Annotated in this window: 205 protein-coding genes, 4 tRNA genes, 3 rRNA genes, 2 pseudogenes and 1 riboswitch (1 of these 215 cut by a window edge); of the genes and pseudogenes, 100 read left to right on the forward strand and 114 right to left on the reverse strand. The window is 36.9% G+C overall.

Translation table 11 applies throughout. The features are described 5' to 3' along the window. The 4 genes from APB85_RS07050 to APB85_RS07065 form a co-directional block, all read left to right on the forward strand. Positions 1-72: the 3' portion of a PAS domain-containing sensor histidine kinase gene (locus APB85_RS07050; protein ID WP_057482625.1), read on the forward strand. It extends 1,161 nt beyond the left edge of the window; the window shows 72 of its 1,233 coding nt (coding positions 1,162-1,233); its start codon lies beyond the left edge, outside the window; its stop codon occupies positions 70-72. Positions 73-111: 39 nt separating this feature from the next. Then, positions 112-1,143 carry a response regulator gene (locus tag APB85_RS07055; protein WP_057482626.1) on the forward strand — a complete coding sequence of 344 codons (1,032 nt, stop codon included), beginning with the start codon at positions 112-114 and terminating at the stop codon, positions 1,141-1,143. Between the two features lie 85 nt (positions 1,144-1,228). Next, the gene (locus APB85_RS07060; protein ID WP_057482627.1) at positions 1,229-1,972 is read left to right on the forward strand and encodes a universal stress protein; all 744 of its coding nucleotides are present in this window, start codon (positions 1,229-1,231) and stop codon (positions 1,970-1,972) included. A gap of 169 nt (positions 1,973-2,141) precedes the next feature. Next, entirely contained in the window at positions 2,142-2,708 is a 567-nt protein-coding gene (locus APB85_RS07065; protein ID WP_057482628.1) for a carbonic anhydrase, read from the forward strand. Positions 2,709-2,883: 175 nt separating this feature from the next. On the opposite strand, the gene APB85_RS07070 is transcribed toward APB85_RS07065, so the two are convergent. From APB85_RS07070 to APB85_RS07100, 7 genes are all read right to left on the reverse strand, one after another. After that, positions 2,884-3,267 carry a group III truncated hemoglobin gene (locus APB85_RS07070; RefSeq protein WP_057482629.1) on the reverse strand — a complete coding sequence of 128 codons (384 nt, stop codon included), beginning with the start codon at positions 3,265-3,267 and terminating at the stop codon, positions 2,884-2,886. Positions 3,268-3,276: 9 nt separating this feature from the next. Next, the gene (locus APB85_RS07075) at positions 3,277-3,558 is read right to left on the reverse strand and encodes a hypothetical protein (RefSeq protein WP_057482630.1); all 282 of its coding nucleotides are present in this window, start codon (positions 3,556-3,558) and stop codon (positions 3,277-3,279) included. 134 nt (positions 3,559-3,692) lie between these two features. Then, a complete protein-coding gene (locus tag APB85_RS07080; protein ID WP_057482631.1) occupies positions 3,693-4,967 on the reverse strand; it encodes an acetyl-CoA hydrolase/transferase family protein in 1,275 nt (424 codons plus the stop codon). Between the two features lie 4 nt (positions 4,968-4,971). Then, complete coding sequence (locus APB85_RS07085) at positions 4,972-5,550, reverse strand: YceI family protein (protein ID WP_057482632.1); 579 nt, start codon at positions 5,548-5,550, stop codon at positions 4,972-4,974. Positions 5,551-5,675: 125 nt separating this feature from the next. Further along, a complete protein-coding gene (locus tag APB85_RS07090; RefSeq protein WP_057482633.1) occupies positions 5,676-6,938 on the reverse strand; it encodes a hypothetical protein in 1,263 nt (420 codons plus the stop codon). 24 nt (positions 6,939-6,962) lie between these two features. Beyond that, positions 6,963-7,550 carry a YceI family protein gene (locus APB85_RS07095; RefSeq protein ID WP_057482634.1) on the reverse strand — a complete coding sequence of 196 codons (588 nt, stop codon included), beginning with the start codon at positions 7,548-7,550 and terminating at the stop codon, positions 6,963-6,965. 268 nt (positions 7,551-7,818) lie between these two features. Then, positions 7,819-8,697, reverse strand: coding sequence for a cell division protein FtsX (locus tag APB85_RS07100; protein WP_057482635.1), 879 nt, complete (start codon positions 8,695-8,697; stop codon positions 7,819-7,821). Between the two features lie 372 nt (positions 8,698-9,069). Here APB85_RS07100 and APB85_RS07105 point away from each other — a divergent pair, with 372 nt between their 5' ends. Continuing rightward, positions 9,070-9,996, forward strand: coding sequence for a ketopantoate reductase family protein (locus APB85_RS07105; protein ID WP_057482636.1), 927 nt, complete (start codon positions 9,070-9,072; stop codon positions 9,994-9,996). On the opposite strand, the gene APB85_RS07110 is transcribed toward APB85_RS07105, so the two are convergent. The 4 genes from APB85_RS07110 to APB85_RS07125 all read right to left on the reverse strand — a co-directional run bounded on the left by APB85_RS07110 (position 9,997) and on the right by APB85_RS07125 (position 17,113). Continuing rightward, positions 9,997-12,408 (reverse strand): glycoside hydrolase family 31 protein, encoded by a 2,412-nt coding sequence (locus APB85_RS07110; RefSeq protein ID WP_057482637.1) that lies wholly within the window; start codon positions 12,406-12,408, stop codon positions 9,997-9,999. Between the two features lie 112 nt (positions 12,409-12,520). After that, positions 12,521-14,431, reverse strand: coding sequence for a 1,4-alpha-glucan branching protein GlgB (gene glgB / locus APB85_RS07115; RefSeq protein ID WP_057482638.1), 1,911 nt, complete (start codon positions 14,429-14,431; stop codon positions 12,521-12,523). Position 14,432: 1 nt separating this feature from the next. Beyond that, a complete protein-coding gene (locus tag APB85_RS07120; RefSeq protein WP_057482639.1) occupies positions 14,433-15,701 on the reverse strand; it encodes a glucose-1-phosphate adenylyltransferase in 1,269 nt (422 codons plus the stop codon). A gap of 2 nt (positions 15,702-15,703) precedes the next feature. Next, positions 15,704-17,113 (reverse strand): glycogen synthase, encoded by a 1,410-nt coding sequence (locus tag APB85_RS07125; RefSeq protein WP_057482640.1) that lies wholly within the window; start codon positions 17,111-17,113, stop codon positions 15,704-15,706. A 351-nt stretch (positions 17,114-17,464) separates the two neighbouring features. Here APB85_RS07125 and leuS point away from each other — a divergent pair, with 351 nt between their 5' ends. Beyond that, positions 17,465-20,281 carry a leucine--tRNA ligase gene (gene leuS / locus APB85_RS07130; protein WP_057482641.1) on the forward strand — a complete coding sequence of 939 codons (2,817 nt, stop codon included), beginning with the start codon at positions 17,465-17,467 and terminating at the stop codon, positions 20,279-20,281. A gap of 209 nt (positions 20,282-20,490) precedes the next feature. On the opposite strand, the gene rimM is transcribed toward leuS, so the two are convergent. Then, entirely contained in the window at positions 20,491-21,018 is a 528-nt protein-coding gene (rimM, locus tag APB85_RS07135) for a ribosome maturation factor RimM (RefSeq protein WP_057482642.1), read from the reverse strand. Positions 21,019-21,032: 14 nt separating this feature from the next. Continuing rightward, positions 21,033-21,611, reverse strand: coding sequence for a 30S ribosomal protein S16 (locus tag APB85_RS07140; protein ID WP_057482643.1), 579 nt, complete (start codon positions 21,609-21,611; stop codon positions 21,033-21,035). A gap of 262 nt (positions 21,612-21,873) precedes the next feature. Between APB85_RS07140 and APB85_RS07145 the strand changes: the two genes are divergently transcribed. The 6 genes from APB85_RS07145 to APB85_RS07170 all read left to right on the forward strand — a co-directional run bounded on the left by APB85_RS07145 (position 21,874) and on the right by APB85_RS07170 (position 29,259). Continuing rightward, a complete protein-coding gene (locus APB85_RS07145; RefSeq protein ID WP_057482644.1) occupies positions 21,874-22,314 on the forward strand; it encodes a ferritin-like domain-containing protein in 441 nt (146 codons plus the stop codon). Between the two features lie 30 nt (positions 22,315-22,344). Further along, the gene (locus tag APB85_RS07150; RefSeq protein WP_057482645.1) at positions 22,345-22,791 is read left to right on the forward strand and encodes a ferritin-like domain-containing protein; all 447 of its coding nucleotides are present in this window, start codon (positions 22,345-22,347) and stop codon (positions 22,789-22,791) included. A gap of 239 nt (positions 22,792-23,030) precedes the next feature. Further along, a complete protein-coding gene (gene dnaE, locus APB85_RS07155; protein ID WP_057482646.1) occupies positions 23,031-27,422 on the forward strand; it encodes a DNA polymerase III subunit alpha in 4,392 nt (1,463 codons plus the stop codon). A gap of 322 nt (positions 27,423-27,744) precedes the next feature. Continuing rightward, entirely contained in the window at positions 27,745-28,062 is a 318-nt protein-coding gene (trxA, locus tag APB85_RS07160; protein ID WP_057482647.1) for a thioredoxin, read from the forward strand. A gap of 103 nt (positions 28,063-28,165) precedes the next feature. Next, on the forward strand, positions 28,166-29,098 hold the full coding sequence (locus tag APB85_RS07165; protein WP_057482648.1) for a DUF58 domain-containing protein: 933 nt from the start codon (positions 28,166-28,168) through the stop codon (positions 29,096-29,098). Positions 29,099-29,185: 87 nt separating this feature from the next. Continuing rightward, a tRNA-Asp gene (locus tag APB85_RS07170) sits at positions 29,186-29,259 on the forward strand. A 296-nt stretch (positions 29,260-29,555) separates the two neighbouring features. On the opposite strand, the gene glk is transcribed toward APB85_RS07170, so the two are convergent. Both glk and APB85_RS07180 read right to left on the reverse strand, forming a co-directional pair. Further along, positions 29,556-30,578 carry a glucokinase gene (gene glk, locus APB85_RS07175; RefSeq protein WP_063870601.1) on the reverse strand — a complete coding sequence of 341 codons (1,023 nt, stop codon included), beginning with the start codon at positions 30,576-30,578 and terminating at the stop codon, positions 29,556-29,558. 120 nt (positions 30,579-30,698) lie between these two features. Then, positions 30,699-31,514, reverse strand: a complete 816-nt coding sequence (locus tag APB85_RS07180) for a universal stress protein (protein ID WP_057482650.1) — start codon at positions 31,512-31,514, stop codon at positions 30,699-30,701. A 346-nt stretch (positions 31,515-31,860) separates the two neighbouring features. On the opposite strand from APB85_RS07180, the gene APB85_RS07185 reads away from it, so the two are divergent. Then, a complete protein-coding gene (locus APB85_RS07185; protein WP_057482651.1) occupies positions 31,861-32,037 on the forward strand; it encodes a histone H1 in 177 nt (58 codons plus the stop codon). A 128-nt stretch (positions 32,038-32,165) separates the two neighbouring features. On the opposite strand, the gene APB85_RS07190 is transcribed toward APB85_RS07185, so the two are convergent. The 4 genes from APB85_RS07190 to APB85_RS07205 all read right to left on the reverse strand — a co-directional run bounded on the left by APB85_RS07190 (position 32,166) and on the right by APB85_RS07205 (position 35,965). After that, positions 32,166-32,840 (reverse strand): ABC transporter ATP-binding protein, encoded by a 675-nt coding sequence (locus APB85_RS07190; RefSeq protein WP_057482652.1) that lies wholly within the window; start codon positions 32,838-32,840, stop codon positions 32,166-32,168. Between the two features lie 7 nt (positions 32,841-32,847). Beyond that, entirely contained in the window at positions 32,848-34,110 is a 1,263-nt protein-coding gene (locus APB85_RS07195) for an ABC transporter permease (protein WP_057482653.1), read from the reverse strand. After that, positions 34,110-35,189 (reverse strand): efflux RND transporter periplasmic adaptor subunit, encoded by a 1,080-nt coding sequence (locus APB85_RS07200; RefSeq protein WP_057482654.1) that lies wholly within the window; start codon positions 35,187-35,189, stop codon positions 34,110-34,112. Before APB85_RS07200 ends, APB85_RS07195 begins: the two co-directional genes overlap by 1 nt. A gap of 263 nt (positions 35,190-35,452) precedes the next feature. Beyond that, positions 35,453-35,965 carry a lactoylglutathione lyase family protein gene (locus APB85_RS07205; protein WP_057482730.1) on the reverse strand — a complete coding sequence of 171 codons (513 nt, stop codon included), beginning with the start codon at positions 35,963-35,965 and terminating at the stop codon, positions 35,453-35,455. Between the two features lie 123 nt (positions 35,966-36,088). Here APB85_RS07205 and APB85_RS07210 point away from each other — a divergent pair. Then, a pseudogene (locus tag APB85_RS07210) lies at positions 36,089-36,400 on the forward strand (winged helix-turn-helix transcriptional regulator). A 59-nt stretch (positions 36,401-36,459) separates the two neighbouring features. Here the strand turns inward: APB85_RS07210 and APB85_RS07215 are convergent. Continuing rightward, positions 36,460-36,837 carry a PH domain-containing protein gene (locus APB85_RS07215; RefSeq protein WP_057482655.1) on the reverse strand — a complete coding sequence of 126 codons (378 nt, stop codon included), beginning with the start codon at positions 36,835-36,837 and terminating at the stop codon, positions 36,460-36,462. 170 nt (positions 36,838-37,007) lie between these two features. Between APB85_RS07215 and APB85_RS07220 the strand changes: the two genes are divergently transcribed. The 4 genes from APB85_RS07220 to APB85_RS07235 all read left to right on the forward strand — a co-directional run bounded on the left by APB85_RS07220 (position 37,008) and on the right by APB85_RS07235 (position 41,178). After that, on the forward strand, positions 37,008-37,586 hold the full coding sequence (locus tag APB85_RS07220) for a Crp/Fnr family transcriptional regulator (RefSeq protein WP_057482656.1): 579 nt from the start codon (positions 37,008-37,010) through the stop codon (positions 37,584-37,586). A gap of 76 nt (positions 37,587-37,662) precedes the next feature. Next, positions 37,663-39,033: a TolC family protein gene (locus APB85_RS07225; protein WP_057482657.1), complete on the forward strand. Its 1,371-nt coding sequence runs from the start codon at positions 37,663-37,665 to the stop codon at positions 39,031-39,033. Between the two features lie 17 nt (positions 39,034-39,050). Then, positions 39,051-40,013 (forward strand): HlyD family secretion protein, encoded by a 963-nt coding sequence (locus APB85_RS07230; protein ID WP_057482658.1) that lies wholly within the window; start codon positions 39,051-39,053, stop codon positions 40,011-40,013. A gap of 1 nt (position 40,014) precedes the next feature. Next, positions 40,015-41,178 carry an ABC transporter permease gene (locus APB85_RS07235; RefSeq protein ID WP_057482659.1) on the forward strand — a complete coding sequence of 388 codons (1,164 nt, stop codon included), beginning with the start codon at positions 40,015-40,017 and terminating at the stop codon, positions 41,176-41,178. Between the two features lie 591 nt (positions 41,179-41,769). On the opposite strand, the gene APB85_RS07240 is transcribed toward APB85_RS07235, so the two are convergent. The 3 genes from APB85_RS07240 to APB85_RS07250 form a co-directional block, all read right to left on the reverse strand. Further along, the gene (locus tag APB85_RS07240; RefSeq protein ID WP_057482661.1) at positions 41,770-42,051 is read right to left on the reverse strand and encodes a GIY-YIG nuclease family protein; all 282 of its coding nucleotides are present in this window, start codon (positions 42,049-42,051) and stop codon (positions 41,770-41,772) included. An 89-nt stretch (positions 42,052-42,140) separates the two neighbouring features. After that, entirely contained in the window at positions 42,141-42,422 is a 282-nt protein-coding gene (locus APB85_RS07245) for a GIY-YIG nuclease family protein (RefSeq protein WP_057482662.1), read from the reverse strand. A 51-nt stretch (positions 42,423-42,473) separates the two neighbouring features. Next, positions 42,474-42,546 (reverse strand) — tRNA-Phe (locus APB85_RS07250). A gap of 108 nt (positions 42,547-42,654) precedes the next feature. On the opposite strand from APB85_RS07250, the gene APB85_RS07255 reads away from it, so the two are divergent. The 6 genes from APB85_RS07255 (at position 42,655) to APB85_RS07285 (ending at position 50,300) form a co-directional block, all read left to right on the forward strand. Continuing rightward, positions 42,655-43,386 carry a type III pantothenate kinase gene (locus APB85_RS07255; RefSeq protein WP_057482663.1) on the forward strand — a complete coding sequence of 244 codons (732 nt, stop codon included), beginning with the start codon at positions 42,655-42,657 and terminating at the stop codon, positions 43,384-43,386. Then, positions 43,383-44,636: a porin family protein gene (locus APB85_RS07260; RefSeq protein WP_057482664.1), complete on the forward strand. Its 1,254-nt coding sequence runs from the start codon at positions 43,383-43,385 to the stop codon at positions 44,634-44,636. The genes APB85_RS07255 and APB85_RS07260 overlap by 4 nt, the downstream gene beginning before the upstream one ends. Before the next feature lie 21 nt (positions 44,637-44,657). Continuing rightward, complete coding sequence (locus tag APB85_RS07265) at positions 44,658-46,031, forward strand: hypothetical protein (RefSeq protein WP_057482665.1); 1,374 nt, start codon at positions 44,658-44,660, stop codon at positions 46,029-46,031. Between the two features lies 1 nt (position 46,032). After that, on the forward strand, positions 46,033-46,605 hold the full coding sequence (lptC, locus tag APB85_RS07270; RefSeq protein ID WP_057482666.1) for an LPS export ABC transporter periplasmic protein LptC: 573 nt from the start codon (positions 46,033-46,035) through the stop codon (positions 46,603-46,605). Between the two features lie 189 nt (positions 46,606-46,794). After that, positions 46,795-48,084, forward strand: coding sequence for a hemolysin family protein (locus APB85_RS07280; protein WP_057482668.1), 1,290 nt, complete (start codon positions 46,795-46,797; stop codon positions 48,082-48,084). A gap of 95 nt (positions 48,085-48,179) precedes the next feature. Then, positions 48,180-50,300 (forward strand): peptidylprolyl isomerase, encoded by a 2,121-nt coding sequence (locus APB85_RS07285; RefSeq protein ID WP_057482669.1) that lies wholly within the window; start codon positions 48,180-48,182, stop codon positions 50,298-50,300. A 124-nt stretch (positions 50,301-50,424) separates the two neighbouring features. On the opposite strand, the gene APB85_RS07290 is transcribed toward APB85_RS07285, so the two are convergent. Next, positions 50,425-51,345, reverse strand: a complete 921-nt coding sequence (locus APB85_RS07290; RefSeq protein ID WP_057482670.1) for a GYDIA family GHMP kinase — start codon at positions 51,343-51,345, stop codon at positions 50,425-50,427. Continuing rightward, entirely contained in the window at positions 51,342-52,685 is a 1,344-nt protein-coding gene (locus APB85_RS07295; RefSeq protein WP_262506269.1) for a hydroxymethylglutaryl-CoA reductase, degradative, read from the reverse strand. Before APB85_RS07295 ends, APB85_RS07290 begins: the two co-directional genes overlap by 4 nt. 156 nt (positions 52,686-52,841) lie before the next feature. Between APB85_RS07295 and APB85_RS07300 the strand changes: the two genes are divergently transcribed. Further along, positions 52,842-55,013, forward strand: a complete 2,172-nt coding sequence (locus tag APB85_RS07300; protein WP_057482731.1) for a S9 family peptidase — start codon at positions 52,842-52,844, stop codon at positions 55,011-55,013. Between the two features lie 15 nt (positions 55,014-55,028). Next, complete coding sequence (locus tag APB85_RS07305) at positions 55,029-56,642, forward strand: peptide MFS transporter (RefSeq protein ID WP_057482672.1); 1,614 nt, start codon at positions 55,029-55,031, stop codon at positions 56,640-56,642. A 133-nt stretch (positions 56,643-56,775) separates the two neighbouring features. Here APB85_RS07305 and APB85_RS07310 read toward each other — a convergent pair whose 3' ends face one another. Together APB85_RS07310 and APB85_RS17280 are read right to left on the reverse strand one after the other, a co-directional pair. Beyond that, positions 56,776-56,967, reverse strand: coding sequence for a hypothetical protein (locus APB85_RS07310; RefSeq protein ID WP_057482673.1), 192 nt, complete (start codon positions 56,965-56,967; stop codon positions 56,776-56,778). 27 nt (positions 56,968-56,994) lie between these two features. Then, positions 56,995-57,171: a hypothetical protein gene (locus APB85_RS17280; protein WP_160319258.1), complete on the reverse strand. Its 177-nt coding sequence runs from the start codon at positions 57,169-57,171 to the stop codon at positions 56,995-56,997. A 212-nt stretch (positions 57,172-57,383) separates the two neighbouring features. Between APB85_RS17280 and APB85_RS07315 the strand changes: the two genes are divergently transcribed. Continuing rightward, on the forward strand, positions 57,384-57,923 hold the full coding sequence (locus APB85_RS07315; RefSeq protein WP_057482674.1) for a thioredoxin family protein: 540 nt from the start codon (positions 57,384-57,386) through the stop codon (positions 57,921-57,923). Between the two features lie 47 nt (positions 57,924-57,970). Here the strand turns inward: APB85_RS07315 and APB85_RS07320 are convergent, their stop codons facing one another. The 5 genes from APB85_RS07320 to surE form a co-directional block, all read right to left on the reverse strand. Then, positions 57,971-60,016, reverse strand: a complete 2,046-nt coding sequence (locus APB85_RS07320) for a ComEC/Rec2 family competence protein (RefSeq protein WP_057482675.1) — start codon at positions 60,014-60,016, stop codon at positions 57,971-57,973. A 49-nt stretch (positions 60,017-60,065) separates the two neighbouring features. Further along, positions 60,066-60,605 (reverse strand): C40 family peptidase, encoded by a 540-nt coding sequence (locus APB85_RS07325; RefSeq protein WP_057482676.1) that lies wholly within the window; start codon positions 60,603-60,605, stop codon positions 60,066-60,068. A gap of 72 nt (positions 60,606-60,677) precedes the next feature. Next, positions 60,678-61,817 (reverse strand): lipid-A-disaccharide synthase, encoded by a 1,140-nt coding sequence (gene lpxB / locus APB85_RS07330; protein ID WP_057482677.1) that lies wholly within the window; start codon positions 61,815-61,817, stop codon positions 60,678-60,680. 99 nt (positions 61,818-61,916) lie between these two features. Beyond that, entirely contained in the window at positions 61,917-62,198 is a 282-nt protein-coding gene (locus APB85_RS07335; protein WP_057482678.1) for a hypothetical protein, read from the reverse strand. Further along, positions 62,191-62,973, reverse strand: a complete 783-nt coding sequence (gene surE, locus APB85_RS07340) for a 5'/3'-nucleotidase SurE (RefSeq protein WP_057482679.1) — start codon at positions 62,971-62,973, stop codon at positions 62,191-62,193. Before surE ends, APB85_RS07335 begins: the two co-directional genes overlap by 8 nt. Positions 62,974-63,117: 144 nt before the next feature. On the opposite strand from surE, the gene APB85_RS07345 reads away from it, so the two are divergent. Next, positions 63,118-65,253 carry a carboxy terminal-processing peptidase gene (locus tag APB85_RS07345; protein WP_057482732.1) on the forward strand — a complete coding sequence of 712 codons (2,136 nt, stop codon included), beginning with the start codon at positions 63,118-63,120 and terminating at the stop codon, positions 65,251-65,253. Between the two features lie 221 nt (positions 65,254-65,474). On the opposite strand, the gene rodA is transcribed toward APB85_RS07345, so the two are convergent. The 5 genes from rodA to purH all read right to left on the reverse strand — a co-directional run bounded on the left by rodA (position 65,475) and on the right by purH (position 72,526). Next, positions 65,475-66,722: a rod shape-determining protein RodA gene (gene rodA, locus APB85_RS07350; RefSeq protein WP_057482680.1), complete on the reverse strand. Its 1,248-nt coding sequence runs from the start codon at positions 66,720-66,722 to the stop codon at positions 65,475-65,477. Next, positions 66,723-68,591 (reverse strand): penicillin-binding protein 2, encoded by a 1,869-nt coding sequence (gene mrdA, locus APB85_RS07355; RefSeq protein WP_057482681.1) that lies wholly within the window; start codon positions 68,589-68,591, stop codon positions 66,723-66,725. A gap of 492 nt (positions 68,592-69,083) precedes the next feature. Further along, positions 69,084-69,911, reverse strand: coding sequence for a rod shape-determining protein MreC (gene mreC / locus APB85_RS07365; protein ID WP_057482683.1), 828 nt, complete (start codon positions 69,909-69,911; stop codon positions 69,084-69,086). Between the two features lie 15 nt (positions 69,912-69,926). Then, positions 69,927-70,955 carry a rod shape-determining protein gene (locus APB85_RS07370; protein WP_057482684.1) on the reverse strand — a complete coding sequence of 343 codons (1,029 nt, stop codon included), beginning with the start codon at positions 70,953-70,955 and terminating at the stop codon, positions 69,927-69,929. A 38-nt stretch (positions 70,956-70,993) separates the two neighbouring features. Continuing rightward, on the reverse strand, positions 70,994-72,526 hold the full coding sequence (gene purH / locus APB85_RS07375; RefSeq protein WP_057482685.1) for a bifunctional phosphoribosylaminoimidazolecarboxamide formyltransferase/IMP cyclohydrolase: 1,533 nt from the start codon (positions 72,524-72,526) through the stop codon (positions 70,994-70,996). A 336-nt stretch (positions 72,527-72,862) separates the two neighbouring features. On the opposite strand from purH, the gene APB85_RS07380 reads away from it, so the two are divergent. Together APB85_RS07380 and APB85_RS07385 are read left to right on the forward strand one after the other, a co-directional pair. Further along, a complete protein-coding gene (locus tag APB85_RS07380) occupies positions 72,863-74,116 on the forward strand; it encodes an ABC transporter permease (protein ID WP_057482686.1) in 1,254 nt (417 codons plus the stop codon). A gap of 11 nt (positions 74,117-74,127) precedes the next feature. Continuing rightward, a complete protein-coding gene (locus APB85_RS07385; protein WP_057482687.1) occupies positions 74,128-74,661 on the forward strand; it encodes a hypothetical protein in 534 nt (177 codons plus the stop codon). Between the two features lie 4 nt (positions 74,662-74,665). Here the strand turns inward: APB85_RS07385 and APB85_RS07390 are convergent, their stop codons facing one another. Further along, positions 74,666-75,124, reverse strand: a complete 459-nt coding sequence (locus APB85_RS07390) for a GAF domain-containing protein (RefSeq protein WP_057482688.1) — start codon at positions 75,122-75,124, stop codon at positions 74,666-74,668. Between the two features lie 87 nt (positions 75,125-75,211). Here APB85_RS07390 and xrtF point away from each other — a divergent pair, with 87 nt between their 5' ends. The 18 genes from xrtF (at position 75,212) to APB85_RS07480 (ending at position 95,369) form a co-directional block, all read left to right on the forward strand. Then, complete coding sequence (gene xrtF, locus APB85_RS07395; protein WP_057482689.1) at positions 75,212-75,757, forward strand: exosortase family protein XrtF; 546 nt, start codon at positions 75,212-75,214, stop codon at positions 75,755-75,757. After that, a complete protein-coding gene (locus tag APB85_RS07400; protein WP_057482690.1) occupies positions 75,754-76,197 on the forward strand; it encodes an exosortase F system-associated membrane protein in 444 nt (147 codons plus the stop codon). The genes xrtF and APB85_RS07400 overlap by 4 nt, the downstream gene beginning before the upstream one ends. Before the next feature lie 66 nt (positions 76,198-76,263). After that, positions 76,264-76,656, forward strand: coding sequence for an HYC_CC_PP family protein (locus APB85_RS07405; protein WP_057482691.1), 393 nt, complete (start codon positions 76,264-76,266; stop codon positions 76,654-76,656). A 104-nt stretch (positions 76,657-76,760) separates the two neighbouring features. Further along, the gene (locus APB85_RS07410; protein WP_057482692.1) at positions 76,761-80,534 is read left to right on the forward strand and encodes an efflux RND transporter permease subunit; all 3,774 of its coding nucleotides are present in this window, start codon (positions 76,761-76,763) and stop codon (positions 80,532-80,534) included. Between the two features lie 12 nt (positions 80,535-80,546). Next, positions 80,547-80,900, forward strand: a complete 354-nt coding sequence (locus APB85_RS07415) for a four helix bundle protein (RefSeq protein ID WP_057482693.1) — start codon at positions 80,547-80,549, stop codon at positions 80,898-80,900. A 37-nt stretch (positions 80,901-80,937) separates the two neighbouring features. Then, positions 80,938-82,182: a TolC family protein gene (locus tag APB85_RS07420; protein ID WP_057482733.1), complete on the forward strand. Its 1,245-nt coding sequence runs from the start codon at positions 80,938-80,940 to the stop codon at positions 82,180-82,182. Between the two features lie 85 nt (positions 82,183-82,267). Next, positions 82,268-83,983: an efflux RND transporter periplasmic adaptor subunit gene (locus APB85_RS07425; protein ID WP_057482694.1), complete on the forward strand. Its 1,716-nt coding sequence runs from the start codon at positions 82,268-82,270 to the stop codon at positions 83,981-83,983. Positions 83,984-84,021: 38 nt separating this feature from the next. After that, positions 84,022-84,591, forward strand: coding sequence for a helix-turn-helix domain-containing protein (locus APB85_RS07430; protein WP_057482695.1), 570 nt, complete (start codon positions 84,022-84,024; stop codon positions 84,589-84,591). A gap of 74 nt (positions 84,592-84,665) precedes the next feature. After that, on the forward strand, positions 84,666-85,214 hold the full coding sequence (locus APB85_RS07435) for a DUF3347 domain-containing protein (protein ID WP_057482696.1): 549 nt from the start codon (positions 84,666-84,668) through the stop codon (positions 85,212-85,214). A 30-nt stretch (positions 85,215-85,244) separates the two neighbouring features. Next, a complete protein-coding gene (locus APB85_RS07440; RefSeq protein ID WP_057482697.1) occupies positions 85,245-85,739 on the forward strand; it encodes a DUF305 domain-containing protein in 495 nt (164 codons plus the stop codon). 75 nt (positions 85,740-85,814) lie between these two features. Further along, positions 85,815-88,163: a multicopper oxidase domain-containing protein gene (locus APB85_RS07445; RefSeq protein WP_057482698.1), complete on the forward strand. Its 2,349-nt coding sequence runs from the start codon at positions 85,815-85,817 to the stop codon at positions 88,161-88,163. A 33-nt stretch (positions 88,164-88,196) separates the two neighbouring features. After that, positions 88,197-88,742 (forward strand): hypothetical protein, encoded by a 546-nt coding sequence (locus APB85_RS07450; RefSeq protein ID WP_057482699.1) that lies wholly within the window; start codon positions 88,197-88,199, stop codon positions 88,740-88,742. 104 nt (positions 88,743-88,846) lie between these two features. Next, positions 88,847-89,392, forward strand: coding sequence for an ion channel (locus APB85_RS07455; RefSeq protein ID WP_057482700.1), 546 nt, complete (start codon positions 88,847-88,849; stop codon positions 89,390-89,392). Positions 89,393-89,435: 43 nt separating this feature from the next. Further along, entirely contained in the window at positions 89,436-90,002 is a 567-nt protein-coding gene (locus APB85_RS07460; protein WP_057482701.1) for a DUF3347 domain-containing protein, read from the forward strand. Positions 90,003-90,062: 60 nt separating this feature from the next. Next, positions 90,063-90,629: a helix-turn-helix transcriptional regulator gene (locus APB85_RS07465; protein ID WP_229792200.1), complete on the forward strand. Its 567-nt coding sequence runs from the start codon at positions 90,063-90,065 to the stop codon at positions 90,627-90,629. A gap of 304 nt (positions 90,630-90,933) precedes the next feature. Further along, the gene (locus tag APB85_RS07470) at positions 90,934-91,254 is read left to right on the forward strand and encodes a four-helix bundle copper-binding protein (RefSeq protein WP_037316809.1); all 321 of its coding nucleotides are present in this window, start codon (positions 90,934-90,936) and stop codon (positions 91,252-91,254) included. 167 nt (positions 91,255-91,421) lie between these two features. Then, positions 91,422-94,121 (forward strand): heavy metal translocating P-type ATPase, encoded by a 2,700-nt coding sequence (locus APB85_RS07475; RefSeq protein WP_057482703.1) that lies wholly within the window; start codon positions 91,422-91,424, stop codon positions 94,119-94,121. A gap of 27 nt (positions 94,122-94,148) precedes the next feature. Then, positions 94,149-95,369, forward strand: a complete 1,221-nt coding sequence (locus APB85_RS07480) for a permease (protein ID WP_057482704.1) — start codon at positions 94,149-94,151, stop codon at positions 95,367-95,369. Positions 95,370-95,666: 297 nt separating this feature from the next. Here APB85_RS07480 and APB85_RS07485 read toward each other — a convergent pair whose 3' ends face one another. Together APB85_RS07485 and lysS are read right to left on the reverse strand one after the other, a co-directional pair. Continuing rightward, complete coding sequence (locus APB85_RS07485) at positions 95,667-98,156, reverse strand: zinc-dependent metalloprotease (protein ID WP_057482705.1); 2,490 nt, start codon at positions 98,154-98,156, stop codon at positions 95,667-95,669. 189 nt (positions 98,157-98,345) lie between these two features. After that, positions 98,346-100,037: a lysine--tRNA ligase gene (gene lysS / locus APB85_RS07490; protein ID WP_057482706.1), complete on the reverse strand. Its 1,692-nt coding sequence runs from the start codon at positions 100,035-100,037 to the stop codon at positions 98,346-98,348. A gap of 193 nt (positions 100,038-100,230) precedes the next feature. Between lysS and APB85_RS07495 the strand changes: the two genes are divergently transcribed. Next, on the forward strand, positions 100,231-100,395 hold the full coding sequence (locus tag APB85_RS07495; RefSeq protein ID WP_083482221.1) for a YqaE/Pmp3 family membrane protein: 165 nt from the start codon (positions 100,231-100,233) through the stop codon (positions 100,393-100,395). Beyond that, positions 100,392-101,090: a lipoyl(octanoyl) transferase LipB gene (gene lipB / locus APB85_RS07500; protein ID WP_057482707.1), complete on the forward strand. Its 699-nt coding sequence runs from the start codon at positions 100,392-100,394 to the stop codon at positions 101,088-101,090. The genes APB85_RS07495 and lipB overlap by 4 nt, the downstream gene beginning before the upstream one ends. Here lipB and APB85_RS07505 read toward each other — a convergent pair. Together APB85_RS07505 and APB85_RS07510 are read right to left on the reverse strand one after the other, a co-directional pair. Continuing rightward, entirely contained in the window at positions 101,087-103,540 is a 2,454-nt protein-coding gene (locus APB85_RS07505; RefSeq protein WP_057482708.1) for a hypothetical protein, read from the reverse strand. The two genes, lipB and APB85_RS07505, sit on opposite strands and share 4 nt — an antisense overlap. 31 nt (positions 103,541-103,571) lie before the next feature. Beyond that, positions 103,572-104,168 (reverse strand): ribonuclease HII, encoded by a 597-nt coding sequence (locus tag APB85_RS07510; protein ID WP_057482709.1) that lies wholly within the window; start codon positions 104,166-104,168, stop codon positions 103,572-103,574. A 341-nt stretch (positions 104,169-104,509) separates the two neighbouring features. Here APB85_RS07510 and APB85_RS07515 point away from each other — a divergent pair, with 341 nt between their 5' ends. The 12 genes from APB85_RS07515 to APB85_RS07575 all read left to right on the forward strand — a co-directional run bounded on the left by APB85_RS07515 (position 104,510) and on the right by APB85_RS07575 (position 123,361). Continuing rightward, the gene (locus APB85_RS07515; protein WP_057482710.1) at positions 104,510-107,743 is read left to right on the forward strand and encodes a SusC/RagA family TonB-linked outer membrane protein; all 3,234 of its coding nucleotides are present in this window, start codon (positions 104,510-104,512) and stop codon (positions 107,741-107,743) included. Between the two features lie 19 nt (positions 107,744-107,762). Then, a complete protein-coding gene (locus APB85_RS07520) occupies positions 107,763-109,286 on the forward strand; it encodes a RagB/SusD family nutrient uptake outer membrane protein (protein WP_057482711.1) in 1,524 nt (507 codons plus the stop codon). A 28-nt stretch (positions 109,287-109,314) separates the two neighbouring features. Beyond that, positions 109,315-110,037 carry a hypothetical protein gene (locus APB85_RS07525; RefSeq protein ID WP_057482712.1) on the forward strand — a complete coding sequence of 241 codons (723 nt, stop codon included), beginning with the start codon at positions 109,315-109,317 and terminating at the stop codon, positions 110,035-110,037. A gap of 68 nt (positions 110,038-110,105) precedes the next feature. Then, on the forward strand, positions 110,106-111,488 hold the full coding sequence (locus APB85_RS07530) for an aryl-sulfate sulfotransferase (RefSeq protein ID WP_083482224.1): 1,383 nt from the start codon (positions 110,106-110,108) through the stop codon (positions 111,486-111,488). 108 nt (positions 111,489-111,596) lie between these two features. Further along, positions 111,597-113,516, forward strand: a complete 1,920-nt coding sequence (locus APB85_RS07535) for a putative porin (RefSeq protein WP_057482713.1) — start codon at positions 111,597-111,599, stop codon at positions 113,514-113,516. A gap of 728 nt (positions 113,517-114,244) precedes the next feature. Further along, positions 114,245-115,774 (forward strand): 16S ribosomal RNA (locus APB85_RS07545). Between the two features lie 111 nt (positions 115,775-115,885). Continuing rightward, positions 115,886-115,959 (forward strand) — tRNA-Ile (locus tag APB85_RS07550). Positions 115,960-116,118: 159 nt separating this feature from the next. Continuing rightward, positions 116,119-116,192 (forward strand) — tRNA-Ala (locus tag APB85_RS07555). A 359-nt stretch (positions 116,193-116,551) separates the two neighbouring features. Then, positions 116,552-119,384 (forward strand): 23S ribosomal RNA (locus APB85_RS07560). A gap of 138 nt (positions 119,385-119,522) precedes the next feature. Next, positions 119,523-119,631, forward strand: a 5S ribosomal RNA gene (rrf, locus tag APB85_RS07565). The 16S, 23S and 5S rRNA genes sit together here with 2 tRNA genes alongside, the layout of an rRNA operon. A gap of 427 nt (positions 119,632-120,058) precedes the next feature. After that, the gene (gene pta / locus APB85_RS07570; protein ID WP_057481360.1) at positions 120,059-122,152 is read left to right on the forward strand and encodes a phosphate acetyltransferase; all 2,094 of its coding nucleotides are present in this window, start codon (positions 120,059-120,061) and stop codon (positions 122,150-122,152) included. A 6-nt stretch (positions 122,153-122,158) separates the two neighbouring features. Beyond that, on the forward strand, positions 122,159-123,361 hold the full coding sequence (locus APB85_RS07575) for an acetate/propionate family kinase (RefSeq protein ID WP_057481359.1): 1,203 nt from the start codon (positions 122,159-122,161) through the stop codon (positions 123,359-123,361). Positions 123,362-123,364: 3 nt separating this feature from the next. Here APB85_RS07575 and APB85_RS07580 read toward each other — a convergent pair whose 3' ends face one another. The 10 genes and pseudogenes from APB85_RS07580 to APB85_RS07630 all read right to left on the reverse strand — a co-directional run bounded on the left by APB85_RS07580 (position 123,365) and on the right by APB85_RS07630 (position 132,019). Further along, positions 123,365-123,808, reverse strand: a complete 444-nt coding sequence (locus APB85_RS07580; protein WP_057481358.1) for a hypothetical protein — start codon at positions 123,806-123,808, stop codon at positions 123,365-123,367. Between the two features lie 293 nt (positions 123,809-124,101). After that, positions 124,102-124,804, reverse strand: a pseudogene (locus tag APB85_RS07585) (type 1 glutamine amidotransferase domain-containing protein). A gap of 18 nt (positions 124,805-124,822) precedes the next feature. Further along, the gene (locus tag APB85_RS07590; protein WP_057481357.1) at positions 124,823-125,452 is read right to left on the reverse strand and encodes an SDR family oxidoreductase; all 630 of its coding nucleotides are present in this window, start codon (positions 125,450-125,452) and stop codon (positions 124,823-124,825) included. Positions 125,453-125,507: 55 nt separating this feature from the next. Further along, a complete protein-coding gene (locus tag APB85_RS07595; RefSeq protein ID WP_057481356.1) occupies positions 125,508-126,491 on the reverse strand; it encodes an NADP-dependent oxidoreductase in 984 nt (327 codons plus the stop codon). Positions 126,492-126,541: 50 nt separating this feature from the next. After that, positions 126,542-126,997, reverse strand: coding sequence for a MarR family winged helix-turn-helix transcriptional regulator (locus APB85_RS07600; protein ID WP_057481355.1), 456 nt, complete (start codon positions 126,995-126,997; stop codon positions 126,542-126,544). 1 nt (position 126,998) lies between these two features. Beyond that, positions 126,999-127,427 (reverse strand): DoxX family protein, encoded by a 429-nt coding sequence (locus tag APB85_RS07605; RefSeq protein WP_057481354.1) that lies wholly within the window; start codon positions 127,425-127,427, stop codon positions 126,999-127,001. A 261-nt stretch (positions 127,428-127,688) separates the two neighbouring features. Next, the gene (locus APB85_RS07610; RefSeq protein ID WP_057481353.1) at positions 127,689-128,678 is read right to left on the reverse strand and encodes a 2-hydroxyacid dehydrogenase; all 990 of its coding nucleotides are present in this window, start codon (positions 128,676-128,678) and stop codon (positions 127,689-127,691) included. Next, positions 128,675-128,887, reverse strand: a complete 213-nt coding sequence (locus APB85_RS07615; protein ID WP_057481352.1) for a YgaP family membrane protein — start codon at positions 128,885-128,887, stop codon at positions 128,675-128,677. Before APB85_RS07615 ends, APB85_RS07610 begins: the two co-directional genes overlap by 4 nt. Before the next feature lie 220 nt (positions 128,888-129,107). Next, positions 129,108-130,952 carry a PLP-dependent aminotransferase family protein gene (locus tag APB85_RS07620; protein WP_057481351.1) on the reverse strand — a complete coding sequence of 615 codons (1,845 nt, stop codon included), beginning with the start codon at positions 130,950-130,952 and terminating at the stop codon, positions 129,108-129,110. Positions 130,953-131,464: 512 nt separating this feature from the next. Then, positions 131,465-132,019: a TlpA family protein disulfide reductase gene (locus tag APB85_RS07630; RefSeq protein ID WP_169929150.1), complete on the reverse strand. Its 555-nt coding sequence runs from the start codon at positions 132,017-132,019 to the stop codon at positions 131,465-131,467. A 112-nt stretch (positions 132,020-132,131) separates the two neighbouring features. Between APB85_RS07630 and APB85_RS07635 the strand changes: the two genes are divergently transcribed. Next, positions 132,132-133,264 (forward strand): IS3 family transposase gene (locus tag APB85_RS07635; protein ID WP_103294421.1). Its coding sequence is split into 2 segments (ribosomal slippage): positions 132,132-132,393 and positions 132,393-133,264, totalling 1,134 coding nucleotides; the frame shifts between segments, so codons are not numbered across the junction. Here APB85_RS07635 and APB85_RS07640 read toward each other — a convergent pair. The 8 genes from APB85_RS07640 to APB85_RS07675 form a co-directional block, all read right to left on the reverse strand. Further along, complete coding sequence (locus tag APB85_RS07640; protein WP_103294430.1) at positions 133,247-134,011, reverse strand: hypothetical protein; 765 nt, start codon at positions 134,009-134,011, stop codon at positions 133,247-133,249. The genes APB85_RS07635 and APB85_RS07640 overlap by 18 nt on opposite strands. 147 nt (positions 134,012-134,158) lie before the next feature. After that, entirely contained in the window at positions 134,159-134,785 is a 627-nt protein-coding gene (locus APB85_RS07645; RefSeq protein WP_057481870.1) for a hypothetical protein, read from the reverse strand. 254 nt (positions 134,786-135,039) lie between these two features. Further along, positions 135,040-135,957 carry an AraC family transcriptional regulator gene (locus APB85_RS07650; RefSeq protein WP_057481871.1) on the reverse strand — a complete coding sequence of 306 codons (918 nt, stop codon included), beginning with the start codon at positions 135,955-135,957 and terminating at the stop codon, positions 135,040-135,042. Positions 135,958-136,401: 444 nt separating this feature from the next. Continuing rightward, on the reverse strand, positions 136,402-136,974 hold the full coding sequence (locus APB85_RS07655; RefSeq protein WP_057481872.1) for a hypothetical protein: 573 nt from the start codon (positions 136,972-136,974) through the stop codon (positions 136,402-136,404). A 144-nt stretch (positions 136,975-137,118) separates the two neighbouring features. Continuing rightward, positions 137,119-138,138, reverse strand: a complete 1,020-nt coding sequence (locus tag APB85_RS07660; protein ID WP_057481873.1) for a hypothetical protein — start codon at positions 138,136-138,138, stop codon at positions 137,119-137,121. A 251-nt stretch (positions 138,139-138,389) separates the two neighbouring features. Beyond that, positions 138,390-138,686 carry a BAR domain-containing protein gene (locus tag APB85_RS07665; protein ID WP_057481874.1) on the reverse strand — a complete coding sequence of 99 codons (297 nt, stop codon included), beginning with the start codon at positions 138,684-138,686 and terminating at the stop codon, positions 138,390-138,392. Between the two features lie 327 nt (positions 138,687-139,013). Then, a complete protein-coding gene (locus tag APB85_RS07670) occupies positions 139,014-139,337 on the reverse strand; it encodes a type II toxin-antitoxin system PemK/MazF family toxin (RefSeq protein WP_057481875.1) in 324 nt (107 codons plus the stop codon). Beyond that, positions 139,328-139,573 (reverse strand): AbrB/MazE/SpoVT family DNA-binding domain-containing protein, encoded by a 246-nt coding sequence (locus APB85_RS07675; protein WP_057481876.1) that lies wholly within the window; start codon positions 139,571-139,573, stop codon positions 139,328-139,330. The genes APB85_RS07670 and APB85_RS07675 overlap by 10 nt, the downstream gene beginning before the upstream one ends. A gap of 323 nt (positions 139,574-139,896) precedes the next feature. Here APB85_RS07675 and APB85_RS07680 point away from each other — a divergent pair, with 323 nt between their 5' ends. Together APB85_RS07680 and APB85_RS07685 are read left to right on the forward strand one after the other, a co-directional pair. Beyond that, on the forward strand, positions 139,897-140,973 hold the full coding sequence (locus APB85_RS07680) for an IS110 family RNA-guided transposase (protein WP_057482356.1): 1,077 nt from the start codon (positions 139,897-139,899) through the stop codon (positions 140,971-140,973). A gap of 199 nt (positions 140,974-141,172) precedes the next feature. Beyond that, entirely contained in the window at positions 141,173-142,228 is a 1,056-nt protein-coding gene (locus APB85_RS07685; RefSeq protein ID WP_057482355.1) for an IS110 family RNA-guided transposase, read from the forward strand. A 341-nt stretch (positions 142,229-142,569) separates the two neighbouring features. Here the strand turns inward: APB85_RS07685 and APB85_RS07690 are convergent, their stop codons facing one another. The 5 genes from APB85_RS07690 to APB85_RS07710 form a co-directional block, all read right to left on the reverse strand. Further along, on the reverse strand, positions 142,570-143,232 hold the full coding sequence (locus APB85_RS07690; RefSeq protein ID WP_057481889.1) for a hypothetical protein: 663 nt from the start codon (positions 143,230-143,232) through the stop codon (positions 142,570-142,572). 129 nt (positions 143,233-143,361) lie between these two features. Next, complete coding sequence (locus APB85_RS07695) at positions 143,362-143,730, reverse strand: helix-turn-helix domain-containing protein (RefSeq protein ID WP_057481890.1); 369 nt, start codon at positions 143,728-143,730, stop codon at positions 143,362-143,364. A gap of 9 nt (positions 143,731-143,739) precedes the next feature. Then, positions 143,740-144,036 carry a type II toxin-antitoxin system HigB family toxin gene (locus APB85_RS07700; RefSeq protein WP_057481891.1) on the reverse strand — a complete coding sequence of 99 codons (297 nt, stop codon included), beginning with the start codon at positions 144,034-144,036 and terminating at the stop codon, positions 143,740-143,742. A 699-nt stretch (positions 144,037-144,735) separates the two neighbouring features. Then, a complete protein-coding gene (locus APB85_RS07705) occupies positions 144,736-144,927 on the reverse strand; it encodes a hypothetical protein (protein WP_103294431.1) in 192 nt (63 codons plus the stop codon). A gap of 277 nt (positions 144,928-145,204) precedes the next feature. Next, on the reverse strand, positions 145,205-145,699 hold the full coding sequence (locus APB85_RS07710) for a hypothetical protein (RefSeq protein ID WP_103294432.1): 495 nt from the start codon (positions 145,697-145,699) through the stop codon (positions 145,205-145,207). Between the two features lie 217 nt (positions 145,700-145,916). Here APB85_RS07710 and APB85_RS07715 point away from each other — a divergent pair, with 217 nt between their 5' ends. Continuing rightward, complete coding sequence (locus APB85_RS07715; protein WP_057482355.1) at positions 145,917-146,972, forward strand: IS110 family RNA-guided transposase; 1,056 nt, start codon at positions 145,917-145,919, stop codon at positions 146,970-146,972. 336 nt (positions 146,973-147,308) lie between these two features. Here APB85_RS07715 and APB85_RS07720 read toward each other — a convergent pair whose 3' ends face one another. From APB85_RS07720 to APB85_RS07740, 5 genes are all read right to left on the reverse strand, one after another. After that, positions 147,309-147,671 (reverse strand): hypothetical protein, encoded by a 363-nt coding sequence (locus APB85_RS07720; RefSeq protein ID WP_057481885.1) that lies wholly within the window; start codon positions 147,669-147,671, stop codon positions 147,309-147,311. Positions 147,672-148,329: 658 nt separating this feature from the next. Continuing rightward, a complete protein-coding gene (locus tag APB85_RS07725; RefSeq protein WP_057481884.1) occupies positions 148,330-148,671 on the reverse strand; it encodes a HepT-like ribonuclease domain-containing protein in 342 nt (113 codons plus the stop codon). Continuing rightward, positions 148,661-148,963 (reverse strand): nucleotidyltransferase domain-containing protein, encoded by a 303-nt coding sequence (locus tag APB85_RS07730; protein ID WP_057481883.1) that lies wholly within the window; start codon positions 148,961-148,963, stop codon positions 148,661-148,663. The genes APB85_RS07725 and APB85_RS07730 overlap by 11 nt, the downstream gene beginning before the upstream one ends. Positions 148,964-149,150: 187 nt before the next feature. Next, entirely contained in the window at positions 149,151-149,423 is a 273-nt protein-coding gene (locus tag APB85_RS07735; RefSeq protein WP_057481882.1) for a hypothetical protein, read from the reverse strand. Position 149,424: 1 nt separating this feature from the next. After that, a complete protein-coding gene (locus APB85_RS07740) occupies positions 149,425-149,742 on the reverse strand; it encodes a hypothetical protein (protein ID WP_057481881.1) in 318 nt (105 codons plus the stop codon). Between the two features lie 542 nt (positions 149,743-150,284). Between APB85_RS07740 and APB85_RS07745 the strand changes: the two genes are divergently transcribed. The 3 genes from APB85_RS07745 to APB85_RS17580 are packed head-to-tail and all read left to right on the forward strand — an operon-like array spanning position 150,285 to position 152,121. Next, positions 150,285-150,875: a tyrosine-type recombinase/integrase gene (locus APB85_RS07745; protein ID WP_317042967.1), complete on the forward strand. Its 591-nt coding sequence runs from the start codon at positions 150,285-150,287 to the stop codon at positions 150,873-150,875. Further along, entirely contained in the window at positions 150,872-151,996 is a 1,125-nt protein-coding gene (locus APB85_RS07750; RefSeq protein ID WP_103294434.1) for an IS91 family transposase, read from the forward strand. Before APB85_RS07745 ends, APB85_RS07750 begins: the two co-directional genes overlap by 4 nt. Before the next feature lie 2 nt (positions 151,997-151,998). Then, entirely contained in the window at positions 151,999-152,121 is a 123-nt protein-coding gene (locus APB85_RS17580) for a hypothetical protein (protein ID WP_255351501.1), read from the forward strand. Positions 152,122-152,289: 168 nt separating this feature from the next. Here the strand turns inward: APB85_RS17580 and APB85_RS07755 are convergent, their stop codons facing one another. After that, positions 152,290-152,796, reverse strand: coding sequence for a hypothetical protein (locus tag APB85_RS07755; protein WP_057482354.1), 507 nt, complete (start codon positions 152,794-152,796; stop codon positions 152,290-152,292). A gap of 262 nt (positions 152,797-153,058) precedes the next feature. Here APB85_RS07755 and APB85_RS07760 point away from each other — a divergent pair, with 262 nt between their 5' ends. The 4 genes from APB85_RS07760 (at position 153,059) to APB85_RS17585 (ending at position 156,523) form a co-directional block, all read left to right on the forward strand. Further along, a complete protein-coding gene (locus tag APB85_RS07760; RefSeq protein ID WP_057482356.1) occupies positions 153,059-154,135 on the forward strand; it encodes an IS110 family RNA-guided transposase in 1,077 nt (358 codons plus the stop codon). 551 nt (positions 154,136-154,686) lie between these two features. Beyond that, complete coding sequence (locus APB85_RS07765) at positions 154,687-155,277, forward strand: tyrosine-type recombinase/integrase (protein WP_317042967.1); 591 nt, start codon at positions 154,687-154,689, stop codon at positions 155,275-155,277. Continuing rightward, a complete protein-coding gene (locus APB85_RS07770; protein WP_103294434.1) occupies positions 155,274-156,398 on the forward strand; it encodes an IS91 family transposase in 1,125 nt (374 codons plus the stop codon). The genes APB85_RS07765 and APB85_RS07770 overlap by 4 nt, the downstream gene beginning before the upstream one ends. Positions 156,399-156,400: 2 nt before the next feature. After that, the gene (locus tag APB85_RS17585) at positions 156,401-156,523 is read left to right on the forward strand and encodes a hypothetical protein (RefSeq protein ID WP_255351501.1); all 123 of its coding nucleotides are present in this window, start codon (positions 156,401-156,403) and stop codon (positions 156,521-156,523) included. A gap of 171 nt (positions 156,524-156,694) precedes the next feature. Here APB85_RS17585 and APB85_RS07775 read toward each other — a convergent pair whose 3' ends face one another. Then, positions 156,695-158,335, reverse strand: a complete 1,641-nt coding sequence (locus tag APB85_RS07775) for an RNA-directed DNA polymerase (protein WP_057481888.1) — start codon at positions 158,333-158,335, stop codon at positions 156,695-156,697. 669 nt (positions 158,336-159,004) lie between these two features. Between APB85_RS07775 and APB85_RS07780 the strand changes: the two genes are divergently transcribed. After that, positions 159,005-160,060, forward strand: coding sequence for an IS110 family RNA-guided transposase (locus APB85_RS07780; RefSeq protein ID WP_057482355.1), 1,056 nt, complete (start codon positions 159,005-159,007; stop codon positions 160,058-160,060). Between the two features lie 348 nt (positions 160,061-160,408). Here APB85_RS07780 and APB85_RS07785 read toward each other — a convergent pair whose 3' ends face one another. From APB85_RS07785 to tnpA, 4 genes are all read right to left on the reverse strand, one after another. Then, a complete protein-coding gene (locus APB85_RS07785) occupies positions 160,409-160,876 on the reverse strand; it encodes a DUF1905 domain-containing protein (protein ID WP_103294435.1) in 468 nt (155 codons plus the stop codon). Between the two features lie 125 nt (positions 160,877-161,001). Further along, a complete protein-coding gene (tnpC, locus tag APB85_RS07790) occupies positions 161,002-162,552 on the reverse strand; it encodes an IS66 family transposase (RefSeq protein WP_057481887.1) in 1,551 nt (516 codons plus the stop codon). Positions 162,553-162,627: 75 nt separating this feature from the next. Beyond that, positions 162,628-162,969 (reverse strand): IS66 family insertion sequence element accessory protein TnpB, encoded by a 342-nt coding sequence (tnpB, locus tag APB85_RS07795; protein ID WP_083482204.1) that lies wholly within the window; start codon positions 162,967-162,969, stop codon positions 162,628-162,630. Further along, a complete protein-coding gene (gene tnpA / locus APB85_RS07800; RefSeq protein ID WP_057481886.1) occupies positions 162,962-163,246 on the reverse strand; it encodes an IS66 family insertion sequence element accessory protein TnpA in 285 nt (94 codons plus the stop codon). Before tnpA ends, tnpB begins: the two co-directional genes overlap by 8 nt. A gap of 302 nt (positions 163,247-163,548) precedes the next feature. Between tnpA and APB85_RS07805 the strand changes: the two genes are divergently transcribed. Beyond that, entirely contained in the window at positions 163,549-164,625 is a 1,077-nt protein-coding gene (locus tag APB85_RS07805) for an IS110 family RNA-guided transposase (protein WP_057482356.1), read from the forward strand. Between the two features lie 168 nt (positions 164,626-164,793). On the opposite strand, the gene APB85_RS07810 is transcribed toward APB85_RS07805, so the two are convergent. From APB85_RS07810 to APB85_RS07885, 16 genes are all read right to left on the reverse strand, one after another. Continuing rightward, positions 164,794-165,660 (reverse strand): hypothetical protein, encoded by an 867-nt coding sequence (locus APB85_RS07810; RefSeq protein ID WP_103294436.1) that lies wholly within the window; start codon positions 165,658-165,660, stop codon positions 164,794-164,796. A gap of 146 nt (positions 165,661-165,806) precedes the next feature. Next, the gene (locus APB85_RS07815; RefSeq protein ID WP_057481076.1) at positions 165,807-166,487 is read right to left on the reverse strand and encodes a 2'-5' RNA ligase family protein; all 681 of its coding nucleotides are present in this window, start codon (positions 166,485-166,487) and stop codon (positions 165,807-165,809) included. 185 nt (positions 166,488-166,672) lie between these two features. After that, the gene (locus tag APB85_RS07820; RefSeq protein ID WP_057481077.1) at positions 166,673-167,848 is read right to left on the reverse strand and encodes a HEPN domain-containing protein; all 1,176 of its coding nucleotides are present in this window, start codon (positions 167,846-167,848) and stop codon (positions 166,673-166,675) included. A 162-nt stretch (positions 167,849-168,010) separates the two neighbouring features. Continuing rightward, positions 168,011-168,661, reverse strand: a complete 651-nt coding sequence (locus APB85_RS07825; protein ID WP_057481078.1) for an AbiU2 domain-containing protein — start codon at positions 168,659-168,661, stop codon at positions 168,011-168,013. A gap of 159 nt (positions 168,662-168,820) precedes the next feature. After that, entirely contained in the window at positions 168,821-169,273 is a 453-nt protein-coding gene (locus APB85_RS07830) for a hypothetical protein (protein WP_057481079.1), read from the reverse strand. A 210-nt stretch (positions 169,274-169,483) separates the two neighbouring features. Continuing rightward, the gene (locus APB85_RS07835) at positions 169,484-170,191 is read right to left on the reverse strand and encodes a hypothetical protein (protein ID WP_057481080.1); all 708 of its coding nucleotides are present in this window, start codon (positions 170,189-170,191) and stop codon (positions 169,484-169,486) included. Positions 170,192-170,351: 160 nt separating this feature from the next. Next, the gene (locus APB85_RS07840; RefSeq protein WP_057481081.1) at positions 170,352-171,257 is read right to left on the reverse strand and encodes an abortive infection family protein; all 906 of its coding nucleotides are present in this window, start codon (positions 171,255-171,257) and stop codon (positions 170,352-170,354) included. Positions 171,258-171,259: 2 nt separating this feature from the next. Then, entirely contained in the window at positions 171,260-171,640 is a 381-nt protein-coding gene (locus APB85_RS07845; RefSeq protein ID WP_057481082.1) for a hypothetical protein, read from the reverse strand. Between the two features lie 172 nt (positions 171,641-171,812). Next, positions 171,813-172,598 (reverse strand): hypothetical protein, encoded by a 786-nt coding sequence (locus APB85_RS07850; RefSeq protein WP_057481083.1) that lies wholly within the window; start codon positions 172,596-172,598, stop codon positions 171,813-171,815. A 165-nt stretch (positions 172,599-172,763) separates the two neighbouring features. After that, positions 172,764-173,060, reverse strand: a complete 297-nt coding sequence (locus APB85_RS07855; RefSeq protein ID WP_057481084.1) for a hypothetical protein — start codon at positions 173,058-173,060, stop codon at positions 172,764-172,766. Then, the gene (locus APB85_RS07860) at positions 173,041-175,053 is read right to left on the reverse strand and encodes a histidinol-phosphatase (protein ID WP_057481085.1); all 2,013 of its coding nucleotides are present in this window, start codon (positions 175,051-175,053) and stop codon (positions 173,041-173,043) included. Before APB85_RS07860 ends, APB85_RS07855 begins: the two co-directional genes overlap by 20 nt. A gap of 160 nt (positions 175,054-175,213) precedes the next feature. Beyond that, the gene (locus APB85_RS07865; RefSeq protein WP_057481161.1) at positions 175,214-175,765 is read right to left on the reverse strand and encodes a hypothetical protein; all 552 of its coding nucleotides are present in this window, start codon (positions 175,763-175,765) and stop codon (positions 175,214-175,216) included. A 40-nt stretch (positions 175,766-175,805) separates the two neighbouring features. Continuing rightward, a complete protein-coding gene (gene xerA / locus APB85_RS07870) occupies positions 175,806-176,984 on the reverse strand; it encodes a site-specific tyrosine recombinase/integron integrase (protein ID WP_057481086.1) in 1,179 nt (392 codons plus the stop codon). A gap of 191 nt (positions 176,985-177,175) precedes the next feature. Then, positions 177,176-177,691 (reverse strand): hypothetical protein, encoded by a 516-nt coding sequence (locus tag APB85_RS07875; protein WP_057481087.1) that lies wholly within the window; start codon positions 177,689-177,691, stop codon positions 177,176-177,178. A gap of 67 nt (positions 177,692-177,758) precedes the next feature. Then, positions 177,759-178,187 (reverse strand): DUF4268 domain-containing protein, encoded by a 429-nt coding sequence (locus APB85_RS07880; RefSeq protein ID WP_057481088.1) that lies wholly within the window; start codon positions 178,185-178,187, stop codon positions 177,759-177,761. A 1-nt stretch (position 178,188) separates the two neighbouring features. Further along, complete coding sequence (locus APB85_RS07885; RefSeq protein WP_057481089.1) at positions 178,189-178,857, reverse strand: ZIP family metal transporter; 669 nt, start codon at positions 178,855-178,857, stop codon at positions 178,189-178,191. A 126-nt stretch (positions 178,858-178,983) separates the two neighbouring features. Between APB85_RS07885 and APB85_RS07890 the strand changes: the two genes are divergently transcribed. Beyond that, a complete protein-coding gene (locus APB85_RS07890) occupies positions 178,984-180,141 on the forward strand; it encodes a THUMP domain-containing class I SAM-dependent RNA methyltransferase (RefSeq protein WP_057481090.1) in 1,158 nt (385 codons plus the stop codon). 65 nt (positions 180,142-180,206) lie between these two features. Here the strand turns inward: APB85_RS07890 and APB85_RS07895 are convergent, their stop codons facing one another. The 3 genes from APB85_RS07895 to rlmD are packed head-to-tail and all read right to left on the reverse strand — an operon-like array spanning position 180,207 to position 182,823. Next, positions 180,207-180,911 (reverse strand): DUF6048 family protein, encoded by a 705-nt coding sequence (locus APB85_RS07895; protein ID WP_057481091.1) that lies wholly within the window; start codon positions 180,909-180,911, stop codon positions 180,207-180,209. Continuing rightward, positions 180,877-181,413 (reverse strand): DUF6452 family protein, encoded by a 537-nt coding sequence (locus APB85_RS07900; protein ID WP_057481092.1) that lies wholly within the window; start codon positions 181,411-181,413, stop codon positions 180,877-180,879. Before APB85_RS07900 ends, APB85_RS07895 begins: the two co-directional genes overlap by 35 nt. Beyond that, positions 181,414-182,823, reverse strand: coding sequence for a 23S rRNA (uracil(1939)-C(5))-methyltransferase RlmD (rlmD, locus tag APB85_RS07905; protein WP_057481162.1), 1,410 nt, complete (start codon positions 182,821-182,823; stop codon positions 181,414-181,416). 183 nt (positions 182,824-183,006) lie between these two features. Between rlmD and rocD the strand changes: the two genes are divergently transcribed. Further along, a complete protein-coding gene (gene rocD / locus APB85_RS07910; RefSeq protein ID WP_057481093.1) occupies positions 183,007-184,287 on the forward strand; it encodes an ornithine--oxo-acid transaminase in 1,281 nt (426 codons plus the stop codon). A gap of 73 nt (positions 184,288-184,360) precedes the next feature. Here rocD and APB85_RS07915 read toward each other — a convergent pair whose 3' ends face one another. From APB85_RS07915 to APB85_RS07925, 3 genes are read right to left on the reverse strand one after another with little or no spacing between them, the layout of a single operon-like run. Then, positions 184,361-184,693 (reverse strand): CCC motif membrane protein, encoded by a 333-nt coding sequence (locus tag APB85_RS07915; RefSeq protein WP_057481094.1) that lies wholly within the window; start codon positions 184,691-184,693, stop codon positions 184,361-184,363. Between the two features lie 11 nt (positions 184,694-184,704). Next, a complete protein-coding gene (locus APB85_RS07920) occupies positions 184,705-184,998 on the reverse strand; it encodes a DUF2752 domain-containing protein (protein WP_057481095.1) in 294 nt (97 codons plus the stop codon). A gap of 2 nt (positions 184,999-185,000) precedes the next feature. Then, complete coding sequence (locus APB85_RS07925; protein WP_146035375.1) at positions 185,001-186,746, reverse strand: T9SS type A sorting domain-containing protein; 1,746 nt, start codon at positions 186,744-186,746, stop codon at positions 185,001-185,003. A 76-nt stretch (positions 186,747-186,822) separates the two neighbouring features. Here APB85_RS07925 and APB85_RS07930 point away from each other — a divergent pair, with 76 nt between their 5' ends. Both APB85_RS07930 and APB85_RS07935 read left to right on the forward strand, forming a co-directional pair. Next, the gene (locus APB85_RS07930; protein WP_057481097.1) at positions 186,823-187,020 is read left to right on the forward strand and encodes a hypothetical protein; all 198 of its coding nucleotides are present in this window, start codon (positions 186,823-186,825) and stop codon (positions 187,018-187,020) included. Continuing rightward, positions 187,020-187,565 (forward strand): Smr/MutS family protein, encoded by a 546-nt coding sequence (locus APB85_RS07935; RefSeq protein ID WP_057481098.1) that lies wholly within the window; start codon positions 187,020-187,022, stop codon positions 187,563-187,565. The genes APB85_RS07930 and APB85_RS07935 overlap by 1 nt, the downstream gene beginning before the upstream one ends. On the opposite strand, the gene APB85_RS07940 is transcribed toward APB85_RS07935, so the two are convergent. Then, a complete protein-coding gene (locus APB85_RS07940; RefSeq protein ID WP_057481099.1) occupies positions 187,562-188,611 on the reverse strand; it encodes a hypothetical protein in 1,050 nt (349 codons plus the stop codon). The two genes, APB85_RS07935 and APB85_RS07940, sit on opposite strands and share 4 nt — an antisense overlap. A 97-nt stretch (positions 188,612-188,708) precedes the next feature. Between APB85_RS07940 and APB85_RS07945 the strand changes: the two genes are divergently transcribed. From APB85_RS07945 to mtaB, 3 genes are all read left to right on the forward strand, one after another. Then, the gene (locus tag APB85_RS07945) at positions 188,709-189,857 is read left to right on the forward strand and encodes a cysteine desulfurase family protein (RefSeq protein ID WP_057481100.1); all 1,149 of its coding nucleotides are present in this window, start codon (positions 188,709-188,711) and stop codon (positions 189,855-189,857) included. A gap of 99 nt (positions 189,858-189,956) precedes the next feature. Then, on the forward strand, positions 189,957-190,406 hold the full coding sequence (locus APB85_RS07950; protein WP_057481101.1) for an OsmC family protein: 450 nt from the start codon (positions 189,957-189,959) through the stop codon (positions 190,404-190,406). Positions 190,407-190,757: 351 nt separating this feature from the next. Continuing rightward, a complete protein-coding gene (gene mtaB / locus APB85_RS07955) occupies positions 190,758-192,089 on the forward strand; it encodes a tRNA (N(6)-L-threonylcarbamoyladenosine(37)-C(2))-methylthiotransferase MtaB (protein ID WP_057481102.1) in 1,332 nt (443 codons plus the stop codon). On the opposite strand, the gene APB85_RS07960 is transcribed toward mtaB, so the two are convergent. Beyond that, positions 192,086-192,388 (reverse strand): GNAT family N-acetyltransferase, encoded by a 303-nt coding sequence (locus APB85_RS07960; RefSeq protein ID WP_057481103.1) that lies wholly within the window; start codon positions 192,386-192,388, stop codon positions 192,086-192,088. The genes mtaB and APB85_RS07960 overlap by 4 nt on opposite strands. 278 nt (positions 192,389-192,666) lie before the next feature. On the opposite strand from APB85_RS07960, the gene APB85_RS07965 reads away from it, so the two are divergent. From APB85_RS07965 to cls, 3 genes are read left to right on the forward strand one after another with little or no spacing between them, the layout of a single operon-like run. Continuing rightward, positions 192,667-193,362, forward strand: a complete 696-nt coding sequence (locus tag APB85_RS07965) for an alpha/beta fold hydrolase (protein ID WP_057481104.1) — start codon at positions 192,667-192,669, stop codon at positions 193,360-193,362. A gap of 10 nt (positions 193,363-193,372) precedes the next feature. Further along, positions 193,373-194,332 (forward strand): lytic transglycosylase domain-containing protein, encoded by a 960-nt coding sequence (locus APB85_RS07970; protein WP_057481105.1) that lies wholly within the window; start codon positions 193,373-193,375, stop codon positions 194,330-194,332. Continuing rightward, positions 194,333-195,796, forward strand: a complete 1,464-nt coding sequence (cls, locus tag APB85_RS07975) for a cardiolipin synthase (protein WP_057481106.1) — start codon at positions 194,333-194,335, stop codon at positions 195,794-195,796. Between the two features lie 65 nt (positions 195,797-195,861). On the opposite strand, the gene APB85_RS07980 is transcribed toward cls, so the two are convergent. Continuing rightward, entirely contained in the window at positions 195,862-196,575 is a 714-nt protein-coding gene (locus APB85_RS07980; protein ID WP_057481107.1) for a TlpA family protein disulfide reductase, read from the reverse strand. Between the two features lie 139 nt (positions 196,576-196,714). Next, positions 196,715-197,230, reverse strand: a complete 516-nt coding sequence (locus tag APB85_RS07985) for a hypothetical protein (RefSeq protein WP_057481108.1) — start codon at positions 197,228-197,230, stop codon at positions 196,715-196,717. Positions 197,231-197,384: 154 nt separating this feature from the next. Here APB85_RS07985 and rpmH point away from each other — a divergent pair, with 154 nt between their 5' ends. The 3 genes from rpmH to APB85_RS08000 all read left to right on the forward strand — a co-directional run bounded on the left by rpmH (position 197,385) and on the right by APB85_RS08000 (position 201,104). After that, a complete protein-coding gene (rpmH, locus tag APB85_RS07990) occupies positions 197,385-197,543 on the forward strand; it encodes a 50S ribosomal protein L34 (RefSeq protein WP_075327124.1) in 159 nt (52 codons plus the stop codon). Positions 197,544-197,652: 109 nt separating this feature from the next. Beyond that, positions 197,653-200,505 carry a carbamoyl-phosphate synthase large subunit gene (gene carB / locus APB85_RS07995; protein ID WP_057481109.1) on the forward strand — a complete coding sequence of 951 codons (2,853 nt, stop codon included), beginning with the start codon at positions 197,653-197,655 and terminating at the stop codon, positions 200,503-200,505. A gap of 206 nt (positions 200,506-200,711) precedes the next feature. Then, positions 200,712-201,104: a DUF423 domain-containing protein gene (locus APB85_RS08000; protein WP_057481110.1), complete on the forward strand. Its 393-nt coding sequence runs from the start codon at positions 200,712-200,714 to the stop codon at positions 201,102-201,104. Positions 201,105-201,257: 153 nt separating this feature from the next. On the opposite strand, the gene APB85_RS08005 is transcribed toward APB85_RS08000, so the two are convergent. The 6 genes from APB85_RS08005 to APB85_RS08030 form a co-directional block, all read right to left on the reverse strand. After that, on the reverse strand, positions 201,258-202,232 hold the full coding sequence (locus APB85_RS08005) for a bile acid:sodium symporter family protein (protein ID WP_057481111.1): 975 nt from the start codon (positions 202,230-202,232) through the stop codon (positions 201,258-201,260). 8 nt (positions 202,233-202,240) lie between these two features. Next, a complete protein-coding gene (locus APB85_RS08010) occupies positions 202,241-202,783 on the reverse strand; it encodes an acyl-CoA thioesterase (protein WP_057481112.1) in 543 nt (180 codons plus the stop codon). 3 nt (positions 202,784-202,786) lie between these two features. Continuing rightward, positions 202,787-203,155 (reverse strand): hypothetical protein, encoded by a 369-nt coding sequence (locus APB85_RS08015; protein ID WP_057481113.1) that lies wholly within the window; start codon positions 203,153-203,155, stop codon positions 202,787-202,789. 6 nt (positions 203,156-203,161) lie between these two features. Further along, positions 203,162-204,304: a serine hydrolase domain-containing protein gene (locus APB85_RS08020; protein ID WP_057481114.1), complete on the reverse strand. Its 1,143-nt coding sequence runs from the start codon at positions 204,302-204,304 to the stop codon at positions 203,162-203,164. A 1-nt stretch (position 204,305) separates the two neighbouring features. After that, complete coding sequence (locus tag APB85_RS08025; RefSeq protein WP_057481115.1) at positions 204,306-205,715, reverse strand: DNA recombination protein RmuC; 1,410 nt, start codon at positions 205,713-205,715, stop codon at positions 204,306-204,308. Positions 205,716-205,808: 93 nt separating this feature from the next. Next, a complete protein-coding gene (locus APB85_RS08030; RefSeq protein WP_063870573.1) occupies positions 205,809-206,780 on the reverse strand; it encodes an endo alpha-1,4 polygalactosaminidase in 972 nt (323 codons plus the stop codon). A 211-nt stretch (positions 206,781-206,991) separates the two neighbouring features. On the opposite strand from APB85_RS08030, the gene pelF reads away from it, so the two are divergent. The 5 genes from pelF to APB85_RS08055 are packed head-to-tail and all read left to right on the forward strand — an operon-like array spanning position 206,992 to position 216,919. After that, positions 206,992-208,515: a GT4 family glycosyltransferase PelF gene (gene pelF / locus APB85_RS08035; protein WP_057481116.1), complete on the forward strand. Its 1,524-nt coding sequence runs from the start codon at positions 206,992-206,994 to the stop codon at positions 208,513-208,515. Between the two features lie 2 nt (positions 208,516-208,517). Then, positions 208,518-210,131 (forward strand): exopolysaccharide Pel transporter PelG, encoded by a 1,614-nt coding sequence (pelG, locus tag APB85_RS08040; protein ID WP_057481117.1) that lies wholly within the window; start codon positions 208,518-208,520, stop codon positions 210,129-210,131. 7 nt (positions 210,132-210,138) lie between these two features. Further along, the gene (locus tag APB85_RS08045) at positions 210,139-210,930 is read left to right on the forward strand and encodes an endo alpha-1,4 polygalactosaminidase (RefSeq protein WP_160319234.1); all 792 of its coding nucleotides are present in this window, start codon (positions 210,139-210,141) and stop codon (positions 210,928-210,930) included. An 8-nt stretch (positions 210,931-210,938) separates the two neighbouring features. Next, the gene (locus APB85_RS08050) at positions 210,939-212,930 is read left to right on the forward strand and encodes a hypothetical protein (RefSeq protein ID WP_057481119.1); all 1,992 of its coding nucleotides are present in this window, start codon (positions 210,939-210,941) and stop codon (positions 212,928-212,930) included. Continuing rightward, a complete protein-coding gene (locus APB85_RS08055; RefSeq protein ID WP_057481120.1) occupies positions 212,930-216,919 on the forward strand; it encodes a DUF2194 domain-containing protein in 3,990 nt (1,329 codons plus the stop codon). The genes APB85_RS08050 and APB85_RS08055 overlap by 1 nt, the downstream gene beginning before the upstream one ends. On the opposite strand, the gene APB85_RS08060 is transcribed toward APB85_RS08055, so the two are convergent. The 3 genes from APB85_RS08060 to APB85_RS08070 form a co-directional block, all read right to left on the reverse strand. Next, entirely contained in the window at positions 216,916-217,710 is a 795-nt protein-coding gene (locus APB85_RS08060; protein WP_057481121.1) for an ABC transporter ATP-binding protein, read from the reverse strand. The two genes, APB85_RS08055 and APB85_RS08060, sit on opposite strands and share 4 nt — an antisense overlap. A 2-nt stretch (positions 217,711-217,712) precedes the next feature. Further along, positions 217,713-218,744 (reverse strand): iron ABC transporter permease, encoded by a 1,032-nt coding sequence (locus APB85_RS08065; RefSeq protein ID WP_057481122.1) that lies wholly within the window; start codon positions 218,742-218,744, stop codon positions 217,713-217,715. Positions 218,745-218,936: 192 nt separating this feature from the next. Further along, positions 218,937-220,091 (reverse strand): ABC transporter substrate-binding protein, encoded by a 1,155-nt coding sequence (locus APB85_RS08070; protein ID WP_057481123.1) that lies wholly within the window; start codon positions 220,089-220,091, stop codon positions 218,937-218,939. A gap of 163 nt (positions 220,092-220,254) precedes the next feature. Then, positions 220,255-220,527, forward strand: a riboswitch (cobalamin riboswitch). 33 nt (positions 220,528-220,560) lie between these two features. Here APB85_RS08070 and APB85_RS08075 point away from each other — a divergent pair. Beyond that, positions 220,561-222,402: a TonB-dependent receptor plug domain-containing protein gene (locus tag APB85_RS08075; protein WP_057481164.1), complete on the forward strand. Its 1,842-nt coding sequence runs from the start codon at positions 220,561-220,563 to the stop codon at positions 222,400-222,402. Between the two features lie 72 nt (positions 222,403-222,474). Then, entirely contained in the window at positions 222,475-223,539 is a 1,065-nt protein-coding gene (locus APB85_RS08080) for a YncE family protein (protein ID WP_057481124.1), read from the forward strand. An 88-nt stretch (positions 223,540-223,627) separates the two neighbouring features. Here APB85_RS08080 and APB85_RS08085 read toward each other — a convergent pair whose 3' ends face one another. Continuing rightward, positions 223,628-225,112 carry a S41 family peptidase gene (locus APB85_RS08085; protein ID WP_057481125.1) on the reverse strand — a complete coding sequence of 495 codons (1,485 nt, stop codon included), beginning with the start codon at positions 225,110-225,112 and terminating at the stop codon, positions 223,628-223,630. A gap of 121 nt (positions 225,113-225,233) precedes the next feature. On the opposite strand from APB85_RS08085, the gene APB85_RS08090 reads away from it, so the two are divergent. The 4 genes from APB85_RS08090 to APB85_RS08105 are packed head-to-tail and all read left to right on the forward strand — an operon-like array spanning position 225,234 to position 227,280. After that, positions 225,234-225,749, forward strand: coding sequence for an RNA polymerase sigma factor (locus APB85_RS08090; RefSeq protein WP_057481126.1), 516 nt, complete (start codon positions 225,234-225,236; stop codon positions 225,747-225,749). Further along, the gene (locus tag APB85_RS08095; protein WP_057481127.1) at positions 225,730-226,182 is read left to right on the forward strand and encodes a hypothetical protein; all 453 of its coding nucleotides are present in this window, start codon (positions 225,730-225,732) and stop codon (positions 226,180-226,182) included. Before APB85_RS08090 ends, APB85_RS08095 begins: the two co-directional genes overlap by 20 nt. Before the next feature lie 3 nt (positions 226,183-226,185). After that, complete coding sequence (locus tag APB85_RS08100) at positions 226,186-226,713, forward strand: DUF4252 domain-containing protein (RefSeq protein WP_057481128.1); 528 nt, start codon at positions 226,186-226,188, stop codon at positions 226,711-226,713. A 21-nt stretch (positions 226,714-226,734) separates the two neighbouring features. After that, positions 226,735-227,280 carry a DUF4252 domain-containing protein gene (locus tag APB85_RS08105; protein WP_057481129.1) on the forward strand — a complete coding sequence of 182 codons (546 nt, stop codon included), beginning with the start codon at positions 226,735-226,737 and terminating at the stop codon, positions 227,278-227,280. Positions 227,281-227,340: 60 nt separating this feature from the next. Here the strand turns inward: APB85_RS08105 and purB are convergent, their stop codons facing one another. Together purB and APB85_RS08115 are read right to left on the reverse strand one after the other, a co-directional pair. After that, positions 227,341-228,678, reverse strand: coding sequence for an adenylosuccinate lyase (purB, locus tag APB85_RS08110; RefSeq protein ID WP_057481130.1), 1,338 nt, complete (start codon positions 228,676-228,678; stop codon positions 227,341-227,343). Between the two features lie 98 nt (positions 228,679-228,776). Beyond that, positions 228,777-229,463: an SIR2 family NAD-dependent protein deacylase gene (locus tag APB85_RS08115; protein ID WP_057481131.1), complete on the reverse strand. Its 687-nt coding sequence runs from the start codon at positions 229,461-229,463 to the stop codon at positions 228,777-228,779. Positions 229,464-229,670: 207 nt separating this feature from the next. Here APB85_RS08115 and APB85_RS08120 point away from each other — a divergent pair, with 207 nt between their 5' ends. Then, positions 229,671-230,522 (forward strand): CHRD domain-containing protein, encoded by an 852-nt coding sequence (locus APB85_RS08120; protein ID WP_057481132.1) that lies wholly within the window; start codon positions 229,671-229,673, stop codon positions 230,520-230,522. Positions 230,523-230,686 lie beyond the last annotated feature (164 nt).

The following is a 230,686-nucleotide window of genomic DNA, read 5'->3' on the forward strand; positions in this document are numbered from 1 at the left end:
ACCATATTTTTTGAAAGTGTAGAAAATAAAGGCACTAAATTTACCGTAACATTACCTAACCAAAATAGATAGTCACCAGTTTTTGTTGGTGAACATTGAAAATAGTTTGAAATGAAGAAAATACTTTTAATTGAAGACGATGTAACCGTTAGGGAGAATACAGCCGAATTGCTGGAACTCTCAAATTATGAAGTAGTAACCGCGCCCGATGGAAAAAAAGGCGTAGATAAAGCCAAAGAAGAAATTCCAGATATTATTGTGTGCGATATTATGATGCCAGAGCTAGATGGCTACGATGTGCTTAGTAGGTTATCTGAAGATCCTACCACAAAAGGAATTCCTTTTATTTTTCTTTCCGCAAAAACCGAGCATAAAGATGTAAGAAGAGGAATGGATCTTGGAGCAGACGACTATCTAACCAAACCTTTTGAAGAAGAAGATCTCTTAAGTGCAATTGAAAGTAGATTAGCGAAAGTAGAAATCTTACAATCTCAGAAAAATGAAGATGAGGGTGAATCTGTACAAAATTTATCTGCTTTTAGGGAAATGATGAGAAACCGGGAACAAATACAGTTTAAAGCCGGTGAGAGTATTTATGAAGAAGGAAAATCTTCGCTTCATTTTTATATGGTAGGCCGCGGCGTGGTAAAAGCTCATAAATTTGATAGCAGGGGGAAAGAGATGATCACTGAATTGTACAAAGAAGATGACTTTTTTGGAAACCTTAGCTTTAATAAAAATTCGGCTTATGGAGAGTACGCCACAGCTTTAGAAGACAGTTTGCTTTACGTGGTTTCCAAAGATAATTTGCGTGGTATTCTGAAGAATAACAGCAATATTAGCATGGAATTATTGCAGGAAATGGGCGATCATTTAATGGGTGTAAAAGAGCAATTAATGGAAATTGCCTATGCTTCGGTGAGAAGAAAAACTGCACGCACCATTTTGCTATTCGCTCATAAAATAAAGAAAAATCCTTTGCACAGCATTAGGATCTCCCGCGCCGACCTGGCGGGAGTTGCAGGTATAGCCTCAGAAACTTTAATAAGAACTCTTTCAGATTTTAAAAAAGAAGGACTAATAGAGATTGAAGGGCGAAATGTCAAGCTCTTAGACGCCGAAAAACTGGAGCGTATTAGTTAATTTTTCGAAGACCTGACGGGAATCATATTTGGGATTGATCTTTCAAACTATTTTTGGCCAAAATTAGCGCTGAAATTTCAAGCCCATGAATGTTTTAATACTTACAGACTTTTCTGCTCAGGCCTATAATGCTGCCAGGTATGCCCTAAACTCTACGCCTGGGCCATCTAATTTTTATGTGCTCCATGCTTCTAATGGGGAAGCTGCACAAATGGATGAGGCTCTTTCAGAATTGGTAGGTAAACTTAAGAAACAGCCTGCGGCGAAGCAGCATTGTTTTTCAGCTCTTCCTTTTTCCGATAATCTTATTAACGCAACTCGAAAAGCTGTTATAGAAAAACGAATTGATATAATAGTGATGGGAGCTTCAGGAAAAAATACTTCTAATTTTCAGGGGCTTGGAGGAAATACCTGTAACGTAGTAAAGAAAGTGAAATGCCCGGTGTTGGTGGTGCCAAACTGCGATTTTGAGCAATGGGAGCAATTATATCTTCCTTTAGATTTACGTTTTCCGGTAAATACCCAGGCGTTACAGTTATTGCAAAAGCTGCCGGTAACAGAAAATGTATCGCTAAATGTTTGGGAATTCGATCTAAATAATTCGGGAGCGAATATTGAGGATTTCAAGTCGGTTAATTACGAGCTTCATCGCCAAACCTTAAAAAAAGAATCAGATTTTCTGGATAAGTTCTGGCCAGAAGCGAATGCTAAGGCCAATCTAATCGTATTTTTTGCCCGTCAACTTCATATTACCGAAAAGCTTTTAAACAGGCTTTCTACTGTGGGAAAAAGAAAGCAAAATCTTCCTGTACTTATACTTCACGGGTAATCTTATAAGTTTTGGTTAAAGTTTGCTCTTAACCTATTAAAATCTAACCTTTAAGCGCTTGTGTTTTTGCTAAATATAGCAGAAAGCCCTATGTTTATGAATTAAGGATTAAAGCAATTTTGCGCTTTTAGTTCCGCAGGAAAAAATTAAAATTTTTAAAGAGGAAATTATGACTAAAGAGGAAGTATTAAATAGATTAAAAGAAGGTAATCAACGTTTTATTGAGGATAAAAAGGAGGGGAAATTACAGGATAAATCCCGAAGAGAAGAGTTAACCGGCGGGCAGTCACCTTACGCTATTGTTTTGAGCTGTGCCGATAGCCGTGTAGTGCCAGAACTTGCTTTTGACACAGGCCTTGGAGAATTGTTTACCGTGAGGGTAGCGGGAAATATTGCCAATAGCTCCTCTATTGCCAGTATGGAATATGCTGTAGCGATTTTGGGGACCGAAATTATTGTAGTAATGGGACATGAAAGCTGTGGTGCTGTTAATGCTGCTATGAGTGGAGGCGATAATGGCTATAATTTAAATCATCTTGTTTCCCATATTGCTCCTGCTATTGCAGCCTCTAAAAAAGATGCGACTGTAAATGAGGTAGTGAAGAAAAATGCACACTTAACTGCCGAAGAACTTACCAGACGTTCTACGATAATTAAAGACGCTGTAGATAGCGGAAAATTAAAAATTGTACCGGCTTATTATAATCTCGATTCCGGGAAAGTAGATTTTCTATAAATATATTTATTTCATAACAAAAGCCCTAAAAGTATCTGCTTTTAGGGCTTTTTTTGTTCAGTTTAAATGAAAAAAACGTCATCCTGAACCTGTTTCAGGATCTAAGTCGTTTGAATCGAAAGATATTAGAAGCTGAAACCAGTTCAGCTTGACGAAATTAACCTTTTTATATAATCTATTTTCTTGCCTGAAACATCTTTAAATATAAATGAGAAGACATTTTACGAGCGTTGTTTTTAGCCCGGTTGGCTAGTTCGCCCTCAAACAATTCGTCTATAGTTTCAAACCATAGGTTTAGCCATATTCCAAAATGATAGGAAGAAATTTCCTGGTGATTTTCCTGATCTACCTTAACATGAACTTTTTGCGGGTTCCCTGTATAAAGTGCTTTAAAAAAGAGGTTGCTTTCCCAGAAATCGGTTAACTTTTCGAGATGTGCATCCCAATCCTGTATAACCTCATTAAAAAAATGACCAATTTCAGGGTTTTGCCTTACTTTTTTATAGAACCCGGAAACAAGTAAAAAAACATCTTCCCGGGTTTTAATATCACCAGACATAAAAAGTATTTAAAAAATATTTATAAGAATAAAGGTAGTGGAAATAGCAAGGCTTAGTAACAGAGCATTAAAAACAACTTTAGATTTGAATTGCGCTAAAATTACCGTGTTAAAACCCATACAGGCTACCACAACAATAAATAGTTGAAACATATCTAAAAAGCTGTGTCCGTTCATTAAAATTAGCATAGCCGCTACAGATCCTAAACAACTGGAAGCTATAATTCCCATTGCTGAATATCCCAAGCTCATCTCTTCAAAATCGACTAGTAAATTCTTGTAAAGTTTCATGATTTTAATTTTTAATTCTGGCGTAAAATTAAAGGGACAACAGTAGTTTTTTTATGAGTAAAATCATAAGAACCGAAAAAAAGCCTGAAGAAAGTTGAGTTTCTTCAGGCTTTAAAATCATTAAAAATATTCTTTTATCTAAACTGGGTGTACGATTCTTTTTCCAGTTGTTCCCTATGATCTGGATGCGCTATAGAAATAAGTTCTTTGGCTCTTTGCCTAAGGTTTTTTCCGTAGAGATTTACCACGCCGTATTCTGTAGCTATATAATGCACGTGCGCCCTGGTAGTGGTTACACCTGCGCCTTCTTTGAGAAAAGGAACTATTTTTGAAACCCCGTTTTTGGTGATGGAAGGCATAGCGATAATAGGTTTGCCACCTTCAGAAAGAGCTGCGCCTCTTATAAAATCCATTTGCCCGCCAACTCCAGAGAATTGATATTTCCCAATGGTGTCGGCGCAAACCTGGCCGGTTAGATCTATTTCTATAGCCGAGTTTATTGCGGTCACCTTAGGGTTCCTCCGAATAATTGCGGTATCATTTGTATATGCAGCTTCTTTAAAATGGACTATTGGATTGTCATCTATAAAGTCATATAATTCAGGCGAACCTATAGCGAAACAAGTGACCAGTTTCCCGGTTTTTATCTCTTTGTTTTTCCCGGTTATTACTCCAGATTTAACAAGTGGTAAAATGCCATCAGAAAACATTTCGGTATGTATTCCCAGGTTTTTATGGTTTTTTAAATTGTTTAAAACCACGTTCGGGATTCCGCCAATGCCCATTTGCAAGGTGGCGCCGTCTTCAATTAAGCTGGCTACGTGTTTTCCAATTGCCTGTTCAATTTGTGTAGGAGTGGCTATTGAGGTAGCAAAAATAGGTTCATCTACTTCTATGGCTGCATCAATTTGGCTAATGTGAATGATTCCATCTCCGTGAGTTCTTGGAACTTTTGGGTTTATTTGGGCAATTACTTTTTTCGCCGTTTGAATAGCGGGTAAAGTTATATCTACCGATGTTCCAAGTGAGCAATAGCCGTGTTTATCTGGTGGTGACACCTGGATGAATGCAACATCTAATGGAAGAAGATTTCTTCGGAAAAGATTATGAATTTCACTTAAGAAAATTGGGATATAGGCTCCTTTATTAGAATTAACTGCGCTTCTTACATTGCCTGCAACAAAGCAAGAGTTTATGTTAAAAGCTTTCGAATAAGGTTCTTCCGTATATTTGGCGTTACCTTCAGTATGAATTTGAAGAATTTCTACATCTGATAACTCATTATATCGCTCACATAAGGCATCAATTAATTTAATTGGGGTCATTGCTGCACCCTGAATAAAAATACGATTACCGGAATTTACGCTAGCAACGGCTTGTTGTGCGGATAATATTTTTGGATTTTTCACAATGCTAAGTTTGAATATTCAGATTAAAATCGATCTCAATCTCTTCATCAATTACAATTAGGCCAAAAATTTTGGTAGGTGCTTGTAAATTAAAATCTTTGATGTTTAGATCTAATTTTCCTTTAAAACGAACCTGGTTCTCCCAGGTTATTTCAATTGGAAAACGGTAATCGTTTTCAATTCCCGCAATGGTAAAACTTAGCGTTACGGTGGCCTCTTCCTCTCGGTTTAGGTCTATTTTTTTTATTTTTAAAAAAATCTCCGGGTATTTTTCAGTTTTAAGAAGCTTATGAAAATCATTATTGATTTTTCTATGTCCGCAGTCAAAATTTTGATTTTCAAGGGTAAGAATACTGTTTTTAAATATGAGGCTACGTGCTTTATCAATATAATGAACCTTAAAGCTTTCGTTTTTGAAGTAGAGCGGATTAAAGTCACATTCAAAGTCATTGATATTGGTAGTCCCAGAAATACTAAGATTACTGTTGGGTAGAATTGTAATTTCCCTGGTTTCAAAATCAGTTTGGGCTATCCCTGGAATGGTAAAAAACAGCGTCAAGAATAATAGAAAGTAAGTTTTCATACTGATTGAATTAGGGTGTTATTATAATATACGCAATACAATTTTCACATAAAAATTACAGAAAATAGGAAATAAAAAGCCCCGGCGAATCTCTTAGAGATAACATCCGGGGCTCAACATTCAACTTAAAAACTAATCGCTGCTTCTAGCGTAATTCCGTTGAATTGTCCTCCATTGTATATGTCTCCTGTAGGATAGTCGTTGTATTCCTGGTTAACATATTCCAACTTAGCAAGGATGTTTTTAGTTAAGAACCAACCTGCACCTAATTGAAAGCGGTTTACACTAATATCAGTATTACTGTTCAGTTCCCCGTCTACTGTACTGTAACGACCTCCAAGGTAGAAATCTTCATCGGCACCAAATCTGTAGATAAGTTCACCAGCATAGTGGTTGTATGTTCTTGTATCTGTATCGTTTGCATCCTGCCCACTAATAGTTTCAATGATTCCGAAGAATTCAAGTCCACCATACTTAATGAATGGGTTGATCATTACAGATGTCATCTCATTTTTGAAAGATGGATTGATACGTCCAGCTCTAAAACCAGGTCCGTTTCCATCAACATCAGTCATTACGTTATAGTAACGAGTACCGGCACGGTCACCTGTGTAAAGGTAGTTACCACGTCCGTAGTTACGTCCACTGTAAAGAAGAGATCCAGTTAATCTAAATCTAAAGTCTTCATTAAATTGATTATCATATCCTAATTTAGCAAGGAAAGAAGGATCTGTCTCACCGTTACCGGCAGTAGACTGGTTTAGTTTACCGTTGGTGAATCCTACCATACCTAACCATGGGCCGTTGAACATATATACTTCAGCACCAACTTCGGTAGTAAAACTATCCATTAAATAGTTTCCTACAAATGGGTTGTGAAGTGAGTGAGCGTTATCGGTTCTTCTAAAGTGAGCATCACCATAGTTGTTTTCCATGTGCCCAATCTTAATTCTCATATGATCCATAAGACCTTCTGCAAATCCTTCATTTATGAAGTCTAATTTATCGATCTGTATATATCCACCTTTTACCCAGGCATCTTCGTGGTTTTGAGAAGAAAGATAAGTTCTCAAGTGCATTCTCACACCATCATAAAGTAATACATCAAGGTCTAGGTTAGCAGTAGCCAGGTTAAAGTTTCCTTCAAGATCTGGAAGAGTTCCTAAGGTGTTTTCGTGATCTAAAGACTGGAACTGGATGGTAGAAGCACCACCAACTCTAACGTGAACTCCATCGAAGCTTGTAATGGTGTCTTTAGGAGCTTCAAAAACGTTTATTCCCCGTTTATCTGGAGCCCTGTAGTTGTCAAGGTCCCTGTCTTGTGCCTGTGCTTGAAAGCCTGCGGCCATCATAAGGGCAATTCCGAAATATTTAATTGAATTTTTCATTGTAATGGTTTTTAAATTGAATAGTTATTTAGAAAATGTTGATTTGAATTTAATAGTTAGGTCTTCTCCTGTGGTAATTGTTCCAAACATAGCAGTAGGAGGGTCTACTTTGTAATGAGTCATATTGATTTTTTGTTCACCATTAATTTGTAATTTATTTCCACTAAGTTTTACTGTAAACGCTACCGGAACTTGTTTAGAAACCCCTGAAATTTTTAAAGTTGCAAGACCGTTCACTTTGTAGGAGTCGCTTCCCTGAGCTTCAATCTTTTTAACTTCGTCCAGTTTAAATTCTATATTTTTATATTCGCTGGTATTAAGCGCTTTATAGGCATTTTTGTCCATTCCGCCTTTTCCGCTATCTAAACTTTCAGCAGGAACGGTAACCTGTAGGCTGGAAATTCCTGTAAGCTTACCATCTTCGGTAGTGATTGTGGCGCCTCCTTTTTTAGAATTTGCCTTCATTTCCCAATCGTGGATATTAGAAGTTCCTTCAACAATAATTTCTGAGGAATTATCCATTCTAAAATTTTGGCCAACCATGCTTCCCGCGGTTAGCAACATAAAAAATACGCCTGTAAGTATTACTTGGTATGATTTTAAAACTTTCATGATATTAGGTTTTTAAGTTTGGTACAAAGTTGGGGTAGAAATGCAGCAGAATTTATGACGAGAGTCAGGTTTGAGAATATTTCTTACAAAGACTATTTTGGGCCATACTAAAAGGGATTATAGTATTTACAGGGGTTTGCAGCGGCTAAAACGTTTTCGCGATACCAAAATAAAAAAAATATTTCTGCTGAAAAAACAGCAAAATAGGCTAGAAATTATATCGAGATAATTCTATTTCTGAAGAAAAAGGGGGATAAAAACTCGCTTTTTAGTAATAAAGCTCGTCGGTTTTTAGGTTTAGAAATCTCGAAGTGGCGAAAAATGTACTTAACCAGGTAATGAATATGCCCAACAGAAAAATTCCTATAAAAAGGCCCGCAAGTAGTTTTACATCTGAAGTTAGGGCGAGCTGAGGAAAACTATTGTTAAGGTAATACAATGCACCGGCCATTCCAATAAGTGCTATTATGGCACCAATAATTCCCAGCTTTACACTTTGCCAGATAAATGGCCTGCGAATAAAACCTTTGGTGGCACCTACCATTTGCATGGTTTTTATAATAAATCGTTTAGAATAAACCGAAAGCCTAATAGAGCTGTTGATAAGCAATACCGCAATAAATGTGAAAACTCCACTGGCAATAAGTATCCAAAAACTAATTTTCTTTACGTTTTCATTTAAAAGGGCAATAAGTGGTTTATCGTAAACCACTTCATCTACAAAGTTTTTAGAAGTGAGATCGGCTGCAATTTCATCTACCTGCTCGCCAGAGACAAAATCGGCATTCATATAAACATCTATAGAGTTCTGTAAAGGATTATAACCCAAAAACTCCATAAAATCCTCGCCTATTTCCTTGCTATGCGCCTCGGCTGCTTCTTCTTTAGAAACATAGGTGGTAGATTTGGTATAATCTGCCATCGCCAGGCTTTTCTTGAGTTGTTCTATTTCAACTTCTTTGGCGTTATCTTTTAAATATACCGTAAGCGCAATTTGTTCTTTAAAGTGATCGGCTACTTTTTTGGTGTTTAGAACCAGCAATCCCAACATTCCCAATAAAAAAAGTACTAAAGCAATACTAATTACTACCGAAAAATAAGAAGATACCAGGCGGCGTTTCTGGTATTTTTCAAAGGATGTGCTCATAGGGCGATCTCAGATTTTTTGTAAAAATAAAAAAGATAAGCTTGCAATATCTTTAAAACGTCTAAAGTTTAAAAAAATTAGCGAAGTATTAAATTTTTTATTTCGGAATGAAAAACTACTATAAGATGTCTGCGAAAAATTATTCGTCAAGCTGTCCCGACGCTTCGGGATGTTTCAGCTTCTAATATGTTCATTAACTTAGAGGTTATGATAAGTTTAGAATCCTGGCTTATTGAAAGAGACCAAATTTTACATCCTGCAAGGTTTGTGCAACCTTGTAGGTTTGGGAACTTTTTCAAACCTACGAGGTGTAAAAAAACCTTGCAGGAAGATGGGTTGATTTTTATATAGCAACGAAAAAACACAAATAATATGAAAATACTAATCTTCGGAATTGGTGGCGTAGGCGGCTATTTTGGCGGAAAACTTGCCCAGACAGGTTCCAATGTAACAATGATTGCCCGCAGAAAACACCTGGAGGCGATCAACAAAAACGGACTTGAAGTTGAAAGCATCAATGGGAATTTTAAAGTGAAACCAAACCTTGTTACCGATGAATTAGCTAAAGTTCCTACTCCAGATTTGGTGATTTTAGGGGTGAAATCCTGGCAAATCCAGGAAGTAGCAAATAAATTGAAGCCAATAATTTCTACCGAAACAATGGTTTTGCCTCTACAAAACGGGGCCAATAACGTAGAAAAACTGCTGGAAATTCTGCCGAAGCAAAATGTTTTGGCCGGGCTTTGCCATATTGTAAGTTTTCTAGAAAAACCCGGGAAGATAAAACACGTTTCTTTTGAACCGAGAATCACTTTCGGCGAAATTGATAATTCTACTTCAGAAAGAATTGAGCGTTTAAAGACAGTTTTTGAAAAAGCCGGGATCACTAATTTTAATCCTGAAAATATTCAGCTGGAGATTTGGAAAAAGTTTCTGTTTATCGCCACTATCAGTGGCCTTGGCGGATTAACCAGGGTTTCTATAGATAAAATTAGGGAAAGCGAATATTTATATGATCTACTGCTAAAAACCGCTCAGGAAATTAAATTGGTAGCCAATGCTAAGGGAATTCCGCTAGCCGAGGGACATCTGGAAAAAGCCTTTGAAATTATTCAAAATCAACCGGCGGGAACTACGGCTTCTACACAAAGAGATATTATGGCGGGACGGCCTTCAGAATTAGAAAACTTCAACGGCTTTATCGTAAAAGAAGCCGAAAAATTAGGCATCGCAACACCCGTAAATAAAATGATCTACGAGTGTTTACTGCCTATGGAAAAGAAGGCGAGGAATTCTTAATTATTCCTCGTTTTCTCCATTTAAATCTAAAATTGAAAAGTTTTCATCTATCATTAGCGTAAGACATCCGTTACTATGCAGCTGTTCCAAAGATTTGGTTTCATTGTCCAATTGAATATTTTTCACTTCAAACGGCAATCCGTGTATCTGTAACTTGAATATCTTGCAATCAGATTCATAAGAACCTTCTTTATGCTGCTGAATAACCAGCTGATTTTTTCTTCCGGTAAGTTTAAAGCTTCTCAAGCAAAAACGCCCTTTGGTATAGTCGTAACCATCTTGCGCATCTTCGAAAAACTGGGAATCTTCTTTCCCTTTTTTGTAATAAATGTCTAAGGTGATCTCCTCTATTTTTCTTTCTCCCACGTATTGTTGAACGGGATATTTTGGGATAATAGCACCTTCTTTTATAAATACAGGCATACTGTCTATATCGGCATCTACCCAAGTTTCTTTTCCGCCTTTAACTACTTCGTCGGTCCAGTAATTATACCATTCACCTCTTGGAATATACATACGTCTACCTTTTGCATTAGGCTCTTGAACAGGGCAGGCGAGTATACTATCTCCAAAAATAAATTCGTCTATTCGGTAATGGGTGTTCACGTCTTCCTGGTCAAACATCACCAGAGATTTTATTAAAGGCACACCTCTTTCGGTGTAATCCCAGAAAGCAGTGTATAAATAAGGCAATAGCTGGTAGCGCAATTCAATAAATTTACGCACTATATCGGTGATATCTTCATCAAAAGTCCAGGGTTCCTGGTCACCGTGATCTCCCGAAGAGTGCACTCTAAAGAATGGGTGAAAAGTTGCTAGCTGAATCCATCTTGCGTAGAGTTCGCCGTGTGGTTGTTCAGCAAAGCCGCCTATGTCGCTTCCGGCAAAGGAAAAACCAGACATAGCGAGACGCTGTACCTGTACATTAGCGATCCACAAATGCTCCCAATTCGCAATGTTATCTCCAGTCCAGGTAGAGGTATAGCGTTGAGTTCCTGAATAAGCAGCCCTGGTAATTACAAACGGGCGTTTAGGATGCGAGAATTTTTTAACGCCGTGGTAAGTTGCACGAGCCATTTGCATCCCGTAGATATTATGAGCTTTTCTATGGCTGCAGGGATTGCCGTCGTAATCGTGTCTTACATCGTGTGGAAAGGTTTTATTTGGTACTTCCATCACTGCAGGCTCGTTCATATCGTTCCAGATACCCTTAACGCCAATCTCTTCAATTAATTCTTTGAATAATCCAGACCACCATTCTCTTACTTTAGGATTGGTGAAATCTGGGAAATAACATTCTCCCGGCCAAACTTTCCCTTTAATATAAGGGCCATCGGCACGCTTACAGAAATAATCGTTTTCCAGGCCTTCTTTGTATACCCAGTATTTTTTATCAATTTTAATCCCCGGATCTATGATCGCTACGGTTTTAAAACCATCTTCTTCAAGTTCTTTCACCATTCGTTTTGGATCTGGGAAATACTCTTTGTTCCAGGTAAAACAGCGAAAACCTTCCATATAATCAATATCCAAATAAATAGCATCACAAGGAATTTGTAATTCTCTGAATTTAGAAGTGATTGCCTTTACCTTACTTTCAGGATAGTAACTCCATTTACATTGGTGAAATCCTAAGGCCCAAAGTGGCGGTAAATCTGGTTTTCCGGTAAGATCGGTATAGTATTCTACTACATCGGTCATTTTAGGACCGTAGATAAAATAATAGTTCATCTCGCCACCCTGTGCCCAAAAGCTGGTTACAAATCTTCTTTCCTGGGCAAAATCAAAATATGATCTAAAGGTGTTATCAAAGAAAATTCCGTAGGCTTTTTTGTTGTGAAGCCCGGTGTAAAACGGAATAGTTTTATAAATAGGATCGGTATCTTTTCCGTAAGCATAAGAGTCGGTAACCCAGTTTTCGAAGCGTTTTCCTTTTAAATTTAAATGCCCCGGTTTATCACCAAGACCAAAATAGCTCTCTCCATCGTGCGAGACCTTGCTCATTTTTACGATATCGCCTCCAAATTCATAACTTTCTTCCCAATGAAACCCCAGTTCATCCTGGTTTATAAGGCTTCCATCTGCCTTATCATAGATCTTAATGAGTAAACCTTTCCTGGAAACCTCGCATATAATTTTCGAAGTGGTAATAGTATAACAATCTTCTTTTTCTTCAATATCTAGCTGGTTATAACCAATACTCGCATATTTGGTGATTGCATAAGAAAAGTCCTTAGCAAACATTCCGGTTGTAGAATACCTAAATCGAAGCAACCCATCTCTAAGAATTGTAATTTGCAAAGCCACATCGTTTTCTGTGGTAAAATAAAGCGTATCCACATCTTTGCGGAAAGAAATTACATTAGATGGAAATGCATTTCCTTTTTGTTCTAATTCGGTATTAGTGATCATATTTTATAATGGATTACTGTAGGGTAAAAAAACAGAATAGTTTGCAAATATAAGTTAGAATTATCAAAGTACTTATGAGTGTTTATTAACTATATCGTTGTTGTTCATTTAACTAAGTAGAATATTTAAAGGCTACCATCGCTAAAGGCGGAATATCTATTACTGCGGAATGGTTCCTGGAATGCCATTTATGCTCTGTAGTTTTTATGGATTTATTGATGTATTTGCCGGAACCATAAAATTTCTTTTTATCGCTATTAAAAACTTCTTTTAGCACGCCTTTTTTAGGTAAGCCTACCCGGTAATTTTCCCGCGGAATTGGGGTTAGATTACAAACAATAATCAAATTGTCTTTAGGTTCGTTTCCCTTCCTAATAAAGCTAATCACAGAATTTTCGGCATCATTGTAATCTATCCATTCAAAACCATCGGGTACAAATTGATTTTCATATAAAGCAGGCTCAGATCGATAGAATTCATTTAAAGCTTTAATTACCTCCTGAATTCCTTTATGTGGCGCATAATCCAGTAAATGCCAGTCTAAACTATTCTGGAAATTCCATTCTTCACTTTGCCCAAATTCACACCCCTGAAACAATAATTTAGTTCCCGGGTGGGTAAACATATATCCGTATAGCAGCCGTAGATTGGCAAAACGCTGCCATTCGTCTCCCGGCATTCTTCCTAAAATAGAATGCTTGCCGTAAACCACTTCATCGTGGGATAAAGGCAGCATAAAATTCTCGGTAAATGTATAAGTGAGGGAAAAAGTAATGTTATTTTGATGATGTTTGCGGTATATGGGTTCTTTAGAGAAATACTGAAGCGTATCGTGCATCCAGCCCATCATCCATTTCATCCCAAAACCAAGTCCGCCTAAAAACACGGGTTTTGAAACTCCGCTGTAAGCAGTAGATTCTTCGGCAATGGTTTGTACATCGGTAAAAGAAGCGTAAACTTCTTTGTTTAATTCTTCTAAAAACGAGATTGCTTCCAGGTTTTTATTTTCACCATACTCATTGGGGTCCCATTCGCCTTCATCCCGTGAATAATCCAGGTAAAGAATAGAAGCTACGGCATCTACCCGCAAGGCATCGATGTGAAATTGTTCTAACCAGTATAAAGCGTTGCTAATCAAGAAAGCTCTTACTTCGTTTCGGCTGTAATTGAAGATCAAACTTTTCCAATCGGGATGGTAACCTCTTCTCGGGTCGGGGTGTTCGTAAAGATGTGTTCCATCAAAGTAACCAAGGCCGTGGCTGTCTTCCGGAAAATGTGAAGGCACCCAATCTAAAATTACTCCAATATCATTTTCGTGAAGTTTATCTACTAAAAATTTAAATTCATCTGGATAGCCAAACCGTGAGGTTGGTGCAAAATAGCCGGTAATTTGATATCCCCAACTTGGATCGTAAGGATATTCCATAATAGGCATAAACTCTACATGAGTAAAGCCCATTTCTTTTACGTAGGAAACCAGATCGGTGGCAAGTTCCCAATAAGAAAGAGACCTGTTTTCTTCGGTTTTCTTCTTCCAGGAAGATAAATGCACTTCGTAAACCGAATAAGGGGCTTGTAAAGAATTATTCTTTTTGCGTTTTTGCAGCCAGGATTTATCTTTCCATTTATAATCATCTTCCCAAACCACCGAAGCTGTATTTGGCGGATGTTCGCAGCGCCTCGCATAAGGATCGGCTTTCTCGGTAATAATTTCGTTATGGTTGCTACGGATTTTATACTTGTATAAATTTCCTTTTTCAACATTAGGAATAAAACCTTCCCAAATTCCACTACCATCCCAACGCACATCAAGTAAATGTTCGCCCTCTTTCCAGAAATTAAAGTCTCCAATTACCGAAACCTGCTTCGCGCCCGGAGCCCAAACAGCGAAATATGTTCCCTTAACTTCATTTAAAGTAATTGGATGGGAGCCAAACTTCTCGTAAAGACGATAGTGTTTCCCCGCCTTAAATAAATTAATATCAAATTCTGAAAATAAACTGTGCGTTATAACTTCTGCCATATTATCCTATAGTTGTTCCGGGTGGGATTACCGCCTCTTTTTTTAGTACTACAATACCTTCTTTAATTACATAAGAATCAGTTTCGGTATCTTCTAAATGCGGACCGCCATTTATAGAAGTATTGTCACCAATTCTACAGTTTTTATCGATTATGGCATTATTTATCGTGCAATTTTCCCCTATTCCACAGAGTATTTCAATTTTATTCTTTTCAATTTCTTCTAAAGATTCATAGAAATCGGTTCCCATCATATAGCAATTTTTTATAACTGAACCTTTTCCAATCCTGGACCTCACACCAATTACCGAAGACTCAATTCTATCGGCGTGAATAATGCAACCTTCAGCAATAACCGCTTTTTTGAGTTTGGTATTGGTATATTTGGAAGTTGGCAGAATCCTGGCGTGTGTATACACCTGGTTTTCCATGTCATAAAGATTGAATTTTGGGATATTTTCGGTTAGACCAATATTTGCTTCAAAGAAAGATTCAATATTTCCAATATCTGTCCAATAACCTTCAAATTGATAACCACAAACTTTTTTATTTCCTATAGCCTGCGGAATGATCTCTTTACCAAAATCTACGGTGTTGGGATCGTCCATTAAATTTTCCAACAATTTTCGGTTAAACACATAAATCCCCATGGAACCCAGATAATTTCTACCTTCAGCTTCCATTTCTGGTCCTACAGGCGAAGTCCAATCCGGTAAAAGTTCGGCTTTCGGTTTTTCGATGAATGACGTGATATTATTGTCTTGATCGGTTTTCATAATCCCGAAACTCGGGGCGTCTTTCGCATTAACAGGAACGGTGCCAATGGTAATATCGGCCCCGGTATCTATATGCTGCTGCACCATTAAGTTATAATCCATATGGTACAATTGATCTCCTGAAAGAATAAGAAAATAATCGAATTTGTGTTTTTTAAAATGATGCATTCCCTGTCTAACAGCATCTGCAGTTCCCTGGTACCAGGTTTTGTTATTCGGGGTTTGCTCTGCCGCCAGAACATCTACAAAAGCCGAACTAAAAAAGCTAAAGTGAAAGGTATTTTTAATGTGCTTATTGAGGGAAGCCGAATTGAACTGCGTTAACACATACATTCTTTTCATTTTAGAATTAATACAGTTGGAAATCGGAATATCTACCAGCCTGTATTTTCCTGCAATAGGAACGGCAGGCTTAGACCTGCTTTCTGTTAACGGATGAAGCCTGGTGCCCTGACCGCCTCCTAGAATAACCGATAATACTTTGTCGTTTAGCATGATTAGTCGCTTTTTAGTGAGTTATACAAATCGATATATTTTTGCGCCGAAACATTCCACGAATGATCAATGCTCATAATATGTTTTCTGGTTTTTTTAAATTCAGGTTTATCATTGTAAAACGCAATAGCCCTGTTCAAAGTTTGAAGAATATTATCTCCTGAAGCATCCTGGTGTGAAAACCCAAAACCTCCATCTTCAACATCTATAACGGTATCTTTTAAACCACCAATACTTCGCACAACCGGGATGGTCCCGTACCTAAGGGAATATAATTGATTAAGGCCACAGGGTTCTACACGGGAAGGCATTAATAGGAAATCTGCACCGGCATAGATGAGGTGCGAAAGTTTTTCATCATAGCCAATAAAAGTATTATAAACGCCTTTATGTTTTTTCTTTAAAGCTTTTAAGCTGTCTTCTACTTCAGGATCTCCGGAACCTAAAACGAGGATGTTGCATTCTTTTTTTGAAAGAATTTCATCAAAAACTTCCGGGAGTAAATCGGCCCCTTTTTCAAGAACCAATCTTCCTATAAAAGCGAATAATGGTTTTGAAGCTGAAAAGCCAAATTCTTTACACAGCCTTTTTTTGTTGGCTGTTTTGCCGGTTTGAATATTTTTTGCTGAATAATTTTTAGTGATAAATTCATCGGTTTCGGGATTCCATACATCGGCGTCAATTCCGTTTAAAATTCCAACACATTTTTGATTTTCGTGGCTCAATAAACTTTCTAAACCATTCGCAGCTTGTTGTAATTCTTCCATATAACTTGGGGAAACCGTAGTTACCCGCCAGGCACATTTTATTCCCGCGGCCAATGGATTTATAACACCGTCCCAATCCAATAAACCTATATTAGAAATATCGAAAGCAGGAAGGTAATGTACTTTATCGTGCGCAAACCAACCCTGATACTGTGCATTGTGAATGGTAAGAATATTAGGGATTTTATTCAGCGATTCATATTTAAAGCATTCCTGCGCCATAAAAGGAATTAATCCTGTATGATGATCGTGGCAATGAATTATGGAAGGTTTGGTTTTTAGGGTCAACATCCAATCCATTACCGCAATTTGAAAAGCGGTAAAACGCGCCGTGTCATCTGCAGAATATACATAATCTTTAAAAAGAAGTTCAGGAATATCCACAAACAGGACGTCGATATCTAAAACCTCCTTTTTTAATTTTAATATGCGATACGAGAAATTGTTCTCGCCCAGAACTAATTCTGATTCGTAAACACTTTCAAATTTGTGTGCAGCGGTAAATTTATTATCATAAAACGGCATCACTACCCTGGCGCCAACTCCTGCCTGTTGCTGATATTTTGGTAAAGAACCAACCACATCTCCCAGGCCTCCAACTTTTGCAATAGGGTAACATTCAGCGCTTACGTGTATCACGTTCATATAGAAATTTTTCAAAAAAAATAGAGTTAGTCAGATTGTTGCGATTTTAATGGGCTAAATATTATAAAGCTTCTAAATTTATCCCTCTTTTATCGTCAATTCTCTATAAATTTAATGAAATAAAGGAATAGTCTACATTAATAAAGCCTTAAAATCCTTCGGTTTTATTATAAAAAGGAATTCAAAATTTTAAATGACAGGGATTTTAGAGTACAATAGGTTTTTATTGCGGTTTAAATTACATCTCAATCCATCCCATCTAAATTCCCATAAGTGGTTTAAAATTGTAAATTTGCAGGCATTAATATAAAGTCGCGTTGCGCGTAATCAGCAGGTAAGAAAAATAAAACAATGAGTTACAACTTTAACGAAATTGAAGCCAAATGGCAAAAATACTGGGCCGAAAATCAAACTTTTCGCGCCAGCAATTCATCAGATAAACCAAAGTATTACGTGCTGGATATGTTTCCATATCCTTCAGGTGCCGGGCTTCACGTTGGCCACCCACTTGGTTATATTGCCAGCGATATTTATGCACGCTACAAACGCCATACAGGACATAATGTATTGCACCCTCAAGGTTATGATAGTTTTGGGCTGCCGGCCGAGCAGTATGCGATTCAAACCGGGCAACATCCTGCGCTTACCACAGCTAAGAATATTAAAAGATATCGGGAGCAGCTCGATAAAATAGGCTTTTCCTTTGATTGGAGCAGGGAAGTGCGCACCAGCGATCCCGAATATTATAAATGGACGCAGTGGATCTTTATTCAGCTTTTTGAGAGTTGGTATGATATGGAAGCTGAAAAATCAAGAGATATTTCAGAGCTTGAAGAAATCTTTTCTGCGGAAGGGAATTCGCGCCTAAATGCCGCTTGTGACGATGAGGTTGAGGAATTCTCAGCTGATGCCTGGAATGCTTTTTCTTCGGAAGAAAAACAACAAATATTACTAAAATACCGACTTACCTATTTAGCTGAAACCGAAGTAAACTGGTGCCCGCAACTGGGAACCGTTTTAGCTAACGACGAGATTGTTAACGGCGTTTCAGAACGTGGTGGCTATCCTGTTGTGCGCAAAAAAATGACGCAATGGAGTATGCGAATTTCGGCATTCTCAGAACGTTTATTACAAGGTTTAGATCAACTGGACTGGACCGAGAGTTTAAAAGAAAGTCAGCGTAACTGGATCGGGAAATCGGTTGGGGCACACGTAGATTTCAATGTTCAGGATTCTGATGATAAAATTGGTGTTTTCACCACCAGGCCCGATACTATTTTCGGAGTGACTTTTATGACTTTGGCTCCGGAACACGAACTGGTTAAAAAGATAACCACGCCTCAACAAAAAGAAGAAATTGAAGCCTATGTTGCCGCCAGTGCAAAACGCAGCGAACGCGAACGTATGGCCGATGTGAAAAGTATTACCGGGGTGTTTACCGGCGCTTATGCCGAACATCCTTTTACCGGCGAGTCAATACCTATCTGGATTGGCGATTATGTGCTTGCAGGTTATGGAACCGGTGCCGTAATGGCTGTGCCTTGCGGAGACCAGCGGGACTATGATTTTGCCAGACATTTCGATATTCCGATTAAAAATATCTTTGAAAACGCTGATATTTCTGAAGCTGCTTTCTCCGGAAAAGAAGGAACGGTAATCGCAAATTCCGATTTCCTTAGCGGGCTAGAATATAAGGAAGCACTTCAAAAAGTGATTTTAGAATTGGAAAAAACCGGTCACGGTTATGGGAAAACCAATTATAGGTTGCGTGATGCGGTTTTTAGTCGCCAGCGTTATTGGGGTGAGCCATTCCCGGTGTATTACGTAAAGGGAATGCCGCAAATGATAGATGCGCAACATTTGCCCTTGCATCTTCCTGAAGTAGAAAAATACCTTCCTACTGAAAGCGGGGAACCACCATTAGGAAATGCTACCGATTGGGCCTGGGATACAAAATCTAACGAGGTAGTGAGTAATGAGAAAATTGACGATGAAACAATATTCCCGCTAGAGCTGAATACTATGCCCGGTTGGGCCGGAAGTAGCTGGTATCTTTTCCGTTATATGGACTCGGGGAATGATAAAGAATTTGTGTCTAAAGAAGCTCAAAACTACTGGGAAAACGTAGATCTATATATAGGCGGAAGCGAGCACGCCACCGGCCATTTATTATATTCCCGTTTCTGGACAAAATTTCTTCACGACCGTGGATATCTTTCGGTAGAAGAGCCTTTTAAAAAGCTGATCAACCAGGGAATGATTTTAGGTCAGAGTGCTTTTGTTTATAGATTGGAAGGAGAAAATGTTTTTGTCTCTAAAAATCTGATAGGCGAAAATAATGTTCAGCCAATTCACGCCGATGTTTCTTTAGTAAATCATTCAGATGAACTGGATATTGAAGGTTTTAAAAAATGGCGTCCTGAGTTTAAGGATGCGAAATTTTTAACCGAAAAAGAAGGAGCATACATAGTAGGACGCGAAGTCGAAAAAATGTCGAAATCTAAGTACAACGTGGTAAACCCCGATGATATTTGTGAAGATTACGGCGCTGATACCCTTAGAATGTACGAGATGTTCCTGGGGCCTTTGGAGCAGGCAAAACCCTGGAATACCGCAGGAATTACCGGCGTGCATAATTTTCTTAAAAAGCTTTGGAAATTGTATCACAACGGTGAGCAGTTTGAAGTTTCAGAAGAAAAAGCTTCAGCCGATTCTTTAAAAAGTCTGCATAAAACCATTAAAAAGGTTACTGAGGATATCGAGGAATTCAGTTTTAATACTTCGGTTTCTACTTTTATGATCTGTGTGAATGAACTTTCTGCACAAAAATGCAACAGCAGGGAAGTGTTGGAACCTCTCGTTATTTTGATAGCACCTTACGCGCCGCATATTGCTGAGGAACTATGGAGTAAATTAGGACATTCAGAGTCTGTGGTGACCGAAGAATACCCGGTTTTTGAAGAAAAATTCCTGGTAGAAAGCACTAAAAATTACCCGGTTTCTTTCAATGGTAAAATGCGTTTTACAATGGAGTTACCACTGGATATGCCAAAAGACGAAATTGAAAAAACCGTAATGGCAGATGAACGAACTCAAAAACAATTAGACGGTAGAACACCTAAGAAAGTAATTGTGGTACCCGGAAAGATTGTGAATATTGTAGGTTAAAAATTTGAGAATTATATAATTTGAAGAATCCGTTTCCTTCTTTAGGGAACGGATTTTTTTATTGGAACAATTTGTCACTTATCGTCACCCTGAATTTATTTCAGGGTCTAAGTTGTTAGATGCTGAAACAAGTTCAGCATGAAAAATTATTATTAATGATTACGGATGAGGGGAAAATAACATTACTGCAAACTGCCAATTAAAGACTGCTACCCAATATACAGCTCCACCAAACCTTCTGGAGTAGTTAGGTAGATGGTGTTATTTTCCTTATCTATTTTATCTATAAACTCATCGTTCATTGGGATAAGGATTTGCTTTTCGTCTTTCTGAATTTCAAAAAGAGCCTGTGCCGTACTGTCATTTATAGAAGTGATCTTGCCAATATTGCCATGAGTGGCATCTATAACGTCAAAACCTATAATTTCGTGAAAGTAGAATTGATCGTCTTCCAGTTCTGGAAGCATGGTAAGTGGAAGGTAAGTGAGAGCGCCTACAAGGTCTTCGGCGTCTTCTTCAGTCTCAATATCTTCAAATTTAACGCGTAGTAAAGTGCTTTTTTGCAGCGAACTGCGTTCAATAAAAAATGGAACCAGGTTCTCATTATATTCAATGAGCACTGATTCCATTTCTAAATACATTTCAGGAACGTCGGTGTCTAATTTAATAAGCACCTCGCCCTTAAAGCTAAATTTACCAACGATTTTACCTAAAAAGAAGCATTCGTCTTTAGTCATCGCCAGTTAAGGTTTTAGCCTTTTTTTTCTTCGGTTTTTGCTTCTTCGGCAGTCTCTTGATCAACTTCCTTTTCCACATTAGCCTCTGGTTCACCTTCTTCGGTTACTGCAGCACCTTCAGCTTCTGCAGCAGCTGCCGCTTCGGCTTCTTTTGCTTCAGCTTCACGCTTAGCGCTAACCTCTTTTTCAGCATCAAGAGCTTTCTTTCTTGCTTCTTGTTCTTCTTTAGTTAGGTTGTCTTTCTTAGCAGCGATCTTAGCTTCTTTTTCTTCCAACCAGGCTTCGAATTTTTTCTCAGCTTCTTCTTCAGTTAAAGCACCTTTTTTAACGCCACCGGCAAGGTGTTTTTTAAGTAAAACTCCCTTGTAAGAAAGAATAGCACGAGCAGTATCTGTAGGCTGCGCACCATTTTCTAACCATTTTACCGCTCCGTCTACATCTAATTCGATAGTAGCTGGGTTGGTGTTTGGATTGTAGATTCCTAATTTATCTAAGAATTTACCATCTCTTTTTGAGCGCGCATCTGCGGCTACGATCCAGAAAAAAGGTTTTCCTTTTTTACCGTGTCTTTGTAATCTTAATTTTACTGGCATAAAAATTAAATTGTGGGGTTCCCGACCCCGGTTATTAATAAGGCTGCAAAGATACTACATTTTTCTAATTCACAAGGAGTTGGCTGCAAATAAATTTAGCCTCTTAAAGAAGGCTAAAACAGTAAAAATTAGGAAGTTTTTATGTAAAAAAAGACTGCTGCTGTTAAAAGCAGTTAATTAGTGCTAAACCCTGTTAAACAGCTTGTTGCTGTGTTTCTTAGGTTATATCTTTAAACATCAAATTAAGTAAAAGTGAGATGCAATGAATTACTCTGAGAAGGTTTCTGGAAAACTAAATGCCTTATTAGAAAAGAATAATGATGCCGAAAAAGGTTATAAATATGCTGCTGAAAATGCTAAGGATCCGCAATTGAAAGCTTTTTTTTCTGAACGGGCTCAAGAACGATACGATTTTAGCCACGAGCTTGAAACTGAAATCCGCGATTTCGGGGAAAACCCCGAGAAAGGTTCCAGTTTGGCCGGAGACGCTCATCGTACCTGGATGAATCTTAAAAGCAGCCTTTCTTCAAATAAAGATGAAGCTGCAATGGAAGAAGCAGTAAGAGGGGAACAGGTGGCTGCAGATGAATATGAAGATGTATTAAAAGATCCTGATATTCCACCAACCACGGCAAATTTGTTGTTAAAACAGAAAAATGGAATTGTAGCTGCGCTTAATAAATTGAAATCCATGGAAATTTAAGTTTAGCTACAACCTAAAACCAATTTAAGTATGAGAACAAAAGAAGAAATGGGCGAAAAGCTCAATGAAATTCTGGAAAAGAGTTACGACGCTAAAGAAGGATTTCACGCTGCCTCAAAAAATGCCAAAAATAAAAAGTTACAGGAATACTTCAGGCAAAAAGCAGAAGAACGCGATATGTTTATCCAGGAATTGAAAGAAGAAATCAAAGGTTATGGACAGGAGCCAAAAGAAGATGGAAGTATAAAAGGTGATATGCATCGCACCTGGATGAATTTAAAATCTTCTGTAAGCGATAATGATGAAGCTATGCTGGAAGAAAGCCTTCGTGGAGAAAAAGCAGCGCTGGAAGATTACAAAGATATAACCAAAGAAAAAGATTTACCGCCCACACTTAGTTCTAAGCTTAACCGGCAGCAGCAAAATATTCAAAGCAGCATTAATAATGTAAAAGTGTACGAACAGATGTTTGATTGAAGTAGTAGTTTTTAGTGTTCGTATAGGCCTCACAGCTTACCGGAAACGGTGTTTGTGAGGCTTTTTTTATTTCTAAAGATAAAAAATGGCCTAAGTACAAGGAACACAAACCGTTAATAAATCCTCAAAAATTAACTTGAGGCTGCGCTAAATAATATGTAATTTTAGCCTCAGATTAGATGGTTTTTCTTATGAAATAACCGCCTGATATTCAGCTTAATTCCTAATTTTAGCCGCACATGTACCTTATTTTTGATACCGAAACTACCGGTCTTCCCAAACGTTGGGATGCTCCCTTAACCGATTCTGATAACTGGCCAAGATGTATACAAATTGCCTGGCAGTTACATGATGAAATGGGAAGGCTGGTAGAAAGTCAGGATTATCTGGTAAAGCCCGAAGGTTTTAATATTCCATACGATGCTGAAAAAGTACACGGAATTTCTACCGAGCTTGCTGCCGAAGAGGGGATTTCTTTAACTGAAATGTTAGAGAAATTTCAGGAAGCGCTGAATAAAACCAAATTTGTAGTAGGGCAAAATGTAGGTTTTGACCTGAATATTATGGGAGCCGAATTCCATAGGGAAGCGATGGAAAATAACCTGCAGGAGTTACCGGTTTTGGATACCTGTACCGAGGTTACTGCCCAAATGTGTAAAATTCCCGGTGGGCGTGGCGGTAAATTTAAATTACCTACACTAACCGAATTACACGAATTTTTATTTGATGAACCTTTTGGTGAAGCCCACAACGCTACTGCCGATGTGGAGGCGACTACCAGGTGTTTTTTAGAATTGGTGCGCCAAAGAGCCTTTACAAAGGAGCAGCTAGATGTGCCTGAGAATTATTTTGAGAATTTTTCAGAAGCAAATCCACAGCGAATAGAGCTTATTGGGTTAAAACATATTAATCTTAAAAAGGCTTCCGAAGAAATAAGAAAGAGACTTCAGAAGCAGCAACCTACCGAAGAAATTACCACAGAAGAGATCGAGGAAAACCTCGAAAAGCTTGATGAGGTTTTATTTTCACATTTACACAATCACTCACAATTTTCGATATTACAATCTACAATTAGCATTCAGGATCTGGTAAATGTTGCCGGGAAAGAAAATATGCCCGCAGTAGCATTAACCGATCACGGAAATATGATGGGAGCGTTTCACTTTGTGAAAGAAGTGGGCGCTTATAACAAATCGGTTAAAGAAAAAAATGAAGCTGCTCTTGCCAATAACGAACCGGCAGAGGCCAGGGAATTAAAAGCTATTGTAGGTTGTGAATTTTTTGTTTGTGAAAACCATGCCGATAAATCCCGGAAGGATAATGGCTACCAGGTGGTAATGTTGGCCAAGAATAAAAAAGGCTATCATAACCTGGCAAAAATGTCTTCAAAAGCCTATACCGATGGGTTTTATTATGTTCCGCGAATTGATAAAGAAATCGTAAAGCAGTATAAGGAAGATATTATTGTGCTTACCGGTAACCTTTATGGGGAAGTGCCGAGTAAGGTTTTAAATGTTGGGGAGCACCAGGCTGAAGAAGCTTTGCTTTGGTGGAAAGAAGAATTTGGCGACGATCTTTACATAGAGATTATGCGGCATGATCAGGAAGATGAAAATCGGGTAAATACGGTGTTGGTAGATTTTGCTAAAAAGCATAATGTAAAATTGGTAGCTACCAATAATACTTACTACTGCGCCAAAGAAGATGCTAATGCCCACGATATTTTATTGTGTATAAAAGACGGGGAAAAGCAGGCGACTCCAATAGGTCGCGGCCGTGGTTATCGGTACGGTTTACCTAACCAGGAATATTATTTTAAGAGTGGCGAAGAGATGAAAAATCTCTTTAAAGATCTACCCCAGGCAATTAGTAATGTGCAGGAGGTTGTAGATAAGATTGAGCCTTTTGAGCTGGCTCGAGATGTTTTATTACCTGCCTTTACCATTCCTGAAGAATTTTTAGTTGAAGAAGATAAAAACGATGGTGGTAAACGCGGGGAGAATGCTTACCTGAAACATATCACTTTTCTTGGTGCTAAAGAGCGCTACGAAGAAATTACACCAGATATTGAAGACCGACTTAATTTTGAGCTTTCGGTAATTGAAAATACCGGTTATCCCGGGTATTTCCTTATTGTAGAAGACTTTATTCGCGAAGCCCGAAATCTTGATGTTTCGGTTGGGCCCGGGCGTGGTTCAGCGGCGGGAAGTGCGGTGGCCTATTGTTTGGGAATTACCAATATAGATCCTATTAAGTACGATCTGCTTTTTGAGCGTTTCCTGAATCCCGATCGTGTGAGTATGCCCGATATTGATATTGACTTTGATGATGAAGGTCGAAGTCGGGTTATGGATTATGTAATTCAAAAATACGGTGCCAACCAGGTTGCGCAGATTATCACTTACGGTACTATGGCGGCAAAGTCCTCTATTAGGGATACGGCCAGGGTGCTGGATCTTCCGTTGGGCGATGCCGATAGAATTTCGAAATTGATTCCTACCATGTCAAAGCTCGGGAAGATCTTTGGAATGGATGAGAAAGAGCTCAAAAAGAAATTCAGGAGTGAAGATTTAGAAAAAGTAAACGAACTTTTAAATATTGCTGAAGGCGATGATCTGGAAGCGCAAACGGTAAACCAGGCGAGAATTCTTGAAGGTTCGGTTAGAAATACCGGGATTCACGCTTGTGGGGTAATTATTACACCGGGAGATATTACCAATTATGTACCGGTTTCGGTAGCAAAGGATTCCGATCTTTATGTAACCCAGTTTGATAACTCGGTTGTAGAAAGTGCCGGACTACTAAAAATGGACTTCCTGGGGTTAAAAACATTAACCCTTATTAAAGACACGGTTCAAATTGTAAAAGGCAGACATAATATAGATTTGGTGCCCGATGAATTTCCGCTAGATGATGAAGAAACCTACAAGCTCTTCCAACGTGGGGAAACGGTAGGGATTTTTCAATATGAATCACCCGGGATGCAGAAGCATATGAAGGATCTTAAGCCTACGGTTTTTGACGACCTTATTGCTATGAACGCCTTGTATCGTCCCGGACCAATGGAATATATTCCGAGTTTTATTGCCCGAAAGCACGGCGATGAGGAGATTGCTTACGATTTACCTGAAATGGAGGAATATCTCCAGGAAACCTACGGAATTACCGTTTACCAGGAGCAGGTGATGTTACTCTCGCAAAAGCTGGCCGGCTTTAGTAAAGGTGAAGCCGATGTTTTGCGTAAAGCGATGGGTAAAAAGATCTTCGCTTTACTGGAACAATTAAAACCAAAATTTTTAGATGGAGGAGAGGCAAAAGGCCATCCAAGAGATGTTTTAGAGAAGATTTGGAAAGACTGGGAGGCTTTTGCGGCTTATGCTTTTAACAAATCGCACTCTACCTGTTATGCCTGGATTGCTTACCAAACCGCCTATTTAAAAGCACATTATCCTGCGGAATATATGGCGGCGGTACTTTCTAATAATATGAACGATATTAAGCAGGTTACTTTCTTTATGGAAGAATGTAAGCGAATGAAGCTTGATGTACTGGGCCCTGATGTAAATGAATCTTTCTATAAGTTTTCGGTAAATAAAGATTATGCGGTTCGGTTTGGAATGGGCGCGATTAAAGGAGTAGGTTCGGGTGCAGTGGCTACTATTGTAGAGAACAGAAAAACAGAAGCAGGGCCGTATAAATCTATTTTTGATATGGCCAAACGTATCGATTTGCGTTCGGCTAATAAAAAGGCTTTTGAAAACCTGGCGCTCGCTGGAGGTTTTGATGGATTTGGCGATACCCACCGTGCGCAATATTTTCACGACGATGGCGACGGAATTACCTTTTTGGAAAAAGTAATCAAGTATGCGGCGAAATTTCAGGAAAATGAGAACTCTTCCCAGGTAAGTTTATTTGGGGAAGCCAGTGAAGTACAAATTCCGGAACCTGTTGTGCCTCCTTGTGAAGAGTGGGGAACGATGGAAAAACTGAGAAGGGAACGCGAAGTGGTAGGAATCTATATTTCAGGTCACCCGCTGGATGATTTTAGGTATGAGATGGATTATTTCTGTAACTCTAAGTTGGGAGAATTCAATGATCTGGAAAGATGCGTAAACCGTGACCTTACCTTTGGTGGGGTGATTAGCGATGTGCAGCACAGGGTCTCAAAAATGGGTAAAGGCTGGGCGATGTTTTCGGTGGAAGATTACACCGACACCTATGAGTTTAGAATGTTTGGCGAGGAATATTTAAAATTCAGACATTTCCTGGTGCCTAATTCGTTTGTGCATATCAAGATCTTTGTAAAAGAAGGCTGGACTAATAAAGAAACCGGTAAAAAGGGAGAACCAAGAATTCAGTTTAACAACATTTATTTGTTGCACGATGTGATGGATCAGTTTGCGAAAAAGCTTACGATTCAATTGGATATTGCTGATCTGCACGAGGAGAAAATCAACTGGTTTAAAGATGTTTTTAGAACCCACAGAGGTGACCATAAACTGAATTTTGTGGTTTATGAAATGAAAGAGCAGGTGAAATTACATATGCCGAGTAAGAAACAAAAAGTGAAAATTTCGCAAGAGCTTTTACATACTTTGGAAGATGAGCAGGTAATGTATAAGTTGAATTGATTTCAGTTGGCAGTTTCCAGTAGCAGCAAGCAGTAATAAATTTTTAAAGCCACGAATGCACGAATATTTTTATCAACTGAGAACTGAGAACTGAGAAACTGCTTACTGCCAACTTAACAACTGCTCACTAATTTTTCCGGTTAGGGATTGAAGCAAGCTACCGTGTAGCGCTGAAAGCCCGACCCCGCGCTACGAGCGCGGGGTAACCGCCAAATAAACGTGATGAATAAGCGTATAACCAAATACAATATCGCTTGTGTAAGGAAAGCAAAAATATTTGACTAATTTTACGAAATAAGTATAACAGAAAAAACAGACAATTATGGCTATTGAAATAACTGACGCGAATTTTGAAGAACAGGTGCTAAAAAGCGAAAAGCCTGTAATGGTAGATTTTTGGGCTGCATGGTGCGGACCTTGTAGAATGGTAGGACCAATTATTGACGAAATTAGTACTGAATATGACGGGAAAGCCGTGGTAGGAAAACTAGATGTTGATGCAAACCAGGAATTTGCTGCTAAGTATGGTGTAAGAAACATTCCAACTGTACTTATTTTTCAAAATGGAGAAGTAGTAGGCCGCCAGGTAGGCGTTGCGCCAAAAAATACTTACGCTGAAGCTTTAGACGAATTGCTATAAGTTTTAGCATTTATATAATTATTAAAACCCGGTCTTGTGCCGGGTTTTTTATTTGAAGGCTATTGGAGTGCGGTAATTCGCGCTTTTCTTATATTAGTGGAGTATGAATTTAAAAGATGAAATATATAGTTCGGCTGCGGGGTTTACACAGTTAGAACTCCTGGCGAGACAGGTTGTGGAAGGTTATATTTCGGGAATTCATAGGAGTCCGTTTCACGGGTTCTCTGCTGAATTTGCCGAACATAAGATTTACAATAATGGCGAAAGCACCAAACATATAGACTGGAAGCTTTTTGCTAAAACCGATAAGCTCTACACGAAACGCTACGAAGAGGAAACGAATTTACGTTGCCATTTTATTATGGATAATTCGGCTTCGATGCATTATCCCGAGGTGGATAAATTTTCGGTGAACTCTCTTAATAAGATTGGTTTTTCGGTATTATCCATAGCCAGTATAATGCAGATTTTAAAGCGCCAACGGGACGCGGTGGGTCTTAGCATATATAGCGATGAATTTGAGTTCTACGCGCCTGAAAAAGGCAGCGATCGGCATCAGCATATGTTACTGGACGCCCTAAATAAAAGCCTGGAGAAGAAAACCAATCATAAAGCAACTAAAACCTATACTTTTCTACATCAAATTGCCGAAAAGTTGAAAAGACGCTCCCTGGTGTTTTTGTTTACCGATATGTTCCAGGCCGATACCGAAGAAGCAGCACTTTTTGAAGCTTTGCGGCATTTAAAATATAACAGGCATGAAGTTGTTTTGTTTCACGTGATGGATAAAAAGCGAGAATTCGATTTTGACTTTGAAAATATTCCGAAGCGATTTACCGATGTGGAAACGGGAGCTGAAATAGATCTTTATTCTGAAAATATTCGAGAAAGTTACCAAAAGGCGGTACAGAAATATGTTGCTGACCTCAAAATGGAATGCGCTAAATACAAGATCAATTATGTAGAAGCGGATATTAATAAAAACTTCGATAAAATTTTGACGACCTATTTTGTTGAAAGACAAAAGTTTGCCTAAAGCAAAGAAAAAAAGCTGAAAAAAACTTTATAAAAAGGTTTGTGTAATTATAAAACAGGTGTATATTTGCACTCGCAATAACGCAACGGTCTGGTAGTTCAGTTGGTTAGAATACCTGCCTGTCACGCAGGGGGTCGCGAGTTCGAGTCTCGTCCAGACCGCATTCCGAAGCATCGGAAGTAAAAGCTCCTCAATCGAGGGGCTTTTTTTATGGAGTAAATTGAGTGGGTTTAATGTAAATTTTGGCTAATTTTTTGAGCTAAAGATTGCAGATAAGTAAGTCGAAAGGCTCTTTTTACTAATAATTAGTTCAATAGAAAATATTAAGAAATAGTTATTCTTTTTAATATTCAAAGGTTTACCATGTTAGTAAATGCTGTAAAGTTTGAAAGTAAATTCTACTAAAATCAATACAGGCTGGCTGGTTGGTGTTTTAAAGCAGAAAAAATGGAATTGGTTATCCTTTCAACTTAGACATGCTGAATAAAGCCGCACCAGTCAAAGCTGTTTTATCATTCAAAATCACTTTAACCGGAATTTGCTCAAGAAGCGGGTTCATTTTATTTGAATCAACAAAATTCTTTTTGAACAATTGGTTATCTAAAAGTTCAAGATTTTTAGGAAGAATACCACCTCCAATATAAATACCTTTTGTCGCTTTAAATTTTAAAGCCAGTTGTGCAGATTCTATTGCCAGGAATCTTATAAATAAATCGATAGTTTCTTTACAAACGGGATATTTAGAATCTTTGGCACATTTACTTATAACAAGAGTTGGGTCTGTGTTTTTAATTTCAGTTGAAAACCACTTTGGTTCTGCAATCTTTCTGTATTCAAGCAGGAATAAGTATAAATTATAAATCCCTGGGCCTGAAATGATTCTTTCCCAGCTTACGTGCCCAAATTTTTTATTTAAATAGTGCCACAAAGCCCGGTCTAACTCTGTTCTTGGACTAAAATCACAATGTCCTCCTTCTGAGGCAAAAGGAATAAAATGTGTATCTTCCCACAAAATTCCTGCTTCGCCCAGGCCTGTACCCGGAGAAATTAAGCCTGCATTTCCCCTTGAAGTTGTGCCCTTTTTGATTTCATAGTAATCGCTAGGCTTCAATTTTTTTAAAGCATAAGCATGGGCTTCCATATCGTTTAGTATCCATACCTGCTGGATGTTGGTTTCTTTAATAATTTCGGCTCTATCAATTAGCCAGGGAGAATTGGTTAATTGAGCTTTGCCCTTCGAAACCGGTCCTGCTACTCCAATACAGACACTTTCAATATTCTTTAAATCAGTTCCGCAAAAGTCTTTGAGCACTTTTAAAAAAGAATAATCTTCTTTTGTTTTGTAAGATTTTTCTTTAAAAAGTTTTAATTCTTCATTTACTAATTCAAATAAAGCAAAACGTGCATTAGTTCCACCAATATCAGCGGCTAGAATATAACCTGATAAAAATTCGGTTTTGGTATTTTTTCTATGATCCACAGGGCTAAAATTTTTTACTCGATAATCGAGATTAAATGCTCTATCCCGAAGCATCGGGATGTCTCGAAATCAAATTGTATTTTCTAATAATAATGCTTGGTGAGCTTGATTTGTTGTAGCTTACTTGAAAATTAATAGGGGTACTTTTACAGAAGAATATATTTGTTTTACCACGTCTTTGTGTAGCAAATTACTTTTCTGTTGGTTTTTTCTTTCAAGCATCGCCACAATATCTATATCTTCTTCTTTAATAAACTTAGATAAAGCGTCTACCACATTATTAGAATAAATAAGTTCGTATTCCAGTTTGGAAGAATCGAAATTAGCCGATTTTAACCATTTAAACTTTTCCTCTTGCTCTTTTATTTTTTCCGGTCTGTCGTCTTTCTTAATAATGTGAACCACGCTTATCTTTGAGCTATGCGTAGAGAAGGTTTCCACCAGTTTTTTTAAGTAAAAAACATCTTCTTCTTCAAAATCTGTGGTGTACAAAATCTTTTTTGGAGTTTTGACTTCATAAGCCTGTGGGATAGTAAGAATAGGAAATTCAGGATGGGTGATCATTTCCTTTGCCGTGCTTCCAAAAAGAAGTTCTCTAATAGGTCTTGCTCCACAAGCGCCTATAACCAGCATCTGTAAATTCATGTCTTTTACGAAATCCTGTATTCCTTTTATAGGAGATTCTCCGGTGACCACCGAGATAGTAAGATCAAGATTTTCTAAACTATCTCCTAATTGTGAACTACAAAAATCTGCCACTCGATGTTTTTCTTCAGTAAGCAGCTTTGCAGTTTCTTTTTTCGATAATTTCTGGGCGCTGGTCACTACGTGTAAAACAATTAAATCAGCATCAAAGATTTTCCTGTTAGCGTAGGTATATTTCAAAGCTGTACTGGAATTTTCCGTACAATTTGTAGCATAAACAATCTTCTTCATGATATTAAAATTTATACTTTAAAATAAGCGCTTATTCACACGAAAAAGAATGATTTTAATCAGCTATATGGAGATTGTTTGAGTTCTGTGCTATTTTATTCTTCGATCCGGGAATTTTTGTGTTTTTATTTCTGCTTAAGAAGGGTATTCGCCTTATCTATAGCTTTCTAGGCATACTAAAATCATTCAAAAAAATACCGCAATAAAATTACATTGGATTAAAATCAACGTAATGGAAGGTAATGTTTATCAAATCTGGCCTAAGAATTTTATAAGAAAAATTTGAAAATTTAGGGGACCGTACATTATTCTGCTATTTTAGCATTTCAAATTTAAAACTACCATAATGAAAGAACTAGTTGAAAACATTCAAACTACATTTGAAAATTTCCAAACTGAGGCTAACGCTCAATTAGAGACTGGCAATAAAAGCGCCGGGACCAGAGCAAGAAAATCTTCTTTAGAGTTGGAAAAACTTTTAAAAGAGTTTAGAAAAGTTTCAGTTGCTGAATCTAAGAAGTAAAGAATAAGGCTGTCTGAAGAGGCAGCCTTTTTTCTATACCTCCATCTAAAATTGAAAATTTAGTAGATTATTTTAGGCCCGATTCAGCTATTTTAGACCTCATCTAATTTGGTTATAAGGTTTACTGATTATTTGATTATTCGACCGTCTTCCAGGTAAATGGTTCGGTCTGTTCTTTTGGCAAGATCTTCGTCATGCGTTACCATAAGTAGGGAGAGTCCTTTTTCCTCTTTTAAGTTTTTTAAGAGTTGAAATAAATTCTCTGAATTAAAACTATCCAGGTTACCGGTAGGTTCATCTCCAATTAATAACATAGGTTCATTTATTAGTGCTCTGGCTACGGCAACTCTTTGCTTTTCTCCTCCTGATATTTTTGATGCTTTTTTAGAAACTAGATGACCAAGATGAAGTTTGGTAAGTAAATCTATGGCGTCTTCTTCAATTTGTTCGACCGATTTTATCGCTAACTTTTTTGCCGGAAGCATTACATTTTCCAACACACTAAATTCTGGAAGGAGATAGTGAAACTGAAATATAAAGCCTATTTTTTTGTTTCTGATATAGGATAATTCCTTCTGAGATTTCCCTGTTACTAATTCATTCTGAAGATAAAGTTCGCCGCTATAATCGGTATCCATGGTAGAAAGAATGTATAAAAGAGTAGATTTTCCTGAACCCGACTTGCCCATTATACTGGTGAATTCTTCTTTTTTAACGCCCATATAGATGTCCTTAAGAACATGAAAGGGTTTCTCTTTACCGAAGAGCTTGTTGATATTTTTTGTTTCCAGAATGTAGCTCATAGTTCTATTAGTTACCTCTTATTATTTGTACCGGATCTATAGCTCGAGCCTTTTTAGAAGGAAAATAGGCTGCAATAAAAGTGCATAGGAGCGCAAAAACTAATCCTATAAGATAATCAGTGGGATTATAAATTATAGGATATGTTGTGATGGTAGGTAAAGCTTCGGTTTCAAATGGAATAGTGTCAATAAGGCGCGATAAGCCCAAACCCAAAATAAGACCTAAAATTCCTCCTGCAACACCAATAAATGTTGCCTGACTTAAAAAAATCCATTGTACATCTGATCCGGAAAAACCAATAGCTTTAAGTATCGCTATATCATTCATCTTTTCATAAATAAGCATATTTTGGATATTATAAATGCCAAAACCCGCAACTATTAAGAGCGTTATAGAAACGGCATAGGTAATAAGGTTACGAATGTTAGAACCGGTTTCAAATTGGGCATTCATTTGGTTAATATCAATAGCAGATACATTGTATTTCTTTTCCAACACTCCGGCCAGGGCTGGAGCATCTGAAATATCAAATAGCTTTATATTAATATCGGTAATATAGTTTTCGGCCTCCCCTAAAATTCTTTGTACGGTTTTTAAGTTTGTATAACTCTGTATATTATCTATATCTGCTATTCCACTTTGGTAAATCCCAACCACCTTTAGGGGAAATTTATCACCTTTTGCGGTACTCACAATTACTTTTCTACCTCGAGAAATTGACATTTTTTCGGCTATTCCGGCGCCGAGTAAAATACCGTTTTCAGTATTTTTTAGATCCAGAATGCTACCCTCAATAATATAATCCTGAATATTGGAAAGTTTTGATTCTTTAATAATATCTACTCCCACTAAATTTCCTCCAAGTTCTATATTCCCGGATAGGTAGAAAATCTGGGTTTGAAGCTGTGGTGTAGCTCCCTGTACTTTTTTATTTTTCTCTAGATCGTTTAAAATTGGAAATGCATTATGGATCTTAATCTGATTTTGTTTGGGCTTTATAGAATGTATTATGGGAACAGCATCTTCAAAATCTTTGTATAGCGCAATTGCCTGCTTTTCGCTAGGTTTTATTTCGTTGAAGAGATGAATATGTGATACCTGGTTTAGTATAAGATCGTCAAGCATGGTGTTGAGACCGGTCATAAAACTTACCAAAGTTATATAGGCTGCAATCCCAAAGGTGACACCAATTGAAGCAGTGATCGTAGACTTCAGCTTAGAAAACAAGTGAGTTTTTGCTATTTCCAGTATAACTTTCCAGGATCTCATTATTCTGGTTTGTAAAGGGTTTCATTTTCATCAATTCCAGAAATAATCTCTACGTGCTCCAGGTCTTGCAACCCCGTTACGATTTCTACAGGACCATCCTCAGTGAGGACATTATTTTCATCTATAAGAAATTCCTTTGGAATAATTAGAGCATCCTGTTTTTCAGCAATTATAATATTTGCTTCCCCGCCCAGACCTGGAAATAGTTTAGGCGGATTCTTTATAAATACAGCTTCAATCTTAAAAGTTTGGCTTCCCTCATTTTTAGCCGGAAATATTTTTTTTACGGTAGCCTCAAAAACCTGGGAGCCATAAGCATCTAAAGTTAGCAGGGTTTTTTGCCCTATTTCCAGTTTAACGATGTCCATCTCATCTACCATTAACTCTATCACAAAATTATTGGTGCTTCCAATTAAGGCAAGTGGTTCTATGGTGTTTACGATTTCTCCCGGCTGTTTGTATAAAGCGTAGATAGTTCCGTTTATTTTGCTGTGTATGGTAAATTCTTCAGAAGAATAAGCCGACGATCTGTAATTATTCAATGCTTGAGTAACTTGAATGGAAAGCTCATTCCTGGTGCGCTCATATTCTTCTTTTAGTAGCTGAAGATTATTGCTGGATAGTTCGTAAGCTAGCTTTTGGTTTTCATAATTAAGCTTTGAACCAATATTTTGTTCCCACAATCTTTTTTGCCGCAAGAAATTAACCGAATCATTTCGCAACCTTAATTTCGCTGCTTTTATTTCTTTTTCTAATGATTTAAGTATAGCTGATGGGCCCGATAAATTATCCCTGGCTTTTTCTACATTCAGTTTTGCATTTTTTACGTTCAATTCAGGGGCGATATTTATTAATCTAATAATAGGTGTTCCAGCACCTACCTGGTCGTTTTCTTCTACAAGATTATTTTCCAGTATACCAATTACATTCGCATAAGCTTTATATAAACTATCGGGTTGGACAACCGCAGAAGAATAGACAGATTCTACAAGCTTAGCTCGCCTTGGGGTAATCTCTTCTACTGGCTCAGAGCACGAAATAAAAAATAAAATAATAAAAATCAGCGTGAAGATTTTCATGATATAGATAATTTTATTTTATCGAGCTACACCATTCATAATATGTTGACGATTTTTTCGAAATGCCCAATTCGCAATACATTCAAGGCAAAGATTGATTAGCTATATTAAAAGTACAGGTTGTGCTGTAGATTAAAAATGATTTCCATCAGCAAACCACCTCTGATAGAGAGAATTAAATTTAATAATACAGGGGGGAGGTTCCCTCTTTCCATTTTAGAAAAAAGAAGGAACCATAAGCTTTTGATGATAAATGAAGATGGTTATTTTGAATAAGCACCAGAGGAGTAGGTCAATTCGTAACTGTGAGTGTAAATTTCAAAAACAATCCCGAAAGGATCTTCAACATAACACATTTTATAAGGTTTCTCGTTGGGGTAATATTCCCTAATGGGCATTCGTTGTTTTCCGCCAAAGGAAACTATTTTATCGATTAGATTTTCTATGTCCGGGTCCTGGACGCAAAAATGAAAAAGTCCGGTATTAAAAGGGTTAAATTCAGGTGCCTTTTTTATTCCGTGTGGAAAAGAAAATAACTCAATTCCAATGCCGTCAGAGGTAGACAAATGAGCGATCTCAAATTCTTCCCAATCTTCACCAAAAACGTCTATGCACATTTGTCCAATTGCTGTATCTCTTTCCTTTTTTACAGTGGAAGGTTTCATAATAATATACCATCCCATAACCTCTGAGTAAAAACGAACAGCTTCTTTTATATTGGGGACGGTTATCCCAATATGGGAAAATGATTTTGGATAAGTTTCTTGTTTTTTCATCATTATTTAATTTTTACAGTGCAAATTAAGATTATATTTGTCTGTAAAACAATAAGTTACCTAAAAGTGATATAGGTGACTAAACGGGTTAAATGCTATTAACCAGATATTTATAATTTTAAAATGACTAAAATTTATTGCCCTCTTAACTACACTATGAACCTGATTGGCACAAAATGGAAGCCTTTAGTCTTGTTTCATCTTCTGGAAGGTCCAGTTCGCTCTGGAGTGTTGTAGAAGAAAATCCCAGAAATTTCCAATAAGATGTTTACCCAAACAGTTAGGGAATTAGAAAGGGATAAACTTATAAGCAGGCAGGTATTTCCGGTTGTTCCTCCAAAAGTAGAATATGAATTAACAGCAAAGGGTAAATCTCTGGAAGTTATATTAAAAGGTATGGATGCCTGGGGAAAAGAAATGTCTGCCCACAATTAAACACCATAAATCAAATTGTCTCATATTTCAGCGTAAAAATAAAATCCAGGAAATCTCATCTAAATCACCTTCTCTGCCAGATAGCGTTGTACAGCATAGATATCAATACTTTTGTTGAACTTTTTACTTACACTGGGTTCATTTTCACTGGAGATCCAGATCTTAAGTTCGGCATCAAGATCAAAAGTGCCGGCGGTTTCCAAAGAAAAACGTGAAATATGGCGGTAAGGCAGGGAAAGATATTCCTGTTTTTTTCCTGTTAAACCTTGAATATCTATTAGAATTAGGCGTTTATTGGTGAACATAAAGATATCGCGAAGTAGAGAAAATCCCAGTTCTATTTCTTCTGATTCGGTGAGTAAACGACCATATTTTTCATCTAATTGTTCTTTGGAAATACTCCCTGCATTTCCCATAATCTTATTAAATAAACTCATATTTAAAGTATTTGGTTTCTAAAGGTAACAGTATTTTACAATTATTTGCAGTCAGTTTTCGAGTGCTGTTTATGAAATAATTCCATGGGTAAAATCTTATTGCTTTGTTTTTCTAATAAAAGAAACACTCAATTGCTTATTTTTAAGCCCTGAAGTAGTAAAACCCGTCTATGAACCTCACTGATTTTCTAAAGAATATTGTTCCCTTTTCTCCTGAAGAATTAGCAGATATCACTGCCCATTTTGAGCGAGAGATAGTTTCGAAAAATCAAATCTTGGTAAAAGAACAACAGGTTTGTACTAAACTTTATTTCGTTGAAAAGGGTGTGGGAAGAAGTTATTATTTAAAAGAAGACGGGAAAGAAGTGACGCAATGGTTTTTTATGGAAGGCAAATTTATGTCTAGTATAGAAAGCTTCTTTCAGCAAAGTCCCAGCCTTTATTACCTGGAAATGCTTGAAGAGTCTGTTCTTTATAGCATATCAAGAGAAAATCTTGATCTGCTATTTGCGCGCTACCATAATATGGAAAAACTGGGTAGACTATTATCTACCGAAATGCTTACCCGGGTTGTGAATAAATTAAATGCCGTTCAATTCCAAACTGCCAGGGAACGCTATGATTATATGCTTACTGAATTTCCTTCTATTTCAAGCAGGGTTTCTCTTGGTTCAATTGCTTCTTACCTCGGCATGACGCAGGAAACGCTTAGCCGAATTCGGAGAGCTGACACTTCAAAAAAATCCTGAGCTGCACTATTTGACATAGGTCAAAGGATACCTCTCTTTTAGTAAGGAAATTTGCACTAATAAAAATATTGGTGTAATGAACATAAGCTCACTAAAAACAAAGTTACTTTACTTTTTGCTTGCAGGCCTTATTCCGGCTACTGCGCTTTCCCAGGAGATAGATCCTACTTTAGAAATTCTTATTCAAAAAGCTCTTGAAAAGAATCACGGTTTAAATGTTAATCAATTAGAAGGTGAACAGGCACGGGTAGATCAAAAACAAGCCAAGGCAGTATTTCTTCCCGAGATTACTTTAAACGGAAGTTATACCAGGCTCAATGATGATATTACTTTTGATGAGGACACTCAAAACCTATTGATGTCTACCCAGAAGTTACTTATTAAAGAAGCTGCAGGGCTTCCTTTTAATGCCGACTTCCCGGAGAATATTCCATTACAGCCCGCCAGTAATCTTCAGGATAAGAATTTTTTGAAATCTTCGGTAGATCTGGACTGGGTGCTCTTTAGTGGGTTTGAGGCCACAAATGCTCTTAAAGCCGCGAAACATAAAGAAGCATCTCTAAATTTTGTAGGTGAGGCTGAAAAAGACAAGATAGTCCTCAATCTTATGGAAACTTATGATAAACTGGCTTTGGTGAACGCCTCTCAAGAGGTACTGGCTGCTTCAGAAGATCATCTAAAAGATCAGGAGCGCTTTGTGAAGAAAGCAATAGAAAATGGTCTTGCCACTCCTATAAGTCGGAAAAAGATCGAATTAGCTCAGCAACAACTGGAGGCAAAGCAGCTTGAATTCAGGCAAAATAAACGTTTACTTATTGAGGTTCTACACCAGATCACCGGTGAAAACCGAGAGATTTTGCGTTCGCTTTCTCCTCAACTTAATGCTATTTCTTTCACCGGAAATTCGGCAGAAAAAAGAGCAGAAATACAGGCTCTTGAAGAGGCAGAAAAAGCCGCGACCTACAAATCTAAAATGGAAAAAAGCAACTTTATTCCGAAGCTGGCATTAAAGGGACATTACGAGTTTCTTGAAGATGATCTTTCGTTACTTGACCCGCAGTGGTATGTTGGGGTTGGAATTAAATGGAATGTTTTTGATGGCGGAAAAAGCAAATTAAAAAGCCGAAAATCTCAACTGGAGGCACAAAAATATCAGGAAAAAATTAAAGAAGCTGAAGAGATGATTTCTTTAAGCATTGTAAAAGCAGAAATGTCTTATGAAGCTGCTCTTCAAAATACAAGAATTGCACAAAAAGAAATAGAACTGGCAGAAGCCACTTTTGAAATGCTGAAAAAGCAGCATAGAAATGACCTGGCTTCTATAAGCGATGTGCTGGATGGTTTAAGAGACCTGGAAAGTGCAAACTTTAAACTCCAGGAGTCTTATTTCGATCAAAGCAAAGCTGCTGTTACGCTTATGCACGCAAAAGGAATACTTAATTACTAATTACATTATAAAAAGATATGAAGAACATTAAAATTGGTTTTATACTGCTTGGTTTGCTAAGCCTTGGATCTTGTAATAATCAGGAAGAAATTTCCCCGGTGAGAGGAAAAGTGAAATTTGAAACTATTTCAGTGAGCAGTAAGCTCGCTGGACGCGTTAATAAATTATTCGTAGCTGAAGGCGATGAGGTAAGCAAAGGAGATACCCTGGCATTTCTTGATATTCCGGAAATTAGCGCAAAGATGTTACAGGCAGAGGGTGCTTTAAAGGCTGCGAAAGGCCAACTCAATATGGCTAATGTAGGAGCAACAGAAGAGCAATTAATCCAGATTGAAGGAAAGTTGAATGCTGCAAAAGCAGAACAGGAGTTTGCAAGGGAATCTTATAAAAGACTCAATAATATGTATAAAGATTCATTGATAAGTCGCCAGCAACTAGATGAGGTAAAGATGAAGTTAGAGATGGCCAATGCCCAGGTAAGTGCTGTAGAGGCTAAACGCCAGGAGGCGGGGAATAGAGCCAGAACAGAACAAATAGATCAGGCACAGGGGCAATTGGATAGAGCCCGGGGAGCCAGGGAAGAAGTGCTAACCGCTTCAGATGAAAAGTACCTTATTTCTCCTACTAACATGAGTATTGAAACTATTAGCCTGGTAGAGGGAGAACTCTTAAGCCCAGGGTATACCTTGATTAATGGGTATAAGAAAAGCAGCCTTTACTTCAGGTTCACCATAAACGAATCCAGGATCTACGATTTTAAGAAAGGAGATGAACTAAGCCTGGTTAATCCTTATACCGAAGAGGAGTTTAAAGGAAAGATAGTAAGCATAAAACAGCTGCCTCAATATGCTGATATTACAAGTACTGCACCTTTGTATGATCTTTCAGAATCTGTTTATGAACTTAAGGTGATCCCAACTTCAGATATTTCTGGAAGTAACTTTTATACCAATGCTACTATTCTATTAAAAGACCAATAGTATGAAAGAATTTTTTGAACTTTTAAAAATAGAATTCAAACGAATTTTCTCCAACTCTGTACTATGCGCCATATTTTTTGGGGCGCCAGTGCTTTATGGGATCTTGTTTGGCTATGTATATCAGCAGGCAAAAGTGGTAGATTTACCCATTGTTATAGTAGATCAGGATAATAGCCCACTGTCCAATACCATTATTGATGCTTTTGAAGATAATGAAGCATTGCTGGTAAAAGACCGTAGGTATGCACCAGGGGACATCTTGGAAGAAATGCCGGTAGAGCAGTATGCGGCCGTCGTAACCCTGCCTTCAGGATTTGAGGGAGATATCCTTCAAAAGAGATATCCAGAGGTAAGAGTAGATCTCAATATGGCCAATATTCTTAATGCGAATACTGCCAGCAAGAATATTCAGCAGGTATTGATGACCCTTAATGCAGGGATTGAGATCGAAGGTCTTCAAAAACAGGGCTTATCTCCATCCCAGGCAAAAGTAAGCTATGAGAGTTTTAAGGTGAATTTCAATAAATTGTACAATTCTACAGGCAACTATTTGAGTTTTATGCTGCCGGGATTGTTGGGTGCTATTATGCAACAAGTAATTTTCCTGGCAATGGCTTTGGTGTTTTCGCGTGATTTTGAAGACGGATATTTTAAAAGCCTGGTAAAAAAGAATAAATCATCCTGGTATCTTATCGCTTTAAAAGTAACTCCTTTTTTGTTGTTTCTTCCGCTAATGTGGTTTATAGTAAGTAGGCTTTTTGTATTCTTTAATGTTGAAGCAGCTATTTTTAATATTCCTATGCTTGTGTTAGTGAGCTTATTGAGCCTGGCTTCAATGGGAATTGGAATGCTGTTTTCAATCGCAATTCCAAATCAATTAAAAGCTACCGAACTCTTAATGGTAATCTCAACCCCGGCCTTTGTTTTAAGCGGATTTACCTGGCCAAGTCTTGCCATACCGGGATTTATAAATGGTATTGCGCAATCTATTCCCGTAACCCAATTTTTGGCTGCTTTTAGGAAGGTGGCTTATTATGGAGGCGATATGGCCGATATACTTCCTGAAATTAAAATGTTGCTAATTATTATACTGGTAAGCTTTGTGGCTATGCTATTGCTGCTTCAGCTTAAGATTAATAAAAGCAAAAAGCGAATAGCTGGTTAAAAATAGGTTATAAGTATTATTAGTTAAAATGAAAACCCAGATTTTTATTTGTTTAATAGAAATAAGAAATTGTATATTTGCCAGCCCTCTTTTAGAATCACAGTTTCTAGAGCTAAAATTTAGAAATAGTATTTTGAAAGGGATTCCTTATTTAAAGATATAATTACAGGTTTTAGAAAACCTTTTCAATAAAAAATGGCGGTTTTTTTAAGCCGTGTGATAAAAATCACTTTGAGTTGATTTTTATCGTAAAATTAAGTTGTGTTGTTTGTCCCGAAATTATCGGGATGTGTAGTTAGCCAGTTATTGTCTTGTGTTGTGAAGATTTTGGCTAACCAATGAGAAGCTTTTTTCCGTGTATTCGGAAAGAGGCTTTTTTGTTTTAGGGACTTTTCTCAAAAGGGAACTCCAAAAATTTTCCAATTGCACTATCCACTTAGCAGTCTCACCAATATAAAATCTATCTAATTTTTTATTATAAAGAATATAGAGGTAGTGCATAGCATAGAATTAAAAAAGCCCGAAAACACAAAGTGTATCGGGCTTTTAAGGTGGTGCCTCCAGCCCCGACGCTTCGGGGGGAACCAGGGGCTATTTTTTCTCAAGAATATCTTCTAATATCCCGGGATTGTCGACTATTTTTCTAATGAATTTCTTGCTCTTCATTCGTTTGATGAATTTTTCCAGGAAAATTGCATCTTCTTTACTAAGATTTTCAACTTTTAGCACAAGTTCCCAGTCGTCTGCTTTTCCGGTGAATGCTTGCTTATAATGTTTAGAGTGATGCTTTTGTATTCTAGCTTTAATGTTAAATGTTTCACCAGTATAAAATCTATCTAATTTTTTACTATAAAGAATATAGAGGTAGTGCATAGTATAGAATTAAAAAAGCCCGAAAAAACAAAGTATATCGGGCTTTTAGGGTGGTGCCTCCAGCCCCGATGCTTCGGGGGAACCAGGGTCTATTTTTTCTCAAGAATATCTTTTAATATCCCGGGATTGTCGACTATTTTTCTAATGAATTTCTTGCTCTTCATTCGTTTAATAAATTTTTCCAGAAAAATTGCATCTTCTTTACTGAGAGTTTCAAATTTTAGTACTAGTTCCCAGTCGTCTGCTTTTCCGGTAAATGCTTGCTTGTAATGTTTAGAGTGATGCTTTTGTATTCTAGCTTTAATGTCAGATGTCTCACCAATATAAAATCTATCTAATTTTTTACTATAAAGAATATAGAGGTAGTGCATAGCATAAAATTAAAAAAGCCCGAAAACACAAAGTGTATCGGGCTTTTAAGGTGGTGCCTCCAGGAATCGAACCAGGGACACAAGGATTTTCAGTCCTTTGCTCTACCAACTGAGCTAAGGCACCAGTTGCTTATTGTTGTAAGCGGGTGCAAATATATATTCATTTTTATAATCTCACAAAGGAAATTTTAAAAAAATGCTTTTGTAATTTAGCCAACACAATCAAATTGCTATGAATTTAATCGTTGACGTAGGGAATTCTTCCGTAAAACTTGCTGTTTTTCAGGACTATAAACTTTTGGAATCTTACACATCTTCAATCGAAAAATTTTTTGAAAAATTTCAGGAAATAAAAAAAGATTATCCGCAAATCGCGTTTTCCATTCTTTCTTCAGTAATAAAAGATACTTCAGAGCTTGAAAAAATCCTGGAAAAAGAAGCTAAGCTCTATGTTTTAAACGAAAGCACTAAGCTTCCGTTCAAAAACAATTATGCTTCATCTCAAACTTTAGGAAAAGATCGATTGGCGTTAGTTGCAGCCGGTTCTTTAAAGTTTCAGGATGAAAATTTATTGATTATAGATGCTGGCACGTGTATAACTTTCGATTTTAAGAATAATGCGAATGAATATTTAGGGGGCGCTATTTCTCCCGGTTTGCAGATGAGGTTAAAAGCGCTTAATCATTTTACCGCTAAACTTCCGCTGGTTGATTTAGATGAAAATGTCCCGCTAATAGGCGATTCTACTCAAAATAGTATTTTATCTGGGGTGTTGAATGGGGTAAGTGCAGAGCTTGATGGAATTATTGATCGCTACAAGGCTGGTTATAAATATTTAACAGTTATTTTAACAGGAGGGGATACGCAAATTTTGTCAAAGCGGGTAAAAAATAGCATATTTGCCAACCCGAATTTTCTTTTAGAGGGTTTAAACTACATTTTAGAATTTAACAAGACTCAATGATTAAACGATTTATAGTAATCGTAGCTGTTTTTTTTACAGTGGTTGCTACAGCTCAGGAGAATGTATCATCGCCCTATTCTTATTACGGGATTGGACTTAACACTTTTAAAGGAACTGTAGAAAACAGGTCTATGGGTGGTTTAAGTATGTTTTCTGATAGTATTCACCTGAACCTTAGAAATCCTGCCGGTTACGGTAGGTTAAGAAGAACCACTTACGCTGTTGGGGGATCTCACGAGCGACTCAGTCTAAATTCAGATGCTGGAGAGGATAATGCAAAAGTTTCGTCTCTGGATTATTTGGCAATAGGAGTGCCTGTTGGAGGGAATCTTGGATTTGGTATTGGGGTTTTACCATATACTTCGGTGGGATATCAAATTTTAGACATTAGAGAATCTGTTGCCAGCAGGCTGGAAGGTCGTGGCGGAATGAATAAAGTATTTCTTTCGGCAGGTTATCAGGTGCTTCCATCCTTGAGTATTGGTGTAGATGCTAATTATAACTTCGGAAACCTTCAAAACCAAAGAACACTTATTCGTGAAGAAGTGCAATTGGGTTCTCGTGATGTAAGTAGAACAGATCTTTTGGGCTTTAGTTATAATTTTGGAGTTGATTTTCAGGAAAAACTAAAAAACGGACTTAACTTACACGCAGCAGCTACTTATTCACCAACTACAAATATAGATGCAGAGAATTCCAGGCAACTGGCAACAATAGCCTTTTCTGGTAGTGGAGGTGAAACAGTAGTTGAAGAGCATGATCTAAACGTTCCCGATTCTGAATTAACGCTTCCTGCAAAGTATACCATTGGTCTTGGATTAGGAAGATCTAATAAATGGTTTTTTGGTGGGGAATATGTAAGTACAGACGATAATTCATTTTTAAGTGTGAGTGGTGCAGGAGGAGGAAACGCGAATTTTGAAAATGCTGCACAATATAAATTTGGTGGGTATTTTATTCCACAATATAATTCTATTACAAATTACTTTAACCGCATTGTTTATAGGGCTGGATTTAGGTATGAGGAGACCGGTTTAAGTATCAATAGCCAGGACATTAATGAGTTTGGCATCACTTTTGGAGTTGGACTACCTGTAGGACCGGGATTTTCTAATATAAACCTTGGATTTGAGTATGGTCAGCGCGGTACAACAGATTCAAGTTTAATTCAGGAAGATTACTTTAGGTTTTCAGTAGGGCTTTCCCTAACCGAAGCCAGAAGATGGTTCGAAAGAAGAAAATTTAATTAACCACGATAATAAAACAAGAAAATGAAAGCGAGATTTATAGCATTAATTACAGGAGCCGTTCTAGGTTCAAGTGTTCTAAGCGCCCAGTCTAATGATTGTGCAACAATGGCTGCTTTGGCTTACGATGATGCCAAGGCTAAAAATTATGATGCAGCTTACGAGCCGTTGATGAAAGTTAGAGAGGAATGTCCAAAATATAGTTTGGCTACTTTCCAATATGGGGAGCGCGCTCTTGAATATAAAATTGAAAATACCGAAGGTGCAGAAAAAGAGCAGTATATAAAAGAGCTTATTGGTCTTTGGGAAGAGCGTTTGGAGTTATTTCCAGATAAAACTTCAAAAGGTAAAATTTATTCTGATATCGCTCAGTTAAAGTTTGATCATAAATTAGGTGATACAGAAGAATTATATAATGCTTTTGATAAAGCTTATACAGAAGATCGCGAAAACTTTACAAGTCCAAAAGGTCTTTATGCTTATTTCCAGTTAATGGTAGATATGCAGGATGCTGGCGATAGAGAGCTTCAGGATGTTTTTGATAATTACGATAAAGTAATGGCGAAAATTGAAGAAGAAGAAAACCAGGCAGCTGTAAAACTTGCACCGCTTATTGAAAAGCAAGAAGCTGGAGAGGAACTTACTTCTAAAGAGGAGAAGCAAATTAAATATGCTGAAATTAATTTGAATAATTATAACAGTGTAAAAAATGCTTTAAACGCTAAGCTTGGTGCCAGAGCAGATTGTGATAACCTTATCCCTCTTTACAAGAAAGATTTTAATGAGAAAAAATCTGATGTAAATTGGTTACAGAATGCAAACGCAAGATTGTCGGCTAAAGATTGTACTGAAGATCCATTGTTCTTCCAGGTTTCTGAAGCATTACACCAATTAGAGCCTTCTGCAAACTCTGCTTACTCTTTAGGGCAGTTAGCTGAAGCCGATGGCGATAGAGCAAAAGCTTTAGAATATTATACTGAAGCTGCTGAGCTAGAAGAAGATCCTAGTGATCAGGCTAGAATTTACTATAGAATTGCTACTAACTATAAAGAAAGAGGAAGTTTTTCTCAGGCAAGAAACTTTTATAGAAAAGGAATTAGTGCCAAGCCATCTTTAGGTAGAGCATATTTACAGATAGCTAATATGATTGCACAAAGTGCAAACAGCTGTGGAGAAACTACTTTCGATAAAAGAGCCGTGTATTGGTTAGCTGCAGATTATGCTGCAAGAGCTGCAAGGGTAGATCCATCTATCGCATCTAATGCAAACCAAACTGCTACTGCTTATAGAGGTAGAGCACCCCAAAAAGCTGATGTGTTTCAACAAGGTAGAAGTGCAGGTGAAGCTATAAATATTGGTTGTTGGATTGGGGAAACCGTTCGTATCCCACAAATGTAATATGAGCTTAACATATAAGGAAATAATAACTGGCATTGTCACGCTTATCGGCGTGACAATGCTTTTTTCATGTCAGGGTAATCTAAACGAAATAAGAGCGTTGGATATTGAAGGCGACGCACCACAAGCCATTGCCGAAGGGATTAATCTGAAGTATACAGATTCCGGCAGAATGGTGGCGAACTTAAAAAGCCCTAAAATGAAGGATTTTACCAACAAAGAATTTCCTTACCGCGAGTTTCCTGAAGGACTGGAATTAGAGATCTACGACGAAAATAACGAGAAAAGTACGGTAACTTCAGATTACGGAATTATTTACGATGGTACCAATCTTATAGATCTACAGGGAAACGTGGTGATCTTTACAGCCGATAGTATGCGCCTGGAAGCTTCGCAGTTATTTTGGGATCAAAATATTAACTGGATTTTTACCGATAAACCCAACACTATTAAATTTCCAAATGGTGCGCTTAATGAAGGAGAAGGTTTTGATGCTAATCAAAATTTCGGTAATTTTCGGTCACGAACCAATGTTGGGGTTCAAATAATTAAAGACGATAAACCCGATGAGTAAATATTTTAGATATTTTGAATACGCTTATTTATTTATAGCTGCATTTTTTCTTTTCGAAAGTTTCAGAATTTGGAATACCGAGCGTAGCAGGGCCTATTTATTTATCTTTTTTGTCTTTATATCTATACTTATGTTCTTTTTTAAAAGGCGGTTTAGGCGTAAGATCGAAGAGCGTAACAAGAAGCAGTAATGGAGGTTGAAATTCTTATAATTGTTCTTTCCTTAATTTTATCTGCTTTCTTTTCTGGGATGGAGATCGCCTATATTTCTTCTAATAAGATCTATATTGAAATTGAAAAGCGGCAGAACGACTTCCTGGCCACTATTTTAAAGAGACTAACTAAAAAACCCTCAAAGTTTATAGCTACTATGTTAGTGGGTAATAATATTGCCCTGGTAGTTTATGGATTTTTTATGGGCGATTTGCTTATGAACTGGCTTCATGGGCTTCAACCGCTAAACAGTGCTTTTTTAGAGTATATTGTGGTAGATCTAAGCTTATTTACCCAAACGGTAATTTCTACTCTGGTTATTTTGCTTACTGCTGAGTTTCTTCCGAAGGTATTTTTCCAAATCTACGCGAATTCAATGCTAAAATTTTTCGCGGTCCCGGCCTATATATTCTATATGCTGTTCAGTTTTGTATCATCTTTTGTGATATGGGTTTCCGATTTTATTCTGAAAAGATTCTTTAAAACCGAAGGGGACGAAGTGCAACTCGCTTTTAGTAAAGTAGAATTGGGGAATTTCATCAACGAGCAGATGGAAACCGTAGAAGACGATGAAGAAGTGGATTCTGAAATTCAAATTTTTCAAAATGCCCTGCAGTTTTCAGATATAAAAGCAAGAGAAGTAATGGTGCCAAGAACCGAGATTATTGCGGTAGATCAACACCAGGCGCCAAAAGACCTTGTAAATACTTTTACTGAAACCGGTCTTTCAAAACTGTTGATTTATAATGAAACCATAGACGATGTAATTGGGTATGTGCATTCCTTCGAACTTTTTAAAAAGCCTGAATCTATAAAATCTATACTGCTGCCGGTAGTTTTTGTGCCGGAAACGATGTGGGTGAAAGATGTGTTAAATAACCTTACCAAAAAGCGTAAAAGTATTGCTGTAGTAATAGATGAATACGGCGGGACCAGTGGAATGATTACCGTAGAGGATATTGTAGAAGAACTTTTTGGGGAAATCCAGGACGAACACGATCCTGTTGTTCTTACCGAAGAGGAATTAGGGGAATCGCATTATAAATTTTCAGCAAGGTTAGAAGTAGATTATCTAAATGAGAACTATAAATTAAATATTCCCGAAGGGGAGAATTACGAAACCCTTGGCGGTTATATTGTGAACCATACCGAAGAAATTCCCCAGCAAAATGAAGAATTGCAGATAGATGATTTTTCATTTAAAATATTAGAAGTTTCCAATACCAAAATAGAATTGGTAGAATTAAAAATAAAGTCTGCAGATTAAATAGCGATTAGTTAATATTTTGCTAATTATAAGTTTTATAATTAGGTTAAAAACATTATTTTCGCCCACTATATTTCGATAAATAACAACTACAAATGGCAGTATTAAATAAAATCAGACAGCGTTCTGTTTTCTTGATCATCATCATTGCATTGGCACTTTTCTCTTTTGTGCTTGCCGATGTAATTCGTAACGGAGGCTTTTCTTCACAAAAAGACCAAAACACTATCGCAACCATAAACGGTGAAGAAGTGAGCAGAGAAGACTTTGCCCGGCAGGTAGAAGGTTATCAGCGTCAAATGGGTGCTAATGCAAGCACCAGTCAGGCTGTAAACCAGGTTTGGGAACAAACGCTTCGCGAAACTATTCTTAAAGAAGAATTAGAAAAGCTTGGAATTAGAGCTGGGAAAGCTCAAATAAGAGAGGTGATGCGCGTGCAAATGGGGAACAATCCTGCTTTTAGAAACGAAGCCGGTATGTTTGATGAGAACCGCGTGCGTGAATATATTGCCAGCCTAAGATCTACACAGCCTGAGGCTTACGAGCAATGGCTGCAAATGGAAGAAAACATGGGTGATATTGCTCGCCAAAATATGTATTTCTCTATGGTAACCGCCGGGATTGGTGCAACGATTACAGAGGCTGAGCAGGCTTACCGTTTTCAGAATAATAGCGTAGATCTTCGTTTTGTACAGTTGCCATATTCTTCTGTATCAGATGATGAAGTAGAGGTGACTAAAGATGAAATTAGAGCTTATATAAAAGAGAATCCTTCACAATTTCAAACCGAAGCTTCAAGAAATATCAGGTATGTTTATTTTGAAGAAAAAGCTTCAGATGAAGATGTAAAAGAAACTGAAGAGGCGTTAAATTCAATGCGAGAAAACCGTGTAGAATATAATGCTGTAACTAGCAGTAACGACACCTTACCAGGATTTAATACTACAAATGACTATGAAGATTTTGTAGAAGCAAATTCAGATCTTCCTTATGATGATAGGTTTAAGTTTAAAAACGAACTGCCTTCAGAATTTGCTGATGATCTTTTCAATTTAAATGAAGGTGAAACTTTTGGACCTTACAAGCACGATGGTTATTTCAAGCTTTCTAAATTGGTAGAGACCAAAGAAATTCCAGATTCAACTAAAGCTAGTCATATTCTTGTCGCTTACCAGGGGCAACAATTTGCACCAGATGTAACCAGAAGCAAAGAAGAAGCGAAGGCATTAGCCGATAGTCTTGCAAATGTAATTAGAGGAAATAAAGAGAAATTCGCTGAATTAGCAGCTGAATTTTCATCAGACCGTTCTAACAACCAGGATGGCGGAGATCTTGGCTATTTTGGACCTGGAGATATGGTTTCAGAATTTGATAACTACGTTTTAGAGAATAACCCTGGAGGTGTTGGTGTTGTAGAAACAGATTTCGGTTTCCACGTAATTCATATTGAAGAGCAAACCGAAAGAGAAAAAGCAGTGAAAATTGCTACTATCGCGAGAGAATTAGAAGCTTCAGAACGTTCCAGAAACAACCTGTTCAACGAAACTACTAAGTTTGAGATCGCTGCAGGAGAAGGAGATTTTACCAAGGTTGCTAAAGAAGGTAATTATAATATTAGAACCGTTAATAACGTAAAAGCTTTAGATGAAAATATCCCCGGAGTTGGACAGCAAAGAAGAATTGTTCAGTGGGCTTTTGAGGACGAAGCCAGTGTTGGTGATATTAAACGTTTTGACATTCCATCGGGATATGTTGTTGCGCAGTTAACAGCTAAGAATAAAGAAGGATTAATGACTGCTGAAAATGCGTCCTCTAAAGTACTTCCAATCCTTACAAAAGAAAAAAAGGCTGAAATTCTTAAAGGAAAAATTAATAGTAAAAACCTTCAGAAGATCGCTTCTAAGAATAATACTATAGTGCAAACTGCAAATGCGGTTAACCTTGGTAGCCCAACATTACCGGGCGCAGGTAGAGAACCAGAAGTTGTAGGATCTGTATTTGCTTTAGAGCCGGGTAGTGTAAGTAATCCTATTGCAGGAAACAATGGAGTTTACGTTGTAGAACTTGAAAGTAAGAATGAAGCTCCGGCAATGAATTCTTACCAGGGAATTGCACAACAGGAAACTGCACAAAGAAGACAGAATGCTTCTCAAAGACTTTTTGAAGCACTTCGTGAAAAAGCAGAGATTGAAGATAATCGTGCAAGATTCTACTAGTAGAATAAGCGTTTAGATATAAAAAAGCCCCGGTAAATTTTACCGGGGCTTTTTTATGTGGTTTTTTCGAGTAAATTAGATTCCCGAAAATCTTCGGGAGTCTAAGATCTCTTACAGTCGGTTTTTATAGCACAATATCTTGAAAAGCAAAAATCGTTTTGAAACCTTTGTTCTCAAAATATTCAAAAACCGCTGCTTGGTCTCCGGTAACCATTATAAAGTCGCCGCCCCAGCCGCCAAGGCTTTTAATCGCTCCCGGAAATTCAGGGAAGCGTTCTTGTTTTACTTTTGGTGTTTGGAGCGTCCTGGATAATAAAGTCTCGTGAATATTGATAAGCAATTCAAATTCAGTTAGTGTAGTACAATTCAAAAACTGCTCGGTAAGTGAAGAGATTTTTTCTGATAAACCGGTTTTGTTTGTTTCAGGTAAGGCTTTGTAATGTTCAATCGCATCCCGACTATTCTTTTTCTCATTTAGGTAAACAAAAAATATATTATCAGAGTAATCTGGGTGAAAATTGCTTCTTAAAACCGAAGGTTCATTTTGGGTAAGCTGGTAAGTGATCGCCTGCTCATTTTGCGCGGCAGCAATGTCATAACCACTGCCTCCAAAGGTGTTTTTAAGCAATTTAAAGGCATCTACGCCAAACCAGTTAGCAATATTGTTGATTAAAGTTGAAGAGGTTCCCAGACCCCAATTTCTATTGAAATTTAAACGGGTATTCACTCTAATTCCGGTTTTTCCAGTCGAGAATATTTCCGGGTTTAATTTATTTGCTTCATTTAGGATCTCTACTAGTCGTTCTGAAACTTCTTGCTCTCCTTTTATCTGCTGAAATTCCCCATTTTTAAAATTAAATTCTCCCTGAAACCATAAATTACCATGTTCATCAAAACTATTCCATTCAATATTTTTGCCTTCAGAAGTTTCTATTTCCAGGGATTGGCCGAATTTTGTAGGAACCGCCAGAGCCTTTGCACCATCTAAAACAGCATATTCTCCCGTAATTAAAAGTTTGCCATTACTGTAAAACTCTTTCTTCATGAATTCCTCAATTTGTTTAACTCTTCAACAGCGCTGCTGTGGGTTACGGTGTGTTTAGTAAAATGTTTAGTAAGGGTTTTCTTTTCAGCTTCAGTAGCATTATGCTGATTTAAAATATTCATCAAATGCATTTTCATATGTCCTTGCTGAATTCCCGTAGTGGTTAAAGAATTAATTGCAGCGAAGTTTTGGGCCAGGCCGGCAACGGCTACAATTTTCATCAATTCTTTAGCGCTGGGTTGTTGTAAAATATCCAGGGCCAGTTTAACTAAAGGATGTAAACTCGTTAATCCGCCAACGGTACCCAGGGCCAAAGGAATTTCTATCCAGAATTTAAAAATACCGTTTTCAAGGCTGGCGTGGGTTAAGCTAGAGTATTTTCCATTTCTGGCGGCATAAGCATGAATTCCGGCTTCTACCGCTCTAAAATCGTTTCCGGTAGCCAGAACCACGGCGTCAATGCCGTTCATAATCCCTTTATTGTGGGTTACAGCTCGATAAGGTTCTACTTCGGCAATATTTACGGCCTGTATAAATTTCTTTGCGAAGTCCTCTCCATTTAGATCTTTATTTTCATTGAGTTCTTCTACCGGGCAGGAAACTTCAGCTCTCACTAAACATTCCGGCACATAGTTAGAAAGAATACTCATAATAATTTCTATATCCTTCTCTTCCGAAGAGAAATCCGAATAATCCCGGGCTTCATTCTGGAAAACTTCTGCGAATTTTTCGAGGCAGGAATTTATAAAATTCGCACCCATGGAATCTTTAGTTTCAAACTCGCAATGCAGCTGGTAGTAATTATCAATTTCAGCAGTTTTATCTTTCAATTTTATATCTAAAACCCCGCCGCCGCGTTTTTCCATATTACGGGTAATAGGTTTTACCGCTTCCAAAAGTTTAGGTTTGGTAGTTTTAAAAAACTGCTCCAGCTTTTGCTTATTTCCAAAGAAATTAAAATGAACCTGGCCTATTTTTTTTGTATCAATTACTTCAGCTTTAAATCCGCCTCGGGTTCTCCAGAATTTAGCGGCTTTACTAGCTGCTGCAATTACCGAGCTTTCTTCAATAGCCATAGGAATAGCGAGTAAATCTCCGTTGATCAGGAAATTTGGTGCCAGCCCAAAAGGCAGGTAGAAATTAGATAAAGTATTTTCGGTAAATTCGTCGTGTAACTGTTGCAACCTGGAATCTTCGTTCCAGTATTGCCTAAGAACTGCCACATCTTCGGGACGGTCTTTAAGGTAGGTTTCAGCTAGCCAGTCTATTTTCTCCTTCTTGGTGAGCCTGGAAAAGCCGGTGATAGGTTTTATCATTTTTGAAGCTAATTTAGAGTGCACAAAGATACAATTGTTATTTAAGGGAATTGTGCTTTAGGTTTTGAGAAAGTTTAAGCGATTTATCTTTAACAAATCCTTAGTATTTAACACTCAAATGCTACTCTTTTTGCTGAAATTTTAGTAAACTTGGCAATCAAAATTCATTTTATAAATTTTATGAAGTTCTCAAAAATATTGGTTGGGTTGTTAATTACGGCAACCTCAACAATTTACGCGCAGGATAAAGAAATTAGCCTCGAAGAAATCTACGACGGCACCTTTAGACAGGAACGTTTACAATCCCTACAATCTTTAGACAATGGTAAGGAATACGTGGTTTTAAATCGCGATCGCAATGCTAACACCAGTAGCATAGATGTTTATTCCTATAAAAGTGGTGAGAAGGTTAGAAGTCTTTTAAATAGTAAAGATCTTAGTGAAATTTCCAGGTTCCAGGGATTTGAGCTTAGTGAAAATGAAGATAAGATTTTGCTTTCTACCAATATGGAGCAAATTTACCGCCGTTCTTCTCGCGGAATTTATTATATCTACGATGTAGAAGGTAAAACGCTTACCAAATTAAGCGACAATAAAGTTCAGGAGCCAACTTTCTCTCCAGATGCTTCTAAAGTGGCTTACGTTTTTGAAAATAATATTTACACTTACGATATCGCTTCAGGCGAAGAAACTCAGGTGACTACAGATGGAGAGAAAAACAAACTAATCAATGGGGTAACCGATTGGGTTTATGAAGAAGAATTTGCTTTTGTAAGAGCTTTCGACTGGAATAAAACCGGAACTCATTTAGCTTACCTTAAATTTGATGAATCTGAAGTTCCTGAATTTTCTATGGATATGTTTGGGCAGGATCTATACCCGAGTCAGCAGGTTTTTAAATATCCAAAAGCCGGAGAAGCAAATTCTGAAGTTTCCCTTTATACTTATGAGTTAGCTGCTGAAGAAAGTGAAAAAGTTGAACTTGGAGACTATGAAGATTTTTATATCCCAAGAATTAAGTGGACACAGGATCCTGAGATTTTAAGTGTACAGGTTTTAAACAGACACCAAAACGATCTGGATCTTATTTTCGTTGATGCTGAAGATAATGAAACTGAAGTGGTAATGAATGAGACCGATGAAGCCTATATAGATATCACAAACAACCTTACTTTTCTTGAAGACAATAGTTTTATTTGGACTAGCGAAAAGGATGGTTGGAATCATATTTACCTTTATGATGAAGACGGCGAGCTGGAAAATCAGGTTACCGAAGGAAACTGGGAAGTAACTGACTATTATGGTTACGATGAAGATTCTAAGAAGATCTTTTATCAGAGTACAGAAAACGGAAGCGTAAACCGTGATGTATATTCTATAAAGATTAACGGTAAGAACAAAACCCGTTTAACTGAAAAAGAAGGAATGAACAGCGCCGATTTTAGCGCAGACTATACCTATTTTATCAATTCTTACACAAGCACCGAAACTCCTTATGAGTTCACATTACATAATGCGAAAAATGGTAAACTGGTAAGAAAGATCAAAGATAATTCGGCTTTATTGGAAAAAGAAGCGGCTTATAATTTTGCTCCAAAAGAACTTAGCACTATTGAAGTGAATGGTAATGAGCTTAATATGTGGATAATCAAGCCAAATGATTTTGACGAGAATAAAGAATATCCATTATTAATGTTTCAATATTCGGGTCCAGGTTCTCAGGAGGTTTCTAATTCTTACTTCGGCACTAACGACTACTGGTATCAGTTACTCGCTAACGAAGGCTATATTATAGCAGCCGTAGACGGCCGTGGTACAGGCTTTAAAGGTGCAGCCTTTAAAAAAGTAACCCAGAATGAACTCGGTAAATATGAAGTTGAAGACCAAATAGCTGCGGCGAAAAAATTTGGCGAAATGGATTATATAGATGAAGACCGAATTGGAATTTGGGGATGGAGCTACGGAGGTTTTATGTCTTCTAACGCCATTCTTAAAGGAAACGATACTTTCTCTATGGCCATAGCCGTAGCGCCGGTAATTAGCTGGAGATTTTACGATACCATCTATACCGAAAGATATATGACTACGCCTCAGGAAAATCCTTCAGGTTATGATGAGAATTCACCTATAAACCACGTAGAGAAATTAAAAGGCGATTACCTTTTAATTCACGGTGGAGGAGACGATAATGTACATCTACAGAACACCATGAGAATGGTTGAAGCTTTAGTGCAGGCGAATAAGCAATTTGACTGGGCTATCTATCCAGACAGAAACCACGGTATCTATGGCGGTAACACGAGATTACACCTATATACAATGATGACCGATTTTATTAAAGAAAAACTATAATCAAAACAAAAAAAAATGGAATTTAAATTCGGAGGATCTGAATATAATCAAAGAACTGTACTGGGACACCCTTCTGGTTTATTTGTTCTCTTCTTCACAGAAATGTGGGAACGCTTTTCTTATTATGGTATGCGTGCATTGCTTGTTCTTTTTCTTACTGCTTCTATAATGGAAAATGGTTGGGCATGGGAAAGACAGGATGCTCTTATACTTTATGGTTGGTACATAGGGCTTGTTTACATCACTCCAATATTTGGGGGATTGATAGCAGATAAGTTTCTTGGTTATCGACGCGCTGTAGTCGTAGGGGCCTTAATAATGACCTTAGGTCATGCTTCAATGGCTCTTGAAGGTTTTACAAATGTTTTTTTCTATTTAGGATTACTTCTTTTGATATTAGGCAATGGTTTATTTAAGCCAAATATTTCTTCAATTGTGGGGCAACTTTATAAAACTGACGATAAAGAGAAAGATGCCGGATACACAATTTTCTATATGGGTATCAATGCCGGAGCTTTTCTTGGTATTTTACTTTGCGGATATATTGGAGAAAAAGTGGGATGGCATTGGGGTTTTGGTCTCGCCGGGATTTTTATGTTTTTTGGAATGTTGCAATTCTACTTTGCACAGAAGATATTTGGTAAGATTGGTCTTACCCCTAAGAAAGCCGATGATTATGTAGATGATCATACTATAAAAGGAGAAGTTGAAGATAATACGGGAAAACCTATTTTAGAAGATAATCTTGAAAACTCGGTGAAACCTGAGCCTGCAGCCAAGGTCAAAAAAGATCGAATAATTGTAATCTCAGTTTTTGCATTTTTTACAATATTTTTTTGGTGGGCTTTTGAACAGGCCGGTGGGTCTATGACTATTTTTGCAGCAGATTATACTGATAGGGATCTATTAGGAGGTGAGGCAATTACTTTTAAAATAATTAATGCTTTTATTACAGTAATACCATTAATGGTAATTACCTGGGTTCTTCTTATGTTGTTCAAACAAACCTTTGGTAGATATGCTAAATCCAATATTTTTCTGGGAACCAGTTTTGTAATAATATGGGGTATTGTTATTTGGATGCTATATAATGAATTTCAGGTGGATACTGCTGAAGTGCCGGCTTCATGGTTTTCAGTTTTGAACTCCTTATTCATAATATTATTTGCTCCTGTATTCTCTAAAATTTGGGAAAGTAGATTTAATCCTTCTGGCCCTGTTAAGTTCGGAATAGGACTGATACTACTTGGAATCGGATTCGCATCTTTAGCCTACGGTGCCTTTGGAATTCCCCAGGGAGCTGAAACTGCCACTGTAAGTATGATATGGTTAATTTTAGCGTATTTCTTTCACACAATAGGTGAACTTTGTGTTTCACCGGTAGGTCTTAGTTATGTAAGCAAATTATCTCCTCCCAAACTGGTAGGACTTATGTTTGGAATTTGGTTTTTAGCAAATTTTATAGCTGGCATTCTTGGAGGTTATACCGGTGGCTACATAGACAGCATCTCTGAACAATATGGATTATCGGTGTTTTTCTTAATCTTTACTTTGATTCCAATTTTTATGGGCTTGTTAATGGTGGCAATAAATAAATTCCTGATAAAAAAGATGCACGGAATAAGATAGAGGCAGAAAATTTCCTTCTAATGGTTTCTAAAATATATACTTTCAATGATATATCATTAGTTAAAAATCAATTCACTAAAAAAGGTGGAGCTTAAAACTCCACCTTTTTACTTCTTGATTATTTCGAAATTTACTATTTCGCTCCACCCGGACTTCCGGATGCTAATAATCTCCTTCCGTGTGCTTCATTGTCCATGAATCCTTTTGCCATATAACCAATACCATACATTAGATAATACCACCCGGAACGACCATCTCCGCCTGTAATTTCATATGATTCATCTAAGGATATTTCTGTAACTGAGTAATTATTAAGATTTTTCATGTTATTTATTTAAGGTTATTAATTAGTTTATCTATTATCATAAGCTGCTGCACCATCGCTTAGACCATCTTTGATATCATCAAAGTTTTCCCAGGCAGACCATAAAACCGCAACAGGCCACCATGGACCAGCTTTGCCGCCATTTATATTTCGTAAATCCTCTTTTTTGAGAATTGATACCCCATAATTTTCAGTATTTTTCATAAAGAATGTTTTAATTAATATTTGATTATTAAATTAGATCTATGCGCATGAAATGATCTGATTCAACGAATATAATCTCGTTCACTGCATAATCATTGCAGTTTGTTATAAACTTAAATTTTATCTACTTTATCTTTTTCTTATGTTACTTTAAGTTTTATTTTCACACTTTAGGAACGTTTTTTGTTTTACAAACATTCTAAAAGCGATACATGATTAGAGTAATTACCATATTTTTTCTGTTTATAGGAATTAATAGCCAGGCCCAGGAGATTAACTGGATGAGTATGAATGAGGCTCTGGCAGCACAGGAAAAAGAACCTAAAAAGATTTTTATGGATGCCTATACCGTTTGGTGCGGCCCCTGTAAAATGTTAGATAAGAATACTTTTACCAACAACGATGTAATCGAGTTTGTAAATGAAAATTATTATCCTGTAAAGTTTAATGCTGAAGGTCCTGAGGAAATTGATTTTAAAGGACAGCTATTTAAAAATCCGCAATACGATCCTGAAAAGAAACAAAGGAGAAATTCGCCACACCAGTTAGCGAGGGCTTTAAAGATTACCGGCTATCCAAGCCTTGTTTTTTTTGATGAAGAAGCCAATTTAATTGCTCCTATTCCGGGATATAGAACCCCAAAACAGCTTGAGCTTTATTTAAAACTCTTTGCGGAAGATGAATATAAAAAAATGACTTCTAAAGAAGCTTTTGCGGAATACCAGGAAAATTTTGAAGGTTCTTTTGAGTAAAATATTTCAGTTTCAAGTAAAATTTAAGTGTTAGTTGATAGTGGGCCTTATGGTTCAGTAGAGATGCGAAAAGCCCCGTTTTTACCTGTATGGTGAAAACGGGTTTTTTGTTTTTTGGCGGTTTTTGCCCAACGGGATACGTAACTATGATAGTTGCTCGCATCGGCAACAATTATTTTAGGCTTTAAAACTCTAATTAGCCTTTCTAAGTTGATTTTAGGGGAGTCTCGAAGTAAGACTAAATCTGGATTAAAATCATTCAACTTGTAAACTGCGCTGCTATCAACAATTAAAATTGATGCCATGGAAGTATTCAGAATATCAGGAATTATCTTTTCTTCAATTTTGTTAATATTTCTTCCCGTTTTATAATCTTTTAGCCGAATTTCATCTTGCAGCCTGTCTTCTAAATTATGGTAAAGTGTGAAATTTTTTGGCTCGTCAATACCTATCATAGTTTTTCTGGGCTTATGAAAAACGATATTTTCTAAAGTTGAATGCTGTATTTTGCTGTAGAGCATACTGCTTTGAAATATTACAATTCCGCAAAGAAAGAAAACTAGATTCCTGAAGTTTTTTTGATAGAGTAAAAGAATAAAAAAGAAAACCAATAAATAGGCACTAAGGTTTTGCCAGATATTAAAATGAATATTGGTAAACACAAAATCTTCTTTCCCTGCAACCCATGCAATAAACTTATTCATTAACCCAATGAGGTTTCCATAGATTTCGGCTAGAATGTCGGGCAATAGATTTAATAAAGCTAGTAGAATAACAAGAATTCCCAGGCCTAGAATTAGTCCCAGAACCGGTAAAACTACCAGGTTAGAAAGAAAGAATAAACCCGGAAATTGATGAAAATAAAATAAGCTTAAAGGTAAAACCCCAATTTGCGCAGCGATGCTCACCGTGAATAAACTCCAAAAATATTTTACGATTTTAAACTTTGGTTGCCAAAGTTTAAAAAGTTTAAGTTGAATGGTGACAATGGCAAAAACCGCAAGATAACTCAGTTGAAAACCAACCTGAAATATAAAATAAGGATTTACAAGTAGTAAAATAAACAACGAAATAAACAAACTGTTCAAAACACTGGTTTTCCGCCGCATTTGCATCCCAATAGTAATAAAAGAAAACATCGTCACCGCCCGAACTACCGAAGGCGAAAGTCCTGCCAACATAGCGAAACCCCACATTAATAAAATTAAAATGATGGTTTTTAAAACAAGCCCGTTTTTTAGATAATTAAGAGGAGTGAAGAGCCAATTTAAAATGAGCAAAATAATCCCAACGTGGAGACCAGAAACGGCTAGGATATGAATAGCACCTGCCGCTGCATATTCATCGTAAATTTCTTTTGAAATATCTTGCCGTTGCCCTAATAATAAAGCCTGCATTATGGCTAATTCATCTTTGCTGAATTTAGCTTCTGATAGGTTTTGGATTAATTGCTCCCTGAAATTAGAAATATGAGTTAGCAGCCTCTTTTCTGTATGCGGTAAAATTTGGATCTCGGTTTTTCGCAACTGTAATTGCTTTTCTACCTTTTGCTTCTGCATAAACTTTCGGTAATTAAACCGGTAGGGATTTAAAGGCTCAGCAATATTTGTAAGCTTGCCTGGAACTAGCAATTTCATTCCTGACTTTATATCTTGCTGGATAGAATCTTTGGAAATGTTGAGTAAAACTTTTCCCTTTGCTGGAATTGAATTTTTACCTAAAAATATCGTTTCTACTTCAGCGATATATGGCTGGTTATAGAGATTGGGTTTCAGGATTTCAATGACACGAATTTGTATGACATCTGCTTCAGCAGTTTGAAGATTGATATAATGTTGCGGCTGATTTTTAGGCTGATGAAGATAAGCGGTTGCTATTCCCAATGTGAAGATCAAACTCCAGGTGCATATTCCGAAGAAGATATCGTCGAATATCTTTCTACGGGCTCTTAAAAAGCTTATACAGAAAATAAGAAATAAGGAAGCAAAAAATATAAAAAGTAAGTTTGTTGGCAGATCTATAGAAAATCCGGTAATGATTCCCAGGATTAGGAATATGGAAAGCTTTATGATGGTAAAATTCAAAAATTGCATCCCTGTTGTTTTTTGTAGGGCAGCAATTATCTAATGAAGATACTAAAAATTATAAAATGCGACGTGCCATAACAAAATTACCATTCCAATATGGCTCAGAAAGAGAGGATACAATAACACCCCGGGAGGTAGAGGCGTGAATAAAATAGATGTCGTCACGTTCTATTTCTACCACCAAACCAACGTGATTAATAACTTTGCGATTCTTGTTGGTTTCAAAAAAAAGTAGGTCGCCGGGATTTACTTCTTTTAAATAAAGACGCTCACCTTCCAGAGACATTGCACGAGAAGTTCTGGGAATGGCGATATCTTCTTCTAAAAATGCGGTGTAAATAAGTCCGGAGCAATCCATACCTCGCTTTGTAGTGCCGCCGTATTTATAGCGCGTGCCTTCAAATCTTTTTGCATTAGAAATAATATTGTAAACCTTTTCATTGGCAGGTTGAATTTCAGGATTTTCGGGGCGGGAATATCTCTCTGAACGATTTTCTTCACTTTTAGTAGTGATAACCTTAGAGCGTGAGCTTCCGCAGGAAATAAGGCTTATAAGGAAAAGGCCTAAAAAAAGTGATTTAAAAACTTTCAACATAGATCAATTTTTAATCCCTCATTGAGGTTTTAAATTTTTCCGAGGCTTGGCTCGAAATTAAAAAAATACCTATTAATTTCTCCTGGCTTTAACTCCAGGTTTTTGAATGGATTTTACAATAAGTTTCGCTGTTTTCTCGCTGGCGCCTTTTCCGCCTAATTTTTGTTCCAATTCAAAATAATCTTTAAAGATTTTGGTGCGGTGCTCGTGCTCCAGTATTTTCTTAAACTCTTTTTTAAGTGTTTTAGTATTGAAATCGTTCTGAATTAACTCCTTCACTACCTCTCGATTCATAATGAGGTTTACCAGTGAGATATAATCTAAATTTACAATTCTACGAGCAATTTGGTAGGAAACATAGCTGCCTTTATAGCAAACCACTTCCGGGATTTTAAATAAAGCGGTTTCTAAAGTCGCTGTACCCGAAGTTACCATAGCCGCGTGAGCAAGACTTAATACATCATAGGTTTTATTCATGATGAGTTTGATGTTCTTTTGCTTAATAAAAGGAGCGTAGAACTCTGCATCCTGGCTGGGTGCGCCTGCAATTACAAATTGGTATCCAGGAAAATCTGGAGTTATGCTTAACATAACCTCCAGCATTTTTGAAATTTCCTGTTTTCGACTTCCGGGTAAAACGGCAATTATAGGTCTTTCGTCCAGGTCATACTCTTTTTTTAGTATGGGTACATTTGGAAGCTTTTTCTGGCCAATGGCATCAATAAGCGGGTGCCCTACAAAATGAACCGGAAAATTATGTTTTTCTTCATAAAACTCTTTTTCAAATGGCAATATCACGTACATATGATCTATATCCCGTTTTATCGCATTGATCCTGTTTTCTTTCCAGGCCCAGATTTGTGGAGAAATATAATAATGTGTCTGGTAGCCTTGTTCTCTAGCCCATTTTGCGATCCTTAAATTGAAGCCGGGATAATCTACAAAAATGATGGCATCAGGATTAAAAGCACTGATATCTTCCTTGCAAAAGGAAATATTTTTAAGAATGGTTTTTAGATTGAAAAGCACCTCTACAAAACCCATAAAAGCTAATTCTCGATAATGCTTTACCAGCTGCCCGCCCTGTTCCTGCATAAGATCGCCACCCCAAAACCTGAATTCAGCCTGGGAATCGTTCTCTTTTAAAGCGCGCATCAGGTTAGATGCGTGAAGATCTCCAGAAGCTTCACCGGCAATAATGTAGTATTTCATGAGTTTATAAATTTTTTCCGCTTCAGGAATTGGTGACAGGTGCTCGTTATCTGCCTATTTACCATTCCTGTTTTGTTTCCAGCATCAGGCTGATTTTAGTTAAACAATTTTAGAAATAAAAATGCTTATCGCAGCTATAATGGTGGCAAATAATACACCTCTTGCGTGATAGTTTTGCTTTTTTCTAATAAAAACGAAAAAAGGTAAAAAGTTTAAGATTGCCCCCAGGGCAATTAGTTTTCCAATATACCCCTGGGCAATGGCATCGTCCAGGGTTTCATCTATTCCCATTTCAGAGAAAAGAAGGGTATAAAGAAAAATACCGCCAATATTGGCAGAAAGTCCTGTTAGAAATCCTATAAAAATGTTTTGCTTAATCATTAAGCTCCCAGGTGTTTAAATCGTCTAAAAAGTGATGAGCGGTTAAATCAAATTGTACCGGTACCACTGAAACGTAGCCGTTTTGCAATGCCCATTCATCGGTATCTTCCCCTTTATCTTTATTCACAAATGTACCGGTAAGCCAGTAATAATCGCGTCCCTGCGGGTTGGTTCTTTTATCAAATTCTTCTTCCCAATGGGCGTTCGCCTGTCTACAAACTTTCATTCCTTTAATTTCTGAGGCAGATAATTTCGGAATATTTACATTTAGAACAACGCCGGTTGGCAAACCATTTTTAATGACATTTTTGGTAATGGCCTTTACATATTTTTTCGTAGGCTCAAAATCTGCATTTAAAGAATAATCCAGTAGCGAAAATCCAATAGCGGGAATTCCTTCTACACCGGCTTCTACTGCAGCACTCATAGTTCCAGAATAGATCACGTTTATAGAAGAATTAGAGCCGTGGTTAATTCCGCTAACACAAAGATCGGGTTTGCGGTGCAGAATCTCCTGTGTGGCGATCTTCACACAATCTGCCGGAGTGCCCGAGCAGCTGTATTCTTTATGCTTGTAATTTTCTTTTATGGTTACCTGTTCACAAAATAAGGTGTCGCTAATAGTGATGGCGTGTCCCATTCCGCTTTGTGGACTATCGGGTGCCACAACCACTACATCGCCCAACTCTTTCATCACTTCTATTAGAGTTCTTATCCCGGGGGCGGTTATACCATCGTCGTTGGTTACTAGAATTAAAGGTCTCTTCTTCGTCATAGCTTATTTTATATAGGCTAAAATAGTAATTTCAGCAAGAAACCTTATCTTAGTAGTTTAACAAATTATTATTACCTGTTAGCTTTATTGGCACAATTTTTAATGTATTTTGGAGAGCTGTTAATGATGAAATTTATGCGATTTATGAAAAGGAATTTAAAAATCTTAGTGGTAGTGCTACTAATGGCTGCCACTTCCTGTAGTTTCACTACTAAAAAATTTGACGACCCTAATAAAGATAAACTTCTTATAGACCTTATTACTTACGTTCTTAACGAAGGGCACTACGATGCCCGGGATATTAATGACGAATTTTCTGAAGGGGTTTATGATAAATATCTTGAAGGTTTAGATGGGTCTAAACGTTTCTTTTACGAAAGTGACATTGAAGAATTCAATGCTTACCGGGATAAAATAGATGACCAGATCAAGGAAAAGCAAATTGACTTTTTTGATCTGACTTACAACCGACTTTTAAAGCGATCTGAAGAAGCAAGGGATATCTATAGAGAAATCCTTGAAAAACCTTTTGATTTCTCTAAAACAGAAGATATAAATACTGATTTTTCTGAAGCCGAGTATGTTTCTTCTAAAAAAGAACTGAAAGAACGTTGGAGAAAGCAGCTTAAATTTTCTACGCTTATCACCTATTTCGATAAAATTGAAGAAGAAGAGCAGAAAAAAGAAGAAGACCCAGATTACGAAATGAAATCTAAAGAAGAGCTTGAAAAAGAAGCCCGCGAGGTAACTTTAAGTTCTCTAGAAGAGTATTATGATTTTACAGATGATCTTGAGCGTAAAGATTATTTTTCAGTGTATTTAAATTCAATTGTAGAAGCTTTTGATCCTCATACCTTTTATTTCGCCCCTCAGGATAAAGATAGATTTGATATTGCAATGTCTGGTAAATTAGAGGGAATTGGAGCCAGGCTGCAAAAGAAAAGCGATAATATTACCATTACCGAAGTGATTTCCGGCGGTCCCGCCTGGAGAAGTGAAGAGCTTTCTGAAGGAGATGAGATCTTAAAAGTACAGCAGGAAGACGAAGATGATCCTGTGAGTATCGTGGGTATGCGTTTAGAAGATGCTGTAGATTTAATTAAAGGCCCAAAAGACTCTAAAGTGACCTTAACAGTTCGTAAAAAATTAATGGGTAATATTGAAGAGATTACACTTACCCGTGATATTGTTGAAATTGAAGAAACCTATGCTAAGACAGCTATGGTTCAGGAAGAAGGTAAGAATTTTGGGATAATCAATTTGCCTAAATTCTACTTTAATATGGAAGATTATGAAGAGCGGAATGCTGCTTCAGATATCAGAAAAGACATTATTAGATTGAAAGAACAAAATATGGACGGCCTCGTGCTTGACCTTAGAAATAACGGCGGCGGATCCTTGAAAACGGTGGTTGATATCGCCGGACTTTTTATTGAAGAAGGTCCAATTGTTCAGGTAAAATCTAACGGACAAAGAAAAGATGTACTATCAGATGAAGATCCTTCTGTTTTGTGGGATGGCCCGCTTGTGATTTTGGTAAACGAACTTTCGGCTTCAGCTTCAGAAATTCTGGCTGCTGCAATGCAGGATTATAAAAGAGCAATTATTATTGGTAGTAAACAAACCTATGGAAAAGGTACTGTTCAAAATGTGATAGACCTTAATCGTTGGTTAAGAAGTAATGAATTTGGAGATGTAGGAGCGCTTAAATTAACTACCCAAAAGTTTTACAGGGTAAACGGTGGTTCTACTCAATTAGAAGGTGTAAAAAGTGATGTAGTTGTTCCAGACCGTTACAGCTTTGTAGATATTGGGGAAAAAGATCAGGATAATCCTTTACCGTGGGATAAAATTGATCCTGCTAACTACCGTGTTTGGGATGGTTATGTGAACTTTGAAAAAACCATTACTGAAAGTAAAGAAAGAATGGATACCAATCAGCAATTAAAGCTTATAGAACAGCACGCTAAATGGATTAAAGATCAAAGCGAGAATAGTTTCCATTCTCTTAATTTTGAAGAATATGCTTCAACGGCTGAAAGGAACCAGGAAATGGCAAAAAGGTTTGATTCTATAAAAAATTATAAAACTAATCTTACTTTTACTTCTTTGCCCTACGAAGAGGAGTTGTTCCAAAACGATACTATTTTAAAGGAAAAAAGAGATCGCTGGCATTCTAGCTTGAGCAAAGATGTTTATGTAGAAGAAGCAATCCACGTGCTGGCTGATATGAAAAAAAATAATATAAGGCAGGATAAATTGGCCAAGGTTCAGGACTAATTTTCCTATAAGAAAGATAAAAGCGCTTCAGAAATGAGGCGCTTTTTTTATGCCTTAGAGTCTTAGATTATTTTCAAAATGAATTGCTCTCATTCATTTCATTTATGGCAGATAATTTTCTTCTGAAAAACTTAGATTTGCATTATGTTGAAACGAAAATATATTTATCCGTTAGTCATATTAATTGTAGCTGCGATTTTACTTATGGTAGAACGCTGTAATTAAAATGACATCCTATCTGAATCCAGTTTTATAAAAATAAAGAGTAGGATAGTAAATGCCCAAAGACCCGAGCCTCCGTAACTCAAGAAAGGCAAAGGAATACCTACAGTAGGGAAGATACCAATAACCATCCCTATATTTACCAGAAAGTGCATAAAAATGATTCCTATTACCCCATAACCATAAACCCTGGTAAAAGTAGACCTTTGCCGTTCTGCAAGGTAGAGTAGGCGTAACATAAGCATGACGAAAAGGCCAAGGATAAAAGTACTGCCTAAAAATCCCCATTCTTCTCCTACGGTGCTAAAAATATAGTCTGTATGTTGTTCTGGGACAAAATGCCCTTTGGTTTGAGTTCCTTCGGTCCAGCCTTTTCCAAATAAGCCGCCACTACCAATTGCAATTTCACTTTGATTGGTATTATAACCAATTCCGCGGGAATCCACTTCTTTGCCCAGTACTATATTAAAACGATCCCTGTGGTGTTGTTTAAAAACATTTTCAAAAACATAATTTACCGAAAGGGAAAATCCTATGGCTACTGCAGCAAAGAATAGGTATTTAAGGAGGTTTGGTCTTCGCTTTAAGTTTTTGAGGTAAACCAATACAGCGATTAATAAAACGCCGCCAATAACCCACGCGGGACCAAAAGCAAGAGTGGCTACAAAAAGTGTAGCTGCAAAAAATCCTAATAATAGATAAGCAAAATGAAGACCTTCGCGATAAAGGGCGAAAGCAAATGAAAAATATACCATAGCACTCCCTGCATCTGGCTGTAACAGCACTAAGATCATTGGAAGGCCAATTATTAGAAAAACCCTTAATTGATGCTTAAAATCTTTAATATTGGTTTGTATGCCGCTTAAGTATTTCGCGACGGCAAGTGCAGTTGCTGCTTTTGCAAACTCTGCCGGTTGGATACTAATAGGACCTATTTGGTACCAGGCAGTTTGGCCGGCAATTGTGCTACCAAAAACAAACAATCCTGCTAAGCTTAGCAGGCTTATGGCATAAATAACACTGGAAAATCTTTGGTAAAATTTAGCTTCAATAGATAATAATATAATTATTAAAAGAAAGCTTAAAATGATCCATAGTCCCTGTTTGCTATATATTTGATTGAATTCAAAAAAACTGGTATGACTTTCAGCCAGGGAAGCTGAGTAAATATTAGCCCAGCCAAATCCAACTAATAAGAGATAAATTAAAATAGTAAGCCAATCGAATCCCGCTACACTTTTCCCCATTTATCGATTAATTATAAAAGGTTCCCCGCTTAATGGTTTTGCATACTCTTCTTCAAGACTGTTGTTTAAGATCCAGTCTTCCATATCTGTTCGGGTTATTTCTTTTTTAATATATTTTTCAACCATTAGGCTTGCAATTCTTCCTGCATAACGGCTTCCCCAATATCCGTTTTCTACAAATACGGCAATTGCTATTTTGGGGTTATCTACCGGTGCAAAAGCCACAAAAATGGAGTGATCTGTAAGTTGGGTTCGCTTACCATCTATTTTTGTGTAGTTTTCAGCAGTACCGGTTTTTCCGGCAATTTCAATACCCGGTATTTGCAAACTTCTGGCGGTACCATTTTTATAAACCTCGTGCATTCCTTCAACTACTGGATCAAAATGCTCTCTGTCTATAGTAGTTTGATTCTTCACCGTGAATTTTTCTTCCTTTATAGGGTCTCCATCAATTTCTTTTAAAATATGCGGAGTATAATACCAGCCACGATTGGCAATGGTGGCTGTCATGTTCGCTAATTGAATAGGAGTCATTAAAATTTCACCCTGGCCAATGGCATTAGAAATTGTAGCCGTAGAGTACCACTTATAGGTTGGGTAATTATAAATTCGGTTATAATAATCGGCATCGGGTATTTTTCCCGGTCTACCGGTACTGAGGTCATTCCCCATAAACTGCCCAAGTCCAAAACTTTGTAAGTGCTTGTTCCATGTGTCCATTCCTTCCTGCGGAGTTGGATATTTTTCTATCGTTTTTCGATAAACCTGAGCAAAGTAAGAATTACAGGAGTGTGCAATTCCCGGCACCAAATTAAGTGGACTGGGATGCGAGTGGCATCCTAAAGGGCGTCTTGCACCATAATGGTAACCATTATTACAGGAGAATCTGTCGTCTGTATCTATAACTCCTTCCTGAAGTGCTATTAGTCCGGTTAAGGTTTTAAAAGGAGATCCGGGAGGGTATTCGGCTAAAAGTCCGCGATCGTAAAGTGGCTGGGCAATAGAATCGTAGTAAAGTCTGGTGTAGTTGGGAGATCTCTTGCGGCCCACCAGTAATGCCGGATCGTAAGTGGGAGCAGTTACCAAAGATAGAATTTCACCGCTTTCTGGCTCTATGGCAACAATTCCGCCGCGTTTGTTTTTCATTAATTTTTCTCCATAGGCCTGAAGCTCGGCATCTATGGTAATGCTGATATCCTTTCCTTTGGTTGGCAATGTATCGTAAATACCGTCTTTATATGGCCCAATATCCCGGTTAAACCTATCTTTCTGAATGTATTTCACCCCTTTCTCACCACGTAGTAATTCTTCGTAAACTTTTTCTACACCACTTCGGCCAATAAGGTCACCAGAAATATAATACGGGTCTTCGTTAACTTTCTTCTGATTTACCTGTGCAATATAACCCAGCACATTTGCGCTGTGGTCTACCTGGTAATCTCTTAAGGAACGCTTTTGAATATAGAAACCTTCATATTTACGCATTTTCTCCTGTAAATAGGCATATTCAGCTTTGGTAAGCTGCGGAATAATTACCGAAGGAAGAATAGGCGAGTAGATCTTTGCTTTATCTAGGCGACGGCCCAGTTCCTCAGGTTCTATGCTTAGAATCTTACAAAATTCGGTAGTGTCAAAAGGTTTTAGGTTTCTGGGAATCGCCATCACATCGTAAGAAGGCTGGTTAGAAACCATTAATTTCCCATTTCTGTCAGAAATATAACCGCGTTGCGGATAATCGTAAACAACTTCTATGGCATTATCCTGCGATCTTACCGCAAGAGAATCGTCCATTATTTGTAAATAGAAAAGACGGGCAAGAAAAATAAGGCCCGTGGTAAAGATAATAATGTAAAGAAGTAATTTTCTCATCTATATTTTTTGCTGAAAACTGCTAAACTAAGCATGATCATAATAACACTGAAGATCCCTGAAAATAACGTTTTCTTGAGAACTATTATTATATGACTTAAGCTAAACATTTCCAAGAAAAATAATATAAAATGATGGATTAAAATACTAATAAAAATATAGCTTAATCTTGCCCCAATTGGGGTGGTAGAAAGTCTTAAGTTTTGATGGTCATAACTTATTCCAAATGAAAATCTAAGCAAGTTAGGTCTAATAAAAGCAATTACTGTACAGGCAGCTGCGTGAATCCCGCCACTATCCTCAAAAAGATCTATACTAAAGCCTAATAAAAATGCCAGGACTAAAAAAATGCTTTGGTTTCCATTAAATGGGTAAAGCAAGATAAACAGGACGTATAGATATGGATTTATATAACCCAGAAAATTAATATTGTTGAGGATTAGTACCTGTATAAATACTAAGCCAACAAACCTGATGATATTTTTTAGAATACTATTGTTCATCTTCCTGCTCCTCTAATTCCAGTATTTCTTCCCGCTCCAGGTTCTCGATAACATACACATAACCAATATTGGTCATATCATTAAAGAGCTTAACATTAATAGTGTAATAACTCTCGCTTTGGTCTAATTTAAAATCTTCAATGCTACCAATAGGAATTCCTTCAGGAAAAATTAAAGATTTACCTCCGGTTACAATGGTATCTCCCTCTTTAACAGGTGCCTGCCTGGGAACATCAATTAACTGTACAATATTGGGGTTTTTGCCATTCCATATTAAACTTCCAAAATGATTGGTTTTACTCAATTGGGCATTAATCCGGGATTCTGAATTCAATATGGAAATTACCCGGGAAAACCTGTTGTTAACCCTGTCTATAATTCCAATTACTCCTTTGCTGGTAATAACTCCAAATTCAGATTTTATGCCGGCTTCTTTTCCCTGGTTAAGGGTTAGGAAATTATTTCGCTTGGCATAATTATTATTAATCACTCTTGCAGTTCTAAAATAATAAGTGCCATCAAAACTGGAAGTATCGGTATAGTTTTCTACCGAAATTGTGTCGTTTAAATTGGTGAGTACGTTACGCAACTGCTTATTCTCTTCCATGAGTCGCTTGTTGTACTCATCTAAATGCATGTACTTATCAAAATCGTTAGCCCAGGAATAGATGCCACCGGTAAGACTGTTGGCCGAACTTATAAAGCTACTCTTGTGATAAGAATGGGTTTGAATAGTGAAAAATACAGCTAATGACAGCAGAAATAAGAATAGAATATTATTCTTATTCCGAATAAGAAAATTGAAAATTTGCTGCATAAAAAACTACTTCTCCTACTTTATCAAAATTCCCTTATATCTATTTAGGGTTTTTAAGCATATTCCGGTTCCTCTTACTACCGCTCTTAATGGATCTTCGGCGATATAAACCGGAAGATCGGTTTTTTGAGATAACCTTTTATCCAAACCTCTAAGCATAGATCCACCACCAGCAAGATAAATACCGGTATTGTAAATATCGGCAGCAAGTTCTGGAGGGGTTTGCGATAAGGTTTCCATTACCGCATCCTCAATCCTTAGAATTGATTTATCCAGGGCTTTAGCAATTTCACGATAAGAAATGTTTACCTGTTTGGGTTTTCCTGTTAAAAGGTCACGTCCCTGAACACTCATTTCTTCTGGCGGAACTTCTAAATCTTCAGTCGCTGCACCAATCTGTATTTTTATTTTTTCAGCAGTACGCTCTCCAACATATAAGTTGTGCTGTGTACGCATATAATAAACAATATCATTTGTAAATACATCACCGGCGATTTTAACCGATTTATCGCAAACAATCCCGCCAAGCGCAATTACGGCGATTTCGGTAGTACCACCACCTATGTCTACGATCATATTTCCTTTAGGCTGCATAATATCTACGCCAATACCAATTGCAGCCGCCATAGGCTCGTGAATAAGGTAAACCTCTTTCCCGTTCACACGCTCTGCACTTTCTTTTACCGCACGCATTTCTACTTCGGTAATGCCAGATGGAATACAAATTACCATTCTAAGCGCCGGCGTAAACATCTTCTTTTTAAGCGCCGGAATTTCTTTAATGAACATGGTGAGCATTTTCTCACTAGCATCAAAATCGGCAATTACCCCATCTTTCAATGGGCGAATGGTTTTTATATTCTCATGGGTTTTTCCCTGCATCATCGCAGCTTCTTTCCCTACTGCGGTTATTTTTCCCGTAGTACGGTCTCTTGCAACAATAGAGGGACTGTCTACCACCACCTTATCATTATGAATTATAAGGGTGTTCGCAGTTCCTAAATCTATTGCTATTTCTTCAATGAGAAAGTCAAAAAATCCCATGGTTTATTTGGTATTGAGGTTTGGTAAATGTACTAAAATTAATGTTTAAAATGGCGTGTTCCAGTCATCACCATCGCTATATTATTTTCGTTGCAATAATCTATACTAAGTTGATCTTTTATTGATCCTCCCGGCTGAATTACCGCTGAAATTCCTTCGTTTCCGGCAATCTCCACACAATCAGGAAATGGGAAAAATGCATCACTCGCCATTACCGCTCCTTTTAAACTGAAATTAAAAGATTTTGCCTTCTCGATACTTTGTTTTAAAGCGTCTACACGAGAAGTTTGCCCGGTACCGCTGGCACATAATTGCTTGTTTTTTGCCAATACGATAGTGTTGGATTTTGTGTGCTTACAGATTTTTGAAGCGAATAACAGGTCAGATAACTCATCATCTGTTGGATTATTGTTTGTCGCCTGTTTTAAATCTTCAAGAGCATCTGTTTTATGATCTTTCTCCTGAACTAAAACTCCGTTTAAACAAGTTTTAACTTGTTTCTGCGGAAGTTCGGTTTCTTTCTGGATCAATAAAATTCTATTCTTTTTTCCCTTAAGGATATCTTCGGCCTCTGCAGAGAACGAAGGGGCTATTACTACTTCGCAGAATAATTTATGAATTTCTTCAGCTGTAGCTTTGTCAATTTCAACATTACTAATTAAAACACCACCAAAGGCTGAAACCGGATCTCCTGCCAATGCATCTATATAAGCCTGGTGTAAAGTGTCGCGTTGTGCCAAACCACAGGCGTTGTTGTGCTTTAAAATAGCAAAAGTTGGGTCTTCGCCTTTAAATTCATTAATAAGGTTTACCGAGGCATCTACATCTAACAGGTTGTTGTACGAAAGTTCTTTTCCGTGTAGTTTTTCAAACATCGCATCAAAATCGCCATAAAACTCCCCTTTTTGATGCGGGTTTTCACCATATCTAAGGGCTTTTCCGTTTTGGAAACTTTGTTTGTAAGCTTCAATTTCCTGGTTAGCATTAAAATAATTGAAAATAGCCGTGTCATAATGGGAAGAAACATTAAAAGCTTTTCCTGCGAAAAGTTTACGATCAGCAAGGCTGGTTTCTCCACTTTTTTCGTCCAGTAAATTTTCAAAACCTTTATAATCTTCAACCGAAGAAACGCAAAGCACATCTTTAAAGTTCTTTGCGGCAGCGCGAATAAGCGAAATTCCGCCAATATCTATTTTTTCAATAATATCCTGTTCTGAAGCTCCCGAAGCTACGGTTTTCTCAAAAGGATAAAGGTCTACAATCACAATGTCTATCTGCGGAATTTCGTATTCAGCAAGTTCCTTTACATCACCTTCATTATCCTGACGATTTAAAATTCCGCCGAAAACTTTTGGATGAAGTGTTTTAACACGTCCGCCTAAAATTGAAGGATATGAAGTCACATCTTCTACAGGAACTACGTTAATTCCCAGATCTTTGATGAATTTTTCGGTACCTCCGGTAGAGTAAATGGTGATTCCCAGGTCGTTCAGTTTTTTTACGATGGGTTCCAGGCCGTCTTTGCTAAATACAGAAATTAAAGCAGATTTTGCTTTTTTTAAGTCGCTCATTGTGTTGTGTTTGTTAAAGTGGCAAAAGTAAGTATTTAAGCCAAAAACATAAAAGGCATTTCTTTTATTTATCCAGAAATTTTGTAACGAATTTTAAACCCGGGCGTCATACCACTAAGCACAAAATAATCTGGGCTTTATTTACTCGATAATCGAGATTAAATGCTCCGATGTTTGCCTCGAAATCAAATTATATTTCCGAGAATAATGCTTCTTGAGCTTGCTCCGAAGTAGTTTACTCATTAAGTGAGGTTTAAAATGTGCCGAAACTGGCGTTAAAGTGTTTTTAATTTTTCAACCCAATAACTCGTGGGTCTGTCCCGAGCTTTGTTTATTATGCTGATATATTTACGCGTACTTAAAGAGAGTTTTAATTTTGCGATCAACGCATTAAAAAACAATAAGCTAAGAACTTTTTTGTCTTTGCTTGGCGTTACTATCGGTATTTTTTCCATTATTGGGGTGCTTGCCGCGGTAGATTCTTTAGAGCGTGAAATTAAAGGGAGTTTAAGCGCTTTAGATAATAGCACCATTATAGTAATGCGTTTTTCTTTTGGTCCTACCGAAGTTCCACAATGGAAACGCCAGCAATTTCCAGATGTTTCTTACGATGAATATCAATATTTAAAAAGGAATCTTCCCAATACAGAATCTATAGCCTATAGCATTGGTGTGCCAAATGAATCTATAAAGCACGAGGATGTTACCAGTACAGGCGTAGGAGTAGGGGCAGTTACGCACGAATATTATGATATTGAAGCCTTTGAATTAGAAGACGGTCGGTTTTTTAACGAATCTGAATCGGTTAGTGGTTCGCCGGTAATCGTTTTAGGTCACGAAATTGCCAATAATCTTTTTGGGAACTTTGATCCGCTTGGGAAAGAAGTGCGTATGTATGGCCGTAAACTTACGGTTATTGGCGTATTGTCAAAACAGGGTGCCAGTCTATTTGGCGGCTCCAGGGATGGCCAGGTTTTTCTTCCTGCAAATGTTGCGAGAAGGGTTTATGGAGATAATAACAAAGGCGTTTTTCCGCAGTTGATCTTAAAACCTGAAGATGATGTGGATAATGCTGAATACATTGCTGTACTTGAGCAGCAATTGCGTAATTACCGCGGAATTAAACCCGGTGACATCAATAACTTTTTTGTAAATCAACTTCAGGGATTTGCCGATTTTATAGATAATATTACCGGCCAGCTTAATTTTATAGGACTTATCATTAGTGGATTTTCACTTTTAGTTGGGGGCTTCGGGATTGCGAATATTATGTTTGTTAGCGTTAAAGAGCGAACAAACCTTATTGGTATCCAGAAATCTCTAGGTGCAAAGAATAAATTTATCCTGTTTCAGTTTTTATTTGAAGCAATAATCCTTGCAATAATTGGTGGTCTTGTAGGTCTCGGACTTGTTTGGTTGGTTTCCATCGCCGCTTCGCAATTTACCGGCGATTTCCAATTTGTACTTTCTGGTTGGAATGCTTTTATAGGAACTGCGGTTTCAGCATTAATCGGTTTAATCTCAGGAATAGTTCCGGCGATTTCAGCTTCGAAATTAGATCCGGTAGAAGCTATCAGAACAGGAATGTAAACTTTAAAGAAATGAAATTAAAATTTAAAATATTCTATGCTTTAATCAGTCTATTTACCGCATCGGTTGCCGTGGCCCAGGACGGGTTGATTCTTACTGCTGAAGAAAATAAGGAATGGGTAGAAAACCTTAAAGCTGAAGAAGAACTAAGCCAGCAATTAAGTTTGTTGAAAAAGCGAATAGTGGCAGATACAGCCGTAAACTTTTCCTCACGTTTTATATGCTTAACAGGCTTTTCTCCCGAAAAGCGAAAGGAGATAGAAGCTAAAAGAGCAGCTGAAAAACCAGGCGAAGATTTGCATTCTCGCCACCGTCCCTTATATCAATTCGTCAATAACGAAGAAGTAATTTCCCTTGGTGGTATAGAAGACAGTACAGCAGTAGATCTGCAAGAATTTCTAACAACCCAGGAGGTCTCTTCCCTGGAAATATTTTACGATCAACCCGAGAACGTTCTGTATGGAGTTCGCGGCGAAAGTGGGGTGATATTAATCAAATTAAAAGAGGAAAAAACTTTTGAGCGCGTAAAACAATTACTGCTTTAAGTTTTTAACTTAAAACTTCTGCAACTTTCTCATTCACCCATTGTAAAAATTCTTCATCTTCCTTAGAAAATGGATCTGGGGTATGCGAATCAATATCGATCTGGCCAATATTCTCGCCGTTCAAGAAAAGCGGTACAACTATTTCAGCTTTCACGTTAATGCTACAGGCTATATAATTAGTTTGCGCTTTTACATCTGGAACTACAAAGTTTTCATTAGAAACCGCTACCTGCCCGCAAATCCCTTTTCCGAAAGGAATAATAGTATGATCTGTAGGTTCCCCGGCAAAAGAGCGTAATTTCAACTCTTCCTTATCGCCGTTCTTAAAATAAAAACCTACCCAATCGTAATAAGGAATATTTTCTTTTAAAACTTCACAAACCTGCGATAATTTATGGTCTACCGATAGATTTTCGTTTTCAAGAATCGCTTTAACTTCCGGTTTTAATTTCTGAAAAGACATAGTTGATATTTTGGTGCAAAAGTATTTAAAAATAATAGTAAGCGCAGGCACATATTTATATAAATTTGTTAAAAACCAACCCGAAACTTGCTAAAGTTATTCGTTAAATATAAATCGGTACTCCGTTTCATCTTTATGTTTTTGGGGAGTTACCTGGTTTTTACACTCCTCTATAATCTTTACCTGGAGTTTTTTAGATCTCCGGTTTATTATCCCGATTATTTTACCCACCTCGTGGCAAAACAAAGTGAGGCCTTAATAAGTGGCTTTGGTTACAATGCGCAAATCTTACCTCACCAGTCAGAACTTTCTATGAAATTGATCGTGAATGACGCTTATTTAGCGAGAATTGTAGAAGGTTGCAACGCGATTAGTATTGTAATTCTGTTTGCATCTTTTGTGCTTTCCTTCTTCGGAAAATTAAAATTAACGATGCTTTATTTACTGGCGGGCGCTGTAATAGTTTACGCGATGAATATAATTAGGATCGCTATTCTTGCCATTGGAATTTATGAATACCCTGAGTATACTGACTTTCTTCATAGCATTATTTTTCCATTAATCATCTACGGCACCGTTTTTATACTTTGGCTTATTTGGGTGCGAATTTATAGCCGTAAACATAGCGTATGAAACAGCTAATAAGGCTTTCGGGGATTGGGATTCTAGTAGTCTTACTGGTTTTAGTAAGGCTTTTTGAGCATCAGCTGTTTTACGACCCTTTCATTGATTTTTACGGTTACGGTGGGCATTTGGCGATGGATGTGCCTCAAATTATCTTCCCTAAACTATTGCTGAATATAAGTTTACGTTACTGGCTAAATACCATAATTTCTCTGGTTATTCTTTTTGTATCTTTTCGGGATAAGAATATAGTGAAATTCGCCGCCTTATTATTTGCTTTACTTTTCGGAATTAGCCTGGCCACGTTTAGCGTACTTTATTTTAATCTAAATGCACAAAATGTAATGGGCTTATTTTATGTGAGAAGATTCCTAATTCATCCGTTGTTTATTCTCATTTTACTCCCTGCTTTTTATTATTATCGCCTGAAAAAAAGGGCAAATCCATAATATTGAAAGTTTTTCCAAAAAACCTGAAAATGCTTTATTTCAAAATTTTACCTATTTTTGTAGCTGATGAAAAAAGCTTTTCAACATAGCATTTCTGTAGCAATGGCACTTTTAGTGCTGTTTTCAACCTTTTCTTTTACGGTTGATAAACATTTCTGCGGAAGCTTTTTAGTAGATAAAGCTATTTTTTCTGAAGCCAAAACCTGCGGTATGGAAATGGAAACTTCAGCTGAAGATTCTTGCTGCACTAATGAAAAATTGGCAATAGAAGGTCAGGATGAGTTAAAACATCAGTTTGATTCTCTGGACCTGGACCAACAAGTTTTTCTTGCCGGTTTTGCTTATTCCTATATCTTCGTTTTAGAAGATTATTCAAGGGAAATTACTCCATTTAGAGATTATTCTCCTCCCTTGCTCGTCAGCGATATTCAGCTGGAAGGTCAGGTCTTTCTTATTTGATTATTGAATTTTAGATACTTACCGGTTCATCTTTGAATCCGGCAATAGCCTCGTTTTTATAAGTGGCTTTTTAAATTATTCTAAAATTTGATAATTGAAATATTATGCTGAACAAAGGCATTAAATTCTTAATAGAAAATAAACTCGTAGCGGTTATTTTACTCGTCCTTTTTGTGGGTTGGGGTGTCGTGAATGCGCCATTTAACTGGGACACCGGCTTTTTGCCTTCAGACCCTGTGGCGGTAGATGCGATTCCCGATATTGGTGAAAACCAGCAAATAGTATTTACCAAATGGCCGGGGCGATCACCTCAGGATATTGAAGATCAGATCACCTATCCGCTTACTACTTCACTCTTGGGCATTCCCGGGGTAAAAACCATTCGTAGTTCTTCTATGTTCGGCTTCTCCAGTATCTATATCATTTTTGAAGAAGATGTTGAGTTCTATTGGAGCCGAAGTAGAATTCTGGAAAAGCTCAATTCGCTTCCCTCTAATTTGTTGCCGGATGATGTAAGTCCTGCGTTGGGTCCCGATGCTACTGGTTTGGGTCAGATCTTCTGGTACACTCTTGAAGGCCGCGATAAAGATGGAAACGTTACCGGTGGTTGGGATTTACATGAGCTAAGGAGTATCCAGGATTATTATGTGAAATATGCTCTTTCTGGAGCGAGCGGGGTTTCTGAAGTGGCATCTATAGGCGGCTATGTTCAGGAATATCAAATAGATGTTAATCCAGAGCTCATGCGCCAGTACGGAATTGGGCTTCAGGAAGTGGTTTTAGCGGTAAAAGAAAGCAATCGAGATATAGGCGCACAAACCCTGGAGATCAATAATGCCGAATACCTTGTTCGTGGTTTAGGTTATGTGAAATCGGTAGAGGATATCGAGAATGCAGTGGTGACTTCTGAAGATTATGCTTCCGTAAGTATTAAAGATATTGCGAAGGTTTCCTTAGGTCCTGCCCAAAGAAGAGGGATTTTAGATAAGGAAGGGGCTGAGGTTGTTGGCGGAGTCGTGGTGGCCCGTTATGGCGCAAATCCGCTGGAAGTGATCAACAATGTTAAGGATCAAATCGATGAGATTAGCCGTGGTTTACCTTCCAAAACTCTTAAGGATGGAACCGTTTCCCAGGTTACCATCGTGCCTTTTTATGATCGTACTGAACTAATAAAGGAAACCCTGGACACCTTAAGGGAGGCGTTAACCATGGAAATCCTTATCACGATTCTAGTGATAATTGTGATGGTTTTCAATTTACGGGCATCGGTGCTTATTTCGGGCTTGTTGCCGGTCGCGGTTTTAATGGTGTTTATCTCGATGAAACTATTTAATGTGCCGGCCAATATTGTGGCTTTATCTGGTATCGCTATTGCTATTGGAACCATGGTAGATGTTGGGGTTATTTTATCTGAAAATATTCTCCGGCATCTTGATGAGCGCAGTACCGATGAAAATGGAAATAAACTTCCCATTAACAATGTTGTTTATAATGCCACTTCAGAAGTTTCCGGAGCGATCTTAACTGCAGTGCTTACCACTATTATTAGTTTTATCCCTGTCTTTACTATGATAGGAGCCGAAGGAAAATTATTTAGGCCCCTGGCATTTACTAAAACCATGGCGCTAGTGGCTTCGCTAATCGTGGCTTTATTTATAATTCCGCCTTTTGCTGCAACTTTCTTTAAGAAAAGAACCTCAAAAGCTAGCATAGGATATGTATTCAATGCGATTCTTATCATAGCAGGTCTTACGGCGATGGTCTTTGGTTATTTTACCGGCATTATTTTAGTTGCTTTTGGCGTTACCGGTATTTTAATACTTCAGAAAAAGATCACGCCAAAAAGGGCAAATCTTATCAATATCATCATTTCAGCTTTCGCCATTGTCTTTTTATTGGCTGAATATTGGAGGCCGCTTGGTTTTGACCGAAGCATTTTTATGAACCTTATTTTCGTTGGTCTTATCGCTTTTGGTTTGCTGGGCATTTTCACGGTTTTTAGAAGAAATTATACCCGAATTTTGACCTGGGCGCTGGCTAATAAAATCCTTTTTCTATCGGTCCCCACGGTAATTGTGATTTTTGGGTTCTTAATTATGCAAAATACAGGGAAGGAATTTATGCCTTCTCTAAATGAAGGCTCCTTTTTATTGATGCCAACTTCGATGCCTCATGCCGGCGTGGAAGAAAATAAGAGAGTATTGCAGCAACTGGATATGGCTGTAGCCAGTATTCCTGAAATTGAAACCGTGGTGGGAAAAGCTGGCCGAACAGAATCGGCATTGGATCCTGCACCACTTTCTATGTACGAAAATATTATTCAGTATAAATCTGAATATATGCGTAATGCGGATGGTGAGCGCCAAAGATATAAGGTAAATGAAGATGGTTTATTTGTATTGAAAAATGGCAAGCTGGCACTAAATCCTAATTCTGATATGGATGAAGATGTCAATTATAAAGAAGCTAAACTGGTTTCCGAAGCATTAAGCCTGAAACACGAGCAACTACTGCCCGATGAAGATGGGGAATATTTCCGAAACTGGCGCCCCGGAATAGAATCACCCGATGATATTTGGAACGAAATCGTACAGGTGACTAAATTACCCGGAGTTACTTCGGCACCAAAACTTCAGCCTATAGAAACCCGTCTGGTTATGCTCCAAACCGGGATGCGTGCGCCAATGGGAATAAAAGTGAAAGGGGATAACCTGCAACAAATAGAAGCTTTCGGAATGAAGCTGGAAGAAATCCTGAAAGAAGCTGAAGGCGTAAAGGATGAAGCTGTTTTCGCCGATAGAATCGTTGGAAAACCTTACTTATTGATCGATATTAAGCGCGATCGCCTTGCCAGGTATGGAGTATCTATTGAAGATGTTCAGCAGATTCTGGAAGTTGCGGTGGGAGGAATGCAAATAACGCAGACTGTAGAAGGTCGGGAACGATACGGAGTTCGAGTGCGTTACCCACGAGAATTAAGAGCTAACCCCGAAGACATTAAAGATATTTATGTTCCTGTAGAAGGCGGAAGTCCTATACCATTAAGCGAATTGGTAAATATAAGGTACGAAAAGGGGCCGCAGGTGATTAAAAGTGAGGACACTTTTTTAATTGGATACGTGTTGTTTGATAAGCTAGATGGTTATGCAGAAGTAGATGTGGTAGAAAATGCCCAGGCAACTATTCAGGAGAAGATAGATTCGGGGGAATTAGTAGTTCCCCAAGGTATCAACTACCGTTTTACCGGAACTTATGAAAATCAATTAAGGGCAGAAAAAACTCTTTCTGTCGTTGTGCCTTTATCATTGCTCATCATATTCCTGATCCTGTATTTTCAGTTTAAATCTGTTTCAACTTCTTTAATGGTATTTACGGGAATTGCGGTTGCTTTTGCCGGAGGCTTCTTAATGATTTGGTTTTATGGTCAGGATTGGTTTATGAATTTCAACTTCTTTGGGGAGAACCTTCGTGATTTGTTCCAGATGCATACCATTAATCTTAGTGTGGCGGTTTGGGTAGGTTTTATTGCCCTTTTTGGAATCGCAACCGATGATGGAGTGGTGATGGCTACTTACCTTACCCAAACTTTCGATAAAAATCTAACTGAAACTAAAGACCAGGTAAGAGCATCTGTAATAGAAGCAGGGGAAAAGCGGATAAGACCTTGTTTGATGACCACGGCTACAACCATTCTGGCGTTGTTGCCAATATTAACATCAACCGGGAGAGGTAGTGATATCATGATCCCCATGGCAATTCCTGCCTTTGGAGGAATGCTCATTGCATTAATAACATTGTTCGTAGTGCCGGTACTTTTTAGTTGGAGAAAGGAAAGTCAGTTAAAAGTTAAAAGTGAAAAACTAAAAGTGATCAACTAAAAATTTACAATTATGGCTAAAAGTATTTTAAGAGATAAAAGCTATTCGTTTGCTCTTTTGGTTATTCAGAGACATAAAATAATTGTTAATGAGAAAAAGGAGTTTGTGATAAGTAAACAAATTCTAAGAAGTGGAACAGCAATCGGTGCGCTTATTCGAGAAGCAGAATTTGCAGAAAGTAAAAAAGACTTTATTCACAAAATGAGCATTGCTTTAAAAGAGGCAAACGAGACAATTTATTGGTTAGACTTATTGAAAGATTCAGAGTTTATTGAGTATTCAGTTCATAAGGATCTTCAGGTTAACTGCAAGGAATTGGTAGCTATGTTGGTGAGTACCATTAAAACCGCCAAATCTAAAATTTAGTAAGATGAAAATTTTTCAAATAAAATTCATTGGGCATATGGAAGGACGAAAGTTAAGCTTTAAAAGTCTTCTCGTACTTTTCACTCTTCACTTTTCGTTTTTAACTTATAACTCCAGTGCCCAGCAATTGGAGTCTTATATCCAGGTGGCGGAAGAGAATAATCCGCAGATCCAGTCTTTTAATTTGAAATATGAGATTGCGGAGGAAAAGATAAACGAGGTGAACGCTTACCCTGATACCGAGTTTGGAATTGGGTATTTCGTAAGTGAACCAGAAACCAGGACCGGTCCGCAAAAATTAAGGCTTTCCGTTAGGCAGATGCTTCCCTGGTTTGGAACTATTACCGCAAGGGAAAATTACGCAGGTTCTATGGCAGATGCAGAATATGTAGAGATAGCTGTCGCTAAGCGCCAACTGGCCCTTGCTGTTGCCCAGGCTTACTACCGATTATATGCGAACGAGGCTAAACAAAAAATCTTACAGGAGAATATAGAATTATTGGAAACCTTTCACGAGCTGGCGCTTAATTCCCTTGAAGTGGGCAGTGCTTCAGCGGTAGATGTGTTAAGGCTTCAAATGCGCCAAAATGATCTGGCTCAGCAAAAAGAAAGCCTGGAACAGGAATTTAATGCGGAAGAAGTGCTCTTTAATAATCTGCTGAACCGGGAAGAAAATCTTTCGGTAAAAGTTGTTGATTCGCTTTTTATTCCAGAGACTCAACCTAATGAAAAGGAAAGAGTAGCTGAGGTGCACCCCGAATTATTGAAATTCGACAAACTCTATGAATCGGTAGTAGAAGCTGAAAAATTAAATCTTAAAGATGCGGCGCCAAAACTGGGTTTTGGGGTAGATTATGTAAGCGTTGCAGACCGTACCGATATGGCATTAGCCGATAACGGGAAAGATATACTAATGCCTATGGTTTCTCTTTCTATTCCCATTTTCAACAGTAAATATAAGTCCGTTACAAAGCAAAATGAACTTCGACAAAAAGAATTACAGGCGCAAAAAGACCAACGCTTAAATCTTTTGCAAACCAGGTTAGAAGAAGCTATTAGCATTAGAAACTCAGCAAGAGTTACTGCGAATACCTTTATTGAAAATTTAGAACAGGCGAAAGATGCTGAAGAAATCCTGGTAAGAAGCTATGAAACCGGCACTATCGATTTTAACGATGTTTTGGAAATACAGGAGTTACAGCTAAAATTTCAAACCGGACTTATCGAATCCGTGAAGAACTATTATATGCAAGCTGCGGTAATCAATTACCTAAGTAAATAGGTTAGAAATAATTTTTGTAAAGCCCAAGATTAGGTTCCGGCAGGCGAAAATATTAGAATTAACAGAACAAGTAATATTTTAAAAAATGAAAAAATATATCATTTATATCTTAATCCTTATCAGTGGCCTGGTGCTGGGGTATCTTTTCTTTGGAACGGGAGACGTTAAAAACGGAAAGCAAGAAACTGAGGTGGCAGACGGGCATGATCATGAAGGAGAAACTTCTCAAATGTGGACTTGTTCTATGCATCCACAGATTATGCAACCCGAACCCGGTGATTGCCCTATTTGCGGAATGGAACTTATTCCTGCAGATGCTAATGCCGATGGCCTAGGGGCAGATGAGTTCCAAATGACCAACAATGCTATGGCTCTGGCCAATATTCAAACCATTACTGTTGGGGGAGGGGGAGAAGTTGAAAATACCCTTACTCTATCAGGTAAGATCCAGGTAAATGAAGAAGCCAATGCGGTGCAGGTAGCCTATTTTGCAGGAAGAATAGAAAGCCTTAATGTTAGTTTTACCGGTGAAAATGTGAATAGGGGCAAGCTTTTGGCGACTATTTATTCCCCAGAACTTGTTGCCGCACAACAGGAATTGCTTACAGCAGCAAAAATGAAGGAAAGTCAACCGGCGCTTTATAATGCTGTACGAAACAAACTAAAATTATGGAAATTATCAGACGCGCAAATAAATTCTATTGAAGAAGCCGGCCGGGTAAAGGAGAACTTTCCGGTTTTTGCAACAGTATCGGGAACGGTTACTGAAAAATTGGTACAGGAGGGAGATTATGTTGAACAGGGACAGCCTTTGTTTAAGCTGGCAAATTTGAATTCGGTTTGGGCGGTTTTTGATGCGTATGAGAATCAGATTTCCGGTTTAGAGGAAGGTCAAAAGATCAAGGTAACCACCAATGCCTATCCCGATAAGGAACTGGAAGCTACCATTTCTTTTATAGATCCGGTTTTGAATACAGCTAGCAGAACGCTAAGGCTTAGGGCAGTTTTGGATAATAAGAATGAAAATTTAAAACCCGGAATGTTTGTTAAGGCAAAACTAGAAAGAAGTGCAGGGCAGGAACAGGAGTCTACTTTAAGCATTCCAAAAACTGCGGTTTTATGGACCGGAGAACGTTCGCTGGTGTATGTGAAGACCAGCCGTGATAAGCCTGTTTTTGAAATGCGGGAAATAGAATTAGGCGCCACTTTAGGCGAAACCTACGAAGTATTATCCGGTCTTGAGGCTGGCGAAGAAATTGTAGCTCACGGAACATTCACCGTAGATGCCGCTGCGCAATTGCAAGGCAAAAAGTCTATGATGAACCAGGGTAAAAAGAAAGAGGATTCTGCTGGAATGCAGATGAATTTACCCGATAGCTTTCAAAAAGATTTTACCGGTGTGCTATCAGCTTATTTTGATCTAAAAGATGCCTTTGTAAACACCAATGTTGAAGAGACTAAAGCTGCTGCTTACAAAATGCTTCAGCAGACAGAAAACCTGAAAATCTCCAACCTTGGAACAATGGAAACCCAACACTTTAAAAAGATCAGGAGTATGCTCGAGGCTATTTCGGTAAATGATAATATCGAGAACCAACGGGATCATTTTATAGTGCTTTCAGAAAATATAATCGCTTTCGCCTCCAATATGGAAACCTTTAAAAAACCGGTTTATATTCAACATTGCCCTATGGTAAATAACAATAAGGGAGCCGATTGGTTAAGCCTTTCCGAAGAAATTAGAAATCCATATTTCGGGGAGGTAATGATGAATTGCGGAGATACTCAACAAAAATTGTAAGACGGCCGCATAATTGGGCTAAATAAAATTAACAGAAAATGCTTGTAAAGGTTTTTATAAAAAATATGGTTTGCGACCGATGTATAAAGGTGGTGAGAAATGAATTGCTTGAAGCTGGCGTTGAAGTGGTTGAGGTAGAACTGGGCCGGGTGGTCTATAAAAGCCTTGATAAAGAGCAAGATGCACGCAAATTGTATAATGTTCTGAATGAAAACGGGTTTCAGTTAATCGAAAGTACCGATAGAATCTTAGTGGAAAAGGTAAAACTTAGTTTAATACGCCTTCTGCAAAAGTTGCCAATAGAAAAAACAGGCACCTTATCAAGCTATTTATCAGAGAAAACCAATTGTGATTATTCACGATTGAGCAGGATCTTTTCCTATACCGAAAATACTACTTTAGAGAAGTATTTTATAAAATTAAAAATTGAAAAAGTGAAAGAACTTATTCAAACCAGTGAATATAATTTTACGGAAATAAGTCAACTGCTGGATTACAGTAATGCTAACCATTTGTCAAGGCAATTTAAATCTGAAACAGGAATGAATCTTACCGAATATAAGGCTCTAAATCAAAATTTTAGGAATTCTTTAGACCAAATTTTATAGAAGCTTTATCAAAATATGATAAGCTATGGAGCTATTTGTCCGTAATTTAGAGTTCAACCAAAACCTAGTCAAAAATGAAAAATATACTCTTAAATTTTGGAGTGATCTTCTTAATGACGATCCCTCTAATTTCCTGTGTAGATAACAAAGGGAAACAATCGGTTGAAATAGACACCCCTGAAGAGGTTAAAAAAGCGGAAGAAAAAACAGCAGATGTTGCCGATCAGGATTTTATAGATGGGATGACAGGAAAAATATGGCATAACTACCTGGAAATTAAAATAGCTTTAACCAATGCTGATGCCAACAAGGTTCAGGATATCGCTAAAAGTATGGTTGCCTCCTTTTCGGAAGAGCGTGCAGATATGAAAGCTATGGCCCAGGAATTGTCTGAAACCGAAGACCTGGAAAAACAAAGGGAATTATTCGCAGCATTTACAGAAAAAGCGGGGCCTATGTTTGAAGATGCACTTTCCGGTGGTACTATCTATAAAAAGTTCTGCCCTATGGCTTTTAACAATAAAGGAGCTTACTGGTATGCTGATATCGAAGAAATAAACAACCCATATTTCGGTGATAAGATGCCTAATTGTGGTGCCGTAAAAAAGACAATTAAAAAATAAAAAACCTTAACCAACCAAAAACTTAATAAGATGAATACAGAAGATAAAAAACAACACAAAAAGGGTGGAAGTAATTACGTTAGATTTTTTCTAATGCTTGGTCTCTCCTTTTTGGCGATGTACATCACCATGTACTTCAATACTTACGAGTTTGATCACGTATATTTTAGCCTTACGCGATTTTATATGACCTGCCTGGGAATTTCAGCGATGGCAGTAATTATGCTTTCTCTTATGCTTAAAATGTATAAAAACAAGAAAAAAAATATTGCCATTTATTTGGGGAGTCTTGTCTTATTCGTTTCGGCCTTAGGTTTGGTAAGAGCACAACGTCCAATTATTGGTGATGTTTTATATATGAAAGCGATGATTCCTCACCATTCTATCGCGATTTTAACCAGTAAAAGAGCCGATCTTCAGGATCCCGAAACTAAAAAATTGGCTAAAGAAATTATTGAAGCTCAGAAAAGGGAAATTGCTCAAATGAAAAAGATAATATACCGTTTGGAGAATGAGGAGGAGTAGATAATGCTAGCCATATTTTCAAAGCTTTTTAAACGCTCTGAATATTTTTAAAATAATCTGATACACCTTGTTATGATGAAAATAAAAGGTTATTTGTCTTTAGTATTCGTGCTTTTCGGTTTTTTTTCCTATGCTCAACAGGAGACGGAGGCTTCGGTAGAGGGGAATGTAAATAACCTGCCCGTACGCGAATATAAAATTACTATAGACCAGGAAAAGGTAACCAAGGCCGAAGGAAAAGAAACCATGGGGATGACCGTAAATGGAGGTATTCCCGGGCCCACTCTCGAATTTATCGAAGGTGAGTATGCCGTAATTTATGTTGAAAATAAAATGGATGTGGAGACCTCTATCCACTGGCACGGGATGCTCTTGCCTAATTTCTATGATGGGGTGCCTTATTTAACCACCCCGCCAATAAAACCTGGTACTACTTTTAAATATGAATTTGAAATAAAACAACATGGTACTTATTGGTACCATTCGCATACCATGCTGCAGGAGCAAAGCGGGGTGTATGGCTCTTTATTGATAAATCCCAAAGAAAAGGAACTGGATTATGATAAAGATCTGGTATTGGTACTTTCAGACTGGACTAATGAAAAACCCAAGGATGTCCTTAGATTCCTGAAAAGAGGAACCGAATGGTACAATATTAAAAAAGGAACTGCTACACCTTTAAACCAGGTAATTAAGCGGGGTGCTTTAGGAGCGCAAATCAATTTTTGGAGGCAACGTATGGAAGGTGCTGACATTGCTGATATTTACTATCCTGCATTCCTCATTAATGGGGAAGAAAAAATAGAATATCCCGAATTTAAACCTGGGGAAAAGGTTAGACTGCGTATTATAGATGGTGCAGCCTCTACATCTTTTTGGATGACTTTTGGAGGTAATATGCCTACGTTGGTTTCTGCCGATGGAAAAAATGTAGTGCCGGTTAAAAAGAATAAAACATTTATAGGTGTTGCAGAAACTTATGACTTTATCGTAACCATTCCTGAAGAGGGAAAAATAGAATTCAAAATTATGGCTCAGGATGGTTCGGGTACGGCTTCAGCTTATCTTGGTACCGGTAGAGTTCTTCCCGCTCCCGATGTGCCAAGACCAGATAAAATTGGGATGATGCAGAAAATGGCTAAGATGAAAATGAGAATGGGCGCACCTGCAATGCAATTTAACCCCGGTAACCCAGATCCTTATGAACTTAAGGAGAAATGGGGCATGCAAATGGATGGAATGGACCATGCTAATATGAAGATGGATATGGAGAAAGATTCCGCGATGTCAGGGATGGATCATTCCAAAATGAAAATGGAGAAAGACACTATGAAAATGACTGATTCTTCTGAAAAAAATATGCAGAAGGATGAGATGAAAGATATGGAAGAGGAAGAATCTGGTGGTATGGATATGTTTTCAGAATATAATTATGATTATTTGAAAGCTCCTGTAAAGACGGATTACGATGAAGATATTCCGGTCACAGATATTCTTCTGAATTTAACAGGGAATATGTCTCGTTATGTGTGGAGTTTAAACGGGGTGCCTTTGGCGGAATCAGATAAAATAAAAATTGAAGGCGATGAGGTTACCCGAATTACTTTTAATAACCTTACCATGATGCACCACCCTATGCACCTGCACGGCCACTTTTTTAGGGTAATAAATGAAAATGGGGAATATTCACCTTTAAAACATACGGTTAATGTGCCGCCAATGCGGGAAGTGACTATCGAATTTTACGGGAATGAGTATGGAGACTGGTTTTTACATTGCCACATCTTGTATCATCTGGATTCAGGTATGGCAAGAGTGGTAAGTTATGATACCAAAAGGGACGAAAGAATGAAGCCCTTTCCTCTAAGTAATTTAGTCCAGGAAACGAATAAATTCTATACCTGGGGAATGTTAGATGCTGCATCCCACATGACAGAGCTTAATGTGGTGAGTTCAAATATAAGAAATCAATTTACTGCTTTGGCTGAATACGGCTGGAACCAGAACCTTGAAGCTGAATTCACCTATGAATATTACCTTTATGACTGGGTTCGACTTTTTGGAGGGGTAAATGTGGAGAACGAAATGGAAGATAGCATGGATGAACTTAGTACTACAGCGATTGGAGGGATCAGGTATTTTACTCCATATATGTTTGCTTTAGACCTTCGTCTAGATAATAAGTTGAGGCCTCAAATTAGTCTTGCCAGGGAAATTATGATCTTCCCTCGGCTAGTATTATTTGGAGAATATGAATTTCAAGCAGATTTTGGTTGGGTTAACGATCTTGAACTAGGAAAGAATTTTGAAGACGAACAGGTTTGGACCGCCGGACTGGAATATTTTCTTTCTAAAAACTTTTCGCTGATGGGAAGTTATGACAATCGCTTTGGTGCCGGAGGAGGTTTGTCCTTAAGATTTTAAAAAAAATAAAATAGAAATCAAAAATTAGAAATTATGAATATTGTATTGAGAATTACGTTTGTGTCCATTTTCGGATTATTATTAAGTAGTTGTGGAACCAACAAAACTGCAGCAGAGGCGCTGACAGAAAATGATTTTAGAAATAACGTTTACAGGGAAATTGTTAACGACGAGTCTAAATTCATGGAGTTTATGGAAGTAGCTCATGCGAATCCGCCGGCAGATATGTGGCTGCTTAAAGATCATATGCAAATGATGGAGAGTGGAAAAATTCAGGAAATAATGAAGAATAATCCTGAAATGAAGGAGGAAATGCAGAAAATGAAACAGGAAAAAATGGAGAAGGCTCCCAAAATGCAACAGAAGATGGAACAAAAGATGCAGAAAAAAATGAAAAAGAAGATGATGAATGATCCTGAAATCAGAAAGGTAATGATGCAGGAAATGCATCAAAAAATGAAGTCTAATCCTGAGATGGCAGATAAAATGATGGATCAAATGATCCAGTTTCTACACGAAAATCCTGAACTCATGGAGAAGATGAAAGCGAAAATGAAAGCTCACCAGGATAAAATGTAAAAGTAAGGGTTTCAAAAATGGAGAAATTTAAAAGCATAAAAAGAAAAATTACGCAAAATGAAGAAACTCTTTGAGTTTTTAGAAAAAATAGAAATAAGATATAAATGAGTGATAAAAAAGAAGCTGATAAGAAGTTTTATGGTCAACTGTTTTCTAAAGCAGGTTGGACCCTGGGGATAGTAGTAGTTCTTGCTTTTCTTTATGTATTATTTCTGCCAAAATCATTAGATAATGAAGCCTGGAAATGGCTCATCATTGCCATTGCGATTACCAAGGCATTTTTAATAGTAAGAATTACTTTCACACAGTTAAGCAAAATACTGGGAGATAGTCACTATTTAGAGCACGTGTTAAGCCTTTTTACGCTAATAATAAGCCTTATTGTGCTTTCTTTTGCGTCAGATTATTATGCGCTTTATCTAAACGAAGCAGCTAACTTTAAAACGAATTTGATTTTTGGAGAACCCTCAATATTCTTATTCTTTGAGTTTTTCTATTACTCGCTAATTTCGTTTTCTACTGTTGGTTATGGTGATTTTGTGCCTTTGTCATTATCGGCCAAATTCTTAGTAATTTTGGAAACAATTCTCTATTTCTTTGTGCTGGTCTTTGGGACGGCAAATATCAACCGAATTAACATTAAAGATTAAATCCTTGAACCCTAAATTAAATTATATATTAAAAATCAAAACAATGAAAAGAAGTCTTAGAAGCCTAACAATGCTTAGCCTTATCGCTGGAAGTTTGATGATATTTTCCTGTAAGAATGAGGAAAATAAAGATGATGCACCAGAGCCTATGCAGAATGAAATGCACCAGCCAGATGAACAGGCTAAAGTAGAAACTTATAAGGGCGAAGAAATGCAAGCCGAATTTAAAGATGAAAACACCGCAGAAATCTATACCTTGTATGTAGAGATTAAGGATGCCTTTGTTAATACAGATGCTGAAACCGCCGGTGAAAAAGCTGCAGAACTCGCAAAAAAAGCCAGCGAGAACGAAGGTATAGCGGCTATAGCAAATACCATTGCAGAAAGCGACGATGTGAATAAACAACGTGAGGCTTTTTCTAAACTTACAGAAGCAATGGAGCCTGTGTTAATGAATGCCTTGGAATCTGGAGCAATTTACAAGCAATATTGCCCAATGGCTTTTGAAGGAAAAGGAGACTACTGGTATTCCAATTCAAAAGATATTTTTAATCCCTATTATGGAGATAAAATGCTGAAATGCGGTAGGGTTGAAGCAACAATTCAATAATTATAAATATTCCTGCAGGGTTTTTAAAACCCTGCAGGATTTTTAACTGAAAAAACTATTTTGAAAGAAAACATCCTGCATATAAAGAATATGGTTTGTGACCGTTGCCTAATGAGTGTTGAGAAGACTTTGCAACAGCAAAACCTTAATTATATAAGTATTAGTTTAGGCAGGATTGAATTTGAAAACGAACTTTCTGAGACTCAATTCCAGAGTTTGGAGAAGGAACTCAACGCAAACGGATTTGAAATTGTAGCCGAAAGAAATAACAAAATTGTAACCGATATAAAATCTTTGATCATCGAATTGGTTTACGAACATAAAGATTCCGGGAACAAAAAGCTTTCTGAAGTTCTAAGCGAAGAACTGCATTACGATTACAGTCATCTCACCAACATTTTCTCGAAAGCAGAGGGACACAGTATTCAAAGTTTTCAAAATAAAATAAAAGCAGAACGCATTAAAGAGCTTTTGGAATACGGAGAGTTGAATATTTCAGAAATTGCCGATAAAATGGGTTTTGGCAGTGCCGCTTATCTTTCTACTTTCTTTAAAAAAGAAACAGGAATGAATCCTTCTCAATTTAAATCACAGCATCAGGACCGTAAGTCGCTGGATAAACTTTAAGAGGATTTTGCCACGAATACACAAATGTTCTCCAGAAATTAAATTTGATTCAACCCTAACTAGAAAGCTTGATTTATTGTGGGAATAATTTTTCCACCTGGATTTCTAATTAATTCGTGAATTAGTGGCCTTTTGCTCGATAATCGAGATTGAATGCATCGTCGCGAAAGATTCGGGATGCCCCGAAATCAAAATTATATGATCAGCATCTTTTCCCATTTTCTTATAATTTCTTACAATAATTTTAAAACTCATTTCGGTTTTTAGTATTTAATTTCGTGCTAAACCAATAAAAACCAATATTATGAGAAATGAAAAAATGCTGAAAGCATTGGGAAATTGTATTAATCATTGTAACTATTGTGCTGATGCCTGTCTGGATGAAGACAATGTGAAAATGATGAAAGATTGCATTAGAACCGATAAGGTTTGTGCAGAGGTTTGTAGCACCCTTAACCAGGTTTTAGCTACAGATTATAAAAATGTAGACGGACTCGTAAAATATTGTATCGAAGTTTGTAATGCCTGTGCAGATGAATGTGGACAACACGAGCACGATCATTGCCAGGAATGCGCAAAAGCTTGTCGTGAATGCGTGAAGGCTTGCGAGGCTTATTTAGCATAGAACTTAATTTTTTAAGGCTGTTTGAATTTTTAGTTTTTGTTACGTCATGCTGAACTTGTTTCAGCATCCAGGTTGAAAGAAATTAGAACCTGAAACAAGCCCGAGGATTCGGGAAAAATTGACGTATAGAGGAAAATTCAAACAGTCTTTTTTCTTCAATAATATTTATGAAACATAACTATCAAATTTCCGGGATGACCTGCATGGGGTGCAGAGCCCACGTTGAAAATTCCTTAAAGAACGTGGAAGGTGTTACTAATGCTAAAGTAGATCTCGAAAAAGCCAGTGCTGAGATCGAGATGGAAAAGCATATTGAACTTGAAAAGTTTCAGGCTGCCCTTGAAGATAGCAATTACGAAATTTATTTAGCAGATGAGGTTCCACAAACCTACTCTGTAAGTGGGATGACCTGCAAAGGCTGTAGCGCCCATGTGGAAGCCACATTAAATAAAGTTGAAGGAGTAAAAAGAGTTAAAGTAGATCTGGAAAAGGCTGAAGCCAAGGTTTTTTCTGAAGAGAATATTCCACTAGAAAAACTGCAGCAAGCATTACAGGATGATGGCGGGCATTATCAAATTCACAAACCCGGAGAAGAAGTAAAACCAAAAAAGAAAAAACCTAAAGGTGAAGGCACGGGCGTTTTCTATTGTCCAATGCATTGCGAAGGCGATAAAACTTACGATAAGCCCGGAGACTGTCCTGTTTGCGGGATGGATTTGGTAGAAGAAGCCAGCCTAAAACCTCAAGCTACTACTTATACCTGCCCAATGCATCCCGAAGTGGACCAGGACGGTCCCGGTTCCTGCCCCAAATGTGGAATGGACCTGGTGCCGAAAGAACCCGAAGAATCTTCAGAAAGTAAATCCTATAAAAAACTGCTTAAGAAATTTAAAATAGCCGTAGCCTTTACGCTGCCTATTTTTATCATCGCGATGTCTGAAATGATTTCGGGCAATCCACTTTATGAAATTTTAGATCAAAAATATTGGAACTGGATTCAGTTTGGTCTTTCCCTGCCAGTTGTTTTTTATGCTACCTGGATGTTCTTTGAACGTGCGTGGCGTTCTGTAAAAACCTGGAACCTAAATATGTTTACGCTAATAGGAATTGGTGCAGGAGTGGCCTGGATCTTTAGTGTTTTCGGATTGATATTTCCAGATTTTTTTCCGCCGCAATTTAAAACTGAAAGCGGAACGGTACATGTTTATTTTGAAGCCGCCACGGTTATTCTAACGCTTGTTTTACTTGGGCAGGTGCTGGAAGCCCGCGCACATAGCAAAACAAATTCTGCAATAAAAGAATTGCTGAAACTAGCTCCAAACAAAGCGATTAAAGTAGTTGATGGCGAAGAAAAAGAAGTTTCTATAGAAGAAATTCATAAAGGAGATATTCTAAGAGTAAAACCAGGCGATAAAATTCCGGTAGATGGAATTATTGAAAATGGGAATTCCAGTATAGACGAGTCTATGATAACGGGAGAGCCTATTCCGGTAGATAAAGTAGAGGGAGATAAGGTGAGTTCGGGAACCATTAATGGAAACCGAAGTTTTACCATGAAAGCCGAAAAAGTGGGAGATGAAACCTTGCTTTCTCAAATCATTAAGATGGTAAATGACGCCAGTAGGTCCCAGGCACCAATCCAAAAACTGGCCGATAGGATTTCGGCTTATTTTGTGCCTATCGTGGTTGGTATTTCAGTCCTTACGTTTGTGATTTGGGCTATTTTTGGGCCCGAGCCTCAATATGTGTATGCGCTGGTAAATGCCATTGCGGTATTGATTATTGCCTGCCCGTGTGCACTTGGCCTGGCCACCCCAATGTCGGTAATGGTAGGAGTAGGAAAAGGAGCCCAAAACGGAGTTCTGATTAAAAATGCCCGTGCCCTGGAGGAAATGGATGATATCGATACCTTAATTATTGATAAAACCGGAACCATTACCGAGGGTAAACCCAAAGTGGAAAAAGTAGAAACAGTTTCTTCTGAAGAAAATAAAGAGGAAATTATAAAACTTATCGCTGCAGTAAATTCCCAGAGTGAACACCCTCTGGCTAAGGCCACTGTAGATTTTGCAAAGAATCAGCAACTTGAATTTTCAAAAACTTCAGATTTTAATTCCGTTACCGGAAAAGGGGTGACCGGAATGGTGGAAGATCAAAAAATAGCTATTGGCAATGAGAAGCTAATGCATGCTGAAAATGTTGAGATTCCTTCAGAAATAAATAAGAAAGTAACCGCAGAGCAGGAAAAAGGCAAAACCGTTTCCTATATATCACGGAATGGTAAAATAATAGGTTATTTCACAATTACAGATCCTATTAAGAAAACCAGTAGAGAAGCCTTGAAATCCCTTATGGATGATGGGGTTGAGGTTTATATGTTTACCGGCGATAATGTGAAAACCGCAAGATCTGTGGCTGAAGAACTGGGCTTAACCGGCTTCAAAGCAGGAATGCTTCCTGAAGATAAACAGAGTGAAGTGAAAAAACTTCAGCAAGAAGGGAAAAAAGTAGCGATGGCTGGTGATGGAATTAACGATGCTCCTGCTCTGGCCCAGGCTAATATTGGAATTGCTATGGGAACGGGTACCGACGTGGCTATAGAAAGTGCCGAGATTACACTGGTAAAAGGCGATCTAAAGGCGGTTAGAAAGGCAAAAACTTTGAGTAAAAAAGTGATGCGTAATATTAAGCAGAATTTGTTCTTTGCTTTGATCTACAATACACTTGGAGTACCTGTTGCCGCCGGAGTCTTATACCCCGTTTTTGGACTTTTACTTTCACCAATGATCGCAGCTTTAGCTATGAGTTTTAGTTCGGTTTCTGTGATTGCGAATGCACTGAGATTAAGAAATACAAAATTGGATTAAATTTAAATCACTCAAAAATTTAAGGAAATGCAAGATTTTTTAAGCAAATGGGGAGAAGCAGCTTACACCAGCGCCGGGTTTTTCTGGATGGCTCTGTGGGCTTTTATCTTAGGATATATTATAAGTAGTGGGATACAAATATTTGTAACTGAAAAGCGGATGCAGCGCACTATGGGTAAAGACGAATCTAAGAGCCTTTTATTAGGAACTTTCTTCGGATTTATAAGTAGTTCCTGTAGTTTTTCAGCCCTGGCTTCTACCAAAAGTTTGTTTAAAAAGGGCGCCAGTTTTGCCTCATCAATCGCTTTTTTACTTGCGTCAACTAATCTCGTTATAGAGTTAGGAATTTTAATTGCCATCTTCTTAGGTTGGCAATTTGTAGTGGGAGAATATGTAGGAGGAATATTGCTAATCCTCATCAGTTGGGCGCTTATTAGAATAATTAACCCTAAAGAAATGATCAAAAAGGCCAGAAAGCGCCTTGATGAAAAAGATGATGACGATGAGGATTCCGAAAAATCCTGGAAGAAAAAAATGAAGTCGGAAACCAGTTGGGCTAAAGTATCTAAACAATATGCGATGGAGTGGAAAATGGTTTGGAAAGATGTGACTTTAGGTTTTACTATTGCCGGGATTGTAGCCGCTTTTGTTCCAGATTCCTTTTTTCAAACCTTATTTATAAATACAGGAGGTGGAAATACAGATTTCGGCTTTTTTACGATTCTTGAGCATATAATAGTAGGCCCAATTGCTGCATTTTTAACCTTTATTGGTTCTATGGGTAATATTCCTTTGGCCGCACTTCTATTTGGAAAAGGAGTGAGCTTTGCGGGGGTTATGGCCTTTATTTTTAGTGATCTGGTGGTTTTTCCCGTGTTAAGGATCAACGCAAAATATTATGGCTGGAAAATGTCTTTATTTATACTTTTCCTTCTCTTTACCGCTCTTATTGGTACATCTTTACTGTTGCATTACGGTTTTAACCTGTTCAATTTATTACCAGACCCAAATTCAGTAAAAATCACTAATACCGATCATTTTAAAATAGATTATACTTTTTGGCTGAATATGGCTTTCCTGGCAATTTCTGGAGTACTAATTTACCTTGGTTTTTATAAGCGGAAAGATGTGATGCATATGAAAGAAATGGCACCTAAAAGCCAGTTGTTGGAAACAAGCTTAAAATATATAGCTTTCGTTTGTTACCTGTGGCTTGCCGGAGGTTTAGTGGCGAAGTTTTTTCTGTAATAAAAAGAGAGCAGGGAAGAAGATAAATTTTATTAGGCTCAGGTATAAAATTTAGATTTTCGGTTCTCCTAATACTGCTCTCATTTTAAAATTCAAACAAACTCAACTAATCAACTTAAAAAGTCCCTATTTGATTTTTAGCATTTCCTAACTACTAAAAAATCTTTTTCATAGCAATTTAAGTGGGGCTTTTATAGTAAGACTTTCAATTTTCAAAAAGGTTTAAAATAAAATATAAAAAAAACCACCGCGTAGGGACGGTGGTTCCAAAACTAACAAATCAAAAAAATGTTAGGATTATTTGATGGGGTTTAAAATCAAATCTATTCTTTCCAGAGCATCTTGAAGGTGGTATCTCGTTAAACGATCTCCACGATTAGAAGCTCTTCTAATTTGATTCTGAAGTGTTTTAAGCTCTCCTCTTACCACAGGGCGAATATCACTTTGTGCGACATCTATGTCACTTCGGGTTATCCAGCTTCTGTAACGAGATGGAATTTCGCTTTGCTCCTCTGTCATTAAATGCTCCATACGCTCTATGTAAGCACGCTGAAGATTTCTGCGATAACGATCTATATTTTGTCCTGAATAAACTTCACTCCAAATTCCGGTTCTCACATCGCTCATCATATCAATTAAACCATAAGCTTCATCACCGTTTACTTCTTCGTTCTCCATTAAACGAGCCATTCTACCAAAATCAAGTAGGTTGTTAAGCGTGCGTTCCTGCATATTTCTAATACGCTCTACCTGGCCATCGAACTGAATCTTATTGAAAATTTCCTGGTCTATCATCCATTCGGGAGTTTCAAAAAGCTGTTCTTGCAAAAAGTCCATCGCTTCCTTCTGCTTTTCTTTTGAAACGTGAGTGTAAACCGCACCTTCCTGGTCGTAAGTTTTATAGTGTTCGTAAACACCACCAATATTTGCGGTTACGTGTCCCATATATCGATTAAACTGACTTAAAACCTGGCCGTACATATCGTCTAGATCTTCGTAGTTTTTACCATCTTCGGCAGTCCACTCAATCAATTTCGGCATAATGCGTTTCAGGTTTTTAATACCGTATTCACTGGCTAAAACTGCATCGTCACCAAGATCTTCAGTTTGAGAACTCGGGTCTATAACTCCGCCACTTTGCTGGCTTCCGAAGCGATATAAAGGATCTCCTGCTTTTTCAAGGATCCATTCATCAAGAATTTCTTTTTCTTCTTCAGCAGTTTTATCAAGAATTGGACGATAACCCCATTCAATAGCGTATTTATCGTAAGGTCCAATATCTGGCATTAAGGCAACATCTCCATCTTCAGGCTGTGCGATATAATTAAAACGCGCATAGTCCATAATAGAAGGTGCGGTACCGTATTCAGCAGTGAATTCAGGATCACGTAGATCTTCAACTGCGTAAGCAACACTACTTCCCATATTATGAGGAAGACCTAAAGTGTGCCCAACCTCGTGAGAAGAAACAAAACGAATTAAACGTCCCATTACTTCGTCTTCAAACTCAACACTACGAGCGTCTTCGTTAATTGCCGCAGTTTGTACAAAGAACCAGTTTCTAAGCAAGGTCATTACATTGTGATACCAGTTGATATCTGATTCTAAGATCTCTCCAGAACGCGGATCACTTACGTGTGGCCCGTTTGCGTTTGGAATTGGAGAAGCCAGGTAACGCACTACAGAATAGCGAGCATCTTCAGGACTCCAATCTGGATCTTCTTCTTTACTTGGTGGATCTTTAGCGATAATCGCATTTTTAAATCCGGCTTCTTCAAAAGCAACCTGCCAATCTTCAATTCCCTGTTTAATATAAGGAACCCATTGTTTAGGAGTGGCGCGGTCTACATAATAGATAATTGGTTCTTTTGGTTCAACCAATTCGCCATTTTTAAACTTCTCTCTGTCTTCTTCTTTAACCTCAAGTCTCCAACGGTCAAGATATTTTACTTCTTTACTTTTTTGAGCATCAAGCCCATAATCTGTTTGTCCGCGGGCAAACCAGCCTACACGCTGATCGAAATAACGGCGCTTCATTGGTTCTTTTGGAAGCAGGATCATAGAATTACTAAACTCTAAAGAAATTGAACCGGTGCTCTCATTAGAAGGCGGGTCTCCTGCACTATAAGTTTTTACGTGTCTAACCTCAATATTTTCAGGGTAGCTGCGGATAGTATCTATGTAAGAACGGCTATCGTCTAAACGCGAAACTTTATATTGTTTTCTTGAACCTTCTCTTAGTCCCAGTGCCTTTACATCTTTTGTATAAAGATCTGTTACTTCGATTACGGTTGTTTTGTTAACTGAATCTTTTCCTACAGTTTTAACCGGAAAACGTTGTAAAACGGGTTCAAAATTAGAATTAACTACTGCTTCGTGAACAGGTAGAGAATCAGCAGCATATATTTCATGGGAAACCACTCTTAAAAGAACGTGACCGTCTTTTTTCTGCCAGCGATGTACCTGTGTATTTTGTTTTCCACCTCCAAAACCAATTCCAGTGGCGGTTTTTGCAATTCTTGTTACGGTAAGCATTTCACGGTTAAACAGGCTATCTGGGATCTCGTAAAAATATTTATCGTCTACGCGGTGAACAGTGAATAAACCTTCGTCGCTTTTAGCATCTTTAGTAATTACTTTGGTGTAAGGTTCCAGGTCACCATTCTTTTTTGAGGCTTCTTTTTTGGAGGCATCAGCCGAAGATTTTTCAGGCTGAAAAACCGCGCAACTGGAAACCGAAACCGATAAGGCTACTAAGAATAGCTTATGAGTAAATCCTTTGGTCATAAAGTTAAATTTTGGTTTGTGTGATTAATTTGAAGTGATAGATTTTCTGAAGCGAAAGCTGCAAAAATGAAAAAAGACCACCATTTGGTGATCTTTTGACTTGTTTATCTTAAAAAGGTTTAAAAAATAAAGTTAGAAAAGTCTTATTTTAACTATTGTTTAGTTATTATATAGGTCCTTTTCTGAATATTAAACCGCTTTTATCTTCATCGTTTCATCATCTTTAAAAACATCTATCATTTTATGTTTTCTAAGTGATTTCAGGGTTTTGTCCCATTTTTTATTACTTAAACCAGACTTGGTTTTTATGGTGTCCAGCTCCTGAATTTCATCGCTTTTTAATAACTGAAATACCGCTTTTTCATCTTCGCTAAGTTCAACAGCTTTCCTTTCTGGCTTCATTTGTGGGAAGAATAATACTTCCTGGATGGATTGATTGTTGGTTAAGAACATAATTAATCGGTCCATTCCTATTCCCAGACCAGATGTTGGAGGCATTCCATATTCCAGGGCTCTTAAGAAATCCTGGTCTATAAACTCGGTTGCTTCATCATCTCCTTTTTTGGCGAGTTTTAATTGCTCTTCAAAACGCTCACGCTGGTCTATAGGATCATTTAATTCGGAATAAGCATTTGCGATTTCCTTACCACAAACCATTAGTTCAAAACGCTCGGTGAGTTCAGGATTTTCGCGATGTTCTTTACAAAGCGGACTCATTTCCTTTGGATAATCGGTAATAAAGGTTGGTTGGATATAATTTCCTTCACATTTTTCACCAAAAATCTCATCGATGAGTTTTCCTTTCCCCATAGTCTCATCAACTTCAATTCCCATATCTTCCGTTGCTTTTCTAATTTCAGCTTCAGATTTTCCGGTAATATCGAATCCGGTAAATTCCTTGATAGAATCGGTCATTGTTACGCGTTTGTAAGGCGCTTTAAAGTCGATTTTATGTTCTCCAAAAACAGCTTCGGTGGTATTGTTTACCGCAAGTGCACAATGTTCCAGCAATTTTTCGGTGAAATCCATCATCCAATTGTAGTCTTTATAGGCTACATAGATTTCCATCGCTGTAAATTCAGGATTATGGGTTCTGTCCATTCCCTCATTTCTGAAGTTTTTCGAGAATTCATAAACGCCATCAAACCCACCTACAATAAGTCTTTTCAGGTATAATTCGTTAGCGATTCTTAAATAAAGCGGAATATCTAATGCGTTATGATGTGTCACAAATGGTCTTGCAGCAGCACCACCGGGAATAGATTGTAAAATTGGAGTTTCAACCTCAAAATATTCTCTTTCATTGAAGAAGTTTCGCATTGCGTTGAACAATTTTGTACGCTTTACGAAGATCTCTTTAACTTTCGGGTTTACGGCTAAATCGGCGTAACGTTGGCGATAACGATGTTCGGGATCGGTGAAACCATCATAGGTATTTCCTTCTTTATCGGTTTTAGGAAGTGGCAAAGGACGAATGGATTTGCTCAGCAAAATGAAATTCTTAACCATCACAGTCATTTCCCCAACCTGGGTTTTAAAAAGTTCGCCTTCAATTCCTATAAAATCGCCAATGTCCAGCAACTTTTTATATACATCATTGTATTTGCTTTTATCTTCACCGGTACAAATTTCGTCACGGTTAAAATAAACCTGTAACTTTCCTTTAGAATCTTGTATTTCGGCAAAAGAGGCTTTTCCCTGGATACGGCGAGACATTAATCTCCCGGCCATCACCACTTTCTTTCCTTCTTCGAAATTTTCCTTAATGGCTTTGCTGGTGTCCTTCACCGGGAACAAATCTGCCGGATACGGGTTAATACCTGCTTTTCTTAATGCAGAAAGCTTCTCTCTTCTTACTATTTCCTGTTCAGATAATTGCATACTCGTATTTAAATTAATTGCTTGCTTTGGCAAAACGAGTGCAAATATAGTGACTATGTGGCTACCAACCAATGCGATACAAACCTGAATTTTTGATAAAATTTGGAAGGTAAAAATGCACTTGTTTATGAAATAAGTTTTCTCTATTTATAATCTTATCTTTGCTATATAATTTGGTAATAGCTTTAGATAAATGAGTGTTTGGCGTGTTATTCTCTCTGTTTTATTTCCTCCACTAGCGGTTTATGATCGTGGATGTGGTTCTATTTTAATAGTTCTGATCCTTACTGTTTTGGGATGGATTCCGGGCGTAATCGCTGCACTAATTATTCTGAATAACCCAGGAAAAGGTGTATGAACAAGAAGATAGATTTACAGAATTTAGGATATAAAGATTATAAAGAGACCTGGGACTACCAGGAAAGTCTTTTTAAAGAAATTCTCGATATTAAGATTAAGAATAGGAGGCAGGACTTAAATGAAATTACTCCCAATTACCTCTTAATGGTAGAACATCCGCACGTTTATACCCTGGGGAAAAGTGGCGATATAAAGAATTTGCTTATTTCTGAAACCGAGTTAGAGAAAAAGCAGGCAACTTATTATAAAATTAATCGTGGTGGTGATATTACTTATCACGGGCCGGGACAGTTGGTAGGTTACCCGATTCTGGATCTGGATAATTTTTTTACCGATATCCATAAATATCTTCGGTTCCTGGAAGAGACAATAATTTTAACACTTGCCGATTATGGTCTGAAAGCGGAACGAAGCAAAGGCGAAACAGGAGTTTGGCTTGATGTGGGAACACCTTTTGCTCGAAAGATTTGTGCAATGGGCGTTCGCGCCAGTCGCTGGGTAACTATGCATGGTTTTGCTTTAAATGTAAATGCCGATTTAGGCTATTTCGATCATATTATTCCCTGCGGAATAGAAGGTAAAGCGGTTACTTCTTTAAATGTAGAACTCGGGAAAAAGGAAATTCCTTTAGCCGATGTGCAGGAGAAGATTTTAAAACATTTTGCTGAATTATTTGAGGCTGAATTTAATTAGAGCTTATACATTAAAATCTCTTTATCACCTCCTTTTACTACAAATTCTGGACGTTGATCTATATCTGCATTGTCTAAATTAATTCCTGAAGTTCCATAAACCGGGAAACCGGTAAGAAGTTCTGCATTGCTATCAAATACAAATACCTTACGTGTTTGTAGATCGGTTAAACTGATGTAGTATTTATTATTTACATAAAAGATTTCCGGTGCGGTGTAAAGTCCGTAATCCAGGCTTATTTCTTTTCCTTTTATCTTTAAAATGTTTTCTGAAAGACTAACCAGTAGATTAGGTCTTGCAACTATACTATGATTTTCGCTAAAATCGGTCTTTTCTATATTTACTGACCCATTTTGCGTCACTTTTACAAGATTTCCTTCAGCATTGGTTGAAACAAAATCATTCTCAAACTCATACCATTCATTTTCAGAAAAATCTATGCTTTCTTTTACTTTTACCCGATGCTCTCCCTGCCGACTTAGAATATTTAGCTTGCCAGATTTTTCAGGAAAAACTATGTAATCTTTGTTGGTGATTCTTAAATGTTTTGGAGCTATTAGAATTTCAGAATTGGTTTTCCTGAAATCAAATCCTTTTACACTTTTTCCGTTTTTATCATACATAAAAACTTCGTCCTTTTGAGTAACCAAAAAGCGGTATTTCCGGTTGTTGTCATAATCAAACAACGACAAGGCTTGCGTGATTTCATCTTTAAATTTTAGCGGAAAAGGTTTTACGGTATTTCCATTTCTATCTAAAACTTCTATGGAATATGGAGTGGCAAAAGCGAGCTGAAATTTTCCGTTTTTAAAAAGATCTACCTGTTTAATCTTTCCTAATATCTGCCCTTTAAGTTTCTTCTTCCAGAAGATCGTCCCTTTATTGGAGATAAGGTAAAGGGTGTTATTTATATCCTGAACCGCAATGTCCATTTGATTATTCAGGTGGTTTTTCACCAAAACGGGCTCGGTAAGTAATTCGGCTTCCAGGTTTACCGAAAGCATTTCTTCGGTTTTATTATTTGAAGTGTTTTGCTCGTTCTGCGATTCGAAACTCCCATGGATATGAGCAAAATCGTCTTCCTCTACCAATTGCAGGATTGCCAGTTTATGCTTACCGAAATTTAGATTTTCCATTTCGGCACTAAATTCTTTAGAAACCGCCTCAGCTAATTTATTTTTTAATTGTGCTGTTTTGCCGGCAATGAGTAGAGAAGATTCTTGCGCCAGGTTTTTCTCGCTGTCCTTATAGTAAACCTGGTTTGCCAGGGTATTTTTATTTACATAATCGGCAATTAACTCGCGAAGTTGAGGTATGTTGTCGGTAAATACGATGTATTGGTCAATTGCAGCCGCAAAATCTGTGGACTTAGGATTAAAGAAGGGACTAAAAAGTTCATTAAAAACATCAGGTTGCGTTACCTTATATATAGGAAAGTCCCGATAGTTTTCTTCTAAATTAGCAAAACCAGAAATTAAGTCGGTCGCTTCAGTGGTTATTAATGTTTTTATTACGAATAAAGAGTTTTCTTCAGCTGGAATAATTCCAGCCTCCTGTGTGTTTAATATGATTCTGTCTCCAGGTTTTTGAATTGAATCTTGTTTGAAATCTTTTAAATTCTGAAGAAAGGTTTCTGGGTTCTGGTAACCTAAAGCAGCAAATCCATCTGAATTTTCAGGAACAATTTTGGCGAACTCTATAGAGACTGTCCCGGCTTTTGCAAGAATTTTATGAAGATTCTTTTCATTACTTGGAATGCTGAGTCCATTAAAAGAAACACCGCTTTTCGAAAACTCCAGGTCTACTGCACTCCAATCCGCGTAATTCTTTACATTTTCCAAATCTAAGTTAGGAAATAGACTTTGCTGAAAGTTTTCCAGCCTGGCGTGATTTATAATCAGGGAAGTTTTTTTAGGCGCGATCGCTTTATAAGCTTTCTCGAAACCTTCGTTTTTAAGAAGATTCTCTTTTTTTAAGATTTGCCTTAATTGTGTGTCAGAATTTGAAATAATAAATGGTATATTTCCTTCTGAAATAAAAAACTCATTTCCTTCTAAGCTTAGCTTTTGGTAATTTAAACCTTCCGCTTTTATATTTTCAATAGATTTATTTTGAATGGAATCTAATTGAAAATTAGGTTGCTGTTTACTTATGATGGTATAAGTGAATTTTGATTTTTTCGAAACCGAAATGCTAATAATGCTTTCGGTAAGGCTGTCAGCATATTTTAAAAATCCCATATCGTTTTGAATGCTACTTTTTGCACTAAGGGAATTTTCCTTTAAAAAGGGAAGCGCCTTCAAATCTTGTTGAAATTGCTTTAGATTAGATGTTTGGATAATTAGCGCCGCATCGTTTGGAATAAAATCGCTAAGATTCTTGACTTTCTCCCCATTTTGGCAGGAAAATAATAAAAGGATACTCAAAAATGTGAAGAGGCTTTTCTTCATAAATTGTTGGGATTTTCAACAAATATATAAGTTATAGGGTAAGTTTGAGTTGCTCTGGCAGGAGTTTAAAACTTTTTCTATGATAAGGAGTACTTCCAAACTCCATTATTGCTTGCCTATGTTCTCTGGTTGGATATCCTTTATTTTTTTGCCAGTTATACATCGGAAATTCCTGGTGTATCTTTTTCATAAATTCATCGCGCACGGTTTTGGCTAATATTGAAGCTGCAGCAATGCTAAGGAATTTTCCATCACCTTTTATTATGCAATCGTGAGATATATTGCGAAAGGGTTTAAATTTATTGCCATCTACAATAATGTGCTCGGGTTCACAGTGTAATTGTTCTATGGCGCGATGCATTGCTAAAATAGAAGCATTTAATATATTTATCTTATCTATTTCCTCCATAAAAACGTGTGCAATTCCATAAGAAAGCGCCTCGTTTATTATAATTTCTTTAAGACTGTTGCGATCTACCTCCTTGATTTGTTTAGAGTCATTTAACAGTTTATTTTTAAATTTCTTCGGCAGAATAACGGCAGCAGCTGTTACGGGCCCGGCAAGGCAACCACGGCCGGCTTCATCGGTGCCGGCTACCTGGCACGGTAGGTTGAACATTTTTAGCATAATGCAAAAGTTGTAAGAATCCCGGTTCTACGCAAAACTATTATCCTTTTTTCCTCGTATATATTGCATAGGGAAGCTTTTAAAATGCAATGCATACATAGTATATTCTTTCGATTATTGCCTTTTTCGTATTAAAATTGATATAAAGTTGTTCTAACCTCGTGCTGTCGATTTTGTATATTTTTGTTGAATTCGTAAAAAAATAAGGCTTCAAAGGTCTGATATTTTACATCTTTTAAAGATATTTTAATATGAGGAATGATAATTCAATTAAAAAATCATTTGGTTTATTAAGATTTTATTATGATTTTTGGCAAAGGCTAATTCAAATTTAAATAATAATGAAAAACAAATTACATGGAATTCTTACGCTACTATTAGCGTTTGTAGTGCAATTTACATTTGCACAGGAAAAAGTGGTGACTGGTACAGTCATCGATGAAGATGGTTTGCCCTTACCCGGGGTGAACGTTATTGAAAAGGGTACTACTAATGGTACTCAAACTAATTTTGACGGGGAGTATAGTCTTTCTGTAGATATAGGTGACGTTGTTACCTTTAGTTATGTAGGTTTCGGTACTCAGGAAATTACTGTTGGGGAGGCCGATGTTTATGATATTACGCTTGGCACAGATGCTGCTGCCTTGAATGAAGTGGTAGTAGTAGGATATGGTACCGCAACAAGGCAATCTTTTGCTGGTTCTGCAACTACTATTGATACAGAAAATTTAGAAACCAAAAACTTTGCTAACGTTTCTCAGGCTTTAGCAGGGGAAGTTGCCGGTGTTAATGTAATTAATACCTCTGGACAGCCGGGTACTGCTTCTACTATTAGAATTAGAGGTTTTGGTTCTGTAAACGGTAACCGTGATCCATTATATGTTGTAGATGGAGTTCCTTTTACGGGAAGTATTAACTCTATTAACCCAGCGGATATTAAAAGTACTACTGTTTTAAAAGATGCTACCGCTACTGCAATTTATGGTTCTCGTGGATCAAATGGGGTTATTTTGCTTACTACTAAAACAGGAACCTCTGGTGAGGATTATGTTGAGGTAGATGTGAAGACTGGTGTAAATGACCAGGTGATTCCAAGATATGATGTAATTAGCTCTCCAGAAACCTATATTGGTCTTGTTTGGGAAGGTATTTACAATCGTGGAGTAATTACTGGAGACGCAAATGGCAATCCTGTACAATATGCTAACCAGAGATTGTTTACTGATAACTATGTGCCGGCTGGATATAACCTTTGGAATGTAGATTCTGCTTCTGAATTAATTAATCCTGATACTCGTATGGTTAGAGATGGCGTAACTAGAAAATATACTCCAGAGAGATATGAGGATGCCACTTTTGACGCGGCTATTAGAACTGAAGCTAACGTTCGCTTTGGGGGTGGAAACGAAAAAACTTCTTATTTCGCTTCTGCAGGTTACCTTAATGATAATGGTTATGCTGTTAACACGGGGTATGACAGATATACTACTCGTTTAAACGTAAAGTCTCAGGTTAAGGAATGGTTGAATGTTGCAGCCAATATTGGTTATGCTTATTCAGAGCGTATGGCAAATGGCCAGACTGAAGGATCTGAAAACGTTTTTGAATTCGCTGATAAAACAGCTCCTATTTTTGGAGTATTTTTAAGAGATGATGAAGGGCAATTGGTGCCAGACCCTGTTTTTGGAGGAAACCAATATGATTATGGTAGTTTCTCAGGATTTAGAACAAGACCTCAATCTGACGGATTGAATCCTGTTGGTTCTGCTTTGTATGACTATGTTAATACAGATAGACACGAGTTGAACGGTAGCTTTGCTCTAGATTTTACAATTACCGACCATCTTACTTTTGAGACCAAATTTGGTGCTCAATATGCGATGAATAGATATACCAGTGCCGATAATCCATTCTACGGACCTGCACAAGGAGACGGAGGTACATTATTTAAGGCCGACACTGAAACTTTAACCACTAACTTTTTACAGTTATTGCGTTATGAAAATCAATTCGGAGACCATAGTGTTGATGCTTTAATTGCACACGAATCAAATGATTTTGATCTGAATTATAATACAGCATTTAAAACAAAAGCTGTAGCTGCAGATATTTACGAATTAAATAATTATGTTGTTGCTGCTAGCCCTGCTACAGGATATAATGAAGGGAGATCTATCGAGTCTTATTTCGGTCAGGTAAACTATAACTATTTAGATACTTACTACCTTACTGGATCTGTTCGTCGTGATGGGTCTTCTCGTTTCGTGAACGAAAAATGGGGTACTTTTGGATCTGTTGGTGCTGCCTGGGTAGCTTCTAACGAAGATTTCCTTGCTAATAGTGATTTATTCTCTTTTCTTAAGTTTAAAGCTTCTTATGGTATTACCGGTGATGAGGCTGGGGTAGGTTACTATTCTGGTTACGATACTTTTAGTATTAACAACCTTAACGATGAGATCTCTCTTTCTACTTTAGGTAACGGAAACCCAGATCTTACCTGGGAAACCTCTAAAATGTTCCAGGTAGGTACAGAATTTGGTTTAGGTAGATGGTTAGATGGTGCAATAGATTATTACATCAAAAATACAGAAGATCAGATCTTTTCTCGTAGAGTAGGACCATCTCAAGGTATTGCTATTATTACCGTAAACGATGGGGATTTAAGAAACGCAGGTTTAGAATTTAACCTGACAGGTCATTTAGTTCAAACTAAAGATTTCAATTTAGATCTTAGTGTAAATGGTGAAGTTCTTGAGAATGAGATTACAAAAATGCCTTTAGATCCTTCTACGGGTGAAGAAAGAATTTTGGACGTATCAAACGCTCCTTTCGCATATTCTGAAGGTAGATCTATTTTTGATATTTATACTAGAGAATATGCAGGTGTAGATCCTGCAAATGGAGCACCGCTTTGGTACCAGTATTTTAATGATGCTAACTCTAACGGAACTCTAGATGCCGGTGAAGATGCTATTCAAAGTATGGCAATTTACATGGATGGCAATCCAGATGCTAATGTAGAAAGACAAGTTACTGATACTTATGCTAATGCTACAGAAAAGTATATTGGAAAATCTGCAATTCCAGACGTAAGAGGTGGTATGAGATTAAGTGGTAACTGGAAAAATTTCAATTTCGGTGCCCAGTTAGTGTATAGCCTTGGTGGTCATGCTGTAGATTTTCAGTATGCAGAATTAATGAGTGATCGTTTTGGAGCAGTTGGAAACAACTACCATTCAGATATCTTAAACAGATGGCAAAACCCTGGAGACATCACAAATGTTCCAGCTTTAACAGATAATGCTTTTGTTAATGGAACTTCAACTTCTTCGCGTTTTGTGACAAGTACAGATTACCTTGCTCTTAACAATGTAAGATTGGGTTATACTATTCCAGAGGAAATGTTTGGAAATACAGGAATTAACTATGTAAACCTTTATGTTTCTGGAGATAACCTTTATGTAAATACTGCTAGAGATGGTTTCCTTCCTAATACCGCAGAAAACGGTAACTCAGGACGTCGTTTGTATGCTCCTTTAACCACGGTTACTGCTGGTGTAAGAGTTAAATTTTAAAAAATAAAAAAAGTTAGATATGAAAAACTTATTTAAATTAACATTGCTGTCATCCGCACTACTCATGGTAGTGGGATGTAGCGAGGACTACCTGGAGAAGGAGCCCTCAGAATTTTTAACCCAGGAGCAGGTGACTGAAGCTGCCGAAAATAACGCCGATGTACTTGCAGGTACTTTAGCCGGTATTTACTCTTTACAGTTTCAATCTGAATCTGGAGGTACAACTAACCATGATGATTTTGGTCAAAAAGGTTACGATATTTACGGAGATATGCTGTCTGGAGATTTGGCGCTTTCTGTAAGTTCATTTGGTTGGTATAGAGCTGATATTACTGAATTCCAGGCTCCTTTAGATTTTACATCAACTAGAAACTATATGCCTTGGAGATACTATTACAGAATTATCCGTTCGGCTAATTTGGTGATTGATGCTTTAGGAGGTGCTGATGCTGTGCCGGAAGTAGAGGAGAATAAGTATATACTTGGGCAAACTAAAGCAATAAGAGCACATTCTTATTTCTACCTTGCACAGTACTATCAGAATTCTTACGATCCTAATCAGGAGATCTTACCACTTTACTTATTACCGGAAGATGAAAACGGTCCTAAAGTAACGGCTAGAGAAATTTACGATGTGATTGAAGCAGACCTAAATTCTGCAATTACTCTGCTAGATGGTTTTGGTAGAGCTGCTAAAAATGAGATCAACCAGGATGTAGCTAAAGGTATTTTAGCTTATGCATTAGCTGCTCAGGGAGACAGATGGCAGGAAGTTAAAGACTTAACGGATGATGTTAAGGGTAATTATCCAATTATGACCGCTGAAGAAGTTGCTAGAGCTGACAGAACTGATGATGGTGTAGATAACCCAACCGGTGGAGGTTTTAACGATGTTAGTACTGCAGGATGGATGTGGGGTGTAGACCTTACTACAGATTCTGGTGTTGGACTTGTATCATGGTGGGGACAAATGGATTATTTCTCTTACAGCTATGCTGGTTATGGAGATTACAAAGCTATAGATTCAGGTTTATATGCTCAAATCCCTGAAGGTGATGTGAGAAGAAACCAATTCTTAAATAATCCTGCATCTTCTAACCACTTGCAGCCTTGGGGTAAATTCTATGATCCTGCACGTGTGCCAAGAGGACCATCTCAGGTTATTACCTTAGATTTAGTGTATATGAGAGTAGCTGAAATGTACTTGTTGAATGCTGAAGCTGCAGCAAACCTTGGTATGGATGCTGAAGCAAGAATGGCATTGTCAACTCTTTTAGATGAAAGAGTAGATGATACTAGTTACCTTGACGGCCTTTCAGGACAGGATCTTATTGATGAAATCTATCTTCAAACTCGAATTGAGCTATGGGGAGAAGGTAAATCTTACTTAGCGATGAAGAGAAATAAGGCTACTGTAGTTAGAGGTGATAACCACCTTTCTTTTGTAGGGGATCCAATTCCTTACGATGCAGAGGAATTGACTTTCGAGATTCCAGAGGCTGAAATTCTTTACAATCCTGCGATTAGTACCCAAAACGACTAGTCTTAATTTTTAAAACATAGATACGATTATGAAAAAATATTTATTGTTATTTATTGCGGCTATCTCGTTAACCTTCGCAGGTTGTGACCACGAGAGTGATTTTACTCCGCCAAACTATGTAACCTTTGCAGAAAACTCTGCAAGAATCGGAGTTGATATTGATGGTTCAACTACCTACGACGTTATGGTTTACACTGCCAATGAAGTAAGTGAAGATAGAACCTTTAATGTTAATGTTGCTGGAGCCACTACACTTGCAGCGGCAGGGTATAATGTTCCTGAAACTGTTACTGTTCCAGGTGGAACTAATGAAGGAATGTTGTCTTTCACAGTTTCTGATGAAGACTTAGGATTGTTGGGAAAAAGCCTGGTGCTATCTTTAGATAGTACTGGTGATCTTTCAACTGGAGACAATGCTAGCTTTTCTGTATTTCGTACGTGCGAAGGAACAGAGTTTGAAATAGACTTCGCGTTCGATGGTTATGCATCAGAAACAGGTTGGAAATTAACCGATTCTGAAGGGAATGTTATCGTAGAAGTAGCACAGGGAACTTATGATGATGGCACTAGTAGTGATAACAGGTCTTATTGTTTAGGATCCGGTACTTATACTTTTGAAATTACAGACTCTTATGGAGATGGGCTTACCTATCCAAATATGGGAAGTGTAACTATTAGTTATGCTGGTACTGTACTTGAAACTATTGATGGAGATTTTGGTGGAGGAACATCTGTAGATGTAACTTTCTAAAGTTTTCTTGAAATTTAAACATAAAGGTGATTTGGAATTTTTCAAATCACCTTTTTTATTTTAAAGCTATGAAGAAATTTATTTTGATACTGTTGGTTGCGATTATCTCAGGTTGTACTGCCGATACGGAACCTTTTGTGGATACGAAGGATGATGAAGAAGTGGCGGAAGATGATGGGTCTGAAAATGAAGTGGATAATCCTGATGTAGATAATAATGATGGAGGAGAGGAATCCGGTGAAAGCGAAAATGAATCTGATATATATGCTGGAGATATTGTTACCTATGTTTCGGAAAAGACACAGGATGGTTACGTCTTAGTTAATGACGCCTCTAATAACAGAGTTTATCTAATGGATAAAACAGATGCTAAAATTCTTTATGAGTGGGATTTACCCTCCGGTATCGGTAATGATGCAGAACTTTTAGACAATGGTAATTTATTGGTCGCATTAACAGATAGTGATCCTGCTTATACCTTTGGAGGTTATGGAGGCAGAATGGCTATGGTTGCTCCATCTGGTGATTTGCTATGGGACTATGAATATTCCGATGAATTAAATCTTGCACATCACGATTTGGAAATTCTTCCAAATGGTAATGTTTTAGTTTTAGCATGGGAAAAGAAAGAGGGTAACGAGTTAAATGAAAATGGATATTATGGTGAAGATGATGTTATTTATATCGAAAAAGTTTTTGAAATAGATCGTAGAACTAACCAAATTGTCTGGGAATGGAGTTCCTGGGATCATTTGGTTCAGGATGTAAATTCAGATAGTAAGAACTTTGGTGTGGTTAAAGAAAATACAGATAAGATTAATATCAATTATATGGACCAGTATAAGGAAGGATCCTATAATGGCGATATTATGCATGCTAATGCGCTGGAGTATGATAAAGAAAATGATCTAATTTACATAAGTGTAAACTTTTTCAGTGAAGTTTGGGTAATCGACCATAGTACAACTACAGCTCAGGCTAAGACTGGAGCAGGGGGTAATTTCAATAAAGGAGGAGATATTTTATTTAGATTTGGTAATCCTGAAGCCTATAATGATTTTTCAAATCCGCGTTTATTTTTTCACAATCATAATCCTACGCTTGTTCCAGGAACCAATCGCATTCTTGTATATTCAAATGGTTTGCCTGTAGTGGATCCTCATTCAACAGTTTATGAATTAATACTTCCCGAGATAAATGAGTTAGGTACTAAGGCAAATTTTAACCCCGAAATTTACTGGAGTTTTGCTGATCCAGATTTATTTTCAGCAAAAGTTTCGGGAGCCCATAGGTTGCCAAATGGAAATACTTTAATTACTGAAGGTACATATGGTTACTGGGAGGTTACTCCGCAAAAGGAGGTGGTATGGAAGTTTGAAGGAGATGGCTTTTTTTGGCGAGGCTATCATTACGATCTTAATAGCTTTGCTACAGATAACTTAAATTTATAAGTTCTAATTTTAAAAGTATGAACCACCCTTCAGGGTGGTTTTTTTGTTTAGTTCAATTTCCGTTTGCTGTGATTTTTATTTTTACTTTTGTGAGAGTCCTTTTTATATATGAAATTTTACACACTACTGCTTTTTTTTCTAATTCCTTTAATAGGTATTTCGCAAACTAGACTTTCTGGTTCCCCGGGAGGTGAAAATGCTGAAGATGCAAGTAAGGAAGAAGACACTATCAAACCCCCAATTTCAGCTTATAAAATTATTTCAGTAGCTAACGACACTACTTTTGTTGACACTACGCTTACCATAGAAAAAGATTATAAATTTAATTATCGCCGTAAAGATAATTTTGAATTATTGCCTTTTTCTAATACCGGACAAACTTATAATCGTCTCGGGATGGAGTTTGATGCACAAAAACTATATCCTGAATTTGGTGCGCAGGCAAGACATTATAATTTTCTTGATGTAGAAGACATTAATTATTATCACGTTCCTACCCCGTTCACAGAAGCTTATTTTAAAACGGTACCGGAACAGGGCCAGCAGTTAGATGTATTGTTTACAATGAATACCTCTGAAAGATTAAATTTTTCTGTGGCTTATAAAGGAGTTCGCGCCCTGGGGAGATATCAGAATATTCTTACCAGTACCGGCATTTTTAGATTCGGACTTACTTATAAAACTTTAGATAGAAAATATCATTTAAGAACACATTTTGTTTCGCACGATTTACTCAATCAGGAAAATGGTGGTTTTTCAGATTTAGCACGTCAGCAATATATTGATAAAGAAGAGGAATTTGAAGATCGCTCCCTGCTAGAAATGAAATTTGAAAATGCTGAAAGCACTCTGTATGGGAAACGTTTCTATCTTGACCATTATTACCAGGTGGCCGCGCCAGATTCTTTATCCTCAAATGCACTAAAAGTTGGGCATATCTTCAACCACGATTATAAAAAGTTTGATTTTATTCAAACCAACGCGGCAAACGATATTTTTGGTCCTTCCTTTCAGCGAGCAAATTTAAGAGATCGTGTGCGTTTAACTGAGTTTTATAATGAAGGTTATGTAGAATGGTCTAATAAAACACTGGGAGAAGTAAAGGCCAAAGCCGCGGTTAAAAATTTTGAATATGGTTACAAGACATTTTATATCAGGGAAAACGATACCATTAATAATAAACTTACCGGTGTAAATTATTCGGTTGGCGGAGAGTATAGAAAGAGAATAGGCGGATTTGATGTGCAGGCAGATGCTATGCTTAATCTTGCTGGAGATTTTACCGGCAGCTATTTTGCAGCAGAAGCAGGTTATAGCCTGGATAAAGAGAACAGGTTACAATTTGGTTTTAACCAAAACAGCCATATGCCCAATTACAATTTCCTGCTCTATCAAAGCAATTATATTAACTATAATTGGCAGAACGATTTTGATAATGTGAATACGCAAAGTATTTATGGTGAATTGCGGTCTAAAAAATTACTTAATATAGAAGGTAGATTAACGCAAATTCAGAATTACACTTATTTCACCGAAAATGAAGATACTTTGGTGAAGCCGTTTCAGGCTGGAGACCAGGTTAGGTACTTAAAATTAAAAGCCAGTAAAAAGTTTGATTTTGGTGTTTTCGCTATAGATAATACATTAATGTATCAAAATGTACTGGATGGCGCTTCGGTATTAAATCTGCCCGAATTTGTAACCCGTAACACCATATATTATAAAGATGAATGGTTTGATAAGGCGCTTTACCTGCAAACCGGGTTTACATTTAAATATTTTACCAAATATAATATGAATGCCTACGATCCGGTCTTAGCCGAATTTTACGTGCAGAACTCAGCTGAATTAGGGAATTATCCTGTAGTTGATTTCTTTTTTAATGGGAAAGTAGATCAAACCCGAATCTTTTTTAAGCTAGAACATTTAAATTCTCTAATAGACAAGAATAATAACTTCGTTGCTCCCGACTATCCTTATACCGACTTTTTGGTGCGTTTTGGTGTGGTTTGGAACTTTTTTCTCTAATTTTTATTGTTGAAGTTATTCTCTTTCGCATCCTTTTTAACCTTTTAAATGCTGAATTATTTCCTGAATGTCTCTAATTAGATTGAAATTGAGATGAGATTTGATGATTTTATAAGAAATCCTGAAAAATAATTAAATTTAAAATTATTGTTGTGCATCTAAAAAACAGCAGTATATTTGCACCCGCTTTGAGACACAACGAGGGTTGCGGAGTAGAGCGGGAAGTTCATTACATATTGAGATACGGTGTTTTTTTTAAGGAAGTAAAGCTTAAAAAAATAAAAGTAAAAAAAACTTATTTTTTTACTTGCCAGAATCAAAAGAGGGTGTATATTTGCAGCCGCAAAAACAGCGAAGGTTTTTAATAGAAACGGGAGTTGTTTTGAAGTTCTTTTGAGAATGGAAAGCTTTAAAAAAAAGTCAAAAATTTTTCTAAAAAAGATTTGGCGGATAAAGAAAAAGCATTGTATATTTGCAGCCGCTTACGGCGCAACTGAGTTCCCAAAAATACTGAAAAGAAATCCCGGGTGGGTAAGTAAAACAAGAGGTTCGAGTCCTTTAATTTCGGCAAGAATATCCCGAGTAAGATCGGGGAAGTTCATTGATTTATTGAATTGACAGCGCGTACATTTTTCGAGAGAAGAATGATACAAATAATTTAGAATTAAGACTAGATAAGTCATTTTTGAGTACAGACGATTGATTGTTGTAATTATATTTAAGAAACAACGATGAAGAGTTTGATCCTGGCTCAGGATGAACGCTAGCGGCAGGCCTAACACATGCAAGTCGAGGGGTAACATAGGAAAGCTTGCTTTTCTGATGACGACCGGCGCACGGGTGCGTAACGCGTATACAACCTACCTTTTAGCGGGGAATAGCCCAGGGAAACTTGGATTAATGCCTCATAGTATATAAACTTCTCCTGAAGTTTATATTAAACATTTATGGCTATTAGATGGGTATGCGTCCTATTAGTTAGTTGGTAAGGTAACGGCTTACCAAGGCAGCGATAGGTAGGGGTCCTGAGAGGGAGATCCCCCACACTGGTACTGAGACACGGACCAGACTCCTACGGGAGGCAGCAGTGAGGAATATTGGACAATGGGCGAGAGCCTGATCCAGCCATGCCGCGTGCAGGAAGACTGCCCTATGGGTTGTAAACTGCTTTTACAGAGGAAGAACCACCCCCACGTGTGGGGGTTTGACGGTACTCTGCGAATAAGGATCGGCTAACTCCGTGCCAGCAGCCGCGGTAATACGGAGGATCCAAGCGTTATCCGGAATCATTGGGTTTAAAGGGTCCGTAGGCGGGCAGTTAAGTCAGTGGTGAAAGTCTTCCGCTCAACGGGAGAACTGCCATTGATACTGATTGTCTTGAGTTATTATGAAGTGGTTAGAATGAGTAGTGTAGCGGTGAAATGCATAGATATTACTCAGAATACCGATTGCGAAGGCAGATCACTAATAATATACTGACGCTGATGGACGAAAGCGTAGGTAGCGAACAGGATTAGATACCCTGGTAGTCTACGCCGTAAACGATGGTTACTAGCTGTTCGGCCCAATTGAGGGCTGAGTGGTTAAGCGAAAGTGATAAGTAACCCACCTGGGGAGTACGTTCGCAAGAATGAAACTCAAAGGAATTGACGGGGGCCCGCACAAGCGGTGGAGCATGTGGTTTAATTCGATGATACGCGAGGAACCTTACCAGGGCTTAAATGTAGTCTGACAGGTCTGGAAACAGACTTTTCTTCGGACAGATTACAAGGTGCTGCATGGTTGTCGTCAGCTCGTGCCGTGAGGTGTCAGGTTAAGTCCTATAACGAGCGCAACCCCTGTGGTTAGTTGCCAGCGAGTAATGTCGGGAACTCTAGCCAGACTGCCGGTGCAAACCGCGAGGAAGGTGGGGATGACGTCAAATCATCACGGCCCTTACGTCCTGGGCCACACACGTGCTACAATGGTAGGGACAGAGAGCAGCCACTTCGCGAGAAGGAGCGAATCTACAAACCCTATCACAGTTCGGATCGCAGTCTGCAACTCGACTGCGTGAAGCTGGAATCGCTAGTAATCGCATATCAGCCATGATGCGGTGAATACGTTCCCGGGCCTTGTACACACCGCCCGTCAAGCCATGGAAGCCGGGGGTACCTGAAGTCGGTCACCGCAAGGAGCCGCCTAGGGTAAAACTGGTAACTGGGGCTAAGTCGTAACAAGGTAGCCGTACCGGAAGGTGCGGCTGGAACACCTCCTTTCTAGAGCAACGCCTTTTAAGGCAATGCGCAATAATCAAAAGGGAAGTGCTTAAAGATCTTTTTTGGTCTTGATTCTATAGCTGTCGATTTAATATTTAAAGAATAAAGGACAGTCTCATAGCTCAGCTGGTTAGAGCGCTACACTGATAATGTAGAGGTCGGCAGTTCGAGTCTGCCTGAGACTACGACGCGCTAAAGCGCAGTTTAAAGTTAAAGGTGAATAGTTCAAAGTTATTTGAATTTGAGACAAGTATGTTCATTACAAATTGAAAGGAAATTTTAGAGGTTGAGTAGCCGTTATAAGTACTGTTAACTAATAACTGGTTAACTGGCAACTAAAAGACGGGGGATTAGCTCAGCTGGCTAGAGCGCCTGCCTTGCACGCAGGAGGTCATCGGTTCGACTCCGATATTCTCCACTGTAACAGTAAGATTGCTGTTAAGTTCATTACATTTTGAAGAGATTTTGCACATTAAGGGTGCTAGAGCGTCCCGATTTCACATCGGGAAGGTCATCGGTTCGACTCCGATATTCTCCACGATTCCTTGAGATTTAAGGGAGATAGGTAATTTAAACAATCAGGAAATGCGTTTTGCATATTCGTTTGGTTACCATCGAGCTTAGGTTGCTAGAGAGGAAAAAAGTTCATTGACATATTGAGAAACAAAGAATACGAGAAAACTACAGTTATAGAAGTTAAATTTTATAACGAGGTAAATTAAATTAATAGAATACATTGTGATTAAGGTCACGAGAAATTCGAGCATAAGCAAGAAGCATACAAGCTAGATAAGGGCGTATGGGGAATGCCTAGGCTCTCAGAGGCGAAGAAGGACGTGATAAGCTGCGAAAAGCTGCGGGGATTGGCACATACAAGTTGATCCGCAGATATCCGAATGGGGCAACCCACTTAACTGAAGGTTAAGTATCCGCAAGGAGGCAAACCCGGAGAACTGAAACATCTAAGTACCCGGAGGAAGAGAAAACAATAGTGATTGCGCTAGTAGCGGCGAGCGAACGCGCATTAGCCCAAACCATAAGGTTTACGGACCTTATGGGGTTGTAGGACCACAACATTTGTTGCAAACAGAATTAGAACAGGTTGGAAAGCCTGGCCATAGACGGTGACAGCCCGGTATAGGTAAAGAATGTAACGATAGTGGTATCCTGAGTAGTGCGGGGCACGAGAAACCCTGTATGAATCCGGCGGGACCATCCGCCAAGGCTAAATACTCCTGAGAGACCGATAGTGAACCAGTACCGTGAGGGAAAGGTGAAAAGAACCCTGAACAAGGGAGTGAAATAGATCCTGAAACCATACGCTTACAAGCGGTCGGAGCCCTTTGGGGTGACGGCGTGCCTTTTGCATAATGAGCCTACGAGTTACCGTTTCCAGCAAGGTTAAGCAGTTCAGCTGTGGAGCCGTAGCGAAAGCGAGTCTTAATAGGGCGGTTTAAGTTGGTAATGGTAGACGCGAAACCGTGTGATCTACCCTTGGGCAGGTTGAAGCTGTGGTAACACATAGTGGAGGACCGAACCCGTTGACGTTGAAAAGTCTTGGGATGACCTGAGGGTAGGGGTGAAAGGCCAATCAAACTCGGAAATAGCTCGTACTCCCCGAAATGCATTTAGGTGCAGCGGTATAATAGTTTTATAGAGGTAGAGCTACTGATTGGATGCGGGGGCTTCACCGCCTACCAATTCCTGACAAACTCCGAATGCTATAAAATGTTTTATATCAGTGAGGGCATGGGTGCTAAGGTCCGTGTCCGAGAGGGAAAGAACCCAGACCATCAGCTAAGGTCCCAAAATATATGTTAAGTTGAAGAAACGCGGTTGGACTGCCCAGACAGCTAGGATGTTGGCTTGGAAGCAGCCATTCATTTAAAGAGTGCGTAACAGCTCACTAGTCGAGCGGTCCGGCATGGATAATAATCGGGCATAAACATATTACCGAAGCTATGGATTTCATATTTAGATATGGAGTGGTAGGGGAGCATTGTAACAGAGATGAAGGTGTACTGCGAGGTATGCTGGATTGGTTACAAAAGAAAATGTAGGCATAAGTAACGATAATGCAGGCGAGAAACCTGCACACCGAAAGACTAAGGTTTCCCCAGCTATGCTAATCAGCTGGGGGTTAGTCGGGACCTAAGGCGAACCCGAAAGGGGTAGTCGATGGACAACAGATTAATATTTCTGTACTTGCCCCACGTTAAAGCGGACGGAGGCGAAAAGTTGGTGCGTGCTGACGGAATAGCACGTTGAAGGGAGTGGTAACACCCCGATAGTACACAAAAGCTTCGGCCGGCGTGATAATCCAGCGGATCGACTTCCAAGAAAAGCGAGTGGAGGCAACCCGTACCATAAACCGACACAGGTAGTTGGGATGAGAATTCTAAGGTGCTCGAGAGATTCATGGCTAAGGAACTAGGCAAAATGGGCCCGTAACTTCGGGAGAAGGGTCGCCCCGCTTCGGCGGGGCCGCAGTGAAGAGGTCCAGGCGACTGTTTATCAAAAACACAGGGCTCTGCTAAATCGAAAGATGATGTATAGGGCCTGACACCTGCCCGGTGCTGGAAGGTTAAGAGGAGATGTTAGCTTCGGCGAAGCATTGAATTGAAGCCCCAGTAAACGGCGGCCGTAACTATAACGGTCCTAAGGTAGCGAAATTCCTTGTCGGGTAAGTTCCGACCTGCACGAATGGTGCAACGATCTGGACACTGTCTCAGCCATGAGCTCGGTGAAATTGTAGTATCGGTGAAGATGCCGATTACCCGCTACGGGACGAAAAGACCCCGTGCACCTTTACTATAGCTTAGTATTGACTTTGGACAAGTGATGTGTAGGATAGGTGGGAGACTTTGAAGCGCCGTCGCCAGGCGGTGTGGAGTCATTGTTGAAATACCACCCTTTACTTGTTCGGAGCCTAACCTCATTATTGAGGGACAGTGCTTGGTGGGTAGTTTGACTGGGGTGGTCGCCTCCAAAAGAGTAACGGAGGCTTCTAAAGGTTCCCTCAGCACGCTTGGTAACCGTGCGTAGAGTGCAATGGCAAAAGGGAGCTTGACTGAGAGACATACAGGTCGATCAGGTACGAAAGTAGAGCATAGTGATCCGGTGACACCGCATGGAAGGGTCATCGCTCAAAGGATAAAAGGTACGCCGGGGATAACAGGCTGATCTCCCCCAAGAGCTCACATCGACGGGGGGGTTTGGCACCTCGATGTCGGCTCGTCACATCCTGGGGCTGGAGAAGGTCCCAAGGGTTGGGCTGTTCGCCCATTAAAGTGGCACGCGAGCTGGGTTCAGAACGTCGTGAGACAGTTCGGTCTCTATCTGTAGTGGGCGTTAGAAATTTGAGTGGACCTGATCCTAGTACGAGAGGACCGGATTGGACCAACCTCTGGTGCACCAGTTGTTCCGCCAGGAGCATTGCTGGGTAGCTACGTTGGGAAGGGATAAGCGCTGAAAGCATATAAGCGCGAAACCCACCACAAGATGAGATTTCTTTAAAGGACCGTGGGAGACGACCACGTTGATAGGCCACAGGTGTAAAGGCAGCAATGTCATAGCCGAGTGGTACTAATAATCCGTAAAGCTTGATGCGATTCCCACGCCTTGCAAGAGGTGTGGGGACTTGAATGCTTTATCTTGAGTTTATCTATATTCTTTGTTTCTTAAATATGTCAACTTATTAGGAGTTGGATAGGGCGTTTAAAGACGTGTTATGCCAAACTCAAAGACTTAAGGTGGTTATGGCAACGGGGCTCACCTCTTCCCATTCCGAACAGAGAAGTTAAGCCCGTTAGCGCAGATGGTACTGCTATTTGTGGGAGAGTATGTCACCGCCTTTCTTTGAAGACCCTTGCATTAAGTTGTAAGGGTCTTTTTTTTTGCATAATCTTGTGTGAGGTCCCGCTGCGTAGCGGGATTAATTCCCACAGCTTTTCATACTGCGTGCAAGCACTTGTATTCAAAGGTGGTCATTTAATATGTCACCGCCTTTCTTTGAAACCCTTCATCATTCATTTGGTGAAGGGTTTTTTTATACCCGAAAGTCAGAGATACTCTATTCTATACTTCAGAGAAGTTCTTCATTAACCAATAGTTATTTTCAATTTTGGTTTTCATTGTAAATTTCAATATAATATATGGATAGATAAAGCTTGATTTTATGCCTTTATTTAAAAGATGATTCATATCAGGTTTAATATCTTTTAGGAGAAACTTAAAAGTTGTTTTGTTTTAATAACTTTATTTTTGCCCTATAATTTATATACTATGAATAAAGGAATTTATATCGCCACGCTGGAATCCCACAGTGGTAAATCTATGATCTCACTGGGACTAATGAGAACCCTACTTGGTAAGATGGTAAAAGTAGGATACTTTAGGCCTATTATTAATGATGTTGTAGAAGGCGAACGAGACAACCATATAGATACTGTTTTAAGTTATTTCGATTTAAAAATTCCATACGAAGATACTTATGCGTTTACCCGAAGTGAAGTGATTCAGAAAAGGAATGAGGGAAAATCTGGTGAGATCATGGATACCGTTATCAGCAAGTATAAAAAGCTGGAAGAAGAATTCGATTTTATACTTGTAGAAGGAAGTGATTTTTCTGGAGAGGGGAGTGTTTTTGAATTTGATGTTAATGTAGTAATTGCCAAAAACCTTGGTATTCCTGTTATAATAGTTGTTAGTGGGCAGTTTAAAAACTGGGAAGAACTTTTAGGCAATCAACAAATGGCTTATCGAGCTTTTAAAGATAAAGAAGTGCAGGTAATGGCCATGGTAAGTAATAAAATTCAGCAAGATAACCTGGAGCCGGCTAAAAAAAATATGCGAGGCTTTCTACCCGAAGATGTTGGTGTATTTGCAATCCCTTTAATAGATACACTTAATAATCCTACCTTAAAAGAGATCGTAAAAGTATTAGATGGGAAGGTTTTATTTGGCCACGATTTTCTTGATAATCAAACAGGGAATTTTGGGGTTGGAGCTATGCAGTTACGCAATTATCTAACCACCTTAAAAAATGAAAGTCTTGTAATTACACCTGGCGATAGAGCAGATATTATTCTTGGTGCCCTTCAGGCAAATATTTCCAGTAATTACCCGAGAATCTCAGGGATAATTCTAACCGGTGGTCTAACACCCGAAGAATCAATTTTAAAATTAATTGAAGGTTTATCTGACATAGTTCCTATGATTTCAGTTCAGGAAGGAACTTTTGCCGTAACCAATAAAGTAGGTGCCATTAAGTCTAATATTTATGCAGACAGTATTCAGAAGATACAAACTACCATAAGTATTTTTGAACGTTATGTTTCTTTTGATCCTTTGGTTGAAAAGTTGATTAACTATAAGCCCCAGGGAATTACTCCAAGAATGTTTCAATACAGTCTGGTTAAACGAGCCAGACAAAGTAAAAAGCATATTGTATTGCCTGAAGGAACTGACGAGCGTATTCTTACCGCGGCCAAGCGCCTAATAGATATGGACCTGGTAGAACTCACTTTGCTGGGAGATGTGGATGCTATACATAAAACGGTTGCTAAAATTGCTTTAGATCTTGATTTTTCAAAAGTAAATATTATAGATCCTATTAATTCCCCAAATTTCCAGGATTATGCCGAAACTTTCTACGAGTTGAGAAAGCATAAAGGTGTGAATATGGATATGGCCAAGGATCGAATGAGTGATGTGTCTTATTATGGAACAATGATGATTCATAAAGGTCACGCTGACGGGATGGTGTCTGGAGCAGCACATACTACGCAACACACGATATTACCGGCACTTCAGTTTATTAAAACCAAACCAAATGTTTCAGTGGTTTCTTCAGTATTCTTTATGTGTTTAGAGGATAGAGTTTCAGTATTTGGAGACTGTGCCATCAATCCAAATCCTACAGCCGAAGAATTATCAGAAATCACTATTTCTTCAGCTGAAAGTGCTTCGTCCTTTGGTATCGAACCAAAAATTGCGATGCTATCCTATTCATCTGGATCTTCAGGGAAGGGAGCCGATGTGGATAGAGTAAGAGAAGCTACTGAAATTGTTCGGAAAAGAAGACCAGATCTAAAAATAGAAGGGCCCATTCAATATGATGCTGCAGTAGATATTAGCATTGGTAAAAGTAAACTACCAGAATCTGAAGTTGCAGGACAGGCAAATGTTTTAATTTTCCCCGATTTAAATACAGGAAACAACACTTATAAAGCGGTGCAAAGAGAAACTGGAGCACTTGCCATTGGGCCTATGCTTCAAGGCTTGAATAAGCCGGTAAACGATTTAAGCCGCGGATGTACCGTTGCCGACATATATAATACAGTTATTTTAACCGCCATTCAGGCACAAGGAATATAATTCAATATGAAAAATATTTTAATTATAAATTCAGGAAGTTCATCTTTAAAATTTCAATTAATCCAGATGCCAGCAGAAGTGGTGTTAGCTTCAGGAATGGTGGAACGAATTGGCCTGGATGGTGCTAAACTTCATTTTAAAACAGATAAGGAATCAATTTCTGAAGAGCTTTCAGCGAAAGATCACTCAATAGCTTTAGAGGCCATTACCAATCTTTTAATGAGCCCTGAAAAAGGTGTGATTAAGAATGCCGAAGATATAGCTGCTATTGGACACCGGGTTGTTCATGGAGGAGATAATTTTTCTAAGACAGTAGAAGTAAACGCTGAAGTTAAAGCTAAAATAAAAGATTTTTTCTCCCTGGCGCCATTGCACAATCCTGCCAATTTGGAAGGAATAGAAGTGGCTGAAAAACTTTTTCCAAAAGCCAGGCAAGTTACTGTTTTTGATACAGCTTTTCATAGAACTATTCCTAAAAGAGCTGCGCAATATGCTATTCCGAAGGAATTTTTTGAAGAAAAACATATTCAACTATATGGATTTCATGGGATTAGTCACAAATTCGTGACAGAGAAGGCTATAGACCATCTTAAAACTGAGAATTCAAAAATTATAAGTATTCACTTAGGAAATGGTTGCAGTATGACCGCGGTGCATAATGGTAAAAGTATAGATCATTCGATGGGCTTTTCACCGGTTAATGGACTTATTATGGGAACCAGAAGCGGTGACATAGACCAATCGGTTATTTTTTATCTAATAGATCAATTAGGTTATTCTCCACAAGAAGTGAGTGATATTTTGCACAAAGAAAGTGGGATGTACGGACTTACCGGTTTTAGTGATCTTAGGGATATCGAAGAAAATGCATCGAAAGGAAATAGACAATGCCAATTAGCATTGGATATGAATGCCTACCGAATTAAAAAATATATTGGTGCTTATGCTGCTGCAATGAATGGCGTGGATGCCCTGATATTTACTGCCGGAATTGGAGAAAACAGTGATGTAATTAGAAGTTTAGTGTGTAATGATATGGATTTCTTAGGAATTGAACTTAACGAGGAAAAGAATAAGGAACGTTCAAAAAAATTGAGAACTATAAATGCTGATGATTCTAAGGTGAAAATTTTGGTTATTCCTACAAATGAAGAATTGGAAATCGCTAAACAAGCCTATAAACTAGAAACTAAGGCCGAGGAAGTATAGTGTTTAGATTAGGTATTTACTTACCGTGATTAATTGGTTTCGTAAAGAATCAGAAGAATGTTTATGCGATAAAAGGGTGTTTCTCAATTTTCCATCGGTTAATAAGCCAAGAGTGTGTTTTAATTGTTTACCGAAATAGTTCTCCATATCGGTACATATTCTTCCTGTTTTTAAATTAGAAGAAGAACTTAATTTTTTCTGCATTTTTACTACCTCCTTTTTACATTTAACTATAAGTTCGTCCAGATACTTCTGATCTCGAGCGTCTAGAATATGTTTATCCAAATCATTTTTAAGCGCTTTTTTATGATTGTATAAGGACTTAAAAAGACGCTTTAAATAAGGCTTTTTGGTGGTTAAAATAGCATGTTTATAGTATATCGCAGCAGTATAATTGGCGATATAATAATTTTCAAGATAATCTACTTCAGAAGGTTTCCTCAACATCACTTTCAGCTTTCAAATTTCAACGAATATTTTAAGAAGTAGGGTTGATATTCATATTGAAATTACAAGAATTAAGAAGAATTCGCTGTTAAATAAGAAGAAACAATTACTAAAAAATTCTTAATATGAAAGCCGTAATTTTATTAGTTCTACTAATGAATTCAATTATATTAGGTTATAAAATTACATTTCTTCTTTATGTGAACAGTGAACAGTTTTAATCATAATAAAATATAAGCATAAAAAAGCCTGTAACTTTTCTTGTTACAGGCTTTAAATTTAGTTCGCTTCTATTATTTAAGCGACTCATATAATATTTCGGATGCTTTATTTGAAGAAGCAGGGTTTTGGCCGGTAATCAAATTACCATCTTTAAGCACCTGAACTCCCCAGTCATCTGTTTTAGAATAAATCCCTCCGTTTTCTTTTAGCATATTTTCCACTAAAAATGGAACTACATTCGTTAATTGCACCGCTTCTTCTTCCGTATTAGTAAAACCGGTTACTTTTTTTCCTTTTACTAAAGGTTCACCATTTTCATTTTTTACGTTTTTAAGAGCTGCCGGTGCGTGACACACAAAACCAATTGGTTTATGCTGCTTGTTAAAGGCTTCTATCAAGGATATGGAAGTTTTATCTTCTGCCAGATCCCAAAGCGGACCGTGGCCTCCAGGGTAGAATACAGCGTCAAAATCTTCAGCATTAAGCGTTTCTAATTTTACCGTGTTGTTAATCACTTTTTGAGCTGCTTCGTCTTTGTAGTAACGTTTAGTATCTTCGGTTTGAGCTTCTTCTCCTTCGCTATTTGGATCGATTGGTGCTTTTTCCACCATTGGGTGTGGCAACAGTTATATCAACCCCCTTATCTAATAAGTTGTAATAAGGTGCTGCGAACTCTTCAATCCAAAATCCTGTTTTTTCTCCTGTGTCTCCCAATTTGTCATGAGAGGTTAATACAAATAGTACTTTCATATCTTTCATTTTTTCTTTATTCATTTAAGTATTTGAAACTTCTTAACTACGCACTGCTTTTTCAATTGGAGTCTCGCCATCAAGAATTTCAAAAATTTGGCTCTGCTTAACGTCATTGTCCAGTACTTCTACTAGAGTTTGAGCAACATTGGCCCGGGAAATACTTTCCTGTTCTTCTAATTTCTCTTTTAATTGAATTTTACCAGAACCCTCTTCATTGGTAAGTGCTCCCGGTCTAACAATCGTATAAGCTAAACCGCTCTTTTGTAAATAATCATCAGCATTCCCTTTGGCTTTAAGATAATCTTCAAGCTCTCCACCAATACTGGGATTGTCTGCGCCCATGGAACTAAGCATCACAAATTTTTCAGCTCCTGCATTTTTGGCTGCATCTGTAAATCTTTTAGCACCTTCCTGGTCAATTTCAACAACCTTTTTTCCACCTGAACCTGCTGCAAAAATAACCTTGTGAGCACCTTTTACAGCTTCATTTAAATCTTCCTCCAGGTCACCAAGTACAGTTGCCACATTTTCTTTTTCAAAATGCTTTTTTTGCTCCTGTTTTCTAACCATCGCAATGGGTTGGTATTTTTCGGATTTTTTTAATAAGTCGATAATTATTCTTCCCGTGCTACCGTTCGCGCCGGCAACTAATACATTTTTCTTTTTCATAGCTATTTTTTTATTTAAATATAATATATAATCTATTGGTTAATTCTAACGAGATTTAGGATAAGCTTATGATTACTTTTCCCTGTGCTCTTCCAGTAGAAAGGTATTGATAGGCATTAACTCCATCCTCAAAAGAATAAATTAGATCTACTATTGGTTTAATATCACCTTCTTCAACCATGGTTTTGATCTCATTCAATTGGGCTGAATTGGGCTGCATCCAGGTGTGTTTATAAACTGCCGATTTATCTTTAACCAGTTTTGATAATTGTTCTGGTAATTCATAATCATTGATTCCCATTATTTTGGCCGATTCTTCACTAGGCGGACCTGCTATTGAAGTTACGACTCCACCTTCTTTAATAATTTCGAAGGCATCAAACGTATAATCATCACCCAAGGTGTCAAAAACGATATCCAAATTATTCGCAACTTCTTTATAATCTTCCTCTTTATAATCTATTACCCTATCAGCTCCCAGGGCCTTCACCCAATCTACATTTTTAGTACTGGTAGTTGTATAAACGATAGCTCCTTTTGCTTTGGCATACTGAATGGCAAAACTACCCACACCACCGGAGCCGGCGTGAATAAGAATTCTATCATCCTCTTTTATTCCAGCTTTTTCAAGAGCCTGGATCGCGGTAAGGCCTGTTAACGGAAGTCCTGAAGCTTCTTCAAAAGAAATATTTTCCGGTTTTTTAGCAACTTTATCGCTGTTTATGGTTACAAATTCTGCTACCGTACCCATTTGTTCGTGTGGCACCCTGGCGTAAATTTCATCGCCTACCTCAAAATTAGTTACCTCATTGCCCTTTTCCGCAACAACGCCACTAACATCAAATCCTATGGTTACCGGAAGATCCAGCGGTACCATTTCTTTTAAATATCCCTGTGCCATTTTATAATCAATAGGATTTAGAGAAGCAGCTTTAACTTCAACTAAAATATCATTTGCCTGTACCGATGGTTTTTCGATCTCATTGATGGATAAACTTTCTTTAATTTCTCCGTATTTTACTATTTGTAGTGCTTTCATATCAATTGCTTTTTATTTCAAGAATTTATTTATCAGTAAGTTAATATTAATTATTTGTCATTCTGCTTTTCTGAAAGAATATCAGACCATTTATTCAGCGTATCTTTTAAAAGCATTATTTCTGTAAGGCTTACATCTTCCGTTAATAAAGTATTTAGAAGTTTTTCCGGGATTGGGACTGCTTTATTTTTTAGCTCCTTTCCTTTTGCCGTAAGTTGAATAAATACACTTCTTTCATCTTTTTTGGAGCGTTTACGACGCAGCAACTCCATTTTCTCCATACGCTTTACCAGGGGAGATAGGGTATTGGTATTCAGCAATAATTTTTCTCCTATTGTATTCATCGATATATTATCGTTTTCCCATAATACCAGTAAAACTAAATACTGCGGATAAGTTAAGCCCATTTCTTCCAAAAAGGGTTTGTAGGCTTTTGTAATTAGTCTTGAAACCGAATAAATAGGAAAACAGATCTGATTGTTCAATTTTAATTGCTCATCATCCATACTATTTCTTTTTAGAGTTTCTCCAGGCTCTCCACGCGCCGGAAGACCAAAGGGCCCAGGCTATAAGCACCGGTTGAAAGAAAAGCCTTATTAATCTTGCTCTATCTGAATCTAAAGCTCCAAAGGCATCTTTGCCATCTAAATACTGTGCAACATTACCGGGAAAAACAAGTACAAAGAAAATCGCTAACGCCCAGCCAATTGTAGCACGTTGCTTTTTCCAAAATAGTAGTGCGAGGCCTAATGCCATTTCAACTATCCCTGACAAAATAACTACTAAATCTTTACTTAATGGAAGCCAATCTGGCACCTGAGCCTGGAATTCTATTCTATTAAATGTTAAGTGGCTAAAGCCAGCATAAGTCATAAATAGAGCAAGTAAGACTCTAAAAATGTTTTGCGTTAGTGTTGTTTCAACTTTTCCTTTCATTACTTTATATTTTTTATCGTGCAAAATTAAATCGTGCACGATACAAATTTAAGTAACTTAAAAGGTTCCAATACCGATTTCTAATAGAATTCGTTTATTAGAGATAAGAAAGATCTATTTTTTTAAATGTTAGGAAGAATATTGAGAGAAATATTAATGGAAATAGTGCGGATACAGGAGGAAATATGAGTTTAGAGTAGAGTTTAATGAGTAATAATAAATAAAGCTCAGTCAAATACTTGATAGAGCTTTTTTATCTTTCTATACTACTTCATTTTTTAATTCCAGGTTTTTATCAAAAGCCTCAATGTTTTGAAGGGTTGTTGTGGTTATTTCATCCATTGCTTCTTTGGTGAAATATGCCTGATGTGAAGTTATCAATACATTTGGAAAGCTGATTAACTTCAGAATAAGATCATCTTCAATTATACTTTCAGAGAGATCTTCAAAAAACAGTTTTTCTTCCTGCTCATAAACATCAATTCCTAAGTATCCTATTTTCTTGCTAGTTAGACCCGTTATCACATCGGCGGTATTGATTAGTGCACCCCTGCTGGTATTTATAATCATAACGCCGTCTTTCATCAATGCAATTGACTTTTCATTTACTATATGTTTGGTGCTAGCATTTAGCGGGCAGTGCAAAGACAAAATATCACACTGCTGGAAGACTTCGTCTAAGGATAGGTATTCTACACCCTGCTGAACCAGTTCATCAGACTTCGAAACATCAAAGGCAATAATCTTACATCCAAAACCTTTTATTATACGACAAAAGGTTGCGCCTATTTGTCCTGTACCAATAACTCCTATGGTTTTACCGTAAAGATTAAATCCTATAAGATTTTTTAGAGAAAAGTTTCCTTCCCGAACCCTGTTGTAGGCTTTATGGGTTTTTCTATTTAAGGTTAAGATCAACGCTACGGCGTGCTCTGCAACAGCCTCGGGGGAATAAGCAGGAACTCTTACAACTTTTATGTTGTTACTTTTTGCGGCTTCAATATCTACATTATTAAAACCGGCACATCTTAAAGCAATTAGTCTAATTCCATTTTTTGAAAGAATTTTTATTGTATTCTTATCAACCCTATCGTTCACAAAAATGCATACGGCGTCAAAGCCATTGGTTAAACTCGCTGTATCTTTATTGAGAGCAGTTTCAAAAAATGAAAAAGTATAGCGGCTATCTATTGAATAATTTTCAAAGTATTCCTGATCGTAAGATTTTGTACTAAATACGGCAATTTTCATTTCGTTTGTTTTACAGAACAGGTGCTTATTCCGAAGGGAGCATAAAGTGGACAAAAGCTAATAAAACTTGTTAAAACGAATATACCGGCAAGTACTAAAAGCACAATACCCACTGTTCCTGAAATTGTTCCTGTAAAATAAAGTAACCCTATAATTGCAGCTATTATTAATCTAATAATTTTATCTGCTGAACCCATATTTTTTCTCATCGTATAAATATTAAAGCGTCAGTATAAAATCAAAGTTAAGCTATCTACAACTGCTATAAACTGATTACCGTCAGGTTATTTGGTAAATGATGGGATCTAAAGTTTGTGGAGGAGTTTATACAATCTTCAGGATAAGAAATTTTAGGTTATTAGTGGCAATTGAGGAATAAAAGAAATTCCGTAGAAAAAATAACGGAGGTGCAAAGCACCTCCGTTGGGATTAAATTTGTTCAACAAAGTCTGAAAAAACTTTTTTATGGTGTTCCAGGTCTAGATTTGGTGATACTGATACCCTGGCAATATAATCTTTGTCATCTTCTTTCGTGGTTCCTTGGGTAGAAGTTGCAGGTATGGTCCAGTAGCATCCTTTTAATTGTCCATAACTCACACAATACTTACTTTCATTAGGAATTTCACTAATCATCATATTGATGAGCTTTTGATTCAGGGCTCTTTTATATGACTCTCTTTCCTCTTCTGTATTACCTTTAGTAGGAAGATCCAGTGAAAAAACAGAAGGTGTAAAGCCTTGGTCAGCCAAATCTTCTGAAACGAAATTAATTTTAGCCTCAGGCAATTTTTTTTCGATAAAGCTTACAAATTCACGTGTGTTTTTATAAGCATCTTTAATCCTTTGATTCATTGAAGGCAATTGTTCAGCTAATATTTCAACTTGAAGATCTGTAGCCTCGTTATCGCATAGTTTAAGATGTTTTTCTATGACGGACATTAATTCTTCAGCTTTTTCATTGGCAACACAATAACCGGCCGTACATTTTCCGCCACTCGGAAATTTCGAACCACTAACGTATGAGATAGTTCTAATAGAGGATAGGATGCCATCTTTACTTAAAAACTGAATATTTGGACAAAATGTTTGGTCCAGGATAAAAACGGGATCGATGGCAACTTCATCGTTAGTAGTTTTTCTGGTCTTGCTCAAAACAGCTCTTAACTCTTCCAAATCTGGAACTTCAACTCTTGGGTTTGTAGGAATTTCAGCAATAATATATGGAACAGCACCTTCTCTGGCAACCTGTGCCAGAACCCTATCTGTACTTTTAACCATATCGTTATTACCATCTACGGGTAAATCTAGAATTTCAACTTTTTTAACGCAGGCAGCAACCCTTCTTGCCTGGTCATTAGTTCCGCCATAGCAGTTTGGGGGAACAATAATTTTAATGTCTTTCCCTGGGTGTTTTTCCAGGGCGTCGTCAATAAGGCCCATCATTATAGCGTACTGAATGGAAAGTCCGCAAGAACCAAGCTGAACATTAGATTTTGTTGCGGTGATCTTGTGAATTGAATCTACTACTCTTGCTTTGTTAGTTTCTACATCGTTCTTTCTTTTAGTTGAAGAAGATTTCCCTATTAGTTGTTGTAGCGCAGAATACGAATCGTCTGGTGTCATGGCGATGGTCTCTCTTCTTCGTACGTGCTGGATTTCAGAAACGTAATCTTCATTTTGCGCACCATTTACCAGTAAAAGACTTCCTAATGGAGGATGAAGACTTATTAAAAAGTCAATTTTCGGATTAAGGTTCACAGTGCCCATTTCATCATTTTGAGAAATGAAAATGGTACTTCCATTAAAGTCAGAGATATCATCTGTGCTTTCAACTTGTTTTAATTCGAAATTATATCCATAAACCCTACGAACTGCTTCAAAATCGAAAAAATCGGGCAATTCACCTGTATAGAGAATTTGAGTATTCTTCTTGTCGAATAAATTCTTTCTAAGGATAGCTAAAACAGGGATTGTTTTTGAAGAAAAACTAATTACATTATCTGGCTTTAGATTATTTAAATGAGCAATTCCCCATTCCAGAACCGAAGATAGGGGATGACCTAACCGAATATAGTCGAAAGCAGTTGGTAATTCACTAAGCGCCAATTTTTTAGAATTATCGGCCTTGTACAAAGCTTCAAATTGTTTTAGGAACTGGGTTTTCGCCAAACTTTCATTATAGATATCCAATCTATGGGTGGTTAGCTTCAGCCAGTCGGTTGGCATATTTTTTAATACCTCTTGAATATAGTTAAGCAGTTTATTTTCTTTCATCGTCTTTCTTTTAAAGAGCTCGAAAATAAAGATTTATTAGGTGGGAATAAAATAGCTTAACAAGATGTTTGCATGGTACAGGAACATCTATTTATAAATATAGATTTTGTAGATCATTGAAGTTATCTCTTTTTGATTTGCATTAATTCAAGTTCCAAATAACTAAAATATTATCGGTGTAAATTATATCGCTTGGGGCGAAACCATTCGATATTGAGCTTGTTCCTCTAATTACGATCTCATTCAAATTGTTATTATCGGTGAATAACCTCATTCCTGAATCGAAATTATTTCCATAATTAATTTTTCTAACCTGCTCCATTTTAATATCAGAAGCTTCACTAATTAATTTAGCTTTATAAGGATTTGTGGTTACTACAAGTTCCAGAAGGATACAGACTTGTTAGCTTAAATATTCTTTTTATTTGGATTTTAAAACTGTTCTTTTTTTTGCCAATAACCTTTATTTGCTAAAGCGATGTTATGAGCAGTATTCAAGGCAGATCCTAATTTTAAAGTTTGGAAAGTTGCTTTTCTAAATCGGGATTTGAAGGTCTTTTTGCGTCAACATCTATTAAATTTCCATTTTTGTCGATTAATATAAACCGTGGAATTCCACTAATTCCGAAATTCTCTTTAAATGTTTCATCTTGAAATGCAACTAATTGAATACTTGCATTTAAATTTTTATCATTTAAAAATTTCCTCCAATTTGCTATTTTATCTTTCTTGTCGATAGAAATAGAAACAAAATTTACATTAGGAAATTTCTTTTGAAGTTTTTTTAAAGATGGGATTTCTTCAATGCATGGTCCGCACCAGGTGGCCCAAATATCAATGTAGGTAGTCTTACCTTTAAAATCTTTTAAAGACAATGTATCTCCTGTTTGATTTTGCAATTCAAAATAAGGTGCGGGATTTCCTTTCTCTAATCTTTTTAGTGAAACATAAGTTTTATTGATTTCTTCTTTAAAAGAATTCTCCTGAACAGCTTGGGTAACAAGTTCATTTACTTCGTCAATTGGATCGTCTAAACTTAAACCAAGTCGAAGAGCATATTTAATCAACTCGTCTTTCGTTTTTCCCTTCGGAAAATCTTTATCTACTTCCTTCTGTAAGCTACCCTTAAAAACGAACTGTTTAAAAGTATAATATATTTTATAACTTTAAACAGTAATTATGAAGAAGAGTAGATATTCACCACAGCAAATCGCAAAGATTTTAAAGGAGTTTGATAACGGAAAAACGGCCGCAGAAATCAGCCGTGAATATGGCATTAGTACAGCTGCATTCTACAAGTGGCGGGAACGTTATGGCGGTATGAACGGCAAGGAGCTGAAGCGCCTGAAGGACCTTGAGGAGGAGAACCGAAGGCTGAAGCAGATGTATGCCAATCTATCCCTGGATCATCAAATGGCCAAAGAAATCATCGAAAAAAAGCTTTAGAGCCCTGCCGTAAAAGAACCATAGCCAAAGAACTTACGCGTTACGGTATTAGCAGGGCGTGCCGTGTTTTAAATATGAGTAAAAGCGTTTTTTATTACAGGCCAATTCCAAAGGATGATACTGCTATCGAAGAGGCTCTACAACAGAAAGCTAAAGAACATAGCGAAGAAGGCTTCTGGATGGCTTACGATCGTCTAAGGAGTGAAGGCAAGCCCTGGAACCATAAACGGGTGTACAGGGTCTATAAAAAACTTGGTTTAAGTTTGAGACGAAAGGTAAAAAAGCGTTTACCTGCCAGGGTTAAAGAACCCCTGGAGGCTCCCATAGCTCCTAATCGTTGCTGGAGTATTGATTTTGTGACCGATGTCCTAGAAAACAAAAGACGCTTCCGTGGCTTAACCGTAATTGATGATTACAACCGAGAAGCATTGCATATAGAAATTGATTTTTCACTACCCAGCAAACGTGTCGTCTGGGTATTGAACCATTTGATTAATCGCAGGGGAAAACCCAAAAAAATAAGAATGGATAATGGTCCTGAATTTGTTGCTAAGATCGCTTCAGAATGGAGCCAGATGCAAGAAATCGACTTTCAGTATATTCAACCTGGGAAACCAACCCAGAATGCTTTTATAGAGAGATTCAATGGAACATATCGAAGAGGCGTTCTCAATAAGTACCTCTTTGAAGATCTAAATCAGGTAAGGGAACAAACCGAGACCTGGATGGAAGATTACAACAATGTAAGACCACATAATGCACTGGGAAAAATGGCCCCCGTAGCATACGCAAAAACTCATTCTCCTGTCGGTACCGACAGGAGAATGAAAAATGATATTTTTGGACAATCAAGCAGTTCTAATTAGGGGAAGCTTACACTTCAAAAATGCTAGCTTAAACTGCCCATTATAATTTGATAATTTTTCTTGAGCCAGCCATTCGTAGTAAGATTTGACCGTGCTTTGATAAGTAATCGAATTTTGAAAGTTTGTAGTATCCTGATATTTAAAATCTTTGACTTCAGCTAAGTAATTTTCTGATACAGCAAAATTCGGGTCTTTAGTTAGATGAGGATGGATTTTTGAGTAGAGGATAAGGTTGTTTTGATATTCATATTCTAACTCATTATTTTCTACTTCTCTAAAATCACGCGAAAGATCAGCAGTCTTTGAAAGTTGAGAATTCTTTCTCGAATTCATCTTTTGCAAAAAATCCTTTTCACTTAGTTTAAAGTCTACATTTTTTGATAATTGTTTTTCTAGAAGATAGGTGTTGATTTTTTTGGTTTCTCCCGTATATTCTACTGCATTTGGGAAACCTTTAGCATCAATCTGTATTTCGATGTGATCTTTTTTCTGAATATACAAAGGAATAGAACTTTGACCAAGCGAAAGAACATAGTAACCATTTTGATTTAAACTAAGCGTATCTTTAAGTCTAAATGAATTGCTTAAAATCTTTTTTTCATATAGAAAATCATTTCCGGAAATAAAGATTATTTCATTTTCTGCATTGTCAACATTAATTTCTACCGTAGTAAATTCTTTATCTTTTTTACATCCGTGAAATATTGAAAAGAATATCAGGGCTATAATTTTTAATTTTGTTTTCATATACTCTTATTTGAATAAATTCGTACAAGGGTTCTGGTTTCCGCCAGTTGGCCGAGTAGGGGACGCTTTCTCATCGGCGTAGTATTGGTTTTTTGGTCAAGTTAAGGTTGCTTTCTATTGGCGATTAACGGTTCTAACCCACAGTTTTTATTTGAAAAATTTCTCAGCATTTTCCCAAATTTGATATTTACTATGTTCGCCTAAATAGTAATAGAATTTTCCGTCTGGTTTAATTAGAATATAATTTCCATATCTAATTGGGTAAGGGAAAAATAGCTTTTTAAGCAAATTATCTTCGTCTTCTATCCAATTTATCCTTTTTTGATGGTTGTATTCAAGATTATCACATTCAGATGAGTGTATCCAGAATTGCTTTATATTTTCAATTTTGTGAAGATTTTTTAGGTAATCTCTATCTAAAACATTCCATCCTGATCTGGAATTTTTGGTTTCGTTCTTTTTCGGATATGCCGTTAAGTAGTTTATAACAATTTTCTGAGTTGAGTCAATTTGATTATCAGTCAATTCAGTTAAATATGATTTCAGATATTTAAAAGTGTTTTTGTCCAGTTGGCCAAATTTCTGTCGAGTTATCAAAAGTCCGATTTGAGTAGTATCGTTTTCTAAATACAAGTCTAAATTTTTATTGTAATCTTTTGTTTTAATGAACATCTGTTTGCTTATTTTTTCCCCGCTCTCGTTATAGAAAACTATAGGTTTTTCCTGTCCAAAAGCCAAAGAAGTAAATATGATAAATAAAAATGTTAATCTCATAGTTAGAAGTTTAATCACAGGTTTTAAACGGCCTCGATTATTGCAAAAAGCGTGTAGGGAAGAGCTAGCTTGTTGGTTGAACCAGGTTTAATCCCTCCAGAGGGTTTAATTCCCCGAGGTTGCCTCGAAATTTCAAAATGTTTTTCCAACTCATACCTCTAGGGCTTGCCAGGAGGTTCTATATTTTAGACTTCTAAAATATAGAATTTTAGCTAAACCCAAGCTATTTTCCTTAACCAAGGTTGTAGCGCGTTTTATACTATTGGTATACAAAAGTCAACAATAGCTTTTTTATCTGGGTGTTCATTTGGATTGTTATAATAAATTTCAAATGGATCTTTATCTGCTTTTTGATATCCATTTTCATTCATCCATATAAATAAGCCTGTCCAGGATTTTTCGAATTCAGTCATATTTATTTTAAAATGGCCAACTATATATTTTCCCCTTTCAATATTTTTTTCGTGAATTTGATGGCTAGTTTCCGTAGGTTTTTCTAGTATTAGACACGCACTCATTCTAATTTTATCCGGTTCCGTTACTTTAAAGCTATCGTGATAAATCGTAACCATTTTAGAGTCCTCACTCATCAAATTCTTTGGGGTTGCCCAAAGTAAAATCTTTTGGTATGCCAGTCCTAGATTTTGAGGTCCAGTACACGATACGCAAGCAAGGTTTAAATCTGAAAATTCTTTAATTTGAATATCTGCTTTCATTATAATCCAATTTTTAATGTTGTTAATGATGCAAATATATTTTTCAATATCAGGATATGCTTGTCCAATCTTGCTTTCTAGTTGCCGAATCTTGCTAAACTTGTTAGGATTTTGAAATTGAAATTCTTTTGGACTGATGCCATAAATTTTTTTAAATGTTTTAGAAAAACTTGACATGGAGGAGAATCCGAATTTAAAAGCAGTTGTTTTTATAGTGTTTTTTCGATGTACTAGATCTAAGGCAGCTCTTTCTATTCTCTTCCTGGTCACATATTCATTTAAAGTTTCTCCGGTTACAAATTTGAATACTCTATGAAAATGATATTCAGAAAAATGTGCCCGGGCTGCTACTATTTTTAAAGATAAGTCAGCATCCAGATTTTTTTCGATGAATGAGAATACGCGACTAAGGCGATGAGTATAATCTTCTTTTAAGTCAATGTTAGTTCTTCTCATTCTGAAAATGCTGTACAAGGGTCCCGGTTATCGCCAGGTAGCGGAATAGGGGACGCGGAATTATCGGCTTAGTATTGTTTTTTGGTTAAGTTAATTATTTTCTTACTAACGCTGCCGGCTATTGGTGATTAACCGTCGTTACCTAAAGTAGGTTTTCTAATAGTATGTTATAGTTCTATAACTTATTTTGGAGAGCTTATCATTTTGGTTAAAATATTTTCTTTCAATCCAATTACCAATAGAGTCATATTTATATTCCATTGTAAAGTTTAGAATTTTGTTTTCATCAAATCTTCCTGTAGTAATATTTATTGGATTTCCATATTGATCATAATCTTTGGTTACATAGTTAGCGTCATTATTAATTTTTGGCCATAAATTAATCTGTTTATAAACATTGGTGGTCGTAGTATCTAAATATGTATATATATGTATATGTAATTGTTAAACAAACTCTTTATCATCATAGTCTTCGTACCGAATTAATCTATTAAAATCATCAAATTGGTATAAACGTTTTGTTTTGTAATTATTTCTTGAGACCGAGGTAATAATTTCTTTATCTGAAGTTATTTTATGTTTAGATGAAGCCATATCGCTATTCTTTAGAACTATGGAGTCATTTAAATATTTATAAGTTGTTATACTTGTATCAATAGGATCATCATAATGAATCCTTATCTTTTTTATTAAACGGTGCTCTTTGTCGTATCTATAAATCGATTTTGAACTATCTAGAGGAGATTCTTTTTTAAGATCAAAAGATGAAAGTTGTGTTCTGTAACCATCTTTATTAAAATATAATTTTGCACCTTCCCGCATAAGGATGTTATCATCTTCTAAAACATAAGTAGAATCACTAAGGTGTTTTACTCTATATGTTTTAGTCTCTATTGTTTTCACTTGTCCAATTAAGTTTTCTTGGAATAAATCATTTTTTATCAGATTATTTTTAATCTGACCAGAAGCGATAAAAAAATTGAAAATAAATATTGGAAGTAGAATCTTTCTATACATATTTTTGGCAAAGGTTTGGATTAAAAGACGAGTAGCGGGAGTAGGGAGGCGGACTTGTCGGCTAAATAATTTTCTCTCTTGGTTTCTAAAAATACACTTTTTCTAAAAAATCTGTTATTTGAGAAACCATTGTTTTGCGTAATTTTACTTTTTTGAAGCTTTTGCTATACTTTTATTTAAATTTTTTATATGTTTTGATTTGATTTTATGGGATAATCCAGGGATATAATTTCTGTAAACAACTTCTCCATTTTTAGAATTCACTACCTGCAGAAATCTTTCAGTATTCATTCTAACGTAACGAATATAATAGAGATTCTCATTATTCATTATTTTTTTACTCAATTCGGTATCGTCTATTATCTCGTATTGATAGTCATATTTTTTAAAAACATCTTCAATATTTTCTTCATCTTCTTCACTATCCTGCCCAGTCCAGGCGTTATACTTGATTGTCATATAAGAAGGAATATAAAGTTTATTTGATGATAAACTTTTTAATTCTTTATGGTAATCACTTTCATACATCCAATAAATTTCTTCATCCTTAATAAGATTATTTACTTTTTGAAAATAATTCTTTAAAAAACCAGGTTTATAATTGAAAAAGACATCATCAATGTATAGAGAAACAAATGTCTCATCTATGCTTTTTGACATTGATGTATGAATGAAATCGTCCTTTGGGTAAATATAAATACGTGCTATTCTTTGCACATTATCTTCTATGATATCATTTCTTTTCTTCTCTCTTTTTTTAGTGGATAACTTATTCAATTTTTTAGAAATTCTGTCTCCGTCATACATCAGAAAATCAATGTAGGTATAAAGCGAAGTATATCGGCCGTTACCCATACTAGTAGTTTTTATAAATCCTCCAAGTTTTGCAATAGAGTATTTGTTATTTAGATATTTATCAATATCAAAATCACCAATATGGACGATTTGATAAGGAGTTATATCCCAAGAGTCTTCTAGTATTCTTAAATAATCATATCTGCCTAAAGTTTCTGATAGAACAAAAATTGTTTCTGTATTTTTAAATTTTTCCAAAACACCCTCATCAAATTTTCTAGACTTACCTACGTGTGTTGGTCCTACAGAAACCTGGGCATAGCATCCAATTGAAATGGAAAATAAGAATACTAATAATCGAATTTTCATAGTAAAAAGTTTAGTTAGTTTAGAGTCAAGTCGGATGCAGGATGTAGGGAGGATGCTTCCTAAATTAAATGTAAAACAATATAAATAAAATATTGATAACTAGTTATCTATAAAATTACGCACAAGGGTTTTGCTTATGGACAAGTAGCGGGAGTAGGGGACGCGGTTTTGTCGGTGTTTATTATGGAAACTAATTTAGTTCTTTTCTACCAAACCTGCCATTTGCGATATGTCTTGTTGGCAAATCGTTTTTATTTTTGAGCAACTAAATTTACGCCGCAATTTTTACATTCAGTATCATTTGTCAAAATTCCACTGTTGCAAGCAGGACATTTGTTAGTCACGTTTTTTATTTCTTGATTATATTGTTTTTTTAATTCGTTTAATAATTTAGCGTCATTTTCCTCAATAAAACTCAAATTACGTTTTCCAAAAGGTTGAAACCAAGATATTAATTCAGTCCAATAAATTTTGTAATTATTCTCTTTTTGTGAAAATCCAATTATTTTATACTCTGATTTTGTAGAGATTAATTTGTCAAATGTCAATCCGCCATTATGATTAAAAATTTTTCTTTGTCATTAAGAAAATCAATGATTTCAGATGTTTTGATTTTTGGTTTAAAAAACAGCGGGTAGAGAAAATACTTTACAGTCAGAAACCAGATTGATAAAACGATAAGAATTGCAGTTATTATTAAAAATATCGAATTTTCCATTTAGTTTCTGAAAAAGTTTGCCAACGATTTTGGCTAAAGGAAGTAGCGTGTAGGGAAGAGCTAACTTGTCGGCTTAACCAGGATGAATTTAGTCTTCTAAAATAGAGAATTTAAGTAAAACTTAGCTATTTTCTTCAACCGGTGTTGGCATTTGTACTTAATCTACAAATGTTTCTTTTAGTACTTCTTTACATTTTCGAATCTCAGATTTGGTTAGACAAGCAAAGACTTTTACAATTCTTTGCTTGTCAATTGTCCTAATTTGGTCAATTGCTACCATTCCTTTTTTATTATTTGTTTTAATCGCAATCCTGGTCGGATATTTTTTGAGATTTGTAGTCATTGGAGCAACAACGATAGTTCTCAAATATTTATTCATTTCGTTTGGTGAAATAATTACACACGGTCTGGTTTTCTTGATTTCACTTCCAACAGTTGGATCAAGATTTACGAGAATGATAGAATACTGCTTTAATTCCATTCGTCGAAGTTTTCATCTTCAAAAACATCATTCATCAATGGCTCATCGTCATTATTATTAGCCATTTCCTTGAATTTTTCTTCCCAGTTTTTTCTTGGAGATTCAATAGGTCGAAGTATGATTTGTCCTTTTTCCAGAATCAGTTCTACTTTATCTTTAATGTGATACTTTTCGAGAATTGTTTTGCTCAATCTTAGTCCTCTTGAGTTTCCAATTTTAATAATTGAAGTTTCCATAACTTTATATTTTGTGAATACAAAGTTATTACTTTTAATTGGTTTATGAAATTAAGTTCGTGTTTTGTGAGTATTAATGCCAACGGTCTCGGTTCGTATGTTAGCTTTATCGAGGTAATTTAGCTAAAAATAGGAATTAATAATTAAACCAATGGAAGGGATAATGAGGTTTCGGTAGATACATTTTATTTAATGATATCGTGCGATAGAAATTCCACCCTTCCATTTTTCTCTCAGAACTTGAACAGTACCTGGATCCTTTTTAGAGATCGTATCAAAGACGAGCAAAAGTGATGGAGAATTGGGTTTATAATTAAACAATTATGGAGCACCACATTTTAAAAGTAGCCTTGGGAGTAGATGTATCTAAAGATAATCTGGCCGTCTGTCTTTGCCGCCTAACGGTTAACCTAACAAAAGAGTTTGAAGATCCTTTTGAAGTTAGTAATGATCTTCCCGGATTTAAAAAACTAATACGATGGCTTGATAAGCAAGTAGCCTCTCGTGAGAATCTGTGGATTGTAATGGAATCTACAGGTATCTATCATGAAGCCTTTGTGTACTACCTCTATGAAGCTGGTTTTAATGTGAGCGTGATGCAATCTGGTCGTGTTAAGCGTTATGCCCAAAGTCTGGACCAAAGATCCAAAACTGATGCATTGGATAGCCGTATGCTAGCTATGCTTGGCTGTGAACGAGCATTACCTTTATGGACACCACCTGATCCAATTTTAAGAGAATTAAAAGGTCTTAGTAGGGAACGTTCATTTTTGTTAAAGGAGAAGCAAATAGAAAAGAATAGGCTTCATGCTAGTGAACATTCTGTATACAGCAACAAACGAGAATTAAGACGTTATAAACAACGCTTAAAATTGATTGCTAGGCAATTGGAGGAAATAGAGAAAGAGATGATGGAATTGATCAATGCCAGCTCTTATTTAAAGGGTAGAATAAAGCATTTGGAAAGTATTCCGGGAATCTCTTTTGTGTCTGCAGCTACGGTAGTAGGTGAAACCTTAGGTTTCACTGGTTTTACCAACGCCAAGCAACTTACGAGTTACGCAGGGTTTGATGTAGTGCTGAAAGAATCTGGAGCTTATAAAGGCAAGACCAGAATTAGTAAGAAAGGGAATAAAAATATCCGTCGGGCACTTTATATGCCGGCGATGACCGCTGTTCGATGTAATCCCACATTGAAGAAGTTCTATGAACGCGTGAAACCTACTAAGGCTAAACCTATGATTGCTTTGGTGGCGGTAGAGCGCAAGTTATTAGTACTGATGTACAGCTTATGGAAGAATGAGATCAATTATGATCCGGAATATGAACAAAAAAAGACAGCAAGAACCGAAGTCCTTGCTGCACAGGATAGAAGCAATTTAGCATTGACTTCTTCCTAAAACTTTAATCAAAAATATTTGTTTTATAACACAGTACCTATCGCCAGTTGGCGGAGTATGGGACGCGGATTTGTCGGCATAGTATTGGTTTGTTGGTCAAGTTAATTATTTTCTTTCTAACGGTGCCGGCTATTGGCGATTAGCATCAATGAAAAAGCAGTAATCGGTTATCTTTAAAATTCACTAAAACATTAAAGATATGGAAACCCGAGTTACTGCCTTACCAAAGTTATTCATTGGCCTTGATATCCACAAGTCAAGCTGGAAGATTCATTGTAGTACCGATCTTTTTTCAGGTAAATCCTTCAGTATGGAGCCACATTGCGAGATCCTTTATAAATATGTTCGAAAGCATTATCCGGATCACCAGGTTAGTATTGCCTACGAAGCAGGGTGCTTTGGCTATGCCGCACATCGGAAGTTTGAATCTTACGGATGGCAGTCTCTGGTAGTAAATCCAGCAGATATCCATCGTAAGGGTAAAGAACAGTATACTAAGACCGATCGTATCGATGCCCAGCTCATTAGCCGGGAACTCAAAGATGGTCGTCTGGAGAGTATCCAAATTGTTGGGGAAGAGCGAGAATGTTTTCGAAGTTTATTTAGAAGACGCTATAGTCTGAGCAAAGATCTTCGACGTATTAAAAGCATGATCAAGATGCAACTCTTGTACTTTGGGGTAAAGCTTCCTCGGGAATTTGATAACGACCACTGGAGCCATGCCTTTCGCACTTGGTTAGAAGTTCAGGAATTCTCCCATGGGACGGCTAACGAGAGTCTGGCTAGTAAACTTCGAAGTTTTCGATTTCTGGATCAGGAATTCCGACATATTTCTAATCAAATAAGAGCTTACGCGCGTACCCATTATAAAAAGGATTATTATTTGCTAAAGAGTGTTCCTGGGATTGGAGGTATCGTAGCAGCTGGTATTCTAGCCGAGTTAGGTGACCTGCGACGTTTTAATACCCTGAAGCATCTGGCTGGTTATGTTGGAATAGCACCTGGTATCTATCAGAGTGGGGCTACTTCTCGAACTACCGGGATGACCCCCAGGGCTCAGCGTTTAATGCGATCCTATTTTGTAGAAGCCTCTTGGCAGGCTGTACGAACAGATCCTATCATGCAGGCCTATTACCGTAAGCATGTTGGAAAAGATAGTAAGAAGATTATCATAAAGGTGGCCCATAAATTACTGAGTCGGACTTTAGCAGTTATAAAAACAGAAACTCCTTATGAAATAGGAGTGGTAGCATGAAAATAATATAAATGACCAAGCCCTAGACAAACTTATCCAGTACCACAAAACAACGGTGGTGACCATAGTGGATCACATTTTATTAGCAAGTGGACAGGATTATATAACCGGAATCATAGCGATGCTGGTGGCGTTTCAAAACCAAATGACCACAAATAGGAGCCCGGGCAGGTTATTAAGTATTGAATTATTGACAAGCAACTCGAGGAGTGAAAAGGCTTGTCAACAAATTCAACACTACAAAATCATCATCATAATGAGATAAGAGAAAATAAAATATTAAATTTGAGAGAAGCGATTATTGCTTTTCATAGGAACCGATGTTGTGTACTGTTTTTCTCCTATTCTACTCTTATTTGAAACTTTAATCTTTTGAGCTTTTCTGTAGTTACAATTTGCGAAATGCCTGATAAAGATCCTATGTTTATTTTTATTGGTTTATTTGAATTATTAGGAACAACAATTCTGTACTCATTTTGATAGGAATAGTCAACTGTTTTATGGAAAAGTGTCAATGGTCCATTATGTTTCCATTTGTCATAATATCTCACTGCTCTAGCTTGATATGTAAGATTTAATCTATGAATTTCTTTTTCTAATCTCTTCTTAAATTCTTTTGGATCATTTATTAATAGCGCATGATTACCAAATTCTTCAAGTTTAGAATCTATTTCAAATTTCCCATTCTTAAAATCACTATGTTTTATGCAAGTCATACAATATAAATTACCTGGATTTAAATTTTTATAGCTTAGAAATATTTCTCCAGGTACTTTTCTTATTGAATCTCCAGTTCTAGTATCAGTTAGTTCAATTACATAGTTCTCTGGATTGGGAAAATTTTTTATTTGAATTGTAGCCTCTTCTGGATCACCTCTGAAATCGTTGTTTTCTTGCGTTTGAAAATATTCGAATGTATTTAGGAATATAGTTCCATTTTCATAAAGATCATTTATGTATTTTTCTTCACTAAATTTTATTAAGTAATAAATTCGATCCTCCATTTGGACTGGATTTTTTTTCTGAAAAATAGTACACAACGGTCTCGGTTAACAACAGTTGGTGTTCAGATTTTGAATTTAGTTACTTTTTCAATTACCAATTGTTTGTTAACCGATGTTACCCTTTGTTTTTTACTTCGACAGCTGATAATTATTCACAAGCACTGAAGCGGAAATATGTAAAATCCGTTCTAATTCTCTAATCATATCTACCGTCAATCTTTTCTTTTTATTTAAAATTTCTGAAACTCTGCTTTTTCCTCCAATTACTCCAACTAAATCTTTTTGTTTAAGATTCATTTCTTCCATTCTTATTTTAATTGCTTCTATTGGATCTGGAGCTTCTATTGGATAATATTGATTTTCGTAATTCTCGATTAAGAGTGATAAAATTTCCGCTTCGTCGCCTTCTTTTGAATTTGAGTCAGCATCAAAAATTACTTCTAATCTTTCTAAAGCTTGTTCGTAATCTTTCTCTGTCTTTATAGGTTTTATTTTCATAATCTTATTTTAAATCGTGTCGGCATTAATTTTATCATACTCGGCGTGAGTTCCCACAAATCGTATAAACGCCCATTCTCTGTCATAGTTAAACTTAACAATCAGTCGATAGGAATTTCCTTTTATATTGAAAACTACTCTGCTATCTTTTAGAATGCTTGCATTTATATACGTTTCTTTAATATCGTTTGGAGACTTCCAATTTGATGATTTTGCAGTTTCATACCAGGTTTTTAAATATTGCTCGGAATCGGAATGTTTTTCCCAAAATTCACGTAGAGTTCTTTTTGCAATTATTCTTTTCATAGACTAATTTCTAAAACAAAGATAATTAAAAGTTCTCTATTTTAGAACATTTGTTGTCAATTTTTCTTTTGTGAAAATAAAGGGTAACGGTCACGGTTAAGGGAGGTAGCGTGTAGGGAAGAGCTAACTTGTCGGCTTAACCAGGTTTAATTTAGACTTCTAAAATATAGAATTTTAGCTAAACTCAAGCTATTTTCTTTAACCGATGTTACTTGCTGTAGCGACCCATTCGAGTAAGCACGGGAGATTTGCCGATCACCTTTTAGTTTTTATTCTTTGTCAGTCTTTTTCTTGTAGATTTTTAGAGTTTGAGTGATTATTTATTTTTCATTTTTTTTGCGCAAGAGTGAGGAATTTATTGTCTCTATTTTTTATTAAAATTACCTTCTAAAACTCTATTTAATTCTACGATTTTTAGTCCGTCAGAGTGAGTTTTCATTTTATTTTTTGTTGTCTTTTTTACTAAAATCTATCTTTTAGTTCGACTTTTATAAGTCCGCGTTTGAGTGAGTTTTTCTTATTAAAGTTCTCTTTTTCTGTCCGGAGCTATTGCAAGTAACGTCTCGTATAAAAACTGTGCGAGCTGGCGAGCTTGATTGTCCGCAGGACAATCCGCTAAGCAAGCGAGCAGGAAGTTTCGATTCGAGACAGGTTTGAGCATTGTTTTTATATATTGTTGCAAACTGTGCTTATAATTTTTCAATTAGGGTTATCGCCTTGCTTCTTGTTTTTAATCGAAAAATAACTCCATAGGGCTGCGATAACTGCGATTCCGACCACAATAAAAAAGGCATTATCCTCATACTTTTCGCTCATATAGTTATTCGGAATATAAGAGAGTGCAAATCCTATAATTACTCCTAAAATGATGAATATAGATTTTCTATTCATTTGTTTCTATTTAGATTAATATTAGATATTTCAATATTTATTGATATAAATTTTTAGTCAGTCGATAAATCTTTATTTCTGAATGAATTCTCCTTCCCCTAAATTTAAATTAGATTTTCACTCTACTTGACCGCATTGTTTGCAACGTCTCGTATAAAAACTGTGCGAGCTGGCGAGCTTGATTGTCCGCAGGACAATCAAGCGCAGCAAGCGAGCACGGAGTTTCGAATTGAGACAGGTTTAAGCATTGTTTTTATACAGTGTTGGCAACTGGCTTTTACCATTCGTTTTTTTCTTTGTAATATTCAATTCCATTAAACGCTGAAACTTTGGCAAGTTCAATAGAATCAAATTGTTTTTTTCCAAAATGCTCTCCAATCTTGCATTTAAATTTCTTGGTAATTTTGTCTTTGTAAATCAAAATATGATGGTCGTTTACCTTCAAAAACAAATTTCCGTTTTTGCTTACTTTCCATTCCTTTTTTGACCAATTTATCCGTCTTTGAGCTTTATTTCTTAGCCTTTGTTCGTGTTTTTGGGGATTGACATAGTCGTTGGTCATCTTTTCAGCACAAACACAACCAACTTTTAATTCATTTCCGAAATCTTTATGAGAAACTATATGTACAAATCTTATTCTTTCGTTATTGCACATCATACAAGTTTCATATTCGGTTTCTTCAACAGATTGTCCGTCTTCTCGAATGTCATTAACGTCTTCTAAAATCCAACCTTTATGTGGAATTCCAGAAGTATTCCAATAATTAGTCATTCAGTTTGAATTTTAACTCAAATCTCTTTTTTTCAGCTTGTTGCCAACGGTTTTGGCTATGATACGTTGCGGAAAAATCCGCAGGATTCTTTCCGCCATAGCCGAAAGATAGTAAATTGCAATGAAATTCCGTTAGGAATTTCAGCCGCAATGGATTATAGCATCAATGAAAAAGCAGTAATCGGTTATCTTTAAAATTCACTAAAACATTAAAGATATGGAAACCCGAGTTACTGCCTTACCAAAGTTATTCATTGGCCTTGATATCCACAAGTCAAGCTGGAAGATTCATTGTAGTACCGATCTTTTTTCAGGTAAATCCTTCAGTATGGAGCCACATTGCGAGATCCTTTATAAATATGTTCGAAAGCATTATCCGGATCACCAGGTTAGTATTGCCTACGAAGCAGGGTGCTTTGGCTATGCCGCACATCGGAAGTTTGAATCTTACGGATGGCAGTCTCTGGTAGTAAATCCAGCAGATATCCATCGTAAGGGTAAAGAACAGTATACTAAGACCGATCGTATCGATGCCCAGCTCATTAGCCGGGAACTCAAAGATGGTCGTCTGGAGAGTATCCAAATTGTTGGGGAAGAGCGAGAATGTTTTCGAAGTTTATTTAGAAGACGCTATAGTCTGAGCAAAGATCTTCGACGTATTAAAAGCATGATCAAGATGCAACTCTTGTACTTTGGGGTAAAGCTTCCTCGGGAATTTGATAACGACCACTGGAGCCATGCCTTTCGCACTTGGTTAGAAGTTCAGGAATTCTCCCATGGGACGGCTAACGAGAGTCTGGCTAGTAAACTTCGAAGTTTTCGATTTCTGGATCAGGAATTCCGACATATTTCTAATCAAATAAGAGCTTACGCGCGTACCCATTATAAAAAGGATTATTATTTGCTAAAGAGTGTTCCTGGGATTGGAGGTATCGTAGCAGCTGGTATTCTAGCCGAGTTAGGTGACCTGCGACGTTTTAATACCCTGAAGCATCTGGCTGGTTATGTTGGAATAGCACCTGGTATCTATCAGAGTGGGGCTACTTCTCGAACTACCGGGATGACCCCCAGGGCTCAGCGTTTAATGCGATCCTATTTTGTAGAAGCCTCTTGGCAGGCTGTACGAACAGATCCTATCATGCAGGCCTATTACCGTAAGCATGTTGGAAAAGATAGTAAGAAGATTATCATAAAGGTGGCCCATAAATTACTGAGTCGGACTTTAGCAGTTATAAAAACAGAAACTCCTTATGAAATAGGAGTGGTAGCATGAAAATAATATAAATGACCAAGCCCTAGACAAACTTATCCAGTACCACAAAACAACGGTGGTGACCATAGTGGATCACATTTTATTAGCAAGTGGACAGGATTATATAACCGGAATCATAGCGATGCTGGTGGCGTTTCAAAACCAAATGACCACAAATAGGAGCCCGGGCAGGTTATTAAGTATTGAATTATTGACAAGCAACTCGAGGAGTGAAAAGGCTTGTCAACAAATTCAACACTACAAAATCATCATCATAATGAGATAAGAGAAAATAAAATATTAAATTTGAGAGAAGCGATTATTGCTTTTCATAGGAGCCGTTGTTGTAACACGTTTTTATTTTATTTTAAATCTTGATAAGACCTCAAATACTTCACTTGCTTTTTTCTGTGCGTGATAATTAAAATGAATATGGTCAAATTCCACGAAGCCTTTCATTCCGTGATAAGGATAATCAGGAAGGCAAATTAGCAATGGTTCATTCTGATTTTCTTGAGACAAAACAGCTATCGGTTCATTAATAGCTACACTCCAAGTTGCTCTTCCTCCACTTATTTTCGGTAAATAATTAATATCTGAAATATATTTTAAAATTTCAGTTATTGTCCAGTTTGGTTCAGTATCAATTTCCAAAAAATGAGGTGCGTTAATATCATCTCCCATTGCAACGCTTTCACGTGTCAATTTAATTTTTTTCATATTCAGATTGCAATTTTGTTCAGATTTAAGGTTGTTTTTCCTTGTTGGTCAAATGTGTTACAACGGTTTGCGTATATGGTTTGTGGCGGGCAAAAATGCACAATTTTTTCAGTTAAGGTTTTACGTTTTTAAAAATACAAAAACTTTAGGTTTAGCACATAATCCGCCATAAACTATATACGCTGTTGTCTTTTCGTTGCGACACGTGTGCTTGGTTTTCAGAGTGTTTTTAAGCGTGGTATTCAGCGTTGCTTTTTTTGAGTAATTAATTCAAAGTTGAGTTTTTTTCAGTGTTTTCAAGTCAGATTATTCAGCGGTATTTTTGTCAGCGGTTGAGTCAAGTCGGCGCTGATAATTCAGTCGTGAGTGGATCAATCGCTGTGTGTTTGTCAACGTAATTTCGATTAAGATTGTCAGCGCATCAATCAACTTCAAATTCAGCAAGAACTTCGTAAAATGCAGCGCCTCTCGATATCAAAGTCTCCGATTTAATTTCAGCAAGAAATTCAATCGGAGCAATGAAAGACAACGGTTTGCGTATATGGTTTGTGGCGGGCAAAAATGCGTTAATTTTTCAATTAAACTTTTACGTTTCTAAAAAATACAAAAACTTTGGGTTTGGCACTAATTCCGCCATAAACTATATACGCTGTTGTGGCTAGTGCTTTTCCACTATGTTTTGGATTTCTTTTTTCAATTCTGGTAGTTCTCGTATTATTATCGTCCAAATAACTTCGTCAGAAATGCTATCATATTCGTGAGCGATTCTATTTCGAGTACCGATTATCTTTTGTGCGTTGTTGATTTGAAAATCAGATTCTTTGTGTTTTACTATTCGGTTTATTGCTTCTCCGATTATTTCAATATTTCTTTCAACTGCTTTTTTGGTTTTTAAGTCCTTTTGATACTCAAAGAAATCTCTTTTTTCGGGTAGAAACTCAAATATTTCGTCAATAGATTTAATTATGTCTTCAAACCAAGCATTAATTCTATTGTCCATAAATCAGAATTTTTGTGCTATCAAGCTCTTTTCTGAAAAATTGATTTTTTATTCCACGTTCTTCGATTAAGTCAATTTGTCGCTGAAGTAATTTTTCTAAATTCTCTTTGAGTTGAAAATATAAGTCCGTGTACTTAAACGGATCCGTTTCTTCAAAATCTACAACAAAATCGATGTCAGAATCGTCTTTAAAATCATCACGAGTCACAGAGCCAAAAGCAGAAAACGTTTTGACTTTGTATTGCTTACAAAGTTTCTTAATTCGATTAATGTTTTTTTCAGATATTTTCATAGGACAAAAATACTCAAATTTTAGTTCAAATCATTCTTTGAAAGTTTTTTTCAGCATTAGCCACAACGGTCTCGTATAACCGTCAGTTACGGATAAATATACGAAGTTTTTCGGTTTAGCACTGGCGTTAGCAATTCCGAGTGGATTCGGACGTAGTCGAATCCGCCGTAATTGCGGTTATACATTGTTACCTGCTGGCTTTATTCTTTATTTTATTCAGTCGCTGAAATATTCTTTCTCCTAAATCTATGTTTCCAACAAAGTCATCCCATTGGCAGGTTGGTGCGAACCAAACCCATAAATCCTCAATTACACTTTCATCTCCATTTTCCAATTTTTTTATTCGGTCAACAAGGTCAGAATGAAAGTCCTCTGCCGACAAATGTTCTCCAGAATAACCTCCTGAATATTCGGATAATATTTTTTCCGCCTTTTTTAAGTCAGTTATGAGTAAGCTCATTTTAGTCCGATTCGTGAAAATATTCATAAGCATATCCTTCTATTTCTCCACTTAATTGGTTTCCGTTTTCATCTTTTAAGTCATACATTTCTTGAATTCCACCAATTGAAGCACAACCGTCTAAACCTAAAAGAATCGTGTAAAAAACATCTGTCAGCGTACCATTTATAATTTTTTCCATTATTCCGTTCTGTTCGTCAGTCAAGTTAAGAGATTGAATTAATCGTCCAACTTCTGTTTCAGGATTTTCCGATAAATATTCTTTTAAAAAATCCTGTTTTTCGGTGTGAAATGACTTTACAAATTCTTCAGTGTTCATCGTTTTGTTCAGCTTGCAGGTAACGTCTCGTATAAAAACTGTGCGAGCTGGCGAGTGTAATTGTCCGCAGGACAATCCGCAGAGCAAGCGAGCACGACATTTCGATTAGAGACAGGTTTTAGCATTGTTTTTATATACTGTTGAACTAAACCTAAAGGTAGCTTCAAGAGATCGCTAAATCACTATTCACTACCTTTAAGTATCTCTAATTATAATATTTAAAGTTATGAAAAAAAAGTAGTACCCTCATTGACAGGGCCTGTAATTCTGTACCTGAGTTTGATCAGCTGTACCGTAAATTAAAGCGTTCCGTAGAACTAGCCGGTAAAAGTCAAAGTACCCTTACCAACTACTCCCGCTGCCTCGCGCATATGTCCCTCCATTTTAAATGTAGTCCCCTGGTTCTCGATGAAGAACAGGTTTTGGACTACCTGCACCTTCTAAAATCCCAGCACAAAACACCATCGGATAGTTTCTTTAAGCATACCATTTATGGCCTTCGCTATGCTTATCGTATCTCTGGAATGAAAGCAATGCGGGTCATGTTACCTTCCATTGAACGTCCCCACAAACTTCCAGTAGTGTTAAGCCGTAGTGAAGTAAAGCAACTGCTTAAAACGCCCAAACTGCTCAAGCACCGGTTGGTACTGGCAATGCTCTACGGTTGTGGCCTTCGGTGCTTTGAACTTCGCAGCCTCCAGCTCAAAGACCTGGATTTTGATCGTAAAATGCTTCACATCCGCCAGGGAAAAGGAAGAAAAGACCGGTATGTTCCATTATCCCAGATGCAGGTCCGTGGCCTAAAAAAATATATTGTTGTAGACAATCCTACCACCTGGTGCTTTAATGGCAACGACAGGAAAGGTGATCCAGCTCAGTTATCTGCCATGGGGGTGCAATGGATCGTTCGCGAAGCCCGTAAACACAGCGGGATCCAAAAAGAAATCACTACACATAGCCTTCGGCACAGCTATGCTACCCACCTTTTGGAGATGGGATTGGATATTATCAGTGTCAAAGATCTATTGGGACACGCAGATATCCAAACCACCCTCACCTACCTTCATGTGGCACAACTAGGTAGGCAAAAGCCATTCAGTCCGTTGGACCGGCTCTATAAAGAACAGGCGTGAAACCTGCTGCCTATGAGGTGGCCCAGGTCCTGGAAAGGAACACGGAATCTTTATCCAAATATTGTTACAACAGCTGGCAAACAAGAACCCTTCACGCCTTGCGCAAATGCCGCACTGCTGCCCTGGGTGGCCATATAGACCGCTGCAACAATCCTTCCTGCCATAGGCTTCACCTTAGTTATAATAGTTGCCGGAACCGCCATTGCCCCAAGTGCCAGGGACATAAAAAGGAAGCATGGATCCGGGCACGGGAAGAGGAACTTCTTAATGTACCTTACTTCCACGTGGTTTTTACCCTACCCAAGGAACTTAACCGCCTGTGCCTTTACCGGCCGGAACTGCTATACAGGTTATTGTTCAAAACCGCATGGCAGGTGATTCAGGGTTTTGCATCCAACCATAAATTTTTAGGTGCCAAACCCGGAATGATCGCCGTCCTGCATACCTGGGGAGAAAACCTGTCTTTGCACCCACACCTGCACTGTATTGTTCCCGGCGGTGGCATTGCCCAAAATGGTAAATGGAAACCTGCAAAAAGCAAAGGCAAATACCTGTTCCCGGTTAAGGCTATGAGCAAGGTTTTTAGGGCTCGTTTTGTGGCTTCACTTCGCAAGGAACTGGAACCACAACCCAAAGACTTCTACGAAAGCCTTTTTAAATATGATTGGGTAATCTACTGCAAACAACCCTTTTTAGGTCCCACCCAGGTGGTGGAATACCTTGGCCGCTATACTCATAAGATCGCCATCAGTAATCATCGAATTAAAAACCTGGATAATGAAAGCGTTACATTTTCTGTGAAGGACTACCGCCGCGCAGGAAGAAAATCCTTGTTACGTTTATCCGATGCAGAGTTCATCAGACGGTTCGCACTTCACATACTTCCCAAAGGATTTGTTCGCATACGGCATTATGGAATCTTGAGTTCCTATCATAAAAAAATCACCCTTACCCAGCTACAGCAAAGTCTGGGACGGGTACAACTCACAGAGCGTAAACCACTTCAACACCGCCTGTGCCCGGTATGCAAGAAAGGAAAATTGGTGACCCTTACTACCTTTACCCCGCGAGGCCCACCAGGATACTGGACGGAAAAACTAAGAAAGCAATCAAATAAATAAGTATGAAAAACGATCCTTCCGGGCGTAACAGGAAACCTATGGCTCAAAACGATCAAAATTGTATTAAATCCTATAAGTATCAGGGAAAAACCATAGTAAAAAGCAGCTTGACCTTAGGTCAATAGCCAAAAGCCGATATCTTGCATAGAGGCTAGGTCTACTATCCGACAAATACTACCTCCTAAAAACAGACTAATCCCCATATATGGCTGACCGGCAAAGAAACGGTTTAGTCAACAGGGCGTTCATGTTCGGCCGTTCCGGCCACACGAACGCTTAGTTATTAGCAATAGTTATTTATTCAGATTCTTCTCGAACTTTTTCAGAGTGATTTTGTTTGTTCGTTTTGTATAGTCTCCATAAGCAACAGCATTTTTAAAATCAACTTTTAGATAGTCCACAAAACAAGAAAAGAATTCATAATCCGTCTTTGATTCATTTTTATTGGGTGCCGTAATCAGATTTGGAGCAATTAAATAGTATTCTCCAATTTCAAAATTTGCTGTATAGGGTCTACATAGAGCACCGTCATCTCCCCAGATTTTTATCATTTTTCTTGAGTCTTTGCCTTTATATTTCTTAATTATCTCTACTGTCATTGAGGATGGCATTTTTCCTTCATATCCAGGAATATTCTCTTCAAGATAATCCGAGAATTCCACCACTTTTACCAAGGCTACAAACTCCATTCCCTCCGAAATACTTTTAAATGTACAATCTCCCGCGCATTCACAATCACAAGCAGAAGTCTTCGTTGAAAAGAGGAAAAGAGTAATAGTCAGAAATAGGATTTTTTTCATCAACTTTTCTAATTATTGCCAACGGTTACGGTTCGTATGTTAGCTTTATCGAGGTAATTTAGCTAAAAATAGGAATTAATAATTAAACCAATGGAAGGGATAATGAGGTTTCGGTAGATACATTTTATTTAATGATATCGTGCGATAGAAATTCCACCCTTCCATTTTTCTCTCAGAACTTGAACAGTACCTGGATCCTTTTTAGAGATCGTATCAAAGACGAGCAAAAGTGATGGAGAATTGGGTTTATAATTAAACAATTATGGAGCACCACATTTTAAAAGTAGCCTTGGGAGTAGATGTATCTAAAGATAATCTGGCCGTCTGTCTTTGCCGCCTAACGGTTAACCTAACAAAAGAGTTTGAAGATCCTTTTGAAGTTAGTAATGATCTTCCCGGATTTAAAAAACTAATACGATGGCTTGATAAGCAAGTAGCCTCTCGTGAGAATCTGTGGATTGTAATGGAATCTACAGGTATCTATCATGAAGCCTTTGTGTACTACCTCTATGAAGCTGGTTTTAATGTGAGCGTGATGCAATCTGGTCGTGTTAAGCGTTATGCCCAAAGTCTGGACCAAAGATCCAAAACTGATGCATTGGATAGCCGTATGCTAGCTATGCTTGGCTGTGAACGAGCATTACCTTTATGGACACCACCTGATCCAATTTTAAGAGAATTAAAAGGTCTTAGTAGGGAACGTTCATTTTTGTTAAAGGAGAAGCAAATAGAAAAGAATAGGCTTCATGCTAGTGAACATTCTGTATACAGCAACAAACGAGAATTAAGACGTTATAAACAACGCTTAAAATTGATTGCTAGGCAATTGGAGGAAATAGAGAAAGAGATGATGGAATTGATCAATGCCAGCTCTTATTTAAAGGGTAGAATAAAGCATTTGGAAAGTATTCCGGGAATCTCTTTTGTGTCTGCAGCTACGGTAGTAGGTGAAACCTTAGGTTTCACTGGTTTTACCAACGCCAAGCAACTTACGAGTTACGCAGGGTTTGATGTAGTGCTGAAAGAATCTGGAGCTTATAAAGGCAAGACCAGAATTAGTAAGAAAGGGAATAAAAATATCCGTCGGGCACTTTATATGCCGGCGATGACCGCTGTTCGATGTAATCCCACATTGAAGAAGTTCTATGAACGCGTGAAACCTACTAAGGCTAAACCTATGATTGCTTTGGTGGCGGTAGAGCGCAAGTTATTAGTACTGATGTACAGCTTATGGAAGAATGAGATCAATTATGATCCGGAATATGAACAAAAAAAGACAGCAAGAACCGAAGTCCTTGCTGCACAGGATAGAAGCAATTTAGCATTGACTTCTTCCTAAAACTTTAATCAAAAATATTTGTTTTATAACACAGTACCTATCGCAAGTTGCGGGAATAGGGACGCGGACTTGTCGGCTTAGTTATTTTCTTTCTTGGTTTCTAAAATTACACTTTTACGACTAAACCCGTTATTTGCGATGAACCGATGTTGAACTAAACCTAAAGGTAGCTTCAAGAGATCGCTAAATCACTATTCACTACCTTTAAGTATCTCTAATTATAATATTTAAAGTTATGAAAAAAAAGTAGTACCCTCATTGACAGGGCCTGTAATTCTGTACCTGAGTTTGATCAGCTGTACCGTAAATTAAAGCGTTCCGTAGAACTAGCCGGTAAAAGTCAAAGTACCCTTACCAACTACTCCCGCTGCCTCGCGCATATGTCCCTCCATTTTAAATGTAGTCCCCTGGTTCTCGATGAAGAACAGGTTTTGGACTACCTGCACCTTCTAAAATCCCAGCACAAAACACCATCGGATAGTTTCTTTAAGCATACCATTTATGGCCTTCGCTATGCTTATCGTATCTCTGGAATGAAAGCAATGCGGGTCATGTTACCTTCCATTGAACGTCCCCACAAACTTCCAGTAGTGTTAAGCCGTAGTGAAGTAAAGCAACTGCTTAAAACGCCCAAACTGCTCAAGCACCGGTTGGTACTGGCAATGCTCTACGGTTGTGGCCTTCGGTGCTTTGAACTTCGCAGCCTCCAGCTCAAAGACCTGGATTTTGATCGTAAAATGCTTCACATCCGCCAGGGAAAAGGAAGAAAAGACCGGTATGTTCCATTATCCCAGATGCAGGTCCGTGGCCTAAAAAAATATATTGTTGTAGACAATCCTACCACCTGGTGCTTTAATGGCAACGACAGGAAAGGTGATCCAGCTCAGTTATCTGCCATGGGGGTGCAATGGATCGTTCGCGAAGCCCGTAAACACAGCGGGATCCAAAAAGAAATCACTACACATAGCCTTCGGCACAGCTATGCTACCCACCTTTTGGAGATGGGATTGGATATTATCAGTGTCAAAGATCTATTGGGACACGCAGATATCCAAACCACCCTCACCTACCTTCATGTGGCACAACTAGGTAGGCAAAAGCCATTCAGTCCGTTGGACCGGCTCTATAAAGAACAGGCGTGAAACCTGCTGCCTATGAGGTGGCCCAGGTCCTGGAAAGGAACACGGAATCTTTATCCAAATATTGTTACAACAGCTGGCAAACAAGAACCCTTCACGCCTTGCGCAAATGCCGCACTGCTGCCCTGGGTGGCCATATAGACCGCTGCAACAATCCTTCCTGCCATAGGCTTCACCTTAGTTATAATAGTTGCCGGAACCGCCATTGCCCCAAGTGCCAGGGACATAAAAAGGAAGCATGGATCCGGGCACGGGAAGAGGAACTTCTTAATGTACCTTACTTCCACGTGGTTTTTACCCTACCCAAGGAACTTAACCGCCTGTGCCTTTACCGGCCGGAACTGCTATACAGGTTATTGTTCAAAACCGCATGGCAGGTGATTCAGGGTTTTGCATCCAACCATAAATTTTTAGGTGCCAAACCCGGAATGATCGCCGTCCTGCATACCTGGGGAGAAAACCTGTCTTTGCACCCACACCTGCACTGTATTGTTCCCGGCGGTGGCATTGCCCAAAATGGTAAATGGAAACCTGCAAAAAGCAAAGGCAAATACCTGTTCCCGGTTAAGGCTATGAGCAAGGTTTTTAGGGCTCGTTTTGTGGCTTCACTTCGCAAGGAACTGGAACCACAACCCAAAGACTTCTACGAAAGCCTTTTTAAATATGATTGGGTAATCTACTGCAAACAACCCTTTTTAGGTCCCACCCAGGTGGTGGAATACCTTGGCCGCTATACTCATAAGATCGCCATCAGTAATCATCGAATTAAAAACCTGGATAATGAAAGCGTTACATTTTCTGTGAAGGACTACCGCCGCGCAGGAAGAAAATCCTTGTTACGTTTATCCGATGCAGAGTTCATCAGACGGTTCGCACTTCACATACTTCCCAAAGGATTTGTTCGCATACGGCATTATGGAATCTTGAGTTCCTATCATAAAAAAATCACCCTTACCCAGCTACAGCAAAGTCTGGGACGGGTACAACTCACAGAGCGTAAACCACTTCAACACCGCCTGTGCCCGGTATGCAAGAAAGGAAAATTGGTGACCCTTACTACCTTTACCCCGCGAGGCCCACCAGGATACTGGACGGAAAAACTAAGAAAGCAATCAAATAAATAAGTATGAAAAACGATCCTTCCGGGCGTAACAGGAAACCTATGGCTCAAAACGATCAAAATTGTATTAAATCCTATAAGTATCAGGGAAAAACCATAGTAAAAAGCAGCTTGACCTTAGGTCAATAGCCAAAAGCCGATATCTTGCATAGAGGCTAGGTCTACTATCCGACAAATACTACCTCCTAAAAACAGACTAATCCCCATATATGGCTGACCGGCAAAGAAACGGTTTAGTCAACAGGGCGTTCATGTTCGGCCGTTCCGGCCACACGAACGCTTAGTTATTAGCGATAGTATTTAATACGATGATTGACTATACATTAGTGCATCTTTCTGTTCATCTGTCAACTCTTCTTCTTTTTCTTTAGGTTTTGCAATTGGTTTAGCATTTTCTTTTTGTTCTATTTTCTTTGGTATTGGTTTTATTGGCTCAATCCTTCTACTATTATCATAAAACTCAACATCTCTTTGAAAAAGAATATCAAAGTATTCGTTATCTGAAATCGTATTTACTCCAGATGTTAACCATCCTTTCTTAATGCTTTCATACGTTAATAACCATTTATCGTCCATCAAAGAATCTGTAGTGAGATCTATTTCAAGATGGCTTGTGTCTACAGTTGAGTTAACTAATCCAGAATCCTTTAAATCCAAAACTATTAATATTGAACATATATCATTTGAGCTTAGAACTAAATCAGCATTTTTATTTGTAAGTTTTAGATTAAACTCTTTAAAGAGCCATAAAGACCAAGCTACTTCTGAATGATGGCCTTTAGGTGTATGTTCTTTAATAATATATTCTAAAACAGACTTTAGCCTAGATTTATCAACGTTTGAAATATTAGAAATTAATATTTTTGCAACGTCCATGATTACTGAAGGTTCTGTCATCATGGCTTTTAGCAAATATGATTGATACAACTCCCAGGAGTCTTTTAAAAAGAAAATATACTTAATTCTTGCTATTGCGAACTTTAATACAGATTCTTTTGGATTTTCTAGCTGATATTGAAAAGATAAGCTGAAGTATCTTTCTAAATCTATTTTTTGAGATTTTGGATTGTTTCTAAAAATGAAGGATCCCAAATTTATCGACCAATCAAACTCTAAAATTTGTGGCGATTTACTAATTTTAGTTTTTTCCTCATTAGCATCTAATTGATATTCGGTAAAAAGTCCTTGTAAAAATTTAAAAACTTTCTCTGCTTGAGCATTATCCTCTGTGTAAATGTAATAATCATCATAATACCTAAAAGCCTTTACCCAATTGAATTTACTCGCCAGAATTGCATCTAATTTACAGCAAATTATTTCGGCTACGATTAACGATGTATCGGGTCCTATGGGAATTCCTACTGTTTGACCGGAATTTGAAACTCTCAAATCTTTATCTAGCTTGTTCCCCAACATTGTTAAATTCGAACGATTTAATTTCGCTATTGGCTTAGTATGAACTAGCCAAGGAATACTATGAGTATAGATTGTCGCGTAAAACCTTGAAATGTCGGTTTTAACTTCATATAATTTATCGAAAGACTCGATAAATCTTTTTCTTTTGAAATCTGTAAAACTAAATTCTGGAACGTATGCCCTTTTATTGTCTGGATCTTCTACTGGCTTACTTGTCGAAAAATTGGAATCATCATATATATCCGTAATTTCTGTCCATTTGTCAATTATCGTTTCTGCTAATTCCGTTTGGTGTAATGGATTTGGTATTCCCAAAAGCCTCCTTGAAAAACCTATTTTGGGAAGGGAGTGTGTAACCCATCTTGATTCTCTAAATTTTTTCTTTTTTGGATTGGTCAGAGTTACGGATACCGATAACCAATCACATTTAATATCATCAATTTCGGCAGAGAATTGTTCAGTTTGAAATGGTGGCGGTAATTCTTTAGGAAAATATCCTTTTTGTAGTAATTCTTTTAAGTTCAAATTTTTGGTTTTAAATATTATCGCTAACGGTTTTGGTTAAGGGAAGTAGCGTGTAGGGAAAAACTAACTTGTCGGCTTAACCAGGTTTAATTTAGACTTCTAAAATATAGAATTCTAGCTAAACCTAAGCTATTTTCTTTAACCGATGTTACTTGCTGTAGCGACCCATTCGAGTAAGCACGGGAGATTTGCCGATCACCTTCTAGTTTTAATCTTTGTCAGTCTTTTTCTTGTAGATTTTTAGAGTTTGAGTGATTATTTATTTTTCATTTTTTTTGCGCAAGAGTGAAGAATTTATTGTTTCTATTTTTTATTAAAATTACTTTCTAAAACTCTATTTAATTCTACGATTTTTAGTCCGTCAGAGTGAGTTTTCATTTTATTTTTTGTTCTCTTTTTTACTAAAATCTATCTTTTAGTTCGACTTTTATAAGTCCGCGTTTGAGTGAGTTTTTCTTATTAAAGTTCTCTTTTTCTGTCCGGAGCTATTGCAAGTAACGGTTACGGTTATGGACAAGTAGCGGGAATAGGGACGCGAATTTGTCAGCTTAACCTTTTCCTTTCTTGGTTTTCTAAATTACACTTTTTCGGCAAAACCCGCTATTTGCTATAGCATCAATGAAAAAGCAGTAATCGGTTATCTTTAAAATTCACTAAAACATTAAAGATATGGAAACCCGAGTTACTGCCTTACCAAAGTTATTCATTGGCCTTGATATCCACAAGTCAAGCTGGAAGATTCATTGTAGTACCGATCTTTTTTCAGGTAAATCCTTCAGTATGGAGCCACATTGCGAGATCCTTTATAAATATGTTCGAAAGCATTATCCGGATCACCAGGTTAGTATTGCCTACGAAGCAGGGTGCTTTGGCTATGCCGCACATCGGAAGTTTGAATCTTACGGATGGCAGTCTCTGGTAGTAAATCCAGCAGATATCCATCGTAAGGGTAAAGAACAGTATACTAAGACCGATCGTATCGATGCCCAGCTCATTAGCCGGGAACTCAAAGATGGTCGTCTGGAGAGTATCCAAATTGTTGGGGAAGAGCGAGAATGTTTTCGAAGTTTATTTAGAAGACGCTATAGTCTGAGCAAAGATCTTCGACGTATTAAAAGCATGATCAAGATGCAACTCTTGTACTTTGGGGTAAAGCTTCCTCGGGAATTTGATAACGACCACTGGAGCCATGCCTTTCGCACTTGGTTAGAAGTTCAGGAATTCTCCCATGGGACGGCTAACGAGAGTCTGGCTAGTAAACTTCGAAGTTTTCGATTTCTGGATCAGGAATTCCGACATATTTCTAATCAAATAAGAGCTTACGCGCGTACCCATTATAAAAAGGATTATTATTTGCTAAAGAGTGTTCCTGGGATTGGAGGTATCGTAGCAGCTGGTATTCTAGCCGAGTTAGGTGACCTGCGACGTTTTAATACCCTGAAGCATCTGGCTGGTTATGTTGGAATAGCACCTGGTATCTATCAGAGTGGGGCTACTTCTCGAACTACCGGGATGACCCCCAGGGCTCAGCGTTTAATGCGATCCTATTTTGTAGAAGCCTCTTGGCAGGCTGTACGAACAGATCCTATCATGCAGGCCTATTACCGTAAGCATGTTGGAAAAGATAGTAAGAAGATTATCATAAAGGTGGCCCATAAATTACTGAGTCGGACTTTAGCAGTTATAAAAACAGAAACTCCTTATGAAATAGGAGTGGTAGCATGAAAATAATATAAATGACCAAGCCCTAGACAAACTTATCCAGTACCACAAAACAACGGTGGTGACCATAGTGGATCACATTTTATTAGCAAGTGGACAGGATTATATAACCGGAATCATAGCGATGCTGGTGGCGTTTCAAAACCAAATGACCACAAATAGGAGCCCGGGCAGGTTATTAAGTATTGAATTATTGACAAGCAACTCGAGGAGTGAAAAGGCTTGTCAACAAATTCAACACTACAAAATCATCATCATAATGAGATAAGAGAAAATAAAATATTAAATTTGAGAGAAGCGATTATTGCTTTTCATAGGAACCGTTGTTACCTGCAGTATTTATTCTACTGTTTAATTATTCTGATTAAGTAACAGATTGATATGGTGGTTTATTTGTTCAATTTGTTTGGCCTCTGTAGTTTTTGAAGTGATATCATCTATAATTTCTTTTTGTTCATTTTTATTTAATGATTTAAACGAATCCTTTACGCCTGCATCTTCAAAACATTTGAGAATTTCCGAATTGTTATTGATTCTGTCGTGTGTATGCAGGTATAAGGTTACGGTAACTTTATCACCACCACTTTTACCGATTGCATTTCTGATTTCTTCGTTTATTGAAATCATTTTATCTTCTTCCTTCCTTGGGGCCAAATTCATTTCTTTTAACTCGTAATCATCAAGTAAACCAGAAACTTTTAGCGAACCCCAAGTTCCATCTATATCGGCCGTATTTGGTATGACAATATGGTATGTCCAAGCTCCATTCCCTTTTTTATAGACTAATTCAAGCTTTTGATTATCGACAATTTTTTTCATTGTATTATTTATACTTTTTCTGATATTGCAGGTAACGGTCTCGGTTCGTATGTATGCGGCCCACTAACCACATCTTCTAATTTAGCATAATTTTATTTACTTGGCTACCTTCTGGTAAGCTTGATCTAAACTTGCTGTAATTTCTTGTAGTTCTGAGGGTAGAGATTCCGGATGTCTTTATGGTTGATAGACATGATATTTTCCAGGGTATATTTGAGCCACTCATATGGATTCACCTCGTGTTTTTTACAGATGGCAAAGAAGGAATAGATTCCTGCGGCTCTTTCTGCCGCTGAATGAGAACCCGCAAATAGGTAATTCTTTCTGCCCAGGGCCAATGGCCTGATGGCATTTTCCACTAAATTATTATCAATCTCCAGAATACCATCAAAAAGATAGGCGCTGAGCTGGTCCCAACGATCCATAGAATATTTAAAGGCTTTCCCGATAGGACTCTTGGGAAGGATCAGTTGATGTTTCATCTGATCGAACATCCATTTTCCAAATTCATTGATAACAGGCAATGCTTTTTCCAGGCGCAGAGATTTACGCTGCGCAGGACTTAAGTTTTGCTCCCGCGCCTGGGCTTCCACCGCGTAGAGTTTCTGGATAAAGCTCAGGGCTTTTTCAGCGCGCTCCCTGTCATTATCCTTTGCCTTGTCAAATTCCCTTCTGGCGTGGGCCCAGCAGTTCAGGTGAGTAACCCCTTCACGTTTGCCGATTTTATCATACGCGGCATAGCCATCACTTTGAAGGTAGCCTTTAAAGCCGGCCAATACATGATCGGCAGCCTCACGGCTACGCCCGGGCTGATAATCAAAGAGTACGGTACCATCTATAGGACAATGATGTACCCAATAATAGCCTTGGTGTGTTTTTCCTTTTTTAGCTGGATCCATCACCTTTATGGGTGTTTCATCACTTTGCAGGTAGCCCTTGGAGCGAATATCCTCCAGCAGGTGCTGATAAAGGATATCGATGATTTTAAGACTTTGCCTGGTCCAGCCTTCCAGGGTGGAAGATGCTATAGGGATCTCTGCTCGTTTAAAGCGTTGGAGCTGCCGGTAAAGCGGAAGGTGATCCTGGTACTTATCGACTAAAATCGAAGCCAGGAGTCCGGCTCCCGGGATTCCTTTTTCAATCACCCGCTCGGGAAGTTCCCCGATGATCACTCCCTCTTTATTGTTAGGAGCATACTTATAGCGGATGTAACGTTTGATATAGTATTTAGCAGGTTCGTATTCCAGTTCATCGGTCACTTCTTTGCCGATACAAACCATATCGGTAAGATCTTCCTCGGGATAGATCTCGATCTCTTTTACCTCAAGATGCTCCGGAAGGGCCATTCTTCCTTTGTGGTTGGAAGTTTTTTTGCGAGGTTGGTCACTGAGCTTTTCTTTTAACTCGGATTCTTGTGCTGCTGCCTTTTGGGGTTCCATTTCAAAGGGAAGGCTCATCTGGTTTTTATCCCCTTCGAAGCGTTCTCTTTTTTGGCCAAAGGCCAGGCGTTTGTAATACTCCACCTGGAATTTCAGGTCAGCAATCTTATGCTGTGCTTTTTCAACTTCTTGTTCCCTTTTAGAAACACTTTTTTCAGCTTTTTCCCTCTTTTTCGTCTCCTTCTTCAGGAGGGCCAAAAGCTGATCTTTAGTAAGGTTTTCTAAGGGTTCTTGCATGGGTTAAAGATACAAAAACAGCCCTATTAAACCTACCGTGAACCCTTGTTTTTACTGATAAAACACCATTATTTTCTAGTGAGAATAGCGCAGTTTCTGAACACTTTTTTCAACCGTAATACCCTCTATCATCAGGACCAATTGCGGCCAGGTAAAACTGGTCTGATCTTCTTTAATTACGGGCGGAGTGAAGCTTCCGCGCTCCAGGCGTTTGTAGTATAAAACAAAGCCGCCCCGCTCCCAGTGGAGCAGCTTGAGATGGGTGCGATTCCGATTAAGAAAAACGAACACATCACCGCTGGTAGGCTCCCGGTTTAGTTCATTTTTCACCAATCCGCTCAGGCCATTAAATGATTTTCTCATATCACAAGCCTTGCAATAGAAATGATAGGTGTTAGAGGAGTTAAGGCTAAACATGCCGCAACTGCACCAGTTTAGCTATAAGTTCTGGATCTGAACCGTTCATTCTAAGATGAACGCCATTGGGGAAAATAAGTTCGACTTCCATAGGCACAGAAGACCTTGTTGGGGTTATTGTCACAAATCCTGTACTACTGTTCTGGCCGTATTTTTTCTTCTTCCAATAGTAAAAGGTGGACGGAACCAAACCCTTGATTTTACAAAATTTCTTCCCACTGAGAGAACTACTTTCATACTCCTCAATCAAAGCAAACATTTCTTGTTCTTTACTCATTATAAATATTTTTGAGCAAAGCTAAATTCAGTATATTTATTTAACAATACGGGTTTGGTGGGGTGGATACGTTCGTATGTTAGCTTTATCGAGGTAATTTAGCTAAAAATAGGAATTAATAATTAAACCAATGGAAGGGATAATGAGGTTTCGGTAGATACATTTTATTTAATGATATCGTGCGATAGAAATTCCACCCTTCCATTTTTCTCTCAGAACTTGAACAGTACCTGGATCCTTTTTAGAGATCGTATCAAAGACGAGCAAAAGTGATGGAGAATTGGGTTTATAATTAAACAATTATGGAGCACCACATTTTAAAAGTAGCCTTGGGAGTAGATGTATCTAAAGATAATCTGGCCGTCTGTCTTTGCCGCCTAACGGTTAACCTAACAAAAGAGTTTGAAGATCCTTTTGAAGTTAGTAATGATCTTCCCGGATTTAAAAAACTAATACGATGGCTTGATAAGCAAGTAGCCTCTCGTGAGAATCTGTGGATTGTAATGGAATCTACAGGTATCTATCATGAAGCCTTTGTGTACTACCTCTATGAAGCTGGTTTTAATGTGAGCGTGATGCAATCTGGTCGTGTTAAGCGTTATGCCCAAAGTCTGGACCAAAGATCCAAAACTGATGCATTGGATAGCCGTATGCTAGCTATGCTTGGCTGTGAACGAGCATTACCTTTATGGACACCACCTGATCCAATTTTAAGAGAATTAAAAGGTCTTAGTAGGGAACGTTCATTTTTGTTAAAGGAGAAGCAAATAGAAAAGAATAGGCTTCATGCTAGTGAACATTCTGTATACAGCAACAAACGAGAATTAAGACGTTATAAACAACGCTTAAAATTGATTGCTAGGCAATTGGAGGAAATAGAGAAAGAGATGATGGAATTGATCAATGCCAGCTCTTATTTAAAGGGTAGAATAAAGCATTTGGAAAGTATTCCGGGAATCTCTTTTGTGTCTGCAGCTACGGTAGTAGGTGAAACCTTAGGTTTCACTGGTTTTACCAACGCCAAGCAACTTACGAGTTACGCAGGGTTTGATGTAGTGCTGAAAGAATCTGGAGCTTATAAAGGCAAGACCAGAATTAGTAAGAAAGGGAATAAAAATATCCGTCGGGCACTTTATATGCCGGCGATGACCGCTGTTCGATGTAATCCCACATTGAAGAAGTTCTATGAACGCGTGAAACCTACTAAGGCTAAACCTATGATTGCTTTGGTGGCGGTAGAGCGCAAGTTATTAGTACTGATGTACAGCTTATGGAAGAATGAGATCAATTATGATCCGGAATATGAACAAAAAAAGACAGCAAGAACCGAAGTCCTTGCTGCACAGGATAGAAGCAATTTAGCATTGACTTCTTCCTAAAACTTTAATCAAAAATATTTGTTTTATAACACAGTACCTATCGCCAGTTGGCGGAGTAAGGGACGCGGATTTGTCGGCTTAGTATTGGTTTATTGATCTAGTTAATTATTTTCTTTCTAAAGCTGCCGCCTATTGGCGATGAACCGTTGTTACCTAAAGTATGCTTTCCTAGAAATATGTGATTTCGCGTTTAACAACATGGATTAATTTATTATCATAATTGAAGAATCTTTTCTCAATCCAATTATTTTCTGAATCATATTCATATTCAGTACGACTCGTACTTATTTCTTCTCTATCAAACCATTCTTGTTTCCAGCTGATTTGATTGCCGTACTGGTCATAATCAAATACCATAAAAAAGCTATCATTAAATTTTGGCCAAATTATTAACTCCTTAAATCTTTGATTTGATGTAGAATCTTTAAATGTATATATTCTTAAATCTTGAATAAAATCTTTATTTTCATATTCTTCTGATCTAATCAATCTATCGAATTTATCGTACTCAAATAAACTTTTTGAGATATAAGAACTATCAGAATTTGAAGTAGTTAATATCTCCTGTCTATCTTTTTGTTTGTATTTAAAATATAGTGTTTTGTATGTATTATCATATTGTCTAACATCAATTATTGAATCTCCAATATAATTGTAAGTCCACTTAACTGTATCCTCGTATTTAAAATGAATTCTTTCTTCTTCTAATATTCTATTTTTGTCATCATATTTATAATTCCAAGAGGTAACTTGATATAAGGAATCGACTTTTCCTTCCAAACCTATTCGATTTTGTAAATAACCTTCTTGATTAAACACTAATTTGTAACTATTCGGACCAAAAAAATTCTCAATTCTAAGTTCGTAAGTTGAATCTTTAAAATTCTTAACATCATAGTATTTATGTACCAAGATTTTTACTTTATTATTTAGATTTCTCCTTTCTAAATCTGTTTGATTTAATCTTTCCCTTATTTGACTAGAAACAAGGAGTGGAGTTATAAGATATATGAAAACGAAAACTTTCTTTAGCATATTTTTGGTAACGGTTACGTATATTCGTCAGTTGTGGTAGTGAAGATACGAATTTGTCCGTTTTAGTTTTTTAATTCTTGGTTTCTATAAATTCTCTTTTTAGCTGAATGGCCGCAATTGCGAATATGCGATGTTGTGCTGCGTTGCTATATTCTAAATTTTTCTAGCAATTTTGAATTCTTTTTTCTTTGATACCAATCATTAAAAACTAATTCTAATTTTTTTACTTCGAAACTTTCAAAATCATAGTTTTTATATTTTTCGATGATTTCTAAAAACTTATTTTTATTTTGAAGTTTTCTTCTAAATCTTAAAACTGTTGAATGCGCTGTTTGTAAAGAATATCTTTTATCTATTGATTGCTCCAGGTCTGAATTTTTAAATTTTGTTCTTAAGTTATTCCTCAGATCATTTAAAATATCATTTTGTGGAAAACCTTGAATCATTATTCCTGAATCGGAAGCTGTAATTCCTTTAAATTTTATTTCGAATCTGTCAATTTCACTCAAACTTTCTTTAATCAAATCGATATAATCGGGAAGTGAAATTTGATCTAATCGGAAACCTTCATAACACGAAATAATTGACATTACTGTGATATGAATATCTGAATTTGGATAATAATATTGCGAAGGATCAATTTGTTTTAATTCATCCAAAAATAGCTGAATTCTGTTTTTTACATTTTCGGGAGGTCTTATCAATAAAGTTATTCCGAATCTTCTATCAGCTGGAGAATCAATTAATAAATCAGTTCGATAATCTCCATTTTCGATATTTATGATTGAACTTTCATAAAGTTTTTTATAGTGTTCAGTCAGATTCATTTTTCTTTTTTCCTCGATTTTCAAAGCAATGCTGCACAACGGTCTCGATTATCGCAAGTTGGCGGAGTAGGGACCGCGGCGTTGTCGGCTTAGACCTAGTTTGTGGGTGAATTTAATTATTTTCTTTTTAACGGTGCCGGCTATTTGCGATGAATCGTTGTTGGGTGTAGTCTAATAACCAAATCTTAAGAATTTCTATTTTTCCATAGAATACAATCCTTCACCAAGACTTTTAAAAATTGGTTTATTAATGGTGTTTGTTGAATAACCCCATCTGAACCATTGACACTTAGAAGAGGTAAGGAGGATCCATTATAATTTCTACTAGATAATAAATCTCCATTATGAACAAATCTGGACCTTATTGAATAGTATTTGTTTATTAGTTTAACGGCTTCTTGATTACCTGTTGCATCCGACACTAATTTTTTAACTCTTTTAGCTATTGAAAATTTTTGTTGACCACAATTATTACATCTTTCAGGCTCAATATCCTCTATAGATATAATTTCCAATGCAGTCATATACTTTATACTCGCATATTCTAAAGCACTGAAGTCTAAGTCAAAATCTGTATAAGAAATTTCTTCAAAAAATAACCCTTGACGAAAGGCTTTAATACTTTTGTCTAGATTTGAATTGGGGTTGTCATAATCTATATTTTTATTTAGGAACTCATCTATTAAAACACCAAATTCTTTTGATACTTCTAGCTCTCTTATCTTATCGTTAGAGTTTATACTTGATGTTTCTTCTCCAGAATCAATATTTACTAAAGTAAACTCTTCTTCGTTACTTTCTCTCAATTGAGCTATTCCGGAATTTTTAAAGGTTATAAATTCGAGAGTGTCCATTGATAAATAGGATATAATAATATCACAATTACTCATACCAAAAGTGGCATAGTCAGTTTTATCGTAAGCTTTAATTTTAAACCTCAATTCATTCTTTTCAATAGTAAAATTTTCACCTTCAAATTTTTTAAACGAAATTTTTTCATCAAGCGAATATTTTAGAACTATATCCTTCTTATATTCATTAAAACTTAAAGCTTCATCAACAGATTTATCAAATTTTTTTTCGAATTCTGTTTGATTTTTCAATGCGTTATTTTCCCAAATCAGCTCTGCTATACAACCCTTTTTAGAATAAGTACATGAAATTGAAGTGGGGGTGGACTTATGAGAAATAGCACCTAAATCAATAAATCCTAAAAAAATTGTTTGTGCTTCTCCAATTTTGACCGGATTGAAGTTCCAAGCTAATTTGTCAAAATTTGATCGTAGCCGATACCATAAACATCTTAAAAATTCGTTTGTTTCAAGATTAGTTGGTTTTGAAACGTCGTATCTCTTTTGCATTAAAAATTCTGTATTAGATTACACCCAACGGTTACGGTTATGGACAAGTAGCGGGAATAGGGACGCGAAATTGTCGGCTTAACCTTTTGTTTATTGGTTTTCTAAATTACACTTTTTCGGCAAAACCCGCTATTTGCTATAACCGATGTTGTATGCTGGCCTTTAAGTCCTGATTATTTTCTTTACTTCTTCTTTTGTAAATATGTCAAAGTCAGATTTAAAACTCTCATAGTATAAGTCTCTAATTTTTAAATATTTAAATGAATTTTTGATTGAAGTAGGTTTTTCGTAGAGTATTTGAAATTGCCAATTTGTATTATCATAATGAAGATTTATTTCTCTGAAAATTTCTTGTAATGATGTCAATACTTCCCAAAAATCTTTGAGAGTAATGTTATATTTTATTTCTGATTTTTTTCTGTCAGTGTGAGCAAAAACTTTATTTCTTAAAAGACTTATATCGTTAAAGTGTTTACTGGTTTTGAGAAATTTAGTTTTTAATATTTCTAATGATGAATGAGTGGGAGTTTTGTGCCAGTCAATTTTGTTAAGGTTTGATTGACTAAAATTTATAAGGTTTAAAATATTAAAATGTTCTTTTTTATCAATCAATTTATGGCAGTCAATTACGAACAATTTAGTGTAGTTTAAATATAGTCGATAGAAAAAACTCGACTTCTTTATCATTCTTTCAAAATATTCTTCTTCTGGATTATGAATAGAACGGATATCCTGCTTTAAACATTCTAATTCTAAAAGAATTTCTCTTATTTCAGACAGTTTATGTTTTAAAATTTCCGAATTTTCTTTCATCTATCTTTTTGTGAGGCTTGCATACAACGGTCTCGATTATCGCAAGTTGGCGGAGTAGGGAACGCGGCGTCGTCGGCTTAGACCTGGTTTGTTGGTTAATTTAATTATTTTCTTTCTAACGGTGCCGTCTATTTGCGATGAATCGTTGTTGTTGCGCGTTTAGCATTTAATATTCTTCTTAAATTTTTTGAATAGGAGTTTTTCTTGAATTCGCAGAACGAGCCAAAACCATAATAATATTACCGGAAAAATTATTATGCTCCAAAATGGAATTTTCGTGTCATTTATTATTTGAGCAAAAATTACAATTGAAAATAAAATAAGTACGAAGTATAATTCAAATCTGATTTTAGTACTTAATATTAATCTTGTTGAATTGTTATCAATTTTCTCAATTTTTCCAAATCCTCTTATTCCCTCCATTATTTTTGGAAAGCCCTGCATATATAGAGTTCCAATTGAAAATCTCGAATAAAATTTGAATGATGATAAGTTTGACCATTTAATTCGAAACTTTTTCTCATTATTCTGAATCTTTTTAATCAGATTTTCTTTAGAATCTGGAAAAATTATTTCCTCATTAAGTGTTATAAAATCTATTAGGTTTTTCAATTTTAGTTCTTCTTAATTGTTTAGGATTTAACTTTAAACTTTCTATTTAGTTGGAACATAGTGAATGCGCTACAACGGTCTCGTATATTCGTCAGTTGTGGTAGTGAAGATACGGATTTGTCCGATTTATTATTTTTTTCTTGATTTCTATAAACTTTCTTTTAGCATAATGGCCACAATTGCGAATATGCGTTGTTGTACACTGTTTTATTAAAATGATTTTGTTTTTACCCAATCTTGCATATCATTAATAAAAAGATCAAGTATTTCTTCATAATTGTCATCTGGATCACTTATGTCATATGTCTCCCAGTCATTCCAAAACTCACTTAATATACGATATAGTGATTTATCTATTTTGATTAATCGTCTATGAAATTTTTCATAATTGTGTAACTTGTTATTACATGATTTTATAGCAATATAATTTGCTACATAATGTTCTATTCCCTCATAAGTATAGATTCCATTAATTTTAAAATTATTTTCTATTAATTCAATTTTTTGATTACTACTTTTCTTTTGGTTATGGTCAGTCAAAAATTCGTGATTTTTAAATCCTAAGTTTATAAATAATGGAAGTATAATAATATGCTCCAAGCAATTTCCAATGTGATCAACAAGTTCCTTATTGAAAATGATATTCAAATCTTCATTGTCGTAGTTATCTATTATTAAATTTAAATCCTTAGCTACATTAAGATCTTTACTTCTTAAATATGCGTGAAGTAATTCATGTGTAAATGGAGCAGAATTAATGTTCTTCTCATCTATATAAATAGTAATTGAATCTTCTGTTGTATTTATTCCGTAATTTGGTTCAAAGCTACTATCAAATTCAATATTTAAATTTTTATCAACTTCTTCCCAAATACTTCTATTTCTATCATCTATTAAAGAAGTATATTTTTCTAGCATTGGATTTTCTTATAAAATAGTGTACAACGGTTACGGTTATCGCAAGTTGCGGGAGTAGGGACGCGGACTTGTCGGATTAACTTTTTTCTTTCCTGGTTTCTAAAATTACACTTTTTCGCAATACCCGTTATTTGCGATGAACCGATGTTGTAGCCAGTTTTTATTGTCTTAGCTCGTGGGTCTCTAATAAATAAATGGCAAGTGTTGAAGCAGCACCTACAGCCAATTTAGCGTGCCTTGGTTGTAAACCTTTAAATCTACCATCCTTTCCGTGACCACTGCCATATTCATTTCTTATTTCTCCTATTCCTTGTACAACTGAGGATAAACTACCTAATATTTGTTTTATTGATTTCGCCGCTTTTACTTCATCTGAAATATCTTCAGGGGTTAATTTTAGAAGCTTAGTTGTCTCTTTCATTAATTTTGGAAGATCCCAACTCTTCTCATATTTTATTTTTCTCTCTTCAAAAATTGATTTACAACAAGTCTCAATTAATTCTTTGGCTAGCCCAATTGCTATATGTGGAGAATTTTCAATCGATGTTTCCATCAAATTGATTTGTTGGGTTACATACTCAGCGTTTAAAATTTTTCGAATATTTTCTGTTTTCCTTGCCAAGGATTCTTTTCCTGTGATTTTCATCCTACCGACGAAAATTGGTCTACCAGAAATTTTGGTCTTTTCAACTAATTCAAAATTATCCTCCTGGAGATTATCATTAAATATTTGTAACAGTTTGCTTACCTCTGATTTATCAGCTCTTACAATTGGATGTATCATTTCACACAAGAAATTTAAGAACCTTGAATCATCACATTTCATTAGATTGAATCTGTCATCGTAGAAAATCCAATTATCTTCCCAATCATTGTTATGTATACGATGTTGCCAAATATCTCCAGCGGCATTCTCGAATCTACTATCGTAAGATTCCATTTCTTCTAAATTGTAAATTCTAGACAAGAAATCAATTTCTTCCAGCCTTCCTGACCACCAGAAATTTTCTACTTGAATGAAATCAAAAATATTTCTTCTTGTTATTTCTGAGATTTTTTTGGCCAAAATTAATCTTCTTTAAGGGCAATTTCTATGATTAGATAATCTCGATTTTGCCCAACAATTAGGTTGAAACCATCTTGATCACGATTAAATTCTTCTGGAATTTTTTCTAAGTCAATTAATTCTTTACCGTTTTCTTTTAAATACTCATTTAGGATTTGAATTACTTCACGCTTTATTCCGTCAGGAAAAAATAATTTTATGCTCTTCCAATTTTCTTTAGTATTTGCCCAATATTCGTATTTGCTTAAATAATGATTTTTGACTTCTTCTGATTGAATTTGTTTGAAGTCCTTATCAGTAGGATAAAGAAATTCTAATTGAAAAATTTCTTGGTTAATTCCTAATCTTTCTGATAAGAATTTGGTCAGTGTAAAATAATCCATTTGGTTCTAAATATTTTCTTTAAAAATTGGCTACAACGGTCTCGTATATCGACAAGTGGCGCGGATTTATGGATGCGTATTTGTCGGCTTAACGATTTTGTTTGTTTTGAAAACTAAATTAGTACTTTTCTAATAAACCCGCCATTTGCGATATACGTTGTTGGCGAGTCGTTTAATATCGAGAATCTTGAAATTGACTATAATTAATTGATCCTGTAAATTTATTCGAGTAATTATCTCCTAATTTAATTCGCAATTCTGTTTCATAATTACCTTGATAAATAACTTTGGAACTAATGATAATATTTTCTGGAGGTAAAACAAGAGAATTAATTCCATTGCCACACATGAAAGAATACATTTTTTCTATAGGTTTCCATTTATTTGTTGAGTCTTTAGCTTCAACTAAAATTGGTATAAATCTATCATAACCTATATTAATTGTATCATTCTCTTGATTTTTTATAAATACTGGATAAGCTGAATAATATTCTTCATTCAAGTATTTGTCAATTACTAGTTGTTTAATAATTGTACTAGTATCTACTTCTAGATTAATCTTAGTTTCATTCCAAGATTTGAATTTTCTAGATTCTTCCCAACCATAATAAAATGGATAAATAGGATTACTGCGGAATTTTTTATTGTAAGTGTTGAAAATTTTATCTAATTCTACTGTATCTATTTCTTGAACTTTTCCATTCTGAGGTGGAGGAGGTGGAGGAGGTGGATTGAAAGGAAAATCTACCAATTCGTAATTCAAATCTATTGTTTCCTTTAATTTTCCAATATATAGAATGCCGCTGCTCGATCTTGATATTAAAGAATCAGATTTGATCTTTTTTACAGTTTTGATATTTGTGAGAACCGGAAATTCAGTAGTATCACCTTTATTAATATCAGATTCATCACAACTAATGAAAAGAATAAAAATCAGTAAAATTTGAAATATTTTCATCAAATTATTTTGTTATTAAATGCTCGCCAACGGTTACGGTTATCGCAAGTTGCGGGAGTAGGGACGCGGACTTGTCGGATTAACTATTTTCTTTCCTGGTTTCTAAAATTACACTTTTTCGGAAATACCCGTTATTTGCGATTAACCGATGTTGGCGGTAGTTTGTTACTGATATTTCTCTAGTTCTTCTTTGAAAATATTATCAGTTTCATCTTTAAATCTATTCTTATTGCTGAGAAAATTATGGAACTTTTCGTAAAGATTTTTATAAATAATTTGGTGGGCTTTATTCCCTAAAGTTTCCTCATTATATTCATCCATATCAAATTCTTCTTCTGTTGCATAATCTAGCAATTTCATAAGATCATCTTTCTCAATTTTATCTAATTCTGTCCAATCCTCTGGAGAATTTTTATCTTTTAAAAAAAATCCTCTATTATCTTCAATCTTTAAGTATATCATAACTTCTGGTTTTTCTTTGAATATATGCTTCTTCTCCTGCCTCCAAGCAATTTAATAAGATGTCAAAATTCTTGATTTCAACACCATCAACGCTTTTTAGCACTTTACTGGTTGGGTGTCCAAAGAATACTTGGTATTCAACTTTTCCGGAATCAACTAATTTTTGTGTATAAACTATGTGATTTGGATTGATTGATCCACCTATAGTGCTACTGTGTGTAACAACTATAACTGGTATTTCTTTGGAAATTTCTTTAATAAGCTCATTTACTTCTCCTTTTAGAAAAATATTATCAAATGAAGATTCTGGTTCGTCAATTAGCAATAGATCGTGCTTTATAGCATCATTTATTTCGTGGAGTAAATTGAATTCGGATCTTTCACCCCCAGAAACTTCAAAACCGTGCTTATTTAAAGTTCTATAATCGATATCAACAAAATATTTATAGAATTCAGTTTCTTCTATTCCTACGTTCTGTAATGATATTAGATATTTATATGGTTTATCATAATTGTTGTATGCTTCACTGAACGCCAATTGTCTTCTGCTTTTTGCCTTTAATTGACTTGCACCTGTATACTTTTTAGTTTTTGCAAGAACTTTAAAACCTCTTATGTCTTTACTATCAATTATTTTTTCAATTTTCAGATTATCAACTAGCGTTTCAAATTTCCTAACTTTTAACTTTTCTCTTTGGATTTTTTGAAAATCAACTGGCTCGATTGCTGTTGTTGTAGAGCGGAATCTTAACCCATCCTTTATTTGATCTATAACTCCATTTACCCAGCTTTTCTTAAGATTATTTGTATATAGTTCATTATGCTTTATTATCAACTCAACAATTAAGTTCTTTAGACCATCTTCAGTTACGTGCTTATCTATTATTGATTTGTATTCTGTATTTTCTAATAGTGTTTTTGTAGATGATATTAGTTTCTTTATGTTTTCTAAATTATCAGTTTCGAATTGGGTTTCGTTATATAGACTGCATTTTGAAAAGGTATCTAAGTTGTCATTTTCTAAAGCGAATTTCTTTAGAGTTTTGAGATATTTTTCTAATTCAATTTCATTTGATTTTAAGTCTATTTCATTTACTTCCATCACAACATCTTTGAAGTCTTTCAAGTAATTTTCAGTTATCAAACTATGTCTGGTTGTAACTAATTTTTTGAAGTTTTCTTTATCGTTTTGAAGTAAGCTAAACTGTCGAATATATTTTACATTTTCGAAATTTTCACAAATTTTATCCAGTGTATAGGTTTTTCCTGATGATCTTCCACCGATTATAACGTTTAGAGCAGTAGATAACATTATACCGTCATCTGTTGCTTGAAAAAAATCGTTTCCATCATTTTCTGATAGAAATACTTTTGTCTTATCGTATAAACAACCTTTTATAGCATTTAAAGAAGATTCTTCTACATCGAGGTATGTTTGTCTAGTTGGGAAGTTCTCTATGCCTTCAACCATTCGACAGTCACTGAAAATAACTGGTGTTAATTTATCTTCTTCCTTTATACAAGTTTTAAATTTTCTAAGACTAGTAACTTCTCCCGAAAAAATGTTTTCTCCTAACTTATCTAAAGTCAATGGTTTTATGTTCGGCTTCTTGTCGTAATGCGGAATTAATAAATAGTTATTTAATGCAGGAAAAATTTCTATTAGTTGATCGTAGTCAATTGAATCGTCCTTCGACGGAATTAAACCTTTTACTCTATTGCATTTATCTTCAAAATCTCTTAGGTTTTCATTTTCTGATATCAATAAAATATGTCCCCCTTCAAGATCAATTTCAATTCCAGGAAAAACTTTAATTTCTAATTCACGATTGATTTCTTCGAATTGTTCTCTATCAAATAGGTTATGATTGGTTATTGCAATGCAATCCAATGATAGCTTTTCTACATATTCTTTTAATGATTCTAGACTAAATTCAAATGGTCTGTCACTAATTGACTTTACTGTGTGGATGTGAAAATCTATTTTTTTCAATACGAATTATGTTTACAAATTACCGCCAACGGTTTTGTATAACCGTCAGTTACGGGATTAAAGTTAATGATTTTCGGTTAAGAACTGGCGTTAGCAATTCCGAGTGGATTCGGACGCAGTCGAATCCGCCGTAATTGCGGTTATACATTGTTGCCCATAGTTATTTTTTATTCTGCATTTCACGAATTGTTTTTTTCCGTTCACGCATTATTTTTCTTCGTTCTTTTTTTGTTTTGTCAGTCAATAGTGGTGTCCAATCAATTCTGTCGTCACTTTCAAGCCACTCCATATATTTTTTCTGAAATTTCTCAATTCCATCTCGCTCGATAAATGGTAAATAATATTCTATCAGATTTGCGTTTTTTTCGCAAAAAGTCAATGTACAGTTTTGAATTCCAGTTACTCTTGCATAAGGCATTCCCTCAATTCGGTCAGCCATTATTATTGCAATTTCTCCTTTATTCAAAATCCGATTGTTACATTCCGATTTAATTTTAGTCAAGGTTTGGTCTGTAAAAAATTCTGCAAGAGTCGGTAAAATCCGCCAACCATATTCAATCAGTTTTTCGGCTTGTTCTGTTTTTATTATTTCTTTAGAGTTCTCAATTTTTGAAATTCCGTCCAATAGATTTTCAATTTCAGATTTTGATTGAGAGAAGCCAAAACTTGAAATTAAAACTGCAATTATTAATGTCAGACGGATTTTTTTCATAATTATGGGCAACGTGTTATATCCGGCACAATATACCTTTTTAATCAGAAATATTTCGGGATAAACGCATGTTTCCATCCTTTTTATCAGAATTTGATAACGCTTTTAAACTAACATCTAACGGACTCGTAATCTTCATCAATTCCTTTTGAGTTACATGAGTGTAGATCATCGTAGTTTCCGGTTTCGAATGCCCCAGCAAACTCTGGATATGCCTTAAATCTATGCCGTTTTCTAACATATGCGTAGCATAAGAATGTCTCAATGTATGCGGTGTTACTCTCTTTTTAATATTGGCCAGTTTACAGGCATGGTTTAGCGCAGCTCTTATACTTGAAGTTTGATAAGAACCACCTTGCGGACTTTCTACAAAATATGTTTTTGGCCGGTAAGTTTCCAAATAATTTAAAAGCAAAGGAATAAAACTTTCTGCCATAATTACAATTCGGTCTTTTCGGCCTTTCGCACCACGTATCGCAATTTGCCTGCGGTCTATGTCTATATCTTTTTGTTTCAGGTTTACGGCCTCTCCAACTCTTAATCCCGAAGAATATAGTAATGCAAAAATCGCGCGGTGCTTTAGATTTTGAGTGGCTCTTAAAAGATCTATTACCTCTTCCTTAGACAAAACAACGGGTAAGAATTTACTCTTTTTAGGGCTGGAAATTTGTTCGGCTTCTAATTCAGGGAACCGGTGTAATGCTGCAAAATGTTTTAAAGCGCTTACACATTGCCGGTGTGTACTAATGGCGTAATTCTTCCCGGCAATTTCTTTTTCAATAAAAAGCTCAATGCTACGGTTGGTGATACTCTCCAGTTTATCTTTTTGAAACGCTATAAATCGCTGTACAAAAGTTGTATAAGTTTTTAAGGTGCTTTTACTAAAGCGTTGCCCATTTAAATAATTCTGAAATTCTTCCAGGATCTCCAATTGCTGCGGATTCAAATTCGAATGCTCTCCCTCCGGAGTTTCTACCGTCTCTGTTTTAAGATCTTTTAAAGCCGAATAATCTATAATGCAGCCTATCTTTTTTAGAACAGTATAAATGCGCTTTTTGTTGTTGAACGAATATGGCAAATAGAAACACGAATAGGTGCGGGACCAGCGCATCCCTTCCATATTTTTAATGAATTCATTTAACTCAAAATCAAATTTATAAGTGATTCCAATTTGTAATTCGTCACGGTGCTTAAACGCAAAAAGTCTAATAGTTCTCATAAGCCTATTTTAAACAAATAAGCGACTAAATTAGTTGGGTGAAAACCCTGAAAATGTGGTGTAAGAAGAAAACTTACCTAAAAAGATCTTTATATTTTCAGCAAAATCTGCACAGTGATAAAAGCTCGTAATCTTTAAAAAAGCCTCATGTTTTAGCATATTTCACTAAGAATTGTTCAAACTATTTCCCCTTAATTATTTAAAGGATTTAATTCGAAAACTCCATCAAAATCCAGTAAAATTTCTCGGGTATCTTCTTCTCCTTGTGGTACCGTAATACTCACATCTACATCAATTTCCCATTGATCATTGCTTACTTTTTTACCCTCAATAATTCCATCGGAAACTGAAAAATAGCCATTGGGATCACAAAAACATGATAAGGCATATAAAGCTTTTGCATCCTCAAAATTCCCGGTTTCCAATTTAAAGTTTTCTGCGTCTGGTGATACTTGAAAAGCCAAATTGTAAACATCCTCATCATCAGCTATTGCCGGGTCATTTTCGTCGTAATACTGATAATAAAAAACAAGGCTGTCGCCTTCAATAATTTTGATTTCTCTGGAATTCTCTTCCTCCCTTATGGAAGCGTTTTCAAAATAAATAAAATCTTCAATAATAACAGATGACCCATCGGGGTTGTCATCATCTTTACTACATGCATTTAAGATTAATATCCCGAAAATTAAAAATATCCCTTTTTTCATGGTGTTAGTTTTTATTAAGATGAAGAAAATCACAAAAGGTTGCGTTGAATTTATTGAAATTATTCTGTTAAGTAGAAATAAAATCCCGGTATTCTTCAAAAAAACCTTCCATTTTCAACATATTATCGCTTAAAAATTTCATCACCTCTGGCCAGTGTTGCCGGTTATGAATATTTACACCATCTAACTGAACGTAAACCCGGGAAACTATTTTTCCTTCGGGAAGTTCATATTCTTCCTCGAAAACGGTTTCAGGTAAATATTCAGAAACCAGGATGTTTTTTAGGGAAAGCAGTTTTTCAAAATAATAGGCTCTAATCAGCGGGTCTTCATCTATCACATCTATAGAAACCTGGGCAAATTTTCGGTTAAAATTGAATTTAAGCTGAAGTTCTTTTATGCCGGTATCATACAAAACCCATTTTCTGCGGAAAACGATACCGAAGCTGGTCCAGAACTGTTGCCTTAATTTTTTGCTTTCAGCTTTACTAACCATATTAAATATAATAAGCCAATAAAATTCCGCCCACAATTATCGCCAGTTTAGAAATATTGAATTTATGGTTCTTGGAGGCTTCGAATAGAATAGTGGTAGAAACGTGTAGAAAAATACCAATCACTAAGGCATTAATGTAAATAGAAAGTTCCTGGAGTACACTAAATTGAGATTTAAAGAAGCTTCCTAAAGGAGTCATTAAAGCAAAAACCGCCAGGAATACGCCGACTTTAATTTTACTCAAATTAGAATGAATTAGAAAAACTGAAAGTATGGTCGCTACCGGAATTTTATGTATTACAACTCCGTGTAAAATATGATCGCCTTCATCCATAGGAAAACCTTCCAGGAAAGCGTGTAGACTTAAACTTAGTAGTAATAGTATAGGAAATTTATTCATTCCTTCCTGCTGGTGCAGGTGGCCGTGTTCCACGCCTTTTGAGACAAATTCAAGGATAATTTGAAGCAGTAATCCAAGCATAATAAAAATGCCCACCTCGTTAGTGCCGTTTAAATAAACCTCGGGCAATAATTCAAAAATTGTAACCGCTAAAAGATAAGCCCCGCTAAAACTAAGCAGCAATTTAAACCCAGTAGAGGAGGAGGGTTTTAAAAAAGTAGCGATAAGATAGCCGGCAAGCACAGAAAGAAGGGGTAAAATATAGATCATTAATTACTGCAAAATATTATTAGAAAACCTGAGTCGTAAAAGCTTTTAGAATATTTCAGTATCCAAAGCCGGCAATACCTTTATTCAGCAAAATTACCCTATTTTTGTGGACTGTAAAAAACCGATATGGAAAATAATTTTAAAATGATCGCTAAGACCATGTATGGTTTTGAGCCAGTTTTGGCTAAAGAACTCATGGCACTTGGCGCGATGGATGTAAAAGAAGGAACCAGGAATGTAAGTTTTGTAGGCGATACCGGCTTTATGTATAAAGCCAATCTTTGCCTAAGAACTGCCATTAAGATCCTAAAACCTTACCAGAGTTTTAAAATATTTTCTGAAGACGATCTTTACAAGCAGATCTACGATTTACCCTGGGAGAATTTTATGGATGTTAACGATACCCTGGCCATTGATGCCACGGTGCATTCTGATACGTTTACACATTCCAAGTATATTTCCCTTAAAACCAAAGATGCTATCGTAGACCGGTTTCGGGATAAGTTTGGTAAAAGACCAGATGTAGATCTTGATTTTCCAACCTTGCGACTTAATATTCATATTGAAAAGAACTTTTGTAACGTTTCTTTTGATTCCTCTGGACAATCGCTACATAAACGTGGCTATAAAACCGCGACTAATATTGCACCTATAAATGAAGTTTTAGCTGCCGGAATGTTATTGCTTTCCAGTTGGGACGGGCAGTGCGATTTTATGGATCCTATGTGCGGTAGTGGTACCATTTTAATTGAAGCCGCGATGATTGCCTGCAATATTCCACCGAATTTAAACCGAAAGGAATTTGCTTTTGAACGCTGGAAAGATTGGGACGAAGATCTATTTGAAAAAATAGAAGCTTCTGTGCTGAAGAAAATGCGGGAATTTCATTTTAAGATCACAGGTTATGATACCTCACCATCGGCAGTGCATAAAGCCATAGATAATATTGAAAATGCTAATCTTTCTGAATTTATTAAAGTAGAAAGACAGGATTTCTTTGCTTCACAAAAAGAGGGCGAGCGCCATTTACATATGTTATTTAATCCGCCTTATGGAGAGCGATTAGAAATAGATATGCCGAAATTCTATAAAGAGATAGGAGACACGCTGAAACAATCTTACCCGGGGACTGATGCCTGGTTTATTACTTCTAACCTGGAAGCTATAAAACATGTAGGCCTAAGACCTTCCCGAAAAATAAAACTTTACAACGGTGCCCTGGAATCTAAGTTATTAAAATACCAGATCTACCAGGGATCTAAAAAGGCAAAGTTTCAGGATTAAAATTTGAATGTATATTCTCGCAGTTTTGAAATTGAAGAACTTTTAAACTGCGGGAAAACTTCTTTCTATTTCTTATAAAAAGGAATCAGGTAACTAATGGTGTATCCATAACCCACTCCAATATTACTATCGTCATAAGTTCGGTTAAAACCGGGGATAGCCAGGTTATCAAAGTTATCTGGCGCAGTTTGGAATAATCTTCGCTTAAGCTGCACATTTACCGATAGGTATAAATTATTCAGAACTTCAACTTTAATCCCGGCAATTAATTCTATCCAGTTAGCAGTTAAGCCCGAATATTCAATATTATCGGTCCTAACATCAGGTTCAAAGAAAGTGTTGGTAGTATAAATTCGATATTCGTCAACATCCTGGGTAAAAGTGGCAAAGCCATAACGCGCTCCTACAAAAATAAGGTTCTGCATTCCCGTCCAGTTTTCGTAAGCATTATAATCTGCACCGAATTTTATATAACTGCCGCTTGAAGTTAGCTTGATATTATCTTCTTCGTAACCTATACTTTCATTACCAAGTTCTACCGCGGCGTAATAGTTTTTATAAACCCTGTAATCTCCAAGGATCTCGAATCCTGAATAATCGTCCTCAAAAGCGGTTCGTGCCAGTTTACTAAGATCTGTTCCTACACGTAAACCAAATTTCTCTCGCATGGCCAGGCTATCCTGTACCGTGGTTTCCTGGCTTAGTAAAGGGCTAGCCAAAAATAGAAAGGCAAGACTAAAAAAATATGTTGATATGTGCTTGTGTTTCATCTTCGATATTGGGTTCTTCAATAATATAAGAATCAATCCATTGCCCATCTTCACCACCTTCAATGGTTAATTTTAAACTATTGTATATTACTTTATAAGCACAGGCACGGTTTAAATAAATCTCTTCGGTGCCATAGGTAAAGGTTAGAGTGTCGGTATCTGGGGTGAATTCTTCATCTTCATCCTCTTCTTCCTCGTCAGGATCAGAATCAAAAAGGGTAAAGATATAGGAAGTTGCATTTTGATCTGTTCTTAGTGGAATCAAAATGCTATCTACACTTATTCGTTGATACAATGTTTTGATTGAATCGCTTACCGTAGATCTAATACTTAAATTAGTTGGGCTGGCCGGGTTATCTCGTTCTTCGGCATCATAAAATCGCACCACCATCAAAGGAGTGGTTTGCGTTGCCTCAGGGCAAATATCATCTCTCTGGCAGCCTAAAAAAAGCATAAGTAGCCCACCGATAAAAAAGAGATTTTTAAGATATTTTGTCTTCATCTATTTTCTTTCTAAACAAACAACATTTTCTACGTGGTGCGTTTGCGGAAACATATCTACCGGTTGCACTTTAGTCACTTTATAATATTCGTCTAATAAAGAGAGGTCGCGAGCCTGTGTAGCCGAGTTGCAACTCACGTAAACAATGCGCTGTGGCAATATACCAATTATTTGGGCAATCACATCTTTGTGCATACCGTCACGAGGCGGATCGGTTATAATAACGTCTGGCTGCCCATGTGTATCTATAAATGATTCAGAAAAAACCTTTTTCATATCGCCTACAAAGAATTCGGTGTTTTCAACCTGGTTGCGTTCAGCGTTCTCTTTGGCGTCTATAATAGCTTCGGGCACAACTTCAACCCCAATTACTTTTTTCGCTTTTTTCGCAACAAACTGGGCTATTGTTCCTGTTCCTGTATATAGATCGTAAACAATTTCGTCTCCTTGAAGATCGGCGAAATCCCGGGTTATTTTATATAATTCGTAAGCCTGGGCAGAATTGGTTTGGTAAAAAGACTTGGCGTTTATTTTAAACTGAAGTCCTTCCATTTGCTCAAAGATATGGTCGCGGCCTTTATAGCAAATTACTTCCTGGTCATAAAGAGTGTCATTTCCTTTTTCATTGATCACGTATTGTAACGAAGTGATCTCCGGAAACATTTCTGCTACCGCATCAAGTAATAATTCTCGTTTTTCTTTGTCTTCATGAAAAAACTGAATTAAAACCATTAACTCTCCGGTAGAGGAAGTTCTAATCATTAAAGTTCTTAATAAACCTTCCTGTTTACGGGCATTAAAAAAGCTGAGATCGTTATCTGTAGCGTATTCTTTTACAAAGTTTCTTATTGCGTTGCTGGGATCTTCCTGTAGGTGACATTTTTTGATATCCAGAATTTTATCCCACATTCCGGGAATATGAAATCCAAGGGCATTTTTGTCATCAAAATCTTTTCCGCTGTTTATTTCTTCAGGAGTAAGCCAGCGGCTGTCGCTAAATGAGAATTCCATTTTATTGCGGTAGAAATAAATTTCCTTACTGCCTAAAATTGGGGTCACTTCAGGTAATTCAACTTTTCCTACACGAATAAGATTGTTTAAAACCTCGTTCTGTTTGTATTCCAGTTGATATTCGTAACCCATATTTTGCCATTTACAGCCTCCACAAGTGCCAAAATGCTGGCATACAGGTTCTACACGTTTATCTGAAAATTGATGAAAATTCACTGCAGTTCCCTGGTAGTAAGATTTTCTCTTTTTCGTGGTTTTAATATCGGCAATATCACCGGGCACTACATTGTCTATAAAGATTACACGACCATCTGGAGATTTACCAATACCTTTTCCTTTTCCGCCGGCATCAGTAACTTCAACGGCGTCAAATACCTTGTTTTTATTCCTTCTTCCCATAGCGCAAAAATAGAATAATTGTGAAGATTTATTCCCCGACTTACTTAAAATTTCGGCAAACATTTAGTATTTTGCGAAAACTTGAATTTTTGGATGATTTCTCTCCCTTGCAGCTCAGACTCTTTAGTATTGGCTGAGAGCAAAAGAAGGAATTTTGAAAGTTAACAGTAAAAAAATAAATCAATGCCATTAGCAGAAATTAAATCCTCAGAAGAAGCCATTAACCTGGAAGATAAACATGGAGCTCATAATTACCATCCACTTCCCGCTGTACTAAGCAAAGGGGAGGGAGTTCATGTTTGGGACGTAGAAGGAAAGAAATATTACGATTTCCTTTCTGCTTATTCCGCGGTAAATCAGGGACATTGTCATCCTAAAATTGTAAATGCTATGTATGAGCAAGCCTCAAAATTAGCACTTACCTCAAGGGCTTTCCATAACGATGTTCTTGGTGCTTATGAAAAGTATGCCACCGATTATTTTAAATTCGATAAACTTTTGCCAATGAATACAGGGGCAGAAGCTGTGGAAACCGCTATAAAAATTGCCAGAAAATGGGCTTACGAAAAGAAAGGAGTTAAAGAAACAGACGCTCAAATTATTGTTTGTGAAAATAATTTCCACGGAAGAACAACCACGATAATTTCTTTCTCTAACGATGAAGGAGCTCGTAAAAATTTTGGTCCTTATACGCCAGGATTTATAAAAGTAGCTTATGACGATCCTGATGCTTTAGAAAAAGCAATTACAGAAAACGATAATATAGCCGGCTTTTTAGTAGAACCTATTCAAGGGGAAGCAGGAGTTTTTACCCCTGCTAACGATTATATGAAAAGAGCCAAAGAGATCTGTAATAAGCATAATGTGCTTTTTATGGCCGATGAGATCCAGACAGGGATTGCCAGAACCGGAGCTTTATTAGCCGTTTGTGGTAATTGTACTTGCGAAGGCCATTGTGAGCGCCAGGAAACTTATACAAGACCAGATATTTTGATCTTAGGTAAAGCACTTTCTGGAGGAAATTATCCTGTTTCTGCGGTATTGGCAGATGATGAGGTAATGAATGTAATTCAACCGGGACAACACGGTTCTACTTTTGGAGGAAACCCAGTAGCCGCTGCAACTGCCGTAGCTGCGTTAGATGTGGTGAGAGATGAAAAACTAGCCTTAAATGCACGTAAACTCGGAAATCTTTTTAGAAGATTGATGGATGATTACATTAAGGATTCTACTATTGTAGAATTGGTAAGAGGTCGCGGATTATTAAATGCAATCGTAATTAACGATTCAGAAGAAAGCTCTACAGCCTGGGATATTTGTATGGCGCTGAAGGAAAACGGACTTTTAGCAAAACCAACTCACGGGAATATTATTCGTTTTGCGCCACCATTGGTAATGGACGAAGAACAGCTTAGAGATTGTGTAGACATTATTACTTCTACTTTAAAGCAATTTGAGAAGTAATTTTTCTCGAAGATACATAAAGAAAAAGCCAGCTATTTCAGCTGGCTTTTTTGTTTTCCAAAAGAAAAATAGTTTATTGATTTTGTTGCATTTCTCTCATCATTTCCTCCTGTAGCTCATAGATTCCTTCTACGCCGCCGTACATTATAATCATTACAATAGAGGAGATCAAGCTAATGGCGCTTAAAACCAGGCCTATAATGGCAAGAATTTTTCCTGTTTTTACATTTTGGTAACCGGTATATAATTCTGGTTCTGCATTATAGATCTCTGTGGCTCGCTTAGCCATTACCAGGGCAATGATCCCGAAAATAATCCCGAGTACTCCGTAACAGCAGCATCCAATAATAGAGAGGATCCCGAAAATTAAAATTAAAGTTGAATTTGGTAGTTGTTGTCTTTCCATAAAGGTTTGGTTTATTGGGTTAGTTGTAAATAAGTGTTCATTTTTATTAAATAGCTTATAAGCATTACCGCACCGCTAAAAATGATGAGTGCAATTTTTATCTGAAAATCATACCTGAATTTCACAAATAGATTTAAAATTAGAAAAGCGAGTAAAATTAAAATAGGATAGATTCCTGGAAACATATAAAAAGCCTGGCTAAATTCTGCTTTAAAAATCAGTAATAATGCACGTTGCCCACCGCAACCAAAACAATCTACCCCGGTGAGGCTTTTGTTAAGACATGGCAACATAAATTCTTCCATAACTAATTTTTGATGCTAATTTTACTGGTGAATTCAAGGTTTTTAGAAGAAATAATTTTTACGATATAGATCGCATCCTGTAATCCCGAAGTGGGTAAATTATGTTTGGTACTTCCAATGGCTATTGTTTTATTATATATCATTTGTCCGTTAAGATCGTATAGCAATATTTGTTTTAAATCAGATTTTACCATTTGTATCTCCAGTTGCGATTTTAAATTGTTTTGCACAATCAGCGCGTCAGGAAATAAAAAATCCAATTCCTCTTCAGTGGTTTCGGGCAGGAGATCGTCTTCCTTTTCCTGTATAAAGCTAATAAAAAATCGATTACTATAATTTCCTTTTTCCAGATCTATAGAAAATTCATTTAGATTTAATTGGTTATAAGTTTCTAATTCGGCATCAAAAAGAAAGATATTTTCATCTTCAAAATCTCTCAAATCGTCTAAACTGAAAGTTAATTTTGAAGCTTCAATTAAATTTATAAATAGCGGGATTTTATCATTTTTTCTGAAAGGCCTAACCTGGATGTTATAAAAAGCTTCCGCAATATTCCAACCTGCATCATTTTCTAAAACTCCGTAAATTTTTGCATCCATAGCCCAATCTTCTTCCCTGGAAGAATCTTCACGGAAGGCTAACAAAAGTGGTCGCGTATATAAATCGTTGAAACCTACATTGAGTTTTAATAGTGGAATCTCGCTTTTTTGCTGATTTTTAAATTCTGAAGTTTGCGAGTTTTCTTTCTGAAACCTTCGTTGAGAATTTATAAAATGAATATAACCATCACTCTTTCCGTTAAGCATAAAAGCCTGCCCAATGGGGCTGTACTCCCGCGCTATTGGTGCACCATTTCCTCCTGAATTTCCAGTTTCATCACCGCCGCCATTATAGGTTTTAAAAACTGCCGGCGCGTATGCATTTGCACCCGGCGAGTAAGAACCATAACCGCCTTCATAATCTTTTAAATAATGCGAGTCACCGTTATCTCTGGAGTCCCAGAAATAAGCGATTCCCGTACTTGCCGGATTTTCGAATAAAAAGCTTTGTAAATGAAGTGCAGAAGGATAGGGATTACCTACTAAAACACTTTTTTCATTTTTAATAGGTACTTTTATTTCTCCGTCATTCGGTAGACCTCTAAAATCATAGCGTTGCTTGTTTCCCGGGTTGTTTTCTACTCCATTTATAATCGTGTGATCGCTACCGTTTACCCCTTTCATAGTAAAACCTTCCCCTGGTGCTACATCAAAATTAACTCCCACGTGCTGCCAGTCAGTGTACTCACTTCCCGAGTATTTGTAAATCCAGCGGCGGGAAATTTTTAAAGGATTCGCATTCCCTTCTAAATCGTTTGTAACGAGAGCAGATTTACTTCTGGTTGGTGTTTTGGGTTGAAAGATCACCGCTCCAAATTGATTGGCGCTTATATTATCTGTAATCGGCAGCGCCCAGTAGTTATAATCAAAAGCATTAGAGGTGCCTTCCTGGAAAACGGAGAGCCAACCATTACCCGAATTTTTATTAGTGCTTTTTTCACCTTGCAATAATTGTGATTCCTTTCGCAAGTAGATACTGGCTTCGGTATGAGGAGAATTATTCTTTTTTAGCGAAATATCGTCTTCAACATATAGAAACCGGTCACTAAGATAGATATAAGAATCCCCGGTTATGGAAGGAGAAATATACAATTGCGCATTTCCGTGGTAAAAAGATAAAATAAAAGCTAAGAAGTAAATTTGCCTCATAATTCCTGTAACTTTGCTGGAAATACAAGAACCGTTATTTTTAACAGCTTTAAAATAAGGGATAACAGGTAAAAAAATGAACAATTCTCAAGTAATAAATACAATTTTGATAGTGCTTGGCGGCGGACTTTTAATCTATGCCATTGCTGCTGAAGGTGCTCACGCTTACTTTAAGATTATTGGTTTAATTACAATTATGTCAGGTCTTTATCGTGCAACCAATTTTTGGGTAGAGACAAAAGATGATCATAAAGAAGAAGAAAACAAAGAATAATGGAGCTGAAAAAAGGTGATAAAGTCGCGGTTTTAGATGATGTGCTGGAAGGTTATGTAATAAAAGCCGAAGCCGGAAAAGTTTATATTGAAACTACCGATGGTTTTGAAATGGAGTTTACCGAAGAGGAATTGGTGAAAATAGAAACGCCTATTGAAGCTCTATCTGAAGATGTAGATTTTGACAAGGTCTTAGCCGAAAAAAAGCTACCTCCAAAACCAAAGTCACAGCAAATTAAGCCGAAAGAAAGAAATCTACCACCAATGGAGGTAGACCTGCATATAGAAAAACTAACCAGGTCTTCCCGCGGAATGAGTAATTATGATATACTTAACCTGCAAATGGAAACCGCAAAAAGACAATTGGAGTTTGCAATAGGCAAACGAATTCAGAAAATTGTTTTTATTCACGGGGTAGGCGAGGGTGTGCTAAAAGCAGAACTCGATTTTTTTCTAGGCCGCTACGACAACCTAAAATTCTATGACGCCGATTACCAAAAATACGGTCTGGGCGCTACCGAAGTTTATATTTTTCAAAATGCTTAGTTAGTAGAGGTTTCTTCGGTTTCTTCCTCATTTTCCTCTTCTGCGTCTAGTAATTCTTGCTGACGGTTTGTTAGTAGTTCAAAAGGAATATTATTTACAACAAGTCTTCCTAAATTATAAGAGTCAAAACGAATGTCTTCACCGCTACCATCCTGGCGTATCAGGTTGAAATCACTTATTACTATATTGGATCTATAATCTCTTGTGATAGAGTGGTCTAATTGATTCTCGTGTTCAAAACTAATTTCGCTAAGTTCATCTTTGAGGTAATTAGCATCCCCATCATCGGCAATTATCAATAATCGTGGGCTTATATCTCCATCTTCCACATCAGATTGTCTTACTTCGTGGCGTGTTAAAACCCCATCATTATCATCATCAGGATCCAGGTAGTCTGGAATGCCATCTGTATCGGTATCTAAATACCCCTCATCTGTGACTGGCTCGCCAGGGTTTGCGTTCTCTTCGTCTATGGTTTCCACATTGTCATTATCGTCATCAATATCTAAATAATCAGGAATACCATCGCCGTCTGTATCCAGGTGATTTCCACCGTCAGGATCAAAACCTTCTACTTCATTTGGCACGTTATCGCCATCGGCATCGGCGTCCTCATTTAAGCCAAGATCGTTAAAACTGGTGGTTATCGTCACAGTTCCTCCGGCAGAAACATATTCCTCTAAAACTCTTGGCGAACCTGGCGGTACTCCCTGGCAAAAATAATCTCTTCCAGTTATTTCCCCATCGTAAATTCTGTAAACTAAACGGTTATCTTCTCCCGAAAGATTAATTTCTATAGGCTCATCATTTACATCTAAGGTTAGAATTCTTTGCGTAAGTGTATCGTTTAGTCTGTTATCATCTAATTCCAGAGACATCGATTCATACACATCTTCATTATTAACTACCCAAAGCACTTTTTTACCATCAATTTCGCATAAGTTTAGATTGCTGTCTTCCAGGTCAAAACTGGTTACGGTAATATCGCCATCGTCACAGGAGTAAAGCGCAAAAGAAAATAATAGGGCTGCAAAGATCTTTTTCATAGGTGTAAGTATATTCAAACTGAAACAAAAATAACGGAATTAAGAATTCTTAAGGCAGGTTCTTTTAAATAATTTTATTTCGTTTAATTTTGCAGCGATGAAAAATGTATACCTCGATTCTGCCGCAACCACGCAAATGCGTGATGAAGTAATTAACCGAATGACCTCTGTGATGAAAGAGGTTTACGGAAATCCTTCTTCTACCCATTCTTTTGGAAGATCTGCTAAATCTTTAATTGAGCAAGCGCGTAAAACCGTAGCCGGTTATTTGAATGTAAAAGCATCAGAAATAATCTTTACTTCTGGTGGTACCGAAGCCGATAATCTTGCTCTAAATTCAGCGGTACGTGATCTTGGTGTAAAAAGAATTATTACTTCAAAAATTGAGCACCACGCGGTTTTGTATACCGTAGAGCAACTTCAGGATTGTTTTGATGTTGAGGTAGTTTATGTTGATCTGGATTCCTGCGGAAATGTAAAAACATCACATTTAGAAGAATTGCTGAAAACTTCAGATAAAAAGACGCTGGTAAGCCTAATGCACGTAAATAACGAGATTGGGAATAAACTGGATATTAAGAAAGTTGGGGAGCTTTGTAAAGAACACGACGCCATTTTTCATTCAGATTGTGTACAATCGGTAGGTCATTATGATCTTGATTTTAGTGAAATCCCGGTAGATTTTACCGCGGTAAGCGCCCATAAATTTCATGGCCCAAAAGGCGTGGGATTCGCTTTTATTAGAAAAAACAGCGGATTAAAACCACTTATTTTTGGCGGAGAGCAGGAGCGTGGCCATCGTGCAGGCACAGAAGGGGTTCATAATATTGTAGGCCTGGAAGAAGCTTTAAAACTATCTTTAGATAATTTAGCCGAAGAAAAAGCCTATATAAGTGATCTAAAAGCTCATTTTATTTCGAAACTAAAAGCTGAAATTCCCGGGGTAAAATTCAACGGAGAATGTTCCGATCTTGAAAAAAGCACCTATACGCTGGTAAATGTTTGCTTGCCGGTGCCCGAGGATAAAGCGCTAATGCTTTTATTTCAATTAGATCTAAAAGGCATTGCCTGTTCTAAAGGAAGTGCCTGCCAAAGCGGTAGTGATAAAGGTTCGCACGTGTTAAATGCATTTTTAGAGGAAGAAGACCTTAAAAAACCATCGGTACGTTTTTCATTTTCGCGGTTTAATACCAAAGAAGAGCTGGACTACGTGATAAAAACACTTAAAGAGTTTATTGAATCTTAAAGTCTTTTCTGAAGCTGACCTGAGTCATATTTTATAGATTTTAATCGCTGTTACTTTGTAGCATTAATTATCCGTTTCCGGGTTTAAATTTATAAAGTAATGGCAGATAATCACGAATACCAGGTAGACCTAACCTGGAAAGAAGACCGAAAAGGAGAAGTTTCCTCTCCAGAATTGACCGATACTATTGAAACCGCAACTCCTCCAGATTTCCCTAAAGGAATGCCCAACATTTGGTCTCCGGAACATTTTCTGGTTGCCGCGGTAGAAAGCTGTTTGATGACCACTTTCCTGGCTATTGCTGAGAATTCTAAACTGGAGTTTATCAGTTTTAAGTCTACGGCAATAGGAAAATTGGATAAGGTTGAAGGGAAATTTCAAATGACAGAAATAATCCTAAAACCGATTTTGGAAATCACCGACGAGAATAATGCAGAAAGAGCAAAACGCATCATAGAAAAGAGCGAAAAAGCCTGTTTGATCTCCAATTCTATCAAAACCAAAATTACTCTGGAATCTGAGATCGTATTTGCTTCTGTAGGAGTATAGTGATTTTATCGTCATTGCGATCCTGATGATAATAGGGAGAAGCCATCTTTTGTTGTCCGTCATTGCGAGCGAGGCACTAGCGCGGCAATTTTTTGTTTCGAGGCGATCCTATCAAAAAAAAACAGAATTATTCAAGCACAGATTGTCACGTTGGCTATCACCTCCCCGGAATGACAACTTAACTACAAACCGAAAGCCGTTAACCGACAACTAATAACTCATAACTGAGAACTGAGAACTGAGAACTGAGAACTGAGAACCGAAATCAAAACAATGTTTTCCTAAAACAATAATTGTTGGTATCTTTGCAGCCCTAAAAATCGTTTAACTTCTACAGAAACAGGCAGGTGTATGAATACTAAGAAGGTCGCATTTTATACCTTGGGTTGCAAACTCAATTTTTCAGAAACTTCTACCATTGCAAGATCTTTTAAAGATGAAGGTTTTAAGCGTGTGGAATTCAATGAAGAGGCTGATATCTATGTGATCAATACCTGTTCGGTTACCGAGAATGCCGATAAACGCTTTAAAACCATCGTAAAGCAAGCGCAGAAAGTGAACGAAGATGCGTTTGTGATTGCCGTGGGTTGCTATGCGCAATTGAAACCGGAAGAACTTGCCGATGTAGATGGAGTAGACCTAGTGCTTGGAGCGACTGAAAAATTTAAGATCACCGATTACCTTAACGATCTTTCTAAAAACGATATGGGGGAAGTTCATTCCTGCGAAATTGATGAAGCCGATTTTTACGTAGGCGCTTATTCTATAGGAGACAGAACCCGCGCATTTTTAAAGGTGCAGGATGGTTGTGATTATAAATGTACGTATTGCACCATTCCGTTGGCTCGTGGAATTTCCCGAAGCGATAAACTGGAAAATGTATTGATTAATGCCGCTGAAATTTCAGCAAAAGGAATTAAGGAAATTGTACTTACCGGAGTAAATATTGGAGATTACGGAAAAGGAGAATTCGGCAATAAAAAGCACGAACATACTTTTCTTGATCTGGTGAAAGCTTTAGATGAGGTAAACGGTATTGAACGTCTAAGAATCTCTTCTATTGAACCTAATCTACTGAAAAACGAAACCATAGATTTTGTATCCGATAGTAATACATTTGTGCCTCATTTTCATATTCCATTACAAAGTGGAAGTGACGCCTTGCTTAAATTGATGAAGCGTCGTTATATGAGTTCGCTTTATACCGATAGGGTAGCGCAAATTAAGCGAGTTATGCCCAATGCCTGTATTGGTGTTGATGTTATTGTTGGCTTTCCCGGCGAAACCGAAGAACACTTCCTGGAAACCTATAATTATTTAAATGAATTAGATATTTCTTACCTGCACGTTTTTACTTATTCTGAGCGCGATAACACCCCGGCAGCAGAAATGGAAGGTGTGGTTCCTACTAAAGTTAGAAAAAAGCGTAGCAAAATGTTGCGTGGCCTTTCAGCTAAAAAGAGAAGGGCGTTCTACGAAAGTCAGCTAGGAAATACCTGTACCGTACTTTTTGAAGGGGAAAATAAAGAAGGATACATTCACGGCTTTACAGAAAACTATGTAAAGGTGAAAGCACCCTGGGATCCTGCATTGGTAAATACACTTCATCAAATAGAACTGACTTCAATTGACGAAGATGGAATGGTTAGGTTTGAATTTGCTTCAGAAAAAGTAGCGGTTTAAATATTTATTCCTACCGGTAAAAGGTCTTTATATTTTCTTCTGTTTTTGCGCATAAATTTTGCAACGTCTGGACTGGTAGGCATTACGCGGGTATTTCGATCTTTAATTTCTTCTAAAACCGCTTCAATAAAAACTTCCATGTAACCCTGTTCCTTTAGCGATTCAGGCATAAAAACCTTCGTAAGGAATATTTTTCGTTCCTGTTGTGAGTATTCTATTGTGGCAAGTTGCTCCTTTATTGTGGTTTCAAATTGTCTTAAGAACTCATTATCGGTAATTATAATCTCTTCAGCATTCATCATTTCTCTTTTTTCTGTTATAAACCTTTAAGACAGCATATTTTATCGCCAATAACGATATAGATTAGCTAGTAAATTTTTTTTTGGAGGGTTATCGTAAAGGTAGTTAAATAAAGCCTTCGTAACTGAAATATTAGCAGTAATAGGTAAAATTAAAGGCTTTAAAAATTTGTCCATTATTTTTAATCTTTCAATTGTGAAAGCCAAATAAATAGCAGTAATTTTGATAAGTAAATTTACGGCTTTAGGCTAGTTTGTAGTGTTATATACTTGTTAAAATGACTGAAGAGAAGGAGTTGATTCATGTTTATTTTATGCCGGGAATGGCTGCAAATTCATCCATTTTTGAGAATATTAAACTTCCGGAAGATCATTTTAAAATGCATTTTTTAGAATGGATTATTCCCCAAAGAGATGAAAGCCTGAAAAGTTATGCTCTCCGTATGAATAAATATGTAAAGCACGAAAATGTAGTCTTGATCGGAGTATCATTTGGCGGGGTTATTGTGCAGGAAATGGCAAAGAGTCTTGACCTAAAAAGGCTTATCATTATTTCTAGCGTAAAATGTAGAGAAGAATTGCCGAGGCGTATGCGATACGCCGCCAGTACAGGTTTATTTAAACTTATACCTACAAGTTTGTTAGATTATGTAGATCATTTTGAAAAAATTGCGGTAGGAGATTTTATAAAGAAAAGGGCAAAACTTTACCGGCAGTATCTTTCAGTTAGAAATCAGCGTTATCTGGATTGGGCCATAAAAAATATGGTTTTATGGAATTGCCCCAAAGCCCGGGAAGGGATTATTCATATCCACGGGGATAAAGATGAGATCTTCCCGATTAAATATATTTCAGATTGTATTACAGTAAAAAACGGTACCCATATAATGATTTTAAATCGCTATCGTTGGTTTAATAAGTACTTGCCCCAATTAATACTTTTAGGAAAAATAGAAGAAGAAAATAAAAAATAAATTAATTGCTATGAAAATTTTAAAATCTGCTTTAGTAATAGTAGGACTATTTACTATCGTGTTTATTAGTATACAGGCTACCCAACAGTCGCCTGATGGTAGTGATGAGAAAGCATCTGAAACTTCCGAAAGCACGAAAAAAGACCGGCCGGTAAAAGATTATAATATTTATGCACTTCCCATGCCAGAAAACGTAAATTTTGCCGGGGAAGAAGTGCCTTTGGATGATCCGGATATTTACGAGAGAATGGATAGGGAATTACTGGTAAATACTTATTGGCAATCTAATGCGCTGCTTTTAATTAAGCGTGCAAATAAATACTTTCCAATCATTGAACCTATTTTGAAGGAAGAAGGCGTGCCAGATGATTTTAAATACCTGGCTGTAATTGAAAGCGGTTTAACCCAGGCGGTTTCTCCTGCGGGGGCCAGGGGATTTTGGCAAATTATGGAAGGTACCGGGAAAGATTACGGACTGGAAATTAATGATAATGTAGACGAACGTTACCATATTGAAAAGTCTACCCGTGTAGCAGCCGATTACCTTAAAAAATCTAAAGAAAAATTTGGGAGCTGGACAATGGCGGCGGCGGCCTACAATGCCGGGAATAGAGGTGTTGAAAGACAGTTGGAGCGCCAAAAGGTTGATGATTACTATGAATTACTGCTTGGAGAAGAAACAGGTAGATATATGTTCAGGATCCTGGCTTTAAAAGAAATTTTAAGCAACCCGCATCAGTACGGATTTAATTTTGAGGACAAACATCTTTATAAAAACATCCCCACTAAAACCGTTAAAGTTGATACAGTAGTAAATGATTTTGCCGATTTTGCGAAACATTTTGATATCAACTATAAGATTTTAAAAATTCATAATCCCTGGCTAAGAGAAGCGCATTTAAACAATGCCTCGCGAAGAGAATATGAAATCAAGATTCCTGAAAAAGATACTTATACCGCTGTGAAATAAATGGATTACTTCCTGGATAATATTTGGTGGATCTTGTTATCTGCCAATTTTCTAATCGTTCTTATAACGGCCGGTTATGAATTAATGCATTTTAGGGAGCCTGTAAAAAGTATTTCCTTAATTTTTGCTCTTTTTGTCTTACCTGTAATAGGCCTTTTGGTCTACTACTTTTTTGCCCAGGAATTTAGGAAAAGCAAGTTATTTAATAGGAAGAAGCTTTACGACCAGAAGATCATTCAGCGTTGGGAAAATGAATTAATGCTTAATGAAAAAGATCTGGAAAATATAGATCGGGATTGTATTGAGCAGAAAATGAAACTGGTTCGTTTACTTCAAAATAATCAGAAAAAGCCGGTAACTTTTCATAATAAAGTCCGTGTCCTTATAAATGGTGAAAATAAGTTCTCAGCCTTATTTGAGGATATTAAAAATGCAAAGCATCATATTCATATTGAATATTACATTATTAATAGTGGAAGAATAGGAAATCGACTAATTTTATTGCTTTGTGAGAAAGCTGAAGAAGGAGTGAAAGTACGGGTTAGTTACGATTATGTAGCAAGCAGGCTTTCGGGTAAAGCGGTAAAGAAAATGAAGTCTTGCGGAATCGAGGTTTATCCGTTTATGCCGGTATGGTTTCCAAATCTTACTCGTAAATTAAATTACCGAAATCATCGAAAAATGGCAATAATTGATGGGAAGATTGGTTTTATTGGGGGCATAAACATTTGCGATGAATATGTGAATTTTGAAGAAAATCCCACTGAAAAATTGTTTTGGCGAGACACGCATTTAAGAATTGAAGGTCATGCAGTGAAATCTTTACAGGCCCAGTTTCTTTTGAACTTTAATTTCATAAGTGGGAAGGAACTAAAAGTTGAAGAAAATTTCTTTCCAAAGATAGATCTACCGGAAAAGACTGCAGTGCAAATTGCAGCCAGCGGCCCCGATACCGATTGGCAGAATATAATGGAAGCTATTCTTACCGCCATTAATACTGCCGATGAATATATTTATATCACTACGCCTTATTTTATTCCCAACAACCAAATTCTTACGGCACTTTGTATGGCGAGTAGAATAGGGGTGGAGGTGAAAATAATTATCCCCGAAATAGGAGATTCTGTGATTGCGCGTTATGCTACTAATTCTTATATCGAACAATTACTGGAATCTGGAGTGCAGGTTTTCCATTATCATAAAGGAATGGTTCACGCCAAAACTATGGTGGTAGATGGAGTTTTAACCAGTATAGGTTCGTGTAATCTCGATAACCGTAGTTTTGATATTAATTTTGAAATCAATGCTTTTCTTTATGACAAAGAGGTTGCCCAAGAAATGACTGAAGTTTATAAAAAAGACCTGAAGGAAACTACAGAGCTAATTTTAGCAGATTGGATGCAGCGACCTGCTTTGGAAAAAATAAGGGAAGCTCTCGCCCGACTTTGGGCACCGCTACTATAGAGTACCCTTTTTATCTAAACTAAAAATGATTTCTGTAATTAATCTATGGAATTAGTAAAAAAGAATTATTCCGGGGAGATACCGTTGAATTGCACGGGGATGTTATTTTGTGAATTCCCGATTAGATTATCGGTGATCGCTGAATTGATCGCTTCATAATTAAGTTGGAAAGACTCTTCCTTAGAGATGTTGTAAGGATGAAATACACTTCTTTTAATATTCATAATCTGTTTGTTACCCGCAATTAAATAGCAGGTTGGCAGCCCTAGTGAATGTTTCATGTTCTCTACCACATAAGAATGTTTGTTGGTGTTTTCATCTACATACAAGACCTTTATATGAGAATTGAATTGTTTAGATAGTTCTTTAGCAGTTTCTCTCTTATCCCAGAATAACATTACAAAATCTATTCTATCCTGGTATTTTTCTGCCAGTTCATTAAGGGCGGGTATTTCTCCTTTCCCGGGGATGCACCACGAAGCGTATGTTAGTAGGTAAACGGGTTTTTTAAAATCATATAGCGCAACTTCTTTTCCTCTAAGATTTAAGAATTTAAAGTTATCTAAATAAGTTCCTTTCAGTTTAGTTTTTACCAGTGTATCGAATAGATTTTCAGCTTTTTCAAATTCCCGGTGCCTGTAGGCTGCTTTCGCTTCTTTATTATACTTAGGTAGGTGCATAACAAGTGCATCAGAGAAAAAAAGCTTGTCGCTTTTCTCTGTTTGGGCTTGAATATTTAAGCCAAAAATTATAAAAAAGAGGAGTAAAAATCTCTTCATGCACTTTGTTTCAATATATCAAAACAAAGATAGTTCAGAAGAAAGGAGCATTGAAATATTATCGTTAAGGGGTCAATATTTCGGCTAAAAGTTTTTGAATTATCAACAAAAGCAGAAATTAACTAAAATTATCTTAAAATTAAATTTTCTTCATTTGTTGCTTCATCATCTTTATCTGGTCCTTTAGCATCCCGTGCTTATCCAGCTTTTTAGCTTCGGCTAATAAATTGGTGGCTTCTCTTTTTCGGCGTTTGGTCATCGCGATTCCGGCAAGGTTAAGCTTAGCCATTGCTAAATCCTGGTCCATTGCCAAGCCTAGTTTAATCGCACGTTTAAAGAATTTTTCGGCCTGCGTAATATTAGTTTGAGAAACCATTAGCCCATGTAGATACCAATAGTAACCCTGCTGTTTTTGGGTAAGTGCAGTTTCCGGATTTTTTATTTTATCCAACCATTTCTTTGCACCCGGGAAATCTTGTTTTCTTAGTCGTAAGAAAGCAAGTAATATCATTTCGTTTTTAAAATACAGAAACACAAAAATTAAGGAAAGTAAAATGAACATAATGCCATTACCAATATTTCCTTCTATAAACTGCCAAATGGCAAGGCCTAAAACCGCTCCCGCTAAAACTAACTTGATATTCTTATTAAACATATAATGCATTTATTTTGGAAGCGGCAAAGGTAAGAAAAACAATTAAAAATAATTTAAATTACCTCTTGTAATAGTTAAAAAGCTTTGTATATTTGCACGCAGTTTTACAGAGAGCTATAAAAACGATTATTCAGAAGATTTAAAGATATTTAAAATGAAAAGAACGTTTCAACCATCCAAGAGAAAAAGAAAAAACAAGCACGGTTTTCGAGAAAGAATGGCTAGTGCAAACGGAAGAAAAGTCCTCGCTAGAAGAAGGGCTAAAGGCAGAAAGAAAATATCAGTCTCTTCTGAAAACAGACATAAGCACTAATGAGAATTAGGTTTTAAAATATTTAAAGGTGTTACTTTCTTAGTAACGCCTTTTTTTATATCCAAACGCTTCCTTACTTTTATGTTTAATATGCTACAATCCACGAAAAATGCCTAAAAACAACAACCTTAAAAGTATCCTGATTATTGGCTCCGGGCCTATTATTATTGGTCAGGCCTGCGAATTTGATTATGCCGGAACTCAATCCTTACGTTCGTTACGCGAAGATGGGATAGAAACTATCCTGCTTAATTCCAATCCGGCAACGATAATGACAGATCCGTCTATGGCAGATCACGTTTATCTAAAACCTTTAACTACCAAGTCTATTGTTGAAATCCTTAAAAAGCATCCTAATATAGATGCTGTTTTGCCAACAATGGGAGGGCAAACAGCGCTAAACCTATGTATTGAAGCCGATGAAAAAGGAATTTGGGAAGATTTTGGGATCAAATTAATTGGTGTAGATATAGACGCGATCAATATTACCGAAGATCGCGAGAAGTTTAAGCAGCTTATGGGTAAAATTGGAATTCCCGTAGCTCCTGCTAAAACTGTAACTTCTTATCTTCAGGGAAAAGAGGTTGCGCAAGAATTTGGTTTTCCTTTAGTAATTAGAGCCTCTTTTACTTTAGGTGGAAGTGGAGCTTCTTTTGTACACGGCCCCGAAGAGTTTGATGAAATGCTTACCTATGGATTAGAAGCTTCTCCAATTCACGAGGTATTAATCGATAAAGCACTTTTAGGCTGGAAAGAGTATGAATTAGAACTGCTAAGAGATAAGAACGATAATGTGGTAATTATTTGTTCTATAGAAAATATGGATCCTATGGGAATCCATACCGGAGATTCGATTACCGTAGCACCAGCAATGACTTTAAGTGATACCACGTACCAGCGTATGCGTGATATGGCTATAAAAATGATGCGTAGCATTGGTGATTTTGCCGGTGGCTGTAATGTGCAGTTTGCGGTAAGTCCAGATGAAAAAGAAGACATTATTGCGATAGAAATTAACCCAAGGGTTTCCAGGTCTTCGGCTTTGGCTTCTAAGGCAACAGGATATCCAATTGCGAAAATTGCAACAAAACTGGCAATTGGTTATAACTTAGATGAACTGGAAAACCAGATCACTAAATCTACTTCAGCTTTATTCGAACCTTCTTTAGATTATGTGATCGTTAAAATTCCGCGATGGAATTTCGATAAATTTGAAGGCGCAGATCGAACTTTAGGACTGCAAATGAAATCTGTAGGAGAGGTGATGGGAATTGGACGTTCTTTCCAGGAAGCACTTCATAAAGCCACCCAATCACTTGAGATTAAAAGAAACGGACTTGGAGCTGACGGAAAAAGCTATACCAAGTACGACGAAATTATAGAAAAACTTACTTACCCAAGCTGGGATCGCGTATTTGTGATCTACGATGCAATTCAGGCGGGAATCCCGCTTAGCCGCATTCACGAGATCACTAAAATAGATATGTGGTTCTTGCGCCAGTACGAAGAGCTTTATGCTTTAGATGTAGAGATCTCTAAATTTGATAAAGAGTCATTACCTAAAGACTTGTTACTCGAAGCAAAACAAAAAGGTTTTGCAGATAGGCAAATAGCTCATATGCTGGACTGTTTAGAAAGCGAAGTTTACAATAAGCGTGTTGATTTAGGAATAAACCGGGTGTATAAACTGGTGGATACCTGTGCAGCTGAATTTAAAGCGGAAACACCTTATTACTACTCAACCTTTGAAGCTGAAATTGAAACTCCAGATGGTAAACGTTATGTAGATGACGAAAGCAAGGTGAGTGACAGGAAAAAAATTGTAGTACTTGGTTCTGGGCCAAACAGAATAGGCCAGGGAATTGAGTTTGATTATAGTTGTGTTCACGGGGTTTTAGCCGCTTCAGAATGCGGTTACGAAACCATAATGATCAACTGTAATCCAGAAACGGTATCTACCGATTTTGATGTGGCCGATAAACTTTATTTCGAACCTGTTTTCTGGGAGCATATTTATGATATAATTCGCCACGAAAAACCTGAAGGAGTAATCGTGCAGCTGGGAGGTCAAACTGCTTTAAAACTTGCAGAAAAACTAGATCGCTACGGAATTAAAATTATGGGAACCAGTTATGAAGCTTTAGATCTTGCTGAAGATCGCGGAAGCTTCTCGAAACTGCTTCAGGATAACGATATTCCTTACCCTGAGTTTGGAACTGCAGAAACTGCAGATGAAGCTCTTGCACTAGCCGATGAGCTTGATTTTCCAATTTTGGTAAGGCCTTCTTATGTGTTAGGTGGCCAGGGAATGAAGATCGTGATCAATAAAGATGAGCTGGAAGAAACCGTAGTAGATCTTTTAAGAAAAATTCCGAATAATAAATTATTGTTGGATCATTATTTAGATGGCGCTATAGAAGCTGAAGCTGATGCGATTTGTGATGGGGAAGATGTTCACATTATTGGAATAATGGAGCATATTGAACCTTGCGGAATTCACTCTGGAGATTCTAATGCTCTGCTACCTCCTTTTAATCTTGGAGACCTGGTAATGGAACAAATTAAAGACCATACCCGTAAGATCGCTTTAGCCCTTAACACAGTTGGTTTGATCAATATCCAGTTTGCGATTAAGGACGATATGGTGTATATCATTGAAGCCAATCCAAGAGCATCCAGAACGGTTCCATTTATCGCGAAGGCTTATAAAGAATCTTATGTGAACTACGCAACCAAAGTGATGCTAGGTGAGAAGAAAATTAAAGATTTTAAATTTAATCCGCAGTTAGAAGGTTACGCGATAAAACAACCGGTATTTTCTTTCAATAAGTTTCATAAGGTGAACAAGCAACTTGGACCCGAAATGAAAAGTACAGGAGAAAGTATTCTATTTATTGACAGTTTGCGAGACGATGAATTTTACGACCTGTACAGTAGAAGAAAAATGTATTTAAGTAAATAAGGTTTAGTATTTAAAGAATAGGCTTTTTTCGTCAAGCTGGACTTGTTTCAGCTTCTAGCATCTTTGAATTATCAACATCTTAGATTCTGAAATAAATTCAGAATGACGAATTATTCAGCCTCCAAATCAAAAAACCTACAAGGTGTTTAAACTTTGTAGGTTTTTCTAACTTAAATAAATAACTCTCAGGATTTTAATTATAACTAATGAAAGAAATTGTTCTCATAATTGGAGGAATCTACGGCACTTTGGCCGTTGTTTTTGGAGCTTTTGGAGCCCATGCTTTAAAAAAGCGTTTTTCTGAAGATCAGCTAAAAAGTTTTGAAACAGGAGTGAAATACCAAATGTATCACGCCATTATGCTTATAATTTCCGGAATTGTTTTTCCGTTTATTGGGGTTTCCCAGCAGCTTATTGCCTGGTTTTTTATAATTGGGATATTCCTGTTCTCCTTTAGTATTTATGGCTTAACACTAAGCGCTTCTGCCGGAAAAAAGATAAAGATTTTAGGACCAATCACTCCGCTTGGTGGACTTTTGCTTATTCTGGGCTGGATATTTTTTACTATAAATATTGCTGAAATTGCAAGCTATCTGTAAATATTTTAAAATTTAAACTTCACCCTGAAATTGATTCAGGGCTTACTTCGAAATTTATTCGGAGGTCTAATTTAATGATATCTCCATTATTGAGTAAATCGTCATGCTGAACTTGTTTCAGCATCTAACAAGAATCAACCTAAAAACTTACATCTAAGCAGTATTTTCTAAAGTTTCCGCTTTCAAAACCCGCTTTTTATATTTTTCCGCATAAAAAGCGATCAATAGTAATTGTAGGGAATGATAGATCATAATAGGCAAAAGCAAAAGTCCTGTATTTGCTGAATTTCCAAAGATCACTTTTACCATTACCGAACCGTGAACCAGCGATTTTTTAGTGCCGCAGAATTGAGCGGTTATTTTATCTTTTAAACTGAAACCTAAAAAATTACAGACTAAACCGAGTCCAAAATATACTACGAAGAATAGTAAAATAACTATGGCGGTTAATTTTAACAAATCCTGGGTTTCTACGCTGCTAAATATGTTGGATGAGAAAGAGTTACTAAAGCTGGAGTAAACAATTAGTATAATTGTTGTTTTATCTAGTAAGCCTAATTTTTTGCCGTGTTTTCGGGCAAAATCACCAAGAAATTTCTGCAGTATTAATCCCAGAATTAACGGAATAATTATCTGCCAGCATAATTTTATAAGGACATCTAAAAATTCAAAATCGGCGCTTCCACTAAGAAAAAAACTCAACCAAATGGGTGTTGCGACTATCCCGATGAGTCCCGAAAGGCTGGCGTTAAAAATAGCGGTTGGCAGATTACCTTTAGCCAGAGAAACCATAACGATAGAAGAGGAGACCGTGGAAGGGAGAGTTCCAAGGAAAAACAAAGCGATCCATAGATCTGAACCTGTTCCGTCTTCAAAAAGAGGTAAACAAAGCAAGGTTAGCAATGGAAAAGCCACAAATGTGGCCAACTGGATCACAATATGAACTTTATAATTTAAAAAGCCTAATTTGAATTCTGCGGGAGATAATTTTAATCCGTAGAAGAAGAAGATAAAACCAATCCCAATATCGGTGATGGTTTTAAGCGGCAAGAGTACAAATCCTTCAGGAAAAAAATAAGCGATGATTATCGCTAAAAATATTGCCGCTATAAACCCGTTAAATTTCAATGGCTCGTTTACTTTTCGATTTTCACCTTATAATTTTCCAGTAAATGCACATATTCTTCCGAAGAAAAATCGGTTTCATTGAACTCCTTTTTTCGATTCAATGTCATTTTATTACGTTTTATGCTTTTTGCAAAACGCCGTATATCGTGATCGTTAGTGAGAATTAGCCCCGGGACCTTTAAAGACTTTCCATCTTCATCTTTGGCTACCATCGTGAAATAGGAAGAATTACAATGTTTTATCTCGCCGGTTCTAATATTTTCTGCTTCAACGCGAATTCCAATTACCATAGAACTATTACCCACGTAATTTACCGAAGCCTTCATCGTTACCAATTCGCCAATTTCTATAGGTTTTAGGAAATCTACGGTATCAACACTAGCTGTTACACAATAGGCGCCAGAGTGCTTAGATGCGCAGGCAAAAGCAATACGGTCCATAAGAGACAGCACATAACCTCCGTGAATTTTTCCGTTGAAATTTGAATGGGAAGGCAACATTAATTCTGAAATGTCTACCTGGGAATCTTTTACTTGTTTAAATTGAGTCATAGTTTATCTATCTCTAAAGTGAGGGGATTGAGCTTCTTCTACTTCGGTTATAAAATATTTGGTATCGCCCCAAAAGAAAAAGGTGGCGTAGCGCTCCATATATTTAAGCCTTACGTAATTGCCTTCGTTTTCCCGTAAGGCTTCAATAGCTTCCTTATTATTATCTAAAACTGAAAATTGAAAGATCTGAGCGCCGCTAATTCCCTGGCTTATTTCGCCTTCCCAGGTTTTAGAAATAACCCCTTTTTTACTGAATTTTATAAGTTCACCACTTCTTGTACCCTCACTGTAAGGCACAAAATAGATAAAGGCAAACCAGGCTATAAACAGTAATACTATTACTCCCAGAATGCTAAAAAGCGTTTTTTTCATATTTGTTTAATTATAAATTTTTTGAACAAATTCTTCTATTTTAGAAGGTTCCAGCCAACGAGTAACAATAACCAGTTTTTCTTTACGATCTACAATAATAAAATTTCCGCCGAAACCTGCCGCATAAAAAATGTCTTTATCTATATTCTTCCAATGGCGTGGGCCATCGACATTAAGCCACCACATATAACCATAGTTCTTATTTGGAATAGAAGGCTGTACTGCTTCTTCAATAAGTTTTTCTGAAATTAATTGTTTGCCATCCCAGTTACCGTTATTCATAAATAACAAACCAAAACGTGCCATATCTTCGGTATTGATAAACATTCCGCCACCGGAATGCCCGCCACCGCTAACCGATTGCATTTTGAAACCGTCTATAGTAGTCCAGGAATTTTCGTAACCAAACCAGCGCCAGGTGGAGGAGGCATTAATAGGATCCATAATTTTTTGTTTTAAAACGCTGGGAAGAGGTTTTCTAAAAACGTTAAGTAAAGAATATGCAAGCACATTCACCCGAACATCGTTATATTTAAAATGCGTTCCAGGTTCATTGAGCTCTCGATTTCGCCAATCATCTATTCCGCCTTCTTTTGGTGGTCTATCGGCCCAGTCGTAAGAACCCCAAAGTTCTCCGCTCCAATCGGAGTTTTGTTGGAGTAAATTTTTCCAGGTAATTTTGGAATTATGTTCACCTTCAAAAGTATCGTCCCATACGTAATTGATCACAGGATCTTCAACATCTGCAATCAGGTTTTCGTCTAAAGCGAGCAGAGCGGTGGTAGAAAGGAAGCTTTTGGTAACGCTAAAAGTCATATCTACCCGTTTTGTATCTCCCCATTTTGCGACCAGGTAGCCGTTTTTTAAAATTATTCCCGCCGGGCCACCACGTCTTTTTGTTGGGCCTAAAATTTCGTGATAGGGTTCGTGTTGAAATCCTTTTAGAATAGCCTGCCGTAAATCTTTTGATTCTGAATATTCGTTTGCTTCAGCGAACTCCACAGCATCAGTGAAATCTAAATTGTAAGCAGCCGTGTCTTTTTCCTGCCAGGCTCCACCCGGCGGGAAATATATTTCCTGGGCAGAAATACTCAGCGTAAAAAAACTGATTAGTAAAAGCTTGATAACTGATTTTATAACTGTTTCCATATTAATTCATGGATTTATTTTCTTCTATTTCCTCTTCTTTATCCATTGCTGATAGCATTTTAGGATCAATTTGTTTACTGGCCTTGGCGCCTAGTTTTTTGAGTTTTTCTACTCTACGAAGTAAATTTCCTTTCCCGGTAAGCTTTTTCATGGCGCTTTCGTAAGAATTTTGAACCGTTCCCAGTTGCCTGCCAATTTTCGTGAGTTCTTCGGTTAAGGCAGTAAAAGAATCGTATAAAGCTCCGGCCTGGGTTGCAATAGCAATGGCGTTCTGCTTTTGTTTCTCGTTTTGCCACATACTGTCTATGGTTTTTAAAACTGCTAACAGGGTAGTGGGCGTAACAATAATAATATTCTTGTCAAAAGCTTCAGAATATAAGCCCGGGTATTCGTTGGAAGCTACAGCAAATGCGGCTTCAATTGGTATAAAAAGCAGGACGAAATCGGGACTTTCCATTTGGTATAACTGGTGGTAGTTTTTGCCACCCAGTTCGTTTACTCGATTTCGAATAGCGGTAAGATGATTTTTTAAATGTTGTTTTCTTTGAGTTTCTTCGGTTTCGTTACTGTAGCGTTCGTAGGCGTTTAGCGAAACTTTAGAATCTACGATCATCTTTTTGTCGCCCGGGAGATTAATTACCACATCTGGCAAAACTCGTTTACCGTCGGCATTGGTAAAACTTTGCTGTACGCTATATTCACTACCTTTTTGCAGGCCGCTGCGTTCCAGCACCCGTTCCAATATCATTTCTCCCCAATTTCCCTGGGTTTTGGTGTCGCCTTTAAGTGCTTTGGTAAGGTTTGTGGCTTCTTTGCTCATTTGCTCGTTGAGCTCTTTTAAACCAATTATTTGCTGGCGCAGCATCGCGTGGCGGTCTATGCTTTCTTTATTTCCTTCTTCAATGCGTTTTTCAAAATGCAGAATCTTTTCCTGTAATGGATTTAATATATTCTGAATATTCTCTTTATTCTGAAGGGTGAATTTTTCAGATTTTTGCTCGAGGATCTTGTTGGCCAGGTTTTCAAATTCTTTTTCAAATTTTTCCTGAAGTTGTTCAACTTCGGCTTTTTGCTCTTTATTTTTAAGCTCCAGATTTTCAAATTCAGCATTCCTTTTAGTGAGTTCGGTGCTTAAAAAATCTTTTTCGCGGCGTATTTCTTCCCGTTCTTTTTCTAGTTTTTCGGTTTGAAGTTGTGCGCTATTTTTTAAGTCTAAAACTTCAGATTTGAAATTGTTTAAATTGCTGGATAACTGATTATTAAGTTCTTTTACCTGTAGTGATAGTTGATTATTTTTTTCCTGTAAAACAGCTTCGGTGTTTTTGCTTTTTAAACCTGAAATAAGTTTTCCGAAGTAGAGTCCAACAATAAGAGCCGCAAAAATTAAAGCGATGAGTAGATAATCGTTCATTGAGAAATAGCAGTTTTCTCAAAGATACTTATTTGCTGGAATTGTTCTAAAAATCCAGGCTTAGTTTGGTGGAAAATTTAATGCCGACGCGAATTATTTTTTCGCTTCAAAATATTGAAAAGCGTCTATAATATCCAGATAAACACCGTCAAAATTGGCATTTACAATTTTACTTAGGTAAGAGTTTTCATTTCTGTAAATGAGATTTTTCCAATCCTGGTTCCAATAGGCTATCTTAAAATTGCCCGCCCAGTGTGGGTTTTCCTCTACCAACCAGTCAGGTTGATTGCTGTTCCAGGTTTCGTCCCAGTAATATCGGTAATCTTCTGCTTCTCCGATAGACATATAGGCGATTACAAGTCGATCACCGCCGTTCTTCTTCTTTTTTAGCTGCTGGATTTCTTCAGCGGTAAAAGTGTCTTCGTTAAAAAATAGATCTAAAATGATAAGGTCATAATTGGTAAAAGCAAGTTCAGAAATAAGTTCCTGTTTGCTAGGATATTCAGCATAATTAAGAATGTATAGAAAGTTTTTAACCTTTGAAAGCTTATTGATATCTGCTTTGTTTTCGTTAAAAATTGGAGCGCCGGGGATGATATCTAATTCTCTTCTGGGCGATGCAAAAGAAATATAATTATTCTCTTCATTAAGATTGTAGGAATGCTCTATGAATTCCGGAGTTTTACAATAATCTGTTACCAGTACTTTTTTACCACTGTTTTTAGCCGAATCCAGGTGTTTTTTTAAATAAGTATTATCTGGAGTGGGTGTAGGTTTATTGAATTCGGGATAACCATAAAAGAGGTCTTCCTGTCCCACGGCGTCTATTGCGTTTAAATAATCTACAGCGGGTAGCTCGTTTTCCTCAAATATAAGTTCGATTCCATTTTGAGGAATAACCAGAAAATTCGAATTTTCAGCTTTTGCAGTTTCACTTATTTCAATCACTAAACTCCGCATTTGATGACGATAATCTATTTTGTCTTCCATATCCTGTGCGGTATTTTCCTGGCAGGAAAACAATAAACAGCACAGAATCAAGCAGGGGAAACGGAGTAAATTCATTTAACTATTCAAATTTCACACAAAGGTATATGAAATTGAAAAATGATAATTTTTTGATTTGATAAATTTTTATCTTAAAGACTATATTTTTTTAGTCTAAAAGGTGTTTCATTTAAAATTCTTCAATTGAAATACTACATTTTAGAAATTTTGAGCTAGAAGTTGTCAAGTATCTGATTTTTAATATATTTTTGGCGACAAACAAACTTTAATGCCTAACCCCTCAGTATTGCTTATTTTAGAAGGTACCTACCCTTTTAACGGTGGTGGTGTGTCTACCTGGGCACATCATTTATGTAATAAGGTTAGTAATATAGATTTTAAGTTATATTCTATAAACGCTTCTTTTGAAAAAGAATCTAAGTACGAGCTTAGCGAAAATATAAGCGAAGTTATTCAGGTGCCTCTCTGGACCCCAGATGAGCCGTACGATTATATTAGCTATGGAGAGGAATATTATAAAACGGTAGCTAAAAAGGAGTGGACTACCGATGAAGTGGTAGAACAAAAATTTATTCCACTTTTTAAAAGTCTACTGGAGTTTATTTATAGTGAAGACCAGAACATAGAAGATCTGGATATAATTTTTCACCAGTTGTGGTTTTATTTTGAAGATTACGATTATAAAGAAACCATAAGAAATAGGCACGTATGGACCGCTTATAGAGATACGCTTGCTAAATTTATTATAGGGGAGCGTAACCCTGATGCCTCTTTAATTGATATTACCATTGGCTTACGCTGGATTTATAGATTCCTAATTCCTCTGGCCATAGTGAATATACCCAAAGTAGATGTGGCTCATTTAACGCTTAGTGGTTTCCCGCTTATTCCGGCACTTATTGCCAATTATAAGTATGGTACAAGGATTATGTTAACTGAACACGGGGTCTTTATTAGGGAAAGGTTATTGGCTATTAATAAATCTGAATACCCATACTTTTTAAAAAGTCTACTAATTCGCTTTTCTGAGGCTATTACTCGTCTGGCTTATTATAAGGCTGATGTGATTATTTCAGTAACCACTTTTAATCAAAAATGGGAAAAATGGTATGGAGCCGATCCTAAAAAATTCAAGATAATATATAACGGTATAGATCCAGAGGTTTTCAAACCAGGATCAAAACCGGCACATTTAAAGGGTATTCCAACCGTAGTGGCCTTAGCCCGGGTATTTGAACTGAAAGATATTCTTACTATGATAAGATCTTGCGCGGTGGTGAAAGAAACTATCCCTAATGTTCAGTATTTGGTTTATGGAGATGACCAGGCCGTACCCGAATATACCCGGGAATGTCTTGATCTTATAGATGAATTAAGCTTGCAGGACAATTTTAAGTTTATGGGGCCAAAAAGTAATCCTCAGGAAATATTTTTGGAGGGAGACATTTCAATTTTAACATCCATCTCTGAAGGTTTCCCGTATACTGTTATAGAATCTATGAGTTGTGAGATTCCGGTGGTATCTACCGATGTTGGCGGAGTTAAAGAAGCGCTTGATGAAAGCTGCGGATTTACCTGTAAACCAAAAGATGCTGAAGAAATTGGAGGAAATGTGACCAAATTGCTTTTAAACGAAGAGCTTCGAAAAAAGATGGGGAAGAATGCAAGGGAAAAGGTTTTAAATAATTTTACTTTAAATAAGTTCATAGGGGAATATGAAGATGTTTACAGCGAAATTATGAAGTCGAAAAAACCAAAACCAAAATTAGCTAAGATTAAAGATTTTTCCTGAGAATGACTAAAGATCAAATTAAAGCTATTGCCAAACTTGTGGTTGCGGTTAAAGAACGGAACGGAAAACCCGTAAATGTTTATGTAGTAGCTGCCACCATAGAATCTTTTGGAATTAGGGATGTAGATGTTAAAGAGGATTATGGTTTTGATGATATTTTTCAACTTTCAAAATATATTTACAAAGCTTACGATGCCATAACCCTGGCAAATCTTAAGAATAATAACCAGCGTATCGCTGAAGCGAAAACCTTTAAAAGACTCGCACTAACCGACTATATTACTACAAAAAATACCAAGCGATTTATTGTAGATTACAGTTCTGGTCTTATCCATTTATTTCCCGTATTTCTACAGGTAGTTTCCATTATTATGTTTGGGTTTTCGCTATGGACCTATTCAAAATTTAATAATCTACAATCAACAGCGGTAGTGTTGGGGGTAATCTTTGGATTTATATTAAGTGGTGGCTTTGTTCAGGTTATTGGTAAACAGGTTTCTTACTATTGGTACAATAAGGATTACCATATGGCGAGTTATTCTACAAAAAAGATAATCATAAACGGGGTCCTTGTTATAATAGGATTTTTTATCCTATCGTTATTGGTTAATTTGGTGATTCCTCTTTACAGCTTTCTTTTCGTCATAATTACGTTTTTGTATGCACTTTTCATTGGATTTTTACTCCTTGTTTTAGCACCATTATATGCGGTTAAACAAAGATGGATGCTCTCTTTAAGTGTCTTTATAGGAACCGTAGTAGCGCTATCTTTACACTGGTATACTCCAATGCATCCTTATTTTGTGCACTGGATTGGTATTCTTACCGCTTCTTTAATCTCCGTAGTATATCTTTACTTCTTTTATAAATACAAACTTCAGGAACATACAGCTGTAAAGAAGAAACCCAAGGTAATGCTTTCGTTATATAGAAATTTCAATTATTTCTTCTATGGGGCATTCCTGTTTGTTTTTGTTTTTATGGATAGATTGGTAGCCTGGTCTTCTACTTTAAATCGGGATATTCCTTATGTGATCTATTATGAAAAAGATTATGAGATAGGAATGGACCTGGCAATTTTAATTTTCTTTCTTCTGGGTGGGGTTATGGAATATGCGATCCATTCGTATATACGCCATATGGATTTTCATCAATTAGATACAAAATACTCCCAGTTTCAAAGTTTTAATGACAAAATGAAAAAGATGTATTTTAAGCATCTGCGTCTTTTTGCGGTTAGTGCCCTGGGCATCGCTATATTTTTATACTTATTAATTACCCAGCCCTGGGGTTATTCGTCTGGTTTTGATGAAAGTCTAAGCGATTTAAGTATTAGGGTGTGTGTGCTAGGAAGTATAGGCTATTTGTTTTTAAGCCTGGGAATGCTTAATGTGCTGTACCTGTATACGTTAGGGCAACATAGGAAACCACTTGTTGCTATTATTATTGCCTTTTTAGTTAATATAATTATTGGGATCCTGCTAAGTAGATGGATTTCTTATGAATATAGCGTAGTAGGAATGCTCTTAGGTTCCCTGGTTTTTATGCTATTTACTACTAGAGAAACATACAATTTCTTTAAAAATCTGGATTATTACTATTATGCATCTTATTAAAATTCTTATGATAGCAGGCGCAATTTGTTTAAGCACTACACAGGCGGTTGCCCAGGAGCTTACTAAAGAAAAGCAGGTGCTTTTTACTTATGGTGATTTTTATCCTAAAGATGTTTCCGGTTATGAAATAGTAGTTCTTGAAAGTGCTCATTTTGATAGTGAAGATATCGAGATTTTAAAACAGCAGAATAACACCGTTATAGGTTATATAAGTTTAGGGGAAGTCAATGAATCTGCAGCTCATTTTCCGCAGGTAAAGGATTTCACCCTGGGAAAGAATGAGCTATGGAATAGTCATATTTTAGATATTGAAAATGAAGAAACAAGAGAATCTCTTATGAATATCTTCCAGTTTAATATGAAAAAAGGCCTTGATGGGATGTTTTTGGATAATATAGATAACTATACCGTATTTGGACCAACTCCAGAGAAAAAAGATGCTCTTTTAGACTTTTTACAAACTATTCATATTGTTTTTCCAGAGATTTATTTAATGCAAAATGCAGGTGTTTCAATAATTGAAGATACCCATCCCTATATAAATTCGGTTGCCAAAGAAAGTATAGCAACCGACTATAATTTTGAAAAAAATAAATATCAATTACGTGAGGAAGAAGTATTTTTTCAGCTCTTACAAGAACTTGAAAAAGCTAATAAAGAGTATGAAATTCCTATAATTTTAATTGAATATGCCGATACACAGAAATTGAAAAAAGCAATAAAGCAGCGATTAAAAGAAAACCCCTGGACATATTTTATTGGGAAAATAGATTTGCAAAGTATTCCTGATAAAAACTGAAATTTTATATGTTTTTAGAGCCCTACCTACTTACCGGACCATTTAGGATAACACTGTTTTTTGTATTGATTTTGTTAATACATAGAATAATCTCTGCCCGAGTTTCTGCCCAAACGGCACTAAACTTTTTAATTCCTACCATTACACTAATTCTGGGAGCTGTGCTCTTAGGCGGCTTTATATTGGTGCTCACCAATACATTTGATCTATTTGTTATAATAAGTATTGTAATTGGGCTTATTACCCTAACCTTTATGAATCTTAATTATACAAGATCAATAAAAAATCAGTTACAAAAGATTTATACGCGTACTATCTTGTATGCAGTAATAAAACTTGAAAAAAGGGAGAATTTTCTGGATAGAGATAATATCATTAAACCAAGGTATAAACATAAAGAACAAAGATTATCTCAATATCATAAAAACTGGCAATTAGCTATTGGATTTTTACTACCGATTATGACCTATATTTCCAGAAGTTCTCTATTTAAGGAAGATGTTTATACACTTTCCTACAGTTGGTTCGCAAAGTTGAATTTGATAAACGGCTTGTCTTTAAAAAACTGGTTTCTTCATCCAGGGGAAATGATGGGGGATTATTTACTTATAAACCTCTATGCAAAATTAACCCATATTACGAACGCGCAAGCTTTACAATCTTTTGGGCTACTGGAGTCAGCGCTACTTTCTTTAATTATTTATTGGGTAGTTTTTAAAATTTCAAGAAAACATGCACCGGGAATACTGGCAGGTACTAGTTTTGCCTTGTTATATTCTTTTCTGCCAATAAACATAGATCTTTTAGCAGAACATAAGTCGGTTTTTACGGCTTTAATTATTGCAGTACCTACCATGCTTTTCAGTATTTATCCGCAAAGCTTTCGCTTTAATAGAAAATTGATCTTTGGCTGGTTCTTTATTCTTTTTGCTACTATCTTAATACTAGATCTTTTTGTGGGACTTTTAATTGTTCCAACATTCCTGCTTATCCTGTTCTTTTTTAAATTTCGGTATTATATGAAGCAAGTAAGCCAAATTCTCTTTGCCTATCTTTCTTCTGTAACTTTAATTGCTTTAATTTATGGAATAGCAGCATTTGTTAAACAGGAAAATTTTGGAGCATTTATCCTCTCAAATTTATTTTCTTTTGATGCCTATACTTATAATCCTAATCTGGTAGTTCCCTTTAAAGAGCTTATATATTATTATCAGGTTGCAGGTATCGTTTTTCTTTTGATTTCTATTTTTAATTATATCAAAAAACCGCATAAATGGCTTGCCAGCCTTATTTTTATCATTTTTATCAATGTATTATTTGCCTTATATCATATAGATGAAGTTTTATTGGATTTGGATCTTTTAAGTCAGGTGTTATGTGTATTTATTCCTATTTTCTTCGGAATTATACTCAATGTGATCGTAAATATTTTTTCCATCTTCAAAACACAAAGCAGACTAAGCACAATAATAGAAGTTACCAGTGGTAGCGTAGTAATTTTGGCATTGGCAATTTTTACATTTCCACCTTCGGCTACTTTAAATTTTGATTCGGAAAAAACTGAAAATGTGGTTTTTGAAGCTTACTCCAAAATTCAATCGGCCAACCTACCTTATACTTATGCAGTGGTAAATTCTTTGCCTTACTTCAGCTTTAGTAATAACAGTCATTATTATTATAATTACGATTACTTTAATGACAGTTATATAGCACGGGATAGGAGATTCCACAGGTATAAAAATAACCAGCAATATCTTCAGAGCAATCCAGATATAATTTTACCTGAAACTATGTTCGTTTTTATTTATAAGAATTTAGAGGAAAGCAATGTAGCTAAAAAGGAAATATTTAAAAGCCAACAGGCTTTAGCGCTAGAAAGGATCAACCTTTTAAAAGCTAAAGATAGAAATGTAAATATTTATTATGAGAGTGAAGATCTAAAGGTTTACCAAATAGAAAATAGGGAGCGAGCCAGCAATATTAATGAACTATTATTTTGATGAGATTACAATTACCAATTAATTTATTAAAATATACTGCTTACCTGTTGCTTCTTATTGTTATGGGGTGCGCCGTAGATGTGGAAGATTCCAGAGAGGAAGAAGACCATCCAAGGGTTCTTTACGATAAAATGAGTAAGAACCCCCTGGTTACTTATATTCTTGAGCCTGGCAATGAGTTAAGCGTAAAAAATAGCAACCATATAAGAAAGACTCTTAATTATGCTAAAATTCCTTATGGTGAAATAAACCGTGACAAATTTAATGAGCAGCCGGCAGTAGCAGCTTCGGTAAAAGTTATTGTTCTTTATGACCCCGCTCCGCTAAACGGAGATGCGATGAATTTTCTTATAAATTTTGTGGCTGAAGGCGGTCATATTTTTATTCCCAGCGTAGGAACAAATAAAAATTATGGATTTTTAGCCGGTGTAAAAGCTGATGCCAATTTTGAAATAAACACCACAGCTCAGGGATTTCTATTTAATTCAGACTTTATCCCGGCATTTAAAGGGAAGCATTATAAAAGCCTCACTACACATTTTGGTTTGGAACAGAATAACTTTCGGGAGGATGTTGAGGTTCTGGCAACCTCTTTTTCAGAAGAAGATTATCCATTAATTATTAAAAACGAAATTGGAGCAGGTTCAGTTATTTCTTTTAATACCGAACAATTTTCAGAAAAACAGGAACGAGGGTTATTCTTTGCAGCTATTTTGCAAGGTTTAGAAGGAGTGCCTTATCCCGTAGCCAATGCCTCCAGTATTATGTTAGACGATTTTCCAGCTCCGCTTTACGATGCGAAAATGGAACCGGTACAATCTGAAATGGATATAAGCCAGGCGAATTTTTATTCTGATGTTTGGTGGGAAGATATGTTGAAGCTGGCAGAGGAAGAAGATATTGTGTATTCGGCTTATGTTTGCTTCGATTATTCTAATCATACTTCCCCGCCATTTAACTTTCAGGAATGGGAGAGATCAATCTTAAATGGAGCAAATGGCGCTGATAAATTGATGAAATCAATAAAAAATTCTGATCACGAAGTAGAACTGCACGGCTATAACCACGTTTCACTAACCCAAACAGAATGGCCAAATAAAAGCTATATGGGGCTAAGCCTGCAAGCGGTTAAAAAGCGCTGGGCCGCCCGTGATTATGGTAGATTGCCAGTTTCTTATGTGCCGCCTTCAAATATAATAGATAGTACGGGTTTTGTGGTTTTAGAAGAGAATATACCCAGTATTATTTATAATGCCAGTATTTACCTTGGGGATTTTGAAGAAGGTGGAGGCCGTGAATTTGATCCTGAACCTTATAATTATCACTTTTTTAATTTCCCCAGGATTAGTAGTGGATATGCCATGAATTCCACCAGGGAGTTCAATCAGCAATCTCTATATCTTTATACCGGTATCTGGACGCATTTTATACACCCCGATGACATTTACCAAATTCCGGGAGACGAACCTTTAGAAAGTGCAGGAGATTATACTTTACGTAATATAAATAGTTACGGTTGGCGAGTTTCAGAAGATGGTTCGCCCGGTTTGCTCCCAAGGTTTAGAAATTATATTCAGGAAGTAAAAGAAACCTTTCCGCTAATTCGGTTTTTAAAGGTTTCAGATGCGGCAAAAATCACCAAAAACTGGAGAGAAGATACTTATGAATTCTCAGAAACCGAAAATACTTTTAAGGTAGCAGCCCAGGCTGAAATTTCAGAGAATAACGAAAACTTTTGGTTTGCTTATGCATCTAAGGAAAAGCAGAGCAAGATGGCAGATTATTTAGGTAATAACAAGCTGAAATATACCACAACTGCGTTTCTGGATGGATTTCTTTTTAATATTCAGACTTCCAAAAAGCAGTTAAGTCTGCCTAAGTTTAAAGACGATAATTCGGGTAAGTTACTAAGTGCATTACTGCAGGATTATAAAGCTTATCTTTTGGTAAAACCTTCAGAAAACTTTGAAGACAGTAATATATCTAAAGAAATTACTGAATTGAAGTCTAAAATTGCAGCAGGTGAAGATTACAATCGGGAAGACTGGTTAGCGCTATTTCATTATTTGGGATGGGAAAATCGTCAAAATGAAATATGGCCATTACTTGAACAAAAATATAAAAAGGATAAATCTTCAGTATATGTAAAACTTTCTTCAGAATTTACAGCTCAAAGCGATTATCCAAATTTGGATACCAGAAAGCGTTGGATGCTGAGACAGATAGACCTAAATCCCGAGAATATAAAGCTTCGAAAAGATTTTATAGCATATTTTGGAAATGGGACCGAAGTTCAGTTAACTCGCGATGAATTGTTAGGGTTAATAAATAATACCGAATCTCATGAAGATAGATTTAGTTATTTAGTGTTGCTTAACGAGAAATACCCCGAAGCTGCTTTTAATTTGGTAAAAGATATAGAACCCTGCCGGGAAGATTTTAAGCTTGCTGCATCATCTATTTCCTGGATCCTTGCTGATGCTAAAGAGTTTAAGCAAGCTATTTTATGGTCTAAATGCGGTGAAGAAATTAGTGAAGAATCCGTAGATAATTGGCGCTTGCAATCGGGAGAATATGAGTTTTTAAAGGAAAAGAATTTTCCGCTTTATATAGAATATCTTATTGCTGATAACGATAAAAAAGCAGCCAGGGAACTGCTGGAAATAGAAACCTGTAGAAAAGACCTTAAACGTTTAGCTCCCACCATTGCTTATACTTACGCCGGGCAGGGAAGTTTTAGAAAAGCACTGGAATGGTCTGCCTGTGCAAAAGATTTTCCTTTGGTAGAAAGAATGCAATGGTTTTATGCGCTAAAAAATTATAAAGAAATAGAACGTTTATACGCTAATTATTCCGAAAAAAATAATCCGGAAGAAAAAGAAGCTATCCAGTCATTTATGGCCGAATACTATATGGGCCGCGGAGATATTGTTACCGCCTGGAGAATAGCCTCTAAATTGCCTAATTCAACCAATAAAGAGAGATTAAGAACACAGCTTAACAAAGACGTTATTTATTTAAATTCTGAACAAAAACGGCGGTTGTTAAATGAATATCCTTCAATTTTTTACCCAGAAATTGCTGCGCAAATTGAGCAAGATCTCAGAATTACAGAGGGTGATTTTATTAGAATAGAAAGCAATATTATTAGTGATAGGTTAGATCCTACTTCTTTTGGTACTGAAGCTACTTATGGCCTTCGGGATAAGAAATTACATCAGCATCAATTTGGTTTGAGCCAGTATAAAGCTTACGCTATTCCTTTTCAGGAGGAATTTGAGAATAACATAGATGAACATTTATACGGCTTAATTTACAGGTTTAAATCGCGTGAAAGAATAGAAAAACTTAATTACGGTTTTGGCACTCGCCTGGAATTTAATGATGCCGGGAAGGCTTATCTTCATTTGCAAGCTTCAGCTTCTATTGCAAAAGATAGTTTGTTTAGTTCATTTCAAGTTTCAAGGAAACCGGCTATTACAGGACCCGCTTACGCCCTGGATATTTATCAAACCCAATTAAATATTTACGAAGAACTTCAATTTAAAGAGAAATTCCAGGCTGTTCTCTACCTGGAGGGGAATCATTATAGCGACGATGTGCAAGATGTGCAGGCTTTAACCAGTATTTCTATGGATATTAAGCTGAATAAAAGATCGAAATTCAGACCTTATTCTGAACTATCGGGAATGCTAGGTAATTCCAGCAGACCCGGCGGGTATCCTTACTGGACTTTAGATGAGCGCTTATATGGCGGAATGGGTGTTGCTTATGAATATGAGAATAAACAGAATTTTTGGAAGATTAATCTGGATGCCGGATATTTTCTGGATACTTTTTCTGATGAGTTTCAGCGCTATCGCGGGAATGTGGTATGGCCGGTTTCAAAATATTTTCATTTTAATGCGCAGGCTGAATTTTATACGCTGAAAAACTTTTATTCTAACAACTTTACCTTCGGCCTAAAATATTTTCTAAAAGATAACTAAGGATTTATTTTAAAGGAAGCTGAAGCTTTATCGAAAATGATTAAACCTTCAGGAAAAACAGTAGAAAATGCGCCAGATTCCAGGAGTTCTTTTGGAGAACCTGTGGTAACCTTTTTATCCTGCATTAAAATAATCTTATCACAAAGCTGAATAGCAAGATTGATCTCGTGAGAAGCGAAAACAATGGCTTTATTAGTTTTTCGGGTAAGCTTTTTAAGCAATTTAAGGACATAAGCTTTATGGTACAAGTCTAAATGTGTGGTAGGTTCATCTAAGATAACCAGGGGCGTGTTTTGAGCAATGGCCCGGGCTATCAATACTTTTTGTAATTGCCCATCGCTTAACTCGTAGCATTTTTTGTTTTGCAAATCTTCAATACCAACATTTTGCAGAGATTTTTTAATCTGGCGAAGATCGTTTTTACTAAGGCGGCCAATCCAATTTGTATAAGGTTGTCGGCCAAGAGCCACCAGTTCAAAAACACTTAAATTTTTAGAAATGGGTTGTTCTGTAAGTACAAGACTCACTAAAGAAGCGAGTTCTAAAGAATCGATTTGCTGAATTTGTTCATTTTTTACCAATACTTTTCCCTTTAGCGCATCCTGAACTCCGCTTAAGGTGCGTAAAAAAGTAGATTTTCCAACACCATTAACACCTATAACCGCAACCAATTCTCCCTGGTTTACTTCAATATCAATAGCTTCAGCGATAAGAGTTTTTTCAGTTTTAGTACTGTAACCAATGTCGAGATTAATCGTTTTTAGGATGCTATGTTGTTCGGATTGATCCACTTTCAGAATAAAAATTTACGTTTACGAACCAATAGCCAGATTACTACCGGTGCTCCAATTAACGAAGTTATGGCATTTATAGGTAAAGTATATTCCTGACCCGGTAATTGAGCCGCAATATCACAAATAAGCATGAGTGCCGAGCCACCTAAAATAACGGCCGGAACCAAAATTCTATGATTGTTTACCGGGATTACCTGTCTTATTAAATGCGGAACCGCTAAACCTACAAATGCAATGGGACCCGCAAAAGCGGTAATACTCCCGGCAAGTAAGCTGGTAGCAATAATAATTATAAGTCGGTTTCTTTGAATACTTACCCCAAGGCTTTTTGCATATTGTTCACCAAGAAGCAGGGTGTCGAGATTTTTTATACACGAAATAGCAAGGATCAATCCCACTAACCAAAACATTGCCAATATGCCAACTTCATTCCAGGAAAGATCGCCTAAACTCCCAAAAGACCAGAAAATATATTGTTGTAATTGCGCTGCAGGACTAAAGTAGGAAAGAACACTGACTACGGCCGCAGTTAAGCTGGCAAACATCAGCCCGATTATTAAAATAGCCATGGTATCTCTAAGTCTTATTGAGGCCAGCATTACGGCAAGCAGAACCAATAAACTTCCCAGGCTGGAGGCAACAACAAGGCTCCATTTTGATAATAAAATTCCGGCAAAAGCACCTCCAAAAACTGAAGCACCCATGATTACAATAGCCACACCTAAACTGGCACCACTGCTTAAGCCTAAAACATAAGGACCTGCCAATGGATTTCGAAAAAGGGTTTGCATTAATAATCCGCTAATGGCAAGTCCGGAGCCGGTTATTATTGCGGTGATTGCCTTTGGTAATCGATATTCAACAATGATATACCGCCAGGTTTCTTTAGAAACTTCCAGGTTAAAAATTGAAGCAAAAACATCTTTAAAAGGAATATTTACCGAACCTAAACTTATATTTAAGAATCCAAGAACAATTACTCCTAGGAAAAGGAGCAATAGCGGGAGAACATATTTCTGGGACTGCAACAATGCCGGTTATTTATTTCGGTGTAAATATCTGAAATAAAATGAGGAGATAAAATTAAAGAAGAACGATAATGGCATTTTACTCGATAATAGCGATTTAATTAATCAGGAACCTTTATCGTCATCAAGCTATATTTCCAACAATATTTTTAAGGATAGTTTTCCCAGGTGCCAGAAAATTTGAACCTAAATAATTTATTCCTTTAAAGCCTTAAAAAACCTCTTTTCATAATCTGGAAGCAAGTTAGGATGAAAAATAGACACGAGATCCTTAAGTACTAAATCGGGGCGTTGTGGGCCTAACTCGAAATAAAGTACACCACCGGTTTCTCCTTTTGTTAAACTTACACTGTATACCTTTTTATGTTGTACGGCTTCAAATTTTTGATAGTGGTTGGATTCTTCCAGAAGTTGGGTGTAAGAAGTGAATTGTCCTGCACTTATCCAAAATTCAGCGTCCTGGGCTTTTGCGAGTACACTTTCAAAAGATAGGGCCATACTGCCGTTTCCTTTAGTTTCGGCATAAACGTAATTTGCATTTGCGTCCTTTATAAATTGTGCCTGCCAGGAATTGCCATAAGGCAAATACCATTGATCTTTATACATTGCACCGCTTAAAACCTTTGGAGTTTCTTCAGCAGATTTTGCCAGTTCCTTTGCTCCATTGTAAGAGGTTTCAATTTCATTGAAAATAACTTCAGCTTTCTCTAATTTATCGTAAAAAGCACCGAAGAATTTGATCCATTCGGCTTTACCTAGCGGAGTTTTTTCTGTCCAGTCGCCATTATACATTACCGGAATTCCTGTTTTTTGAATGGTTTCAAAGGTTTTATTATTGCCATCTATAGCAAAACCAACCACAACATCCGGTTGCAAATCTATCAGTACTTCAGTATTGATATTCTCATTTTTACCAAGCTCTTTAATTTCTCCGGAATTGATCAGTTTCCTGGTTTTTTCTGAAGAAATATAATCGAGGCCGGGGAATCCTATTAAGCTTTTTTCTTCTTTTAGAGCTTCCAGAGCCGGAATATGAGTAGTGGAAGTCACCACCATTTTTTCTATCGGAATTTGCACTTTTTGATCGTAATCCAAATCACCAGGAATTTCAGCGTTTTCTTTCGCGAGAAGATAAGTGAAGGCTTTTTCAGCATTTGGCCAGGGGGTTTCTACGGTTAGGAGGTAGAAATCACCAAAATTTTCAATGTTAAAGTTATTAGCATAGCTTAATTCAACTAAATTTCCAGATTGTTCAGGATTTGTATTTTCCTTCTTTTGACTGTTTTTGCAGGCATTAAGTAATAGAAAAAGGATGCAGAAACTTAGGGATTTTACAATCTTTATTTTCATTCTTATCAGTTTATATGCAATTCACTTAATAGAGTTTGATTTTCTTTTTCAAGCTCTGAAGCAATTTCAGCTTGACGAAATTTTTTAAAATATCCTCTATACAAAAGTTTTCAAAAGTAAGATTAATTCGAATTTTTTAGTCGCAACTCAGATAAATGTTTAATTTCGCATTGAAATTTTTGGTTCGGATGTGAATTTTATCACGCCGATTAAAAGGGAATCAGGAAAAAGTTGGAAGTACGAGATTAGAAGTTAGAAGTTTTACTTCAATTTCCTACCTTCTAACTTTATTAAGCCTGAGCTGTTCCCGCAACTGTAAGCTTAGTCTGTAAAAGGACGCTTGTTGTTATCACTTCAAAAACCACTGTTCTTTTGTGAACGGGAAGGTAAACAACAAGACGCGAGCCAGGAGACCTGCCAGAATATAACCAATAAATTCTTAGACTTTCGGGATAAAAGTCAGGGGCAGATGAAAAAAACGCAGTTTTATATTTTATTCCTTGGCCTGCTTTGTGGCTTGCCAACACTTGCTCAAAACGATACGATAAACGTTTTGAACGAGGTTTTCCTGACCGATACTAAGCTGAAAGACTTCTCTACCGGCCAACAGGTTACTGTTTTAAACGATTCGGTTTTAAAGAAAAATGGAGCGCTGCTTACTTCAGCACTAAATTTTAATACCAATATCTATTTTAAGGAAAACGGCTTGGGGATGGTTTCTTCTCCTTCTTTTCGTGGCACCACGGCCTCGCAAACTGCGGTTTTATGGAATGGGATTAATATTAATTCTCAATTTAACGGGCAAACCGATTTTAATACCTTAAACGCTGCCGGATATGATAATATTAGTGTGCGCGGTGGGGGAGGAAGTGTAGTTTACGGTACCGGAGCTATTGGTGGCACGGTGCATTTAAACACCAATCTTGATTTTAGTGGAAGTACTAAGCAGGATATTTTCTTGCAATACGGAAGTTTTAATACACTGGATGCTCGTTATAAAATAAAGACTTCTGGAAAGAATTGGAGTGTGAGTGTGGCGCTGGCGCGAAATTCTTCAGATAATGATTACGAATGGCCGTTTGAAGGCAGAATTAATAAAAACGGGGAATTCTACAATAACAATCTTACTATAGGGCTGGCTTACCGTTTAAATGAAAAAAATACCCTCAAGTTTTACAGCGAGGTTTTTGATGGGGAAAGACACTTTTCACTGATCAGACCTTCAGAAACCCGAACAAAGTACCGCGATTTAAACACCCGAAATTTACTGGAATGGGTAAGCGAATTTGGAAGTTTTATCTCGGTGGCAAGACTTGCACATTTAGATGAAAACTATCGTTATTACGAGAATATAGCTTCAGAAAATTATTCATTTGGTGAGGCAAAAACGCTAATCGGTAAATATGATCTAAAATATTCAGTCTCCAAAACACTGGAATTTAATACCGTTTTAACCAACAATTATACCGATGGTGAGGGTTCTGGAATTGAGGAAAATATCCGAAACATTTTTTCCGCAGCTCTTTTAATGAAACACAAGCCGTTTCAGAAATTTCAATATGAATTAGGCATCCGGAAAGAAGCAACCGATAATTATGAAAGTCCGATATTGTTTTCTGCAGGACTGAACTATGAATTTACAGATTTCTATAATTTGAAAATGAATGTTTCCCGAAACTTCAGAATTCCTACCTATAATGATCTTTATTGGGCTGGAGCTGGAAATCTTAATTTAAAACCTGAAACTTCTAACCAGGTAGAACTGGGAAATCATTTTAAATATCAAGATTTAATTTTCAGCCTTACCGGGTATTATATTCAAATAGATGATATGATACGTTGGTTACCTTCAGAAAATGCAGTTTGGCGACCCAGGAATGAAGAAAAAGTTGAAACCTACGGATTGGAAATACTTACTAACTGGCAGAAACGACTTTCCAAAGATCATCAAATTAGCACCTCGGGTACTTATGCTTATACCGTTTCAGAAAATATGAGTGCCGGTTACCAGCTTATCTATGTGCCTTTTCATAAAGCAACCGGTGCATTCACTTACTCATTTAAAAACTTAAGCCTGGATTATCAGCTTTTATATAATGGCGAGGTTTTTACCAGGTCTGATAATAATTCTCGCTATAATTTAGATTCCTACTCAGTTTCAAATCTTGGAATTGCATATGATTTTGGGAAAGATAACACCTATAAGATTGGTGCAAGAGTGCTCAATATTTTTAATGAAGAATACCAAAGTGTAGAAAACCGGTGGATGCCCGGTAGAAATTTTAATATATACCTAAACCTTAATTTATAACCAGCAGGATGCTGAAAGCAAATATTTATAAAATCAGAGTATTTGCTCTGCTTCTTGCTAAAATTCTAACCAATGAAGAAACTAAGTAAACTAGTGACAATGGCCATTATAAGCGGCTTTTTATTGAATTCGTGTAATAGTGATGATGATAATGTTGATCCTGATGGGCCACAACCTGAAGGAGATTTTACCGAAGGGTTTTTTATTTTAAATGAAGGAAGTTTTGGTAATAATAATAGTGCTGTTACTTATGTGAGTAATAATTTTTCTACAAATGAAACAGAAATTTTTTTTAAGGCAAACGATGAATCTTTAGGAGATACTGGGCAAAGTATCACCTTTGATGATGATTACGCCTATATTATCGCTAATGCTTCTAATTTGATTAACGTGGTGAACCGCTATACTTTTGAATTAGTAGGCCAAGTTGATAGTGGGCTTGTATCTCCCAGATATGCGGTTGTGGAAAATGATAAAATGTATGTAACAAATCAAGGGGCTTACGAAGATGCAGAAGCAACTGAATTTGATGATTTTGTAGCGATAATTGATCTGGAAACTTTGGAGGTTGAGAAAACTATAGAAACAAATACAATCCTTGAATATATTGAAGAAGAAGACGGGTTAATCTATGTACAGAACGCGGCCTTTGGGTCGGGTAATGGAATTACTGTTATCGATTCTAACTCAGATGAGATTATTGAAACTATAGATACGGAAGACAACCTTGTTTCTTTTGAAATTGAAAACGAAGTTCTCTACGCTTTAAGTGCGGCCAAACTTGAAAAAATTGATCTGATTTCAGGGCAAGTAACCTCTCAAATTTCTATAGATGGAGGAAGTGCCAGTAACCTGCAAATTGAAGATGGACTGATTTATTATACAATTGGAACAAACGTATATAAGATGAGCCTTAACGATGAGGAAGCACCAACAGAACCTATTTTGGAGTATAGCTCCAGTTCAACTTATGGCGGTATGTATGGTTTTAAAGTAGAAGATAATTATATTTATACAGCCGAGGCACCTTCTTTTACTGAAAATGGAACTATTAGGATCTACGATTTAAATGGTAATCTTATTACTGAATTTGATTCTGGTGGAATAGGCCCAAACGGTTTCTACTTTAACGACTAAAAAGATTTTTTCTGTTAAATTGCATTTGCATAAAAAAGCCCCGTTTCTAATTTGAAACGGGGCTTTTTTTATTTTAAGTTGCTGAAAATTATTTCTTCAATTCAGCAGCTCTTTGCTTGATTTTTTCAGGAATTTCGTCTACATACATTCTCTGGTAATCAATATCATTATCACCACGTTCACCAATTTTAGTAAATCTTGAATCGTAAGATATAGCAGGAATTGCCATTCTGTTACCGGTAATATCAGCAAGAGCGGCAGCAAGTAAAGTTTCTTCAGGTGTGCCCAGTTCTATTAGGTTCACAATATCTTCTTCAGCTTCAATATCCGGAATTAATCCTTCCTCGTAGTATGCGTCTTCATCTGCATTTTTAGATTCGTAGATCAACGGCTGAATTACATATTTATGATTAGGATTACGGTTTTGTCTGGTAAAGTTAGGCGAATCATACAAAGGTGCCGCCGCCTGGAATTTACCAACAGTAGAAGTACCTACGTGCACAACCTCTATATAAGGCGCAAGACCGTTCATCACCAATTCACTGGCTGATGCAGTAGAACCTGTACCTATAATATAAACTTTGCTAAGACCAAGACTATTAATCTTCTCTTCGGTTCTAATTTTATCATTAAACCTGTCAACCAATTCCTCTTCTGAGAACTGACTTTGTAAAAGATCGTTCCAGCTTTGTTTAGAGAAAATTTCACCGTTAAACTGGCCGGTAATCATACTGGAAAGGTCTACCGCACTTTCTACAGAACCACCGCCGTTATACCTAAGGTCTAGAACTAACTCGTCTACGCCTTCAGCTTTTAACTCTCCAAATGCCGCGTTTAGTTCATCATCAAAATCAGCAGTAAAACTATTGTACATAATGTATCCTACATTTATTCCATCAACATCCAGGGTTTTAGCAACTAATACCGGGTTCTCGGTAAGTTGTTCCCTTGTTAGATCAATAGTTTCATCGGTATTACTAATGGTATTATCATTAATTTCAGCTACGGTAATCTCGTAGCCATCTCTTCCTAAAAGAGATTGGTAATTATCCAGGGTCATTGATTCTCCGTCAATATCGGTAAAAATTACACCGCGTGTTACACCTGCTTCGTCGGCAGGACTTCCAGGAATTACATAGCGTACGTAGGCTAGAACACCGTTATCGCCGAATCTTACCAAACCATAATCCATACCTGTTGTGGTGCTAATTCCGCTTTGACTGTTTTCTAAAACAGTATAATCATCAACTATAAAACTAAAGCGATCTTTAGGTGCAGGAACTTTAAGTCCATTTCTAAAAAGATCTTCAGGAGAGTCGAAGCTGGCTAACCACTCATTTTTTTCAGATTCTGAATCAAAATAGTTTTCTCCTAGTTCAGGAACATCTGCTTCGTATACATAATAGATGCTCATCGCATCATATAAATAATTCTCAATTTCTAAATTAGGGGTTTCCCCGGGGTTTTCTCCACCAGGTTCAACCGGAAAGCGTTCGTCGTCGTCATCTTTAGAACAAGATGTAAACACGCTGGCAGATAAGAATAAAAGTAAAATTAGTTTATTAATCTTCATAAATGTTAAGTTTGTTTTAGATTGCTAAAAATACCTACAATAAATTAAAATCAAAATCCTATTGTAACAAATATTACCGCTAATCGTTTAAAAGGTAAGAAGGTTATTAAACCAAGCATCAATGAAACAACAGGGCTTCCTGGACATAATAAACCCGGTAAAAGATAAAATGTACCGGCTTGCGTTACGACTGCTTGTTTCAAAAGAAGCGGCAGAAGATGCTACCCAGGATGTGATCCTAAAATTGTGGAATCAGAAGCATAAGCTCAAGGATTATACCAATCTCGAAGCTTTTGCAATGACGGTGACAAAAAATTACTGTTTAGATGAACTAAAAGCAAAAAAGAATAATAATTTAAGAATTGTTCATCAAAATTATGAAAATAACTCGGTTTCTCCTCAAAGAGGATTGGAGCTTAAAGATGAATTGAATTGGATAAATGGAATTGTATCTGAATTACCAGAACAGCAAAAAATTGTTTTTCAGCTTCGTGATATTGAGCAGTTGGAATTTGAAGAAATTATAGAAATCACCAATATGAAAAGTACTGCGGTAAGGGTCGCCTTATCCAGAGCGAGAAAAAAGATACGAGAGAGCTTAACGAAAAAGCATAATTATGGAATTGCAAAAAATTAAGGGTTTACTGGAAAAATATGAGGCTGGCGAAACATCTCTGGCTGAAGAAAAAAAGCTGCGGGAGTATTTTGCGAAAAATGAAGTACCGGATAGCCTAAAACCTTATCAGCTTATTTTTGGTTTTTCTGAAATTGAGAGTAAGGAAAGCTATGAAAAGGAAATTGAATTACCTGCTACTAAGCAGGATAATAGATATCTCTGGACGGCTATTGCAGCAAGTTTGATCTTAGTGGTTGGACTTTTCTTTTTTCAAAATAAACCTTTGGAAATGAGTGATAGCAATCTTGGCACTATTCAGGATAAGGAAGAAGCATTACAAAAAAGTATGGAAGCTCTAAAAATGGTTTCCGAATTAATGAACGAGGGAAAAGAAGACCTTATTTATTTGAAAGAGTTTAATAACACCAAAAATAAATTTATAAAAACCGAATAACCCATGAAAAAAATAGCAATAATAGTATTTATTGGCTTGTTGCCAATGTTAAGTCAGGCCCAGTCCTTTGCCAAGTATGAAGACATGAAAGATGTTGATGCTATGGTAATGACCAGCAAAATGTTTAAAATGCTTGCTAAAGTAGATCTAAGTGACGATAATCCTGAAGCGAGAGAGTACCTTAAGCTTATTGAAAACCTAGATGAGATTAAAATGTTTACCAGTACTACCGCATCTGTAAGAAGTGAAATGCAAAAGGACGTAGAATCTTATTTAAATTCTAATAATTTAGACCAGTTAATGCGGGTAAAAGAAGATGGTAAAAACATTCGCTTTTACTCAAAAAGTGGAAAAAGAGATAATTACGTAAGCGAACTCTTTATGTTTATGGAAGGCGAAAAAGAAGGAGAGCCAATTTCGGTAATCTTAAGTATTACGGGTGAAATAGATCTTTCCCAGCTATCACGTTTAACTTCAGACCTCAAAATTCCTGGTGCTGAAGAGCTTAAAAACGTAGAAAATAAATCTTAATAACATTAAAAATCAATAACCATGAAATCGATAAAAATATTAGGTTTAGCATTGGCCGCTTCTGCTTTTGTTTCTTGCGCCAGTGAACCAAGTTTACAGGAATACTATGTAGAAAATCAACAGGATAATAAGTTCATTGCAGTAGATGTGCCTACAAGTATGTTCACCAATGCTGAAGAGTTGAATGAGAACCAACGAGCCACGCTAAAAAGCGTGAAGAAAATAAATCTTTTGGCGTTACCTGTAAAAGAGAATAAGGAGGAATATGAAGCTGAAAAGACTAAATTATCAAGTATTCTAAAGGATGAAAAGTATCAGCTTTTAATGAAATACGGTTCAAATAATCGCAAAGCCGAAATTTATTTTACCGGAGATGAAGATGCGATAGATGAAATTATTGTGTACGGGTATGATGATGCTAAAGGAGTTGGAGTAGCTAGAGTTCTTGGAGAAGATATGAATCCGCAGAAATTAATGGAATTAATGAAATCGTTACAGAAAGGCGATGTAGATGTGGAAGGTTTAAAAGGAATTACCGGTATGTTTAGTGCCGAAATTGGAGAGTAGTTTATTAGTTGTAATTATTGAAGAGGTTGTTTGAAAATTTTCAAACAACCTCTTTTTAATTTATATCCCCGTATAATTTTGCGGGGTTATTTTTTTAAGTTCTCCTTTTACCGCTTCAGAAACCTCTAATGTTTCAATAAAATCGGCGATACTCTTTTTATTGATCTTTTCGTTAGTTCTGGTAAGACCTTTAAGTGTCTCATAAGGATTTTTAAATCCTTCACGGCGCAAAATAGTTTGAATTGCTTCAGCCACAACCGCCCAGTTAGCTTCAAGATCAGCATTCAGTTTTTCTTCATTCAGCAATAATTTGCCAAGACCTTTTAGGGTGCTTTTAAAAGCGATACTGGTGTGGCCCATAGGTACGCCAATATTTCTTAAAACCGTACTATCGGTAAGATCTCGCTGCAATCTACTAATAGGAAGTTTAGAAGATAGGTGCTCAAAAATAGCGTTGGCAATTCCTAAATTTCCTTCACTATTTTCAAAATCTATAGGATTCACTTTATGCGGCATAGCAGAAGAGCCTATTTCGCCTTTTTTAATTTTCTGCTTAAAATAATCCATAGAAACATAGGTCCAGATATCGCGATCCAGGTCTATTAGAATATTGTTGATTCTTTTTAAAGTATCAAACAAAGCAGCCATATGATCATAATGCTCAATTTGCGTAGTGGGGAAAGAATGGTGTAACCCCAATTTTTCCTGAACAAAATTAGTCCCGAATTCCTTCCAGTCTATATTTGGATAAGCGATTTTGTGAGCATTAAAATTTCCAGTTGCCCCGCCAAATTTAGCAGCGTGTGGCACTTTATTTAAAAGATCCAATTGTGATTCTAAACGAGTAATAAAAACTTCTATTTCCTTTCCCAATCGGGTAGGGGAAGCAGGTTGCCCATGAGTTCTTGCCAATAGTGGTACATTCGCCCAATCTTGAGAAAGTTGTGTAAGCTTGGCTATAATTTCTTCAATTTCCGGTAAGTATTCGGCTTCAATAGCATCTTTTAAGCTTAAAGGAACCGCAGTATTATTTATATCTTGAGAAGTAAGCCCAAAATGGATAAATTCTTTAGATTCTTCAAGTCCTAATTCATCAAACTTATTTTTCAGCAGATATTCTACCGCTTTTACATCGTGATTCGTTGTTTTTTCAATCTCTTTTACCGCCTGAGCATCTACAATTGTAAAATTCTTATAGATAGCACGTAAATAACTAAAAACAGAATGATCAATATCTTTAAGCTGTGGTAAGGGTAATTCGCAAAGAGCAATAAAATACTCAACTTCAACCTTTACTCTATACCTTATTAGCGCTTCTTCGCTAAAGTAAGCTGAAAGTTGTTTGGTTTTGGAATGATATCTTCCGTCTATAGGAGAAATGGCGGTTAGCGGTGTCATTTGTTTGGTTTAGAAATTAAAAGCCATAAAGATACTGCTTCTAGCCAATCTTTAAAACCACAGCGGCATTTCTTTTTCTCCTATTGCTTCTAAATTTTCTATGCAGAATTTATTAATTCATTTACCAGCTTGGGAACGCCAATGGAAGCTTTTTCAGCCATAATATGAAGATTTCCTTTCTCCTGAATATTGGGTTTAGGATCTATAAAATAAACCGGGATTCCCTGGGGTGCGAAATCTACCAGTCCTGCCGCTGGATATACTTGCATAGAGGTTCCAATAATCATCAGTATATCTGCTTCGGCAACAATTTCCATCGCTTTCTCAAACATAGGTACAGCTTCGCCAAACCAAACAACGTGTGGTCTAAGTTGATAATTAAATTCGCAGAAATCTCCGGGTTTTATATCTTGTTTCCAATCCAGCACAAGATTTTCATTAAAAGTGCTTCTGGCCTTCAATAGTTCGCCGTGCAAATGAGTAACCTTTGTACTGCCGGCCCTTTCGTGAAGATCATCTATATTCTGGGTAATTATTTCTACATCAAATTCTTTTTCAAGTTCAGCCAAGGCAGTATGCGCAGCATTAGGGTCTACCGTTAATAATTGCCGGCGACGTTGATTATAAAATTCTAAAACCCTTTTTTGATCTTTTTCCCAGCCAATAGGCGAAGCAATATCCATAACATCGTGGCCTTCCCAAAGGCCATCGGCATCACGAAAAGTTTTTATTCCACTTTCAGAGCTCATCCCGGCACCGGTTAATACAACGATTTTCTTCTGCATGTTTCGATCAATTTTTGAAAATGGTAAGGTAATGTTAATCTCAAATAATTAAAAATGTTAAACCCTTTTATCTATATCGCTGAAATTCAAAAGCGTGTCAAATAAGGCAAGTTAAAATATTCAAAACACATAAAATATCACGCAACCATTTACTGTTATTCGTATCTCTAAAGAGAATGATTAATAACCTAAAAATTAAAATTTGAAATGAAAAAATTAGCATTTGCTTTAATGATGGTCGCAGGATTCACAAGTTGTGATAGCGATGATGATGGTGTAGACACTCCAGATTTTGAAGGAGAAACAAAAGAGTACACACTAAATGAAATGAGTGACTCTGGCGTTAGCGGAACTGTTACCTTTATGGAAAATGAAGATGGAAGCGCTACCGTAGAATTTGATCTGGAAGGGACTCCAGACGATGGAATGCACCCAGCACATATTCATATGGGAACCGCTGCTGAAACTGGAGATATCGCTGTTACTTTTACTCCTATTGATGGAGCGACAGGGATGAGTACTACTGAAGTTTCGGCTTTAGATGATGGTACCGATATTACTTATGAAGAATTGGTTGCCTATGACGGGTATATCAATGTTCACTTAAGTGCTGACGAACTAGGTACTATTGTAGCCCAAACCGATATTGGAGAAAATGAACTTACCGGTGAGTCAGTAAGTTATGATCTTGAAGAAAGAGATATTTCTGGTGTAAGCGGTGTGGCTATTTTCGAAGAACGTGAAAATGGCGAAACTCTAGTAACCTTAGATCTTGAAGGAACTGAAGAAGGAGGGGAACACCCAGCTCACATTCACATGGGGTCTATAGAAGATGCTCCTGGAGCTATTGCAATTACTTTTACTCCTGTAAATGGAGTAACCGGTATGAGTATGACCAATGTTAGTATGACCGATGGTTCTGCTGATGCAGAAGGTGAAGCAATTACTTATACAGAATTGCTAACTTATGATGGTTACATAAATGTACACAAAAGTGCTGAAGAACTAGAGGTTCTTGCTGCACAGGGAAATATGGGAGCTAATGCTTCTGAAGAGTAATCTCTAACAATATTTCTTAGTTATTAAGCCCGGTATTAAGCCGGGCTTTTTTAGTTTTAGACTATCCCAGTTTTAAAATACTCTTTTTCTAAATTAAAGTAGCCAATGCATTTAACATTCTTTATGACTCCTTTTTAGAAAGCTTAACATCCGTTGCAAGTGGA

This window comes from Salegentibacter mishustinae (genome assembly GCF_002900095.1).
In the GTDB taxonomy this organism is placed as follows: Bacteria; Bacteroidota; Bacteroidia; order Flavobacteriales; family Flavobacteriaceae; genus Salegentibacter; species Salegentibacter mishustinae.

Excerpts from the sequence above, each read along its gene's own strand:
- surE (WP_057482679.1), bottom strand. The coding sequence starts at position 62,973 with ATGACGAAGAAGAGACCTTTAATTCTAGTAACCAACGACGATGGTATA.
- APB85_RS07390 (WP_057482688.1), bottom strand. The coding sequence starts at position 75,124 with ATGTCTTTTCAGAAATTAAAACCGGAAGTTAAAGCGATTCTTGAAAAC.
- APB85_RS07805 (WP_057482356.1), top strand. The coding sequence starts at position 163,549 with ATGGAGCACCACATTTTAAAAGTAGCCTTGGGAGTAGATGTATCTAAA.
- APB85_RS07310 (WP_057482673.1), bottom strand. The coding sequence starts at position 56,967 with ATGAAAAATCTTAATAATTACTCAGTTACAGAAATATCCTTAGATGAA.
- APB85_RS07335 (WP_057482678.1), bottom strand. The coding sequence starts at position 62,198 with ATGATTAAGCAAAACATTTTTATAGGATTTCTAACAGGACTTTCTGCC.
- APB85_RS07820 (WP_057481077.1), bottom strand. The coding sequence starts at position 167,848 with ATGCAAAAGAGATACGACGTTTCAAAACCAACTAATCTTGAAACAAAC.
- APB85_RS07290 (WP_057482670.1), bottom strand. The coding sequence starts at position 51,345 with ATGAAGAAAGAGTTTTACAGTAATGGCAAACTTTTAATTACGGGAGAA.
- APB85_RS07185 (WP_057482651.1), top strand. The coding sequence starts at position 31,861 with ATGAAAGAACTAGTTGAAAACATTCAAACTACATTTGAAAATTTCCAA.
- purH (WP_057482685.1), bottom strand. The coding sequence starts at position 72,526 with ATGAGCGACTTAAAAAAAGCAAAATCTGCTTTAATTTCTGTATTTAGC.
- APB85_RS07215 (WP_057482655.1), bottom strand. The coding sequence starts at position 36,837 with ATGAGTTTATTTAATAAGATTATGGGAAATGCAGGGAGTATTTCCAAA.
- APB85_RS07075 (WP_057482630.1), bottom strand. The coding sequence starts at position 3,558 with ATGAAACTTTACAAGAATTTACTAGTCGATTTTGAAGAGATGAGCTTG.
- APB85_RS07915 (WP_057481094.1), bottom strand. The coding sequence starts at position 184,693 with ATGGAAAGACAACAACTACCAAATTCAACTTTAATTTTAATTTTCGGG.
- lptC (WP_057482666.1), top strand. The coding sequence starts at position 46,033 with ATGAGCTTAACATATAAGGAAATAATAACTGGCATTGTCACGCTTATC.
- APB85_RS07125 (WP_057482640.1), bottom strand. The coding sequence starts at position 17,113 with ATGAACGTGATACACGTAAGCGCTGAATGTTACCCTATTGCAAAAGTT.
- APB85_RS07400 (WP_057482690.1), top strand. The coding sequence starts at position 75,754 with ATGAAACAGCTAATAAGGCTTTCGGGGATTGGGATTCTAGTAGTCTTA.
- APB85_RS07110 (WP_057482637.1), bottom strand. The coding sequence starts at position 12,408 with ATGATCACTAATACCGAATTAGAACAAAAAGGAAATGCATTTCCATCT.
- APB85_RS07575 (WP_057481359.1), top strand. The coding sequence starts at position 122,159 with ATGAAAAATATTTTAATTATAAATTCAGGAAGTTCATCTTTAAAATTT.
- APB85_RS07280 (WP_057482668.1), top strand. The coding sequence starts at position 46,795 with ATGGAGGTTGAAATTCTTATAATTGTTCTTTCCTTAATTTTATCTGCT.
- glgB (WP_057482638.1), bottom strand. The coding sequence starts at position 14,431 with ATGGCAGAAGTTATAACGCACAGTTTATTTTCAGAATTTGATATTAAT.
- lysS (WP_057482706.1), bottom strand. The coding sequence starts at position 100,037 with ATGCAATTATCTGAACAGGAAATAGTAAGAAGAGAGAAGCTTTCTGCA.
- APB85_RS07785 (WP_103294435.1), bottom strand. The coding sequence starts at position 160,876 with ATGAAAAAAATTGTCGATAATCAAAAGCTTGAATTAGTCTATAAAAAA.
- APB85_RS07675 (WP_057481876.1), bottom strand. The coding sequence starts at position 139,573 with ATGGAAACTTCAATTATTAAAATTGGAAACTCAAGAGGACTAAGATTG.
- APB85_RS08000 (WP_057481110.1), top strand. The coding sequence starts at position 200,712 with ATGAAAGAAATTGTTCTCATAATTGGAGGAATCTACGGCACTTTGGCC.
- APB85_RS07615 (WP_057481352.1), bottom strand. The coding sequence starts at position 128,887 with ATGAGAAAAAATATGGGTTCAGCAGATAAAATTATTAGATTAATAATA.
- pelG (WP_057481117.1), top strand. The coding sequence starts at position 208,518 with ATGACTAAAGATCAAATTAAAGCTATTGCCAAACTTGTGGTTGCGGTT.
- APB85_RS07715 (WP_057482355.1), top strand. The coding sequence starts at position 145,917 with ATGGAAACCCGAGTTACTGCCTTACCAAAGTTATTCATTGGCCTTGAT.
- APB85_RS07345 (WP_057482732.1), top strand. The coding sequence starts at position 63,118 with ATGAAAAGGAATTTAAAAATCTTAGTGGTAGTGCTACTAATGGCTGCC.
- APB85_RS07095 (WP_057482634.1), bottom strand. The coding sequence starts at position 7,550 with ATGAAAGTTTTAAAATCATACCAAGTAATACTTACAGGCGTATTTTTT.
- rpmH (WP_075327124.1), top strand. The coding sequence starts at position 197,385 with ATGAAAAGAACGTTTCAACCATCCAAGAGAAAAAGAAAAAACAAGCAC.
- lipB (WP_057482707.1), top strand. The coding sequence starts at position 100,392 with ATGAACAAGAAGATAGATTTACAGAATTTAGGATATAAAGATTATAAA.
- APB85_RS07765 (WP_317042967.1), top strand. The coding sequence starts at position 154,687 with ATGTTACCTTCCATTGAACGTCCCCACAAACTTCCAGTAGTGTTAAGC.
- APB85_RS07925 (WP_146035375.1), bottom strand. The coding sequence starts at position 186,746 with ATGAGGCAAATTTACTTCTTAGCTTTTATTTTATCTTTTTACCACGGA.
- APB85_RS07655 (WP_057481872.1), bottom strand. The coding sequence starts at position 136,974 with ATGTATAGAAAGATTCTACTTCCAATATTTATTTTCAATTTTTTTATC.
- leuS (WP_057482641.1), top strand. The coding sequence starts at position 17,465 with ATGAGTTACAACTTTAACGAAATTGAAGCCAAATGGCAAAAATACTGG.
- rlmD (WP_057481162.1), bottom strand. The coding sequence starts at position 182,823 with ATGGGAAGAAGGAATAAAAACAAGGTATTTGACGCCGTTGAAGTTACT.
- APB85_RS07725 (WP_057481884.1), bottom strand. The coding sequence starts at position 148,671 with ATGGACAATAGAATTAATGCTTGGTTTGAAGACATAATTAAATCTATT.
- APB85_RS07980 (WP_057481107.1), bottom strand. The coding sequence starts at position 196,575 with ATGAAGAGATTTTTACTCCTCTTTTTTATAATTTTTGGCTTAAATATT.
- APB85_RS07705 (WP_103294431.1), bottom strand. The coding sequence starts at position 144,927 with ATGAATAGAAAATCTATATTCATCATTTTAGGAGTAATTATAGGATTT.
- tnpB (WP_083482204.1), bottom strand. The coding sequence starts at position 162,969 with ATGTTTAGCCTTAACTCCTCTAACACCTATCATTTCTATTGCAAGGCT.
- pelF (WP_057481116.1), top strand. The coding sequence starts at position 206,992 with ATGCCTAACCCCTCAGTATTGCTTATTTTAGAAGGTACCTACCCTTTT.
- APB85_RS07600 (WP_057481355.1), bottom strand. The coding sequence starts at position 126,997 with ATGGATGATGAGCAATTAAAATTGAACAATCAGATCTGTTTTCCTATT.
- APB85_RS07260 (WP_057482664.1), top strand. The coding sequence starts at position 43,383 with ATGATTAAACGATTTATAGTAATCGTAGCTGTTTTTTTTACAGTGGTT.
- APB85_RS08100 (WP_057481128.1), top strand. The coding sequence starts at position 226,186 with ATGAAAAAAATAGCAATAATAGTATTTATTGGCTTGTTGCCAATGTTA.
- APB85_RS07410 (WP_057482692.1), top strand. The coding sequence starts at position 76,761 with ATGCTGAACAAAGGCATTAAATTCTTAATAGAAAATAAACTCGTAGCG.
- cls (WP_057481106.1), top strand. The coding sequence starts at position 194,333 with ATGGATTACTTCCTGGATAATATTTGGTGGATCTTGTTATCTGCCAAT.
- APB85_RS07900 (WP_057481092.1), bottom strand. The coding sequence starts at position 181,413 with ATGAAGACAAAATATCTTAAAAATCTCTTTTTTATCGGTGGGCTACTT.
- APB85_RS07220 (WP_057482656.1), top strand. The coding sequence starts at position 37,008 with ATGAACCTCACTGATTTTCTAAAGAATATTGTTCCCTTTTCTCCTGAA.
- APB85_RS07205 (WP_057482730.1), bottom strand. The coding sequence starts at position 35,965 with ATGAAAAAACAAGAAACTTATCCAAAATCATTTTCCCATATTGGGATA.
- APB85_RS07055 (WP_057482626.1), top strand. The coding sequence starts at position 112 with ATGAAGAAAATACTTTTAATTGAAGACGATGTAACCGTTAGGGAGAAT.
- mtaB (WP_057481102.1), top strand. The coding sequence starts at position 190,758 with ATGAATACTAAGAAGGTCGCATTTTATACCTTGGGTTGCAAACTCAAT.
- APB85_RS08025 (WP_057481115.1), bottom strand. The coding sequence starts at position 205,715 with ATGAACGATTATCTACTCATCGCTTTAATTTTTGCGGCTCTTATTGTT.
- APB85_RS07065 (WP_057482628.1), top strand. The coding sequence starts at position 2,142 with ATGACTAAAGAGGAAGTATTAAATAGATTAAAAGAAGGTAATCAACGT.
- APB85_RS07425 (WP_057482694.1), top strand. The coding sequence starts at position 82,268 with ATGAAAAAATATATCATTTATATCTTAATCCTTATCAGTGGCCTGGTG.
- APB85_RS07595 (WP_057481356.1), bottom strand. The coding sequence starts at position 126,491 with ATGAAAGCACTACAAATAGTAAAATACGGAGAAATTAAAGAAAGTTTA.
- purB (WP_057481130.1), bottom strand. The coding sequence starts at position 228,678 with ATGACACCGCTAACCGCCATTTCTCCTATAGACGGAAGATATCATTCC.
- APB85_RS07855 (WP_057481084.1), bottom strand. The coding sequence starts at position 173,060 with ATGATATACTTAAAGATTGAAGATAATAGAGGATTTTTTTTAAAAGAT.
- APB85_RS07695 (WP_057481890.1), bottom strand. The coding sequence starts at position 143,730 with ATGAAAATAAAACCTATAAAGACAGAGAAAGATTACGAACAAGCTTTA.
- APB85_RS07850 (WP_057481083.1), bottom strand. The coding sequence starts at position 172,598 with ATGAAAATATTTCAAATTTTACTGATTTTTATTCTTTTCATTAGTTGT.
- APB85_RS07645 (WP_057481870.1), bottom strand. The coding sequence starts at position 134,785 with ATGAGATTAACATTTTTATTTATCATATTTACTTCTTTGGCTTTTGGA.
- APB85_RS08090 (WP_057481126.1), top strand. The coding sequence starts at position 225,234 with ATGAAACAACAGGGCTTCCTGGACATAATAAACCCGGTAAAAGATAAA.
- APB85_RS07740 (WP_057481881.1), bottom strand. The coding sequence starts at position 149,742 with ATGAACACTGAAGAATTTGTAAAGTCATTTCACACCGAAAAACAGGAT.
- APB85_RS07235 (WP_057482659.1), top strand. The coding sequence starts at position 40,015 with ATGAAAGAATTTTTTGAACTTTTAAAAATAGAATTCAAACGAATTTTC.
- APB85_RS07420 (WP_057482733.1), top strand. The coding sequence starts at position 80,938 with ATGGAAGGACGAAAGTTAAGCTTTAAAAGTCTTCTCGTACTTTTCACT.
- APB85_RS07265 (WP_057482665.1), top strand. The coding sequence starts at position 44,658 with ATGAAAGCGAGATTTATAGCATTAATTACAGGAGCCGTTCTAGGTTCA.
- APB85_RS08075 (WP_057481164.1), top strand. The coding sequence starts at position 220,561 with ATGAAAAAAACGCAGTTTTATATTTTATTCCTTGGCCTGCTTTGTGGC.
- APB85_RS08010 (WP_057481112.1), bottom strand. The coding sequence starts at position 202,783 with ATGACTCAATTTAAACAAGTAAAAGATTCCCAGGTAGACATTTCAGAA.
- APB85_RS07945 (WP_057481100.1), top strand. The coding sequence starts at position 188,709 with ATGAAAAATGTATACCTCGATTCTGCCGCAACCACGCAAATGCGTGAT.
- APB85_RS07720 (WP_057481885.1), bottom strand. The coding sequence starts at position 147,671 with ATGAAAAAAATTAAATTGACACGTGAAAGCGTTGCAATGGGAGATGAT.
- APB85_RS07920 (WP_057481095.1), bottom strand. The coding sequence starts at position 184,998 with ATGGAAGAATTTATGTTGCCATGTCTTAACAAAAGCCTCACCGGGGTA.
- APB85_RS07610 (WP_057481353.1), bottom strand. The coding sequence starts at position 128,678 with ATGAAAATTGCCGTATTTAGTACAAAATCTTACGATCAGGAATACTTT.
- APB85_RS08055 (WP_057481120.1), top strand. The coding sequence starts at position 212,930 with ATGAGATTACAATTACCAATTAATTTATTAAAATATACTGCTTACCTG.
- APB85_RS07305 (WP_057482672.1), top strand. The coding sequence starts at position 55,029 with ATGGAATTTAAATTCGGAGGATCTGAATATAATCAAAGAACTGTACTG.
- lpxB (WP_057482677.1), bottom strand. The coding sequence starts at position 61,817 with ATGAAATACTACATTATTGCCGGTGAAGCTTCTGGAGATCTTCACGCA.
- APB85_RS07950 (WP_057481101.1), top strand. The coding sequence starts at position 189,957 with ATGGCAGATAATCACGAATACCAGGTAGACCTAACCTGGAAAGAAGAC.
- APB85_RS08020 (WP_057481114.1), bottom strand. The coding sequence starts at position 204,304 with ATGGAAACAGTTATAAAATCAGTTATCAAGCTTTTACTAATCAGTTTT.
- APB85_RS07165 (WP_057482648.1), top strand. The coding sequence starts at position 28,166 with ATGAATTTAAAAGATGAAATATATAGTTCGGCTGCGGGGTTTACACAG.
- APB85_RS08030 (WP_063870573.1), bottom strand. The coding sequence starts at position 206,780 with ATGAATTTACTCCGTTTCCCCTGCTTGATTCTGTGCTGTTTATTGTTT.
- APB85_RS07300 (WP_057482731.1), top strand. The coding sequence starts at position 52,842 with ATGAAGTTCTCAAAAATATTGGTTGGGTTGTTAATTACGGCAACCTCA.
- APB85_RS07685 (WP_057482355.1), top strand. The coding sequence starts at position 141,173 with ATGGAAACCCGAGTTACTGCCTTACCAAAGTTATTCATTGGCCTTGAT.
- APB85_RS07435 (WP_057482696.1), top strand. The coding sequence starts at position 84,666 with ATGAAAAATATACTCTTAAATTTTGGAGTGATCTTCTTAATGACGATC.
- APB85_RS07895 (WP_057481091.1), bottom strand. The coding sequence starts at position 180,911 with ATGAAACACAAGCACATATCAACATATTTTTTTAGTCTTGCCTTTCTA.
- APB85_RS07320 (WP_057482675.1), bottom strand. The coding sequence starts at position 60,016 with ATGCAATTTTTGAATTTTACCATCATAAAGCTTTCCATATTCCTAATC.
- APB85_RS07180 (WP_057482650.1), bottom strand. The coding sequence starts at position 31,514 with ATGAAGAAGATTGTTTATGCTACAAATTGTACGGAAAATTCCAGTACA.
- APB85_RS07590 (WP_057481357.1), bottom strand. The coding sequence starts at position 125,452 with ATGAAAAAGAAAAATGTATTAGTTGCCGGCGCGAACGGTAGCACGGGA.
- APB85_RS07485 (WP_057482705.1), bottom strand. The coding sequence starts at position 98,156 with ATGACCAAAGGATTTACTCATAAGCTATTCTTAGTAGCCTTATCGGTT.
- APB85_RS07970 (WP_057481105.1), top strand. The coding sequence starts at position 193,373 with ATGAAAATTTTAAAATCTGCTTTAGTAATAGTAGGACTATTTACTATC.
- APB85_RS07670 (WP_057481875.1), bottom strand. The coding sequence starts at position 139,337 with ATGGAATTAAAGCAGTATTCTATCATTCTCGTAAATCTTGATCCAACT.
- APB85_RS07440 (WP_057482697.1), top strand. The coding sequence starts at position 85,245 with ATGAATACAGAAGATAAAAAACAACACAAAAAGGGTGGAAGTAATTAC.
- APB85_RS08070 (WP_057481123.1), bottom strand. The coding sequence starts at position 220,091 with ATGAAAATAAAGATTGTAAAATCCCTAAGTTTCTGCATCCTTTTTCTA.
- APB85_RS07965 (WP_057481104.1), top strand. The coding sequence starts at position 192,667 with ATGACTGAAGAGAAGGAGTTGATTCATGTTTATTTTATGCCGGGAATG.
- APB85_RS07240 (WP_057482661.1), bottom strand. The coding sequence starts at position 42,051 with ATGCACTACCTCTATATTCTTTATAGTAAAAAATTAGATAGATTTTAT.
- APB85_RS07835 (WP_057481080.1), bottom strand. The coding sequence starts at position 170,191 with ATGCTAGAAAAATATACTTCTTTAATAGATGATAGAAATAGAAGTATT.
- APB85_RS07085 (WP_057482632.1), bottom strand. The coding sequence starts at position 5,550 with ATGAAAACTTACTTTCTATTATTCTTGACGCTGTTTTTTACCATTCCA.
- APB85_RS07200 (WP_057482654.1), bottom strand. The coding sequence starts at position 35,189 with ATGAAAATCTTCACGCTGATTTTTATTATTTTATTTTTTATTTCGTGC.
- mrdA (WP_057482681.1), bottom strand. The coding sequence starts at position 68,591 with ATGAGAAAATTACTTCTTTACATTATTATCTTTACCACGGGCCTTATT.
- APB85_RS07380 (WP_057482686.1), top strand. The coding sequence starts at position 72,863 with ATGCTGATATATTTACGCGTACTTAAAGAGAGTTTTAATTTTGCGATC.
- tnpA (WP_057481886.1), bottom strand. The coding sequence starts at position 163,246 with ATGAGTAAAGAACAAGAAATGTTTGCTTTGATTGAGGAGTATGAAAGT.
- APB85_RS07875 (WP_057481087.1), bottom strand. The coding sequence starts at position 177,691 with ATGAAAAAAGGGATATTTTTAATTTTCGGGATATTAATCTTAAATGCA.
- APB85_RS07890 (WP_057481090.1), top strand. The coding sequence starts at position 178,984 with ATGGAAAATAATTTTAAAATGATCGCTAAGACCATGTATGGTTTTGAG.
- APB85_RS17580 (WP_255351501.1), top strand. The coding sequence starts at position 151,999 with ATGAAAAACGATCCTTCCGGGCGTAACAGGAAACCTATGGCTCAAAAC.
- APB85_RS07710 (WP_103294432.1), bottom strand. The coding sequence starts at position 145,699 with ATGACTAATTATTGGAATACTTCTGGAATTCCACATAAAGGTTGGATT.
- APB85_RS07930 (WP_057481097.1), top strand. The coding sequence starts at position 186,823 with ATGAACAATTCTCAAGTAATAAATACAATTTTGATAGTGCTTGGCGGC.
- APB85_RS08080 (WP_057481124.1), top strand. The coding sequence starts at position 222,475 with ATGAAGAAACTAAGTAAACTAGTGACAATGGCCATTATAAGCGGCTTT.
- APB85_RS07530 (WP_083482224.1), top strand. The coding sequence starts at position 110,106 with ATGAAGAAATTTATTTTGATACTGTTGGTTGCGATTATCTCAGGTTGT.
- APB85_RS07385 (WP_057482687.1), top strand. The coding sequence starts at position 74,128 with ATGAAATTAAAATTTAAAATATTCTATGCTTTAATCAGTCTATTTACC.
- APB85_RS07845 (WP_057481082.1), bottom strand. The coding sequence starts at position 171,640 with ATGGATTATTTTACACTGACCAAATTCTTATCAGAAAGATTAGGAATT.
- APB85_RS07090 (WP_057482633.1), bottom strand. The coding sequence starts at position 6,938 with ATGAAAAATTCAATTAAATATTTCGGAATTGCCCTTATGATGGCCGCA.
- APB85_RS08095 (WP_057481127.1), top strand. The coding sequence starts at position 225,730 with ATGGAATTGCAAAAAATTAAGGGTTTACTGGAAAAATATGAGGCTGGC.
- APB85_RS08120 (WP_057481132.1), top strand. The coding sequence starts at position 229,671 with ATGAAAAAATTAGCATTTGCTTTAATGATGGTCGCAGGATTCACAAGT.
- APB85_RS07760 (WP_057482356.1), top strand. The coding sequence starts at position 153,059 with ATGGAGCACCACATTTTAAAAGTAGCCTTGGGAGTAGATGTATCTAAA.
- rimM (WP_057482642.1), bottom strand. The coding sequence starts at position 21,018 with ATGACTAAAGACGAATGCTTCTTTTTAGGTAAAATCGTTGGTAAATTT.
- APB85_RS07225 (WP_057482657.1), top strand. The coding sequence starts at position 37,663 with ATGAACATAAGCTCACTAAAAACAAAGTTACTTTACTTTTTGCTTGCA.
- APB85_RS07960 (WP_057481103.1), bottom strand. The coding sequence starts at position 192,388 with ATGAATGCTGAAGAGATTATAATTACCGATAATGAGTTCTTAAGACAA.
- APB85_RS08085 (WP_057481125.1), bottom strand. The coding sequence starts at position 225,112 with ATGAAGATTAATAAACTAATTTTACTTTTATTCTTATCTGCCAGCGTG.
- APB85_RS07885 (WP_057481089.1), bottom strand. The coding sequence starts at position 178,857 with ATGATCTATATTTTACCCCTTCTTTCTGTGCTTGCCGGCTATCTTATC.
- carB (WP_057481109.1), top strand. The coding sequence starts at position 197,653 with ATGCCTAAAAACAACAACCTTAAAAGTATCCTGATTATTGGCTCCGGG.
- APB85_RS07100 (WP_057482635.1), bottom strand. The coding sequence starts at position 8,697 with ATGAGCACATCCTTTGAAAAATACCAGAAACGCCGCCTGGTATCTTCT.
- APB85_RS07480 (WP_057482704.1), top strand. The coding sequence starts at position 94,149 with ATGCAAGATTTTTTAAGCAAATGGGGAGAAGCAGCTTACACCAGCGCC.
- mreC (WP_057482683.1), bottom strand. The coding sequence starts at position 69,911 with ATGCAGCAAATTTTCAATTTTCTTATTCGGAATAAGAATAATATTCTA.
- APB85_RS07580 (WP_057481358.1), bottom strand. The coding sequence starts at position 123,808 with ATGTTGAGGAAACCTTCTGAAGTAGATTATCTTGAAAATTATTATATC.
- APB85_RS07650 (WP_057481871.1), bottom strand. The coding sequence starts at position 135,957 with ATGAGAAGAACTAACATTGACTTAAAAGAAGATTATACTCATCGCCTT.
- APB85_RS07285 (WP_057482669.1), top strand. The coding sequence starts at position 48,180 with ATGGCAGTATTAAATAAAATCAGACAGCGTTCTGTTTTCTTGATCATC.
- APB85_RS07755 (WP_057482354.1), bottom strand. The coding sequence starts at position 152,796 with ATGAAAAAAATCCTATTTCTGACTATTACTCTTTTCCTCTTTTCAACG.
- APB85_RS07535 (WP_057482713.1), top strand. The coding sequence starts at position 111,597 with ATGAAATTTTACACACTACTGCTTTTTTTTCTAATTCCTTTAATAGGT.
- APB85_RS07470 (WP_037316809.1), top strand. The coding sequence starts at position 90,934 with ATGAGAAATGAAAAAATGCTGAAAGCATTGGGAAATTGTATTAATCAT.
- APB85_RS08015 (WP_057481113.1), bottom strand. The coding sequence starts at position 203,155 with ATGAAAAAAACGCTTTTTAGCATTCTGGGAGTAATAGTATTACTGTTT.
- dnaE (WP_057482646.1), top strand. The coding sequence starts at position 23,031 with ATGTACCTTATTTTTGATACCGAAACTACCGGTCTTCCCAAACGTTGG.
- APB85_RS07120 (WP_057482639.1), bottom strand. The coding sequence starts at position 15,701 with ATGCTAAACGACAAAGTATTATCGGTTATTCTAGGAGGCGGTCAGGGC.
- APB85_RS07140 (WP_057482643.1), bottom strand. The coding sequence starts at position 21,611 with ATGCCAGTAAAATTAAGATTACAAAGACACGGTAAAAAAGGAAAACCT.
- APB85_RS07505 (WP_057482708.1), bottom strand. The coding sequence starts at position 103,540 with ATGAAGAAAAGCCTCTTCACATTTTTGAGTATCCTTTTATTATTTTCC.
- APB85_RS07070 (WP_057482629.1), bottom strand. The coding sequence starts at position 3,267 with ATGTCTGGTGATATTAAAACCCGGGAAGATGTTTTTTTACTTGTTTCC.
- APB85_RS07475 (WP_057482703.1), top strand. The coding sequence starts at position 91,422 with ATGAAACATAACTATCAAATTTCCGGGATGACCTGCATGGGGTGCAGA.
- APB85_RS07730 (WP_057481883.1), bottom strand. The coding sequence starts at position 148,963 with ATGAAAATATCTGAAAAAAACATTAATCGAATTAAGAAACTTTGTAAG.
- tnpC (WP_057481887.1), bottom strand. The coding sequence starts at position 162,552 with ATGCAAGAACCCTTAGAAAACCTTACTAAAGATCAGCTTTTGGCCCTC.
- APB85_RS07640 (WP_103294430.1), bottom strand. The coding sequence starts at position 134,011 with ATGAAAACAAAATTAAAAATTATAGCCCTGATATTCTTTTCAATATTT.
- APB85_RS07325 (WP_057482676.1), bottom strand. The coding sequence starts at position 60,605 with ATGTTGAAAGTTTTTAAATCACTTTTTTTAGGCCTTTTCCTTATAAGC.
- APB85_RS07510 (WP_057482709.1), bottom strand. The coding sequence starts at position 104,168 with ATGCTAAAAATGTTCAACCTACCGTGCCAGGTAGCCGGCACCGATGAA.
- APB85_RS07060 (WP_057482627.1), top strand. The coding sequence starts at position 1,229 with ATGAATGTTTTAATACTTACAGACTTTTCTGCTCAGGCCTATAATGCT.
- APB85_RS07985 (WP_057481108.1), bottom strand. The coding sequence starts at position 197,230 with ATGTTTAATAAGAATATCAAGTTAGTTTTAGCGGGAGCGGTTTTAGGC.
- rodA (WP_057482680.1), bottom strand. The coding sequence starts at position 66,722 with ATGGGGAAAAGTGTAGCGGGATTCGATTGGCTTACTATTTTAATTTAT.
- APB85_RS07460 (WP_057482701.1), top strand. The coding sequence starts at position 89,436 with ATGAAAAGAAGTCTTAGAAGCCTAACAATGCTTAGCCTTATCGCTGGA.
- APB85_RS07780 (WP_057482355.1), top strand. The coding sequence starts at position 159,005 with ATGGAAACCCGAGTTACTGCCTTACCAAAGTTATTCATTGGCCTTGAT.
- APB85_RS07700 (WP_057481891.1), bottom strand. The coding sequence starts at position 144,036 with ATGAAAAGAATAATTGCAAAAAGAACTCTACGTGAATTTTGGGAAAAA.
- APB85_RS07940 (WP_057481099.1), bottom strand. The coding sequence starts at position 188,611 with ATGAAAAAGATCTTTGCAGCCCTATTATTTTCTTTTGCGCTTTACTCC.
- APB85_RS08105 (WP_057481129.1), top strand. The coding sequence starts at position 226,735 with ATGAAATCGATAAAAATATTAGGTTTAGCATTGGCCGCTTCTGCTTTT.
- APB85_RS17280 (WP_160319258.1), bottom strand. The coding sequence starts at position 57,171 with ATGAAAAATACTGAAAATTATGGGGTATCAATTCTCAAAAAAGAGGAT.
- APB85_RS07430 (WP_057482695.1), top strand. The coding sequence starts at position 84,022 with ATGCTTGTAAAGGTTTTTATAAAAAATATGGTTTGCGACCGATGTATA.
- APB85_RS07150 (WP_057482645.1), top strand. The coding sequence starts at position 22,345 with ATGAGAACAAAAGAAGAAATGGGCGAAAAGCTCAATGAAATTCTGGAA.
- APB85_RS07495 (WP_083482221.1), top strand. The coding sequence starts at position 100,231 with ATGAGTGTTTGGCGTGTTATTCTCTCTGTTTTATTTCCTCCACTAGCG.
- APB85_RS07315 (WP_057482674.1), top strand. The coding sequence starts at position 57,384 with ATGATTAGAGTAATTACCATATTTTTTCTGTTTATAGGAATTAATAGC.
- APB85_RS07515 (WP_057482710.1), top strand. The coding sequence starts at position 104,510 with ATGAAAAACAAATTACATGGAATTCTTACGCTACTATTAGCGTTTGTA.
- APB85_RS07405 (WP_057482691.1), top strand. The coding sequence starts at position 76,264 with ATGAAAAAAGCTTTTCAACATAGCATTTCTGTAGCAATGGCACTTTTA.
- APB85_RS07680 (WP_057482356.1), top strand. The coding sequence starts at position 139,897 with ATGGAGCACCACATTTTAAAAGTAGCCTTGGGAGTAGATGTATCTAAA.
- rocD (WP_057481093.1), top strand. The coding sequence starts at position 183,007 with ATGCCATTAGCAGAAATTAAATCCTCAGAAGAAGCCATTAACCTGGAA.
- APB85_RS07195 (WP_057482653.1), bottom strand. The coding sequence starts at position 34,110 with ATGAGATCCTGGAAAGTTATACTGGAAATAGCAAAAACTCACTTGTTT.
- APB85_RS07525 (WP_057482712.1), top strand. The coding sequence starts at position 109,315 with ATGAAAAAATATTTATTGTTATTTATTGCGGCTATCTCGTTAACCTTC.
- APB85_RS07810 (WP_103294436.1), bottom strand. The coding sequence starts at position 165,660 with ATGCTAAAGAAAGTTTTCGTTTTCATATATCTTATAACTCCACTCCTT.
- APB85_RS07520 (WP_057482711.1), top strand. The coding sequence starts at position 107,763 with ATGAAAAACTTATTTAAATTAACATTGCTGTCATCCGCACTACTCATG.
- APB85_RS07245 (WP_057482662.1), bottom strand. The coding sequence starts at position 42,422 with ATGCACTACCTCTATATTCTTTATAGTAAAAAATTAGATAGATTTTAT.
- APB85_RS07255 (WP_057482663.1), top strand. The coding sequence starts at position 42,655 with ATGAATTTAATCGTTGACGTAGGGAATTCTTCCGTAAAACTTGCTGTT.
- APB85_RS07825 (WP_057481078.1), bottom strand. The coding sequence starts at position 168,661 with ATGAAAGAAAATTCGGAAATTTTAAAACATAAACTGTCTGAAATAAGA.
- APB85_RS07935 (WP_057481098.1), top strand. The coding sequence starts at position 187,020 with ATGGAGCTGAAAAAAGGTGATAAAGTCGCGGTTTTAGATGATGTGCTG.
- APB85_RS07455 (WP_057482700.1), top strand. The coding sequence starts at position 88,847 with ATGAGTGATAAAAAAGAAGCTGATAAGAAGTTTTATGGTCAACTGTTT.
- APB85_RS08050 (WP_057481119.1), top strand. The coding sequence starts at position 210,939 with ATGTTTTTAGAGCCCTACCTACTTACCGGACCATTTAGGATAACACTG.
- APB85_RS07415 (WP_057482693.1), top strand. The coding sequence starts at position 80,547 with ATGGCTAAAAGTATTTTAAGAGATAAAAGCTATTCGTTTGCTCTTTTG.
- APB85_RS07880 (WP_057481088.1), bottom strand. The coding sequence starts at position 178,187 with ATGGTTAGTAAAGCTGAAAGCAAAAAATTAAGGCAACAGTTCTGGACC.
- APB85_RS07605 (WP_057481354.1), bottom strand. The coding sequence starts at position 127,427 with ATGAAAGGAAAAGTTGAAACAACACTAACGCAAAACATTTTTAGAGTC.
- APB85_RS08045 (WP_160319234.1), top strand. The coding sequence starts at position 210,139 with ATGATAGCAGGCGCAATTTGTTTAAGCACTACACAGGCGGTTGCCCAG.
- APB85_RS07230 (WP_057482658.1), top strand. The coding sequence starts at position 39,051 with ATGAAGAACATTAAAATTGGTTTTATACTGCTTGGTTTGCTAAGCCTT.
- pta (WP_057481360.1), top strand. The coding sequence starts at position 120,059 with ATGAATAAAGGAATTTATATCGCCACGCTGGAATCCCACAGTGGTAAA.
- APB85_RS07660 (WP_057481873.1), bottom strand. The coding sequence starts at position 138,138 with ATGAAAATTCGATTATTAGTATTCTTATTTTCCATTTCAATTGGATGC.
- APB85_RS07370 (WP_057482684.1), bottom strand. The coding sequence starts at position 70,955 with ATGGGATTTTTTGACTTTCTCATTGAAGAAATAGCAATAGATTTAGGA.
- APB85_RS07735 (WP_057481882.1), bottom strand. The coding sequence starts at position 149,423 with ATGAGCTTACTCATAACTGACTTAAAAAAGGCGGAAAAAATATTATCC.
- APB85_RS17585 (WP_255351501.1), top strand. The coding sequence starts at position 156,401 with ATGAAAAACGATCCTTCCGGGCGTAACAGGAAACCTATGGCTCAAAAC.
- trxA (WP_057482647.1), top strand. The coding sequence starts at position 27,745 with ATGGCTATTGAAATAACTGACGCGAATTTTGAAGAACAGGTGCTAAAA.
- xerA (WP_057481086.1), bottom strand. The coding sequence starts at position 176,984 with ATGAGAACTATTAGACTTTTTGCGTTTAAGCACCGTGACGAATTACAA.
- APB85_RS07145 (WP_057482644.1), top strand. The coding sequence starts at position 21,874 with ATGAATTACTCTGAGAAGGTTTCTGGAAAACTAAATGCCTTATTAGAA.
- APB85_RS08115 (WP_057481131.1), bottom strand. The coding sequence starts at position 229,463 with ATGCAGAAGAAAATCGTTGTATTAACCGGTGCCGGGATGAGCTCTGAA.
- APB85_RS07445 (WP_057482698.1), top strand. The coding sequence starts at position 85,815 with ATGAAAATAAAAGGTTATTTGTCTTTAGTATTCGTGCTTTTCGGTTTT.
- APB85_RS07105 (WP_057482636.1), top strand. The coding sequence starts at position 9,070 with ATGAAAATACTAATCTTCGGAATTGGTGGCGTAGGCGGCTATTTTGGC.
- APB85_RS07865 (WP_057481161.1), bottom strand. The coding sequence starts at position 175,765 with ATGAAAAAAATCCGTCTGACATTAATAATTGCAGTTTTAATTTCAAGT.
- APB85_RS07190 (WP_057482652.1), bottom strand. The coding sequence starts at position 32,840 with ATGAGCTACATTCTGGAAACAAAAAATATCAACAAGCTCTTCGGTAAA.
- APB85_RS07620 (WP_057481351.1), bottom strand. The coding sequence starts at position 130,952 with ATGAAAGAAAATAAACTGCTTAACTATATTCAAGAGGTATTAAAAAAT.
- APB85_RS07690 (WP_057481889.1), bottom strand. The coding sequence starts at position 143,232 with ATGGAGGATCGAATTTATTACTTAATAAAATTTAGTGAAGAAAAATAC.
- APB85_RS07745 (WP_317042967.1), top strand. The coding sequence starts at position 150,285 with ATGTTACCTTCCATTGAACGTCCCCACAAACTTCCAGTAGTGTTAAGC.
- APB85_RS07815 (WP_057481076.1), bottom strand. The coding sequence starts at position 166,487 with ATGAATCTGACTGAACACTATAAAAAACTTTATGAAAGTTCAATCATA.
- APB85_RS07450 (WP_057482699.1), top strand. The coding sequence starts at position 88,197 with ATGAATATTGTATTGAGAATTACGTTTGTGTCCATTTTCGGATTATTA.